This is a genomic window from Leclercia sp. Colony189, assembly GCF_009740165.1.
Lineage (GTDB): Bacteria > Pseudomonadota > Gammaproteobacteria > Enterobacterales > Enterobacteriaceae > Enterobacter.
This window is the reverse complement of sequence record NZ_CP046557.1, coordinates 285,824-516,509: the sequence shown is the minus strand read 5'-3', so window position 1 is coordinate 516,509 and position 230,686 is coordinate 285,824. Positions and strand designations below refer to the sequence as shown.

The following is a 230,686-nucleotide window of genomic DNA, read 5'->3' as shown; positions in this document are numbered from 1 at the left end:
GCGACTCCGCTTGTCAGCAAGAGACTGGCTAAACATAACTGGCGGATTTTTGGCACGTTTTCTCCTGAATATCCTTGTTTCCACCCCTGGAAGCATATGAAGTGCCGCTCCGCAGCAAATCACGGCAAAAGCCCAAAACCCAATACGCGGGTTGAAAAATGGTTAAACACCCTAATATTTCTTATGTTTAAATCTAGACTCATTCACCGCATTTATTGTGTTCAATTAAACGCGTCGTGACAACCTTAACCCAAACATCACCCACCCGGAGGCCACACCGTGAGTTTATTCGATAAAAAGCACCTGGTTGCTCAGGCGGACGCATTACCGGGACGTAACACCCCTATGCCTGTCGCCACTCTCCATGCCGTTAACGGCCACTCCATGACTAACGTCCCGGAGGGGATGGAAATTGCCCTGTTCGCGATGGGCTGTTTCTGGGGCGTGGAGCGCCTCTTCTGGCAACTGCCGGGCGTCTACAGCACCGCGGCAGGCTATACCGGGGGCTATACCCCGAACCCAACCTACCGCGAAGTCTGCTCCGGGCAGACCGGTCACGCCGAAGCGGTACGGGTAGTATATGATCCGAACGTCGTCAGCTACGAACAGCTGCTGCAGGTATTCTGGGAAAACCACGATCCTGCGCAGGGTATGCGTCAGGGCAATGACCACGGTACCCAGTACCGCTCGGCGATCTATCCGCTCACGCCGGAACAGGATGCCGCCGCCCGCGACAGTCTGGCGCGCTTCCAGCAGGCGATGCACGCCGCCGGCGACGATCGCCCGGTGACGACCGAAATCACCAACGCCTTACCGTTCTATTATGCGGAAGATGACCACCAGCAGTATCTGCATAAAAATCCGTACGGCTACTGCGGTATCGGTGGCATTGGTGTCTGCCTGCCGCCTCAGCTGGCATAACAGTAAGCCGGTTTTGCCTGTTGACGAGCAAAACCGGCTCAAAAAGCGATCTCTGGCGACTTTACAGCCGTTTACGCTATACTACCCCTCGAAATAACCGGCCTACCGCTTCGGACCGGTGTTCAAAATATCTACACACCTGTATGACCAACTTCCCTCCGAGGATCTGGCGAGAAGCCGGATAAGATATGTTAAACAGTATTTTAGTAATACTTTGTCTCATCGCTGTCAGTGCATTTTTCTCTATTTCAGAAATCTCTCTGGCCGCATCCCGTAAAATTAAACTTAAACTGCTCGCCGATGATGGCGATCTCAATGCCCAACGCGTCCTGAAAATGCAGGAAAACCCGGGGATGTTCTTTACCGTGGTGCAAATCGGCCTCAATGCGGTCGCCATTCTTGGCGGTATTGTGGGTGATGCTGCATTCTCGCCCGCATTCCATAGCGTTTTCTCCCGATACTTCTCCCCTGAGCTTTCCGAGCAGCTGAGCTTCATTCTCTCCTTCTCACTGGTGACTGGCCTGTTCATTCTCTTTGCCGATTTGACCCCGAAACGCATCGGTATGATTGCGCCAGAAGCTGTGGCTTTGCGCATCATCAACCCGATGCGCTTCTGTCTCTTCGTGTTCCGCCCGCTGGTGTGGTTCTTTAACGGACTGGCCAATACCATTTTCCGTCTGTTTAAGCTGCCGATGGTGCGTAAAGATGACATCACCTCTGACGATGTCTACGCGGTATTCGAAGCCGGCGCGCTGGCGGGGGTACTGCGTAAGCAGGAGCATGAGCTGATCGAGAACGTGTTTGAATTGGAATCCCGTACCGTGCCGTCATCCATGACCGGACGTGAGAACGTGATCTGGTTCGATCTGCACGAAGATGAGCAGAGCCTGAAGAAAAAGGTGGCGGAACATCCGCACTCCAAGTTCCTGGTCTGTAATGAAGATATCGATCACATCATCGGCTATGTCGACTCCAAAGACCTGCTGAACCGCGTGCTGGCGAACCAGAGCCTGACGCTGAACAGCGGCGTGCAGATCCGCAATACCCTGATTGTCCCGGACACCCTGACGCTCTCCGAAGCGCTGGAAAGTTTCAAAACCGCCGGCGAAGACTTCGCGGTGATCATGAACGAATATGCGCTGGTGGTGGGGATCATCACCCTCAATGATGTTATGACCACCCTGATGGGCGATCTGGTGGGTCAGGGTCTGGAAGAGCAGATTGTGGCGCGCGATGAGAACTCATGGCTGGTGGACGGCGGTACGCCTATCGACGACGTGATGCGCGTGCTGGACATCGACGAGTTCCCGCAGTCGGGCAACTACGAGACCATTGGCGGCTTTATGATGTTTATGCTGCGTAAAATCCCGAAACGCACCGACTCGGTGAAGTTCTCGGGGTATAAGTTCGAGGTGGTGGATATCGACAACTACCGCATCGACCAGCTGCTGGTGACGCGCATCGACAACAAACCGACGGTGCTCGTGCCAAAAATGCCGGATGCTGAAGAGAACGCCTCGGCCTAAACCAGAAACATCAACGGCTCCCATCGGGAGCCGTTTCTTTTACTGCATAGCACGTTGGTTAAGCCATCTCAGTTTGCAGACGCATAACCTGACGGTTGACTTCGGACATCACAGAAAAGTGCTGTTTATCCTTCACTTTTGGGACAAGGATCTTGCCCTTATCAAACTCAAAAGCGCCAACGTCCTTGATATACAACCGTCCACGGAACAGGATTTTTACGTATTTAGCTACCTGAAGCGGATTGTAGCGTTGAAAAATTTTCATTCTATTATCTCCTGCGAATCATACGCTCTTGCGGCACCACAATCGGGCCGACCCTCTGGAGCGCAAATTTTGTTGCCCAATGACTATAGACGAGAAAAATGGTGATACCCAGTCTGCATAAGTTTATTTACCTTTTGATGACAAATAATCAGAATATTCTTTGCAATCGTAACTTTCGGGCAGTATAAGCCATCGTTTTTGTGCAGATATGTGCGTTCCCCCTCACTCTGGCACCGGGATTGCGGGTAAAGCGCCGCGATCGCACTTATGATTAAAACATCAGACCAAGTGGTCGGATCACCTGCTAATAAAACAAAAAGGAAAACACCATGACCATACGTAACATCCTGGCAACTGCCTGCCTGATGCTGCCACTGATGGCTTCCGCACATAATTTTGAGAAGGGACAACGTGTGCCACCGGTGGGCATTGCCGACCGGGGAGAATTGATCCTCGACAATAATGAGTTTAGCTACAAAACCTGGAATAGCGCGCAGCTTCCTGGCAAAGTGCGAGTGGTGCTACATATTGCCGGTCGCACCTCGGCAAAAGAGAAAAACGCAACCCTGATTGAAGCGATCAAGTCGGCACATTTACCAAAAGATACTTATCAGACCACTACCATAGTGAATACCGATGATGCGATACCGGGTTCCGGCATGTTCGTGCGCAGCAGCCTGGAGAGTAATAAAAAGCTCTACCCATGGTCACAGTTCATCGTCGACAGCAACGGCGCAGCCCGCGGCGCCTGGCAGCTGGAAGAAGAGAGCTCAGCCGTCGTCGTGCTGGACAAGCAAGGTAAAGTGCAGTGGGCGAAAGACGGCGCGCTGACCCAGGAGGAGGTGCAGCAGGTGGTCGCCCTGCTGCATAAGTTGGTCGGTCAGTAAAGCGAGACCCGGAAGCCTGGATTAAGGAAGGATTCCCGCGGGGTATAGTCGAGCGGCTTGCCCTGCCAGTCGTGAACATGGGCGCCCGCGGCGGCGGCAACGGCATGGCCTGCCGCCGTATCCCAGACGTTGGTTGGCCCAAAGCGGGGATAGAGCTGCGCCTGCCCTTCTGCCACCAGGCAGAACTTCAGCGATGACCCGATCGACGTTGTCTGATGCTCACCCAGCTGATGCAGATACTCCTCAAGTTCGTTATCCGAGTGGGAGCGGCTGATCACCACCAGCGGTGGTCGGGCGTCACGCACCTGGATCGGGTTGCGCACCCCGCACTCCTCTTTCCACGCTTTGCCGTCGGCGGCGCTGTACATTACCTTCAGCACCGGGGCGTAGACCACTCCCAGCACCGCTTTGCCTTTATCAATCAGGGCAATATTCACCGTGAATTCACCGTTACGCTTGAGGAACTCTTTGGTGCCGTCCAGGGGATCAACCAGCCAGTAACGCTGCCAGTGCTGGCGCTCCTCCCAGGGCTGGGGATCTTCTTCGGAAAGCACAGGGATGTCGGGCGTTAACGCCTGCAGGCCTTTCAGGATCACCCCGTGCGCCGCGAGATCGGCTGCGGTCACCGGGGAGTCGTCGATTTTACGGATCGTGTCCATTGGGATCTTGCCATCGTAGACCTGCATAATGGCCTCGCCCGCTTCCCGTGCGAGCTGACAAATTTTATCTAACATTCTCCACCTCTTTGTTATCACAGTGGGTATAACTCTTTGTTTTATTTATATCGTATTGTGAATAAATCCGCTATCTGTGAAGCAATTCCGGTTTCAGGGCCCTTTTTTCTGGCAGGATTCACAATTCTGTAAGCAAAAAAATATAGATACATATTCTTTTGTGGCCTGGATCGAATAAAAGGACTCCTCTGATGATTAAGTTTAGCGCAACGCTCCTGGCGACGCTGATTGCGGCGAGCGTACAGGCAGCGACGGTTGATCTCCGCATTCTGGAAACCACCGACCTGCACAGCAATATGATGGACTTCGACTACTACAAAGACGCCCCGACGGAAAAATTTGGTCTGGTGCGTACCGCAAGCCTGATTAACGCAGCCCGTAGCGAAGTGAAAAACAGCGTCCTGGTCGATAACGGCGACTTAATTCAGGGTAGCCCGCTTGGGGATTACATGGCGGCGAAAGGTCTGAAAAAGGGCGATGTGCATCCGGTCTACAAAGCGTTGAACACCCTGGATTACGCGGTGGGTAACCTGGGTAACCATGAGTTTAACTACGGGCTGGACTATCTGCATATGGCGCTTTCAGGGGCCAAATTCCCGTACGTTAACGCCAATATCATCGACGTTAAAACCCAGAAGCTGCTGTTTACCCCTTATCTGATCAAAGAGACCACCGTGGTCGATCAGGACGGGAAACCGCAGACCCTGAAGATCGGCTATATCGGCTTTGTCCCGCCGCAGATCATGACCTGGGATAAGGCCAACCTGAGCGGCAAAGTGACGGTCAATGACATTACCGAAACCGCCCGCAAGTATGTGCCGGAGATGCGCGAGAAAGGCGCCGATCTGGTGGTGGTGGTAGCCCACTCCGGTCTCTCTGCCGACCCATACCAGGCGATGGCGGAAAACTCGGTCTACTACCTCAGCGAAGTCAAAGGGGTGGACGCCATTCTCTTCGGCCACGCCCATGCGGTCTTCCCGGGCAAAGATTTTGCCAGCATTAAAGGGGCGGATATTGCCAAAGGCACCCTGAACGGCGTGCCCGCGGTGATGCCGGGCATGTGGGGGGATCACCTCGGAGTGGTCGATCTGGTGCTCAATAATGACGGCGGCAAATGGCAGGTCACCCAGTCGAAAGCCGAAGCCCGCCCGATCTACGATCTGGCCGCTAAAAAAGCGCTGGTGGGCGAGGATAAAAATATCGTCGAGGTGCTGAAGCACGATCAAGACGCCACCCGTGAGTTTGTCAGCAAACCCATCGGCAAATCTGCCGACAACATGTACAGCTATCTGGCGCTGGTGCAGGACGATCCTACCGTGCAGGTGGTGAACATGGCGCAGAAAGCCTACGTGGAGCGCTATATTCAGGGCGATCCGGATCTGGCGAAACTGCCGGTCCTCTCCGCTGCGGCGCCGTTTAAAGTGGGTGGACGCAAGAACGATCCGGCCAGCTATGTTGAAGTCGAAAAAGGCCAGCTGACCTTCCGTAACGCCGCCGATCTCTATCTCTATCCGAACACCCTGGTGGTGGTCAAAGCCACGGGCCAGGAGGTGAAGGAGTGGCTGGAGTGTTCCGCGGGCCAGTTCAACCAGATCGACCCGACCAGCACCAAACCACAGTCGCTGATTAACTGGGACGGTTTCCGCACCTATAACTTCGATGTGATCGACGGGGTGGAGTACCAGATTGATGTCTCCCAACCGGCGAAATATGACGGCGAGTGCCAGGTGGTGAATGCCCAGGCCGAACGCATTAAAAACCTGACCTTTAACGGTAAGCCAATTGATCCGAAAGCGACCTTCCTGGTGGCGACCAATAACTACCGCGCTTACGGCGGTAAGTTTGCCGGGACCGGCGACAGCCATATCGCCTTCGCCTCACCGGATGAGAACCGTTCGGTGTTGGCAACGTGGATTGGCGAGCAGTCGAAAAAGAGCGGCGAAATCCATCCGGCAGCGGATAACAACTGGCGTCTGGCCCCTGTTCACAGCGATGTGAAGCTGGATATCCGCTTTGAGACCGCACCAACGGAAAAAGCGGCGGCGTTTATCAAAGAGAAAGCGCAGTACCCGATGCAGCAGGTCGCGACCGATGAGATTGGGTTCGCGATTTATCAGGTCGATCTAAGTAAGTAGCCGTTGTTTTGCCCGGCGGCGCTGCGCTTGCCGGGCCTACAAAACCCGTTCATCCCGGTTACTCATCACTTGGGGCAAATTCAGCTCGATCCAGTCGGCCAGCGCCGCCACCTTCTCACTCACCTCTTCCCCCAATGGGGTCAGGCTGTACTCCACGTGCGGGGGTACTACCGGATACGACACTCGATTGACAAAGCCATCCTGCTCCAGCGCCTGTAGCGACTGGGCCAGCATCTTCTCGCTCACCCCGCCCATCTTGCGCCGCAGATCGCTAAAGCGATGTGTTCCCTGACGTAACGCCACCAGGATCAGCACGCCCCAGCGGCTGGTCACATGCTTGAGTACATCCCGGGAGGGACACTGCTCGGCAAAGAGATTGCCGTCGCGCATTTGCTCGCTGAGGGTTGGGTTTGCCATGAGATACTTACCTTTTTGTACGTACTTACTAAAAGTTAGTTTGAGTGATAGTGTGCCACAACATTCACCCGATACGAAGGATATTCATCATGATCGCGATTACCGGCGCTACCGGCCAGCTTGGCCAACTTGTTATTGAACAGCTGCTGAAAACCGTTCCGGCCAGCCAGCTGGTCGCCATTGTACGTCACCCGGCAAAGGCTGAGGCGCTGAGCCAGCAGGGCGTGACCGTGCGTCAGGCCGATTATACCGACCAGGCTGCCTTCACCGCTGCACTCGCGGGCGTGGATAAACTGCTGCTGATCTCTTCCAGCGAAGTGGGCCAGCGCGCACCGCAGCACCAGAACGTCATTAATGCGGCGAAGGCGGCGGGCGTGAAATTTATCGCCTACACCAGCCTGCTGCATGCCGACACTTCCCCGCTGGGCCTGCATGTGGAGCACGTCGCCACCGAAAAAGCGCTGGCCGAATCCGGTATTCCTTTCGCCCTGCTGCGTAACGGCTGGTACACCGAAAACTACCTCGCCAGCGCCCCGCCTGCGCTGGAACACGGCGTGTTTATTGGTGCTGCCGGTGAAGGCAAAATCGCCTCCGCCACCCGCGCCGACTATGCCGCCGCTGCGGCCTGCGTTATCAGCGAAGAGGGTCATGCCGGTAAAGTTTATGAGCTGGCAGGCGACCAGGCGTGGACGTTAAGCGAGCTTGCTGCCGAGCTGAGCCGCCAGAGCGGTAAAAACGTGGTCTATCAGAACCTGAGCGAAGCCGATTTTGCCGCCGCGCTGAAGGGAGTGGGTCTGCCGTCAGGTCTGGCGGAGATGCTGGCCGACTCCGATGTCGGTGCCTCGAAAGGCGGTCTGTTTGATGACAGCCGCACCCTGAGCGCGCTGCTGGGCCGCCCGACCACCACGCTTGCGGAGAGCGTGAAGCACATCCTGTAATTGTTAAAACATGGTTAATTAGTGTGGCATCCCTGCGGGTCATCTCTGATAATGACATTCTGACCCGCGAGGAGGCTCACCGTGCAAGGCGTACCTGAACAGTTTTTCGATGAGAGAGACAGCGCGCGCTTTCGCCATCTGGCGCAGGTGCCGGGCGTGGAGCTGTATCACGCCCATATCTCCCGCTACGCCTTTGAACCCCACACCCACGAGGCCTTCGGCATCGGTGCCATAGAGGCCGGTGCCGAGCGCTTCCGCTATCGCGGCACGCAGTACGTCGCCCCCGTTCACTCCGTCGTCACCATGAATCCCGACGAGCTGCATACCGGCGAGGCCGAAACCGCTGACGGCTGGCGCTACCGGATGATCTATCTCGAACCGGATCTGCTGGAGGAGGTGACAGGCATTCGCCACTGGTGGTTCAGCGACGTCACCCGCCACGATCCCCGCCGTTCGCAGCAGATCTGTCAGTTGATCTACGGCCTGTGGCACACCGACGATCCGCTGGCGCAAAAGGGCCTGCTGCTGGATCTGATTGAGACCTTCCAGCCGCTGGCGCGCCATGCGCCGGTCGCAAAAGAAGGGGCGCATCGCTTCGAGCGCGTGCGCGACTATCTGCATGACAACTACATGTACTCTCTGACCCTCGATGAGCTCGCGCAGGTGGTGTCGCTCAGCCCGTACCATTTCCAGCGCCAGTTCAAAGCCCATTTTCACGTCACACCGCATCAGATGCTGATGGCGATCCGCCTGTGGCGCGCCAAAGCCTTTCTCACCCAGGGACTCCCGGCGGCAGAGGTGGCCGCCGCGACGGGCCTGACCGATCAGTCGCACCTGACCCGGGCCTTTACCCGTCGCTATGGCATTACGCCGGTGCGCTACCAGAAACAGGTAACGCAGCGCTAATGCGCAATCTCATACAATACCGCCCTCTGTTGCCTTTCTACACTGCCAGCAGGTTCAGAGCAGAGGAAGGAAAAAATGATTAGCGGCGTGTTGTATGCCCTGCTTGCAGGGTTAATGTGGGGACTGATTTTTGTCGGGCCGCTGATCGTCCCGGAATACCCGGCGGCGCTACAGTCGATGGGGCGCTATCTGGCGCTGGGGCTGATCGCTCTGCCGATCGCCTGGCTCGGCCGGGCGCGGTTACGCCAGCTGAAAGGCCGGGACTGGCTCACCGCCCTGTCACTGACGATGATGGGCAACCTGATCTATTACGTCTGCCTGGCAAGCGCGATCCAGCGTACCGGGGCCCCGGTGTCGACCATGATCATCGGTACGCTGCCGGTGGTGATCCCGGTGTTCGCCAATCTGCTCTACAGCCAGCGCGATGGCAAGCTGGCGTGGTCGAAGATGCTCCCGGGGCTGTTTGCCATTGCGCTGGGGCTGGTGTGCGTGAATATCGCCGAGCTGCGTCACGGCGTGGCCGGAGGTAGTGGCTGGCGCTATGTTTCGGGGATCCTGCTGGCGTCGGTGTCGGTGGTCTGCTGGGCATGGTACGCCCTGCGTAACGCCCGTTGGCTGCGGGAAAACCCCGACAAACATCCGATGATGTGGGCCACCGCCCAGGCGCTGGTGACGCTGCCGGTCTCGTTACTGGGCTACCTTGTCGCCTGCGCATGGCTGAACGTGCAACAGCCGGACTTTGCCCTGCCGCTGGGGCCACGCCCGTGGGTCTTTCTCGGTCTGATGCTGGCGATTGCCGTCTGCTGCTCGTGGGTGGGCGCCCTGTGCTGGAACGTCGCCAGCCAGAAATTACCGACGGTGATCTTAGGGCCGCTGATTGTCTTCGAAACCCTGGCCGGTCTGCTTTATACCTTCCTGATGCGCCAGAGCCTGCCGCCGCTGTTAACCAGCACGGGAATTGTGTTGCTGGTGGTGGGGGTGGTGATTGCGGTAAAAGCAAAGCCGGAAAAAATTTCGGTCGTTCCGGCTTCAGAGCTGTAATTATTGCCCGGCGGCGCTGCGCTTGCCGGGCCTACAAAGTCATACGTTTCGTAGGCCGGGTAAGCGTTAGCGCCACCCGGCCTCTGTCAGAAGGTTTCCCAGTTGGCGTCGGTCGTCGCCTGTACCGGTTTGGCTTTTGCAGCATAGGTTTTCACCGGCGCAGCCTTAGCCACCGGGCCCTTCGCAATCTTAAATACCGCCACCGCCTCGTTCAGGCGTGCCGCCTGCTCTTCCAGCGCTGCCGCTGCCGCCGCAGACTCCTCCACCAGCGAGGCGTTCTGTTGGGTCACGCGATCCATCTCGGCCACCGCCTGGCCGACCTGATCGATACCCCGGCTTTGCTCATCTGAGGCGGAAGCAATTTCGCCCATAATGTCGGTGACGCGGGTTACGGCGCTGACGATCTCCGCCATCGTCTCCCCGGCCTCATTCACCAGCGCGGAACCGGCGCTGACTCGGGCACCCGAGTCGTCAATCAGCCCTTTGATCTCTTTCGCCGCCTGGGCGCTACGCTGGGCCAGGGTGCGAACTTCCCCTGCCACCACCGCAAATCCGCGTCCCTGCTCCCCGGCACGCGCCGCTTCTACCGCCGCGTTCAGCGCCAGGATGTTGGTCTGGAAGGCGATGCCGTCAATCACGTTGGTGATCTGGGCGATTTTGCTGGAACTGTTTGCGATCTCGTCCATGGTGCGTACCACCCCTTCCACCACGTTTCCGCCTTTTTTCGCGGTGCTTGAGGCATCCAGCGCCAGGCGTGACGCCTGACGGGCGTTATCGGCGTTCTGCTTCACGGTGGCGGTCAGCTGTTCCATGCTGGCCGCGGTCTCCTCCAGCGAGGCCGCCTGCTGCTCGGTACGGGAAGAGAGGTCGTTGCTGCCTGCGGAGATTTCGCCCGCGCCGGTATAAATGGTGTCAGAGCCCTCGCGCACCACACCTACGGTGTTCGCCAGCGCCTTCTGCATCTCGTGAACGTTATAGGCCAGCATCGCCATTTCGTTTTTGCCCTGAACGTCAACAGGCTGTGTCAGGTCACCCGCGGCGATAGCGCGAATATGATCGATGACCTCCTGCAGCGGCAGCAGCAGCACACGGCGCATGGCGATCCAACTGGAGACAATCACGGCGATCACCAGAAGCATCATCCCGGAAAGGATCCACAGGATGCGTTTGTAGTCGCTTTCGTTATCTTCGATGCCTTTATCGGTAAGGGCTGCCTGAGCCTGGCGCCATTCACGATAGACTTTCTGCATTGCGGTCTGCTTCTGCTCGGCGTTCTGCTTAAACATATCTTCGAGGTTGCCCTGGGAGAGCAGAAGGTTCATCTGGGTCAGGGTGGCCGAGTAGTTGCGGTACTGCTCTTCCAGCTGGCTGGAGAGTTTTTCATCCAGGCCCGGCGTTTCCGGCAGCGCGTAGTATTTGTCGTAATGGGACTGGGCGTCTGCCAGCAGATTTTTTGCCGTGTTGACCAGCTCGTTCAGCTGCCCGCCGTTGATCTGCGAAGCCATGCTGCTTTGCAGGCGCAGCATGCCGCGGTTCAGGGTGACGCGCGCCTGGTTAAGGCTGATCCAGGCGTCGGTGAACTCGGCCACATTCTGGCTGGAGACCTGGGAAACGGTGAAGTTCTCTTTGTCGTTATTAAGCGCGTTGATGAAAATGCCGGCGGAGATCAGTTGCATGATCCCGAGCGCCAGCAGCACCGAAATCAGAAGGGTTATCACTTTTATACGTTTAAACATGCGTTGCCTTTTTTATATGCAGGTATTGTCTGACCTGTATCTATCGGCAGGCGCAGCGGGTTGTTTACCGTCTCTGTGCCTTTAAAAAGTTTCTAAACCCGTTTTTTAAATCCATTCATAGAGTTAAATCGGCATTTTTTTGTGATCTATATCGCTTTTTTACCCCTGCCTATAAAGGGTTATAGCTTCGCCTAAAAGATGCATTTAAAATACATCTTATCAAATAACGATGAGGTAACGACCATGGCCTTCCGCGACCAACCTTTAGGCGAGCTGGCGCTCTCCATCCCACGCGCTTCCGCGCTGTTTCGTAAATACGATATGGATTACTGCTGCGGCGGTAAGCAAACCCTGGCGCGTGCCGCGTCGCGTAAAGAGCTGGATCTGGACCTCATCGAAGCAGAACTGGCGAAGCTGGCCGAGCAGCCGCTGGAAAAAGACTGGCGCAGCGTGGCGCTGGCCGAAATCATCGATCACATCATCGTGCGCTTTCACGATCGCCACCGCGAACAGCTGCCGGAGCTGATCCTGCAGGCCACCAAAGTTGAGCGCGTTCATGCCGAAAAAGCCTCTGTACCGCGCGGCCTGGCGAAGAACCTGACCCTGCTGCACGAAGAGCTCTCCAGCCACATGATGAAAGAGGAGCAGATCCTGTTCCCGATGATCAAACAGGGAATGGGCAGCCAGGCGATGGGGCCGATCAGCGTGATGGAAAGCGAGCACGACGACGCCGGTGAACTGGTTGAGGTGATCAAGCACATCACCCATAACGTGACCCCACCTGCGGATGCCTGCACCACCTGGCGCGCGATGTACAATGGCATTAACGAGATGATCGACGATCTGATGGAGCACATCAGTCTGGAGAATAACGTCCTGTTCCCCCGGGCGTTGGCCGGGGAATAAAAAAGCCCGGTAGCGTTAGCGCTTACCGGACTTACAAGAGCAAAGAACCGTAGGCCGGGTAAGGCGCAGCCGCCACCCGGCACAACACAATTAACGCATGCCAGCCATACGTTTCTTACCGATAAACAGCCAGCCCAGCCCCAGCGCGATAAACCACAGCGGCGTGACCATCAGCGCCTGACGGGTATCCTCTTCCAGCGTCAGCAGTACCAGCACAAACACGAAGAACGCCATGCAGACCCAGCACATCAGCTTGCCCCACGGCATCTTATAGATGGATTTTTCATGCAGGTGCGGACGCTGTTTGCGGTACACCAGGTACGAGCAGAGGATGATGGTCCAGACGAACATGAACAGGATCGCCGAAACCGTGGTGATCATGGTGAACGCGCCAATCACGCTTGGGTTCACGTAGAGCATCACCACGCCGCCCAGCAGACAGATACAGGAGAAGGTCAGCCCTTTCGCCGGTACCGCACGTTTAGAGAGCTTCGCGAATGCGCTCGGCGCTACCCCTTCCTGCGCCAGACCAAACAGCATACGGCTGGTGGAGAACACGCCGCTGTTAGCCGAAGAGGCCGCGGAGGTCAGCACCACGAAGTTAATCAGGCTTGCCGCCGCCGGTAAACCGACCAGCACAAACAGCTCAACGAACGGGCTCTTGCTGGGTACCACGGAGCTCCACGGCGTCACCGACATAATGACGATCAGCGCGAAGACGTAGAACATGATGATACGAATCGGAATAGAGTTGATCGCGCGCGGCAGCGATTTCTCCGGGTCTTTGGTTTCGGCGGCGGTGGTGCCCACCAGCTCAATCCCCACAAAGGCGAAGACCGCAATCTGGAAGCCGGCAAAGAATCCGCTCAGCCCTTTCGGGAACCAGCCCCCGTCATTCCACAGATGGGTGAACGAGGCCTGCACGCCGCTCGGAGAGGTAAAGTGGGTCATGATCATCACCAGGCCGACCACAATCAGGCCGACAATGGCGACGATTTTGATCATCGCGAACCAGAACTCCATCTCACCGAACATTTTTACGGTGGCGAGGTTAAGGCTCAGCAGCAGGATAATCACCGCCAGCGAGGCCACCCAGTCCGACAGTCCCGGGAACCAGAACTGCGCGTAAGCCGTAATGGCGACGACGTCGGCCATCCCGGTCACCACCCAGCAGAACCAGTAGGTCCAGCCGGTGAAGTAGCCCGCCCACGGCCCGAGAAGGTCGGAGGCAAAGTCGCTAAAGGATTTGTATTCGAGATTCGAGAGCAGCAGCTCGCCCATTGCCCGCATCACGAAAAAGAGCATAAAGCCGATGATCATATAGACAAAAATGATCGATGGCCCGGCAAGACTGATGGTTTTGCCTGACCCCATAAACAGCCCGGTACCGATAGCGCCGCCGATGGCGATAAGCTGAATATGACGGTTTGTGAGATTTCGCCGTAGCGATTGTTCAGACGGTGCCTCTTCGTCGGCAACGACTTTTACCTGATCTACCATGTGATGTTTTCCTGTTGTTACTGCCTGTGTTGTTTAGGCTCTTCTGGCCCTTTATTACGTCGAAAAGCGACGGCCCGGTTAAGGACTCATCGATATTAGGTAAGAATCGGCGGGATGAATACTTTGATTTAAATATTATGTTAACAATATGTTGAAACTGAGTGACGTATCACTTAAGCCACGCAAAACAGCTCACAAAAATACACTTACTGTGACCTTTTGCAAGATAATCTGTTGCCTGGGGCATAACTATAGGTTTTTTAACTAATTTCCTCTCCCCTGGTGGGGAGAGGAAGAGGAGAGGTCGCTTACAGGATTTCCAGCAGCTCAACTTCAAAGACCAGGGTGCTGAATGGCGGAATAGAGGCGCCAGCGCCACGCTCGCCGTAGGCCAGGTTCTGTGGGATAGTCAGCTCCCATTTAGAACCAACCGGCATCAGGGTCAGGGCTTCGATCCAGCCTGGGATCACGCCGTTTACCGGGAATTCTGCCGGTTCGCCGCGGGCAACAGAGCTGTCGAATACGGTGCCGTCAATCAGTTTACCGGTGTAGTGCACGCGAACGTGGTCGGTACGCGCCGGGATTGGACCTTCGCCCTGGGTGATAACGCGGAACTGCAGACCGGTTTCGGTGCTGTTCACGCCTTCACGCTCACGGTTCTCTTCAAGGAATTTCTCGCCTGCCGCAGCCATCTCTTCGAAACGGGCACGACGCACAGCGTCTGCACGTTCGTGGATTTCACGCAGCGCGCGGTGAACCACATCTACCGGAACCGCTGGCTGTTTACCTTCCAGCGCATCGGCGATACCCGCCACCAGCGCTTCAGGTAACAGACCCTGCAGACCTGATTCGCTCAGCTGCTGTCCTACCTGCAAACCAATGCCGTAGCTTGCCTGCGCTTCGATTGTGTCAAAAGTCGGGGTGGTCATGGGATTTCCTTCCATCACATTTAAAGTAGCGGGCAGCATAACAGCCACCTTCCATCCGGTAAAACTTTGTCTTATGGAAAGATGACAAATTACGACGAAACGGAAACAATAGAGGCTATCTGGATTTTTCCCGAATGCGTGTCACGGAAGCTGGCTTTGTTACGCTCATCAGGCAGTTAGCAAACTATACTTCTTGGGACAGGAAAAAAGACGCGGAGCAGGAGGAGAGCCATGCCCGGGCCATTTGAACTAAAACCTACCCTGACGAAAATCTGGCATGCGCCAGATAACTTTCGCATCATGGACCCGCTGCCGCCGCTGCACCGCAGAGGCATTATTATCGGTGCGCTGATGGTGATTGTCGGTTTTCTGCTGCCAGGCGGCGCGGACGACAACGCCACAGCGCCCGTGCGTCGTGATGCCGAACTGGATTTCCGTTCGCAGACGCAGCCGCAGCCAGATTCACAGCCGATGCAAACGCAGCTGGTGTCACCCTCTAACGATCCCGGCCAGGTCGCGCCTGTTGAGCCGGAACCGATTCAGGAAGAGCAGCCCCAGGAGCAGGCCGCCGCGCCGGTACAATCCCAGCAATCCCCTCCCGGTATTGAACAGCAGTGGCGTTCCTACCGTGTAGAGTCGGGCAAAACGATGGCGCAGCTGTTCCGCGATCACAACCTGCCGCCAACCGACGTCTATGCCATGGCGCAGGTTGAGGGGCCAGGCAAGCCGCTGAGCAACCTGCAAAACGGCCAGATGGTGCAGATCCGCCAGAATGCGAGCGGCGTGGTGACAGGGCTGACCATTGACAGCGGCAACGGCCAGCAGGTGCTGTTTACCCGTCAGTCTGACGGCAGCTTCATCCGCGCCAGATAGCGGTTCGCCCGGTGGCGTAACGCTTACCGGGCCTGCTTTTCACTGACTTTATTCACCCACCAGATCCCCGAGCAGACCAGCACCAGCGCCACAACGTATTTGATCTCCAGGATATTTTCGCCGAGGAAAATGGCCGAAAGGACGGTTCCGGCCACCGGCACTAAGAAGTTGAACGGGGCGATCATACTGACGCGGTTATATTTCAGCAGCAAACTCCACAGTGCAAACGCCACCGAGGAGAGCAGAGTCAGGTAGCCCAGGATGGCCGCCGCTTTGACGCTGGGAACGGCCAGCGTTCCGCCGGTGATATAGCCTCCCACCACCAGCATCACCCCACCTATCGCCAGCTGCCAGCCCGTCATCACCATCGGATCCACCGTCTGAGAGATGCGTTTACCGTACAGCGTGGCGGCAGAGAGGATAAACGCCGCCAGCACCACAAAACCATCCCCGTTCCAGACGAAGTGGAAGTCCTGCAAGCCGCTGTTAAAGTTCACGATCATCACCCCGGCAAACCCGAGGATACAACCGAGGGCTTTGTTGTAGCTGATCTTGTCGTTCTGATAGATAAAGTGCGCCAGCATAACGCTGAAGAAGGTGGCGGTCGCGTTCATGATCGACCCTTTGGCACCCGTTGTGTATGCCAGGCCGATATAAAAGAACGTGTACTGGATTGTGGTCTGCGTCAGGCCCAGTATCGTCAGTTGCCCGAACTGGCGCGGGCTGAGCCGACCAATCGGCTTGCGCTGGGCCAAAGCAAGCAGCAGCAATAGCAGGCCAGCAAAAACAAAGCGATAACCCGCAAAGACCACTTTTGATGGAATGTCGTTGGTGGCGATATGAAAGAGTTCGTAGCCACTCTTGATCGCGGGATAGGAGCTACCCCATAGCAGACAGCACAGCGTAGCGCTGGCGAACACAATGTTTTTACGGGAGAAAAGCGGTGCAGGCAGAGCGGTATCCATGACAAATCCCAAAGATAAAATAGTGTTTCATTTTATTATCAGGGAATGCGCAAGGAATAGCCACCATACAAGTCACAAAGAAGGGAACAGAACGCGTTAAAAAGCAAAACGCCGGCACAAGGCCGGCGCTTCGACGTGGTGAAGAGTAATTACTTACTCAGCAACAACGTTAACAACCAGTTTCGCGAAGACTTCGCTGTGAACCTGGAAGTCCACTTCGTGCTCACCGGTGGTACGCAGAACGCCGTTCGGCAGACGAACTTCGCTCTTAGCCACGTCAACGCCAGCTGCAGTTACAGCGTCAGCGATGTCGCGAGTACCGATGGAACCGAACAGTTTACCTTCGTCGCCAGATTTAGACGCGATGGTAACGGTGCCCAGTGCGTTGATTTTCTCAGCGCGAGCGTTAGCAGCCGCCAGAACGTCAGCCAGTTTGGCTTCCAGTTCAGCACGACGTGCTTCGAAAAACTCTACGTTTTTCTTGGTAGCAGGAACAGCTTTACCCTGTGGAACCAGGAAGTTACGAGCGTAGCCCGCTTTAACGTTTACCTGATCACCCAGGCTGCCCAGGTTTGCTACTTTATCAAGCAGAATAACTTGCATTACCTTATCCTCTTAAAGTCGTATTAATGGACCGTGCCCGATTACTGATGACGATCAGTGTACGGCAGCAGAGACAGGTAGCGAGCGCGTTTGATAGCGCGAGCCAGCTGACGCTGGTATTTTGCACGAGTACCGGTGATACGGCTTGGGACAATCTTACCGCTTTCGGTGATGTAGTTTTTCAGCGTTGCGATATCTTTATAGTCGATCTCTTGAACGCCTTCCGCGGTGAAACGGCAGAACTTGCGACGACGGAAATAACGTGCCATTTGGCTAGTCTCCAGAATCTATCAAATCAATCTGCTCGGCATGCAGAACAAGTTTGCTCAGGCCGTTCTTTGCCTTGTGGCAAGAGATGAACCCCTGAACCGTTACTGCGCTACCGACCGTTATACTGTGAGTAATGGCCTGGTTTTCGTGACCGCTAATAATAACGGGCATTTGGCACCACGCCTGCCGGTTAAACCCGGCTTCCTCCTGCACTGAACGATGCTCAAGCACGAACTGGCAGTGAGGAATTCCTGATGGGCTGACCTTGCGAAGTGGGGTCCTGCACACGGTACCGGACAACACCAGACGGTTGGTCATCAGAAATTACTCTTCAGAATCCCCAGCATCAGAATCATCTGCGGTTTCGTTTGCGAAATCATCGCGACGCTCACGGCGCTCGTCTTTCGCTTTAACCATCGGAGATGCTTCGGTCACTGCGTTTTTGGTACGCATAACCATGCTGCGGATAACGGCATCGTTGAAGCGGAAGTTAGTTTCCAGCTCATCGATCGCTTCCTGCGGAGCTTCAACGTTCATCAGAACGTAGTGAGCTTTGTGCAGTTTGTTGATCGGATAAGCCAGCTGACGACGGCCCCAGTCTTCCAGACGGTGGATCGTGCCTTCTGCTGCAGTGATTGCACCAGTGTAGCGCTCGATCATACCCGGAACCTGTTCGCTCTGGTCAGGATGGACCATAAAAACGATTTCGTAATGACGCATCGAATTGCTCCTTACGGATTATTCAGCCTCCTGTCTGGGTCAGCCGAGGCCCGGGGAGGCAAGGAACGTGTTAAAGGTCGGCTGAAAAATTGACGCGTCATAATACTTGCGCACCCTTCGAAACTCAAGCTGATTGCGCAAATAATTCGCACAAAGCGCAAAGCGGGTCTAAGTGGGTGATTTACCATTACTCACGGGCGATCGCGGCGATTTTTTGAACAACTGCATCAGAAATGGTCGCCATAGCCTGCGAGATTCGTGCTTACACTTTAATCAGACCCTGTCTCTGGACAAAAGACAGCCGTGAATATCGTCGCACCGTTGTTAGTCGTGGAGCGCATATCATGAAAAAATTCACCCTTGCCGTTCTGGCTGCGCTTTTGCTGAGTGCAAACGCGACAGCAGCCATTCAGGTTGATGGCCGACAGGCCAGAAATATGGATGATGTGCAAAGTCTGGGCGTCATTTATATCAACCATAACTTCGCCACGGAAAGTGAAGCGACTGAAGCCATTAATGCAGAAGCCGATGCGCGGGATGCCCGCTACTATCACGTCATGCTCACCCGTGAACCGGGCAGCAACGGCAATATGCACGTCAGCGCAGATATCTATCGGTAACGCTTTGACGCTAGCACCAGGAAAGCCAACAACGAAAAAATTGTCATAGTCTTATTAGCCCCCTGCCCGGGGGCTTTTTTTTTATTTTTGCCCGTAATAAGCATTCGGGCCATGTTTACGCATAAAGTGCTTGTCCATCAGATAGCTGTCTATAGGTTTCAGGCATGGATTAATACCGCGCGCAATCCACGCCATTTTCGCCACCTCTTCCATTACCACGGCATTGTGCACGGCGTCATGGGCATCTTTACCCCAGGCGAAGGGGCCATGTTGATAGACCACAATTCCCGGCGTGTGCAGCGGTTCGCCGTCACCCAGCGTTTCAATAATCACCTTGCCGGTATTGAGCTCGTATTCGCCGAGCACCTCCTCTTCGGTGAGTGCGCGCGTGCAGGGGATATCGCCAAAGAAATAGTCTGCATGGGTGGTACCGAGCACGGGGATCGCCAGCCCTGCCTGCGCCCAGGCGGTCGCATGGGTCGAGTGGGTATGCACTACCCCGCCAAGGGAGGGATAACGCCGGTAGAGCGCCAGGTGGGTCGCGGTATCAGACGAAGGTCGCCATTGCCCCTCCACCACATTGCCGCTGAGATCCACCACCACCATGTCATCCACGCGCATGGTCCCGTAGGCCACCCCGCTGGGTTTGATCGCCACCAGCCCGCGCTGACGGTCAATGGCGCTGACGTTTCCCTAGGTAAAGGTCACCAGACCGTAACGCGGCAAATCCATGTTTGCCTCAAATACCTGCTGTTTAAGCCGCTGCATGATCTTCCTCCCCAAGCCCGGCTCGCGCCATACGCTCAAGTACCCAGTCACGCGCCTGCACCACTTCGCGCTCGGGATCGTCCGACGTTTCACTCCACATCTCGATCAGGTAAGGCCCACAATAGCCACTCTGTTTTAACGTCTGGAAACAGCGTTCAAAATCGACGACTCCGCTGCCAAACGGTACGTTTTTGAAGACGCCGGGACGGGTATCTTTCACATGTACCGCCACGATATGTCCGATGCCAGCCTGCAGCTCCATCTGCACGTCGTTATCCCACGCAGAGAGATTGCCGATGTCGGGATAGAGCTGGAACCACGGATTATTCAGGTAATGGGCATAACCCAATGCCTTGCTGATGGAGTTCATCAGCGGGTAATCCATGATCTCCATCGCCAGGGTGACCTGCGCGCGGCTGGCCATTTCAACGCTCTCTTTCAGGCCATCACGGAAACGACGGCGCGTCTCATCATTGGCTTCCTGATAGTAAACGTCGTAACCGGCAAGCTGGATTACGCGGATCCCGACATCCTGCGCAAAGCGAATTGCTTTACGCATGATCTCAAGGCCCTGCGCCCGCACCGCGTCATCTTCACTGCCGAGCGGAAAACGACGGTGGGCGCTCAGGCACATCGAGGGAACTCTTACGCCAGTTTCGGCGACGGCGTCCACCAGCGCCAGACGCTGCTCGCGGCTCCAGTCGAGTCGGGAGAGACGCGCATCCGTCTCATCCACCGACATTTCAACGAAATCGAATCCCAGCCGTTTCGCCAGCCGCAGCCGCTCAAGCCAGCACTCCCCGGTGGGGAGCGCCTTTTCATAGATGCCAAGCGGAACCTGTTTGCTTAACATAACCGCTCCTTATCCCCACAGCTGGGCGATGGAACGTTTAAACTGACGCGCCGCTTCCACCGGCGAGGCGGCATCGCGAATGCTGCGACCGGCGATAAAGACGTGGATTGGAATACCGGCAAACAGCGGCAAATCTTCGAGCGCCAGCCCGCCCGTCACCGTAACCTTAAAGCCCATATCCGCCAGACGCTTAACGGCGCTGATATCCGCCTCGCCCCACGCGACCCCCGCGGCCTGCGCATCGCGGCTGCGGTGATAGACCACTTGCTGAATACCCGCAGCGCGCCACGCTTCTGCCTGCTCCCAGGTCCAGAAGCCCGTGAGTTCGATCTGCACGTCACCGTTAAATTCTTTCGCGACTTCCAGCGCGCCTTTCGCGGTGTTGATATCTGCGCAGCAGATGACCGTCACCCAGTCGGCATTGGCTTCGAAACACATCCGCGACAGGATTTTGCCCGCATCGGCAATTTTGGCGTCGGCCAGCACAATCTTATGCGGATAGAGGGCTTTCAGATCGCGGACGGCACGGACCCCCTCCCCGACGCACAGAATGGTGCCCACTTCGATAATGTCCACCTCTTCCGCAATCAGACGCGTGGTTTCGTAAGCGTGGGCCAGAGTCTGGTTATCCAGCGCAACCTGCAACATTGGTAATGACATGTTCAACTCCCTCTTAAGCTGCCGCCGCAGTGGCATTGTCGATTAAATCCAGCACGTCCTGCGCAGTACGGCAGGCGCGTAAACGGTCAAAATTGGCTTCATCTTCAAACAGGTTGACGATCTGCATGATGCCCACTTCCTGGTGAGTATTGGCATCAACGGCCGCCATGGTGATCAGGATGTCCACCGGATCGTTATCTTCGTGGTTAAACACCAGCGGCGTTTTCAGGGTGACCAGGGCGAAACCGGTTTTTTTGACCCCCTCTTCCGGGCGGCCATGGGGCATCGCCAGCCCTGGCGCAATCACAAAATAGGGCCCGAACTGCTCAACGCCATCAAGAATGGCCTGGTAATAGCGCGGCTCAACGACATCCGCCTTAACCAACAAATCAACGCCCAGCTTTACCGCCTCCTGCCAGGTATTGGCCTCGGCCTGGAGAAGGATGGAATTATTCTCCGCCAGCGAATCACGTAGTTTCATATGCCTCTCCTTACTTCACATCTTGCGGAAAGTGCGCTTTGATCACTTCCAGCAGTTTTGGGCCGAAGTCCGCAGGCGACAGCATGTTGCGTACACCCACCACATATTTATTGCCTGCGACGCTAATCTCACCGGCGATGTGGGTAGAGGCGATGATGATGTCCGCGCCGTTCAGTTCACTTTTGTATTCACCCACCGCGCAGCTGTTTACCGTGTGGTCAATGTTTGACTGGGTTAAAAACTGGTCCACTTTCATCTTCATGATCATGGAGCTCCCTTGCCCATTGCCACACACAGCCAGGATACGTACGGTCATAATCAAAACTCCTTAGTGAGCAGAAACTTCTGCTGTTTGTTTTTCCGCATCTTCTTCCGCCCGCAGCGTACGGCCAGCGAAGAACATATAAGCCAGTGCAATCAGAATGATGACGCCCATAAAAATAAGGCCGACAGAGGCGAAGCCCTGCATCATCGGCGGCGCCAGGATTGACCAGTCCGCCATGCCCATCCAGGCGCTCATACCGGTCAGTTTGACCGCCCACACGCAGCCGAAGATTTCAACCATGCCCATCACCAGGCAGATCTTGAGCGCCGCGCGCCAGCCGCCAAAGTGGTTAGCGAACACGCCGATAGTGGCGTTGGAGAAGAACATCGGGATAAAGCCAGGAATGATCAGGATGGAGGAGCCGCAGCCCACCAGGATGGCCACCGCAATCAGCTGGCCGATGGTGCCCCACATAAAGCCCCAGACGACGGCGTTCGGCGCAAAGCTATAGATAGCCGCGCAGTCAATTGCCAGTACGGCGCCAGGGATCAGGCGTTGAGAAATACCGTTGAAGGCCTCAGACAGTTCGGCCACGAACATACGCACGCCCTGGGTGATGATGAAAATCGCTACCGCGAAGGAGAAGCCGGTTTGCAGGATATAGATAGACCAGTGCGTTTTACCGGCCATCGCCTGCACCGTATCAATACCGAATGAGAGCAGGATCGCGCCGAAGAAAATGGTCATCACGATGGCGGTAGAGACGATATTGTCGTGGAAGATATTCAGCCAGCCGGGCAGCTTCAGATCTTCAACGCTCTCCTCTTTTTTCCCCAGATACGGGGCGACCTTATAGGCAATCCATGAGGCAAACTGCTGTTGATGGCCGATAGAGAAACCGCAGCCGTCGGTCACTTCCTGCGTCGGCTTGTACATCATATTGGAGGTGATGCCCCAATAGAGCGAGACCAGGATCGCCGTGCAGATAATGGTGGTCCACATCGGGTAGCCGAAGATATAGAGGGAAACAGCAATCAATCCGGCCTGCTGGAACATGATGTGGCCGGTGAGCATGATGGTGCGGATGCCGGTAATCCGACGCAGCAGAACGTAAATGATGTTCAGCGCCAACGCGAGCAGGACGGCGTATCCCACCCAGCTATAGGCATCTCCCATCCGTTCGATAGTGGCCATCATTGAGGCGTAGGTGTCTGATATAGCGCCGTTGATGCCATACACTTCCGACATTTTGGCGACAACGGGTTTAAAGGTGCTGGTTAAAATGCCTGAACCCGCCTGAAGCAGCATAAAACCGATGATGGTTTTAATGGTGCCTTTGATTATCACGCTCACGCTTTTACGCAGCAGGATATAACCCAGACACGTCACGATACCCAACAGCAGCGGGGCGTTGGTCATGACCTGATTAAAAAAGACGGTAAAGACGCTGTAGAGGATCTCCATAACACTCTCCGGTAAAGGCGGTACGATGCCTAGTGTTCGTACAACAGGCCTCCACTCTAGTAATCACAAATAATCACCACAAGATTGAATTTGATTATTTTTGACGTATCACGCAAATTATTTCCACCCTAAGTGCAATGTCTTTATCCGCACCTATGCGATATCAATAAAAATTATTTATTTCAATAAGTTAACAAAGACAAAGCATAAAAATCACGTATAGGATTTTTAATGAGAGCAGCTTTAGATTGCCGTAACGCTCGCAAATCGCCATTGAAATGCTGATTAATTGGTGCCAATATCAATCAAAACACGTCACCAAATGATTACTTGTGATAGAGAGGGAGTCTGACTATGAGTAAAGTGAACACTATTACCCGCGAATCATGGATCCTCAGCACCTTCCCGGAATGGGGAAGTTGGCTGAATGAGGAGATCGAGCAAGAGCAGGTCGCGCCGGGCACATTTGCGATGTGGTGGCTGGGTTGTACCGGTATCTGGCTGAAATCTCAGGGCGGGGCTAATGTTTGCGTCGATTTCTGGTGCGGCACTGGCAAACAGAGCCACGGCAACCCACTGATGAAAAAAGGTCATCAGATGCAGCGTATGGCGGGCGTCGAGAAGCTGCAGCCAAACCTACGTACCACGCCATTTGTCCTTGATCCTTTTGCGATTCGTCAGATAGATGCCGTCCTCTCGACCCACGATCACAACGATCACATCGACGTTAACGTCGCGGCGGCAGTCATGCAGAACTGTGCGGATGACGTGCCTTTCATTGGACCGCAGACCTGCGTCGATTTGTGGATCGGTTGGGGCGTGCCAAAAGAGCGCTGCATCGTAGTGAAACCGGGCGATGTGGTGAAAATCAAAGATATTGAAATTCATGCCCTCGATGCGTTTGACCGTACAGCGCTGATTACTCTGCCAGCCGATCAAAAGGCAGCGGGTGTGTTACCGGACGGCATGGACCAACGTGCGGTGAACTACCTGTTCAAAACCCCGGGCGGTACGCTGTACCACAGCGGTGACTCACACTACTCTAACTACTATGCCAAACACGGTAACGAGCACCATATCGACGTGGCGCTGGGCTCCTATGGCGAAAACCCGCGCGGCATCACCGATAAGATGACCAGCGCTGACATTCTGCGCATGGCTGAAGCGTTGAATACCCAGGTGGTGATTCCGTTCCACCATGATATCTGGTCAAACTTCCAGGCCGATCCGCAGGAGATCCGCGTGCTGTGGGAGATGAAAAAAGATCGGCTGAAATATGGCTTTAAGCCCTTTATCTGGCAGGTGGGCGGCAAGTTTACCTGGCCGCTGGATAAGGATAATTTCGAATATCACTACCCGCGCGGCTTTGACGACTGCTTTACCATTGAGCCGGATCTGCCGTTCAAATCTTTCCTGTAATTGGCCCCTCATCGCCAGGCGCTGTGCCTGGCGATTCCAACTTTTGCTTAGTAATTTCAGGCTATTTCAAATATCATCTTTTAAAATCAATTTATTTCGGAATAGCTCATGACAGAAGCACAACGTCATCAAATCTTACTGGAACTCCTGGCGCAAACGGGGTTTGTCACCGTTGAACAGGTGATTGCCCGGCTGGGCGTTTCTCCGGCGACGGCACGCCGGGACATCAACAAACTTGATGAGAGCGGTAAGCTGAAAAAGGTACGTAACGGCGCGGAAGGGATCAGCCAGCAGCGCCCACGCTGGTCGCCAATGAATATTCATCAGGCGCAGAACCACGACGAGAAAGTGCGTATTGCCAGAGCCGCCTCCCAACTGGTTAATCCTGGCGAAAGCGTGGTGATTAACTGCGGTTCCACCGCCTTTCTGTTGGGCCGCGAGATGTGCGGCAAACCGGTGCAGATCATCACCAACTACCTGCCGCTGGCCAACTACCTGATTGACCAGGAGCACGAAAGCGTGGTGATCATGGGCGGACAGTACAACAAAAGCCAGTCCATCACCCTAAGTCCGCAGGACAGCGAGAACACGCTCTATGCCGGCCACTGGATGTTTACCAGCGGCAAAGGGCTCACCACCGAAGGGCTGTATAAAACCGACATGCTGACGGCGATGGCGGAGCAGAAGATGCTAAACGTGGTCGGCAAGCTGGTGGTCCTGGTCGACAGCAGCAAGGTCGGGGAACGTGCGGGCATGCTCTTCAGCCGTGCCGAGCAGATAGACATGGTAATCACCGGTAAAAATGCTAACCCACAGATCCTCCAGAAACTGGAAGATCAGGGCGTGAAGATCCTGCGCGTTTAAAGGTGCTGGCGGAAAAACGCGACCGTGGCGTCGAGCGCGCCCGGCGTAATACGGTGTTTTACTCCCGCCTCCCACAGACAGGTCAGATTTTTATCCAGCCCTTCCTGCTGCAACGCCTGTTGCAGGCGGAACGTCTCCCCGGCGGGCACCACATCATCCTCTTCACCATGCCACAGCAGCAACGGGCGGTCAGCCAGACGCGGTAGCGCGGTCGTTACCTCCCAGTCAGCAAGCGGTGCGACCATCGACGCGAATGACCAGGGTTGCTGCGGCGGAAACAGCGTACGGGCCAGCGAGGTAAAGTAGCCCGATCCCATCAGGCTTGCCACGCATTTCACCTCCGGATAGCGCGTCATGATGCCCAGCGCGGTCATCCCGCCCATCGAGGCCCCGGCGACCGCAAGGCGTTCATCCGCCACCAGCCCGGCCTGATACAAAGTATCCCGCAGCGCGCCAAACTCGATGAGGTTGCCATGCAGGATCGGCCAGAACTGTCCCAGGCGGGCCTGCTCATCACCGTTAAAACGGGCCCCGTGATCGGGCGCATCCGGCATCACCACCCGAAAACCTGCCTGTGCCAGCGCCACCGCAAAATAGCTGTAGACCAGTTTTGATGAGGTAAAACCATGATAAAAAATAACAACCGGCAACGGTTTAGCCCCCTTTCCTGCGGGAACGGCATGTACAATCTCATGGTCGCCAAGCTGCCGTACTTCAAGTTCAATCATAATTGGGCCTCATACTTATGGGTGAATCATAATGTTGAGAACTGGCTTACGCTTTCACACAATTTTCATTCGAAATTTACGCTATAGCTAACAATTTGGGAACATTCCCCCAATGTCAAATCAACAGAGATCTACACTATGGCTATCAGGAAACGAGACAGGTTTATGCGAAAGGTTGCTGCTTTAACGCTGATGATGTTGTTGGGCGGATGTAGCGTATTGCAAGGTACGCCGCAGCCTGCGCCACCGGTCGCCGATCACCCCCAGGAGATACGTCGTAATCAAACGGAAGGATTACAGCGAATGGGTACCGTGACCGCACTCGAGCGAGGCTCTCCCGATGATGCGGCAGAGGCTATTAAAGCAAAAGCTGTCGCCGCGAAAGCAGATTATTACGTCATCGTCCTTATCGATGAAACCATCGTGACGGGACAATGGTATTCGCAAGCCATTTTATACCGTAAATAACGCGCGGTATTTAAACGACATTTACACTGCTTTGCGTCCATAGACGTTTTCCTGTCCACAATAAACTCCAGCCAGTGACAATGGAAATGAGTTTATTAGCGAAGGATTGCCCGGCGGATACCGGGGACACGTAAAATGGAGCTGACGATGAAACGATCTCTTGCTTTGTCCACACTGTTACTCTCAGCCGGTCTGGTGAGTACGGCAGCACAGTCAGCTGAATTTGCCAGCGCTGATTGTGTGACGGGTTTAAATGAAATTGGATTGATCTCCGTGAGTGATATCTCAGGGAGCCCGCAGGACGTAGAGCGCATGATTGCGCTGAAAGCCGATGAGCAGGGTGCCTCGTGGTATCGCATCATAAAAATGCAGGAAGAGAGCCATGTCGATCGCTGGCGGGCGCAGGCCATCCTTTACGTCTGAAAATCGTCAATAAAAGCCACTAAAAAAGAGTGGCTTTTTAATCTTTACAATTCTATTATCCTTGCCATAACTCCTCTGAGATATCTTTGTAACATTTTGTTACATAAAGCCAATAAATGTTATCCCCGCTCTGCCGTTGAAAAGCGATACCTTTTTAACAATGAGCAATTTATGATCAACTTTTTCCGCCGTGCAGGTCTGGGCACAAAGCTATCGCTGCTTACCGGCTTGAGTGTCGCCACTCTCTTTTTACTTTTCACTTTTCTCCTGAGCTACAACGCCAGTCAAAAACTTGAATCGCTGGCCGTAGAAGACCTTCATAACCAGTCCACCGGCGTGGTGGATATGGTGCAGATGTTCAATACCAGCCTCACCGAAGAGGTAGAGAGCTACACCCGCCTGTTCACCACCTTTTTGCCGCAGCCGCTGAGTATTGATACCAGCCAGACCCGCGTCATCAACGGCCAGAGCGTTCCCCTGCAGAAAGGCGGCGATACGGAACTCCATGAGAACAACACTACCCCCGATGATTTTCTGAATCGCACCAGCGCGATCTCTACGCTCTTTGTCCGTAGCGGCGACGATTTTGTCCGCGTGGCGACCTCGCTGCGTAAAGAGAACGGCGACCGGGCCATCGGTACGGTACTCGATCATGCCAGCCCGGCATGGGAAGTGGTCAACAAAGGTGAGGTCTATCGCGGCCTCGCCCTGCTGTTCGGTAAACGCTATATCACCCAGTACCAGCCGGTAAAAGATGCGGGCGGTCAGGTGATCGCCATTATCTTCGTCGGCGTCGACATCACCCACTCCTGGAACGTCATGCGCGAGAAGATCCTTAGTCGCCGTCTGGGTGAGAGCGGCCACTTCTTTGTGCTGAACCGCAGTAACGGCAAGAACCACGGCCAGTACCTGTTCCATAGCGCAGAAGAAGGAGAGCTGCCGAAGTGGGATAACACCGTTCAGCAACAGCTGCTGGGGGATCAATCCGGCACCCTGGAACGCCAGAGCGCCGATGGTCGCACGTTGATCATGGCCTGGACACCGCTACCGGGCTGGAACTGGACGATAGTGGGCGAGGTGGATAAAACCGTACTGCTGGCTGATGTGACCAGCATGCGCGACCGCTTCCTGCTGGCGGGCGTGGCGCTTTCCGCGCTCTTTGCCATGCTGTTCGTGTTTATTATCCGCCGCTGGCTCACGCGCCCGCTGCGCGATGTGATTGGCCTGGCCGAACAGTATGCCGCAGGCGATCTGCGTGCCACCCTGCCTGCCACCCGTCAGGATGAGGTGGGTCAGTTGATCGGTGCCATCAACGGCATTGGCGGCGGGCTGCAAAAAATCGTGCTGCAGGTGCGGGAAGCTGCGGGCGATATTCATCTGGGGACCAACGCCCTGGCGGCGGATACCGGCGAGATCTCCGAGCAGATCAATAAGCAGGCCAGCAGCGTGGAGGAGACATCCGCCAGTATGGAGCAGCTGGCGGCCACCGTGCAGCAGAACGCCGCCAATATGGAGCAGACCCAGCAGCTGGTCGGCGAAACCTCCCGGGCGGTGCACCAGGGCGGGGAGACCGTCAGCAATGCTGTCTCCACCATGGATGATATTCGCGAGGCATCGAAACGTATCGAAGCCATCACCCGGGTGATTGAGGGGATCGCCTTCCAGACCAATATTCTGGCGCTCAACGCCGCCGTCGAAGCCGCCCGGGCGGGCGAGCACGGTAAAGGCTTCGCCGTGGTAGCCCAGGAGGTCCGCGCTCTCGCAGCGCGCAGCGCCAACGCGGTGAAGGAGATTGAGCAGCTGATTGGCGATACGCTCAGCAAGGTGAGCGAAGGCCACGCCCTGTCGGAGCAGACCCGCCAGGCGATGGAGAGCATCATCGCGCACATCGATAACATCAAGGCGCTGGTAACCGAGATTAACCATGCCTCCCACGAGCAGTCGGCGGGTATCGGTCAGGTGAATCTGGCGATGACCCATATCGGCGAAGCGTCGCATATCAACGCCGACCGCGTCTCACGCAGCGAACAGACGGCGCAAACCCTGCGGGAGAAGGGTTCGCACCTGACCGAGCTGGTCAGCCTGTTCCGCCTGTAAGGATCAGGCCACGCCGCCCGTGGCGCGCAGCAGCAGGTTGTCCTGCACCTGCTCGCTGAGCAACGATCGGCCACGGGCGTCGAGCATCTCACGGCACCAGGCCTGCACCAGCGGCGGAGAAGCGTGGCGCAGCATCTGCGCCCCCGCGCCCAGCAGGTAAATCTGCCGGGCGATCTCCCTGCCCTGCGCCTCCTGCGGTTTACGCAGTTTTTGCTGGAGCTGGCGCCAGCTGCGATCGAAATGACGATCCTGACCTTTAACCTCGGCAAAATCCGCCGCAAGCAGATCGACTACGCCAGGCTGCTTCGCCAGCACCCGCAGCACGTCCAGCCCCATGATATTGCCCGAGCCTTCCCAGATGCTGTTAACCGGCATCTCACGGTACAGGCGCGGCAGCTCGCTCTCTTCGCAATAGCCAATGCCGCCAAGAATCTCCATCGCTTCGGCGACGAAGGGTATCCCCGCTTTGCAGATCGCCAGTTTCGCGGCCGGAGTAAACAGCCTCGCCCACAGGGCTTCGTGTTCATTGTCCCGGCGATCCCAGGCCCGCGCGAGGCGGAACAAGAGCGCCGTCTGCCCCTCCAGCTGGAGCGCCATGCGGCTTAACACATCGCGCATCAGCGGCTGGTCGATCAGGTTTTTGCCAAAAGTCTGCCGCTGGTGGGCATGGTACAACGCCACCGAGAAGGCCCGGCGCATCAGGCCGTGGCTGCCGAGCGCGCAGTCGAAACGGGTGAGGCCGCCCATCTTCAGGATCTGGCGCACCCCTTCCCCCTCTTCGCCCAGCAGCCAGCCGGTGGCATCGAGGAACTCGGCTTCGCTGCTGGCGTTCGAGCGGTTACCCAGCTTCTCTTTCAGGCGCTCCAGATGCACGGCATTGCGCAGACCGTCGGGCAGAAAACGGGGGACGAAGAAGCACGACAGGCCGCCTTTGGCCTGCGCCAGCACCAGGTGGGCATCGCTTTGCGGCACCGAGAAAAACCACTTATGCCCCACCAGCCGATAACTCCCGTCGCCGCAGCGTTCTGCCCGGGTGGTGTTGCTGAGAACATCCGATCCGCCCTGCTTTTCCGTCATTCCCATCCCGATAAGCAGGCCGCGCTTCTGGTTACCCGGCGCCAGATGCGAGTCATACCGGTCGCTCAGTAACGGCGCCAGCCAGTCGTGAAACGCGCGCGGTAGCGCCTGCTGCAAAAGCGGCGTAGCGGCGTGGGTCATGGTGATGGGGCAAAGCGTGCCGGCCTCAACCTGCGCATGGAGGATAAAACGTGCCGCCCGGGCCACGAAGGCCCCTTTTCGCGCCTCCTCCTCCCACGCCAGGTTATGTACCCGGTTGGCACAAAGCCCCTGCATCAGCAGGTGCCAGGCGGGATGGAAGCGCACATCATCCAGCCGGGTTCCGCTGGCATCATAGCGCAGCAGTTCAGGGGGATTGGCGTTGGCCAGGCGGCCAAGCTCCAGGGATTCTGCCGTACCCAGCTGTTGACCGATGCTGGCGAGCAGCCCGGCATCCCAGTCGGCACCTTCACGATTGACCGCTTCACACAGCGCGCGATCGGAAAGAAACAGGTTGCTGTTGGTGAGTGGCGCAGGCTGATTAAAAACAGTGTGCGTCTGCCAGTGCATAACGTATCCCTCCTTCTATGGCAATGGAATAAGTATGGACAAACCGGGCAGGCGCTGCACAGCAGCGGGCGCACAATATCGCCACGCTCAAGCGTGAATCTGGTCACACAATGAACGAATAATAAATTTCTTATCGTTTGTTATGGTGAATAATTTATTCTTACCCTCATGGAGAGATGACGATGCAAACCACTCAACGGGCGCCGGATGCCCATAAACGCGCTTTAATTGCTGGCTCAATTGGTAATTTCATCGAATGGTACGAATTTGCGGTGTACGGCTTTCTCGCCACCGTGATCGCGAAGAACTTCTTTCAGCTCAGCGGTGAGGCGGGACTGACCAGCCTGATCCTCACCTACGCCTCTTTCGCCATCGCCTTCTTCTTTCGTCCGCTGGGGGCCATCATATTTGGCCGGATTGGCGATCGCATCGGCCGCAAACCCACACTGATTATCGTGCTGGTGATGATGACCCTGGCAACCGCGGCAATCGGCATCGTGCCGGTCTATGCCAGCATCGGCATTGCCGCCCCGCTCATCATCACCGGCCTGCGGATCCTGCAGGGGCTTTTCGCCGGGGGAGAGTATGGCGGCGCGGTGTCGCTGATGACCGAGTTCGCCCCGCGCGGTAAACGCGGGCTCTACGGCGCATGGCAGTCCTTTACCGTAGCGCTGGGCCTGCTGGCCGGCGCGGGCATCGTGGCGCTGCTCTCCGCGCTGCTGACGCCAGACGCCCTGCACGACTGGGGCTGGCGCATTCCCTTCTTTATCGCCCTGCCGCTGGGGGCGGTGGCCCTGTGGCTGCGGGTGAGCATGGAAGAGACGCCCAGCTTCGTGAAGCAACAAACCAAACCGGTGGCCGTGAAGGCGCGCACCAGCGACACGCTGAAAGCCATCGGGATGGGAATTGGCCGGGTGATGGTGTGGTCTGCCGCCGGCTATACCTATCTGGTGATCATGCCCGCCTACCTGCAATCGGCTCTGCATACGGGCTTTAACCAGGCGCTGCTGATTGCGGTCATCTCCAATATCGGTTTTGCGCTGACCATTATCCCATCGGGGATCCTCAGCGACCGCATCGGACGCCGCACAGTGATGGTTATCGCCGCCGCGCTGCTGCTGATCCTTGCCCTGCCGCTGCTGAAAATTTTGCAGGCGGAGTCCAGCACCCTGGCGGTGAAAGCGATAGTGGTGCTGATTGCCGGTGGCCTGGTGGGGATGCTGGCAGGGCCAGGTCCGGCCATGCTGTCAGAGATGTTCCCGACAAGGGTGCGCTATACCGGACTGGGGCTGGCCTATTCGCTGTCGAACGCCATCTTCTCGGGCTGTGCGGGGCTAATCATTACCGGGCTGATAAAAGAGACGGGGAACCTGGATATTCCGGCCTATTACGTGATGGTCACGGCGGTGGTGAGTATTGTGGCGCTGATGACGCTTAAGAAGGATGACCATTTGCGGTCGCTGGAGGAGTGATAGTGCCGGGTGGCGGCTTCGCCTTACCCGGCCTACAACAGCACGGATCGTGGGCCCGGTAAGCGCAACGCAACCGGGCACAACAGACTACCCGCGCTGGCGTACCGCTTCGAACAGGCAGATGCCGGTTGCTACGGAAACGTTCAGGGACGAGACGCTGCCCGCCATCGGAATGCTGATCAGTTCGTCGCAATGCTCCCGCGTCAGACGGCGCATGCCTTCACCTTCCGCCCCCATCACCAGCGCCAGACGACCGGTCATTTTGCTCTGGAACAGGGTATGGTCTGCCTCACCCGCAGTACCAACGATCCAGATATTCTCTTCCTGCAACTGACGCATGGTGCGCGCCAGGTTGGTCACGCGGATCAACGGTACGTTCTCCGCCGCGCCGCAGGCCACTTTTTTGGCCGTCGCGTTGAGCTGCGCGGAGCGATCTTTTGGCACGATCACCGCATGGACGCCCGCCGCATCGGCGCTACGCAGGCAGGCACCGAGGTTATGCGGATCGGTCACGCCGTCGAGGATCAGGAAGAACGGGTTATCCAGCGCGGCGATCAGATCCGGCAGATCGTTCTCCTGATACTGGCGGCCCGGCTTCACGCGGGCGATGATGCCCTGGTGTACTGCCCCTTCGCTTTTCTCATCCAGGTACTGACGGTTCGCCAGCTGGATCACCACGCCCTGCGCTTCCAGGGCATGGATCAGCGGCATCAGGCGTTTATCTTCACGCCCTTTCAGAATAAAGACTTCCTGAAAACGCTCCGGTGCGCGCTCCAGCAGGGCCTGCACCGCGTGGATGCCGTAAATCATTTCACTCATTGATGGTTCTCATTAATTACTGTTCACCTCTCCCTGCCGGGAGAGGATCAAGGTCAGGGGAGAATTACTCCGCCACTTTTTTCTTTGCCGCGCGCTTCGCTTTGGTCGCCGCAGCTATTTTTTGGGTTTTGGCCGACGGTTTTTTGGCGGCTCTGGCTTCTTTCTTCGCGGCCTTCGGCTTTTGTTTTTTCTCACCACGGAAGGCGCTGTCCGGCTCGAAGTTTACCCGCTTACCGGCCTGACGGCGTTTGCCGCTGGTTTTTCCGGCGGCCCCTCTCTTCGCATTATCCCGCGCGGTTTTACCTACGTTACGTGGCGCGCGTTCGCTGGAGATCAGGCTGAAATCAATCTTACGCTCGTCCATGTTGACGGCTTCGACCTTCACTTCCACGCGATCGCCCAGACGGTAGGTCTGGCCGCTGGACTCGCCGGTCAGGCGCTGCCCAACCTGATCGTAACGGTAGTAGTCGTTATCCAGGGATGAGACATGCACCAGACCATCGATAAAGAGTTCATCAAGGCGTACAAAGAAGCCAAAACCGGTGACGCTGGCAATCACGCCCTTAAAGATGTTCCCGACCTGATCCAGCATAAAGTCACACTTCAGCCAGTCCGCCACGTCGCGCGTCGCTTCATCAGCGCGGCGTTCGGTCATGGAACAGTGTTGGCCCAGCTGCAGGACCTCTTCCATGGAGTAGTGATAACCCCCGGTTTCGGTCGTGTTGCCTTTGTGGCCCTGCTCATGTGCCAGCAGATACTTAATGGCACGGTGCAGTGACAGATCCGGATAACGGCGGATCGGCGAGGTAAAGTGCGCATAAGACTGCAACGCCAGACCAAAGTGGCCGCGGTTCTCAGGATCGTAAATTGCCTGCTTCATGGAACGCAGCAGCATGGTTTGCAGCATTTCCGCGTCAGGGCGATCGCTAATCGATTCCAGCAGCTCGGCGTAATCGCGCGGCTCCGGCTTGTTGCCCCCCGGCAGCTCAAGACCCAGCTCCGCCAGTACGGTACGGAAAGAGGTAATAGCTTCGGTGGTCGGTTTATCGTGGATACGGAACAGCGCAGGCTCTTTGGCTTTCTCAACGAAGCGTGCCGCGGAGATGTTCGCCAGGATCATGCACTCTTCAATCAGCTTGTGGGCATCGTTACGCTGGGTCTGTTCGATACGCTCAATGCGACGCTCAGCGTTAAAGATGAACTTCGCCTCTTCACTCTCAAATGAGATCCCGCCGCGCTCTTCACGCGCCTGCTCCAGCACTTTATAGAGGTTATGCAGCTCTTCGATGTGCTTCACCAGCGGAGCGTACTGTTCACGCAGATCCCGATCCCCCTGCAGCATATGCCACACTTTGGTATAGGTCAGGCGCGCATGTGAACTCATCACCGCTTCATAGAATTTGTAGCCGGTTAAACGCCCCTTGCTGGAGATGGTCATTTCACAAACCATGCAGAGACGGTCAACCTGCGGGTTAAGCGAGCACAGGCCGTTGGAGAGCACTTCCGGCAGCATCGGTACCACCTGGGACGGGAAGTAGACCGAGGTGCCGCGGTTACGCGCTTCGCCATCCAGTGGGGTGCCAGTACGAACGTAATAGCTCACATCGGCAATCGCTACCCACAGACGCCAGCCGCCGCCGCGTTTTTTCTCACAGTAGACGGCGTCATCAAAGTCACGGGCGTCTTCGCCATCAATGGTGACCAGCGGCAGGCTGCGCAGATCCACGCGGCCCGCTTTTGCCGACTCCGGTACCTGCTCTTTCAGCCCTTCAACCTGCTCTTCAACGGCTTTTGGCCAGACGTGGGGGATTTCATGGGTGCGCAGTGCCATATCCACGGCCATGCCGGTGCCCATATTATCGCCCAGCACTTCCACAATCTTACCGACCGCTTTGGTACGACGGGTTGGACGCTGAGTCAGCTCAACCACCACCACAAAGCCCATCCGCGCGCCCATCACCTCCTCAGGCGGAATGAGGATGTCAAAGCTCAGGCGGCTATCATCCGGCACCACAAAACCCACGCCGGCATCCGTGAAGTAGCGGCCTACGATCTGGCTGGTTTTTGGCACCAGCACACGCACAACGCGCGCTTCACGACGCCCTTTGCGGTCTGCACCCAGCGGCTGGGCCAGGATCTGGTCGCCGTGAATGCACATTTTCATCTGTTCAGATGAGAGGTAGAGGTCGTCCTTGCGGCCTTCAACGCGCAGGAAGCCGTAACCATCACGGTGGCCAATTACCATGCCTTTCAGCAGATCGAGACGCTCCGGCAGGGCATAGCATTGACGGCGGGTAAAGACGAGTTGTCCGTCGCGCTCCATTGCGCGAAGGCGGCGGCGAAGGGCTTCAATTTGCTCTTCGCCTTCAATGTTCAGTTCAGCGGCAAGTTCTTCACGGTTGGCAGGTTTTTCACGTTTTGTGAGGTGTTCAATGATGAACTCGCGGCTGGGGATAGGGTTCGCGTATTTTTCGGCTTCGCGTTCCTGGAAAGGATCTTGTGACATAGCGGTTCCTCCGTTGTCATCTCCGGTGGACGTTTTCTTCATTCCACCAGCAATAATTTATATAGCGGTTGATTCTCTTCAACCAAATCGGCCAGCGTGTAGTTATCCAGTTCCATGAGAAAACTTTGCACAGCCTTTGAAAGCGCCTGTTTCAGCCGACAGGCGGGGGTAATGTGGCAGAACGCACTGCTGCAGTTCACCAGAGACAATGGCTCCAGTTCGCGCACCACATCACCAACACGAATACTCTGTGCCGGTTTACCGAGGCGGATGCCGCCATTTTTCCCGCGGACGGCAGCAACATATCCGGCTCGGCTAAGTTGATTGATTATTTTGACCATATGATTACGGGACACACCGTAGACCTCTGTCACCTCAGAGATACTGGTCATCTGTCCAGCGGGTAACGACGCCATGTAAATCAGCGCACGCAATCCGTAATCGGTGAAACTTGTTAACTGCACATCAACCTCAGGAAAAGGGTAAAACGCGGTATATCCGCAGAGATATTCATTAATGATGATAAACCAGCCAGATAGTCAACGGCGAATTTATTTAAACTGAAAGGGGGAAAGGAGAACGAAAAAGCCGGATGCGCATCGCTTTCCGGCCTGTGATGGGTGTTGTAGGCCCGGCAAGCGTAGCGCCGCCGGGCGAAACCCTCATTATGCGTCGAACGGGTCGCGCAGGATCATGGTTTCAGAACGATCCGGGCCGGTAGAGATGATATCAATCGGCACGCCGGTCAGCTCTTCAATACGCTGGATGTAATCCAGCGCTGCCTGCGGCAGACCGCTACGCTCTTTCACGCCAAAGGTGGTTTCAGACCAGCCTGGCATGGTTTCGTAGATCGGCTCAATGCCCTGCCAGTCGTCAGCGGCCAGTGGAGTGGTGGTCACTTCACGGCCATCCGGCATACGGTAGGCAACACAGATTTTCACCTCTTTCAGACCATCCAGGACGTCCAGCTTGGTCAGGCAGAAGCCAGACAGGGAGTTGATCTGCACCGCACGGCGCACAGCAACCGCATCCAGCCAGCCGGTACGACGACGACGACCGGTGGTCGCGCCAAACTCGTTACCTTGCTTGCACAGGAACTCGCCGGTTTCATCAAACAGTTCGGTCGGGAACGGACCCGCACCCACGCGAGTGGAGTAAGCTTTGATGATGCCCAGAACGTAATCCACATAACGCGGACCCAGGCCAGAGCCGGTTGCCACGCCACCTGCGGTGGTGTTGGAGGAGGTTACGTATGGATAGGTACCGTGGTCGATATCCAGCAGCGTACCCTGCGCACCTTCGAACATGACGAAATCGCCACGCTTGCGCGCCTGGTCCAGCAGATCGGATACATCAACAACCATACCGGTCAGGATGTCAGCGATCGCCATGACGTCATCCAGCACTTTCTGGTAGTCAACGGCGTCAACTTTGTAGAAGTTCACCAGCTGGAAGTTGTGATATTCCATCACCTCTTTCAGTTTTTCAGCAAAGGTGGCTTTATCGAACAGATCGCCAACACGCAGACCGCGACGGGCGACTTTATCTTCGTAAGCCGGGCCGATACCACGGCCGGTGGTACCGATCGCTTTCGCGCCGCGTGCTTTTTCACGCGCCAGATCCAGCGCAACGTGGTAGTCGAGGATCAGCGGACAGGCTTCAGAGAGCAGCAGACGCTCGCGAACCGGGATGCCACGGTCTTCCAGACCTTTCATCTCTTTCATCAGCGCAGCAGGAGACAGCACAACACCGTTACCGATGATGCTGGTCACATTGTCACGAAGAATGCCTGATGGAATAAGATGGAGGACGGTTTTTTCACCGTTGATTACGAGAGTATGGCCTGCGTTGTGACCACCCTGATAACGTACAACAAACTTAGCACGTTCAGTCAGAAGATCGACGATCTTCCCTTTACCTTCGTCACCCCATTGGGTGCCCAGTACGACGACGTTGTTACCCATTTTTCAAAATCACCGATTGCTTAAAAATGGATTCTACCATCGGTTTTGATGATGTTCAGCTTTTTTTGTATACAAATTTCGGCGAAACGGACTGCTTTATGCGCAGTTAAACGATTACCTCAATATGTTGTGGAGCGAGACGAATCACATCACTAATCATGGCGAAGCACCTGGCAAATTGATGTGAGTTTTTTAACAAAGGCCTTTTATCGGGTTACCGGCGGAGCGGTTATATGATTCCGTATGTGAAGTTAAAAATTCATAAATTCTGGCCTTGCCGCTTATTTTAAAAATTGTCACCCTTTGCCCGCATCTCAAATATGAGTTGTTGTTGTAATTACACTAATTAGGATGATGAAAATGAAAGAATTGACTCTTTTAGAAATTGAAGCTGTAAGCGGCGCGGGCTGGTTGCAGGATGGCATCGCTTCGCTGGGTGGCAAGATCGGTAACTTTGCCTGGACCACCGCAGGCGATCTGCTGAGCGTGGATGTTCCCCTGATCGGTAACATTAACCTTGGGCAAATTGCTCCCACTCTGGGCGAAAAATTAGGTCAATCGGTGGGTTCGACTGTCGGCTATACCATTGAGTCTACGCTGGGATCGCTGCCTGTTATCGGCGGGCTGTTTAGCAAGCTGCTGGGTAATTAAGATAAAAAAATGGCGCCTTATGGCGCCATTTTTAACGCTGCTTATCGTGGTGTCGTAGGCGAGCGCATATAGCGGAAGAAATCGCTATCCGGGCTGAGAACCATAACGTCCTGATTGCTCTGGAAGCTGCTCTCGTAGGCACGCAGGCTACGGATAAAGGCATAGAAGTCTGGATCCTGGCTGAAGGCATCCGCAAACAGCTTCGCCGCTTCGGCATCGCCTTCACCGCGCAGGATACGGCCCTGACGCTCCGCTTCTGCCAGGGTTTTGGTCACTTCATAGTCTGCGGTTGCACGCAGCTTTTCAGCCTCTTCCTGACCCTGTGAACGATGACGACGGGCTACCGCTTCACGCTCGGCACGCATACGGTTGTAGATCGCCTCAGAGACTTCCGTTGGCAGGTTGATCTGCTTGATACGCACGTCAACCACTTCGATACCCAATGCCGCCATACTGTTCGGGTTGATAACCGCCACTTTACCGTTGGTTTCAGCCTGAACGCGTTCAGCCGCTTTGGCGATGGCATCGTCAGCCGCTGGGGTTGTCACTTCATCTTCCGTGCCGGCAGAACCGGAGTTCAGCGCATCGCGTACTTCAGAGGTCAGACGACCGCGGGAGTCGGTTACGATGTCCCGGACATCCAGACGACCAATCTCAGAACGCAGACGGTCAGAGAACTTACGTTTCAGCAGCACTTCGGCCTGAGAGACGTCGCCGCCGCCGGTTGCCAGGAAGTAACGGCTGAAGTCGCTGATACGCCACTTGATATAGGAGTCAACGATCAGGTCTTTTTTCTCTTTAGTCACGAAACGGTCGGCCTGGTTATCCATCGTCTGGATACGCGCATCAAGCGTTTTCACAGACTGAATAAACGGCACTTTGAAGTGCAGGCCTGGCTCATAAATGACCGGACGCTTGTCGCCGTCACGCACGACGCTGCTGAACTGGAATTTAATCCCACGCTCGCCCTCTTTAACCACAAAAATTGAGGTGTAAAGCACAACCAGCACGATAATAATGATCGCAATTACTGACTTACGCATCGTTATTCCCCCTGACGCTGGTAGTCGTTACGCTGCGCGTTGGCGCGGCGTTGGTCCATGATGTCACCATCGCTTGAAGAAGAGCGGGTGTTTGCGCTGGCGTTTCCGGAAGACGCAGGTGGCAGACGCAGCAGGTTGTTGGCACCGCTGTTGTCATTTTTTGTCGCCGGCGCGTTACCGCCTTTCAGCATCTGATCCAGCGGCAGAACCATCAGGTTGCCACCTTTGCTGTCATTGACCAGCACCTTACGGGTATGGCTCAGCACTTTCTCCATGGTTTCGATATAGAGACGCTCACGGGTAATTTCCGGCGCGGCTTTATATTCCGGCAGGATTTTCGCAAAGCGAGCCACCTCACCCTGGGCTTCCAGCACGGTCTGGGTCTTATAGGCTCGCGCCTCTTCCAGAATACGCTGTGCCTGACCGTTCGCACGCGGCTGAACTTCGTTGGTGTAGGCTTCAGCCTCACGGATGTACTGCTGTTCGTTTTCACGGGCAGCAATCGCATCGTCAAACGCCGCTTTGACCTCTTCCGGCGGACGAGCAGCCTGGAAGTTGACGTCCAGCAGGGTGATACCCATGTTATACGGACGAATGGTCTCTTCCAGCTCACGCTGGGTATCGCTACGAATAACGGTACGACCTTCGGTCAGAATGCGGTCCATGGTGTATTTACCGATCACGCCACGCAGGGCGCTGTCGGTCGCCTGACGCAGGCTGTCATCAGCGCTGGTCACGCTAAAGAGGTAACGTTCAGGATCGGTCACGCGATACTGCACGTTCATCTCAACGCGCACCACGTTTTCGTCTGACGTCAGCATCACGCCGGATGCCGCCAGTTCGCGTACCGATTCAACGTTCACCGCCGTGACGTCATCGATAAAGGTCGGCTTCCAGTTCAGGCCTGGCTCAACCAGATGGCTGAATTTGCCAAAACGGGTGACAACACCGCGCTCGGCTTCTTTGATTGTGTAGAACCCGCTGGCAGCCCAGATAATCACCGCCGCTGCGGCAACAATGCCCACCACACGACCGCCCATATGAGGACGCGGCCCCTGGCCAGTACCGCCGCCAGTGCCTTTACCACCGCCGAGTCCGCCCAGCTTTTTGCTCAGCTTGCGGAAGATATCATCCAGATCGGGTGGCCCCTGCTCGCGACCACCTTTGTTGCCATTTCCCCCGGAGTTGCCGCCTTGATTATTGCTGCTCCCCCACGGGTCGCGGTCTTGTCCGTTATTACCGGGCTGATTCCACGCCATGTATGTGCTCCATATTTGTTATGCGGTGATATACCCTCAAACGCCTGGCATGCCGGAGCATTCGCAGCGGTTCGGGTATCCCAAAGGGCAAAATCCTTCAGGCATCTCCTTTCCGGTCAGACGACGTAGTCGACCAGCGCAGGTTCTTGTTTACAGAGGCGACGCCAGTCGACGATTGGCATACGCACCTGCAACCCCACGCTGCCGTCATCCTCCATCCACTCTTTTTCTATCGCCTGAAGCTGATAAAAACGGCTGCGCAGTCGGCCTTCCTCGGGTGGCAGACGCAGCGTGTGCTGAGCCACTTCACCGGAAAGACGTTCTGTTAAAGCCTGGAAAAGCAGTGGTACACCGACACCGGTCTGCGCAGAAAGCCAGACCCGAATCGGTATGTTCTCTTCATCCCTGTCGATACGCGGTTCGAAATTGTCCAGCATATCGATCTTGTTCATCACCAGCAGCGTCGGGATCTCGTGGGCATCAATCTCTTCCAGCACGATATTCACTGCATCAATATTTTCCTGAACGCGTACATCCGCAGCGTCGATAACGTGCAACAGCAACGTCGCCTGACGGGTCTCCTGCAGGGTGGCTTTAAACGCGGCCACCAGATCGTGCGGCAGATGACGGATAAACCCAACGGTATCCGCCAGCACGGTTTCTCCGACATCCGTCACATCAATGCGGCGCAGCGTCGGATCCAGGGTCGCAAACAGCTGGTCTGCGGCGTAAACCTGGGCCTCAGTAATCTGGTTAAACAGGGTGGATTTACCGGCGTTGGTATAACCGACCAGCGACACCGTCGGGATGTCTGCTTTCTGTCGGGAGCGGCGCCCCTGCTCACGTTGCTTCTCAACTTTTTCCAGCCGAGAGAGGATCTGGGTAATACGGCCACGCAGCAAGCGACGGTCGGTTTCGAGCTGGGTTTCACCCGGGCCGCGCAAACCAATCCCGCCCTTTTGTCGTTCAAGGTGTGTCCAGCCACGCACCAGGCGCGTCGCCAGATGGCGCAACTGCGCCAGCTCAACCTGCAATTTCCCTTCATGGGTACGTGCACGTTGGGCAAAAATGTCTAAAATCAAACCCGTCCGATCGATAACACGACATTCGCACAGACGTTCCAGGTTGCGTTCCTGGGCCGGTGTCAGGGCGTGATCAAACAGCACGACCGATGCGCCAGTCGCTTTTACGGCATCCGCAATCTCTACTGCTTTACCTTCACCAACAAAAAACTTTGGGTGCGGCGCTTTACGGCTACCGGTAATCACCTGCATTGCTTCGACACCGGCGGAAGAGACCAGAGATTCAAACTCCTGGAGATCTTCCATATCTTTGTCTTGCGAAAAATAGATGTGTACCAGCACCGCCTGCTCACCGGCATCGTAACGGTCAAACAAGCGTAAACCTCTCAAAAAAGATCAGCGGGGAACGCAGAAAACCTGGCTCCCCGATATGGAAATAACAGCCAGTAACCTTATTCGGTCTCTTCGCTGTCCTGCGCAGGCGCAGAAGAACCCTGCGCGTTGCTGCCATGATGGTAGTTACTGGAACCGCCGCCAGCGTTATTGCTGTGATGAGATACCGGGCGAGACGGAACAACAGTAGAAATCGCGTGCTTATAAACCATCTGGCTGACCGTGTTTTTCAACAGGATCACGAACTGATCGAAAGATTCAATCTGACCTTGCAGCTTAATACCATTCACCAAATAAATAGAAACTGGAACACGTTCCCGACGCAGTGCGTTCAAGAACGGATCTTGTAAAGATTGCCCCTTAGCCATTCTATCTTTTCCTTATATGCTTGTTTTGTACTTAGAACCTTGCGATTCTGAAAAATTGCGCACGATACGGCTTAATTGTACACATTCAGTCTGCGATATCACCAACAACCTGTAATACATCGTGTAACGCCTGTTGCGGTTTTTCACTGTCTAACCAGTGAACTCCCTCCCAACCGCGCAACCAGGTAATCTGGCGCTTCGCTAACTGTCTCGTGGCGCAAATACCTCGATAAACCATTTCATCATGCGAAATCTCACCTTCAATGTATGACCACATCTGGCGATAACCCACACAACGAATGGAAGGCATATCCGTATGCAAATCTCCACGGGCAAATAGCGCCCGCACTTCTGCTTCAAAATCTGAAGCCAACATCTGATGAAAACGCTGCTCAATTCGCTGATGGAGCAGTTCACGGCTCGCCGGGGCGATGGCGAACTGATGCACCTGATACGGCAGAGCCTCTCCTGACGTTTGCGTCAGTTCCGTTAAAGTTTTACCCGAAATGAAAAAAACTTCCAGTGCCCGGGAAAGCCTTTGCGGATCATTTGGATGAATACGTGCTGCCGCAACCGGATCAATTTCTGCCAGCTGCGCATGCAGTGCGCCCCATCCCTGCTCTGCTGCCTGATGCTCAATCTTTGCTCTAATGGCCGGGTCTGCCGAAGGTAACGGCGACAACCCTTCCAGTAACGCTTTGAAATAGAGCATTGTTCCGCCCACCAGCAGCGGGATACGCCCTGCTGCTGTGATCTCAGCCATATGCGCCAGCGCATCGCGACGAAAATCAGCCGCCGAATAAGCCTGCGCCGGGTCAAGGATGTCCAGCAATCGGTGCGGCGCCGCGCGCAACTCGTCTGCGTTAGGCTTTGCCGTACCAATATCCATCCCCTGATAAATAAGGGCGGAATCAACGCTAATCAACTCTACTGGCAAAACTTTACGTAACTCAATGGCTAACGCGGTTTTACCCGAGGCCGTTGGCCCCATCAAAAATATCGCCTTAGGCAGGCGGGTATTGCTTACATCACTCATTTTTCAGGGCGGCCTTAGCCGTTTGTAAATCAACAGGTTGTAATAAACCACCCGGCGGAGCCTTCACCAGCTGCGGGCAGAGGCGTTCAACCTCCGCCAGCACGGTGATAGCCTGCGCCATACTCCACGCTGGGTGATCGCTGGCCAGCTGGCGGGCGATCCACTGTGCAGTATTGGCGGCATCAAACGTTGTCTGCTGCGCCAGGTAGCCTATCAGTTCAGGAATCAAGTTTTGTAAATTTTGTTGGCGTAAGGGTAAAGGCACGGCACGAAGCGTCACATGATGCGATTCGAGCACCATTTCGATACCCATTTCAGCAAGGGCAGCCTGATGACGCTGCACCACCTGCGTCTCCTGCGGCGAGATTTTAATCCGCACCGGGATCAACAGCGGCTGGGCGCAGGCCTGATGGGGACCGGGCGCCAGCTGCGCCTGTTTCAGCCAGCGTTCGGCGACCGGCAGGGATAACAGCGCCAGATGACCGTCCTGCTCAAGCAGCGCGGCATCGGGTGCTATGATGGTCAGCACCCGACCAAAACTCTGGTTATGGCCCATCAGGGCAGGTGCTGTGGGAGCAGCCTCAGCCGTTTTTTGTGCCGGAGCCGGGGTGTCCAGCAAGGTGCGATACACCGCGCCTGCCTGCTTCTGGTAGCCTGGCTGGGCATGTGGATAATTCGCCCCGGACGCCCGGGAAGCTGATCCGCCAGACGAGAAACGCGGTGCGGCAGGTTCCCGCGCCACAGCGGGCTCAGCGAACTGGTTTCTACCCGCCGCGATGCGGTTCTCCGGGATTTGACGCGGCGCAGGCACCTCTTCGCTCAACGGCAGGCTCGGTTCGGCCTGCTGCTGCAATACGCTCAGCACCCCCTGGTAGATGAAGTCATGCACCAGCCGGGACTGGTGAAAACGCACCTCATGTTTCGCCGGATGGACATTGACATCCACCTGGTGCGGGTCGATCTCCAGATAGAGCACAAAAGCGGGCTGCTCACCGGCACCGAGTTTATCCTCGCACGCCTGGCGGATCGCATGGTTGATAAGACGGTCACGCATCATGCGTCCGTTCACGTAGCAATACTGGATCTCTGCAAAAGCCGCGCTGCTCGCTTTCGGATCGGCCACCCAACCACGCAGGGTCAGATCGCCATGCTGCCACTCAATGGCCAGCGCCTTTTCCAAAAACGGCGTACCGCAGATGGCACCCAACCGGCGCTCTTTCTGCCCGCCCTGCGCCACGGCGCGATACTGGCGCATCATCTTGCCGTTATGGCTCAGATTGATGGTGACATCGAAGCGCGCCAGGGCGATGCGGCGAATAATCTCGTCGATATGGCCAAATTCGGTTTTCTCGGTGCGCATAAACTTGCGCCGCGCGGGGGTGTTGTAGAAGAGATCCAGCACCTCCAGCGTCGTTCCCACCGGATGCGCGGCAGGTTTGACCGTCACGTCCATATCCCGGCCTTCGGCATAAGCCTGCCAGGCCTCCGGCTGTTCCGCCGTGCGGGAGGTGAGCGTTAAGCGGGAGACGGAGCTGATACTGGCCAGCGCTTCGCCGCGGAAACCGAGGCTGATAATGGCTTCGAGATCGTCGAGGGAGGCGATTTTGCTGGTTGCGTGACGAGCCAGCGCCAGCGCCAGCTCCTCTTTTTTGATGCCGCAGCCGTTATCACGGATCCGGATGAGCTTCGCTCCGCCGCGTTCGATATCGATATCAATGCGGGTGGCGCCCGCATCAAGGCTGTTTTCCACCAGCTCTTTCACTACCGACGCAGGTCGTTCTACCACCTCACCGGCGGCGATTTGGTTCGCAAGCTGCGGCGGCAGAACCTGAATCGGCATGATAGCTCCTTAATTGGTCGAGGTTGACTCGCCCGGTAACATGGCGCTGGCGGTCTGCCCCGCGCCACCCTGTGGGGCAGACTGGAGCGGATGCGCATCAAAGTACTTACGCAGGCCTTTATAAATCGCTTCGGCAATCTGCTGCTGGTAGCTGTCACTGGCCAGCAGGCGCTCTTCACCGTTATTACTGATGAAGCCCGTCTCCACGAGAATGGACGGAATATCCGGCGAACGCAGCACGCCGAGGCTGGCATGTTCCGGGCGGCGCTTATGCAGGGAACCGACACTTTGCAGCTGATTCAGGACGTTAGTCGCTACATCATACCCGACACGCTGGGAATGGCCGAACTGTAAATCCAGTACCGCCTGGCTCAGGTAGGGATCCGACTGGCTGTTCGCCAGCACGTCGCCCGCCCCGCCTAACAGCTCGGATTGCTTTTCATGTTCCTCAAGCCAGTTTGCCATTTCGCTGTTGGCGCGACGGTTGGAAAGTACCCATACGGACGCCCCCGTCGCGTTGCGGTTGGGAGCTGCATCGGCATGCACTGAGACCAGGAAATTGGCATTCTGCTGACGCGCCACGTCAGAACGGCCCATGACCGAGATAAAATAGTCACCGTCACGGGTTAACACGCCTTTAAACATCGGGTCGTCGTTCAGCAAGGTCCGCAGCTTACGGGCAATGGCGATGGTCACGTTTTTCTCACGCGTTCCCCCCGGCCCGATGGCGCCAGGATCATCGCCACCGTGTCCAGCATCGATGGCGATAATAACTTTATCGCCGCTTGCCGGGCGCGCCTGCACCGCGGGACGGGTCACCGTGTTGCTACTGGTGACGCTGGTAATACGATCGCTGCCGGATTTAAACGGATTTCGTGCGGGCTCCGAAGGGCGCGGTGCAACGACAGGCTCTTCCACCCGCTTGACCACGACCGGTGGCGGCGGAGGCGGCGGTGGTGCATCGGCGTTGATGGTAAAGACCACCATATAGTTCGCCCCGTTTTGTTGCTTCACCGCCCGGGTCTTGCCGTTTTGCGTTAAATCCACCACCAGACGCAGGGATTGCGCATCTTTTGGCGTACCGGAACGAATGCTGCGCACCAGGTTGTTGCCGCTGAACTGTAACGGCAGCCCCTTGATAACGCCGGTCTGTTTAATATCCAGCGCGACGCTGCGCCTATCGTCCTGCGAAAACGCATACTCAGGATCGCCCATAAAGCTGAAGGTGATCCGGGCCTGAGTGTCTCCGTTGGAAACCTGAATATCGGACAAGGTTGCCGCCCCGGCCTGTGCGCAAAACAGCACCGTTGCAGCTATCAGCCAACTTTTAACGCGATTAATCATCCCGTTATCTCTTAACTTAACCGGCTAAACGCGCCAGTATCGAATTTCCTGATGCGGAGAGAGCAGTCACGCGGGCTTCACGCCCTTGCGCCTGATACTCCAGGTGAATTTCAACATCGGGTTCAGGTAAAACACCGGTCCCCTGCTGCGGCCACTCGACCAGGCAAATGGCATCGTTGGCAAAGTAGTCACGGATCCCCATAAATTCCAGCTCTTCAGGATCGGCAAGGCGATAGAGATCGAAGTGGTAGACCATCAGGTTTTCCAGGGTGTAGGGCTCGACCAGCGTGTAGGTCGGGCTTTTCACATTACCCTGATGTCCCAGCGCCTGTAAGAAGCCCCGGCTAAAGGTGGTCTTACCCGCGCCAAGGTCGCCATACAGATAGATGACTGTTGCGCCCTCGCAGGCCTGCGCCACGCGCTGGCCGAGATCTAAAGTTGCTTGTTCGTCGGGTAAAGGGATCACGCGATTAATCATTTTCTACGTCAGTTATTTTCGGGTTAACGACACGCCTTAGCGTGTCAAAAAGATCGGTTGCCAGCATGCCGCGCGTGCCATAGTGGTCAGCCAGCCGATCGGCAGCTGCACCATGCGCGACGCAGCCTGCGCAGGCGGCATCATAAAGCGCCAGTTTCTGTCCAAGCAACGCGCCAATAATACCGGAAAGCACGTCGCCCATGCCGCCGCTCGCCATTCCGGCATTGCCGACATCCACGATGCCTGTCTCTCCGCTCTCGCTGGCGACGACGGTACCGGCGCCTTTCAACACCACAACACCACCGTAACGTTTTACCAGACGCTGGGCAGAATGTAAGCGATCGCTTTCAATTTCTGCAACGCTACAGTTAAGCAGCCGCGCGGCCTCGCCGGGGTGCGGCGTCAGGATGCGATTGTGACGTTTATCCGGATTGATTGCCAGAAGGTTCAGCGCGTCAGCGTCCCATAGCATCGCATGGCGAAAGTTTTCGACCTTGCGTAGTGCCTCCTTCCCCCACGGCTCCTGACCGAGACCGGGGCCAATCACCACCACATCGGCCCATTGCAGACTGTCATCCAGCGCCTTCGGCGTCAGTTCATGCACCATCAGTTCAGGCCGGGCGGTAACGATCGGGGCAATATTTTCGCGGCGGGTCAGGACGCGCACCAGCCCAGCCCCCGTGCGCAGTGCCGCTTCGCCGGTCATGCGAATAGCGCCCGCTGTGCCATGGTCGCCGCCGATAATCACCAGCCGGCCATGATCGCCCTTATGGGAAGTTGGACGGCGTGGCGGCAACCACTGCGCCAGATGCGAGGCATCAAAGCGGGTGATGGCGGTCTCCTGCCCGGCGAGCCAGCCCTCCAGCCCAAGCGCGTGATGATGCAACGTGCCCACCACATCGCGCGCTTTACCGGTCAACAGGCCCGGTTTAAGGGCAATAAACGTCACCGTATGGTCGGCATTTATGACCGCGCCTGGCGTGGTGCCCGTCTGAGCAACCAGCCCGGAGGGAATATCCAGCGCAACGATGGGGGCCGCATGCTGGTTAGCGTGGGCGATCAATCCGGCGACCTCGTCGCGAGGCGCGCTGCGCAAACCTGTTCCCAGAAGGCCGTCAACGATGAGGTCGATGCCTTCCGGCCAGGGGGTATCCGCAGCGTGGATAATCCCTGCCGCATCCAGCCAGGCTTGCCGCGCGTCTGTGGCCTCTTCCGGAAGCGGTTTGTCGCTCTCTGTCGCCAGCAGCGTAACGGTAATGCCTGCGGCAATCGCCAGCCGGGCGACAACATAGCCATCACCGCCGTTATTGCCATGACCGCACAGGATGAGCCAGTGGCGGGATTGCGGGTAAGCGGTACGGGCAACGGTGAACGCTGCCTCACCCGCACGCCGCATCAGTTCATAAAGGGTAATGCCCAGACTGTCTGCCGCCTCTTTTTCGGCGCGCCGCAGGTCGTCCGCGGGCCAGACAGAGTGTGGTATACTTGCGGGGTTTTTCTTCACAGTATGGTCCGTCATGTCACAGCCCCTCGATCTCAATCAGTTAGCGCAAAACATTAAACAGTGGGGCGCTGAGCTTGGTTTTCAACACGTGGGTATCACCGATACCGATCTCTCTGCCAGCGAGCCCAAACTGCAGGCATGGCTGGATAATCAATACCACGGCGAGATGGAGTGGATGGCGCGTCACGGCATGATGCGCGCCCGCCCGCATGAACTGTTGCCGGGAACCCTGCGCGTGATCAGCGTGCGTATGAACTACCTTCCCACCGGAGCCGCTTTTGCCAGTACGCTGAAGAACCCCTCTCTGGGGTATGTCAGCCGTTATGCCCTGGGGCGTGACTATCATAAACTGTTGCGTAACCGGCTCAAAAAGCTTGGGGAAATGATTCAGGAGCAGTGCGCCACGCTGAATTTTAGACCTTTTGTCGATTCTGCGCCTGTTCTTGAGCGCCCGCTGGCGGAAAAAGCCGGGCTCGGCTGGACAGGTAAGCACTCACTTATCCTCAGCCGCGACGCCGGGTCGTTCTTCTTCCTCGGAGAACTGCTGATTGATCTTCCCCTGCCGGTGGATAAGCCGGTCGAAGAAGGCTGTGGCCGCTGTGTGGCCTGTATGACCATCTGCCCTACCGGTGCCATTGTCGAGCCTTATACCGTCGATGCCCGCCGCTGCATCTCCTACCTGACCATTGAACTGGAAGGGGCGATCCCGGAAGAGTTTCGGCCGTTAATCGGCAATCGCATTTACGGCTGCGATGATTGTCAGCTGATCTGCCCGTGGAACCGTTATTCACAGCTAACGGAAGAGGACGACTTCAGCCCGCGCAAGGCGTTACACGCGCCGCCGCTGACAGAGCTGTTTGCCTGGAGCGAAGCCTGGTTCTTGAAAGTGACGGAAGGATCGGCGATTCGCCGTATTGGTCACCTGCGCTGGTTGCGTAATATCGCCGTTGCGCTGGGAAATGCCCCCTGGGATGAAGCCAATCTCCGGGCGCTGGAAAGTCGCCGAGGTGAGCACCCACTTCTCGATGAACACATAGAGTGGGCGGTTGCGCAGCAAATCGCCAAACGAAATGCCTGCGTGGTTGAGGTGCAATCTCCGCAGAAACTCAGGCTGGTAAGGGTCGTCGAAAAAGGGCTTCCGAGAGATGCATGATGTTTCCACAGCCTGTGAATAAAAATTAAAAGGAAGAGAGAGTCTGGTTCTGGCTATTGGTCAAGTGATCGAGCTAACATTTTGAAATGAAATTTTCTTCATAAATTTCAATACATTAAAGCGTTACTATTCATCAGGCGAAGTTTCTGAATATTCGGTAAAAAGAGATTAACCTGTGGATAAGTCTGTTAAGAAGAGTTTGTCAGAAATGAAACAAGTCGTCCCCGGCGGGGCTTTCCGCGGTGGATATCTGGAGGAGGAGAAAAAATTTGGAGCGGGAAACGAGACTCGAACTCGCGACCCCGACCTTGGCAAGGTCGTGCTCTACCAACTGAGCTATTCCCGCTTGGGTGGTGTTACTTCTTTGCGAACAAATTTTGGAGCGGGAAACGAGACTCGAACTCGCGACCCCGACCTTGGCAAGGTCGTGCTCTACCAACTGAGCTATTCCCGCTTAATCTTCGTCTTTCAAGCCGCCACTGCGTTGGCTGCCTTCACTCACCTTAGTCACTTACTTTAGTAAGCTTCTAAGGATTCGTTCAGTTGCCGCCTTGTTGCAACCTGAAATCCTGCGATTGGTGGTCTTACTTCTCAGCAAACAGATTTGGAGCGGGAAACGAGACTCGAACTCGCGACCCCGACCTTGGCAAGGTCGTGCTCTACCAACTGAGCTATTCCCGCAAAATCTGTGCTGTCGTAACGATGAATTCTCTGTCGTTACGGGAGGCGCATTATACGAGAAATCCTTTCTGCTGCAACCCCCCAAAAGCGTTTTTTTATAAATTTAGTTCAAGTGCTGCAATATTCGTCACATTGTGCAGATTTAAAGCGTTATACCCCGGCAGGCGCACGCCTGCCGGAAAGATCGCTTATAAATTAATAAAATGTTCGCGGTAGTAGGCCAGCTCCGCCACCGACTCACGGATATCATCCATGGCCTGGTGGGTGCCCTGCTTCTTAAAGCCGTCGAGAATTTCCGGCTTCCAGCGACGCGCCAGCTCTTTCAGGGTGCTGACGTCCAGGTAACGGTAGTGGAAATACGCTTCGAGCTCCGGCATGTACTTAAACAGGAAGCGGCGATCCTGGCCGATGCTGTTGCCACAAATCGGTGATTTTCCCTGCGGTACCCACTGCTTCAGAAATTCGATTGTCGCCAGCTCGGCTTCGCGGTCGCCCTGGGTGCTGGCTTTCACGCGATCCACCAGCCCGCTGCCGGTGTGGGTGCGCACGTTCCAGTCATCCATCAGCGCCAGCTGTTCGTCGGACTGGTGCACGGCAATGGTCGGCCCTTCCGCCAGGATATTCAGGTTCGCGTCAGTGACCAGCGTGGCGATCTCAATAATGCGATCGCGCTCAGGATCGAGCCCGGTCATCTCCAGATCGATCCAAATCAGATTGTTTTCATCTGCACTCATGTTATTTTCCACCCTTCTCGCATAACCGGCCGTGGCAGGTTAACTACTATTAATTAGTGTGTATCATAGAGGTTTTGCCCAATATGGGCGACCAGGAGCCAGCACGATTGAGTAAAAATAAACTCTCCAAAGGGCAGCAGCGCCGCGTTAAAGCCAACCATCAGCGCCGCCTTAAAACCACTTCAGAGAAGGTCGACTACGACGACAACCTGTTTGGCGAGCCCGCGGAAGGCATCGTGATTAGCCGCTTCGGTATGCATGCTGATGTAGAGTCTGCCGACGGCGACGTTCACCGCTGCAATATTCGTCGCACCATCCGCTCGCTGGTAACCGGTGACCGCGTGGTATGGCGCCCCGGTAAAGCCGCTGCTGAAGGCGTGACGGTGAAAGGTATCGTCGAAGCCGTGCACGAGCGCTCGTCGGTATTAACCCGCCCCGACTTTTATGACGGCGTAAAACCGATTGCCGCCAATATCGATCAGATTGTCATTGTCTCGGCCATTCTGCCCGAACTGTCGCTGAACATTATCGACCGTTATCTCGTCGCGTGTGAAACCCTGCAGGTTGAGCCGCTGATCGTCCTGAATAAGATTGATCTGCTCGACGCCGAAGGCACCGCATTTGTTAACGAGCAGATGGATATCTATCGCAAGATTGGCTATCGCGTACTGATGGTCTCAAGCCGCACTCAGGATGGCCTGAAGCCGCTTGAAGAGGCGTTGACCGACCGCATCAGCATTTTTGCGGGCCAGTCCGGGGTGGGCAAATCCAGCCTGCTGAATAATCTGCTTGGCTTGCCGCAGGAGATCCTGACTAACGATGTCTCCGACACCTCGGGTCTTGGCCAGCACACGACTACCGCTTCACGCCTCTATCACTTCCCGCACGGCGGCGATGTGATCGACTCCCCTGGGGTACGTGAATTTGGTCTTTGGCATCTTGAACCGGAACAAATCTTTAACGGTTTTGTCGAATTCCACGACTACTTAGGCGCGTGCAAATATCGCGACTGTAAGCATGACAACGACCCGGGCTGCGCCATTCGTGAAGCGGTCGAAAACGGTGAAATTGCGGAAACCCGTTTTGAAAACTACCACCGCATTCTCGAAAGCATGGCTCAGGTAAAAACACGTAAAAGCTTTTCTGAATCTGATGACTGACAACTAAGCTAAGCGTCGCTAAAATCGTCCCCTTTTTTCAGGTTCCGGCTGTTTAACAGCCGGCTCAGGAACGACAAAACAATGGCCTGGAGGCTACCTTGTTAAACTCATTTAAACTTTCGCTTCAATACATTCTGCCGAAACTGTGGCTCACTCGCCTGGCGGGCTGGGGCGCAAGCAAACGAGCGGGCTGGCTGACTAAGCTGGTAATCGATCTGTTCGTGAAATATTACAAGGTCGATATGCAGGAAGCGCAGAAGCCGGATACGGCAAGCTACCGCACCTTCAACGATTTCTTCGTCCGCCCACTGCGCGATGAAGTACGCCCCCTGAACACTGACCCGAACGTGCTGGTAATGCCTGCCGACGGCGTGATCAGCCAGTTGGGTGCTATCGAAAACGACAAAATTTTGCAGGCTAAAGGCCACAACTACAGCCTGGAAGCCCTGCTGGCCGGTAACTACCTGATGGCGGATCTGTTCCGCAACGGGACCTTTGCTACCACCTACCTGTCGCCACGCGACTACCACCGCGTGCATATGCCGTGCAACGGTATCCTGCGCGAGATGATCTACGTACCGGGCGATCTCTTCTCGGTTAACCACCTCACCGCGCAAAACGTACCGAACCTCTTTGCCCGTAACGAGCGCGTTATCTGCCTGTTCGACACCGAGTTTGGCCCAATGGCGCAAATTCTGGTGGGTGCGACCATTGTCGGCAGTATCGAAACGGTCTGGGCGGGCACCATTACGCCGCCGCGTGAAGGGGTCATCAAACGCTGGACGTGGCCTGCGGGCGAAAGCGAAGGTTCCGTAGCGCTGCTTAAAGGCCAGGAGATGGGCCGCTTCAAGCTCGGCTCCACCGTTATCAACCTGTTTGCGCCGGGTAAAGTGAAGCTGGTAGAGCAGCTTGAAAGCCTGTCCGTGACCAAGCTCGGCCAGCCGCTGGCGGTATCAACAGAGCCCTTCGTCACCACGGATGCAGAGCCTGCGCCGCTGCCAGCAGAAGAGATTGCCGCCGAACACGAAGCCAGCCCACTGGTCGACGATAAAAAAGACGTAAGCTAAGCAAAAGGTAAACTGACGTGCGCCTGATTATCACTTTTCTGATGGCCTGGTGCCTCAGTATGGGGGCCTACGCAGCGACAGCTCCCGATACCAAACAAATCACGCAAGAACTGGAGCAGGCAAAGGCGGCAAAACCCGCCCAGCCAGAAACCGTAGAGGTGCTCCAGGCTGCGCTGAACGCCCTTGAGGAGCGTAAAGGCTCCCTTGAGCGTGCCACGCAGTATCAGCAGGTTATCGATAATTTCCCCAAACTTTCGCAAACCCTCCGCGCACAGCTGAGCGATATCCGTGAAGAGCCACGTCAGGTGCCCGCGGGCTTAACCTCTGACGCGCTCAACCAGGAGATCCTGCAGGTCAGCAGCCAGCTACTGGAAAAAACCCGCCAGGCGCAGCAGGAGCAGGAGCGTGCCCGGGATATCGCCGACTCGCTGAATCAGCTGCCACAGCAGCAAACCGACGCCCGCCGCCAGCTCAATGAGGTTGAACGCCGGGCCGGGGCGCAAACCGGCAATACCCCCCTTAACCAGGCACAGAATCTCGGCATGCAGGCGGAGTCTGCCAGATTAAAAGCCCTGGTGGATGAACTGGAGCTGGCGCAACTCTCGGCTAACAACCGTCAGGAGCTGGCGCGTATGCGCTCTGAGCTGGCGAAAAAGCAGGGTGAGCAGCTGGACGCTTATCTTCAGGCGCTGCGCAATCAGCTGAACAGCCAGCGCCAGCGTGAAGCTGAGCGGGCGCTGGAAAGCACCGAGATGCTGGCGGAGAACAGCGAGAACCTACCCTCCGGCATCGTGGAGCAATTCAAAGTCAACCGGGAGCTTTCGGCCGCGCTTAACCAGCAGGCGCAGCGTATGGATCTGGTGGCCTCGCAGCAACGCCAGGCAACCAGTCAGACCCTGCAGGTGCGCCAGGCGCTGAATACCCTTCGCGAACAGTCCCAGTGGCTGGGTTCGTCGAATCTGCTGGGCGAGGCGCTGCGCGCTCAGGTTGCGCGTCTGCCCGAGATGCCAAAACCGCAGCAGCTGGATACCGAAATGGCACAGCTGCGCGTACAGCGACTGCGCTTTGAGGATCAACTGAATAAGCAGCCCCAGTTGCGCCAGATCCACCAGCCGGATGGCAAGCCGTTGACCGCCGAACAAAACCGGATTCTGGAAGCCCAGCTGAGAACCCAGCGCGAGCTGCTGAACTCTCTGTTGCAGGGCGGCGATACGCTGCTGCTTGAACTGACCAAACTGAAAGTGTCGAACAGCCAGCTGGAAGATGCGTTAAAAGAGGTCAACGAGGCGACCCACCGCTATCTGTTCTGGACCTCGGACGTGCGCCCCGTCTCCTTCTCCTGGCCGATTGATATTGTTCAGGACCTGCGCCGCTTAATTTCGCTGGATACCTTCAGCCAGCTTGGCAAAGCCAGCATTATGATGCTCACCAGCAAGGAGACGATTTTCCCGCTGCTGGGGGCGCTGATCCTGGTCGGATTCAGCATTTATTCGCGTCGCCACTTCACCCGCTTCCTTGACCGCTCCAGCGCCCGTGTAGGCAAGGTGACGCAGGATCATTTCTGGCTCACGCTGCGCACGGTTTTCTGGTCGATTCTGGTTGCCTCACCGCTGCCGGTGCTGTGGATGACCCTGGGTTATGGCCTGCGCGAAGCCTGGCCTTACCCGCTGGCGGTGGCGATAGGTTTCGGGGTAACGGCTACCGTGCCGCTGCTGTGGGTGGTGATGATCTGCGCCACCTTCGCGCGTCCGAATGGGCTGTTTGTCGCCCACTTTGGCTGGCCGCGTAATCGCGTGGCGCGGGCCATGCGCTACTATCTGATGAGCATTGGGCTTATCGTGCCGCTGATTATGGCGCTGATCATGTTTGATAACCTCAACGATCGGGAGTTTTCCGGCTCGCTGGGTCGCCTCTGCTTTATGCTGATTTGCGGTGCGCTGGCGGTGGTAACGCTGAGCCTGAAGAAGGCCGGGATCCCGCTCTATCTCGACAAAGAGGGTAGCGGCGATAACATGGTCAACCATATGCTGTGGAATCTGCTGCTCGGCGCCCCGCTGGCGGCGATCCTCGCGGCGGCCGTCGGCTATCTGGCCACCGCTCAGGCGCTGCTGGCGCGTCTTGAGACGTCGGTAGCGATCTGGTTCCTGCTGCTGGTGGTCTACCACGTGATCCGCCGCTGGATGCTGATCCAGCGCCGTCGCCTGGCCTTCGATCGGGCGAAAAACCGCCGGGCCGAAATCCTCGCCCAGCGTGCGCGCGGTGAAGAGGAGCCACCTCACATGCTCAGTACCGAGGGGGCAGTAGAGGTAGATGAAACCGAGCTGGATCTGGATGCCATCAGTACCCAGTCACTGCGGCTGGTACGATCCATCCTGATGCTGATCGCCCTGCTCTCCGTTATCTTCCTGTGGTCGGAAATTCATTCGGCGTTTGGCTTCCTGGAGAACATCACCCTCTGGGATGTAACCTCGACGGTACAGGGCGTGGAGAGTCTGGAGCCGATTACGCTCGGCGCAGTCCTGATTGCCATTCTGGTCTTCATCATCACCACCCAGCTGATCCGGAACTTCCCGGCGCTGCTGGAGCTGGCCCTGTTGCAGCATCTGGATTTGACCCCAGGAACCGGATACGCCATCACCACCATCACCAAATACCTGCTGATGCTCTTTGGCGGGCTGGTGGGCTTCTCGATGATCGGCATTGAGTGGTCGAAGTTGCAGTGGCTGGTGGCTGCGCTCGGGGTGGGGCTCGGGTTTGGTTTGCAGGAGATCTTCGCCAACTTTATCTCCGGCCTGATCATCCTGTTTGAAAAGCCGATTCGTATTGGCGATACCGTGACGATCCGCGATTTGACCGGGAGCATCACCAAAATCAACACCCGCGCTACCACCATCAGCGACTGGGACCGCAAAGAGATCATCGTGCCAAACAAGGCGTTTATCACCGAGCAGTTTATTAACTGGTCGCTGTCTGACTCTGTCACGCGTGTGGTCCTGACCGTGCCGGCACCGTCGGATGCCAACAGCGAAGAGGTAACGCAGATCCTCTACACGGCGGCCGAGCGCTGCTCGCTGGTGATCAGCACCCCGGAGCCGGAAGTGTTCCTGGTGGATTTACAGCAGGGGATCCAGATTTTCGAACTGCGTATTTACGCGGCGGAGATGGGCCATCGTATGCCGCTGCGTCATGAGATCCACCAGCTGATTCTGGCGGGCTTCCGTGAACACGGCATCGATATGCCGTTCCCACCGTTCCAGATGCGCCTGGAAACGCTGGATGGACGTAAGACGGGAAGAACCTTGACGTCGGCGGCGAAGCAGCGCCCGGCGGGGAGTTTGTAGTGCAAATGCCGGGTGGCGCTACGCTTACCCGGCCTACAAAATCCGTAGGCCCGTGCAAGCGCAGCGCCGCCGGGCAAACAACATCTCAGGCGCGATCTACCGTAAACGCAATCACATCACCCAGTTGCTCGGCGCCCAGCGCCAGCATCACCAGACGATCGACACCCAGCGCCACACCGGAGCAGTCCGGCAGGCCCGCTTTTAACGCACCCAGTAAGTTGTGGTCGATAGGCTGTTGCGGCAGGCCGCGTGCGGCACGCTTGCGGTTATCCTGTTCGAAACGCTGTTGCTGCTCCCGGGCATCGGTCAGCTCATGGAAACCATTCGCCAGTTCAATACCTTTAAAGTAAACCTCGAAGCGCTCCGCCACGCGGTGATCTTCCGTGCTGATTTGCGCCAGTGACGCCTGGCTTGCCGGGAAGTGATAGACGAAGGTCGGACGATCTTTGCCAATCTGCGGCTCAACACCAAAGGTAAAGAGCATCTGCAGCAGCGTGTCGCGATCTTCTTCGGTATCGGCAATATTGCTGAGATCCAGTTTCGCTGCCGCTTCACGCAGTTGCGTTTTGTCAGCCGAGAGCGGATCAATCTCCAGATGACGCTGGAAAGCCTGCTGATAAGAGAGCGTTTCGGCTTCCGGGCACTCCAGCACCTGTTGCAGTAGGTCGTCCACCTCGTTCATCAGGCGGTACATGTCATAGTGCGGACGGTACCACTCCAGCATGGTGAATTCCGGATTGTGATGACGCCCCATCTCTTCGTTGCGGAAACTGCGGCACAGTTGGTACACCGGGCCACACCCGGCTGCCAGCAGGCGTTTCATATGGTATTCCGGGCTGGTCATCAGATAGAGATTCATCCCCTGAGAGTGACCAGGGCCAACAAAACGGGTTTCAAACGGCACCAGATGAATATCCGTGACCGTCGCCTGACTCATGCAGGGCGTTTCCACCTCCAGCACTCCGCGGTCGGCAAAGAAGCGGCGGATCTCCGCCATAATTGCAGCGCGTTTTAACAGATTGGGGATGGATGCGCTCGGCTGCCAGGTGGCCGTTTCGCTCATGAGAATTTCTCCGATTTCAGACAAGGGGACGAAGTCTACTCGCAACCCAGGGCGGAGACAAATTTTGCCCAATGAATTTTAGGGTTTTCATAACCTCCAATAATTACGTGACGCAATTCATCAATTGCAGTGATAAATGAAGGGAAATAACCGCAAAAAAATCGAACACGTCAAATTTCCCTTCTTTCCCTGCGGCTATACTGCGTTACCCATAAAGGAGCAGTGGAATCGCCTTCGCATTTGCCCTCCTGGGCCCTGCACTACCCAAGGGTAGTCGTGATGCGAATATCAAAAATCTGGAGGAATGTCGTGCATACCTTTCAAGCCGATCTTGCCATTATAGGCGCTGGCGGAGCAGGATTACGCGCAGCGATAGCTGCAGCCCAGGCTAATCCGAACGCTAAAATCGCCCTGATTTCAAAAGTATATCCTATGCGCAGCCATACGGTTGCCGCCGAGGGGGGATCCGCCGCCGTCGCGCAGGATCATGACAGCTTTGATTATCACTTCCACGACACGGTGGCCGGCGGCGACTGGCTATGCGAGCAGGATGTCGTTGATTATTTCGTTCATCATTGTCCGACGGAAATGACCCAGCTTGAGCAGTGGGGTTGTCCGTGGAGCCGCCGGGATGACGGCAGCGTCAACGTGCGTCGCTTCGGCGGTATGAAAATTGAGCGTACCTGGTTTGCCGCCGATAAGACCGGCTTCCACATGCTCCACACCCTGTTCCAGACGTCACTCCAGTACCCCCAGATCCAGCGCTTCGACGAACATTTCGTCCTCGATATTCTGGTCGATGACGGCCAGGCTCGCGGCCTGGTGGCGATGAACATGATGGAAGGTACGCTGGTCCAGATCCGCGCCAATGCCGTGGTGATGGCGACCGGCGGGGCCGGGCGTGTCTACCGCTATAACACCAACGGTGGCATCGTGACCGGCGACGGGATGGGCATGGCGTTGCAGCACGGCGTTCCGCTGCGCGACATGGAGTTTGTACAGTATCACCCGACCGGCCTGCCGGGTTCCGGGATCCTGATGACCGAGGGCTGCCGCGGTGAAGGCGGTATTCTGGTCAATAAAAATGGCTATCGCTATCTGCAGGATTATGGCATGGGCCCGGAAACCCCGCTTGGCGAGCCGAAGAACAAATATATGGAGCTTGGCCCGCGCGATAAAGTCTCTCAGGCCTTCTGGCATGAGTGGCGCAAAGGCAACACCATCTCTACCCCGCGCGGGGATGTGGTCTACCTCGATCTGCGCCACCTGGGTGAGAAAAAACTGCTGGAACGTCTGCCGTTCATCTGCGAACTGTCCAAAGCCTATGTCGGCGTCGACCCGGTTAAAGATCCGATTCCTGTGCGTCCCACCGCACACTACACCATGGGCGGTATTGAAACCGATCAGCAGTGTGAAACCCGCATTCAGGGCCTGTTTGCAGTGGGCGAATGCTCCTCCGTTGGCCTGCACGGGGCTAACCGCCTGGGTTCAAACTCGCTGGCGGAACTGGTGGTGTTTGGCCGTCTGGCCGGGGAGCAGGCCGTTGCGCGCGCCGCTGCCGCTGGTGAGGCGAACGGCGCCGCGCTTGATGCGCAGGCAGCCGATGTCGAGCAGCGCCTGAAAAAACTGGTGAATCAGGAAGGCAGCGAAAACTGGGCGAAGATCCGCGATGAGATGGGACTCTCTATGGAAGAGGGCTGCGGGATTTACCGTACGCCGGAGCTGATGCAGAAAACCATCGATAAGCTGGCTGAGTTGCAGGAGCGCTTCAAACGCGTGCGGGTGACGGATACCTCCAGCGTCTTCAACACCGATCTGCTCTACACCATTGAGCTGGGCCACGGGCTGAATGTGGCCGAATGTATGGCGCACTCCGCCATGGCGCGTAAAGAGTCGCGCGGCGCGCATCAGCGTCTGGACGAAGGCTGCACCGAGCGTGACGACGTGAACTTCCTCAAGCACACCCTCGCTTATCGCGATGCGGACGGCACGACCCGTCTGGACTACAGCGACGTGAAAATCACCACGCTGCCACCGGCGAAACGCGTTTACGGGGCAGAAGCGGAAGCAGCCGATAAGAAGGAGACGGCGAATGGCTGAGATGCAAACCCTGAAAGTCGAAGTGGTGCGCTATAACCCGGAAGTGGATAGCGCCCCGCACAGTGCTTTCTATGAAGTGCCTTACGATGAACAGACCTCCCTGCTGGATGCGCTGGGCTACATCAAAGACAATCTGGCGCCGGACCTGAGCTATCGCTGGTCCTGCCGTATGGCCATTTGCGGCTCCTGCGGCATGATGGTCAACAAGGTGCCGAAGCTGGCCTGTAAAACCTTCCTGCGCGAATACCCGAAGGGCATGAAAGTCGAAGCTCTGGGGAACTTCCCGATTGAGCGCGATCTGGTGGTCGACATGACCCACTTTATCGAAAGCCTGGAAGCCATTAAGCCGTACATCATTGGTAACCCGCGCACGCCGGATCAAGGGCCGAACAAACAGACCCCGGCGCAGATGGCTAAGTACCACCAGTTCTCCGGCTGTATCAACTGCGGTCTGTGTTATGCCGCCTGCCCGCAGTTTGGCCTGAATCCGGAGTTTATCGGGCCAGCAGCCATTACCCTGGCGCACCGCTACAACGAAGACAGCCGCGATCACGGCAAGAAAGAACGTATGACGCAGCTGAACGGCCAGAACGGCGTATGGACCTGTACCTTTGTCGGCTACTGCTCGGAAGTCTGTCCGAAGCATGTCGATCCGGCCGCCGCGATCCAACAGGGTAAGGTGGAAAGTTCGAAAGACTTTCTTATTGCCACCCTGAAACCACGCTAAGGAGTGCATGATGACGACTAAACGCAAAGCCTATGTACGGCCGATGCCGTCCACCTGGTGGAAAAATCTGCCGTTTTATCGCTTCTATATGCTGCGTGAAGGCACGGCAGTACCGGCGGTGTGGTTCAGTATTGAGTTGATGTACGGCCTGTTTGCCCTTAAACACGGTCCGGAAAGCTGGGCCGGTTTCGTCGGATTCCTGCAGAATCCGATTGTGGTGATCCTCAATATCATCGTACTGGCGGCGGCGCTGTTGCATACCAAAACCTGGTTTGAACTGGCGCCAAAAGCAGCAAATATTATCGTGAAAAACGAAAAACTTGGGCCAGAGCCAGTCATTAAAGGACTCTGGGTGGTGACTGCGGTGGTAACCGTGGTGATTCTTGGCGTAGCCCTGTTCTGGTAAGGAGAGCACCGTGATTAATCCAAATCCAAAACGCTCTGATGAACCCCTCTTCTGGGGGCTTTTTGGCGCAGGCGGCATGTGGTGCGCCATTATCGCGCCAGTCATTGTTCTGCTGGTGGGCATTATGCTGCCGCTGGGGCTCTATCCTGGCGATGCGCTGAGCTACGAGCGGGTGCTGGCCTTTGCCCACAGCTTTATTGGTCGGGTATTCATCTTCCTGATGATTGTTCTGCCGCTGTGGTGCGGTTTGCACCGTATCCATCACGCCATGCATGACCTGAAGATCCACGTGCCTAACGGTAAATGGGTGTTCTACGGTCTGGCGGCTATTCTGAGCGTCGTCACGCTGGTTGCCGTCGTCTTTATGTGATCTCTCCCCCGCTCTCCCGCCTGCCGGTGGGAGAGCAAAATTCCTGACAGGTTCTACACTTAACAAAAATCCTGTAAGGATATTCCTATGCGCATCCTGCCTGTCATCGCCGCAGTTACCGTTGCGTTTCTGGTTGTTGCCTGTAGCTCCCCTACCCCACCCCGGGGCGTGACGGTCGTTCGTCCTTTTGAAGTCCAGCGATTCCTTGGTACCTGGTATGAAATTGCCCGCTTTGACCACCGTTTTGAACGTGGACTGGAAAAAGTGACGGCGAATTACAGCCTGATGCAAGACGGGGGAATTCAGGTGATCAACCGGGGCTACAATCCTGCACGCGGCATGTGGCAGAAGGTGACGGGCAAGGCGTACTTTACCGGCGCGTCTGATACCGCAGCGCTGAAAGTCTCCTTCATAGGCCCCTTTTATGGCGGCTATAACGTGATTGCGCTGGATAAAGATTACCGGCATGCGCTAGTGTGCGGGCCAGATCGTGACTACCTGTGGATCCTCTCCCGCACACCGACGATTTCAGATGAGGTGAAACAAGCGTTACTGAATTCCGCAACGCGTCAGGGATTTGATGTCAGTAAGTTTATCTGGGTTGAGCAGACCCATTAATGGGTGCTGAGCTTCAGCCCGATAATACCGGCAACAATCAATGCGAGACTGGCGATACGCGCCAGGCTCGCAGACTCGCCCAGCAGTAAAATCCCGGTAATGGCCGCCCCTACCGCACCGATCCCCGTCCATACGGCATAAGCCGTTCCCACAGGCAGCGAACGCATGGCCCAGGAGAGCAGCACGATACTCACAATCATGGCGGAGACGGTAATTACGCTGGGGGTGAGACGCGTAAAGCCGTGGGTATATTTCAGGCCGATGGCCCATACGACTTCGAGTAAACCGGCAATAAAAAGGATGATCCAGGACATATTAGGCTCCTTAACTTAAATAACAGTCTGGGGCCGTCCCCGATGAAAGAAACGCTTACAGGTCGTCCTGTAAGGGATAGGAATTTCCTATTGTGAAGAGCTTGAATTCTTTTTTCAACTCGTTTGTTTTATTCAATAGTTGAGACATTAAAGCCAGGAAATAGACGCAATTCGCAGCGAAATTCAGTCATTTATTACTCATCCGACTTCTTTATGATGGGGCACTTCCTGATAGCAGGAAGCGACCATACTTTGCCGATTGCGATATAAAATGTTCAAAATTCTCTTGATTGACCGGTGTCATTACACCCGTAAGGGCCTGGAAATGTGGATCAATCATTCAGGGCTGTTTCCTTCACCCGTGTTGGTGACGGGCCTTAACAATCTCTATCTTGCCAGAGAGCATATCCTGCAGTGGAAACCGGCGCTGGTTATCGCCGATTTTCAAGGCTTTACGTCAGACATTCAGCATATCCAACAGCTCTCTTCGGTGATGAACGCCAGTGAAACGATACCTTTCATTTCGCTTCATTCCGATGAACACCCTGAAATGTCAGCCTTTTTGGATACCTTTCCTTTGTGGGCATCGTTGCCTAAAACGGCCCCGCTGGACGTACTGGCACAGACGATTAATAAGGCGTTGGCCGCCCAAGAAGTCAGTGAGCCTGGGCCCGTTGCGACGCCATTATTGACGCGCCAGGAGGAGAAGGTGTTAATGCTATGGATGGAGGGTGCCAGCAACCACATCATTGCCAGCAAACTGAGGATTCATGGAAAAACGGTTTATACCTACAAGCGCAATATTCGCATGAAATTGCACATGGATACACGGTACTCGCCGTTTCTGTCACTGCCCTGAGCGGTAAACTGAGGGTACGGCGATTCGATATTCAGCACCGTACCGCCCAAAATTACGCCTGCGCTTTAGTTCTGTGCTTTAGTTGCTGCGCCAGAAATCGCGTTGCCGCCAGAGGAGATATCCTCACCGACACCGCGAGTGGTGTTACAGGCGGTTAAAACTGATGAAAGCACCAGGACAGAAAAGATCGCTACACATGTTTTCTTAAGCATAATGTCTTCCTTTTTTAGGCAAAGTTATTGTGTACAGCAACATAAGCATAGCCAGGATCCCGACGAGTGACGGAAAAGGAAGAATTTTTAGGAAAAGTAGAAAGTATCAGGAGGCGGCGTGCGAAATAGCGTTACCCAGGCTTTTGATATCTTCCCCAACACCACGGGCGGTGTTGCAGCCGGAAAGCAGAGCGCTGGCAATCATTGTCATCAGGATAATTTTGAGTGTACGCGACATCTTCCATGACCCTTCTTTAGAATGGTAAGGCGCAGCAGAGTGCTGCGCCCAACATCCCGAAATGAATTACTTCACGCGAGAAACGTATTCACCAGAGCGAGTGTCAACTTTGATCACTTCGCCAGTCTGGACGAACAGTGGAACTTTAACCACAGCACCGGTAGAGAGTTTAGCTGGCTTGCCGCCAGTACCTGCGGTGTCACCCTTCAGACCTGGATCGGTTTCAACGATTTCCAGCTCAACGAAGTTTGGTGGGGTCACAGCGATAGGCTGGCCGTTCCACAGCGTCACGATGCACTCAGCCTGATCCAGCAGCCATTTAGCGCTGTCACCGACGGCTTTCTCATCAGCAGAGAGCTGTTCGAAAGTAGAGTTATTCATGAAGTGATAGAATTCACCGTCGTTGTACAGGTAGGTGAGGGTCATATCGACAACGTCTGCGCCTTCGGCAGAGTCGGTAGACTTGAAGGTTTTCTCGATACGGGTACCGGTCAGCAGGCGGCGCAGCTTAACGCGTGCGAATGCCTGACCTTTACCTGGTTTAACGAATTCGCTGGCTTCAACCGCGTACGGTTCGCCATCCATCATGATTTTAAGACCGGCACGAAAATCGTTGCTATAGTAAGTCGCCATAAGGCCCTCTGAAATTGTTAACTGGTAGCTAAGCCACAAAATGGCGCATATTGTAACCCTAAACACCCCATCCAGAGAAGATTGGTTATTGCAACTTGCCGATGTAATCACCAGTCCTGATGAACTACTCCGTCTTTTGAATGTAGACGCTGACGAAAAACTCCTTGCCGGGCGTGACGCAAAACGTCTGTTTGCGCTGCGTGTTCCCCGCGCTTTTGTTGCGCGAATGGAAAAGGGCAATCCTGATGATCCTCTCTTAAAACAGGTGCTGACCGCGCAGGATGAGTTTATCGCCGCCCCCGGCTTCAGCACCGATCCCCTTGAAGAGCAGAACAGCGTGGTGCCCGGTTTACTGCACAAGTACCGTAATCGCGCACTGTTACTGGTTAAGGGCGGCTGCGCGGTAAATTGCCGGTACTGTTTCCGTCGCCACTTCCCCTATGCCGATAACCAGGGGAACAAGCGTAACTGGCAGACGGCGCTTGATTACATCGCCGCTCATCCGGAGCTGGATGAGATCATCTTTTCTGGCGGTGACCCACTGATGGCGAAAGATCATGAGCTGGAGTGGTTAATTACGCAGCTGGAAGCGATCCCGCACATCAAGCGGCTACGCATTCACAGCCGTTTACCCATTGTGATCCCGGCACGTATTACCGATGAGCTGACTCACCGGCTGGCGCGTTCTTCGCTGCAAATCTTGCTGGTCAACCATATCAACCATGCCAACGAGATTGACGATACGTTTCGGGCTGCAATGGCAAAACTGCGACGTGCTGGCGTGACATTACTCAATCAAAGCGTTCTCCTGCGTGGTGTGAATAACAGTGCGGCAACGCTGGCCGACCTGAGTAATGCCCTGTTTGATGCCGGGGTAATGCCCTATTACATCCATGTACTGGATAAGGTGCAGGGTGCGGCGCACTTTATGGTCGATGATGAAGAAGCGCGCGCCATAATGCGTGAATTGTTAACCCTGGTGTCCGGTTATATGGTGCCTAAGCTGGCGCGTGAGATTGGGGGGGAGCCCAGTAAGACGCCGCTGGATTTGGGCCTGAAGCAGCGTTCCTGAGCCTTCTTTCGGCCGTAACAAATACCGGTAGCCCCCTATCTCCTTTCAGAAGTATGGGGGCTGGCTGAATATTATTAAAAAGGACCCATCATATGAAACAGTGGGCAATATCCGTTGATGCTATCTTCACTTCAGCAAAAAAGTTTATGAAAGGTTCGGAATTGGGGTTTGCACTAATAGGCAATAGTAAGAAAGTGCACTCCCACAACCTGCAGCCTCAAACGTAACACCATCCGACGCACGCTCCACCCCGTTAAAAAGCGGGATCTCATGCTTTGGGTTTTTAAAAAAGTCACATTAACACTTGGGATAAATAATAAAAAAGATCCTCACAAGCTTCTATAAAATCATTCCCCCTTCATTTAAATGAAAAATATTATTATATTAGCTACTGTCATAAACCCCATTAATACAAGTGTTAAAAATGACAGTTTTACTGAAAGCTTTGATATATTATATGAATAACCCTCCATTTTTTTCTTTGGTAATCCCGTTTGTATTGCTAGCAACTGACTTTTATTTACATCCTGAATAATTCTCTTATGAAGAATTTGATCCCCAGAACTTGCCTTCTCGTCTGGAGGAAGCATTTTGATTACCGTTCCTTCAGAAATAACAAAACCACGTCTTCTTACCGTTATAATTATTTCGTTATTGAGCCCGGCTCTGATTAAAGATTTCCTGAGGAGTGAAATGTTTTGGTAAAACGTATTTTCTGAAACCACCACTCCTCTCGCATTCCAAACCTCATCCAAAAATTTCTCACGCGAAATCACTTTTCCGGAACTATCAAGTAATAGCTGCAAACATCGCGCTGTAGGCGCATTTAAGGTCACCGTAACACCATTATCCGTTAATGACTGAAGTTCACTCTTATTCACATTAAATATAACTTTATCATTTATCATGTAAGAATTGAATAACATAAAGAATCTCCCTACCCTTTATTTATGCAAAATAACAATACATCACCAAAAACCATAAACATGAACCATGATAGATGCATAACTCTTTGAAAAAGGATACTTTAAACACCAGGTGCATGTGCTTTGGCTTATATGAATGAAGATTATCACATCCAGATAAAAATGATAATTCTGATTTCACATTAACCATCTCCTTCTTCACCTTGGCTAAACACAATATGAATCACCATTGCGAAAGTAAAATGATGAAACATTCACATGCTTTTTTTGGAGAGAACATTTTTAATTTATGTAGCTTCCACCGGGCAACAGTATACGTGTTTCGAACACGATTTGTGCTTTATGGAATGGCAAGCAAGTAACTATAGTGTCAACCACGTTAGTATTAATAAAAATTGTTATTAGTATTAGTTATTATCTTAATAACGATAACCGTAAGGCTGGCAACTATTTAGGACCCTAGTACTTTTAAATGGATTAAACAAATGAAAAAAACAATCGTAGCTGTAATGGTTGCTGCTTCTGCAGTTGTAAGCGCACAGGCTCTGGCAATTAACAATGCAGAAGTGACTGTTCTTGGTGAAGTTTCTGACTCCTCTACTTCTTGCGTCGTGACTCCGACTGGTACCCTGAACAACGGTATTGTTCGTCTGGCTACTGTCACCACAAGTGAAGCAAATGGACAGGCAGCAAATACTCTGTTTAAAGCACAGAAGTTCGGTTTTGAAGTTAAAGACTGTGCTCTGGGCAGCTCGAATGCTTCCAACGTAAATGGCCTGACCGTTGCCGTAACCGGTACTACCAGTTCAAGCGCTGACATCCTGGACAATATTGCAGAAAACGGCGCTGCTGGTATCGGCATTGGTATTCAGAAGGTTAGCGATGGTTCCCGCGTATCCTTCGATGGTAATGTTATGAATGAATCTTACACGGCTGGTAAAGTGACCTATTTGAACTATACCACCGGTTATGTAAAAGTTAACTCAACAACTTCTGTCACTGAAGGTCCGGTTAAAGGTGTAGCAACCTTTACTATCGATTACACCACCAAGTAATATCCTTTTAGAGCTTGGGCGTATGCGCTCAGGCTCTCTCTGTTTGAGAAATCCGTATGCTCAGAACTATTCTATTTATCGTTAACCTGGCGTGCACATTATTAGTAAGTAATCTCGCTCATGCTGGCATTGTAATTGAGTCAACTCGCTATCTTTACAAAGAAGGTTCGCGTGAAATCACCGCACAAATTGAAAACAAAGATGACATGCCTTATTTAATTAAATCATGGGTTGAGACTCCGGCAGGGAAATCACCTTCATTTCTAGCCACTCCTCCGTTGTTTCGTCTGGAAGCTAAACAGCAAAATACGGTACGTCTTTTTGCTACAACTAAAGTTGATGCACCAGATGACCGCGAATCTTTATTCTTTTTCAACGTGATGGCGATTCCCCCTTCTGATAATACCTATGCTAATAATAACACCATTCAGCTTGCAGTTCGTCATCGTATGCGCCTCATTTATCGGCCGAAATCAATAAATAGTTTATCGCCGAACACTGAAGCAAAAAAACTGGAATGGCGTAAGTCCGGTAAAACCATAACGCTTAAGAATCCTACTCCATTTTTTTACTACTTTAATATGGTTAAGCTTGGAAATACAGATATAAACCTTGATGTGAGAACAATATCGCCATTCTCGACTAAGAAAATTGATATTAAAGACATCAATGCATCCAGTATTAGCTGGAAGATAGTAAATGATTATGGCGGAGCAGGATCTTTATACTCTTCACCTTTGTGATAGATGTTAGCAATAAAAAGGCATGTGTCTATGAAAAATAAAAATAAAGGGCTATTAAAGTTATCAACTCTGTGTTTGGCAATGCTTTGTGCGTTGTACCACGAATTAAACAATAAGGCATATGCACGCGATTTCTTTGATCCCGCATTTATTAACTCTGCAAATAATGGCAGTCCCTTAGATATTCCAGATTTATCAGTTTTTCAGAACAGACATGCCCAGGCACCAGGGGAGTACCGTGTAGATATCATCTTTAATGGTCGTTACCTTGAGACAAAAAGCATTAATTTTGTTATTGACAGCAATGCCAACGCTAATGACGACCAACTTAAACTTGCCCCTTGTTTAAGCCTGGAGATGTTATCCAGGTATGGCGTCAAAGTGAGTTCATTTTCCGCTTTACAGGAAAATAAGCAAGGGTGCGCCAACCTTAATGTAATTCCTGATACTGAAACCGTATTCGACTTTGCAACACAGCGGCTTAATATTTCGATCCCCCAGGCTGCGATGTCTACAACCGCTCAGGGATATATACCTCCAGAGCAATTTGATGACGGCATCAATGCGCTGCTGGTGAATTATCAGTTCAGCGGTTCAGAGGATCTTGAGTCCAAGGATGAATATTATAGCCTGAACCTACAGTCCGGGCTGAATGTAGGGGCATGGCGTATCCGCAATCTCAGTACCTGGAATAAAACCCGTAGTGATGAGGGAGCCTGGGATTCTGCCTATCTTTATATGCAACGCAGTATCCGTTCACTTAACAGTAATCTGGTAATCGGGGAAAGCTCTTCACTGTCTAACATTTTTGATAGCGTTCCCTTTACAGGCCTGCAATTAGCGACAGATACCAGCATGCTACCAGAAAGTATGCGTGGTTATGCGCCGATCGTACGCGGTATCGCAAAAACCAATGCCCGTGTGGTGATTAAACAGAACGGCTACCAGGTGTATCAGACTTACGTCGCACCTGGAGCTTTCGAGATTACCGACATGTACCCCAGCGGTGGTAGCGGCGATCTCTATGTCACTGTCGAAGAATCCGATGGTACAACACAAAACTTTGTCGTGCCATTTGCGACGCTCCCGCTGATGCTTCGTGAAAAACAAGTTGAGTATGAAATTACCTCAGGTAAATACCGTCCCTACGATAACAGTGTTGATGAAACACCGTTTACCCAAGCCACGGCCAGCTATGGGGCGACCAGTAGTACAACAGTTTATGGGGGAACCCAGTTCTCTTCACATTACCAGTCCATTTCAGCAGGCCTTGGTTATAATCTTGGCGATCTCGGTGCCATCTCTGTGGATGTTATCCAGGCATGGTCAAAAAAACGCGACCAGGAAAAAACATCCGGGCAATCTTGGCGGGTACGCTACGGTAAAAACATTATTGAAACAGGGACTAACATTACCATTGCGGGTTATCGTACTCTACAAAAGGTTTCAATACATTAACTGATGTGCTGGATACCTATTCTAATGACGGTAGCTACTCAGCTGGCCGCGCACTGCGCAACAGAACAAATTTGACAGTAAACCAAAACTTAGGAAAAGGCCTGGGAAGTTTATCAATCAGCGGACTTATTGAAGATTATTGGGATAATAAGCGCACCAACAAATCGATAAGCATCGGCTATAACGGTGGCTGGAACAGCATTACTTATTATCTCGGTTACAGTTATAACCGCTATACCTGGAATGGCAACAGTTCAGGCAAAGATGCTCAGGACGACCAGCGGGTAAATCTGACAGTAACTGTTCCTCTGAGTAACTGGCTGCCTGGCACCTATACCAGCTATCAGTTAACCAACAGTAATCCCGGCTCAACTGATCAATCTGTCGCTATCGGTGGTATCGGGCTCGAAAATGATAGCCTGGAGTGGAGTATTCAGCAGGGGTACAGCAACCGAGAGGATTACTATAGCGGCGATATGCGCGCAACCTATAACGGCTCACGAGGTAGTATTAACGCGGGTTATAGCTATAATCGTAATAGTCAGCGTATTGATTATGGTGCCAGCGGAAGCGTTATTGCCCATGCTGATGGCCTCACTTTTGGTCAGGATATAACCGACGCTGCAGTTCTGGTAAAAGCACCTGGGTTAAATGATGTAAAACTGACTAACGATGCCACCATTTCTACAGATTATCGCGGCTATGCAATTGTTCCATATGTAACGCCTTACCGCCGGACTGATATTACGCTGGATAGCTCAACGTTGGCTGATAATATGGAATTACCGGAAACAACTCAAACGGTGGTACCCACCCGCGGAGCTATAGTGCGCACAAATTATTCAGGAAAAATTGGGCAGCGTGCTTTTATCCATCTTAAAACAAATGATGGTAAAAACGTTCCTTTTGGTGCCATTGCATTGTTGTTAAATGATATTAGCAAGCAAACTAACATAGTGGGTGATGCTGGCATGGTTTACTTTTCTGGCCTTAAGCAAACCGGTATTCTCGATGTCAAGTGGGGAGAAAGCACCGCTCAGCAATGCCGTGCATCATTTGATTTATCGGCAAGGGAAGAGGGTGTCAGTGGAGTTAATCAAATTGATGCCATATGCCGCTAATGACTTTCAAGGGAGTTGAATTTATGAAGAAAGTATTATTTTTTTGGGAATTATATTTTGTTATAGCGATGCTATGGCAAAGTGTACTTATGACGGCAGCAGCAAATTATTAACCCTTTCCATATCGCCTAAAATAGCGACCGACCCATCTATTCCGGTTGGTTCGGTATTATTCAGCAAGAAATTTGGTACTGGACATTATAAAACTTTCTCGTGTAGTAAGGTCTTGGGTGATCAGTATATAATTTCATCTACCGCCCCTGAAGTGCCGGGCGTTACTGGATTACAAGGGAAGCCCGTATATGCGACCGGTATTGACGGCATCGGTTTTCAGGTTTCAGATATTTTAGCCAGCAAAAATGGTTCGGTAAAACCTGCAGTTGTGGGATCAACGATAGTACCGATCGAAAAGTCTAATAATGATTATGAATTTATAACGATTTGGTTGATAAAAACCAAATCTGTTATTGACATATCTGGAACAAGTGCTGATGCATCAATCAATTTCTCTGTTGGCAATTTAGTCACTAACCCAAAACCTGCAGAGAGGACTTTAGTCAACGCAAATGTTAAAATCAGTAATATCACTTTTAAAGATAGCTCATGTGATATATCAGTTGCAGGCTCAAGTCAGGTAACACTAAATAGAATTGAAAAAAATACACTTCTATCAGTATCAAGAGGAGGAATAACTCCGGCTCAAAAAACGATTACTATGAATATACTTTGTCCAGCAAACGCGCTGGGTAACAAAGTAACCTATTGGTTCAACCCCATAACAGGAACCAGCGCATATGGTGATGGCATCATTGATAATATGTTAACTGGTGCCAATGCAGCAAGTAATGTAGGCATTATTTTCAAAAAAGATAACAAACCAATCGTTTTTTATGATATGGATAAATACTATATTAATAATGTAACAACATCTCAATCCTTTGCCTTTACAGCAGACTATTATAGATCGAGCAGCAATATCAACGAAATCACCACAGGAAATGTAAAAGCTATACTAGAAGTTGTCATTCAAGAAGAGTAAACAGATCCAAAATTAAAAAAAAGAGATTGTGAAAATCTCTTTTTTTTTAGAAAACAAACGACCATTTAATTATATCTTAATATTTAATTTAGTTGCTCAACCTCATAGTAAAAGTTATATTTTCAGCAGGTCAGTTATTAGTGAATGGCCTAAAAGAAATATATTTTGACATACCACTTAAAGGATTAAACATGCAAAATTTAACTACATTTGAAATGGAAGCTATCTCTGGTGGCTATTCCTGGGATTTTTCTTCTCTCGGCTCAGCAATTACCAGTGTTGTGAGCAACGGTTTTGAAGCGGTTGCCTCCGGTTTAATTACTGGAGCAGCATTTGCTATGTATGGCTCAATCATTGGCGGCTCCCAGGGCGGTAACGGCGGTGGTCTGCTTGGCGTTGGCGCAGCTGGTCAGGGTGTTGGGATGATTTGGGGTCTGGTAGTCGGTGCCATTGGCGGCGCTATTTATGGCGCCATGGGCGGTTGGGATTTTGCTTTAGAGCAATCTTCTGCGGGCGCTAACGGTTTCTTTAGTGGAACCTTCGCTCCATGGAGCTAATGTATAACCGAATGGTTATATAAAAAAATAGTATAAATCCTTTTATACTTAAATAAGGCCTGATAATTCAGGCCTTTATTACTAAAGCAGAAATAAGTGGTAGTTATGCTGAGAAAAATTTATCGCAGGGAAGCGATTGAATATAAAAAAAATCACTGGAAAGGAAAGGCATTACTATTAGCAGGAATGCCAGCCTGGATAGTCACTCTACTGGCTTTTACTTTTATTGCTGTACTTGTTTTGTCACTTATTTTTTGCTCCTTTACCCAACGTATTGATGTTCGAGGTGAAGTTATCACTCTCCCTCACTCTGTTAACGTCTTTGCTCCTCAGCAAGGTTTTGTTGTTAATCAGTATGTCAAAGTGGGCGAAATTGTAAATAAAGGACAGCCGCTTTATAAACTGGACATTTCGCGTAGCACCATTAATGGTAACGTAAATACTGCGCAGATCGAAGTTATTGATCAAAAAATAGCGAATGCGGAAAATATAATTAGCAAACTTTCGCATAACAAATCAGAAACATTGCGTGCCATCGAAAAACAAATTGCAACTATAAAAGATTCACTGGAAGAAACTAGCCGCATGTTGATAAACACTCAGGCAGGGTTAAATAAAATGCATACTAACCTGGCCAGCTACGATAAGTATCTTAAAGATGGATTGATTACAAAAGACCAATATAACTATCAACATTCGTTATACTTTCAGCAACAAAGCGCTTATCAGTCTCTTGTTAGTCAAAAAATGCAGCTTGAAACTCAGCTTACACAAGCGAACAGTGATAAAGTTACTAAAGCGGCCGACTTTGACAATCAAATTTCTGGCCAGAACAATCAAATAAATGATTTTAAAAACCAATTAGTAGAGTCAAATGCAAATGGCAATATTATTATCAAAGCAACAATCGATGGTAAAATAGAATCTTTGGCCGTTACTAAAGGCCAGATGGTTGAAAATGGCAGCAGTCTTGCGCAAATTAAACCGACAGGAAACATTGAATATTACCTAATAATTTGGTTGCCAAATAACGCAATCCCCTACATTAAGAAAGGGGATATTATTAATATACGCTACGATGCATTCCCGGCGGATAAGTTTGGTCAGTTCCCTGGTGAAGTTCTTACGCTTTCATCAGTTCCTGCCTCGAGACAGGAGATGGCTGAATATACCAACGTAAGTAATGGTTCTAACCAGCAAGATTTAGCGCTTTATAAAGCCATTATAAAAATTAAAAATAAAGAATTTAATTATAATGGGAAAGTACTTACGCTTTCAAATGGTTTGAAGGCGCAGGCTGTGGTTTTCCTGGAGGAACGTCCTCTTTATATGTGGATGTTTACCCCTTTCTATAAAATTATGCAAAGCGTGAGCGGGCCGATTGATGAATAAAGAGATTTTTAAAACGATTATAAATAAACTTAACTTTTCAATCCGTCATAAAACACCCGTTATTTTACAGTCAGAGGCATCAGAATGCGGGATTGCCTGCCTGGCTATGATTTGCGGCTTCTACGGACTCAATATTGATCTATTTAATTTCCGCCACCGTTACGGCAGTCCTTCTCAGGGCGTAACACTAATGTCTCTGAGTAAAACAGCTGAGCATACTGGACTGAAAAGCCGGGCGCTTTCTCTCGATCTCGATGAAATAAAACAACTAAAGCTCCCCTGCATTATCCACTGGGGTATGAACCATTACGTTGTACTGACTAAAGTGCGTAAGAATAGCTTCATAGTGCATGATCCTGCTTTGGGCAAAAGAATTATTGGCATTCAGGAGATGTCCAACAACTTCACTGGCGTTGCGTTGGAGCTTTGGCCGGACAAAAATTTCCAGCAAGAGCATGCTAAGTCTCGTCTACGCCTGCTGGATCTTATGCGTAATATTGTAGGCTTGAAATCCGTCCTGCTAAAAATCTTCGCTTTTTCGGTAGTGGTTGAAGCTATCAGTTTATTATTACCGATTGGAACACAGCTGGTCACTGACCATGTTATTATGGCGCACGATCAGAGCTTACTGTCAGTTATCTGTATTGGTCTGGTGTTCTTTACTCTATTCCGCATGTTTATCAGCATGCTTCGGGCATGGACTTCATTGACGCTGAATACCCTCACCAATATTCAGTGGAAAACAACGCTCTTTGATCATCTGGCGAGTTTACCGTTATCCTTTTTTGAAAAACGGCATTTAGGTGACATTCAGTCTCGTTTCTCATCGCTGGATACTATTCGTGCAACTTTTACTAATAGTATTGTGACAGGCATTATCGACACAATAATGACCATTGGCCTGTTGGTGATGTTAACGCTTTATGGCGGCTGGCTGGTTTGGGTGGTTGTAGGTTTCACATTGTGCTATGCCATTATGCGATTCGCTACCTATAGTTTCTATCGTCGAGTTTCTGAAGAGCAGGTTATAAAGGGTGCTCGCTCCAGTTCACACTTCATGGAGTCACTATATGGTATTTCGACTATCAAGGCATTGAATTTAAAAGACCGTCGTTCACAGCACTGGTTGAACATTAATATCGATGCTTGTAATGCTGGTATAAAACAGACTCGTTTCGACATGATGTTTGGCGGTATCAATACTTTAATTACCTCTATCGATCAGGTTGCAGTGCTTTGGCTTGGCGCTATTATGGTGATTGAAAATAATATGACGCTCGGTATGTTTATGGCATTTAATGCCTATCGTGGGCAATTCTCCCAGCGAGCATCCAGTTTGGTCGATCTGGTCATGCAGTTGCGTATGCTGTCATTACATAATGAGCGTCTTTCTGAGATAGTTTTTAGTGAACCAGAAAAAGAGTTGCCTTCGCGGCGTATCTTTACAGAAAATTCCGGCGTTAAGTTAGAGGTAAAAAACCTTAGCTATCAGTACGATCCGTTCTCACAGCCAATTTTCTCAAATTTAAATATCATCGTCGAACCCGGTGAATCAGTGGCTCTGGTTGGCCCTTCCGGCGTGGGAAAAACTACGCTGTTAAAAGTTATGTGTGGCCTGCTGTCTCCGACAACTGGTGATGTTCTGGCGGACAACCTCGATATTCAGAAAATTGGGCTTAATAATTTTCGCCAGGGAACGGCCTGCGTACTCCAGGAAGACAGACTATTCTCAGGATCGCTTATTGAAAATATCAGCGGTTTTGAAGATAACGCAGATATGGATTTTGTTATCGAATGCGCACGTCGCTGTAACATCCATGACGAAATAATGAAAATGCCGATGGGATATGAAACCATTGTGGGTGAGCTTGGCTTAGGTATTTCTGGCGGCCAAAAGCAACGTATTTTGATAGCACGTGCACTTTATCGTAAGCCCAGCATTTTATTTATGGATGAAGCAACCAGCCATCTCGACCTTAAAAACGAATCTGCTATTAACCAGTCTATATCTGGTTTAAGTATTACCCGAATTATTGTTGCTCATCGGCCGTCCACTATTGCTTCAGCCGATCGCATTATTGATTTATCGCAACCCAATACACTAATTTCAGCGTAACAGCACACAAGGAGAGTCGCATGCAAGGTTCATTTATTGGTTTCAATACTGCAGGGATTAAATATGAAGGACGTTTTATGGCTCTCATGCTTAAAACCAAACTGCAAAATGAAATTTGCCATACATATTATTTTCAGGTTCAGATGCTGGCTGATTTACTATTAGTCCTTCAGAACAGAATGGTAGCAGTACTGCAGCGTCTCAATAATGAAGGCGAGGCTTATAAAACAGAACTTACTGCTTTTAATGAGCGCTTAATATCTAATACCCCAATGATCGACCTTTCGGAAATACAGCAACCAAACCCGGAAAAACGCGTAATGTCGATTACATTAAAACCAGGAGAGAGCTGGTCAACGCTGATCCTGGTACTTCAGAATGAACAGATAGTCTCGTTGCGTATTGATGATATGCAGGTAGAGGCGCTTTTAGTAGGAATTCAGCAGACGTTAAAAAATTGTGATGATAGTGATGTAACTCATTATTTGAGTTCAACGATGGATTTTCTGATGCTTTGTGCTGTAGATTTGACAAAAGCTCATGGTGTCGACTACCAATATTATTCTCCAGATGAGTGGAAACTTAATCTTTTTACGCACTCTTTGGCCATACTTTTTTGTTGCGATACGGACGAGGGTAAGAAAATTATTTCTGGTGCTTTAATTAAAACCAGCGCCCCACATCCATCAGAACATGAAAACAGCGTTATAATGCGCATGGCTGAAAGAAATCCAAAACTTATAGAAGTTCATACCCAGTGCCAGCCCAGCCAGATATTTAGCAAATACTTCCCTTCTGAGCCGGGTAAAATGATGACGCTGGAGGAGTGCATGCAGTATCTAAAGTCTTTTTATTCAGAAATAAATGCACAAATTAGCGCCTGATAGCTTTTATAAAAAAGGTGCCTCTCATCACTGAAAAAGGCACCAATCAAATCAGTTCGGGCACTTATAAACCTGGCCCTGCATTTCGCTGGCGGTCGGGACAAAACTCGACAGTAAACCCTGGGTTGGGCTGCTTACGCCATAAATCACGTTCCCGCCCATCTCCGCTGCATGATTACGCAGAGCGTTTGCCGCACCGCGCATTGAACCGCCCTCTTCGCCATGCTGCCCTGAAAGCCAGTTACTTTGTTTACCGGTTGCGGTACCGACCAGCTGACATTCACTGCCCGGCTTATCTTCTACAAAGCGAACGCTCTGCCCACCAGTAGAGAGTTCGTTACCGGAACTACACCCCGCCAGCAGCAACGCTGCCGCTACGATCCCTGCACCCACTTTAACGCGCATGTTATTCCTCGTTTTCAATAAGCTGGGCACGTGCTGCCCGCGTCTAAACCTTATACCTAAAAGATGACCAAAAGAAAAACCCCCGATCATTTCTGACCGGGGGTTTGTTCATTTCTGCGAGGTGCAGTACAACATGATTACATCATGCCGCCCATACCACCCATGCCGCCCATACCACCAGCAGCACCTAAATCAGGGGCATCGCCTTTTGGCAGGTCAGTGACCATGCACTCGGTGGTGATCATCAGGCCAGCAACAGAGGCCGCGTACTGCAGCGCAGAACGGGTCACTTTAGTTGGGTCCAGGATACCGAAGTCGATCATGTTGCCGTACTCTTCGGTAGCAGCGTTGTAACCGTAGTTACCTTCGCCCGCTTTCACCATGTTCGCCACAACAGACGGCTCTTCACCGGCGTTGGAAACGATCTGACGCAGTGGCGCTTCCATTGCGCGCAGCGCAACTTTGATACCCACGTTCTGATCTTCGTTCTGAGCGGTCAGGCCAGCCAGTTTCGCTGCAACGCGAACCAGAGCAACACCACCACCGGCAACCACGCCTTCTTCTACCGCAGCACGGGTCGCGTGCAGGGCATCGTCAACGCGGGCTTTCTTCTCTTTCATCTCAACTTCGGTAGCGGCACCCACTTTGATAACGGCTACGCCGCCTGCCAGTTTAGCAACGCGCTCCTGCAGTTTTTCACGATCGTAGTCAGAGGTCGCTTCTTCGATCTGCTTACGGATCTGAGTAACACGGCCCTGGATGGCATCTTCTTCACCCACGCCATCGATGATGGTGGTGGTGTCTTTGTTGATAACAACGCGTTTCGCCTGACCCAGGTCTTCCAGCGTCGCTTTTTCCAGCTCCATACCGATCTCTTCAGAGATAACGGTACCGCCAGTCAGGGTAGCGATATCCTGCAGCATCGCTTTACGGCGATCGCCGAAGCCAGGTGCTTTAACCGCAGCCACTTTCACGATGCCACGCATGGTGTTAACCACCAGCGTTGCCAGCGCTTCGCCTTCAACGTCTTCAGCGATGATAACCAGCGGCTTGCCTGCTTTCGCAACGGCTTCCAGAACTGGCAGCATTTCACGGATGTTGGAGATTTTCTTATCAGCCAGCAGGATGAACGGGCTTTCCAGCTCAACAGCGCCAGTTTCTGGCTTGTTGATGAAGTATGGGGAGAGGTAACCGCGGTCAAACTGCATACCTTCAACCACGTCCAGTTCGTCTTCCAGACCGGTACCGTCTTCAACGGTGATCACGCCTTCTTTACCGACTTTATCCATCGCTTCAGCGATCAGTTTACCTACGGTTTCGTCGGAGTTAGCGGAGATGGTACCAACCTGAGCAATAGCTTTAGAGTCAGAGCACGGTACGGAGAGCGCTTTCAGCTCTTCAACAGCGGAAGCGACAGCTTTGTCGATACCACGTTTCAGATCCATCGGGTTCATACCCGCAGCAACGGCTTTCAGACCTTCAGTGATGATAGCCTGCGCCAGTACAGTTGCGGTGGTGGTGCCGTCGCCTGCAGCGTCGTTCGCTTTAGAGGCAACTTCTTTCACCATCTGGGCACCCATGTTTTCGAACTTGTCTTCCAGCTCGATCTCACGCGCTACGGAAACACCATCTTTGGTGATGGTTGGTGCGCCGAAGGATTTATCCAGAACCACGTTACGGCCTTTCGGGCCCAGGGTCACTTTAACTGCGTCTGCCAGTACGTTTACGCCGCGCAGCATTTTCACACGAGCGTCGTTACCGAATTTTACGTCTTTAGCTGCCATTTTAATCTTTCCCTTAAATTCGTATGTTCAGTGTCGTTCGCGGATTACGCTTCAACAATTGCCAGAATGTCGCTTTCGGACATGATCAGCACTTCTTCATTGTCGATCTTCTCGGATTTCACACCGTAGCCATCGTTGAAAATGACGATGTCACCAACTTTAACGTCCAGCGGCTGCACATTTCCGTTTTCCAGAATGCGACCTTTACCGACAGCGATGATTTCGCCACGCGTTGATTTTGCTGCTGCAGAACCGGTCAGAACGATACCGCCCGCAGATTTGGTTTCAACTTCTTTACGTTTGACGATCACACGATCATGTAACGGACGAATACTCATTGATAGCTCTCCTTTGAGAAAGTCATTATCAGTTATGGGTGACGCCGGGCCGTAAGCGGTTTTCCGGCTAGTGCCCTGAGAGATGGGGATGGGGTTTTACCCCTTCAAGGGGTAGTCGAAAAAAAATTTGTGAAAGTGTTACCATCGCCTCTCTTTTGATGGCGGCAGGACAATGGAATGAGTGGACTCAAACAAGAGCTGGGACTCGCGCAGGGTGTTGGCTTACTTTCAACCTCTTTATTAGGCACGGGGGTGTTTGCCGTACCGGCGCTGGCGGCCCTGGTGGCGGGTGATAACAGTCTCTGGGCGTGGCCGGTGCTCATCGTGCTGGTCTTCCCGGTGGCGATTGTTTTTGCGCTTCTCGGGCGACACTTCCCGAGCGCCGGTGGGGTGGCTCACTTTGTCGGGATGGCATTTGGCCCGGGTCTGGAGCGCGTCACCGGCTGGCTGTTCCTTTCTGTTATCCCCGTGGGCTTACCTGCCGCCCTGCATATTGCGACGGGGTTTGGCCAGGCGCTGTTTGGCTGGCATGACGCGCAGCTCTTACTGGCTGAGCTGGGTACATTGGCCATCGTCTGGTGGGTCGGCTCACGCGGCGCCAGTTCCAGCGCCAACCTGCAAACCCTGGTGGCGGTGCTGATTGTGGCGCTGATTGCCGCTATCTGGTGGGCAGGGGATCTTCAGGTGACACAGATCCCCTTCCCTGCCTTAACCGATCTCGATCATTTGCAGCTATTCGCAGCCCTTTCCGTCATGTTCTGGTGTTTCGTCGGTCTTGAAGCATTTGCGCATCTGGCCTCAGAGTTTAAACAGCCGGAACGTGATTTCCCGCGGGCGCTGATGATAGGGCTGCTGCTGGCAGGTACGGTCTACTGGGCCTGTACGGTGCTGGTGCTTCATTTCACTGCCTATGGTGCCGATATGGCTGCGGCAGCCTCGCTTCCCGCCATCGTGGTCCAGCTATTTGGCGTGAAAGCGCTGTGGGTTGCCTGCGTGATTGGTTACCTCGCCTGCTTCGCCAGCCTGAATATCTACATTCAGAGCTTTGCCCGGCTAGTGTGGTCCCAGGCGCTGTACAAACCCAAAAGCCCTCTCGCCCGCCTGTCCAGACGCCAGCTCCCGCTTAACGCCCTGAACGCGGTGCTGGGCTGCTGTGTGATAAGCACCCTGGCAATCTACTGGCTGGATATCAACCTCGACGCGCTTATCGTCTATGCCAACGGCATCTTCATTATGATCTATCTGCTGTGCATGCTGGCGGGATGTCGCCTGCTAAAAGGACGCTATAAAGTGCTGGCGATGATTGGTGGGGTACTCTGTTTACTGCTGCTGGCGATGGTGGGATGGAAGAGTCTGTACGCCATTGTGATGCTGGCGGGATTGTGGTGGTTCTTGCCGAAGCGTGGTGCGGTTTAATTAACGCCCGGTGGCGCTTCGCTTACCGGGCCTACAGAATCTACGGTTTCGTAGGCCCGTGCAAGCGCAGCGCCGCCGGGCTACTGATATCAACGGTCGTCTTTATGGTCCAGGCGATCGCGCTGCTCATCCTTACGCTGATACTCCCCGTCAAAGGTCTCCCCACCGCCCGTTCCGGCGCTAAACCCGCCGCCCGGCATCCGGTTAAAACGCAGATGCGGCAGTAGCTTCAGGGTCAGGTGTTTCTGCACCGGCGGTAACAGCAACAGCAGCCCCAGGAAATCGGTAAAGAAACCCGGAAGCAACAGCAGCAGGCCGGCGATAATCAGCGACACGCTTTTGACCATCTCCGCTGCCGGACTCTCCCCGGCGGCCATCTTCTGCTGCATTAACAGGAAATTTTTGAAACCCTGGTTGCGCACCAGTGACATGCCAATCACCGATGTAAAAATGACCAGAACCAGGGTCAGCAGGACGCCAAACACGTGGGCGACCTGAATAAAAATAGAAATCTCTATATAAACATAAAGAAAGATTGCAGCTAACGGTATCCAGCGCACTGGCTTCTCCTGTGTGGCAGACGCCGTTATGGCCCCTGTCGGTAACAATTTGCGATTCGCGTCTGTCAGAAATGGAGGCGTTTAGTCAAAATTCAATCGGTTTGCACGGATATTTTTTCTGGAAATATTAAAGCGGTGATTCATTTCACAGATTGATAAATATCATGTCACCGGGTCCATAATAAGTGATCCAGGTTACGGCAATTCGCTATCATCAGCATATCATTCCGGGTATCTGGTCGATTCAGGGGATAATCGTCGGTCAGAAAATAGACATAACCACATATGTACTGTGCGTTTAGTACATCAATCGGCAGCTTGAAAAGAAGGTTCACATGTTAAACAACATTCGTATCGAAGAAGATTTGTTGGGTACCAGGGAAGTTCCAGCGGATGCCTACTATGGTATTCACACTCTGAGAGCGATTGAAAACTTCTACATCAGCAACAGCAAAATCAGTGATATCCCTGAGTTTGTGCGTGGCATGGTAATGGTGAAGAAAGCGGCAGCAATGGCAAACAAAGAGCTGCAAACCATTCCGAAAAGTATCGCCAATACCATCATCGCCGCCTGCGATGAAGTGCTGAACAACGGCAAGTGCATGGATCAATTCCCGGTGGACGTCTATCAGGGCGGCGCGGGTACGTCAGTGAATATGAATACCAACGAGGTACTGGCAAACATCGGCCTTGAGCTGATGGGCCACCAGAAAGGTGAGTACCAGTACCTGAACCCGAACGATCACGTCAATAAATGCCAGTCTACCAACGACGCCTATCCGACCGGTTTCCGTATCGCCGTATACGCTTCCATCGTGAAGCTGGTTGATGCCATTAACCAGCTGGGCGAAGGTTTCCAGAACAAGGCCGTCGAATTCCAGGACATCCTGAAAATGGGCCGTACCCAGCTGCAGGACGCGGTACCAATGACCCTTGGTCAGGAGTTCCACGCATTTAACGTGCTGCTCAATGAAGAGACCAAAAACCTGATGCGCTCCTCTGAGCTGCTGCTTGAGGTGAACCTGGGCGCAACGGCCATCGGTACGCGCCTGAATACCCCGGACGGCTATCAGCAGCTGGCGGTGCAGAAGCTGGCCGAAGTCTCTAACCTGGCGGTGGTGCCAGCAGAAGACCTGATTGAAGCCACATCAGACTGCGGCGCCTACGTGATGGTGCACAGTGCGCTGAAACGCCTGGCGGTGAAACTCTCCAAGATCTGTAACGACCTGCGCCTGCTCTCTTCCGGGCCGCGTGCCGGTCTGAATGAAATCAACCTGCCGGAACTGCAGGCGGGCTCCTCCATCATGCCAGCCAAAGTGAACCCGGTAGTGCCAGAAGTGGTTAACCAGGTCTGCTTCAAGGTCATCGGCAACGACATTACCGTTACCATGGCTTCCGAGGCGGGTCAGCTGCAGCTGAACGTTATGGAACCGGTGATTGGCCAGGCGATGTTTGAATCCATTCATATCCTGACCAACGCCTGCTACAACCTGCTGGAAAAATGCATCAACGGCATCACCGCCAACAAAGCGGTATGTGAAAGCTACGTCTATAACTCCATCGGTATCGTCACTTACCTCAACCCGTTCATCGGTCACCACAACGGCGACATCGTCGGTAAGATCTGTGCAGAAACCGGTAAGAGCGTGCGAGAGGTCGTACTTGAACGTGGCTTGCTGACAGAAGCCGAGCTGGATGATATCTTCTCGGCGCAAAACTTAATGCACCCGGCCTATAAAGCAAAAAGATATACGGATGAAAGTGAACAATAACAGTTCAGGTTAAACTTCATGAAGGCACGTCAGATGACGTGCCTTTTTTGTTTTTAGGCGTTACCAAAACACAACAATTTAATATCAACTTGTTAATGAGCAAGGTAGGCACTTATGTTCGGAGCAGAACTCGTCATCGTCCTGTTGGCGATATACTTAGGCGCAAGACTCGGGGGGATCGGCATCGGTTTCGCCGGTGGTCTCGGCGTACTTGTCCTCACTCTCTTTCTCCAGATTAAACCCGGCGCTATTCCGTTTGATGTAATTGAAATCATCATGGCCGTTATCGCCGCTATCGCAGCCATGCAGGTTGCAGGCGGTATGGACTACCTGGTGAGCCTGGCGGAGCGTATGCTGCGCCGTCATCCAAAATACATTACCTTCCTTGCTCCGCTGGTCACCTGGTTTATGACCATTCTGGCCGGTACTGGCCATACCGCATTCTCCACCCTGCCGGTGATAACCGAAGTGGCAAAAGAGCAGGGCATCCGTCCCTCCCGTCCGCTCTCTATTGCCGTTGTCGCCTCGCAGATTGCCATCACCGCCTCGCCCATTTCGGCGGCAGTGGTGTTCTTTGCCGGTATCCTTGAGCCGCTGGGCGTGAGCTACCTGACGCTGCTGGCGATCTGTATTCCGGTGACCCTGATTGCTGTGATGATCACCGCGGTGTTCTGTAACTTCCTCGGCGCCGAGCTGAAAGACGACCCGGTCTATCAGGAGCGTCTGGCAAAAGGCGAAGTGAAGCTGCGCGGCAGCCAGGCGTTTATCCTGAAGCCACACGCGAAACGCTCCGTGCTGCTGTTCCTGATCGGCATTGTCGCGGTGATGTTCTACGCCACCGCCATCAGCGATACCGTTGGGCTGATCAAGAACCCGGTCCTGCCGCGTAACGAAGCGATCGTGGTGTTCATGCTGACCATCGCCACGCTCATTAGTATCACCTGTAAAATCGACACCAGCGAAGTGCTCAACGCCAGCACCTTTAAATCCGGTATGAGCGCCTGCGTGTGTGTACTGGGCGTGGCCTGGCTGGGCGATACCTTCGTGAAAGCGCACATCACCGACATCCAGACCGTGGCGGGCGACCTGCTGCATAACTATCCGTGGTTGCTGGCGGTGGTGCTCTTCTTTGCCGCGACCCTGCTCTACTCTCAGGCGGCCACCACCAAGGCGCTGATGCCTGCGGCGCTGATGCTGGGCGTTTCACCGCTCACCGCCATTGCCTCTTTTGCTGCCGTCTCCGCGCTGTTTGTGCTGCCTACCTACCCGACGCTGCTGGCAGCCGTCGAGATGGATGACACCGGCTCAACCCGCATCGGTAAATATGTCTTTAACCACGCCTTCCTGATCCCGGGCGTGATCGCCATTACCCTGTGCGTGATCCTCGGCTTCATCATCGGCGGGATTGTGCTGTAAATCCTTTTTGGTTGTAAAAAGAGTTAAAGTCGGGCCGCTTAGCGGCCCGATTCATTAATGAGCAGCGTCCCGTCGTGGTATAGTGATTTTTTTGCGATAACGAGGTCGACCTGTGAACACGCCTGACACTGTTGTTGTACTCTGTACCGCCCCCGATGAAGCGACCGCTCAGGATCTGGCGGCCAAAGTCCTGGCAGAAAAGCTCGCCGCCTGTGTGACCATCCTCCCCGGCGCCACCTCCCTTTACTACTGGGAAGGCAAACTGGAACAGGAGTATGAAGTGCAGATGCTGCTCAAATCGAGCGTGGCGAAACAGCAAGCGCTCCTCGACTGCCTCAAATCGCATCACCCTTACCAGACTCCGGAGCTGCTGGTGCTGCCAGTGCTTCACGGCGATAACGACTATCTCTCATGGCTCAACGCTTCCTTACGCTAATCCTGCTGCTGTGCAGCACATCAGTCTTTGCCGGGTTGTTTGATGCACCCGGCCGCTCGAACTTCACCCCTGCCGATCGGGCTTTCGTCTTCGATTTTCAGCAAAACCAGCACGAACTGACTCTCAACTGGAATGTGAAGGAGGGATATTACCTCTATCGCAAGCAGATCAGCATCACCCCCGCTCAGGCGCAGGTCGGCAAACTCCAGTTGCCTGCTGGCGTCGCCCACGAAGACGAATTCTACGGCAAAAGCGAAATCTACCGGGGCCAGCTGTCAGTTCCCGTGACGGTGGATCAGGCCGCCAAAGGCGCCACCCTGACGGTCACTTATCAGGGCTGTGCCGACGCCGGGCTATGCTATCCACCAGAGACGAAAGTGGTGCCGCTGAGCGAAGTCAAAGCGGCTGCTGTATCCGCTCCCGTCTCTCCTGAGAAGGGGAAAACGGCCCCACACAATAGCGGCAGTGAACTGCCCTTCTCCGCCTTCTGGGCCTTGCTGATCGGCATTGGCATCGCCTTCACGCCCTGCGTGTTGCCTATGTATCCGCTTATCTCCGGCATCGTGCTCGGCGGTAAGCAGCGCCTCTCTACTGCCCGCGCGCTGTTGCTGGCGTTTAGCTACGTGCAGGGGATGGCGCTCACCTATACCGCTCTCGGCCTGATCGTCGCGGCGGCTGGGCTGCAGTTTCAGGCGGCGCTCCAGCATCCTTGGGTGCTCATCGGGCTGTCGATCGTCTTTATCCTGCTGGCGCTGTCGATGTTTGGTCTCTTCAGCCTGCAGTTGCCCTCGTCTCTACAAACCCGCTTAACGCTGATGAGCAACCGTCAGCAGGGCGGCTCCGTGGGGGGCGTGTTTGCCATGGGCGCCATCGCCGGGCTGATCTGCTCGCCCTGCACCACGGCGCCACTCAGCGCGATCCTGCTCTACATCGCCCAGAGCGGCAATATGTGGCTCGGCGGTGGCACGCTCTATCTCTATGCCCTGGGAATGGGTCTGCCGCTGATTCTGGTGACGGTATTCGGTAACCGTCTGCTGCCGAAAAGCGGCCCCTGGATGGAGACGGTCAAAACCGCGTTTGGCTTTGTCATCCTGGCGCTGCCGGTCTTCCTGCTCGAGCGCGTCATTGGCGATGTGTGGGGTCAGCGCCTGTGGGCAATGCTGGGCGTGGCCTTCTTTAGCTGGGCCTTTATCAGCAGCCTTAGTGCCCGCAAGCCCTGGGTCCGCATTGTGCAAATTCTGCTGCTGGCCGCCGCGCTGGTCAGCGTGCGTCCGCTACAGGACTGGGCATTTGGCGCGCCGGCCGCGCAAAGCCAGGCCCACCTGAATTTTATGCCGGTTAAGAACGTCGACGACTTACACCGCGCGCTGGCTCAGGCGCAAGGAAAGCCGGTGATGCTCGACCTCTACGCCGACTGGTGCGTCGCCTGCAAGGAGTTTGAAAAATACACCTTCAGCGACCCGCAGGTGCAAAACGCCCTGAACGATACCGTCCTTTTGCAGGCCAACGTCACGGCGAACGGTCCAGAGGACAAGGCCCTGCTGAAGGCGCTCAACGTGCTCGGTCTGCCCACCATCCTGTTTTTCAACGCTCAGGGTGAAGAGCAGCCTGCTCAACGGGTAACGGGCTTTATGAATGCCGCCGCGTTCAGTGCGCATTTGCGCAATCGCCAACCGTAAACGACACTTTAAGCGGGAAAGTACGAAAGTAGACGGAGGAATAAACCGTGCAACGTGAAGATGTTCTGGGCGCAACCCTACAGTTGCTTGAAATACAAGGGATAGCCAGCACCTCGCTAGAGATGGTTGCTGAACGTGTCAATTATCCTCTGGATGAACTACGTCGTTTCTGGCCCGATAAAGAAGCGCTCCTGTACGATGCCCTGCGCTACCTTAGCCAGCAGGTGGACACCTGGCGCAGGCAACTGATGCTTAACACGGAGCTCTCGGCGGAGCAAAAGCTCCTGGCGCGCTATTCCGCGCTCACCGAATGCGTGCGTAATCACCGCTATCCGGGCTGTCTGTTTATTGCCGCCTGCACCTTTTACCCGGATCCCGGCCACCCGATCCACCAGTTGGCCGATCAGCAAAAACGCGCCTCACATGACTTTACGCATGAGCTGCTGACCACCCTCGAAGTGGACGACCCGGCAATGGTGGCAAAGCAGATGGATCTGATCATAGAAGGCTGTCTTAGCCGGATGCTGGTGAATCGAAGCCAGGCCGATGTCGATACTGCCCAGCGACTGGCGGAAGATATCCTGCACTTCGCGCAATGTCGCAAAGGTGGGGCGCTGACCTAAGCCAGCATCCCCGCCCAGGCGGAAATGAAGAGACAGAGCGCCATCAGGCGCTGAAAACGCACCATGGCGGCAGGGGTGCGAAACAGCCTGTTTACCGCCTGCCCCAGCCATGCCCAGCACAGCAGGCAGGCCACCGAAATCAGTAAAAAGCAGAGCGCCATCAGCGCGATCTCCCGTAATGTCCCCTCTCCCGCTGGCGCAAACAGGCTGACTACCGCCAGCGCCATCATCCAGGTTTTGGGATTGATAACCTGCAATAGCGCCGCGGCACGCGCGGTGAAGCGGGTATAATTATGCCCGGATAAATTTGCCGCAGGCGCGCAAAAAAGCTGCCAGCTCATCCAGCTTAACCACAACACCCCGGCCCAGCTCATCACCTGGCGCACCAGTGGATACTGCCTCAGTATCTCGCCCGCTCCGGCCCCCGAAATCAGCACAATGGTGCTCGCTGCCGCGCAGGCGCTCACCAGCGCAGGCAGGGTCGCCTTCACGCCGTAGTGCTGACTGTTGGTCAGAATAAGGATATTGGTGGGGCCTGGGGTTATCGAGGCGACAAAAGCAAACAACAGAAACGGCAACATATTCACAGGTGGCTCCTTTTTATAAGAGCCCTGACATTGCCGTTATTTTCTGGAAACGTCTGGAAGGTTTGTGCACAACCTACGGTAGTGGGCAGGCGTAATGCGATAGGCGCGCTGGAACCAGCGCCCTAAATGGCTTTGATCGGCAAACCCCAGCGCTGCCGCTACATCGACGGGCTGATCCCCACGCGCCAGAAACTGCCGCGCTTTCGCCAGCCGCAGCTGAATCAGCCAGGCATGGGGTGCCAGGTGAAACTCGCGCTTAAAGCAACGGGTGAGTGTGAAGCGATCGGTGCCGGTCTCCCGTGCCAGATCGGAGAGGCCAATATTGTCGCCCAGGTGGGCATAGAGATAGTCCCGCGCCCGGTGCGCCACCGCCGCGCTCTGCAACTGTGAGGGCAATTTTCTGCGCCAGTAGCAATGGGAGGTCAGTTGAGAGAGCAGATTATCCATCGTGCTTTGCTGGACGATCTTCATCTCGTCAGTGTGCAGCGTCGCAAAGGTGTCGCCAATGGCGCGGACCAGTTGCGGCTCGCGGGTCAAGGTCTGCGTGAAATGCAGCGAATAGCTTCCGGGTGTCGAGTCATACAGGCCATGCAGGGTCTGGGTCAACCAGCGCTCATCGAGATAGAACGTCAGATAGGTGAAGCCACCCGCAACAGGGGCATCACCGTCGTGGATCTCGCCCGGCTCAAGCAGAAACGCATCACCCGGATGGCTACGATGACGTTCACGACGGCAATGGAACTGCTGGGTACCGCTGAGGGTGATACCAACCAGATAGCTGTCGTGCCAGTGAGGATCAAAGGCATGCCCTTCAAAGTGCGCCTTGATCGTTTCTATTCCCGTATCCGCATGCTGTCGCAGCTCAAGCCAGTCTTTCACCGTCGCGCCCCCTTTTTCGCTGTCAGCATTGCCTGAGATAGTTTTTCTGTCTGGAAGATTTGTGCAAAATCGACGCGCAAACCGACAGATTGCCGCAAACTTAAGCAGTTGAACAGCAATTCCCGAAATAAGGTTGACGATTGTATGTGATTACGGTTTAATGCGCCTCGTTGCCCGGATAGCTCAGTCGGTAGAGCAGGGGATTGAAAATCCCCGTGTCCTTGGTTCGATTCCGAGTCCGGGCACCACTTTCACTTCAATGTACGTCTCCCAAACATCACAAAACTCAAGTATAATCACTGCTATACGCCACTTTCCAACATTACGAACTCCACTGACCTCAACTCGATTCTCTCTAAATCAAGTTGCATCCGGGGGCTTTTCAGGGGGCTCTTTGTGTTCAATGAAAATTGAGGCCCCCATATGGCACTGACAGCCCGGCAGGTCGAGACCGCCAAGCCTAAAGAGAAGGACTATAAACTCTCTGACGAACGTGGCCTTTTTCTCCTGGTAACCACCACCGGAAAACGCTACTGGCGTATGAAATACCGTATCGCCGGTAAAGAGAAAAAGTTATCTATCGGTGTTTATCCTGAAATCTCTCTGGCTGACGCGCGTGTAAAACGCGATGAAGCCAGAAAAGTGATTGCTGATGGCGGCGATCCGAGTGAGAAAAAGCAGCTCGAAAAACTCGCCAAAAAAATATCCGTCGTAAATACCTTCAGGGCACTCGCCATGGAGTGGCATAAGCATAAGTGTATCTCATGGTCGGAAAGCTACGCAGAAAGCGTTCAGGAGGCGCTGGAGAAGGATATTTTCCCGTATGTGGGCAAACGCCCTGTCGCTGAGATCCTGCCTCTGGAGATGCTGGAAGTTTTACGGCTGATTGAAAAACGCGGTTCGCTGGAAAAATTACGTAAGGTCCGGCAGTACTGCAATCAGATCTTCCGTTACGCCATAGCAACAGGGCGTGCGACGATTAATCCAGCTGCGGAACTGACCGGTACTCTGACCGCACCAAAGACCGAGCACTTCCCTCACCTACAGGCATCCGAGTTACCCGCGTTCCTTGCCAGTCTGGCTAATTACCATGGCAGTTGCATTACGCGTATGGCAACCAGTCTGCTGCTACTGACGGGGGTTCGTACGATTGAACTTCGCGCTGCAGAATGGCAAGAGTTTGATCTGGAGAATGCATTGTGGACAATCCCCGAAAGCCGGATGAAAAAGCGCCGCAAACATCTGGTGCCTTTGTCAGACCAGGTTCTGTCGATCCTGCTGGAACTCCGCACTTATACCGGTCAGTATCAACTCGTGTTTCCAGGGCGCTGCAACATCAACAAACCGATGAGTGAAGCCAGTATCAACATGGTTATCAAACGTATCGGCTACGATGGTAAAGCTACCGGACACGGCTTTCGCCACACTATGAGCACCATTTTGCATGAGCAGGGGTTTAATACAGTCTGGATCGAGATGCAGCTCGCTCACGTGGATAAAAACAGCATTCGCGGCACATATAACCATGCACAGTATCTGGATGGAAGACGAGAAATGATGCAGTGGTACGCTGATTATATTGACAATCTTCTCAGTTCATCGACAAAAAGTTAGTGGTTGTTCACCCGCACCTGAAGGTGCGGGGAACGTAATTCTTTTATTTTTTGTTTGTTCTATAACCTTCTGGCATATTTACCGCGCTGTATGGACTTAAACGTGAAGCGATCCAGTACTGCTTTCCCTGTCGGAGCAAGTTCAGGTAAGCAAGACGTTCGGTCAGATCACGCCGTATTGTTTTTTCGCAAATGCTAAATTCGTCAGCAAGGCTCCTGACGGTCAGTGACTCGCCATTGTTGAGGCGGGTTGACCTGATCCCCGTTGATTAATACACCGCGATGTTTGTAATGTCTTCATCAGCAACGTAAGCGATGAGATGGTCTACCCCCTCCTTCACGGCGACTCTCAATACCGTCATGATGGTGGTAATTCAATCAGCGTTGAAAGGGTGAGAAACCATGTCAAGGCTGAACATTATTGGAATTGATCTTGCGAAAACAAATTTTTATCTTTTCAGCCTTTCACCGGAAGGGAAGCCTGGTGGAAGGATTAAGCTCTCTCGTGAAAAGTTGATTGGCTGGTTTACGACACAGTCCAGGATGATTGTCGCCATGGAGGCATGTGGTGCTTCTCATCACTGGGCCAGAGAAATTCAAAAGACGGGGCATGATGTTGTGATGCTACCCGCTCAGCACGTCAGGGCTTATCAGCGTCGCCAGAAAAACGACTATAACGATGCTCAGGCCATTGCCGAAGCCTGCTGGCACGGAACAATTCGCCCAGTTCCGGTAAAAACGCTATCTCAGCAGGATGAACAAACCTTTTTAAAAATGCGACGACTTGTTTCTGAAGAAAGAACGCAGTTAATCAACCATATCAGAGGGTTAATGGCAGAGTATGGTATTGTTTTGCGTAAAGGCGCAACTGAGCTTCGACGTAAATTACCCGAGTTGCTTGAAGATGCAGAGAATGGATTTACGCCCCAGATGCGTGAACTGTTACAACGGCAATATCAGCGGCTGGCGGCTCTGGATGATGAACTCATATGGTATGACAACCGACAGCGAAAAAATGCCGCCGGGGATTCAGTATGCCAGCGCCTACTTTCTATTCCGGGTTTTGGTCCACTGGTTAGTCTGGCAGTGAAAAGCTGGATGGGTGATGGAAAACAGTTTAAAAGAGGTCGGGATGCTTCAGCGGCTCTTGGGTTGGTTCCACGACAATTCAGCACAGGGGGGCAACAGGTTCTTCTGGGGATCACCAAATGTGGAAACAGCTACGTCAGATCAAAGCTGATACATGGTGCCCGAGCTGTTTTGTTCAGATCCGCAGGCAAAACGGATCAACTTAGCTCATGGGTTAACCTGGTCCGGGAGAAACGAGGATTTAACAGGGCAGTCGTCGCCCTGGCAAATAAGTTAATTCGTATTGTCTGGGTTATTATCACTCGTAATGAAGTTTACCGGGTTTCGGTAGCATGAAATAAGAAGTTGAAACAGGGTAATTTATACCGTTAACTCCAGCATTGCGTAGAAAGCAGAAACGATGAAAAACAGGTCAAACCTGCATATCGAAAACCTGGGATCGGGGCTTGGCCAGAATTAATCAAGGCCGTGTAAGCGTTAAGGACGATATGCGCGAATGTTTCATCAAGGCCAGAAGCAGTAGCTTCATCAACAGGCCGAATATACGAAAGCAAACCTGTTACTTTCATTGTCACTGCGTTCTTGCAATACGGGGGAAGACCATATAGGTCCCCCTATTAAGAAGCGTTTTTACAACAAAAACCTTCACATGACCGAACGCCGTTTTCCATTCAGGTTACAAAGTGCCTCATCAGCACGATAAACCTCGGCACGGAAGGCTATTCACTTCACATTTAGCATTCTCAAGTACTTACTTTTTCTATTCACGCAGGAAACACAGTGGTATTGTTTTAAGCTAATATCGATGATGTGATACGTACCACCAAACATTGGATGGTAACTTGTTGCTTTCATGAGCCATTTTCCGTACAGCTGAAAGCGCAATCGACGCAGGGACTTAAAATGACCGGAGTATCTAGCGATCAATACGCTGCTGGTGAACAGGGCTTAGGGTATATCTATCAGCCTCGTTTTGCGCTACTTAAGCTTCTTCAGTGGCCAGAAGATACATCTGTTTTGATCGAAAAAGATGATGACCTAGACTTCGTTAGTTTTGATGGTGTCAAAACACTGGCATCGCTCAAACACAAAGGGGATGGGGATACTCTAACCGACCTGTCTACCGATTTTTGGAAGTCAGTCCGCATCTGGCTTGACCGCTATAATCGTGATGGTAAAACCGAAGCAAATCTTCGTTTCTTTTTGTTTACGACCGGATCTATCTCAAACTCCTCGTTCCTGCAACACTTCTTAGTCGAACCGCCAACAAAAGACGATAATTCAGTATCAATAACTCAACTCACCAACACAGCTCTGGCTAGAAGCAAGTCAAAACTGATCACGGCAATAGCCGATGAGTTCAATAAACTGACTGATGAGCAAAAAGATGACTTCTTATCACGGATAATCATATTTGATGGCGGGCCTCGCATTGAAGACCTCCCAACAATTATCAAAAATCAACACATGCGTATCATTAGACGCGATAACCGAGACGCTATTTTTGAACGACTTGAAGGGTGGTGGAATAACACGATAGTCGATCTGCTAACAGGGAAACGTAAAGAGGCGATTTTTGGTTATGAGATTTCCGACAAACTTGCAGCATTTTCTGAAGAGTACAAATCGGACAATCTGCCGATTACGTTCAGAGGAAAAATTCCCGTTGGAGAAATCGATGCGATGAATGATCCCAGGCTCTTTGTTGTGCAACTCCGTGAAATAGGGGTTTCCTCTAATCGTATCCGAAACGCTATTCTCGACTACTACCGAGCATTTGAGCAGCGTTCTTCATGGGCGCGTGAAAACCTTTTGGTAACAGGAGAGATGGAAGATTATGAAGACCGCCTTGTTGATGAATGGAGTCGCTATAAAGACGTAGTTTTTGAAGAATTAGATGAAAATTCAGCTGACGAAGTACTTATTACTGCGGGAAAAGCATTGTATCAATGGGCCGATCTTGAAAGTGGTAATATTCACTCATTGCGAATCCGAGAACGAGTGACTGAGCCTTATGTAGTTCGAGGAGGATTTCACATCCTTGCGAACAGTAGACCACTACCCAAAATTTTCTGGCATCCCCACTTCCTAAATAGAATTGGGCAATTGTTGGGAGCCCAAGCATGAAGCAATGGGATCAGCGTCCATTCGAGATAAGGAATCTTTTCAATCCTGCATTTTGTGGTGTTGTACTATTCAGAGCAATGCAGAGCTACGAAGAGGAAAACTCACAGGGCATGCCATTTTCTCTCGCTCTTTTAGTTTTACCATTATGTCTGCAAAAAGATTCTCGCCAAGTGTTTGCTGAAAATCCTCGCCGCTACCTTTTGAAAACTATAGAAAACAATCCCAAATTACTCATTAATTTTGCTAACCGCGTCAATAATATGCTGCCATTTACGCTTGAAGCTTTTGGAGTGCTCATGGAACGAGGATGTTTTGTCGTAACGCAAGACGGCCGATTGAAAACAATACCTAATAAAGTTCGCAAATCGGTCATAGGGACTGAAGAATCAATCTCATGCCAGCGTGTCGCGCGCTATATAGGAAAAGAATTTGCCCGTATTGCAGATCGCGTTACGGTGTACACGACCTTTGGAATACGCCCATGAAAATTAAGTCGATTCATGTCTACAGCCATGATGGCCAACGTCGGGACCTGCAATTTAAGGTTAATGGTTTAAATGTCATTACTGGCCGTTCCTCAACCGGTAAATCAGCTCTTTCTGAGATCATTGAATACTGTATGGGTCGATCTACTTTTAACGTACCAGAAGGTATTATTCGCGATAAAGTGTCATGGTTCGCAGTCATTTATCAATTTTCACAGGAACAAGTACTAATCGCGAAACCAACACCAAATGCAGGAGCCACAAGCTGTGGCACCGTTATGCTGCGACGAGGAAATGAACTGACCGCACCAAATTTCAAAGACCTCTCGGTTAACACCGATGATGATTCTGTAGTCGCACTGTTGTCACGATTACTTGGCATCCGCGAGAACCGTACAGACGTGGCAATTGGGCACAGCAGAGAAAGCTTTGAAGCAAACATCAAGCATACTTTTTATTACCTTTTCCAAAAGCAGGGCCTTGTAGCAAATAAAGATCAACTTTTTTATCGACAAAATGAGGCATTTCAGCCACAAGCTATTCGCGACACATTACCGATTCTTTTAGGTATTTCATCAAATGATCGCTATGAACTTGAGGCCAAACTCCGAACAGCACAACGAGATCTGAAAATCAACGCCAAACGTCTTGAACAAGCTCGCGATACAATCGATACATCACTGCTAAAAGGTTCTGGGCTTTTATCTGAAGCCAGAGCCGTGGGTATCATCACACAAGACAAAGAGAGAATCGGAACTGACGAAGTAATTGATGTTTTGCGTTCTGCAATGCAATGGATTCCGTCCCCCCTACCTGAAGACGATGGACATAGAATATCCATTCTTGAAAATGAAATTGCTGGTTTACGACAAGACAGACGTCAGACCCAGTCCCGAATTGATTCTGCTCGGATGTATGCCAAGCAATCAGGTAATTTTGAAAACGAAGTTTTAGAGCAGCAAGACCGATTATCTTCTATCAAGGCTCTACCGAAAAATCCGGAAACTGGTGAATGGCAATGGCCATTCTGTGAAGCAAATTTAGCACTGGAATCTCCAATTGCTAAAGCACTCCTGAGCGAACTAACAACTCTCGACGCTGAAATGAGCATTGTGGCTGGCCAACGCCCTAAAATGGATGTTTATCTTACTGAACTAGAAGATGAGGTTCAGACCATTGTAAGTTCGATAAGAGCCAAAGAAGTGGAGCTTGCTGCGGCAATCGCGGCAAACGAAGTTATTGAGCAATTAGGCACACGCAATAATGCTGCGGCAAGAGTAATTGGTCGTATAAGTTTGTTCCTTGAAGACCTTGTACCTAACTCAGAACTGGCCACATATGAAGCAGAAAATCGTCGTCTAAAGCTCAAAGTCGAAGACCTACAAAGGAAATTTGGAGCTGATAGCAGCCATGAAAGACTCATATCTATTCTGAATAACATTTCGTCACAGATTACACGCTACATCCAGGCTTTTGATGCAGAATTTCAGGGGCTCCCTGCACGGTTTGATCTAAGCCAAATGACTATTATCTTTGATCGTACAGATCGTCCGGTACCAATGAGTCGAACTGGCGGTGGCGAAAATCATCTCGCTTATCACCTGTCTGCCTTGTTAGCCCTTCATCTCTTTGCTTCAAAGAACAATTGCCCCATTCCTCAGTTTCTTTTAATTGATCAGCCTACCCAAGTTTATTTCCCTTCTGAAAAAATTTACCAGGAAGCTGATGGTACTGTTCAGAAAACGGAAGCTGATGCTGACTTAGCAGCAGTACGTAGACTGTTTGCGTTACTGCTGAAGTTTACACAAGAAGAAGTCCCAGGCTTCCAGCTTATCGTGACAGAGCACGCAAATCTTCGCGACCAGTGGTTCCAGGATGCTTTAACCGAGCTTCCCTGGACCAAGCCCCCTGCCCTGGTACCAGAAGACTGGCCTTTACCGTCAGAATTACCAAATTAAGCACGAGTTTTGAAAATCCCCGCATCTTTGGTTCGATTGCGAGTCTTGCACCAAATTCATATCAACGGACCTCCATGGTGGTCCGTTTTTGCATTCTAAGCCCGCCGAAATCAACACTTCTACAATACCTTAACTCCGCCTGACCGTAAGCGCACCGTGAAGGACGTGGGGTAAAAATTAGTTTACAGAGAGGGTGACGTTCCAGGGCAGCAGTTCTTTCACGCGGTTGGCGGGCCAGGTGTTGATGACGCTGATCACATGGCGCAGCCAGGCTTCCGGCTCGATGCCGTTAAGTTTGCAGCTACCGATCAGGCTGTACATCACTGCCGCACTGTCACCACCACCATCAGAGCCGAAGAACATGTAGTTACGGCGCCCCAGCGCAACCACCCGGAGGGCGTTTTCATACTGAACCGCCCCGGTTTTCCTGGAGAGAGTTAAGTTCGGAAGTTCAGGCTGCCAGAACCTTGTTCCCGATGGAAGCGTAATACGCTTTTTCTGCCTCTATCGGAGGGATGTGACCAAGTCGTTCCAGCAACCGACGATTGTTGTACCAGTCCCCCCATGCCAGCGTAGCCAGTTCCACTTCTGAGCGCTTCTTCCAGGCCTGACGGTGGATGACCTCCGCTTTGTACAGACCGTTGATACTCTCCGCCATCGCGTTATCATACGAGTCACCGGTACTCCCCGTGGAAGCCAGCAGCTCTGCATCCTGCAACCGCTGCGTGTAGGCCAGCGAGACATACTGAGAGCCTTTGTCGCTGTGATGGATGGTGCCCGAAGGTCGCCGTGACCACAGTGCCTGTTCCAGCGCATCCAGGACGAACGACGTTTCCATCGATGATGAGACCCGCCAGCCCACGATGACGCCAGCGAACACGTCGATAATGAACGCCACATAGGCGAAGCCCTGCCAGGTGATGACGTAGGTAAAATCTGCACACCAAAGCTGGTTGGGACATTCCGCTACGAACTGGCGGTTTACCCTGTCCTGTGCTGCGGTATCTCTGCGACTGGTTGTGGTGCGGACTTTTTTGCCCTGGAGCACGCCTGCGAGCCCCATCAGTTTCATCAACCGTACCACTGTACATCTGGCCACGCCGATGCCCTCCCGCTGTAACTGACGCCAGACCTTGCGGGCTCCATAGACGCCATAGTTATCGTCGTACACCCGCTGTATCTGCACCTTCAGAAGCGCATCACGCTGCGAGCGCAGGCTGTGTTTTTCCGGCGATTGCTGACGTTGCTGATGCCAGTAATATGTCGACGGGGCAATATCCAGCTCGCGGCATACCGGCCCGACCCCGTGGGCACCACTCAGACGTTCGAGCAGTGGCATTATTTTTTCCAGTGGCGGTCGAGCTCCGCCTGAGCAAAATAGGCTGATGCCTGACGCAGAATATCATTGCTGCGACGCAACTCCCGGTTTTCCCTCTCCAGCTCTTTTAAACGTTGACGTTCGTTACTGGTCAGCTCGCCATCACCAGTCCTGACGGGGCTGATACCACCGCGTAAGTCATTTCTGTGCTGGCGTAGCCAGCCTTTCAGGGTATCGTAATGACAACCAATTTTTGACGATATGGCACGGATAGCATCCGGTTCAGAGTCATATTCATCAAGATGCTCAATGAGCATTCTGACAGCGCGCTCACGTAATTCCGGCGGGTAACGATTAGCTGATTTTGATTTCATCAGGGATCTCCTTTTACTGAGAGTTTAGTCTCCAGGATTCCCGGGGCGGTTCAATCGAAGAAGCAATACGGGGCCTCCCTGCAACTGAGCGGCTGGCAGCCAGGCAGTCCCGAAGTAAGCCGCTGCTGATATCCCTGCATGACTGGTTAGTGGAGAAAAGCGCCACTCTGTCGAAAAAATCCCGTCTGGGCGAAGCGTTCGCTTATGCCCTGAACCAGTGGGATGCGCTGTGCTACTACTGTGATGATGGCCTGGCAGAGCCTGATAACAACACAGCCGAACGAGCCCTTCGTGCCGTCTGTCTTGGGAAAAAGAATTTTATCTTCTTCGGCAGCGACCACGGCGGTGAGCGCGGAGCCCTGCTGTATGGTCTTATCGGAACATGCAGGCTCAATGGTATCGATCCGGAGGCCTACCTTCGCCATATCCTGAGCGTACTGCCGGAATGGCCCAGCAACAAAGTGGCGGAACTGCTGCCATGGAACGTGGTTCTTACCGATAAATAACCGTCAATACGGCGCTCGTTTAACGCTTACACATTCCGGCGGTGATCGCGTTGCGTATTCTGGCGGAACGTGAACGCTATTTCTGGTTTTGCGTGAACGCGTATTCCGGCGGAAAATACCCCGATTTTGCACCATGACCAGAATCACTGTTCATTTTGCCAGAATCGGTGTTCACCCGACCGGAATTGCCGTTCACGTTGCCAGAATCATTCTTAACGCATTGATTTTTGATGCTATATCTATCCCTTTTATTCCAGGGTGTGATATATGCCAAACAAGAGAATCGCAATGCATAAAATCCATGAAATTTTAAGGCTGCGTTTTGAAGTCGGCCTGTCCTTCCGCCAGATAAGCCAGTGCGCAGATGTCAGCACGGGTGCCATCCAGAAAATGCTCAAACGACTTGAAGCCGCTGGGATCTCCTGGCCACTTCCGGAAGGAATGTCAGAGCCCCTACTTGCCAGTCTGCTTTATCCTGAGTCTGACAGTCGTCCTGGCGCGCTGGAGGATCCCGACTGGGCTGAAATCCATATGGAGCTGCGTAAAAAGGCGTCACCCGCCACCTGCTGTGGGAGGAATACTGCCAGAGGATGCCGGTTCGGGCGTACAGCTACTCGCAGTTCTGCTGCCGCTACCAGACCTGGTGCCAGTCACAGAAACGCTCCATGCGCCAGCAGCATCTTGCCGGTGAAAAATGCTTTATCGACTATTGTGGACCCACAGTGTCGGTTATCTCACCTGAGACGGGTGAATGCCGGCAGGCCCAGATCTTCGTGGCGGTGCTGGGCGCATCAAACTACACCTTCGCGGAGGCTACCTATACGCAGTCGCTGTCAGACTGGCTTCTCAGCCACGTCAGGATGCTGGAGTTCTTCGGTGGAGTCCCCGAAATCCTGGTTCCGGATAACCTGAAAAGCGGGGTTAGCAAAGCCAGTCGTTACGATCCCGAACTGAATCCCTCCTATCAGCAGCTGGCTGAGCATTATCAGGTTGCGGTGATACCTGCCCGCCCCAGAAAACCCAGAGACAAGCCGAAGGCGGAAGTTGGCGTTCAGATCGTCGAACGCTGGATCCTGGCCCGGCTCCGTCACCAGGTCTTCTTCTCGCTTGCTGAGCTGAACCACTGTATCCGTACGCTGGTAACCGGGCTCAACGAACGTCCCTTCAAAAAACTGCCGGGCAATCGCCGTGAGGCCTTCGAAAGGCTGGACAAAACTGTGCTCAGGCCATTACCGGTGCAGCAGTGGCGCTACCGGCACATCAAAAAAGCGAAGGTGAATATCGATTATCACGTGGAATATGAACAGCATCACTACTCAGTCCCCCATCAGCACGTCGGTAAAACGGTGGAGCTTCATGCCTTCGACAACCTGCTTGAAGTCTGGTCTGACGGGCAGATGATCGCCAGTCACCCGCGGCGTCTTCATCCGGGCAACAGTACGGCAGCAGAACATATGCCGGAGCGCCATCGTCATCATCAGCAGTGGACGCCAGAGCGGCTGAAAAGCTGGGCGGCCGGTGTGGGCTCCGACACCTTCACGTGGGTCAGCGAGCGTCTGGCTGAAAAAGCGCATCCGGAACAGGCCTATCGCCTGTGTCTGGGGCTGCTGAGCCTGACGCGTGAATATCCTTCTGAGCGCGTCAATAACAGCTGTCGGCTGGCCAATGCAGAGGGGTTAACCCGGCTGAAGCAGATAAAGTCGATCCTGAAGAATAACCGCGACCTGGTTCCGGCGGACAAAGATCTGCACCCGTCCCGGGAGCTTCCTCAGGAACATGAAAACATCCGTGGCCCACGCCACTTCCACTGAAACAAGGGATCCGATAATGCCACATACGCTGATGAAACAGCTGACAGAAATGAAACTGACGGGAATGGCGGCCGCGCTGTCCTCACAGATGGAGCAACCCGGCACTTACGAAGAGCTCTCCTTCAGGGAAAGACTGGCGTTGCTGGTCACGCGCGAATCACTCGAAAGGGATCAGCGTAAACAGAAACGTCTGCTACAAAAAGCCCGCCTGAGGCTTGAAGCCTCGGTCCAGGACATCGACTACCAGCCAGCGAGAAACCTGGAACGTTCTCGGATCGCTCAGCTAAGCCAGAACGAATGGGTGGTCAGGGGGCAGAACCTGCTGATAACCGGCCCCTGCGGTTGCGGCAAAACCTATGTGGGCTGCGCCCTTGGCAACAACGCCTGCCAGCAGGGTTACAGCGTACAGTACTGGAGACTGAACCGGTTGCTGGTTGAACTGACGCACAGCCGCGCAGACGGTAGTTACCGAAAGCAGCTGGCTCAGCTGTCAAAAACGCAGCTGCTTATCCTGGATGACTGGGGCCTTGAGCCGTTGCTGCCAGCGCAGCGTAACGATCTGCTGGAACTGATGGATGACAGATACGGAAAGAACGCCACGGTGATGATAAGCCAGCTGCCAACGGATGAGTGGTATGGCTGCGTTGGCGATAACACGCTGGCAGACGCGATCCTTGATCGTCTGATGCATAACTCCCACCGGCTGGAAATGAAGGGTGAGTCGATGAGAAAACGACTGGCACAGGTTGACTGAAAGTGAACGGTCGGTGTAATAAAAAGAAGTTAGGGCGCGTTAGGGAATAACGCGTTCACGTTCCTCCGGAATAACCGTTCAACTTCGCCAGAATACGCACGCGTACTTAATCAGTAGCCGTAACATCATAAACCCTCACTAATCCTGTAAGTTAACTTGCCCTGCACCGACCTATCTCCCCAGCGCAATCCCGGTTTCGCGGTGTCTGTTACGGCCGTATTTTCTCATTTCTCGTCAGCCACAGTGAGGCTCTTTCAAGAGCTGGGTTGTATGAAAACGACAAAAACACAGCCGACAATAATTTACAAAATAACTTGTTGACCCTGTATTTACTACAGGGTTTTTAATACACATCAACAGGTGAGACGGCGATGACGCCGGTATCACCAGATGACCAGATGACCAGATAACCCAAGGAATATGACCATGAAAAACATCAAACTGCTTGCTGCTGCCGGTATGCTCTCCGTAGTTTCTTTCTCCGGCTTCGCCCAGTCCGTCAGCGTTACTGCTGACACCCTGAACAACGCGGAAGCGAAAATTGCCGCTATCGCCCAGGAATCCGGTGCTTCGTCCTACCGCATCACCAGTGCAGACCAGAAAAACGTTGCCCGCGTGACTGCAGTACTTGATAAGTAATCCGGGACGGTATTACCCTGAACCTGAGCAGTAAACGCGTGAGATGGTCGCAGAGGGAACTGCCGGACTGACTGCCACTATAGTGGGGGTCACCTCCGGTTCCGCCGGCGACCTCACATGCGGACACACCCTCCAGGACAACCCTATCCCTGTTGTCCGTTTTCCTTGATGACTGTTTTAGTCAGGTTACCCCCAGGTAGCCTTTTTTTTTGTCCTTATCCCACCAGAAAAAACAGCGTAAGGGTGTTGACCCTGTATGAACCACAGGGTTTTTAATACACATTAACAGGTGAAACGGCGATATCTGATGAAGAGGAATATACAGATGAAAAAATTTAGCGTGACTGCAGTACTGATTCTGACTGGCATGCTCTCATCCGGAGCTATGGCAACCTCGTTCCTGCCGGAAACTTGCTCGGATATGGACATCTCTGTCCGGACAGACTATGTCAACCATGAAGACGTGAGCCACGTCTTTGACTGTCAGCCAGTGATCTGATGTAAAAAAACGGTCGGATTAATTTTCCTTTTAAGTGCGTTAGTGCCTTTGAATTTTTTTCGGGTCCAGAACTTCACCGCGGTCAGACCCAGCGGGAGCCCTGATGTCGTCACTGCCAGGCTCGAATGCATCAGGATCCCACAATTGACACCTGCATCATTCCCCATCTTGATTAGGTGTGATTGCCTGCAAATCCTACTGCATCAGGGTTATCCCGGTGGTAGCCAAATGTTGTGGTGTCCTGAAGCAGTAGAATCTTCTCACCTTGCAGCGCATATATCCTTTGACTGGTAGCCTCGGAATGTCCCTGCAGCAGGTGCTGCTCATCAATCCTGTCACTGGAAAGGAACCGGTAAGCGGCTTTTGTTGCTGCATTATCCTGGCAGGCAAAAGGGAGGCTGTTGCCCATCCCCCGCCAGAGTTTTTGCATGAGACTTTTAAAACGACTGGCACGGCGGCGATCGCTAAAGACAGAAGAATTAATTTCCTCATCGAGCCATGAAAGCGAAGTCTGTTCCTGATTAATCATTCAACCATCCCTGAAAGTAATTTAGCTGATTATCATAATGATTACCTTAATATAATTGTGGGTAGTTGCAAGTCTCGCTGGACGCTTACAATTAACCCAATTCGCTTGATACATCAGATTGATTCCCTCCCTGAAAACAGTGCCGGTCTAAACGGAAGTCTCCTGTCTTACAACCAGCAGAAACACGGTGCATAGGGCCAATCCATGGTATAAGCAGTCAGTCTGAAAAAAAAAGTCTTGACCCTGTAGCCACTTCATGGTTTTTGATATGAACTGGATTCGTACTTAGTGCAGCGGTAAACAAATACCTCATTATTTTCTGCCATTTTCCCTTCGTGTTACCGCGTATATTGATATCAGGCAAGCTAAAGGAATTACCTGAATGAGAATAGTTACACTCGTAATATCTGCTGTAGCTTTGATGCCGGGAGTTACAGTCCCTAATGCGATAGCCGGTTTTATTGAAGACAGTAAGGCCAATCTCACACTCCGCAATTTCTATATTAATACAGATAATCGCAGTGGGGACGGGTTCAGTAAACAGGAAGAATGGGGACAGGGGTTCATCCTCAATTACGATTCAGGTTATACTGAAGGGCCAGTGGGATTCGGACTGAGCACTCTGGGGCTACTGGGCATCAGACTTGACGGAGGAGGTAAAGCAGGCTCACCGGCGTCAGGTCGGCAACCCGGTACAGTATTTCCGCTAGACAATGATGGCAGAGCGGTTCATCAGTTCGGTAGCCTGGGGGTTACCGGCAGGGCAAAAATATCTGATACGGAACTCCGTTATGGAACGCTTCAGCCCAAAAATCCCGTCGTTATATACAACGATGCCCGCCTTTTGCCCATGACATATCAGGGAGGACAAATATCATCAACAGATATCGACGATCTGAGTCTGACCGGCGGCGTTCTCACACATACAAAAGGACGTAACTCCACAGATATGCGCGGAATGTCCATTGCCGGAGCCAATGGAAGTGGTCCCACTTCACGGAGCAGTAATCGTTTTTATTTCGCCGGTGGTGACTATACTCTTATGAAAGACATGACTCTCTCATACTATTACGGTGAGCTGGATAATTTTTACAGACAAAACTATATCGGACTGGCACATAACCTGAAAATCGTTTCCGGGAACCTGAAATCAGATATTCGTATATTCATCAGCGATGCAGACGGAAAGAACGGAAGTGCTGCAGGACGGAGTGCCGGATATGTAAGTACTGGTTATTACGGAAATAATCGCACAAAGGGAGAAGTGGACAACAATGTTTATAGCGGTCAGTTGACATGGTCTTCTGGAGGTCACAGTGTGAGCAGTGGTTATCAGTGGCTGACGGGGAAAAGTGACTTTCCATATCTGAATCGTGGTGATGGAGAAGGAACAAGCACCTGGTTAATTACTGATGCACAATTGCTAAAATTCAGCAGGGCGGGGGAGCGAACCTGGCTGGCACGGTACGCCTATAATTTTGCTGATGCAGGGCTCAAAGGGCTGAATCTAAGTATCCTCTATCTGAACGCCGATAATATTGATACCGGGAATGGGCGAAAGGGGGAATGGGAACGGGATATTGCCCTGAGTTATACTATCCCCGAGGGAATACTTAACGGACTTGGCATCTCCGTAAAAAATGCCACAATGCGCAGCGCTCTGCCTGACACAAGTAGAAAAGGCTCTGCTGGACAGCGTGACCAGGATGAAACCCGGGTTACAGTCAGTTATACCCTTCCTCTTCTCTGATATAGTGTTTCCGGTCTGTTGTGCTGTTGAGCAGGACAGACCGGAATGACGTTCGCAGGCAGCAGAAGATTTATATCTGGCTGTCAGTCCGGTAGTTATTTCTGTCCCGGTTCTCCACTCAGGTCCGACTTAAAACATATCGTTTTTACTGCCATTTAAATAAAGAGTAGCCTTGCATGTCATTATTATCAGTTTTAAAGTATCCGGATCCCAAATTGAAGATCATTGCAATGCCCGTCGAACATATTTCACCGATAACCCGGCAATTTATTAAGGATATGATTACCACTATGTACGGTACATCCAGTGTAGGTTTAACAGCAACCCAGGTTGGTGTTCACCAAAGGATTGCTGTAATTGATGTCCCTGAATCGCTGGTGCAACCAATAGTATTAATTAATCCGGTAATTGCTGAGAGTAAGGAAGAAAAAAATATCACTGAGGAAAAATGTCTTTCTATACCAGGAACCAGTCGTTTTGTATACCGTGCAGAGAAAATAAATGTCACCGCTCTTGATGCTTTTGGGAATACAATAAATTTTAGTGCAAGTGGTACTCTCTCGATCTGTATACAGCATATGATAGACCATATGAACGGGATTCTATTAACTAAGAGCCTATCTCAATAGGACTTTATTCCAGACGATAAGACCACAGGCAAAATGCAACATAGCCTCGTAATTTTCGGCCTTCTTTTTCCATCGGGTCAGAACCCGGCGAAAGCGATTCATCCAGCTATGAGTCCTCTCAACGCCCCAGAGAGGGGCTTTGAAGTCCCTGTTTTTACTGGCGTCAGACTCCTCTTTACGGGACTGAATATGTGGCTCGTAACGGCGACTCTGCAGATACGTTTTCAGCCATCCAGCTTCGTAACCTTTGTCCAGACAGAGCCTGAGTTTCCCCCCGGATGCCCCGCCTGAAGGGCATCGAGCGTATCCGCAACCAATTTGATGTCGTGCGTGTTCGCTGCTGCGACGACCAGCGACAGAGGAAGCCCCCTGGCGTCCGTCAGCAGGCTGCGCTTTACACCTTGTTTCCCTTTGTCCTTAGGATTGCGACCTGTTTTTTGTTCCTGACAGCGGCGATTTGGTCATACAACCGTCCATCGACAACCAGGACCAGTCAATGCTGTCCAGATGCTCGCAGGCAAGCAAACCGTTCTGCCAGAAGCGCTCAAAAATGCCTGAATCGTGCCACTCCTTAAAGCGCCGGTGTGCAGAACTCGATGAACATATCCCGGTGGCGTTCAGACAACCAGTCCTGAGGAAGAAGAATATGGCATCCATGGCAGCGCGGTTATCAACGCGTTTCCTGTATGTATCGAGTGGATGGCTGGTTTTGTGCTCAGGGATACCCGGTCATTTTTTTAGGCTCGATGCAGAAAAACAATGAAGTTTCAATTTTATCATTGCAAGCCTTTCATTCACTAAAACTCCTCGGCCAATCCGAAACTGGTGACTGTAGTAATTTCTTACAGGCTAAGACTTGCAGTAACTTGAAGGTAAGGGGGAGGATGATAAAAATTCATGAAGATCGCACTGAAATAATTCATTAAATCGGTTATTGAGTTGGATTGGCGCAAAATAATTAAAAATGTCTTTAAAACATAGCGTTATCCATTGAATAACATCAGACCACTAAAATGGCCTGATGTAAAGGATGCTAATACCTATCTCAGGCATCAATAGTGATATCACCGGCAGGAATGCACTGGCATGTCAAACATGCACCCTCATCAGAGGGTTCCACACCATTCAGATGCTGCACGTTCCCGGCAATCACCTTAGTTGAACAGCTTTCACATTGTCCAACACGACAACCACTAGGCATTTTAATCCCAAGTTTTTCTCCAAAATTCAGCAGAGTACCTTTATCCGTGGTCCAGATCTCTTCTCTTCCTGATTTTGCAAAAATTACTTTATGACGTAATGAGGGATCATTATTTATTTTTGTCGGAGAACGAAATATCTCGTAGAAAATAGCAAATGCAGGTACACCTCTCTCCTGAAGCCCTCGGGATATCGCATCCATCATAGGCTGCGGACCACACATGTAATAACGAGCATTATTCTCAATAAGATATGCCTCGACATCTCCCGCACCAACATAACCAGCTCTATCATAATCCAATCCTGGAATATCACAGTCGAGGGGCTGGTTGTAGATATTAATTACTTTAAGCCTGTCAATAGACGCATTTAGCTCCGCAATTCTTTTCTTAAACGCATGTAGCCTACTATTTTGATTAGCATAGAAAAGCCAGATTTCCGGACCTTCCGCTTGGGGGTTAATAGACTCCAGATAGGAAATGAATGGAGTAATTCCAATACCGCCAGCAAATATTACGACAGGCTGGACGGCATTGAGCGGGACAATGAAATTCCCCCCAGGAGGCGTAAGTTCAACATCCTTGCCTATCTGCAAATGCGTGTTTATGTAGGATGACATTATTCCTTCTACATATTCACCTTTCTCATCAGTCGCTTTCTGATGACGGACAGAAATGGAATAGGTTTTACGGTCATGAACAAACGCAGGGCCTGTCAGCGAATACGCCCGGGTAACGATCTCTTCAGAATCGCTCATCGGACAACAGCTAACAGTGATATGCTGGCCCGGTTCATAATCAGGTAAGTAGCCTTCACTATTCGATTGGAAGGTAACTGTCGTAACATTATCTGCTTCTTTTTTCAGTTCAATGACTTTGAATGTTTTACGACCTTCCCAGGGGCGTCTTATCAGCTCAAAATCATTCAAGCGGCGAATGCGGCAGCGGAATGAACGCAAAGGTAAAGCACCGCTGACTGGATCATAGCTATCACCGCTGATTAAGCTATTGTAATTGCTACTGTACTCACCTTTAACCGGGTATGAAGGTTTGCCAAAATCAGGACAAGCCTGCCACCACCCAAACTCAGCAATTACAGTTTCATGAGAGAGTTTGGCTTCCACTTTTGCTCTAAATCGAGCAAGACCTGCTCTCGTTTCAATTTCTACCCAATCCCCCGTCTTGATACCTTCTTCGTCAGCCAGAGCTGCCGAAATGTCTACCGTTGGATAAGGTGCTTTTTTTCGTAGGCTAGTCAGGCTTCGATGTTGGCTATGACAGAAGAATCCGCTTTTAACGGATGTCAGCATTAGTGGATAATCAGGATCGTTGCGCTGGTATTCTTGCGGCTGTACATACTCAGGTAAAGGATTGTAACCATAGCGATGAAGGATCTCAGAGTAAAACTCTGCACGTTTTGTTTCTGTATTGAAACCTGCCAGATATCCACTATTTGGGTCTCTGAAAGCATATTTTCTGACTTTATGCTCAAGCGGGATATCGTAACCTTCTGGCTTATTTCTGAGCATCTCAACAGTCAAACCTAATGGTTCTAGTTGATAATTCCAGGCTGCCTCAATATTGCCGTCGAAGAACGCTTCATTCATTCCTAACCGGCATGCAAGATCGAAAACAATCTCAAGGTCGGAACGGCTTTCACCGCGCGGAGAGACCATTTTTTTTCTCAACTGAATGTGGTCCTGAGCAGCAGCACTACTTTCAAACCCGGTTCTTAGGCCTTCGCGCTCCCAGGCAGTGTTTACTGGCAGAAGGATATCAGCATACTTTGATGTAGGCGTTTCAAACAAATCTACATGGGCATAAAACTCAAGTGCCTCAAGCGCCTGTTGTCCGAGAGAAGTATCACTTTGTGAAAGTAATATGTTGGCACCAAAGCCAATTAACCCGCGAATTTTATAGGGTGTACCTTCTAATACTGAATGCCAGATATCCTGAGAATGAACCCAACCTTGTGAAGGCGGCCCGATAGGCCTTTCTTCAAGACCTAATGCTTTATCCCATTGTGATTTTGGCATCAGTGTCGGTGAATTAACCACATTCACCGGGTGGCTGGCATAGATTCGATTACATCCTTCCTGATCGAAACAACCGGTTAAAGCATACAGTGTCGCAATCGCACGTTCTGTTTGGGTGGCATTAGTGTGTTGTGCCACTCCAGACCAACTGTGGTAGGCGATTTTCTTGGCCCCGGCAATCAAACTCGCAGCGGCTTCAATTGATGCAACAGATACCCCGGTGATACGGCTTACGTTTTCTGGGTCATAATTAGCCAACATATCTTTAAAAGATGAAAACGCCGTTTGGCAGGAAATTTTTGCACCATCAGCTATTGCAACTTCAACATTACCCTCAAGTGCAGCTGTAGGCGTCAGCGTTTCTTCAGTTCGAGTCTCGGAATCGATAAATGTGACTTGCTGGTTGTGTTCGTCCCAAACTGTATAGCGATTACTGATGGCAAGTGGGTTAATATCTTTTTCCCGAAGAAAATAACCATTATCATTTCGAACCAACAAAGGACCATTAGTCCAGTTTCGAACAAACTCATGATTAAACAGGTTTCTTTCTACCAGGAGATGGCTTAACCCCAAAGCTAATGCACCGTCAGTTCCAGGATTGACATCAAGCCAGGCATTTGCTTCTTTCGCTAAAGGTGTCGGGCGAGGATCCACGACGATCAGTTTTGCACCGTTATTTCGACCAGTACCAATCGCACTAGCCTGGGCAAGCCAAGTATTCGCGGGGTTATGCCCCCAAAGAAGGATAAGATCGGCATGGGAATAGTCAGCAACAGGGATGCCGCAGCCAAAGGTCCATCGATGTGCAACGTCTTTATGCCAGTTACATATTTCAGTTCCATAGCTGGTGTTTGGGCTGCCATAGATACGAACAAATCGCTCTAACCATTCAATTGCATCGCTGAGGGGGGTACCGCTTGGGCTCGTAAAACCGAAAGCGACAGATTCAGCTCCGTTCTCTCGTTTAAATTTTTCCAGTTGTCCGGCTATCGTTGACATAGCCTCTTCCCAACTTATACGTTTCCAGCCCGGGTTCTCGGCACCTTTAGGATGGGTTCTCTTCATCGGGTACAGAATTCTATTTGCGCTGTCCACCAGCTCAGGTGCCGCTTTGCCCTTCATACACATGGCCTTACCATTAGGATGTTCAGGGTTGGCCCGTACCTTGATCAGGTGGTCATTTGCTACTTCATTCAACGTCCCGCAACGCGAACGGCAAAGTGTGCAATATCCGGGAATAATATCTGACATTGTAAACCTCACTACTAAAAACAGTTAATATATTTTAAAAACCACATTGCTTTCTTTTCACCCAAGAATTACTAACCCAATTAATGTTAATATCATCTTGTTTTGTGGGCGTAATTTCAGTTGAAATTACTGTCATATATGGGTAGCGGCTAAGTAATTTCAGGGCCAGAATCTGATTCCTGCAAACCGTTAACATCTGCAAGATACAGTGCACGCAAAATAGGGCATTCAGGCTTATCATCCCCTGCACAGCAATCAGAAAGCGTTGTAAGTATTGATGCCATACGCTGAAATTCTTGAATTTTTACAGTCAACTCGCGGATGTGTGACTCGACTAATTTTTTCACATCAGCGCTTTGGCGCGAATGGTTACCCCAAAGACAGAGAAGTTCTCCTGTTTGCGCCAGAGAGAAACCTAACTCCCGACATCGACGTATAAAATGCAATTTGTACACATCAATATCGCTGTACATCCGATACCCGGCTGCAGTTCTTGCAACTTCCGGTATTAATCCCGCCTCTTCGTAATAGCGGATCATTTTGGCGGAAACTCCGGATAACCGGGCAGCATCACCAATGTTCATCCTTACCTCCCAAAATGTATTCTGTTAATATCAGATCCAGTTTCAAATGACGTCGTTTCTGACACTCTTACCTTGCATACGTAGTGATACGGTTACCGTTTGGCTCATCAAGACTTAGTCGATATCCAGCCTAGACCTTCCCGTGGTGGTAAGGTCAAGAAAAAAATCATCAAGATAAGCTGTGTAAAAAACCAGATGTGACGAACATACTCATATCCCTTATGACCACATACTTAATGACTCAAAACACTCTTCTTTGGGTTTAGAAAGGATGGTTTCTCTAGTGGCATCATTTTTATATTCACCAACACTCACTAATTCCCATGATTCGACATCATTCAACAGTGCAAGCATCAACTTATTATTTAATGCATGCCCTGACTTATAAGCATGGTAGGCGCCAATAATATTATGGCCTGATACAAAGAGGTCTCCAATCGCATCCAGTGTTTTATGTCGCACAAGTTCGTTATTAAATCGCAGACCTTCCGGATTCAGAACGCTATATTCATCAAGCCCTATCGCATTGTTCAAACTTGCCCCTAACCCAAGACCTTTTTGTTGTAGAAGTTCTACATCACGAACAAATCCGAAAGTTCTGGCATCAGCAATCTCGCTAATATAGTTTTCTTTCGACACTTCAATATTTAATCTATTAGTCTCAGCAGAAATCAAGGGATGCTTAAAATCAATCATAAAATCGATCGAGAACTTTGAGTCTGGATGCAAAAGAGCCCATTTGTCGCCATCTTTTACGGAAACCGTTTTTTTTATCAGAAGATATTTTTTTAGCGCACACTGCTCTATCAAACCAGCGTGCATTATTGAGTCTATGAATCCTCTGGCACTCCCATCGAGAATGGGAAGTTCTGGAGCATCGAGCTCCACCAAGAGGTTATCAAGCCCCATGCTAGACACCGCAGAAAGGAAATGCTCGATTGTTGAAACTCGAACTCCCTGAGGGTTGATAATGCTTGTTGCCAGCATAGTGTCATGAATCTGATCGGCACGGAGCTGAATATCAACAACAGGAGTTACATCTGTTCTACGGAACCGTATGCCACTATCGGCACCAGCAGGCATGATTTTCATGTTAACGGTTTTACCGCTATGCAAGCCAATACCGTTTAATTCAACAATATTCTTGATAGTTTTTTGCTTGATCATGGAGACCTCTGTTTGCTCTAGCGACTAGGCAGAACGTCCGCAACAAGGTTCCATTGATGATTCCCCCTATTGCTCTGTTCATCGTCCTCGCTACTCTCGACTTGGTTCCATTAAAAACCATGAAGTTGATATAGGGTCAAGATTTTATACGATATACACATCAAGCATCTTGCATGAGTCGCACTGACTGACCCGGGTTAGTTACCATCATATTCTTTATGGTTGAGACCATACGGAAATCAGTGAATTAAAAATATTTATTCATCCAAAACACAAATGGTTTTAAGAAAGCCTAATGCCCTTCTTGTAAAATTATTCAAGATAGTCAAGTATGTTTTTTATATTGTCAATTAAGGCGACATGCAGGTCAGGGTCATCACATTCATCTGAATGGCAATAGGAAATATGTTGAAGTATAATTCTTTTTTTGAATTCACTAACTGTACACTCCAACTCATACACCGACCGTACGATATCAATACAAGGTTCATCATCGATTAAAAAATCCTGCATTTTATTATACTTATCAGTCAGATCTTCTATCATAGAAATTAATACGGGGTCATTAACTAACATTGGCATATCTCTCCTCATAATCTGAAAGTAAAGATGGACACAGCGCTGATAAATTCCAATTCCCTTGCTTGCGGTACCGACCGGGAGGAAGATGAAACTTGTTTTTAAAAGCTCTCGTGAAAGTTTGTTGCGAATTAAAACCATACTGAAGTGCAATGTCTAGGACTGTTCTGGAAGTCAATTTCAGATCAATCGCAGCACATGATAATCGACGAGCACGAACATATTCACCCAGCGCAACACCGGTCGTCTGTTTAAACAAACGTTGAAAATGCCATCGTGAATACCCAGACTTCTCAGCAATAAATTCTACTGGCAAGGTTGTATTCAATGAACTTTCAACCCACTGCAAAATATCTTTGACAACACTTTCAGAATATTTCCTGGTGTCCATTCTCTCCCCCCAAACCATATTCTATGAATATATTCAAACCAGAATACGGTCTCTGAGTCTGTCATCCATGAAGAACTCAGGGACCCAACTCTTTATTTTCGTAATAACCTCAGGCCATTTGCCACAACCAGAAGACTGGCACCAACATCAGCAAATACAGCCATCCACATAGTTCCCATTCCCATGAGCGTGAGTACAAGGAATACGGCTTTAATACCTAGAGCGAGGCTGATATTTTGCACGAGTAAGCTGTACGTTTGTCGGGATAATTTTACAAAGGCTGGGATTTTACGCAGGTCATCATCCATTAAGGCTACATCTGCAGTTTCAATCGCCGTATCAGTACCCATTGCGCCCATAGCAAAACCGATATCAGCTGCAGCCAGAGCCGGTGCATCATTGATACCATCACCAACCATCCCAGTGATTCCAATCCGTGAATGCTCTTCAACTGCACGATGTTTATCTTCTGGCAATTGATTCCCTCGAGCCTCATCGATTCCAACCTGAGATGCGATTGCTTTAGCTGTATGTGGGTTATCACCAGTCAGCATAATAGTTTTAACGCCAAGTTCATGAAGTTGTTCAATCGCTTCACGGCTGCTGTTTTTAACAGTATCAGCAACAGCGAACAACCCAAGCACTTGCTTACCATCATTGAGTAAAATAACTGTTTTACCCTGGCTTTCCAGCCTTTGTACTGTTGCTTTAATCTCTGATGGACAATTAAAGTGTTCTTCAGTCAAACGCAGGTTACCAAGGTAAAAATCCTTACCTGTAATCGCGCCATGCACACCTCGCCCAACAATCGCTTCAAAGCTGTCAACATCCTGCTTTTTCAAATCAGCAGAAGCATTCACAATTGCCAGTGAAACAGGGTGATCAGAGTAACTAGCGAGACTAGCTGCAGTAGTACGAACTTCACGCTCGCTCCACCCATTGAATACCATTACGTCGGTTTGTACTGGTTTCCCATAGGTAATAGTTCCTGTTTTATCCAGCGCAAGGGCTTTTAGCTTACGTCCCTGCTCAAGATAAACACCGCCTTTAATGAGAATCCCTTTGCGAGCAGCTGCAGTAAGTCCACTAACAATCGTTACTGGCGTAGAAATAACCAGGGCACATGGACACGCAATGACAAGCATAACTAAAGCTTTATAGATCCACTCCTGCCATGTTCCTGCCCCAAACAATGGTGGCAATACAGCAACCGCAACAGCAATACCCATAACGACGGGGGTATAAATCTGGGAAAAGCGGTCAACAAAACGTTGTGTAGCTGCTTTGGCGCCTTGCGCCTGCTCAACGGCATGAATGATGCGAGCAAGGGTTGTATTATTTGCAGCTGCAGTGACTTTATATTCAAAAGAGCCTGACTGATTTATTGTTCCAGCAAATACAGCATCGCCCGCAATTTTATCGACAGGCATACTTTCACCTGTAATTGGAGCTTGGTTAATGGTGGTTTGGCCTTTGACGATTTCTCCGTCGAGACCAATTCGTTCACCTGGTTTTACCCTGACAATACTGCCCGGTTGTACGCTACTGGCGTCAACTTCCTGCCATGTTCCATCAGCTTGTTGGACCATTGCAGTTTCAGGAGTCAGGTTCATCAGGGAACCTATTGCATTTCTGGCTCTATCAAGTGATTTGGCTTCTATCAGCTCGGCAATGGTGAATAACACCATAACCATCGCCGCTTCTGGCCACTGCCCAAGGACCAAAGCCCCAGTAACGGCAATACTCATTAGTGCATTGATATTCAAGTTGCCATTGCGAATCGAAATCCAACCTTTTTTGTAGGTTGTCAGACCACAAGAAAGCACTGCTATCAAAGCCAACCCAGCTTCTAGCCAGTCAGGCATATCAGCCCAGTGCATCACTTCGGCTGCAAGAGCAGCTACGCCAGCAAGAGCTAATGGCCACCAGGGCTTTTTTTTCTCCTGGGTATTTTTCTTGCCGCTAGTATTATCAGAGACTTCTGGCGCGAATCCCAACGAGCGAATTGCAGCCATGATAGCTTCAAGCGAATCCGGTGTATGGGTTACAGTCAAAACACGCTGCATCAGGTTGAAATCAAGCTCTTTAACAGCGCTCATTCCACCCAGTTTCTTTTTGATAAGATTTTCTTCAACAGGACAATCCATCTGCATAATGCGAATTTCTGTCCGTAATCCACCAGCCACAACCTGCGAGCCCCCTAGGCTACTCAATTGTTCTGGAGCAGCGGAGCAACAATCCCCCTCATGGCCGTGATCGTGGCCTTCATGAGAATGCTCTTGCGCGGCATGAGCATGGTTACATCCCTTATGATTATGCTCATCATGCGAATGCCCTTCGCCGCCATGGCTATGGGCATCATGATTATGGCCTTCATGGTTATGGCCTTCATGGTTATGACCTTCATGGGAATGATCATCACTGCATTTCTTGTGATTATGAGCCTGCTGATCATGTGCATGATCATTTGCTTTATGTGATTCACCAGTATTCTTAACCCGGAGTCCTGTCCCTAAATTGAACGTTTCACAGCAACTAGCCGCTTCGTCTCCTGCAGGGTTTTTGCTATTTTTTACACCACCACTCATTTTCATTGCCTCATCTGTTAACTATACTGACGATTAAAGACCCTAATCTAACTAGAGGGTCAAGCGCATAAGGGGGGAGGCATGAAAATTGGTGAATTGGCCCGTAAGGCGGATTGTCCGGTGGAAACTATTCGGTACTATGAGAAAGAAGGATTACTTCAGGCTCCATTAAGAGATATTGAAAATAACTATCGCCGTTACAACAATACTCATCTGGAAAAGTTATTATTTATCCGACGCTGCCGCTCTCTTGATATGACCCATGAGGAAATACGTGCATTGCTACTGGCAATGAATAATCACGGTAAAGACTGTGGCCCCATTGATGCAATAATCAGTGCCCATCTCACTCATGTTCAGCATCGTATTAAAGAATTAATAGCCCTGGAAATACAACTCAAAGAACTTAATAACTATTGCAGCTCAGACCGGAGCGTGGACGAATGCGGGATAGTACAGAAATTGACTGCTGATGAAGAGAATGGTGATCTTCCTTTAACCGTACCAACTGACCACTTGGGGGGTGTGCATTAGTGGTGTGCGCTTATAAGTTGATTAGACTGATGGCGTAACACAAGCCCATACAGCTTTGTGCTACGCCATCATGCCCTTAAAATAAGGGGTCAGGCTTTTTCCATTTCGTTACCACGAGAACGACGTTGCACTGCCCCTTCTCTCTTACCGGGATGGCTTTTAGCATCAGCGGTCATTAATGTCTGGAGTATTGGGCATTCAACTCGCTCATCCCCAGCACAGCTTTTGATCAGAGCTCTGAGTGTATCTGCCATTCGTCGCATATTTTCCATACGTCGCTCTAAATCATCCATATGCTCTTGTGCCAGACGTTTAACATCGGCGCTCTGGCGAGATTTGTCATTCCATAACTTGAGCAAATCGGCTATCTCTTCAAGAGAAAAACCAAGATCGCGCGCACTGCGGATAAAAATCAGACGATGGACATCATTGGGTGCATAATCACGGTAGCCCGCTTCGGTACGGCCAGTAGCAGGAATCAGACCAATTTGCTCGTAATAGCGAATCATCTTTGCGGAGATTCCTGATTCGTTCGATGCTTTACCAATGTTCATAGCTCCCCTTTTCTTAGTGCTCAGAGTCTTCTGCCAGCGGAGGCTGGAACCGACGCAAACGAAGTGCGTTGCCCAGGACAAATACACTGGATAGCGCCATCGCGCCTGCAGCAAAGATTGGTGAAAGCAGCAATCCATAGGCAGGGTACAGCAGGCCTGCTGCTACAGGGATCAATGCGGCATTATAACCAAACGCCCAAAAAAGATTTTGCCTGATGTTACCTATGGTTGCCTTAGACAATCCAATAGCATTAGGCACACCCTGTAGGTTGCCGGACATTAAGACAACATCAGCAGATTCCACCGCTATATCGGTACCTGTACCAATTGCAAGCCCAATATCTGCCACGGCTAAAGCTGGGGCATCATTAATGCCATCACCAACATAAGCGACCTTACCGTAAGACTCCTTCAACCGACGAACTGCTTCAACTTTCCCTTCTGGCAACACTTCGGCAACCACTTCATCAATACCAAGCTGTCTCGCAATCGCATTTGCTGTATTGGCATTGTCACCGGTAATCATTGCGACTTTGAGCCCCAGTTGGTGCAATGCATTTATGGCAATCGGCGTACTTGATTTAATAGGGTCAGCGACTGCGATAATGGCAGCCAGACGTCCATCAATAGCAACATAGAGTGGCGATTTTCCTTCGTTTCCAAGGCGTATCGCAGTCTTTGAAAAATACTCGATATCCAAGCCTAACTCACGCATAAATCGATCGGCCCCGACCTCTACGCGCTCTCCGTCTACGGTAGCCCTGACGCCCATCCCAGTAATTGAATCAAACTCAGTCAACGCTGGCAGCGATATCTCTTTTCCTAGAGCAGCTTCAACGATAGCGCGGGCAATAGGATGTTCCGAACGTGATTCAACAGCGGCAACTTTTGCTAATACTAAGTCAAGCTCAAACCCTTCGGCCAACTCCAGGTCTGTCATTACTGGGCGCCCTTCAGTCAAAGTACCTGTTTTGTCTACAGCGACAACCCTGGCATCTTTAAGCAACTGCAGAGCTTCTCCCTTACGGAACAAGATCCCCATTTCTGCACCACGCCCAGTACCTACCATGATAGAGGTTGGGGTAGCCAATCCCATTGCACATGGGCAGGCAATGATCAATACAGCCACGGCATTAACCAGTGCGAAAGACAGGGCCGGTGATGGCCCAAATGTTAACCAGGCAAGGAAAGTTAACAACGCTGCCAGCATCACCACAGGAACAAACCATAATGTCACCTTATCGACCACGGCTTGTATAGGTAGTTTAGAGCCCTGGGCTTGCTCTACCATTCTGATTATTTGTGACAACATCGTCTGGCCACCAACGGCTGTTGCACGCAACCTCAATGCTCCTTTCTGGTTAACAGTCCCGCCAACCATTAAGCTTCCGGGAACTTTCTCGACGGGGATAGGCTCCCCCGTTATCATCGATTCATCGACAAAACTTGTTCCTTCACTCACCTCACCATCAACAGGTATCCGCTCACCTGGTCGAACTTCGATAATGTCATCAAGGGCTACATCACTAATGGGAATATCGATGACAATGCCGTTACGCAGCACATGCGCCTCTTTGGCCTGCAATCCAACCAAACGCTTGATAGCCTCAGACGTTCGACCTTTAGCTCGCGCCTCCATAAATCGTCCTAAAAGAATAAGAGCGACGATTACCGCAGCAGCTTCGTAATACACATTGACGGTACCTTGAGGCAAAAGACCTGGAGCAAAGGTCGCAATCATTGAATAACCGAATGCAGCGAGAGTCCCGACGGAGACGAGAGAGTTCATGTCTGGGCCAAGTCTTAATAACGCGGGAATACCTTTCAGGTAAAAGCGCCGCCCCGGAATAGCCAACACCAGCAATGTTAATACAAACTGGAGATACCAGCTTTCCTGGAGCCCAATGGTATCCATTATCCATTGATGCATTCCCGGTATCACATGCGACCCCATTTCCAGAATAAATACTGGTAACGCAAGTACGGTCGCCAGAACTAAATCTTTCTTCAACGCAACCTTTTCAGCATCTTTTTTTTCTGCGGCACTATCATTATTCTGGCTTTGGTTATCAACCAGGCTGGCTTCATAACCGATTTTTTCGATAGCAGTTATGAGGTCATCAACTCCTGCGGTTCCACGTACAGTAGCTCTTTCAGTCGCTAAATTAACAGTGGCTTCTTTTACACCTTTAACCGCTCGGAGCGATTTTTCGACACGCCCTACGCATGATGCACATGTCATGCCCTGAACTGATAACTCTACAGAAGCTTGAGGAACCTCATAACCAACCTTTTCAACTGCTTCAACCAACGCCATACGATTAACGAATGCATTTAGGCGGATATCTGCACGCTCTGTTGCAAGGTTAACGCTTACGTTTTGTACGCCTTCAACCTTAGCCAGAGCGGCTTCAACTCGTCCAACGCAGCTTGCACAAGTCATTCCCTCAATGGGCAAGCTGACTTGAGTTTCACCATCATTAGAATGCTGTTTTTTTTGAATGCTCATGATGTATTTCTCATCGTTATGGTCAGATAAAGAACAACCTTAAGGCTTACCATCGTGGGAAGGTCAAGCGCATTATTTTGAACATGCCGATGCCGTGGAAGGAATGGATATAAAAACCCTTTACATGAACACATATTCATATGTTATATTGAAGGCATCATGTATAACCAACCGCTTGAGGCCCTATGTCACAATCACATGATCACGAGCATGACCATACTCCAGCAGTAACCAGTGCAAACGAGCGTAAAGTCCTTATCTCCTTCCTCATGATATTCACATTTATGGTGGTCGAAGCTGTTGGAGGGATACTTTCTGGCTCATTAGCATTGCTGGCAGATGCAGGCCACATGCTTACAGATGCAGTAGCTTTGGCGCTGGCTTATGCGGCATTCCGTTTTGGCCGTCGAGCTGCTGATAGCAAACGAACCTTTGGATATTTGCGATTTGAAGTCATCGCGGGATTCTTTAATGCCCTGACACTCTTCGCTATTGTGGCGTGGATTGCATATGAGGCATGGGAAAGGTTACAAGCTCCACCAATTATACTGGCAGGCCCAATGCTGATCGTTGCCATTGCAGGATTGTTGGTCAACATATTGGTATTATGGATCATGACCCGTGGTGAGACCGATCATGTTAATGTCAAAGGTGCTATTTTACATGTGATGGGTGATCTATTGGGTTCTGTTGGCGCTATTGTCGCCGCTATTGTCATTTACTACACGGGCTGGACACCGATTGACCCAATACTTTCCGTTCTTGTCGCAGCACTGGTTTTACGTAGTGCCTGGAAATTATTAGCAAAATCGCTGCACATCCTGTTAGAAGGAGCGCCTGAAGATGCCTCCCCAGACAAGGTGGAACAGAGACTAATCAGTTCTGTTAAGGGCTTAGCAGCCGTAAGTCATATTCATGTCTGGCAAATAACCTCAGGTCGGACGATGGCAACACTGGAAGTAAGAGCCAAGGAAGATGTGGACGTAAAAGACGTTGTGAAGCTTGTAAAACAAGAACTTTATGAGCAGTTCAAAATAGAACATGCAACTGTGGGAATCGACTGGAATTACGATCAAAACGATAATACATGCAGCCTTTCACCGACAAAACTGCGTAACGAACACGAACACGAACACGAACACGAACACGGAAAAAAGCATAACCATTCTAGTCCAGGCCACAAACATTAATCAGGCCTCTGGTGATGCACTATCAATTTAGGAGGGAGAATCATAATGTCCAGCACATCAGATTGCGGCAACATACAAGACTGTTCCGCGACAGATCATGTCGCGGAGCCAGATCTATCAATGCTCTCGCAAAACGACATTGGGCAACTTTCCGAGATTTTCCATCTACTGGGGGACCAGTCAAGACTACGAATCCTGCTTTACTGTATGCGTGGTTCGGTCTCTGTAGGCGACATTGCTGAGTCGCTCCAGTTATCACAATCTCTGGTCAGTCATCATCTGAGGTTGTTACGAAGTGCAAGGCTTGTTCGCGGAGAGAGAAAGGGTAAGTACATATTTTATAGCATAATGGATCACCATGTAAGTCATGTTCTTCAGGACATGGTATTTCACATAGCTGAAGAATAACCCGAATGAATTTTGATAAGTAGAGCTTGTGTAATTCCAACTCACCTTAGTTTTTCATTACTTTGGTGAGTTGTTTCATCATTAATTTATTAAAACCTTAATAATTAACCTTTTAATAATGAAACCTGCCCCCTTCCCTTGTATGTAATAAATACCTGATGGTTCACTATCACCAGATAAAGCGAAGTGAGCAGGCCACCTCATGAAGGAGAAACCTTGCTTTGCAAGCTTATTGAATAGCCACGGATAATCTAGTTTGTCTGACCTGCCCCCACGATTAGATACAACACTCAGTTAGTAACGTCGGAATCTTCATTCTCAGAATGACCCTTTCTCCAGCCCGCTGCAAATTCAGACGGTGTCTGATAATTCAGCGTGGAGTGCGGGCGGCATTCGTTATAATCCTGCCGCCAGTCATTAATAATTTTCCTGGCATGAACGATATCGCTGAACCAGTGCTCATTCAAACATTCATCGCGAAATCGTCCGTTAAAGCTCTCAATATATCCGTTCTGCGTTGGCTTGCCCGGCTGGATTAAGCGCAACTCAACACCATGCTCAAAGGCCCATTGATCCAGTGCACGGCAAGTGAACTCCGGCCCCTGGTCAGTTCTTATCGTCGCCGGATAGCCTCGAAACAGTGCAATGCTGTCCAGAATACGCGTGACCTGAACGCCTGAAATCCCAAAGGCAACAGTGACCGTCAGGCATTCCTTTGTGAAATCATCGACGCAGGTAAGACACTTGATCCTGCGACCGGTGGAAAGTGCGTCCATGACGAAATCCATCGACCAGGTCAGATTGGGCGCCGCCGGACGGAGCAGCGGCAGACGTTCTGTTGCCAGCCCTTTACGACGTCTTCTGCGTTTTACGCCCAGGCCACTGAGGTGATAAAGCCGGTACACGCGCTTATGATTAACATGAAGCCCTTCACGGCGCAGCAACTGCCAAATACGACGGTAGCCAAAACGCCTGCGCTCCAGTGCCAGCTCAGTGATGCGCCCTGATAAATGCGCATCAGCAGCCGGACGGTGAGCCTCATAGCGGCAGGTCGACAGGGATAAACCTGTAAGCCTGCAGGCACGACGTTGCGACAGACCGGTCGCATCACACATCAACATCACGGCTTCCCGCTTCTGGTCTGTCGTCAGTACTTTCGCCCAAGAGCCACCTGAAGCGCCTCTTTATCCAGCATGGCTTCGGCAAGCAGCTTCTTGAGTCTGGCGTTCTCTTCCTCAAGCGACTTCAGGCGCTTAACTTCAGGCACCTCCATACCGCCATACTTCTTACGCCAGGTGTAAAACGTGGCATCGGAAATGGCATGCTTGCGGCAGAGTTCACGGGCGGGTACCCCAGCTTCGGCTTCGCGGAGAATACTGATGATCTGTTCGTCGGAAAAACGCTTCTTCATGGGGATGTCCTCATGTGGCTTATGAAGACATTACTAACATCGGGGTGTACTAATCAACGGGGAGCAGGTCAATGGACTGGAAAACTATGCTTTGCTAGAAGGTTTCCTGGATTTAAATGAAAGTTGGGAAACCAGGGGAAAACAAGATTCTGCAACCCGCTATGTTATAGGTGCCATGCAACCGGTTGATAACCGCTATACCGAAATTTCTTTTGAAACTGCCAAGCGTATTGAGAACCAACTGGTAAAGAAATTAGATCTTAATCTGGAGTTTCGTGTCCAAGGCTCTGTACCACTGGATATTCATATTAAAAGTTTCAGTGATGTGGATCTGCTGATTATAGACACTCAGATGCTTATTTATGATAGCGACGGTATTGGCCGCTACACCCCTACGAACAAAAATGATGGGGATGTCATCCTTGAACTCAGGGATGCCGCTAGGGATGCCCTGAAAGCAACTTTCCCTGCGGCAGATGTTGATGACAACAACGCCAAATCTTTGAGAATAACGGGAGGGTCTTTGCAGAGAGAAGTGGATGTGGTGCCAAGCATCTGGTGGGATACCAAAGAGTACCAACATACTAAAGATGTAGATCAACGTGGGGTCACTATTATAGATAAAAACACACGTCAACGTATCTACAACCTACCTTTCCTCCACATCAAACGAATTAAAGACAAATGCGATCAATGTAATGGAGGATTGCGTAAGTCTATTCGTTTTCTTAAGACACTAAAAGCGGATAGTGAAGCTGAGGGTACTAAAATTGAACTCAGTAGTTATGATATTGCCTCGCTGATGTACCACGCAGATGGTAACAATCTCCGACATAGCCAATACTACGAGCTGGCTGTCCTTGTAGAGACTCACAGATGGCTAAATTATCTTGCACAGAACCCTAATGCTGCAATGCTGCTCTACGTTCCAAATGGCACCAGAAAGATAATTGACAAGAATGAAACTTTTGCCGAATTGCTTAAACTGACGGGAATGGTCAATAGTATTGTCACTGAGGTGCTGCGTGAAATAACCGGCCAGCCTACTGAATATTACACACCCGCCAAAGGAATTTTACTTATAAAACAAGCGGTTTACTAACAGGATGCTATCAAGATCCACTTAATAAGTGGATCTTGAATCATCCGCGACTATTTGCCGGACAGCGCTAGTCATTCCGGCTTAAGCGCTATTATGAGATTTATTTCCAGTTTAGTATGAGTCTCCGTACTAATCGTTGATTGAAGAGACATACATGCTGGATAACTCTTAATGGGGTCAGTTTGGATATCGAAAATTATTGTACGTTAAGGCTGATTTTTTGTAAGTACCCCACTTAAACGCCCCATTCTCTTTCAGAGACCCTCTGGCACATGGATTAGGTTTTCCGAAAGCGAACTTCCGCTCTTCGCTCATAGATGCCGGTCAAACATCCCGCATTCAGCATGTGAGGCGGTAGCCTCATCTCTGATGTACTGAATAACAGTAACGTCTTGCTGGTGTGTCTATCCCGGCTTTACCATGACGTATAGCGATAGGGTCAGTGGGTTCGTAAATGCTCAACGGCACTCTCAGTGAGAGTCAGTACCGATTTAACGCTGATGCTTATTCTATCGATAATGGCCTGCCGGGGACCATGACGCCATGCTTCGCTATCATAAAAGGTGTCCTGGGCAGTTTTCAGGTGAGAGAGGCTGTTATAAGCCCTGATCAGATAGTAAGCATCGTCGTCATGTGCTGATATACCATAAGAAATAACATCCATTCCCACTGAACGGTGAAGTGGAACACTCACTTCTTTCATTATTCTATGAAAGTCTTTTCCAGTACCGGGTTTGAGGGTGTACAGCAAAAATTCGACAGTTTTCATCTTCGATATCCTATTCTGTTTTTCTCATCATAGCGAATTATGGCGACGTGTAGTCGTGAAACCGAACAGAAGAACTGGACTGCCAGGCTGTCCCCAGCAGTTATGGCTCTGAATGTCTCATGCGTGCCAGGAGCGGACGTTGCTAACATAGAGATGCTCTAATCTGCAAGGAGCAGCTCCCCCTTTATCAGACAATCTTGTCTGACGCTCCGGACAGAAATATGCTGGTTTTATCTGTTCAGAACACTGAACTATGTTCGGGAAATCACAGAGTCAGGCTAACGGAATAGAATAGTGAGCGGTGTCTTAACCCCTTAAATCGTAAAAGCACCGGTTGATAGCTGATGATGAACGCTTCTCTGATTTAACCAAGCATCGGCATTGAGAATGAATCAAAAAAGTGAAAATATCAAAGGGTAATAGCCTCCGTTTGAACCGGACACCTCACCAGTAAGACATAGTCATAGAGCTATGTTTAAGGAGTGTCCTGTGCAAAGAATCGAAGTGATCACTGGCGAGCAAAAACGCCGTCGTTATACTCCTGAAGAGAAAGCCCGTTTTGTTGCGCTCGCCATGCAGCCCGGCTACACCGTCTCACTCGTTGCCCGGCAATATGACATCACACCCAGTCTTCTTTTTAAGTGGAAACGGCTCATGAACGAGGGTGGAAAGTCTGCGATCGTCGCTGGCGACGAGGTCGTCAGTGTCTCCGAGGTCCAAGCGCTGGAGAAAAAAGTCAAACAGCTTGAACAAATGCTGGGCCGCAAGACGATGGAAGCCGAAATCCATAGGAACGCGCTTGAGATAGCCTAGGCAAAAAAGTTGATATCGCGCATGCCATTGCTGCCACCGGACGATACCTCCTCATCCGAATAGCAGAAGTGCTCTGCGTATCGCGTTCGAATCTTTATGAACGGCTGCTAAAGAAGCGCCAGCAGCGGCCAGCCCGCTATAGCAAAGATGATGACGCCCGACTGTTACCGCTTATCCGCCAGATATGCAGCGAGCGGGCGACAAACGGCTACCGTCGCGTGACGGCACACCTCAATCGTGCGCTGAAGGAACAAAACTGGCGGGTTAACCACAAACGCATTTACCGGATCATGCAGGCGAATAACCTGTTGCTGGCAAAATCTGGCCATAGAAAGCCAGAGCACAGTCATACCGGCAACGTCGTGACACTCAAGCCGGATACGCACTGGTGTTGAAATCCGCTGCTTGAATCGGGAAGTCGTGCGGGTAGTGTTCAGCCTTGACTGCTGTGATCGCGAAGCCATCTGCTGGTCGGCGACAACAGGTGGAATAAACAGCGTTATGGTGCAGGATCTGCTGACAGAGAGTGTGGAAAAGCGCTTTGGCAATACGCTTTACCTGCCACATGCCGTTGAGTGGCTGACCGATAATGGCTGTTGCTACATAGCGGACTCAATAAGAACGTTCGCCACCTCACTCAGGTTCATCGTGTGTACGACGCCAGTGCGCAGTCCGGAGAGCAATGGGATGGCTGAATCGTTCGTTAAAACGTTCAAGCGTGACTACGTGTATGTTAATGACCTGCCGGATGCCATGACAGTGATGTGAAAACTGACGGAATGGATGGAAGACTATAATAACTGGCATCCCCATAAAGGGCTGAAAATGCAGTCACCAAGGGAATACAGAAGTTCGCTGCTAGCTATAAATTAACCGTGTCCGTTTTAGCGGGGGCAACTCCACAAAGAGGACGTGGAGCTAAAATATTTGCACGGATAAAAAACCATACTTAACTATTAGTATTACATTAAAAAAATACGGACTCTTTATCAGCAGTCCGCTAAAGTCTATTCAAGGAAAAAACATGTGGCATATCAAGCATTAAAAATTAGTATATAGTGGCAGATTTTATCAAGGTATATATTCCTATAGATACCCTAAAATGATTATCTATTAATCCCCTAATTTAGCGGTCATATGCACTCGATTACCAGTATACGCAGAGAGAATTTTGTATGACGTTTGTGCTTCTTTTGCTTTAGCAGCAATTTTTGCTTCTGCACTGTCAAGAGTGGAAGCAGTTACGCTGACCGTCTGCGCCATACCAGAGAATGAGACAACAGAGAGAAAACCAGCTGCTGCGAGAAGTTTGATATTTTTCATAGTGATAACCCTAGTAAAGTTAATGTTCATCATAAGAGCATACTGCTCGTTTCCTGTTGATGAGCATTAAAAACCCTGCAACTACTATAGGGTCAATACTTTTTATTGTATTTTTTATATAGCGCTGACTGTCTTGAACATCCACTTATCGAGAAATTTTTCTTAAACAATAAAATTCACTCATAATCAATAAGATATGGCAATTTTTATATCGTTTTACACTGAAGATATTTTTTCTTACCCCATTTATATAGGTTTCAAAATATGTCTTTGCAGGTAATTGGAGGCTGGAACTCACGCATTCCTATCCCCTTCCCTTCAAACAACTCTAGCTTTACTCTGATCAAAAGAATAAATACCCAGACATTAAATCACGTGACATGAAATGCCAAAACTGTCTAAATAAACTGGACTGACCCCAGGATTAGATATAACCTTCAATTAGTAATGTCGGTTGGTTTTTCTTCATATTTCCCGTTTCGCCAGCCTGCTGGAAATTCAGCTGGAGTCTGGTAATCCAGCGATGAATGTGGACGGCACTCGTTATAATCCTGCCGCCAGTCATTAATCGTTTTCCTGGTGTGAACTGATCCTACCCACGTAATGTGGACACGGCCCTAAGCAAGGTTCTGGTTTTCAAATTGTTCAGGACTGAGCCCACCACAGGCACTGTGGCGACGCCAGCGATTGTAATCGCACTCAATATAATTAAATACAGTTGTTCTCATCATTTCCCGGCTGATAAAGCGTTCACCGTGGATGCATTCCACTTTCAGCGAGTGGAAGAAGCTTTCCACACACGCATTGTCGTAACAGCAGCCTTTCGCGCTCATGCTCCCGCGCAGATTATGCCGCTTCAGCAACGCCTGATAGTCCGCTGAACAGTACTGGCTGCCACGGTCAGTATGAACAATGACATTTTTCGGGCGTTTACGCCGCCACAGCGCCATCTGCAACGCATCGCAGGTCAGTTGTGCCGTCATTCGCGGTGCCATTGACCAGCCGATGACAGCTCGCGACCACAGGTCAATCACCACTGCCAGATACAGCCAGCCTTCATCGGTGCGTAAGTAGGTGATGTCTCCCGACCACTTCTGATTCGGGCCGCTGGCGTAAAAGTCCTGCTTCAGCAGGTTCTCAGACACAGGCAAGCCATGCTCACGATAACTGACCGGGCTGAACTTGCGGGCTGCCTTTGCCCGAAGCCCCTGGCGACGCAGGCTGCCAGCTATCGTTTTGATGTTGTAGGCCGGGAGCTCATCCGCAAGCCGTGGCGCACCATACCGTTGTTTTGCATCAGTGAATGCTCTGAGAACCGCGGCATCACAGGCCAGACGGAACTGCTGTCGCGTGTTTATCTGATGACGCCGGGAGCACCAGGCATACCAGCCGCTACGGGCCACGCGCAGCACCCGGCACATGGCTTTGATGGTGAACTCAGCCTGATATTTTTCGATAAAAACATACTTCATTTCAGGAGCTTCGCGAAGTATGTCGCGGCCTTTTGGAGAATAGCCAGCTCCTCTGCCAGCTCCGCAAGCTGGCGTTTAAGCCGGGCATTTTCAGCATCCAGTTCGCTTTCGCGTGCAGATGATGTCAGTTGTTGCTGTTGTTTTTTTCGCCAGCCATAGAGTTGCGATTCATACAAACTGAGTTCGCGGGCAGCGGCAGCGACGCCAATGCGTTCAGCAAGCTTCAGAGCTTCCTGGCGGAATTCGGGAGTGTGCTGTTTACGCGGCTTTTTACTGACGGTTACTGATTTAGTCATGTGAGCTACCTCTGGTTGAGAGTTTACTCACTTAGTCGCGTGTCCACTATTGGCGGGTATCTGTGCCAACAGCTCTCAGGCCAAGGGCCGCGTTAAGCGCGCCAACCTGACGCTGCAGGAGCGGCTGGTTAAGGAGATGTGCCTGGAGAATATCACCTGCATTGATGCCGCCAACGCCTGGATCGAAACGTTCATCAGCGACTTCAACCACCGCTTTGCCAGACTGGCAAAATACCCGAAAAACCTTCACCGCACGGTCTAGAGAGCCACCTGGAACTGGACGACATTTTCGCCTGGCAGACGCTTCGGACGCTCTCAAAAGCACTGACTTTTCAGTATGAAAAAATCCTTTATCTGGTTGATCCCACTGACGAAAACTCACGCATAGTCGGAGAAGAAATCCTCGCTTTTGATTATACGGACGGTACGCTCAAATTCCGCCATGGAAACAGAACACTGAAATATCAGATGTTCGATAAGCTGGACTGCATCAGTCAGGGGCGCATCGTTGATAACAAAAGGCTTGACGCGGTGCTGAAGCTGGCGAAGGAAAAACAGGATGAGCTTGAAGCCGCAGGAAAAAGAAAGGCGCAGCCAGAGTATGCCTAAAAGGCGGGCACAGATTCAGGCTCAGCTCAGAGCCATCAATCCGGTTCTGGCTGAACCCTCTCTTTTCAAATCAAGCCTGAAAAAATGAGCTCACTGCCCTTTTTTCTTCATCAGAAATCAGCAGAAAGTGACATTTAAAACCGGGAAATCAGGGTGACATTATCAATAAGGAAAGACAGCGAGTATAATAGTTGTAATATCCGCACCTCCCCAGAACATCTGAATTTGTCTTTGACAGAAAGAACCGCGCTTCCGGCAGGAAGCCGGCCCCCTTGAAAACTCTCTTATCCTGTTAAAAAGCCTGATATGGTTCGGAGTTAGTCGGTGTTTCCTCCGGCAATAGTGCAGTTGGCTTCACAACAGCGTACATTATCACATCAGATTTATGCCAAAACGGCGTAACGCACTGGCCCACAAAAAGAAAATAAGGACGGTTACGACGCAGCAGCTACCCAGCGTGATCCAAAAGCCAAATCGCTGACAGAAAACAGGGAATAGTAAAAACATAGGTAGTGTCGGCACTACATACCAGAATGTATACCACGCATGATTGGCTATTTTTTGCTGACTCTGTCCTTCCAGCTTCATCCACACGAGCACAAGCACAGTAACCAGGGGAAGCGCGGCGACAAGACCACCAAGCCGATCACTACGCTTGGCAACTTCAGAGATAAAAACAACCATTCCGGCGGTGATCGCGTACTTAATCAGTAGCCATAACATCATAAACCCTCACTAATCCTGTAAGTTAACGGCCCTGCACCGACCTATCTCCCCAGCGCAATCCCGGTTTCGCGGTGTCTGTTACGGCCGTATTTTCTCATGCCTCGTCAGCCACGGTGAGGCTCTTTCAAGAGCTGGGTTGTATGAAAACGAAAAAACACAGCCAACAATAATTTACAAAATAACTTATTGACCCTGTATTTACTACAGGGTTTTTAATGCACATCAACAGGTGAGACGGCGATGATGCCGGTATCACCAGATGACCAGATAACCCAAGGAATATGACCATGAAAAATATCAAACTGCTTGTTGCTGCCAGTATGCTCTCCGTAGTCTCTTTCTCTGGCTTCGCCCAGTCAGTCAGTGTTACTGCTGACACACTCAGCAACGCGGAAGCGAAAATTGCCGCTATCGCCAAGGAATCCGGTGCTTCGTCCTACCGCATCACCAGTGCTGACCAGAACAACTTTGCCCGCATGACTGCAGTCCTAGATAAGTAACCCGGGACTGTACTACCCTGAACCTGACCAGTTAACGCAAGAGATGGTCGCAGAGCAAATAGCCGGACTGGCTGTCCCCCAGTGGGATGCATCTGGTTCCGCTGGCGACCTCACACGCAATCCCTCACTGTAACGTTTTCTGATCTCACCACGCTGGCCATAACAGATTGCCCTAGCCACTGCATTACGACCTTCTCTCCGGTTAAGCTGAGTCAGGATACGTCGGCGATAATACTCATCATAAATATAATTAAGAAGGTATAAATTGCTTCATTCGGCGCACTATTGTAAACGTTTTTGGCGGGACAGGATGTACTTGTGTGTACGAAACCGAGGGCCAACAATAAATATTGATTTAATGCAAAGGCCCATATAAGATTGATTTACAAGGTGATGGTGCTCCACCTTTCCCAACCGCCGGTTTTTCAACACCGGATGATGGCGCCTGATATACAGATGAAGTTGTCCTCTTATAGGCATGTATGTCAGGTATAGCTATGCAAAATAAAACCACATTACCGCTTACCGCAGAATCTCTCTCTTTTCAAAGAGATAATCCGATTTATGTCTTCGGTCATCGAAATCCTGACAGCGATGCTATTTGCAGCGCGCTGGTTGTGGCTGACTGGCTTAATTACACCGGTCGTCCCGCAACGCCCTGGCGCCTGGGGGATATCACCCCGGAAACCCGTTATATCCTCAACGCTGCGGGTGTTTCACAACCCGATTTACTCACCGTCGATCTGACAGATAAAACCGTATGGCTGGTTGATTTTACGGATGCAGAGCAGGGACCGTCTTCGCTGATGGACAGCAACGTCATCGGCATCATTGACCATCATCGTATTGGTACCCTTGTTACCCGCAATCCACCGGATGTCTGGGTGCGGGCGGTAGGATGCTGCGGAACAGTAATTCTCTCAATTCTCATGCATGACATTCCGATGCCGCTGACTGCCGCTCAGGCTGTGTTGCTGATGGGGGCGATCCTCAGTGATACCGTTGCGCTGACGGGTCCCACCACCACCACTCAGGATCAGGAATCCGTGGCTGTTTTGCGGGAAATCGCCGGTATCGATTATGACCAGTTTGTGACAGGGCTGCTGCGAGCCAAAACAGATATAACCGGGCAATCCGCGTCGGTTTTACTCAATCGTGACGCCAAAAATTACCGGATCCATGATGTGCCGCTGTTGTTGTCACAAATTGAGGTCCGCGACATGGCTGATATTACTCCCCTGTTGCCTGAGCTACTGCAGGAAATGGATAAAACCTGCAAGGACAGCGTGCTGGACATGGTGATCCTGATGGTGACAGACATTACCAGCCGGAACTCCGTTTTGCTTTTTTCAGACAGCAGCCTGACAGGCTCCCGCCAGGTATCGCTGCCCGGCATGACAAGCCGGAAAAAAGAAATCCTCCCCTGGCTGACCAACCGCTTCGCTTCTTATAAGAGGTGATTTATGCAAATTTACCGGCATGCCTTGTTACTTGTACAGAATGAAACCGATGGTCTGCTGTTGCTTGAGCAGGCAGAACGTCTGGCAAAAGAGATGGGCACCCGTATTACTGTCGGGCATCTCAGTGCTGACTATAGGGAACTGGATTATACCAGTGACTCATTAACCAAAGACCGTCAGTCCCGCGAAGTTATTGATGCAAAGGCAATGCTTAGCCGTCTGGTGGAGTCCAGCAGTATTGATATCAACGTCAGGTCCATCGTCAGCATCCATCGTTTCCGGGACGTTGAGGCCGTTGTTCAGCATGAAGATATCGATCTGGTCATGCTGGGGCATGAAAACCGCCTGTTCGGGGTTTTTTCCTCCTTTTCTTTCGAATTCATCAATCACCTTTCTGTTGATGTTCTGATTAAACATATTCCAGCCCCTTAAAAGAAGGTCAAACTTATGAGCTTTGAAATTGAATGTATCATCGCAAGAGAAATTCTGGATTCCCGCGGTAACCCGACCGTAGAGGTTGAAGTGACTTCTGTAGGGGGCAGTATGGCCCGTGCCTCCGTTCCTTCCGGTGCCAGCACCGGCTCCCGTGAAGCCATCGAGCATCGCGATGATGACAAGACACGTTTTGGCGGTAAAGGTGTTCAGGATGCGGTCCAGTGCGTCAATACCGAAATTAACGATGCCCTGCAGGGCTACGATGTACGCCGCCAGAAAGAAATCGACAACTGTCTGATTGCCCTTGATGGCACAGAAAACAAAGGCCGGCTGGGTGCTAATGCGATCCTTGGCGTATCGCTGGCAGTATCCCGCCTGGCGGCACAACTATCCTCTACCCCGCTCTACCGCTATCTGGGTGGCGTCGGCGCGAATCTGCTGCCGGTTCCCTGTATGAATATCATTAACGGCGGAGTTCATGCCCGCTGGCAGGGCGCTGATTTTCAGGAGTTTATGATTGCACCATGGGGAGCCTCTTCCGTACGCGAAGCTATTCGCTGGGGCAGTGAGGTCTACCAGGCCCTGCGTCAGGTCCTGCTGGAAAAAGGTTTATCCGCCGGCGTGGGCGATGAAGGCGGTTTTGCACCGGCCGTTTCCTCAAACCGTCAGCCGCTGGAGCTTATCGTGGAGGCAATTAGCAAGGCGGGATACCGCCCAGGCGAAGATATCGTTATTTGCATGGATCCGGCCTCCAGTGAATTCTACGTCGATGGGAAATATACCCTGCGTACCGAAAATACCCGGCTCAGCGCCGACGAAATGACCCGCTACTATGAGCAACTGGTGAAGGATTTCCCGATAGTCCTGATTGAAGATGGCCTTGCGGAAGACGACTGGGCCGGCTGGCAGCTCCTGCACCGCGCGCTCGGCGATAAAGTTGAGCTGGTTGGCGATGATATCTTTGTGACCAATGTGAAATATATCCAGCGAGGTATCGATGAAAACCTGGCCAATGCCGCATTGATCAAACTGAACCAGATAGGCACCCTGAGTGAAACCATCGAAGCCGTCCAGTTGTGTCAGGATAACAACTGGGGAACCTTTATTTCGCACCGGAGCGGGGAAACCGTGGACAGCTTCATTGCAGATATGACCGTCGGCCTGCGGGCTGGTCACCTGAAAACCGGTGCACCCAGCCGTGGGGAGCGCATTGAGAAATACAATCAACTGATGCGTATTGAAGATGAATTAGGTGATGCCGCCATCTTCGCCGGTAAAGCCGCCTTCAAAAAACGCTGATTCCGTCACCCTTCCCGTATGCTCAGATACGGGAAGGGGTAGGGTGGTTCTGTGAACGGAAAAATACTCATACTGTAACAGCAACGGGGATCCAGGCAAACTGTCTGGTTTTCCTGATCGCTGATGCCTTTTTTAATATACTGCCGGATGATACCAGTGCCGTTGTAATCGCGCTGTTCATCGGGAGCGGTGCCCATCTTCTGATGCGTCACCTCCTTGACCGGAGTCCAGGTAAATCCGGGTAATCAGTACAAACAACTCAACGGGTTCAGGTCCTTCCGGTTCAGTTGTGGGTGACAGACAGGTAGTTGTTATGGGGAAAATTATTTTACTCCGCCATGGCGAAAGTTAGTTGAATCGCAAAATCGTTTTACCGGATGGGAAAATGTCCCGCTGATGCTGAAAGGAGTGGAGGAAACCCGGCGCGCAGCAAACCTGATAAAACGGTCCGGAATCAGTGTGCCACTACAATCATAGATGGAGCCTGCACATCCGTTCTGAACCGGGCAATTCATTCGCTCTGGCTGATAATGGAAGCGCTGAATCAATTGTGGTTACCGGTGGACAAATCATGGCGGTTAAATGAACGTCATTACGGTGCGCTTCAGGGAATGAACAAAGATGAAGCCACTCAACAGATTGGCCAGAAAATCGTTTATCACTGGCGGAGGAGCTATCGTGGTATCTCCCCTCCGTTGCCGGATGCACCTGCTTCACTTCATCGTGAGGCACGTTATCGTCATGTGTCCCTGACGGATTTGCCGGGGGGAGAAAGTCTGGAAATGACGCAACGAAGGTTGTTGCCTTACTGGCACCACGTCATTGTCCTGCGCGTCGCCAGTGGCGAAACCATGTTGCTGGTCAGTCATGCTAATACACTGCGTGCGCTGACCATGTTTATTGAGCAGATTGATGAAAATAAGGTTCCCGATCTGCATGTCCTGACGGGAATCCCCGTACTGTATGAAATGAATGAAAAACGGGCCATCACCGCACGTTATTCCCTTGAATGACGGTCTGATGGTGCCCTGATTTCAGCGAGGTGGTATGTACAAATCATTATTCGCGGTGGTGATAGGCGGATCGATCGGCTGTGTGATCCGCTGGATACTGTCCATGCGTCTCAATGCACTTTTCCCCAATCTTCCACCTGGTACCCTGGTGGTTAATCTGGTTGGCGGATTTATCATCGGTATGGCACTGGCCTTTTTTGTCCGGCAGCCTCACCTTGATCCCGCCTGGAAGTTTTTTATTACCACCGGCATATGTGGCGGTATGACAACCTTTTCCACCTTTTCTGCTGAGGTGGTGGTGTTACTTCAGAATGGCAATTATGCATGGGCTGTCATTTCCGTACTGACGCACGTAACTGGCTCGCTTCTGATGACTGCCACTGGTTTCTTTGTGATGACACTGCTGTAAAAGCATATGCGCCATACACTTAACCGCGCCATGTCTCCGGCAGATTTTCATTTTATCGCCATAACAACATACCTGACCTGCCGGGTCAGGTATTTCCGGAGAAGGGTGTATGGAGATGCTCCCTGAGAATATCGTGAAGGGACTTTCCGAAGCCGAGGTGCAGACCCGGCTGGGTCAATGTGGCTATAACGAAGTGCGTGAACAGCCTCCGGACCAGGTGCGTGCTATCCTCAAACGTCTGCTGGGTCCCATCCCCTGGATGCTCGAAATTGCGCTGGTACTTGAAGTGGTTCTGGGAAAGACGACTGAACCAGTGCGCGCTCAGACAACGACGAACCATCCATTCACCTCATTCGGAGGTCACAGATAGTCGCTGTCTCACACGCCGAATCCCCTCCTGAGTTCACCACGATCCAGCAGGTCATGGCGGCGTCCGGCGCCATGATCCTAGCAGTCGCAACCGGCAGCGACGGTCATCCCCATATCCGCGGGTTGCAATCATTAGTCGAAGCACTAGGCGATGATACGGCAGGACTCGTCAGGGATACGGTTTCCAGTGAAAGATTAGACTTATTGCTGCCGGCAGTAGTGTCAGCGTTGCCAGTGTGGCTGAAAGCAGCCCACCAATAATGGCAAATGCCATCGGTCCCCAGAAAACATCCCGGGCAATCGGCAGCATCCCGAGAATGGCCGCCGAAGCGGTCAGCATGATGGGGCGTGAACGGTGCAGCGCGGCGACTTTGATCGCCTCATCCGCAGTGAAACCATTTTTCATCCCCACATCCACTTCGCTAATAAGAATGACGGCATTACGGATGATCATCCCGGCCAGTGCAATGATCCCCAGCAGCGCCACAAACCCCATCGGTATGCCAAAAGGCAGCATAGCCACAACTATCCCAGGCAAACCAAACGGTGCCATCAGCAGGGCCAGCAGCATCGACGAAAAGCGTTGTAACTGAATCATCAGCAGTAACAGCATCACCATCAGCGTGACAGGCAATACCGCATACACTGAGCTGTTTCCTTTCTCCGATTCCACAACCACTCCACCTTCCTCCACACTGTAACCCGGCGGGAGACTCTCCCGGAAACCGGCAACCACCGGAGAGAGTGCCGATGACACGGTCTCTGCACGAACGCCGGGCGCGGTATCCGACTGAACCGTGATAAACGGCAACCGCTGCCGACGCCAGATAACCGGATCATCCAGCGTCCATTCTGGCGTGGCGACCTGTCCCAGGGGAACTTTATTCCCGGTCGATGATGTCAGCATCAGAGCATTCAGTAACGCCGGGTTTTGTCGTGAGGCTTCATTTCCCCGCAGCACCACATCAATCTGGCGGTTACGGTCGCGCAGGGTGGTCACGGTGGTTCCGGAAAACAGCGTGGCAAGCGTTCCTGCCAGTGACTGAGACGTCATGCCGGTGGCACGCGCCTGCGTCTGATCCACCCGCAGACGGATGACCCGCTCCGGTTCACCGGACGTCAGATTGACACCCCGGGTATCGGGATTGCGGGCAATCATCCCTGCCAGTTGCGTGGCCAGTTCACGTACACGGGTATTATCCGGCCCGGATACCCGGTATCTGACCGGCCAGCCCACCGGAGGGCCCAGCTCCAGTGTGGATACCCGGGTTGTGAGCGTACTGAAATCTTTCGACAGGATCTGCTCAAGCTGTTTCTGCAGCCGGTTTCTCGCCGCTTCATTTTTCGCCACTACGACCAGCTGGGCAATGTTCTCTTTCTGCAGCAGAACATCCATCGGCAGATAAAAACGCACAGCGCCGGAACCGATGTAGCTTGAGTAATGGTCAATATCAGGATTATCGCGCAACTTCGCTTCAAACTTCAGGACGTCGCGGTGCGTCTGTGCCTGGCTGACATTCTGCGGCAGAGTCAGGCTCACCAGCAGCTCCGGGCGATCGGACGCTGGGAAAAACTCACCCTGCATCAGCAGGGCTCCGCCCCCGGACAATATCAGTATCGCCAGGGCACAACCGAGTGTCTTGCGCCGGTGCTGCATCACCCGGTCGAGCAGGCGGGTATAATGACGGTGAAAGAAACTGTGCTTATGTGACTGATGTGAATGCTGTTCCGGCAGTAACCAGACGCCGGTAAGCGGCGAGAAAAGAACCGCAACCAGCCATGAGCTCAGCAGCGCTGTCAGTACCACCACAAACAGGGAGTAGCAGTATTCTCCTGCGCTCGATGCCGCAAATCCCACCGGTATAAATCCGGCAATCATCACCAGTGTCCCCGTCAGCATCGGGAACGCGGTGGTACGAAATACCTGCGTGGCGGCCACACTCAGGGCATCGCCAGCCTCAAGCCGCGACACCATGGCTTCTACGGTGATCATGGCATCATCAACCAGCAGTCCCAGTGCAATGATCAGGGCACCGAGGGAGATTCGCTGTAGCCCTATTCCGGCCAGTTCCATCCCGGTAAATGTCATGGCCAGCACCAGCGGAATGGCCACGGCGACCACCAGACCTGCCCGGCTGCCCAGCGAAACAAAAGAAACGGCCAGCACAATAATAACGGCCTCAACCAGCACCTGGACGAATCCTCCCACCGCGTCACTGACTACGGCCGACTGGTCTGCCACCTTCTCCACACTGATCCCGTAAGGAAGATGCGTGCGGATCCTGTCCATCGTCGCGTTCAGCGCCCGACCAAAATCAACAATATTTCCACCGCGAGCCATCGAAATCGCCAGCCCGAGTGCTGGTTTACCGTTAACCCTAAACTCCGGTGAGGGCGGATCTGCCTGCTGCAGTGTGACCGTGGCCAAATCGGTGAGTGGGATAAAACGGTTTCCGGTATGCAGCACAATTTGCCGCAGGCTGTCCACGGATGTGAAGGCGCCACTGACTTCCACCGACATATTTTCCTGTGATGTCCGGATACGTCCGGCGGGCGTGACGGCATTCTGTGCCTGCAGAGCCGCCGTCACCTGCTGAAGATCGAGTCCCATTCCCGACAGTTTCAGTGGATCAAAAGCAATCACCACCTGTTGTTCGCTGTCACCCAGCAGCGTAACTTTCCCTGTTCCCGGAACAGCCAGCAGAGATGTCCGGATATCATCGACGGTATCGCGTAACTGCCGGGGAGTGAAGCCGTCCGACGTGAAGCCATAAATTGTGCCGTATGTATCATCGAATTCATCATCCACGGCCGGGGTGGTGGTGCCGTCCGGCAGGGATGCCCGGATGTCGTCCATCTTTTTCCGCACGCTATACCAGATACCCGCAACCTCTGACGGCGGTGTGTCATCACGCAGGTTCACAAAAATCACCGACGAGCCCGGACGCGTGTAACTCTCGATATAATCCAGATGTGGGATTTCCTGGAGCTTCTTCTCCAGCGTGTCGGTGACGAAACTGACGGTATCTTTTACCGTTGCGCCCGGCCACTGTGCCGACACCACGGCGGTCTTAATGGTAAACGCCGGATCTTCGCTGCGCGGCAGATTTAGAAAGCTCATGACGCCTGTCACCGTGACCATCAGCATCAGAAAAGCCACCAGTTGTCGGTGGGCCAGTGCCCAGGCAGAAAGATTAAAACCGCCGGAAGCGTGCATAACATTTTTCATTTTTGGTTCTCCGTCAGCACGTTTTCCCCGTCACGTAACTGACTGACCCCGGCAGTGACCACCTGTTCACCGGCTGTCAGCCCTTTGCGGATGAGCACCGAATCGGTCATATAGGCCGCAATGTCAACGGGTGTCAGGCGCAGGCGATTTTTGCCGGTGTCCACCACGAACACTGCCGGTTTCTGTTCTTTCCTCGTCAGGGCAGATGCCGGTACCTGAAACACTTCACTGCCGCCCAGGGGTAATGACCCGGTGACCGTCGCCCCCATAGCCATTACCGCGGGTGCATTCTCAAGGTCATAGCGTACCCGCCAGGTCCGGGTCTGTGTGTCGGCCTGCGGGCTGATGTCACGCAGCGTTCCGGTTACCGACACCGACGGGTTATCCGCCATACGCAGGGTGAGTGTCTGCTGCTGTTTCAGGGTGTCAGCCAGAGCCCCCGGTACGCTGAAGACCGCATCACGGGCCCCTGACTGCGCCACCCGCAGGATTTCCTGTCCGGTGGTCACTACCTGTCCCGGACCGGCGCTGACGGTGGTGACCACCCCGGTAACCGGTGAGAGCAGTCGCGCATACCCCAGACGGTCCGCTGCACTGCTCAGGTCGGCCTGAGCGCTCTGCAGTTTTGCTGTTGCCGTGTCGCGGTTTGTGCGGGCCTCGTCAAGCTGAACCCGGGCAACCGCACCCTGCGGGGCAAGCAGCGTCATGCGTCGCAGGTTTATCTCAGCAAGCCTGGCGCTTGCCTCGGCTTCCTGTACTGCCGCCTGAGCACTGCGGTACTGATTACGCAAATCGGTATCATCCAGTTCAGCCAGTACCTGCCCGGCAACCACTGACTGCCCCACATCCGTGAGTCGTTTCACCATCCGGCCATCGGTACGGAAGCCGATAATCGTCTCTTCATGGGGCAATATTTCACCGGTCATCAGCGTCTGTCCGCCATGATTGCCGGCAGATACCTCCGTGGTCATCACCGGTCTTGGTGGGACATGGCGGGATACCGGCTCATTATCACAGCCGGTCAGTTGCAGGGCGAGGGCGAAAACCAGGGCTGAGCCCCGTCGCCAGAAAAGCAAAGACGCTATCAGGGGGATGAATGAATATGATGGCATGGCAGCCTCCGGAAAAAATGCTGCCATGAGTAAACCGCAGGTGTGTCCAGATACGTTCGACGAACCATCAAGATTTGGTCAAGAAAAGTGAAAAAGAAAACTCATACGGGCAGTTTCACCCGAAACAGGAGTCCGTTCCCCTCTTGCGGGATACTGGCGGTCAGCGTTCCGCCGTGAGACTCACAAATGGCTCTGGCAATCGACAGACCCAGTCCACTGCCTCCTGAATGACGGGAACGGGAAACATCAGAACGGGTAAACCGGTCAAACATCACCGGCAGAAAATCCGGTTCGACGCCCGCGCCGTAATCCCGGAAGGAGAACGTCCAGTAGCCTGACTGAACGGAACCCTGTATCGTTTGCTTCCCGCCTTCCGTCGCGTAACGCAGTGCGTTCTCCATTAAAATGGTAAAGACCTGTCCGATTCGCAGCGGGTCCGCACAACATTCTCCCGGAGGGATATCCGTGTCGTAACCGAAATGCCCGGCGGTAGCCTGTGGCCGTAGCCAGGCAATCTTTTCCTGCAGTAATCCGGCGGGTGAGAAGCGTTGTTTATTCAGCGTAAGCTGCCCTGCATCAGCCAGTGAGAGCAGGTGCAAATCATCAATCAGACGGCTGAGGCTCAGGAGCTGGTTCATCACCATATTCATCTGCGCTTTATCAGCCGGGAATACGCCGTCCATCATTCCCTGTAGACGGCCCACCGCGGCCGTCAGTGGAGAGCGCAGTTCATGCGCGGCTGCAACATGAGATGCCCGTAATTCCCGGTCATAACGTTCAAGTCTTTCGGCCATGGTATTGAAGTTCTGCGTAAACAACATCAATTCAGAGGGCGCACTTGCATCCATTTTTGAGCGAGTGGTAAAACGCCCCTGCGCTATCGCTGCGGAGGCTCGCGTCAGCAGACCGAACTGCCGGGCGAGAGGCCGGGCGGCCAGCAAACCGAGCATAATTATCAGCGGTGTCACAAACAGGACCAGCCCTCCCAGCGTCAGCCAGTCTGTTGACGCAATGGACGGATCTGAGAACTGCAGTCCGTACCAGTCATCAATAATTTCATGGTAACGGATGCGATTAAGATCGGGATTTTCCCGCAGATGCAGAAATTCCTGTCGTACCGCCTCCGGCATCCGATGCTGTACCCAGGCATCCAGCAGGGCAAAACGCAGCCACATGCACAGGGCGATAAGCACGACACTGCCGGCCGCCAGCGACAACACCCTGACGCAAATCCAGCGCCATAATGAACGGGACTCTCTTTTTTTCATGGCTGCAGATACCGGTAACCGATCCCTCTCACGCTGGTCAGCACACCGCTGACCCCCGCTTTTTCCAGTTTGCGGCGTAGGTTATAGATGTGTGTATCAACCACCCTCTCCAGCGCATCACTTTCCGGCAGGCAGTGTTCAAGCAGCGTCTGACGGGAACAGACGCTCCGGGGGCGGGTCATCATCATGTCCAGCAGTGAAAACTCGGTGGGGGTCAGCTCAAGGTGCACCCGGTTTTCATCGTGAATAACAGCGACTGACATGGTGTCCCGGTTGAGTTCAACGGCCCCCACCCGGCGATAATTTTCAGCGCTAGCATGCGCTGCCGCCCCACGCCGTAACACCGCCTGCACCCGGGCCACGACCTCACCCGGATCATAAGGTTTGACGACATAATCATCCGCACCGAAGCGTAAGGCCCCGATACGGTCCGGGGCCTCGCCCATTGCGGTGACCATTATCACGGGAACATCGGATTCGCGGCGCAGCCGGCTGAGTATTTCTGTTCCGGTCATACCCGGCAGCATGATATCAAGCAGAATAAGTGCAGGATGCTGGGTAAGGGCGGCTTCAAGTCCTGCTTTTCCATCATGGGCCAGTATGACCCCGAAGTTTTCACGGCGAAGATAGGCTTCGAGCACATTCGCCGCATCCCGGTCGTCCTCGATAATCAGAATACGTTTTGTGTTCATTCATTCTGCCTTGATGGTTTCTTGATGGTTTCCACGCTGAGTCTTGATAAAGCATCGTCATAATCCACTGCGGGTGGCCGGGCGGGTCACAGCTTACCGTAATGCATAAACATAAAACGAGGGATATATGATGGCAACGTATTCGTCTGTAACAGGGTGTACAGTGATCCTGCTGGCAGCGACCTGCGGGTCCGCTATTGCCGACAGCGGCAATCAGGATGGAGTGACGGTGGGGATAATGGGAGAAAACGCCCCCCGCTACAGTGGCGCGGATAAGCAGCACTGGACAGTGATGCCTTCCCTGCAGGTCCGTAAAGGCGCGTTTTTCTTCGACTCAACAAAAGGTATCGGTTATGACCTGCAGACGGATAATGGCCTCTATTTTGAAAATGCGTTCGGATACAGTTTTGGCCGTGCCGATCAAAATTCATCGTGGCGCGATGGTTCTGACAAACTGAAAGGAATGGGAAACATCCGTGGTGCACTGAACACGCAGGTTGCTGTTGGCTGGCAGGTGAACAGCTGGTTTACCCCGGAAATCCGTGCAACTCTGCCGCTGACGGATTCACAGGGGGTACAGTACCAGGCCTCGCTGACGCTCGTGCCCTGGCAGAACGACACAGATACGGTTGCCCTGCAGGGCGCGGCACTTTTTGGTGACGCCCGGTACATTAACACCTGGTACGGCGTTAATGCTGCCCAGAGCCGCACAACCGGTTTCCGGGAATACAACCGTAGCGCAGGATTTTATGCTACGCAGACTACCCTGAGCTGGCAGCATCAGTTTAATGAACACTGGGGCACCCTACTGGGCGCTTCATATGCCTGGCTTGCGGATAAAACCAGTGACAGTCCTGTTGTGTCAGCGCGAGACAATATCAGCGGTTTTGCTGGTATCAACTGGACATTCTGACACGCCAGGAACTGGCAGAGTCTCCGAAAAGTGGACTATCAGAAACATATATTTGAATGTTGATATCAGATGATGTTTTGCGAGTCATCTACTGGCTTGGAAATGGCTTCAAGCCCTGAGTGATATATCACCGGAAGATTACGAGCAGGAGCATGTACTATTACACTTTCAGTGGAGTGGATTATAAGCGCAGGATAATAGCATATGAGGACAGCATTAAAATTCATTACATTCCCAAATCCTTTATCTATATTCTCGCTAGTATAAAATCATGTATAGCGAAAGAAAACCCTAGCACCTTAAATAAGACCGCACCGACAGTCTTTTGCGCCGAGGTTCTTCTCCCCCCCATAAACAATGACCACGAAAATATCAGGAAAACTACGACATCACATGTCAGATGGGCCGAATCCCAGCTTAACCAGAATTGACGAATGAATACTTGAAAAATTTGACATAAATTGAATATCGTCATTCCATAATAGTATGGGCATAGTACGAACTGCCAGCTAGTTTGTTCCGTCCGTTGAGTCTCTAACTGACTATTATTTTAAGACTAACATATCAGTCTCTTTGATTTTTAGATAGCAATAATATTTGCTGATATTACTTCATTGAGTACTTCTACCGCCATACTGGCATCAAGATTCTTGACCGACACATAGACCTTTATATGAGCCTCCACGCTATCGAGAATTATCTCGAACGTACGGTCAAGCTCTTCTGGATAGTAGTTCATCACGCTGTCGAACACGCTATTGTACGATGCCCTGACAATCCCATTACATACCGTAAGGAATAAGGCGATATTTCTCATTCAGAACTGAATCACATGCGGTAGCAGGAGGATGAAAATCAGCTACTGAAGAAACAGGTGGCTGGCCTGAGTGTGGACAAGGAGATGCTTCAGGAGATGCTGAAGCAAAAGTTCTAAGGCCGGCACAGAAATACCAGTCGGTGCATTCTCTGCGGGAAGCATATCGTATCAACGCCTACCGGGGACGCGGGTTACTAATGCAAAGCAGAACTGTTTAACCGCCGCTATCGGACATAAATACTGGATTTTAATCTATTTAGAACTCAGAATGAGGTACGGGAGAATTACATTATGCTGGCTGAGGTAATACAATAACGAGCGGCCTCATGAATCTCTGAATAACCTGATACAGGAAGAGGTATCGGCTGATGACTGAAAACCCGGAGCTATCAAGAAGTGCATGGAACAAAAATGGCATGCTTAAACTTACAGCGTTTGGTTTACGTATACTTCGCTCTTCTTACTTTTTATGATGATAAATTTGGCATACCACCCTGTTCTTAATATATTTAAAAAAAACCAAATACTCCCTCCACAAATACTTGACGTCACATGATACATTAATGAGGCCTTAAAAGAAAAAACCGATGATTTAGTAAATCACACATAAATATTGAACACAATACATTTAACATAGAGAAAAAATTAGTGAGTTAAGTAATAGACATATTAAATCAAAACTACAACTCAAGACATCTAAACACCCCACCATGGTGCATAATAATAACAGAAATACTTCTAACCGTAAGGATACATGATAAAAAATGGTTACCACAGCGGGGAGGTAACCATTTTTAGTTAACTACTCTCTCGGAGGAAAACCTGCCTCACGTAAAGCATTAGCAACTTGTTCAGTAGATAAAGAAGTTTTCACTTCGATCTTACGAGTCGGTGGATCAGTTATGATACTTGCCTCAGGATCAATATTTTGAATCACTTTAGTCACTGTCCGGGCACATCCGCCGCATGTCATATTTTCTAGATGTAATTGCATATATATATCCTATTTAGTTGTAGTAACTTCAATGATAGAACTTGCCACCGTTGTAAGGTCAAGCCCTATCGCCAAAAATTTTCGTGCTTATATTCTCTGACTAAGCGTTTCACCTGAGGTGGGGATATATACTGCCCCAAAGTATTTCAAGTAAACCGTTCAGTTGTGCTTTCTGCCGGCTGTCGGGCAACAAGACGAAGACGTAGCAGTCCTCGCAGTAAAAGAAGTGGTTGCCGCGCCGTAACCCCTTATCCCTACGACAATGCAATACGCGGGCGGTTTTATCCCTCCACCCACGTATTGCCGACCTTATCGCCAGACAGTGGCGTTAACCTGCCCGGAGAGTTATGGCTTAGCCGGAGAGCTTTCTGTCCATCCGCCCCCCAGCGCTTTATACAAATTGACCAAATTGCTCATTCGCGCCAGTCGGGTCTGAACCAGAGTTTGCTGTGCACTGAACAGCGCTCGTTGCGCGTCAAGCTCCGCCAGATTATCGTCAATACCGGCCCGGAAGCGCTGTGAGGCCAATTCATAGTTAGCCTGGCTGGCCTGCACCAACAATTGTTCTGAACGGAATTGATCGTCCAGGGTTTGTCTGCCCGCCAGGCCATCAGCCACTTCGCGGAAGGCAACCTGAATCGCCTTCTCGTAATTCGCAATTTCGATGCGCTTTTGTACCTGGGCTAGGTCCAGATTGGCGCGCAGAGCGCCTCCCCGGAAAATAGGCAACGAGATTTGCGGAACAAAACTCCAGGCCGCTGACCCCGGCTCGAACAACCCGTCCAGACTCGAACTGGCCGTACCAGCCGATCCTGTCAAACTGATTGCCGGGAAAAATGCCGCGCGAGCGGCCCCGATATTGGCATTGGCCGCACGCAGTTGCTGCTCTGCCGCACGGACATCCGGACGACGCACCAGCAATTCTGCCGGCAAGCCCGCCGGCAACGCGGAAGGGATGATGTCATCGGGCAAGGTATTCGCCTTATCCAGGCTGGCCGAGAGTTCGGCCGTCAATGGCTGCCCTAAAAGCAAAACCAGTGCATTGCGATCCTGCGCCGCCACCCTCGTATAAGCAGCCTGACTGACTTCCGCAGTACGCAACGCAATCTCTGCGCGCCGCAAATCAATTTGCGTTGCATTACCCGCATCAAACAGCGCCTGGGTCAATGCGTAAGTCCTCTTTTGCGTGCTCAGCGTATCGTGAGCCAGTTGCAGCAACTCCTGATCCGCACGCAACGTCAGATAAGCGTTTGTCACCTCAGCGAGCAGGCTCAGCCTTGCCGCAATCCGTGTTTCATCCAACGCCAGGTACGTTGCCAGCGCCCGATCGCTGAGGCTACGAACCCGTCCCCACAAATCCAGCTCCCAGGCTGACACCGCACCATTAACGTCATAACTCCGCGTTATCTGCGTTGTACCACTCGGGCTGACATCTGCGGGCAGACGCTGCACGGTAGCGCCCGCATCCACATTCAGTGTTGGCAACATATCGGCACGACGGATCCGGTACTGAGCCCGCGCGGCCTCAACATCCAGCACCGACTTGCGCAGATCGCGGTTGTTTGCCAACGCGACCTCAAGTAATTGTTGCAACAACGGATCACGATAGAAATCGCGCCAACCGATATCAGCCACGGCAGTCTGAGCCGCTGAAACTGTTCCCTGAGCATAAGCCGCTCCCGAAGGATAGCTTGAGCTCGTTGGTGCAGAAGGCCGTTCGTAGTCCGGCGCCATAGTACAACCGGCCAATACCAGCGCCATCGCCAGCACCGAGAGTTTATTAATACGATGGTTCATTTCATACTCTGCTTTCATTATTCTCTCTCCGCCCGTCATGGCCGTGAATCACTGATTGCCCGCTGTGCCTGCTTGATTTCCCGGCGAATAACCAGCTTACGGACCACGACATAGAACACTGGCGTCAACAAGAGTCCGAACAGCGTCACCCCCAGCATCCCGGCAAACACGGCAATCCCCATGGCATGACGCATTTCCGCACCGGCACCGCTCGCGATCACCAAAGGCACAACCCCCGCAATAAATGCCAACGAGGTCATCAGTATCGGGCGCAGACGCAGGCGAGCGGCCTCCAGCACAGCAGCCAGAGGATCGACGCCTTCACTCTCTCTGGCGCGAGCGAACTCGACGATCAGGATTGCGTTTTTCGCCGCCAGTCCCACCAGCACCACAAAACCAATCTGCGTGAAGATGTTGTTATCTCCATTCGATAGCCAAACCCCGGCGATCGCGGAAAGTAATGCCATTGGGGCAATTAACAGCACCGCAAACGGCAGCGACCAGCTGTTGTATTGTGCGGCCAGGATCAGGAACGCCAGGAACACCGCCAACGGGAAGATATACAGCGCCGAGTTGCCAGTCTGCTTCTCCTGGTAAGTCAGATCGGTCCATTCGTATGTCATTCCCTCAGGCAGCGTTTCACTAACGATCTTCTCAATAGCTGCCGTTGCCTGTCCGGAGGAGTAGCCAGGCGCTGCGCCACCGGTAATATCCGCCGACGGATAACCGTTGTAACGCATAACACGGTCTGGTCCAGAGGTACGGGTAATGTTCACCAGCGTTCCCAGTGGGATCATGTCACCCGCGGCATTACGCACTTTAAGCAACCCGATATCTTCAGGCTGCATACGGAATTGCGCATCCGCCTGAGTGATCACCCGATACGTACGACCGAAGCGGTTAAAGTCATTTACATACAGCGACCCCAGATTCACCTGCAACGTATCAAAGATATCGGTCAGTGCGACGCCCTGAGACTTGGCTTTGACGCGGTCGATATCAACCTGCAACTGAGGTGCGTTGGTCTGGAAACTGGCCATCATCCCTGCCAGTTCAGGAGCCTGCATGGCCTTCGCCATAACCATCCCTTGAACACGGGTCAGCTCTTCAAAGCCAAGCCCTGCCCGGTCTTCGATCTGGAGTTTAAATCCTCCCATGCTGCCCAGCCCCGGTACCGGTGGTGGCGGGAAGATCCCGACAAAACCGTCAGGTATCTGGCTAAATTTCCCCATCAGGCTACCGGCAATAGCCTCGGCAGACAGCGAAGGATCCTTACGTTCACTGAAGGGTTTCAGCATGGTAAACATCAATGCGGAGTTAGGCATGTTAGGGCCGTTTACCGACAACCCAGGAAACGCCACGACGCTTTCCACTCCAGGTTCCGCCAGCGCAATTCGGGACATCTCTTTCACTACGGCTTCCGTGCGATCCAACGAGGCGCCGGAAGGCAATTGAGCAATCCCAACCAGATAGTATTTGTCCTGAGCGGGCACAAAACCGTTAGGAACCTGCTGGAACCCCAACAGTGTCAGGCCCAGGAAACCGGCATACAGCACCAGCACGATGATACTGCCGCGTACGGCCCGGCGGACTGCGCCAACGTAGTTGTTCGACAATCTATCGAAGAAAGCGTTAAAGCGACGGAAGAAACCACCGAATACGCGATCCATGATGCGCGTCAACCTGTCGGCCTGCGCCATATCCTGATGGGGTCTAAGCAGAACCGATGCCAGCGCCGGCGACAACGTCAACGAGTTGATCGCAGACAAGATCGTCGAAATGGCGATGGTCAGCGCGAACTGGCGATAGAACTCCCCCTGCAATCCTGACAGGAACGCAGAAGGAATAAACACAGCAGCCAAAACGGAAGTAATGGCTAAAATAGGGCCAGTCACCTCGTCCATGGCCCTTCTTGCCGCTTCTTTCGGAGAACGGCCCTGTGCAATATGCCGTTCGACGTTTTCAACCACCACAATGGCATCATCGACAACGATACCAATCGATAACACCAGACCAAACAACGACAGCGTGTTGAGCGAAAAGCCGAACAAATACATGAGGGCGAAAGTACCGACCAACGAAATAGGTACCGCGACCAGAGGGATGATCGAAGCCCGCCAGGTTTGCAGGAACAGCATCACCACCAGTACCACCAACACCGTCGCCTCCAGCAACGTCATTGCCACTGATTTCAACGAGGCGCTGACAAACACTGTCGGGTCATAAGCGATACGGTATTCGATACCTTCCGGGAAGTTGGCCTGCAGCCTCGCCATCGTCGCCCGAACCGAGGCAGAGACGTCCAGCGCATTGGCGCCTGGCGTCATAACGATGTGCATACCCACGGCATTTTTATCGTCCAGCAGGCTGCGCAGGGAATAGTTGTCCGATCCCAATTCCAGACGCGCAACATCGCGCAGGCGGGTAACCTGCCCGTCAGCGCCAGCTTTGATCACGATATCGCCAAACTGCTCAACGGTGGTCAGACGCCCCTGGGCATTGATACTGACTTCGAAGGCTGAGGAGCTGTTCGGCTGTTGACCGACAGAACCGGCCGCGACCTGGACATTCTGCTCACGAATTGCTGCGGTCACATCACTGGCCGTCAAACCGCGGGAAGCGACTTTGGTCGGATCCAGCCAGACGCGCATCGCGTATTCACCCTCGCCCCCAAGCGTGACGCTGGCAATACCTGGCAAGCGTGATAGCTCATCACGCACGTTCAACATGGCATAGTTGGAAACATAAAGCGGATCGTAGCGATCGCCCTGTGCAAATATATGCACAACCATGAGGATATCCGGTGACGTTTTCTCCGTCACGACACCGATCTGCTGCACCTCAGTCGGCAAGCGCGGCAAGGCCCGAGAAACCCGGTTCTGCACCTGAATCTGCGCAATATCGGGGTCGGTTCCCTGCCGGAATGAAATCGTCAAGACCATTCGACCGTCGGCAGACATCTGGGAACTCATGTACAACATGCCTTCCACCCCGTTGATTGCCTGTTCCAGTGGAGCAGCAACGGTGTCAGCAATCACCTTAGGGTTAGCACCAGGGTAGCTTGCCGAAACCTGCACGGTAGGCGGTGTTACCGATGGGTATTCACTCAGCGGAAGCTGAAAGAAAGCCAGAGCGCCAGCTATCAGCATAAACACCGATAACACAATCGCGAAAATAGGCCGCTGGATGAAGAAGTGTGGGAATTTCATTATTGGCCTCCCCCTTCAACGGAGCCGGCTTTTTCCCCCTCGCTAACCGACGCGCCAGAAGCCTGCATCGGGGTCAAACGCGGCGTCACCGCCATACCGGGACGCACCAGCCCCTTGATAATAATGTTCTCACCGGCTTTCAGGCCACTCTTGACCACGCGCAAACCATCAACCACCGCGCCCAGCTCAATCGGGCGATACTGCGCCTTATTATCCGCACCCACCACCAGGACATAGTTGCGTCCCTGATCGCTCCCTATCGCCTGATCGTCAATCAGAATCGCCTGATGTGCCGCACCGGTGGCCAGCTGCACGCGGGCAAAGGCACCTGGCGTCAGTTTCCCATCGTCGTTAGGGATTACGGCACGTACCCTGACAGTACCGGTACTACGATCGATCTGATTCCCGACAAAATCGAGCGTTCCCTGATGCGGGAAACCTTTTTCTGTCGCCAGCCCAACATGCACGGGTAAACGCTCTTCCACCTTGTTAACTGCGTCAGGACGTGCCTTGCTGACTGAATTAAGGAACGTCGCTTCGTCAATATCAAAGTAAGCGTATAGCGGATTGACGGAAACAATCGTTGTCAATAGCGTCGCAGATCCCGTACCACCGCCGCTGACCAGATTTCCCTCAGTCACCAGCATGCGATCCACGCGGCCGGTAATCGGTGCCACCACGCGCGAATAAGACAAGTCCAGTTTCGCCGCCGCAACCTCGGCCTTTGCAGCCTGCACCTCAGCCTGACGAGCATGACGTGTAGAAGCGGCGTCATCGTAATCTTTCCGGGATACCGCGCCATTGTTCACCAGCCGACCAACTCGTTCAAAATCGCGATTGGCCTGGATAGCCAGCGCTTCTGCCTGCTTGAGTCGTGCTTGCGCGCTGTCAAGAGCCACCTGGAATGGACGAGGATCAATTTGGAACAGCAGCTGCCCCTGACGCACCATGCTGCCTTCAGGTACGCTGACAGCGTCGATGGTACCGCCAACGCGTGGGCGTAGCTCTACGGTTTTTGGGGCCGCCAATGAACCGGTAAACTCTGCCGAAGGGACTATCTGACGCGAGAGCACTTCGGCTACGGGAACCTGGGGAGCCATAGGTGCGGCCGCTGCGGCCGGCTCATCGTTGCCGCCACTATCCCGGGCAAACGCAATCCCGGCAGTGGCGATGATTGCGGCCGACACAATCAGAACCCCAATTTTCATTTTCATAACAGTGATCCTTTCATACGCCACAGGCAGCCCCGGCCCATCCGAAAACGGCGCTGTAGCAATTTCTTACAAGGCTAAAGGTTGATGTTACTGGAAGGTCAAGCACACCAATTAAAAAAAATGAAAAACATCCAATCAGGCTTAATTAATATTTAATGTGTAAGCGTTAAACGAGCGCCGTATTGACGATTATTTATCGGGAAGAACCACGTTCCATGGAAGTAGTTCGGCCACTTTGTTGCTGGACTACTCCGGTAGTATGCTCAAGATATGGCGAAGGTAGTGACCCATGCAGCAATTGAGCTCACCGCTGAAGACTCACGCCAGACCTTCCCCCTTCTCCCTTCTCCCGGGATAGCCGCCTGCGGCAGCATGTCATTCGTCATCGCGCTGCCAACCTGACCATTCAGAACCAGCGGCACAACATGCCGCATTTCTTTACGCAACTGGCTGATTTGCTAGCGCGGGACCAGCAGATGATTGGTAGGTGCTTGGCTGTCCGCGTGTCTCCGGGGTCAGACACTGACCTTTACTGACAGCTGGCGGCCCCCATTAAGGTCGGAACCACAGTACTTGGCGGGCTGTGCTGCAGGCGCTGATACTGCCCCAGTACCAGTTCGGCGCTGTTCAGAACATTTAGCATCCAGAACGGGGACATGTCTGCCATGCGCTCGTTACTATAGGGCAGGATCGTCTACCGGGGTGGGGTCAGTCCATCAACGGCTCGGAAGTGTCTAGATTACCCGTGGCGATTCAAGAAGGTTGAATATGATTCCCGACTCATTAATGGAACGCTGCATGATGTTATGCATTACGGGTTGACATTACGATGTGACGGGCCGGGTTAGCTGTATGGAGCCTGTACACAAGTTTGTGTAATTGCCTGATTTTGATATGTTCAATTCAACATCAAAAGCAGGTTACTTTATGGACGAAAAACAGTTGTAGGCTCTGGCTAACGAACTGACCAAAAATCTCAAAACCCCTGACGATCTCAACCAGTTCGATCGCCTGCTGAAAAAAATCAACGTTGAGCGCCGCCTCAACGCCGAAATGCTCCATCACCTCGGCTACGGTAAACATCAGTCTAAACCGGGTGCCAACTCCCGCAACGGCTATTTCACAAAAACCGTTACCACCGGCGATGGCCCGCTGGAACTGCGTACGCCGTGCGATCGTGACGGCTCCTTCGAGCCCCAACTGGTGAAGAAAAACCAGACCCGGATCACCGGGATGGATAACCAAATCCTGTCACTGTACGCCAAAGGGATGACCACCCGTGAGATAGTGGCTGCGTTCAAAGAGTTGTATGACGCGGATGTCTCACCGACGCTGGTAGTCCTTCATGCTCCGGAAGGTCAGACTGATGTTGTCTTCACTGCCATCATCAGCAAGCGTGTTTTTAACGGTAAGATTGACTTTTGGGGAATATTCAGAAATGACAGAATCACAATTATTTTTATTCAAATCAACTTTTTTGCGCTCAGACAAGGGGCAGACTCCTGACCATTACTGAAGTCGCCCGCCACGAGCAATTTCAGGGGGAGCTCCGTTTTCTTGCTCGCACCACCGGTATGCAAATCAAGTTTTAAATTAATACGCGCTTTAGGGATTTCGGACTGAAAGGAAGAATTAGACATGGCTGTCCCTGTTCTATGGAGTGATAGAAACGGTCAATGCCAGTGAAAAATAAATAAGAAAAAATTACCCAGCCAGAACAACTTTCCGGTTCGCGTCATCCGACGTAAATAAAAATCCCGGAACCAAAAAAAGCGGGCGCATTCCATCCACCAGCATGTCGACACTGTATTTTCTGGGTATTTGTCTGAAATGAAAAATTTCGGATAAGGCCCAATGGCTGGAGTTTGGGAACGTTCCCTGCCAGATCGAAAATGAAAAAATGTAACAAAGATTTACATTCCTGGCTTTTAACAAAAAAAATATCATCTTTCTGATTTATAAAAATTTTACACCATAACCCTTCAGGCCCCGCGGGATAAGGATGTACAGAAAATGATCAATTTGGCTTAGGGTGTATATTTGTACAAAATATCACCAGTCACGTGAAATATCTGATTTTGTACTTTTATCAGAAATTGAGAAGCTGGACGTGACTGAGCATGTGAAAAACTGGCGACAGTTTCAGGTTTCCATCATTTCTTATTATTCACGTAAACCGGGCTTATTTATTTTTTTTCAGATTAAAGGAATTGCAACGCCCGGACTTTACGCATATCTCATACCTGTACCAGCGATATGAATATCTCAGCCGCCGGTGCATTAGCGCGACCAGGAACAACACCCGTTCGGTTTACAGAAAGACAGACGTGGACAGTGATGAGCTTTGCTGCGGGTTGAGAACGGTTGTTTTACTGCTCAAGGTTGTAACACGATCCGATTCGACTCCAGCATGACAGCCGACAGTGTATGAGCCGCAAAAACAGCCATACAGGCTGACAAGTCGCCATTCACAAGAAACTCAACCGGCGCAACGAGTTTCCCTCCATCCGAAAATCCGCAGGTCAGTGCCGACTTCCTTACCAGCAGTGCATTCGCATCGCTGTATTCCAGGGCCAGAAGCGTTTCATTGTCCCAGTCCCTGTCACTCACCGCTGCATTGACCCAGCCCCGCGATTTAAGCTGTTCAATTGCGTACGTCAGCCGATACAAATCCGACTGCGCTGACACCGGTCCGGTGCACGAAGACCACAGATATTCCAGACGACTGAATAAGCTGGCGGCAAGGCCTTTGTTACGCCCCAGCGTCAGCAATCCCTCAATATCAGATGCGATTGCACGTGGAAACCGTTTTTGCTTATACGCCACCGTTAACCAGCGCAGTATAAATGCATGCGTGCTGAGTGGCGACAATGCCTGACCATCCTGCTGAGCGGTACGTAAGGCGACAAGGGCGCACCAGGCGAAATGCGCAAGTGCTGTGACGGTTTGTTCCGGGGGTAAGGTATCGTGAGCTTTTTTCATTCAGGGATTATATCGGCGCTGCAGACACCGGGGAAGACCTGGATAACTCCCCCATTAATTAGAGAAGCTATTACTTTCACGGACAAATCATCCCCGTTCTGGCCGTTGCTATTGGCTCTGACATGGCCTTAACATGCACGGTAAGCTGGTTAAAGGGTGTTGCGAAGACTCCCTGAGCGACGCGGTTAATAATGATCTGCGTCATACTCGTTACACCGTCAGTGCAGGCGGTACCGGTCACCTTTTGCCATGCGTCGGCGATGATGGCGTTAAGCCCCGGAGGCGCACTGTCGGTCAGTTGCAGGTTTCGCCCTGTACCCAGCGTATCGAGATTGAGCAGCAGCACCATTTTGCACTCCGGTGCGCTGGCCGTCTCCCATATCCAGCGTAACAGCGTCGGGAGTGAACGATGTCGTGCCTGCTGACGCTGGCGCGAATATTCGCCGGTGCGCTGCCAGACTTCAGAGTGAAAACGCAGAATCAATGACCGGTATTCGCTCATGGCTTCACGATACGGTAGCGCCAGCGTAAAGCTGAATGCCGCCAGTCGCGGGTAATGGTCAACGGCCTGTTGCAGAAATGCACGCGTGCTGACGGCATCCGCGCTGACAGCATCAGACGCCCGTATGTAAGAATGATTCATAATGCAGACTCTCTTTAGGTTAAATCAGGGAGGACACCGCCTCTACGGCGGTATCTGGTTCATAAAGACGGGGAACTATCTGGTACTGCAGCAGTAGTTTCTCTGCCAGTGCGCTTCTTCGATGCTGTAGATACCAGTCAGACACCGGGGACAGTGCTTCACGCCCTGGTAATGGTCGCCGCACCACACGCAGTACCAGGAGAGCACCATTACCGTCGCTTCCAGCCCGTTGATGAGACTGCGCAGCTTTCGGTGCCGGGCTTCGGTTTTCACTTCCGGGTCAAGGTGGGCGCAGGCCATCAGCACATGCCGGGCCACGCTCTGCTGGTCATGTTCAAACCACGGCGGCTCCCCGTATGTCCCCGCATGGAGCACCAGTCGACAGCCGCAGGACGCGCAGCTCCATATCTGCCCCGGCGCACTCACGGCCTCCCCGGCTGTCGCGAAGTGGCCTTCGCGGTCATTGGCCAGATAACATTTCAGCATGCGCATGCCGTCACTTCCTCTATCCGGTTGGTATCAGCACGCACATCACTGTGCTCGCCCGTCCGGCAGGTGAGGCAGTAGCGCTCACCGTGGTAATCACTGCCGCAGCCGTGACAGTGCCAGTCTGCGTAGAAAACCAGGGGACGGGCTTCCGGTACATAAGACTGCAGTTGCCGGATATGGCGGGTCTCCCTCACCCCGGGCTTTACATACGGGCAGTGCTGTCGACCGTTCTCCGAAAGCTTTGCTGCATGATGTTCAAACCACGGACGTTCGGTGTCGTATTCAGGATGGTACTGCAGGGCACTGGCACACAGATGGCAGCTGTAGCGGTCATACGGCGCGGTCTGCGCGGTTATGGCTCCCGTGAGACGGCCGTTGCCGTCCAGAGCCATAAACGATTTTGCATACATAGTGGTACTCTCCTTACCGCCAGACGACACGCAGGCGTCAGCCGTCCCGGTACGGGCAGCGTGGCAGGGTGAATGGCGGTTCAGTTATGCGTTAGCGGGTCGGTACGGTTGGTGGTCGGCACCGGAATACAGAAAGGTTACGGTTGTGCAGGTGCGTCGGTGGGTCTGAAACAAACGGGACAGGGTCTGGCGCCACAGTACTGTCGCCGGCAACGGGGACACGTCCAGCGAACCGGGATGGCCTGTGGCTGAGTGCGGCGTCGTTTTTCCATTCAGATATCCTCCCTGCTCAGACGCCACGGGAATCAGCAATACGCTGCTGCATCCAGGCTTCCACCTCGCTTCTGCGCCAGCGGGAGCTGCGCCCCAGCTTGATGGGTTTCGGAAACAACCCGTCGCCAATCAGTTTGTAAAACCATTTGTCGGTCATCCCGGTAAACGTGGTGATAAAGGTCATGTCGATAAGCGGGTCCTGAGCTGAAAGCAGTGTGTCAGGGCTGGCATTAATATTCGTATTCAACGTGGTCATGGTATTTTTCTCCCTCTGAGGATATGGCTATCGGGAGACGTCCGGTGGTGGTTGAATCATGGGGTTACCGGTTCTCCTCAGAGGATAGGGGAACGTTGTAAAAAATTACCCGGCCCGCACAATCAGGCCTGATGAATCGAGATATGTCTGGCTCAGCCACGGCTGCAACCGAAGTTACGCTCACCGTCACCGGTGATTTTGGTCTCCAGCTTGGCTAAATAGGCCGCCTGCGACAGGGCCTGTTGCAGTTGAGCACCATCGCCACGTGTCAACCATGAGACTGGACTCGCCGGGAAACGAGCCAGAACGGCATGCGCCTGTGCATCCACCTTCAGGGCGCTGCACCACGCTTGTTTAATCATACCTGCAAGCGAATCCGGGTCTTTGTAATCTCCCGGTCCGCACCACGTATCGCGGTTCAGCAACAGCACCGCGTGGTAATGCTTCTTCCCTTTGATTTCACCAAACTCCCGCGCCCAGATAAAACGCAGCGTGGTCGGCCAGACGCGTTTGCCCTCGCGACGTTGACGCGTCTGAAGGGCATCAATCCGGGCTTTCAGGGAATCGGTGAAGCGGGAGATAACAGCAGCATCGGTGGCCGCTGGCGTATCCGGCAGACGGAGGTCAACACGCAGGGCCAGTAAGCGGGTGTAAGCGTTAAGAGCGCAACTGAAGGTATCAGCGATGCGTTGCTGCCAGTAAGGGTCGTATGTGTAACTCATTAAAATGGACTCCGGTGGGTTATCGTTCATAACCATTACCGGTGCTGTTAAAAAAAACTTATTGCCTTCAGCGAGTCCGCCAGTCGATCCCTCAGAGACGGCTGGCTTCAGTAAAATATCGTGGCTGGCAGAATGATTGCGTAAAGGGTAATCGCCTCTCAGAAATCGGTTCTAATGCCGGGTGACCCGAAGGCTGCGAAAAAACAGTCTTCCCGTTAGACGATGGCGGGTACGCTTGACATAAGCGGCGTCAACGAGTTCATCGGGTGGCAAATCACGGGTGATATTACAAATCGTCGCCAGTGCTGTATCGGAGAGTTTAAAACTCCGTGACAAGGCGTAGTAATCCCCGGTTTTTTGGTTACTGATGTTATCGAATAACGCTCTGAAGAAATCCGTCTGTGAAGGTCTGCGGGCGTTGATAATTGCCTCTGTCGCTTCATCCCTGAATGTTACCTCCACCTCTTCCATCCCCAGTGAGCGAATGATCCCGGCAATGTCAGGCCAGTAGCGAAGATCGAAACTGTTAAGTCGCTGCAATTCTGGCTTACAGAAGCAGCTGAAGATTGCGATGCCCTTGTATTGACCTGGACCCAAAATAGGTTGTGGTTACCCTGAAAAGCAAATATTACCCCAGAGGGATGTATATACCCGGGGCAAGAGCCCCTGTACCAGTCCCTCATTGCTGTCATGATATTATTACCCCGTTCAATAAGCCCGATAAATAATCGTTATCGGGACTACTGCTAAAACGCCCTGTAACGCATCAGGAGCGCCATATTCATACTAACCACAGATTTCCACTATCGTGTTATTCAATGCGCTTATGCAGGCTCACAGGAAGCTATGGCGGTATAAGACACTACAGCGCTCAATTACTTATTAAATAGCTTGCGGTGATTACCAGGATAATCACCCTATTCCACGTCACCTCAATCGGGTTATTCTGTTTACGATACAATCATGACTATTATCACCAACACGGATAATGCCCCGTTTACAGTCGTTACCAATGGCCTTGTTTACACATATCAAAAAACTTTCAGGGATAACGGGTCACCGTAGTATCTGTAACTGACAGGTATTGTAAGCGTCAATATCAGGCAGACAGAGCAATACCGACAGGCTTACTACAGGTTAGTTCACTGACTGAGCATTTAACGCTCATCACTAATACGCAGACCAGTAATAAACCATTGATACTCACCTGCTGATTTTCAGGCATGACCATTCACCCAAAACGTTACTGTTAACCAGTAACCACCCTGTCGTTATGATTATTAGATTACTGATGTTAATCATCTTCACTTTTATCCTGACGAGGACTAGTCAATGGTAATATCGACTCAATTCAATTCTGTTTTCTTAATGATAGATTTTTAATGAGTGCTAAACATTCAGGTTGTGACTACATTGAATGGTGTATTTCTTACCTGATGGCAATGATTGCTCAATGGATACCATCCAATAGTACTATCCCCTTAGTGAATACCTTCAGATAATAATACCTCCCAGGCATAACCCACTTACTGATAACACATCATCGATTACTGTTACAAATGATAAGACCCCTTCTTTAATATATTAATACCAATCCAACACGCCAGGCATAACAATAGCTATGAAGATAACCACGCCAGACAGCACTTACCTACAACAAACGCCTGCATCAGTTACTCTGGAATTATCTTTTTTCAATAACATGAAAATAGACACCACGTCATATCAAATAACCTCAATCAAATTAACCCCGTATCATCACTGCCCGCAGAAGCCCTCAATCCTGATTATGAGCAACAAAATGGAAATACCTCATGGCAGCCCGACCTGATACCAGAAATGCCCCCTGAAGCGAACCAGGCACCATGATGGGGATGAAAACGAAAGCATGCAGGAGAACAAGATAACCTATTGAGACGATACTCATCCAGTAAACAGAGAAGCATCTGAGAGATAAACAAAGAAAATGACAACTTTAAAACCATGGTAAAACCTTGTCAAAACCAGTATAAATCAACAATAAAACCTCACGATGACTACCAGATGTGTTTTTAAGTGACGATAAAACCATCATCGTGATACTGTGTAGCTACAACAATCACCACCATAACCACTACTATGTAGTTTACGATTACAGGTATCCACAATGGTTGTACATTACGACAATGGCAGACAACATCTTATAAAAACCCGTGACCTGAGAGTCTGTGCTTTTTATGCCGGGTGGCTGGGTGTTAATAAAATAATTAACACCCGTGACATTCCTCACCAGGATGCAGAAAGTTGTCGACAGGCACTCAACAAACTGATTAATCAGTTCATACCGAATGCAGAACAGCGGGCAAGACTTTTTTCTGATATGGAAACAGCCCGTGATGAAAACATCCTTCCGCTGGAAAGTTTTGACTGGCTAGAACAGGATGAACGGGCAACATTCTGGTTATGGGCGTATATTTGCAAGGCCGGAGACTACGAACTTGGTATTGACAAACCAGCAAATGCAGAGTTCGGAAAGAACTGGTATCAGCGAATGAATCTGAGTGTATCTCCGACAAGCCACCAGGAAAGAATTAATATTATCATCTCTTTTTTCGACAACATTATTATTCCGACCCCACCGGTAAATCATCTCAAGCGCCAGGTCATGGACAGGCTGAAAGACCAGTGGAAAAATATTTACAGCAAACCAGCTCCGCTGAAATGGTTACCTAATGAAGAAGACGCGGTACTGTGGGCATGGAACAGCCTCAAATCGCTTCAGGAAGAAAGAAATGCGCCCACTATCGGGCTCTCATTAAATATTTCAACGCCAGGAATGAGTACCTGGTTTACCCCCCTGAGTCATTCTGAACGCAATTTAGCCCTGCGCACGGCGATCGACTTATGGGACGATGCACCGGATACAAAGCGTTTATTCCTTCTGAACCTGAATAAAGCCTGGAACCAGCAAAAATTACGTCAGTCCCGTACCGATAAAAAAGCACTCAATACGTACCTGAAGAACGAAACAAAAACTCGACTGGACTTTATGGCAGAACGTAGCGGAGTTCGCATCAGTGATATGCTGGAAATGCTGATTAATGACCATTACCGAAAAACCTGTGGTGGTGAGTGAGGGCTTTGCGCTAAAAACAAGGTGAGCGGAGGCAGTAATACAGACCAGAAATGACATTCAAAATAATTTCAGACCTATATTACCGGTGTGAGAACGGCAGCAGAAGTGCTGCCGTTTTGTTATTTCACTCACGGAGGTTAATGTGTCCAGTAAGAACAAACGGGGTCCCGATACCCTGTTACCGTCGTTATTCCTTCTCCCGGGTCAACTGTCCCACAAAATACCCGTGCGTATGCTTCTCGCGCTAAGTCACAGCTATGCTTTCTGTTCCGGTACCCAGGTCTCTCTGATACACGGTCCGCCAGCTCATGAAGGCGGCTATTTATTGCCAGTAATAAGGGAGAAAGAAATGCATTGTCCGAATTGCGGTTCGCAAAACATACGACTGCGCCATGTGGGTAAAAAGACGGGTGGGGTCATTGGCGCAACAGCCGGAGGCATTGCCGGGCTTGAAGGAGCCTCCACCGGTGCGCTGATAGGTTCAGTCATTCCGGTTGTCGGTACGATAGCCGGAGGCCTCATTGGTTTTCTGTCCGGCGCCTGTGCTGGTGCGGTGGCAGGCTCTCTGGCCGGAGAACAACTGGACGGTACCGTCTTTGATGAATACGGCTGCACGCAGTGCGAGCATATCTTCAGTGCACCGTAACGTTAATAAGGGTCAGCCCATCCTGCACAAAGCCTGAGCCGCTGACCGTACTCGCTACGGCACGACTGATGACAGGGCGTGTCAGCATGCTGTCGTCATTTCAGCTACCTGGCACTAACCCTTTGTTAATTCTCCTGTTTACTGAAAGATGAATTTTACTTTTTCTTTTCCGCCATTACGGGGGATGGACATAACGTGTCCCTCCCCGCCCGCATAATAACCGCATGAAATATCAACCTATTTATCGCACACGGAGCGTCCATGCAACGACCCGATGAAGAGGCCCGCTACGACCGGCTGGCCGTCAGATTGTCGGTCATTATCAGCCGGTTAATGGCCGGAGAAACGCTGACCCTTCAGACACTGTCCGGTGAGTTTGGTGTATCGATACGCACCCTGCGTCGTGACTTACATCAACGGCTGGTCCACCTCGACATTATCGGGGAGAACGGCACGTATCGGCTCAGTGAGAGCGCCACGCGTGATCACTCTCCGGGGGCCGTTTCCTTTGCCCGCAGTACCGGTATCGCACGCATTATCCCGTCGCAGAACCGGCAACTGATGCACCTGCTGATGAATGAAACGGGCACCTCACCCTGCTTTATCTGGCACGACTTACCGCCAGCATGGACACAGGCTGACAGTTTTCATCGTCTGGCCGAAGCCATTTGTCATCACCGGGTGGTCAGTCTGCTGGTCGGCGGTGTCCGTCACGATGAGCAGGAGCCTTACCGCCTGATTTACCGGCATCAGCACTGGTATCTGGTCGTCTGTTGCCGGGGGAGCCTTCGGGTGTTCCGGCTGGAAGACATTATCTCGGCCTCACTCTCAGAGCAAACCTTCCGTCGCCGGAGCGAAATCAGTTCGCTCATTACTGAAGAGGGATTTATCAGCGCACTGCCCCACTTTCGCTTTATCAGTGATGTCATTCACACCTTCAGGGAACAACACCCTGAACATCCATCCAGACCCAAAGGAGTCAAATCGTGAAACCTGTCGAAGGCCCTCTGCTGCTCTTCACCCTGATGTTGTCTGCCGTAACCCTGAGCGGCTGTGGCGACAAAAATGAACGCGAGTTTATCCGGGGATGCAAATCAGGCGGCGGTACTACCGCCGTCTGCGGATGTATCCGGGATGACCTCAAAACGAAATATACGCACGGGGAGCTGGAGAAAATGAACCAGCAATACGGTTATGTCCCCCCGCGCTTCATGGACAACATGCTGAGCGCTGCTCAGCAGTGCAGAAAATAAGGAAATCTGAACATGGCGCTTGTCATTAAATATTTCGCGATTGCCTTCGCCATCGCGCTTGTGGTCGTGCTGTTTAACGTGTTCGGGAGTACCGGCGAGATACGCAGTTTTGGTCAGGGAATGGAATATCTGTTCTGGATGACGCTTGGGCCCGGAGCCGGTATGACGGTCGGTGCTGCTCTTCGACAATGGCTGATGCCGGATGCGGTATACACCCGCGAAGGAATGACCGGATTACTCAAGGCCCGTCTGTTCTGGCTTGTGGGCCCACAGTATATCGGCTGGCTGGCCGGACTTATCGTCGTGGGTAAACAACTCATGTAACACGGCTGCCCCCCAACAACATTTTTGACTGAGAAGGAAAAATACCATGCGATTCATGCACGCCATCCTGTCAGCAGGATTACTGACCTTTGCCATCACGGCACAGGCGGTCCCCAATATGTGGAGCAGTGGCTTCGGTATGGGCGTCACCGAGTACATCATCACCAGCCCGGAAAACGTGATGATGAACCTGAACTGCACCGGCAACCCTGACGACCAGAATATCCTGCAGCATCACGTCATGCTCACCCTGCCTGACGGCAGCGGTGCCGATTCACAGGATGAGAAAACCGCCATCACCGTCGTCACGGATGACCAGACGTTCCCCCTGCCGTCCTCTCTGGGCTGGCGTAACGGCGACAACGCCTGGCTGTCGTTCATTGATGCCATCAGAAAAGCAACGTCGTTTGAGATTTACGTCAACGACAAACAGGTGGGGCACTTTACCCCTTCGGCTGGAAACGTTCACAAGGTTCTGGCTGATATGCCCGAATGCACGACACTGACCGCCGGGTAACCCGGCGCATCCCCGGTTTACAGCAAAATCAATCAAGGACAATACGATATGACCGACATTTCGACACTCAGCCAGCGACTGACGACGCCAACCCTGCATTTTGTTCTACTCACCGTCGCCACCTGCGGCATCTGGCCGTTACTGTGGCTGTACCGAAAACAGCAGATTATCAGCGACACCACCGGATATCCGGTTTGCGGCAATCTGTTTATCATCTGGCTCGCCGTCTGTTTTGGGCTCGGACGACAGTTCGGCGTGATGGCCTCACCGGACCTGGCGGGCTACTACACGGGCAGCGATACACTGTTGGCCTTAAGCGGCATTCTGTCGCTCACCTGCGGCGTGATGTACATCGTCTGGGCCTTTAAGGCCAGAGCAGCACTGCGACACTATGCGCTGAACACCTTCCGGTTTGACCTGAAGATGAATGCGTTTTATACCGTGGTGCTCAACGTCTTCTACATTACATACTGCATCAACGATATGCCGCAGGCACTGGCGAAGCACCGCATTATTCATGGTCAGGCCCCTGTGCCGCCGGAGTCTCCGTCACCGCAGTAACGCAGCTCTCCTCTTATTATCCGGCCGGGGCATTCCTGTGTGCCCCAGATTCATCCGGATCCCCCCTCTGAGATTTGACCCAATGACATTACTGAAAATCGTGCTCAACACCCTGCGTCAGGTGCTGACGTGGTGCGCCAGCAGCCGGGCGCAGCAGTTTGTGGAAGACCACTTCCGCGAAGAAGGCTATGACGAAGACAGTATTTACATCGCCAGACAGGCGGCAACCCTGCTCGCAGGTGCCTTAATCACAGCGCTCATGGAACAGATACTGCAGCTTATTGCCACACACTTAACCCACTGATGCCCTGCTCACTGAGCGGGGCATTTTGTTTTATGCCATTCATCAGGAACTGAATATGCAAGTCACTGACGATACGTCGTTACCGCCAGGGCAATTCACCCGCCGACAGGCTGAAGCCGTGGTCACGCTTTACCACAACGTCACTATAGAAGATGACCAGGGTACGCACTTTCGGCTGGTTATTCGCGACAGCGAGGGGACGTTAATCTGGCGGGCCTGGAATTTTGAAGCCAGTGCCGGGGAATGGCTTAACCGCTATCTGCTCAGCCACGGGATCCCCAAACACTGACACACCACAGCTTAACCCAATAGCGACCACACAAAAAAGCCATGCTCCCACAGGAGCATGGCTGTTTTGTTTATGCCGTTAAATCAACAATAAGGAATTTACCATGAGACTAGCCAGCCGCTTTGGACGGACAAACCAGATCCGTCGCGATCGTCCGTTAACCCGCGAAGAACTGATGCAGGTCGTTCCCAGCGTATTCAGTGCAGATCGCCACGGTTCCAGGAGCGAAAAATACGCTTACATACCCACCATTACTCTGCTCGAAAATCTTCAACGCGAAGGCTTTGAACCCTTCTTCGCCTGCCAGTCACGCGTACGCGACCCTGACCGCCGGGAGCACACCAAACATCTGCTGCGCCTGCGTCGTACCGGTCAGATAACCGGCCAGCAGGTTCCCGAAATCATTTTGCTTAACTCGCACGATGGTAGCAGCTCATACCAGATGCTGCCGGGGCTGTTCAGAGCCATCTGCACCAACGGGCTCGTCTGCGGACAGTCGTTCGGTGAAATTCGTGTACCGCATCGTGGCGATGTGGCCGGGAAAGTGATTGAGGGGGCTTATGAAGTGCTCGGTGTCTTTGATCGGGTGGAAGAAAAGCGCGAGGCCATGCAGTCACTTCGACTACCAGCACCCGCGCAACATGCCCTGGCGAACGCCGCACTGACATACCGCTTTGGTGAAGAATATCAGCCGGTGACCGCAGCGCAGATACTGACACCGCGACGGTATGAGGACCATCAGGACGACCTGTGGACCGTTTATAACCGCATTCAGGAATCGTTGCTGAAAGGCGGGCTGAGCGGACGCACCGCACAGGGTAAACGTACCCACACTCGTGCGGTTAACGGTATCGACGGGGATATCAAACTCAACCGCGCGCTCTGGGTGATGGCCGAAGAACTGCAGCAGGCACTGAGCTGATGCAGCACATTCCTGCAAATACCCGTCTGACGGCTGTCTGGCCCGTTTCCCTGCAAAACCAGTCCGGCTGCCGTTCCATCTCCGACGATGACCTCTGCGCCTGGTGCAGACATCTTTGCTACCGTCCCGGCGAGCTCAGCCTGTGCCGACTGTCTGTATCTGACAGCATCTGGCCCTCACGGTGCGATGAAGATGGCTATGCGCAGTCCTGCCCGTCACTCCTGCTGAACCAGCATCCCCAACCCGATAAATAAACAAGGAAAAACTAACATGACCGACATTATTAACCTTCACGATACCCTTCCGTTACCGCCACAACCTGCCGGTTCTGCGCCAGCGCTGACCGCCACCCTCGTACAGGACGAGCAGCGCATCGGCTTTTGGCCGCAGTACTTCGGCAGCATACCGCAGTGGATAATCCTTGAGCCGACGGTCTTCGCGTGGATGGACCGTTTCTGCGCCGACTACAACGGCGGTATCTGGAATTTTTATACGCTCAGCAACGGTGGTGCGTTTATGGCCCCGGAAGCGGAGAACAATGAACCGTGGTCGCTGTTCAACACTATGAACGGCAACGGCGGTGAACTCAGTGCCGACGCTGCGGGGATTGCCGTCTGTCTGATGACTTACAGCCACCATGCCATGCGCACCGAATGCGATGCCATGACGGAGCACTACTACCGCCTGCGGGATTACGCGCTCAGTCACCCGGAATGCAGCGCCATCATGCACATCATCGACTGAGCATCCCGCCATGTCGTATGAACTGTCTCACCTGAATACCCTGTGGGATGCGCTGGGGAAAATAACGGTCAGGGATGAGGACGGAGACGTTGTGACCGACGAACTCTTCCTGCATTTTCTGACGGGCACCTCTCTCTTCCCTATCTGGTCATGGTTTGAATCCCAGCACGACGAGTTCGTCGTTGCCGTGAAACTGTACAACACATCAATCCCGGACGGGTCAACATAAAGGAAAAGCCAATGAATATAACCCCTTGCCCCCCCGACAGCGGGGGAATATCTCCCGCCGCACAGCGCACTATCCGACGTGCGCTGACCCTGCTGGAACGCCAGTTACGCGAGCCCGGCGCCTCCTTTACCTCCACCACCGCCGTTCGTGACTGGCTGCGTCTGCAACTCGCCTCACTGGAGCGTGAAGTATTCACTGTACTCTTCCTCGATAACCAGCATCGTCTGATAGCCCACGAAACGCTCTTCACCGGCACCATCAATCATACGCAGGTCCATCCCCGCGAGGTGGTTAAGGCCGGTCTGAAGCATAACTGTGCCGCTGTCATTGTGGCGCATTGCCACCCGTCAGGCCTTGCCGAACCCAGCAATGCAGATCGTCAGGTCACTACGCGTATTCAGCAGGCGCTGGAGCTGGTTGATATCCGACTGCTTGATCACCTGGTGGTGGGCGGCATGGAGATCGTCTCGTTTGCTGAGAGAGGGTGGCTTTAAGGAGAGAATAACGATGAAAATCATCAGCAAACGCCAGGCGATGGCGATATACCGCCAGCATCCGCAGTCCCGGTTGTTTCGCTTCTGTGCCGGCAAATACACATGGTCCGGCAGCATCTGCCACTACGCAGGTCGGGAAGTGCAGGATATCAGCGGCGTGCTCGCCGTCTTCGCAGAACACCGTCAGGACCGCAACGGCCCGTACGTCGTATTACGCAGCGTTACGCTGAATTAATTCACGTTTAAGGAAGGCTAAAATTGTCGAATACAATACCGCCTGTAAACCACGATATCGCCGCCCCTTGGTGGGGGCTTAAACGCGATATCACCCCCTGTTTTGGCGCACGTCTGGTGCAGGAGGGCAACCGGCTGCATTACCTGAACGACCGCGCCAGCATCACCGGCACCTTCAGCGACGCGGATTTACGCCATCTCGACCAGGCATTCCCGCTACTGCTGAAGCAACTGGAGCTGATGCTGCTTTCCGGTGAGCTGAATCCCCGTCATCAGCACTGCGTCACGCTGTATGCAAAAGGGCTGATATGCGAGGCCGACAGCCTCGGCTCGCACGGGTACGTCTATCTCGCAATTTACCCGACACCTGCAACAACAGAATAAACCTCCCGGCAGTTTTCCTTCGTTTAACTCACCAGTAAAGGTTTCCATTATGCAAACACAACCTGTTCCTCCGAAACGGGAGGTTTCGCCACGCCCGTCACCCGTGGCGATCTGGCAGCGCCTCCTGAGTCACCTGCTGGACCGTCACTACGGTCTGACGCTCAACGACACGCCATTTGGCAAAGATGGTGTGATCCAAGAGCATATCGATGCCGGTATCTCACTGTGCGACGCGGTGAATTTCATCGTGGAGAAATACGACCTGGTACGCACTGATCGTCGCGGTTTTAACGCGGAAACTCAGTCGCCGCTTCTCACCAGTATCGATATTCTCCGCGCCCGCAAAGCCACCGGGCTGATGACCCGTCATAGCTACAGGGCCGTTACCGACATCACCACCGGCAAATACCGTGAGGTGCAACCATGAAGCTGTCCCTGACGGTGGAAGCCGATGCCATCAACGTACTGGCCCTCAACATGGGCCGGATCGTCGTAGACATTGACGGTATTGAACTGACCGACCTGATCAATGTGGTGAACCAGAACGGTTATTCGCTTCTCGTTGCTGACGAACCGGGGAAATTGATTGTTGAAGATCCAATTCCGCCCGTTGCCCGCCTGAACGGCATTCAGTGCAGCACTGCACATATCACGGCGGAAGACAATGCTCTGCTGTTTACCCTTTCACACCAGCATGAAGACTTTGGCGAGTCTGAATGGATTAGTTATACCGGCTCGGGTTATCTGCTCCACCTGGGCGCGTGGTCGTTTCCGGTCTTACGCCTCAAACGCCTCGGTCTGTCAAAAGCCTGCCGTCGGTTATTAGTGACGCTTATGCGTCGCTACGCCGCTGGCATTGTTCATCTGGATGCCTTTGGCGAAGTGCTACCAAGTTTTACAACCTTTGACTGGTAACCCCACCTCAATCACCACAAGGTTTTTACATGCCGGAATTAACCACCGAAGTGGCTCTCAACATTCTGATTGGCTGGCTGCAGGACAACATCAGTTGCAACACCGGCATTATTTTCGACAACGACGAAGACAAGACGGATTCAGCAGTGCTGTTGCCCTGGATTGAGCAGGCGCGAAACGATGTTCGTAATCTCCGCCATCTTCAGCTTCTGCAACAGACCAGAACCTGTTAGCCACCGAACCATACTCACCACACACCTATAAGCCCCAGCCCTTACCGGCTGGCGCTTTGCTTTATATAAAGGAAATTAAAATGTCAGATCTTACCCTCACCGAACCTGAAGTGTTAACCGGCCATACCGATGTGATTTGTTCTACCAGTATTGAGCGCATCATCACCGGACGTAATTTCGCGATTGCACAGATTGAAACGCTGATACAACAACTTGACGATATCTCGACGCTGACCCGCAGCATCGGCGGTGGTAAAGCGAATGAATAGGGAATGCGGCAATACAGCTACGACTGCTGGCTGATGGAGGATACTGATACGGCCATGAAAGCCATTACTCGCAATATCGATCGTGGTATATGGCGGGATCTGATGCAACGCTCGGGAATGCTGGCGCTCATGGACGCACAGGTCCGCGACGAGTGGTACAACAGCCTGGAGAAAGACGATATTCCGGCTATCAGTGAAGAGAATATTCTCAACACATTCGAACAACTGCATCTGAATAAAGGTGAGGTGTTTGAACGAGGTGTGATTAACGTGTTTAAAGGTCTGAGCTGGAATTTTAAGACAAACAGCCCCTGTAGGTTTGGCGGGAAAATCATCGTGACGGGGCTTGTCAAATATGACCGGTGGGGATTTGGTCTGAACTGGGGCTGGCAGCGTGACCGGTTAACGGACCTTGAGCGCATGCTGATGCTGCTGGATGGGAAGGCCATCCCCGACAATCGCGCCGACGTCACGCGCCGGTTAAGCGACCATATCCATGAGAACAGGCATAGCACCCGTTATGAGGATGAGATGTCTGTGATTAAGTATTTTCAGAAGGGAACTGTCCATATCACGTTCAGGCGATCGGAGCTGGTCGATAAGCTGAACGACATTATCGCGAAACACTATCCAGGGGCGTTGCCCACTAAACAGTAAGGAACCAAATTATGGTATCATTTTCAAACATGGATGGTGCTCACTGCGATTCCGTAGTAGATCACTATACCTTGCCATCAAATAGTATTCAGATGGATGTAAAAGTTCCTGTTCAACCATCAAATTTTGACCCTTTGCAGAAGGGGGCCTTAATGGGGGCCTCAACGTTTATGGAACAAGATAAAAACCATTCTAATCAATGCAATTACAAAACAAAATCCATTCCGAGTCCGGGCACCACTATTTAAAGAACCCGCCCAAAAGGCGGGTTTTTGCTTTCTGGAGAGCTGGACTCTTCATCGAACTACGTTCGATTATTCGCCGCAAGCGGCTCACCCCTTCGGGGCCAGCGCGACAAGCGCGCTGTTCAACGCCTCCGGCGTTAGTCCGGGTCCGGGCACCACTATTTAAAGAACCCGCCCAAAAGGCGGGTTTTTGCTTTCTGGAGAGCTGGACTCTTCATCGAACTACGTTCGATTATTCGCCGCAAGCGGCTCACCCCTTCGGGGCCAGCGCGACAAGCGCGCTGTTCAACGCCTCCGGCGTTAGTCCGGGTCCGGGCACCACTCTTTAAAGAAACCGCCCAAAAGGCGGGTTTTTGCTTTCCTGTGTTCTGGCTAACCCAAACCGCCCCTCACTCAATCATCACCGTCGACAGCCGGTACCAGCCATCATTGCGTTTCCCCTCGTTAGCCAGCTGAATACGCGCTTTGTTGTGTTTATCCACCAATGCCACATCCAACTGATAGCGTCCTGCCGCAAGGTTACGCGGGGTAGCCAGCTGATAAGCCGAACTGTGCCTGCCCGGCAGCCACTGACGGATATCATCCCCGGCGCTGCCCTGGGCAACCGTGCTCCCCTGATTGTCCTGCAGCCGCCAGGCCAGCGTATAACGCAGATAAACGGGCGCCACACCCTCATTTGACCATTGGCTATTGAGCGACAGGGCCTCTCCTGCATGCACGCTCGCCGGATGGGTCAGCGATACCACCCGGAAGCGATAGCCTATTTTGGCCAGCGCCTTGTCGACGATATCGCGATAGACCTTCGGTATTTCGGTAGATTTAATGTTCAGGGTGCTGGCATGCTGCGCCAGCGCCCAGTCAAAGGTGGCCTGTACCTCTTCGCGCGTATACTTCTGCTCGGTCAGCCATTCCGCCATATGACCGCAAATCTCCAGACTGACCGGCGCTTTTTTCCATGCCTCGTTGAACCCCGGCCAGGCTGACTGCGTCGCCGCGATACGTTCCGGGTAATCTTTGGCCATGTGGCTCCATGTGGGGCTGAAGTTACGCCAGTCTCCCCAGCAGTCCGCCCGCCAGCCAGCCCCTTTTTTTGCCGCATAGGCCACGGAATCATAGCCGTTAATCAACATGATTTTGGGTGTGTCAGGAAAGGCGCTGAAATGCATATCAACGTATTGGTTGAGCAGCGCGGGCGGATAGCGCTCCTGTAACGGCGGCAGGTTCGGGAAATTGCTGTTGTGCCACTCTCCCCATGCGCCGACCATCCCGATATCAATGAACGCCAGTTCCGGGTTATTGTTATAGCGCGCGCCAAACGCCTGCAGCAGGCGCCGGGCATAAGCCATATAGGTGGGGTCGTCCAGATCGGGGGCAAAGGTTTTGTGATCCGGCGTCCAGGTGCCTTTGATCCCTTTATCGATAAGCCACTGGGGGATCTCTGAGCCAGACTCCGGCCCATCGAGGATCATAAACCGCAGACCGACATTCATGGCCGGCTGATGCGCGGCCGCAGCAGCAAACCCCTCATCCACCAGCGCAAAATTGTACTCTCCTTCTCGCGGTTCCACTTCGCGCCAGTAGTAGCGTCGATACTCAAGACCCGTCGCCGGATAGTCGGCAATGCTTAAGTCCTGATCGTGAAAACGGGCAACACCGTTTCCCGGGTTTGCCAGAGGACCGCTAAGGGCGGCCGGATTCACCGTTTGTAACCTGTCTGCGCTCTCCGCCCAGGCGCCATCTGAAAGGAATAGCAGTGCTCCGGCGACCAGAAGTAACAACCGATTTTTACGGCGTGGCAGTTTGTAAATGCACATTAAATACTCCTTTCCCCAGAGTGTTACATCCAACAGAGAAGATTTTATTTCACACGATATATTCCCGGACTCACCCAATATTACTATTTCCATGCGTAAACGCTGGGCTAATGTTGATATGTTACTGCGCGGGAAGAGCGAGTGTTATGATTCACCTTTCATACTTCTGGGACTAAAGACACCGCTTATTTCTGAGTTTATTCATATTTACTCATGAGTACCATGGTAAAATGTTCAATAAAAATAACAGAATAATCAAGAAGCTGTTCTTCCATGAGTCCTGGGACATTATGGTCATCAACAGCCACGGCCAGCATGTTTTCCCGGAAAACACGCTGGATATTCTCTGTAATGCGAAAGCACGGCAGCTTGATAAAAAATATATTTTCCAGGCCGATCCTTTTATTATCGATAAAGGTGAACGGCTGTATGTTTTTTATGAAGCTTTCTCCTTCCTCACCTCAAAGGGGGTACTGCGCTGCCGTGTCCTTAATAAAGACCTGGAGGAGATAGAAGACGTTAAGCTCGAGGGGTTTGACGACTTAAAATGTCATCTCTCCTTTCCCTTCCTGTTCGAACTCGACGGCAAACTGTTTATGATCCCGGAATCGGCAGAGCGGAAAGAGGTCATTTTGTTCCAGTCGGTTGATTTTCCCGCGCGCTGGGAAAAGGTGAAAGTCCTGGTTTCCGATATGGCCGTGACGGATAACGTAATCTTTGAGCTGAATGGCGTGAATTTCATGGCCTCCACCACCATGGACAATGAGCTGGTGATCCACACCTCAGACGCTATTCTCGGTGACTGGCAGCAAATTTCTCCTGACCTGGATATCTGTAATATGCATGCCAGAGGCGCCGGAAAGCCCTACTCGATCAACGATAAAACCTACCTCTTTACCCAGGAGTGCAGTGCTGGGTTTTATGGAAAATCCATATTCATCAAGGAATTGACCAATCTGACGCCGCATAAATATGAAGAAAAATTGGTCGGTAAAATAAGCCCGTCGATTAATAACAGTGACGGTATCCACACGTTAAACTTTACCGATAACTATATTGTCTACGATACAAAACACCTGACTTTCAGCCTACTTTCCACCCTTAAAAAGCTGGCCTATAAAGTGATGGTGAATCACCGCAAGCGTCTTTTTAGCTAAGTGACAATAGCGGTATTCAGAACTAATCTAACCAGAGTGACAGGATAAACACTGTAAAAGAGCTCCCCTGCTCCGCCACGTCAGTGCGCGGGCCACTGCTGGCTTTTTGAGGGCGTTAATATGGCGATTCTGGTTACGGGCGGTGCAGGCTATATTGGTTCACATACGGTACTGGCATTACTCGAGCGGGGAGAAGAGGTCGTTGTCATTGATAACCTTTCAAATGCCTCGCAGGAGTCATTAATCCGGGTCGCAGAATTAACGGGCAAACGGCCAATAGTCTGTATTGCTGACATTCTGGATCGCGACTCTTTAAAAAGCCTTTTCACTCAACACAGCATCACCGACGTCATTCACTTCGCTGGCCTTAAATCGGTATCTGAATCTATTGCACATCCTCTCGCCTATTATGAAAATAATGTGGCCGGGACGATGGTGCTTCTACAGGAAATGCAGCAGGCGGGTGTCGCCAGCCTTATTTTCAGCTCCTCGGCCACGGTTTATGGCAATCCCGATACCGTTCCCTTAAGCGAAAAGTCCCCTACCGGCGGTACAACTAACCCATACGGCACTTCCAAGCTGATGGTGGAGCAGATTTTGCGAGATTTCGCGGCGGCGCAACCGCAATTCAGGATCACTTGCCTGCGCTATTTTAATCCGGTGGGGGCGCATCCTTCCGGACGCCTGGGAGAAGATCCAAACGGGATCCCCAATAATCTTGTACCCTATATTTCTCAGGTCGCTATCGGCAAGCTGCCGTGTCTGACCGTCTTTGGCGATGACTATCCCACGCCTGATGGAACGGGCATCCGTGATTATATTCATGTGATGGACCTGGCCCACGGCCACCTGGCGGCGTTGGATCATAAAGACGAAGGGGACGCTTTCAAGGTCATCAACCTCGGTACCGGCGTCGGTTATTCGGTGATTGACCTGATCAAAGCATTCGAAAAAGCGGCGCAGACCAGAATCAATTACCGCATCGTTGGCAGGCGATCCGGCGATGTGGCAGAGTGCTGGTCAGATTCATCGCTGGCGCGCCAGCTTCTCGGATGGCAGGCGACGCGCAATTTAGATGAAATGATGCGCGACGCCTGGAACTGGCAGAAGAACAACCCCGACGGCTACAACGCCTGACTACCGGCAGGGTAAACAGGGGCCATATGGCTCCTGTTAATTACTGATATTTCAGGTTGAGCCACCAGTCCCAGATCCCGACGTGAAAGTGCTGGAACAGGTCTATCCCCAGGGCTGATTTGATCATATAGAGCGTCAGCAGCACGCAACACAGCAGGAACAGCGTGGCAAACAGAATGAGAAAAGTGACCACGATACGCGACAGCTTTGACTCCGGGCGCGACCGCGTGCGGAGATCCCGCCCCAGTAAAAACACCATATAGAGGCGTTTGCCGAAGAAAGGGAAACTTTTACGGATATCGATCCGGTGCCGCGACGCCAGGGTGATCGAGACGATCGCGCTCTCGATCTCCTCTTTTTGCTCAGGCGTCAGCTGAGCGGTCACGTTCTTATCAAGCACTTCGTAAAAACGATCGATAACGATCGGGTTTCTGGGCTTACTGGTCAATTTTAACCTATTGATTTGTCTAATTTGTGGTAAATGGAGACGGTTTTCCTGGCGATTTCATCCCAGTTGTAACGCTTCAGAAAATCGCCGTAATCAACGCGGGGCAAATGCGCCTGGCTTGCCATTTTTGCTGCTAAATCAGCAACGTTTCCCAGCTTAAAACTGGTTTCATCCGGCAAACCGACCTCAAGGTTCGGCAGGATATCGCTCACCACCACTGGCAGGGAATAGGACATCGCCTCAAGTAGCGCAATGGGTAAACCCTCATGGTACGATGGCATCACAAAGAGCGACGCCTGAGAGAAGACAACCTGCAACGCCTCGCCCTTTAAAAACCCCGTCATCACCACGCCAGGCGTGTCAAACGCGAGCTGTTTCAAACGCAAACTGTATTCCGAGGGATGATCCGCATCTCCCACCAGCACCAGCGGCAGCGTCAGGCCTGACTGTTGGTATGCGGCGATGGCATCATGCATCCCCTTCTCTTCCACAAAGCGCCCGACCATCACGATATAGCGCTCGGGCTGCAGCTCGTAGCGCCCGAGGATCTTATCGATCGTCTCTTTATCCAGCGGGCCCGGCACGTTAACCCCGTTGTAGATCAGATGTGCATCATAACGGTGGTATTTCTGCTGGATCAGCTGGTTGATCACCTCGGAGATCACAATCACTTCGTGGGCATACTTCACCGCCACTTTCTCGCCGAGCATCAGGATTTTTTTCGCCATCTTGCCCCACTTCTGGCGATCGTAATCCGGCCCGTGATGGGTAAAGACCACGCGTTTACCCAGCAGGCGTAACAGCGGCACCACGAGACCCGGCCCGATGGCGTGAACATGAACAATATCGGATCGATCGACGAATGTCCTCAACGCAGCAATAACAGAGTGCACAATGGCCTCAAAACTGCGTTTTTTGGGCGCCCACAGCGCCAGGGTCTCCACGTTTTTGTAGCGTGAGCGCCGGTAGGGTACGTAGGGTGACCGGGCAATGACGCAAATCTCCACCTCATACTGCTGGCGGATAGCCGGGTAGAGATTCTGACAATGGGTTTCGACGCCGCCTAAGACATCCGGGATGCCGCGGGTACCCAACACCGTGATTTTTTTTGCCATGTTATCGCCCGTCGAGCAGCTCGCGGTAGAGCGCCTGCAACGTCTCCATGTGCTTACGCAGTGAGTATTTCTGGCAAAGTCTTTCGCGGCCTTTCTGCCCCATCTCCCGGGCCTGCTGCGGGTTTTCCGCGATCTCGTCCAGCGCATCGGCCAGATCCTGAGCGTTGCCAGGTTCAAACAGCAATCCTTCAATACCGTGTCGTATCTGCTCCGGGATGCCGCCAATTCGGGCCCCCACCACCGGGCGGGCGAACGACATCGCCTCCAGTACCGCCATGGAGCAGTTCTCATAACATTCAGAAGGCAGCACCACCGCCCGGGCATGTTTAATCAGCGCATCCAGCTCCGGCCCTTGCTGCACATAGCCGAGGAACTCCGCATGGGGGAAGGTTTTTACCATGTCGTCATACAGCGGCCCGTGGCCGACCACCTTTAACGGCATTTTATTCCGCATAAGCTGATGCGCCTGGGTCAGCGTCGGCACCCCTTTTTCACGGCTCAGGCGGCCAACGTAGAGCAGATAGCCTTCGTCCGGGCCCTCTTCCGGCTGCTGACTATCGTCAATACCGTTCACGATGACATCGATACGGGAGTCCGGCAGCGAGCGCCTCAGCTCGTTACGCAGAAATTCGCTCGGGGAGACAATCACGTCCAGCGCCTGATAATTTTGCGCGATGTACTGCCAGGTCGCTTCTAAGGACAGCAGCAAACTCTTCGCCGCCGAGCCCTCCTGGCAGCGATAGCGAAACGCATTAAACACGCTGCCCGTCACGCAGGCATCACACACCTTGCCGTCACGCAGCATAGAGTAGGAGGGACACATAATTTTATAGTCGTGAGCGGTTAGCACCGTCTTACAGCCGAAATCCCGGGCGACTTTAATCAGCGCAGGCGTCAACTGATGATAAATATTGTGGAAATGGACGATCTCCGGGCGCGTCTGTTGCAGCAGCGCTAGCATTTTTTTGCACGCCTCCCGGTTGTGAATAAAGCTGATGGCGGTTTTTGCTCCCGCCAGCAGGCCGCCCTCTTTGTGGTAATCCACATTAGTGACGAAGTAGTCCGCATAGTCAGAGGGAAAATTTTTCTCGTGCTGCATTGAGAAATCAATTACCTCCACCCCGGCCTCTTTCAGCATGTTACGTTCCTGAAAATAGACCGTTTCAGCTCCTCCTTTAATAAAGAAGAACTTATTCACCAGTAAGACTTTCATTACTCTACCTGCTCATGAATAACTTTATTGCCCGGTGGCACCCTGGGATCGCGAAGGGGGTGGAAAAGGCCTTTAACCAGCCCGGCAGAGAGCACCGCCAGATTAATCACGCTGTTGAGGCCGTTTTTTAATGAGCGGTTGCGAATGGTTTTCAGCAGGATGAAGGCCAGCAACGGCAGCAGCGCAATGTCGATCAGGCTGACGTCGAAAGTGAAGAACACAATCAGAACGATAAAGATGTAACTTGCGAAAATCACTTCGTTTTTCACCAGCATCAGCGCATCGCGAAACCAGGGCTTGCCCCATGCGCTGCGCAGCAGTTCTCCCGGCGCCTGATGAAACCCGCTTTTCCAGCGATAGCGCAGCATTTTAAAGGTCGGCATGGTGTAGGAGGTATGGCGGAAATAGGGCACGTTCAGGCGATGCAGTTTGTAGCCCGCGGTCAGCAGGCGAATGCCCAGCTCCGCCTCTTCATAGGCGTGCAGGCTGCGGTTGGTCAGATAACCGATGTCGGCAATCGCCGACAGGCGATACAGGCCGCCACCACCTAAATGGTCGCAGTCGCCCAGCGGATAGATCTTATTGATGCGCTGTTTGCGGGAGGTAAACTCATAGTTTGAGGCGTCGTCCATCTCCACCGTGCCGGCCACGCCAGCATAGCCAGGATTTTCCTGCAGAAACGCCACCGCCCGATCGATAAAGCCCGGCTCCAGCTCCATATCGCCATCCATCAGCAGAATGAACTCCCCTTCGCTGTGAAGGTAGCCCAGCTGATGCCCGACACCGCAACAGCGGTCTGCCGGTTCGGTTAACGACACCACCATCACCCCTTTATCGCTGGCCAGCTGCTGGGTGTTATCCGTAGAAAGACTGTCGGCAACGATAATTTTATGCGGATACTCAACGATCTGGCTGCGAATACTGTCGATGGTTTTCTCAATACACTCGGCTTCGTTAAACGTTTTAATACTTACGGTAATAAACGGTTTGTACATCAATAGAGCCCCGTATAACGGCGTACGGTCCGGCGGATAATCAAGCTGGAACCTAAAGATAAATAGAATAAGAATTGCAGCATTGGCACGATCATCAGTATCTGACTGTAGGGCAGACTAAGCAGACAGGCGATGGCAAAAACATTAAATGCCGGTGCAAAGCTCAGAAGCTGGAGATCTTGTTTATCAATTTGGTCAACGGATAACAGAGGTTCAGGCTGAACCACTTTCAGTATATAAACAAATAGCCCAATAAATATAAGCGTGCCCACCACGCCCACTTCCCAGAGCAGCATACTCATGGCGGTACTGTCGAGGATCAGGTTATAGACCTGATTCAGGAAACCTGGCGAGAGGAAGCTACCGCTGTTGGTGGCATTCAGCCCGTAGCCGAACAGCGTGCCCGGCAACCCCGACAGGTCGTTATGCTGGAGCCAGAACGTCAGGGTAGTAAAACGCCCGATCTCCCCGCCTGGCAAGATGAAATTCGGGTCGAAAATATAGCTGAGTGAACCAAAGAAAACCGTGAACGGGTTCTCCGACATATCGATGCCATAAGCGGCGGTATAGCTGTAGGCGAGAATGACAATGGCCAGCCCGATTAACAACACCATCGCCACCAGAATGGAGAGCAGCACGGCTAAATTCACCCGACTCGCCTCTTTGACCCAGGAGGGCATAAGCCACACCCAGCCCAGCAGCAACGGCGACAGCAGGATCACGAATTTCACTTCACCAATAATGCACATCACAAACCCCAGCGCGATATGCAACGCCATGTTTTTAAAGCTGGTCAGCCCATGCTTATACTCCGAGACCTTCAGCAGCATGATCAGCAGACAGAACAGCCCCATCGCCGCGGTGTTGCCGCCACCCATCGGGTCACCACCGAACGTCCCCACCACGGAGTCCCATTTTTCCTCTTCGCCGTGTAACGCCACGCGCTGCGGCACCACAAAGAGGAGCTGGTAGAACGCAACCGGGAACTGGATATAAAAAATCCAGTACAGGCCGCGCGTCACCTGATAGATCTGCGATTCCCGGCAGAAGCCCAGCAGAAGGCAGAGCATCACCAGCGAGAGCGCAATCTCATTCTTAAACCCGATAAGGGTAATCAGCGCCCCGCCCTGGAACAGGGTCGAAATCCCCGCCAGCACGATAAACGAGAGATAAAGCGTCAGAACAATCGCTTCCTGCGCATCCAGCCGCACGGGTTCATGGCGGGTTTGCAGCACGAGGAAACCGGCCATCAGCATCGTCATGAAGAAGGGGAGCCACAGCACCGCCAACTCACCGGTGAAGTACTGCACCAGCCCGATGAAGATGAGGGTCAGCAGGGTGAAGGTTTGTAAGTAATGTCCGGTATTAAGATTCATGATGCCACTGACCCGTTTTTCAGAATGTCGGCGCGCTTATTCACCTTCAGGTAGATGAAGGCGTAGCGAATGAACGTCAGAATCGAAAATAAGATGATGGAGGTCGCATAGTCATTGTAAAAATAGGGCACAACGAGGAACGCGATAACCACAATCGCCAGTTGTTCAAGCTGGATCCGCAGGAAGTAGCGGTGCGAGCCGAAAATCAGTTCAATCACCGTCAGCGGACAGACCGCCAGCGCCGGGAAGAGGTAGGGCAGCATATAGCGCGAGGTCGGCACGGAGGCGATCCACTCCTCGCTGAAGCCCAGATTCATCACAATCGGGTAGAAGATGAAGACCCCCAGCGTGCAGATCACCCCCAGCACCAACAGCAGCAGACGGACCTTCGTGTACTCTTCGTAGTTGAAGACGTTGTTTCTGAAATCTATCGACCATTTCGAGAAAATGGTGTTCCGCACCGCATTGCCGACAATCACCACCGGGGCCAGACAGAAGCGGCTCACCACCGAGAAATAGCCCGCCGTTAAGGCCGAGAACCAGAAGTTGATGAGCATAATCGGCAGGTTGTTGTTGGCCATCGCCAGCACTTCGGCACTGCCCACTTTGGTAATGTGGTGGATATTTTTTTTCAGGAACGCCAGGTTACTGGAGGGCCACAGGTGATGCAGGGTGACGGTGCGAATATCAAACGCCCGCAGAATGCAGGCGCTGGTCAGCGCCATCATCAGGATCGCCCACATCCAGTAAAACGCCATCACCTGGTGGGTGAGCAGCACGGAGACCACCACCACCACCGAGACGGAGATGCGTTGCACCACCAGAAAGCGAAAGTTTGCCGTACGCAGCGACAGGTTCTCGGCGACCAGCACCCAGGTATTCGAGAGCGTGAGCAGGTAAAGAAAGAGCATATTCTGATGAAACAGCCAGCCCGTCAGCACCGCATAAGGAATGGCGATGGTCAGGCTTTGCAGGAGACAAAACACCACATTCTGAGCCAGCTCGTCATCCTGTTGTCTGGGGATCAACAGCTGCGAGGCAAAGGTGCAGACCTGCGCCCCAATCAGGGCAATACTGTAGTTGAGCGCGTAGAGCCCCACTTCGCCAAGATCGTACTTATGCGAAATGAGCCAGATCGACAGGGCACCAATCAGCTGTGAAATAACTGATGACCCTGCGATCGTGGAGGCGCTCTTGAGAAGACTCATGCCCGGCCTGTGTTATTCATCAGTTCATGCGTATGGTAGTTAAGTGAACGTAGTCCCTCTTTACTCTCCAGATTTTTATCCACGACCTGGTTCAGCACGCCGCCGATAATCACATTGTGGTGGTGGGTCGCTTTCTCAATCGCCGGTCCAGTGGTGTCGACAGTGTTCAGACCCGCTTTGAGGACAAAGATCAGACCGTCCGTTACCTGGTTAACCAGCTGCACTTCCTGGCTCTGATTTACGGCGGCGACATCGACAATGATGCGCTGGTAGCGGCTACGCAGCGAATCAATCAGCGGTTTTAACCGTTCAGGCGACAGCAGCAGCAGCGCCGAGACCGGGGTATTGCCGCGCGGCAGGAAATCGAGATTATCGTTGATCTTCACCAGCACGTTGTCGGTCGCGTTGTCGCCGCGCAGCACTTCTGCCACGCCAGGCGCCTTCGGTGAGCCCAGCTCGCCCGACAGCCCGTCGCTGTTAAAGAAGTCCATATCGATAAGCAGCGTTTTCTGGTCGAAGCTGAAGGAGCTCGCCAGCAGATTCGCCAGCAGCGTCCGTCCCTCTCCACCCTCCGCCGACGTCACGGTAATCACCTGCAGCGGATGGCTGCTGAGCATGATCTGGGTGCGCATGCTGTGAATAACGTCCGCGTTCAACGGATCGCTCATCATCAGATCGCGGATTTTGCTGCGCCCACCCACCCCCTTAAAGCGACGGATCTCACCCAGCGGCATCAGATTCAGCCGTTTTTGCATCTGGCTCAGGCTGTTCACCGACTTGTCCGTGGCCGTTTTCACCATGATGTACATCACGTAGAAGAGCATCACCAGCAGCACAATCATCAGCATCAGCAGCGGCTTGTTCGGTTTAGCCGGCTGCGCTGCGGGCACGGCAGGATCGTAGATCTCCGCATCCGCATCGGAATAAGAGCCGGGTAGTGCCAGCTCCTGCGTGCGCTGATAGGCCATCTTGTACATCTCTTCGGTTTTATCCAGCGCCAGCTTGAGATCGTTGTAGCCGTCACGCTTCAGGGAGAGCTTCTGGAAGTTCGCTTTCTGCTCTTCCAGCTGCTTCTGGTAATTTTTTTCGTCCGCCAGCGCCGCCTCGTAGGTCTGGCGTATTCCTGCCTCCTGCTCCCTGAGCGTCATCGCCGTTTGCGCCTGAATGGCACTGATACGCGCCCGGGCCTGGATCACTTTGTCATGCTGGGGACCGTAGGATTTCTCCAGTTGGGAAAGCTCGCTGTTGGCCTGGATCAGGGCAATGCGTAGATCCTGGATCTGGGCGTGATTTGAGATAGATGGCAGCGAAATGACCTGCCCCCGCGAGCCACCGGAGCGGATTTCGTTATAAACAGACTCCGCCGCTACCCGGCGCTCGGTCGCGTTTGCCAGGCGGTTGGTGATAATGCCCATCTGCTCCGTTTCAAAGCCATCAACGCCACGGAAGGTTAGCAGCCCCTCTTTTGCCAGATAGCTATCCAGCGCACTCTTTTGCTGCACCATTTGCTGCTGGAGTTCCTGCAGCTTCTGCTGGTTATCTTCTCTCGCCTTCGCTGTTTTTTGCTGCTTGAGCGCAAGAGTGTAATTAATAAACGACTCCGCCACGCCATTGGCGATATCCGCCGCCAGCTGTGGCGAGGTGGATTCATAGGAGACGGTAGACAAATGGGTCGTACGCACGTTGCTGATCGTCAGATCCTTCTGCAGCGTTTTCAGGGCATGATCAACCCGCTGCTGTTCATTTGCAGGCGTTGCGCTACTGCCAGACCCCTCACCGTTAAACGCCGGGTTTTGATCGAGTTTTAGCGTGCGGATGGCTTGCTCAAGCACCACGCGCGATTGCATCAGCGCGTTTTGCGTTTCGTAGTACCCGTTACGGGTGGAGTCATAGCCTTCCACTTTCTGGAAAGGTGAAACATTGTCCGGCTGAGCTTTAATCAGTACCGTGGCAGTGGAAACATACTTCGATGACATCAAACTCATTAATGGCCAGGCAATCGCCCCGGCAATCACGCCGGAGAGAACGATTTTCCAGGAGTTCTTTTTAATTTCTCTGGCAAATCTGGCGATATCGATAGCGCTTTCTCGCTTTTTGCCATTTTCCACTATTGATAGTTTCATGGTCAGAAGAACCCTATGCCAATAATTACGAGATCGCCCGGGAGAACGGAGTGGGTAACATCAACATTTTCGAGTAACTCACCGGAGGATGATTGACGAATGCTGAGATCCGTACGGTCTGCCCGGTCGGTATAACCCCCCGCCAGCGCGATGGCTTTTTCCACGGTCATACCCGGCTCATAGGAATAGCCATTGGGGTTCTCAACTTCACCAGAGATATAGAACTTACGGAATTCGGCGATATTTACGGTCACCATGGGATTAAGCACAAAGCCATTACGCAGGCGTTGCGTAATCTCTGCATCGACCTGGCTTGCGGTTTTGCCCTTTAATTCCAGCTTGCCAATATAGGGGTAATTAATAGCCCCACTATTATCAAGTACTACTTTCATGGTCAGGTCAGGTTGACCGGCAACGTTAATGTTGACGATATCCCCGGAGCCCAGTAAATAATTTGCTGTATCGACCACACTATTGTCCTTTAACGTCGGCTGCGGTGATTTGCAGCCAGCAAAAAGGACACTGAGAAGTAAAAACGCGCACAGTTTCATTATTTTCATTTTAAATCTGAACCTTAGCTGTAAGCATAATCAAAGATTGATCGTAGCCCAACGTTTCAGTCACCACGCGATCGTCGTTAGGGCCGATGGTAAAGGTATCGGTATCTTTATTAGACTTAAGCGTATCTAGATGATATTCCACACCAAAGTTAATCGATGGTGTGAGGTCATAACCTACAATAAATGAAAACACGCCATTCTTATCGTGACGGTCCTTGTCCTGATCTTTGTAGTCTTCTGTAATGTATGCGTAATCAAGCAACGTCGTTAACCGGTTATTCATCCAAAAATGTTTGTATGAAACGCCGTACGCCGTGACTAAATTATATCCTCCCGCTTCGGAAGGGTCTTTAATACTTTGGGATGTTCTTAACGTAAAAAGTGACTGTTGGAGAGGTCGCCATTCACCCAGAATATCCCAGTTGATCCCGTTAAAATCCTTCGATCCAGGGTTATTTTCAAAGGTTTTATAAAGCCACGACACGTTCATATCAACGTTCGTTTTGCCCGTCAGCTGCGACTGAATGCCATAACGCAAATAGTATTCATTACTGTCTTTTTCTGACGCATGGCCATAGCGAAACTGGTTGGTAATAAAACTATAGCGAAAACGCGTCTTAGATGTGTATTGATCGAAAATTTCTGCGATCAGCGTATTTTCGTCCCACTCCTGTTCGCGAATATATTGTGCAAAGTCCTCATCCTTGCTTTCAACCTGGCCGGTATTGCCGAAGGTCCACTTGCGGTGTATCAACGCCAGGTCTGCTCTTCCACGGCCATCTGGCGCACCGTAACTATAGCGCAGCTCACCGTTGAACAAATTGGTGGTTAACGGTGACCTCACGCCAAATTGCCGGAACTGTTCGGGCAGGAAGCCTTCCGTCACGCCGCGCCCGCGCTCCTCATGGCCAAGAGAATCTTCCAGATTCAGGGTCAGGCCATGCATTAGCCCAAAACGCCAGTCGCCTTTAAAGCGGAAAAAGTGATCGTCATAATCATCCGCAGAATCGCTCGAGTAGTGGCGATAATCCCCGGAGTACATCAGCAGATACTTATCCTGACCTCGCTCCCCGTTCATGCTCAGGACCGGCTTGAGCCCCTGGAAGTCAGAGCCTTTTTCATCGCTGTCGTGAGGCTGGAAAGTCACGTTATCGTTGTGTCCATACTCCACCCCAACGTTGCTCTGAAAGTCGATGCCCGCCCAGCCGATATGTGATTTTGGCGTTAATTCTGCTAACGCGACCGGAGACGCTATCATCCCAGCGATAATAATAATTTTAGTATGCATTCTTACCGACAAATCCCTTAAAAATGGTTTTAATGATGATTTTTATATCTAACCAAAAGGACCAGTTCTGAATATATTCAATGTCGTACTGGACTCGCTTTTCCATTTTATATAGCGCATCAATTTCGCCACGATAGCCATTAATTTGCGCTAAACCTGTGATCCCAGGCTTTACTTTATGGCGAATCATGTAGTTTTCGACCTGCTTACGGTAAAGCTCGTTGTGCGCCACAGCATGAGGCCGCGGGCCGACAATCGACATATTTCCTTGAATAACATTGATGAACTGCGGCAGTTCATCCAGAGACGTCCGACGTAAGAATGCTCCAAAGCGCGTGACCCGGGGGTCATCTCGTGTCGCCTGTATCACCGTGTCGGTATTTTCCATGACTTTCATGGTCCGAAACTTCCAGACTTTGATCTTCTGCCCGCTCAGACCATAACGATCCTGTTTAAAGAAAACCGGGCCGCGCGAGGTGAGCTTGATGCCGATGGCAATGACGATCATTAACGAGATAATCATTACCATAATCGCGCTGCCCAGCACCAGATCTTCTGCGCGTTTAATAAACGAACCTCCGCCATCCAGCGGCGAAGTGAAAATACCGATCGTTTGTAAGTTATGGATAGAGCGTATCTGCGATGTATTGGTACTGTAAGCGTAAAAGTCTGGCACGATGTAGGTATTGACAGTGGTATCAGACATCATGGCTAAAAAATGGCGTATACGCTGCAGCGCCACCATCGGCAGGGCGATGTAGATTTCATCCACTCTGCCCGCTTTCGCCTCCTCTACCAGCTTGATCACCGGCCCGTTATAAGGACTGGTAATTCTTTTCGCCAGTTCACCCAGCCGCTCCGGGCCACGTTCATCATAGAAGGCCAGCTCCAGCTGCACGTCCGCATATTCCAGCCGCAGGGCCTTTTCCGCCGCCAGGCCGTTATCGGTGATACCGATAATCGCCACTCTGATACGTTTTTTAGTCGAGAGCTTAAAGATAATCAGCCGGCTCACGTAAAGAAAAGGGATCGGCGAGGCATACCAGAGCGGCATTGCCGGGATATTGCGCACATCAATAAAGCTCAGATAACCTAAAGAATATAATTTCGCGACTAAAAGGCGCACCATGCCGATAAACAGGATGGCCAGAAACGCCGTCAGAAGAAGACGCCGCTGGTTGCGTAATTTGTTGTTTTTAGGCCGATACAGATAACACTCTGTGTACTCACCAAACAGTAAAAACGAGATGGAGTACAACAAGCTGATCAAAATCACAGTGTCGAAAGACTCCATTTTCAACCACCAACCACTCAGCATCAAAATTAAATTAATTGAGAAGAAATCAATTAATTTAATGAATACTGAGTAACCTCCATGGATGATCTTCTGCGAATTTCTCAGCATGTCCTGACCTACTTATAATTAAGCATCGGTATTATTTTTTTGTGCTAATTGCACTAGTAAGCGTAATAAAAATAATAAAATGCTGTTTCGCGCAAGGATACGTTACCGAAAAGATTCAGCATCTCAGGGTCTGTCTGCATTCACAACTACATTGGTGTTGAACCCGGCATACACTTCTCTCATAGCGCTCAAAGCGTCGATTTTTTAGAGGCATCTGCTTGTATACAGCGTAAGCACTATTCAATCAAAGCGCCAATAAACTTTAGTCGTATTCCTTTTCGGTATGAAAAAAAACGATTACGCAGGCAAAATCAGGAAAACCATAGAAAATATGATCTACCTTATATGCTGTGACGTTATGGTGACAAAAGACGCAAAACCCGGCCGAAGCCGGGTTTTGTTATTTACTCATTGATGCGGGGATGTTGATCGACCAGTCGGGAACGCTTCGCCTGCAGTTGCGCAATTTCAGCATCGATATCTTCTATCTTCTGCTCAATGTTGTCGTGGTGCTCACGCAGGATCTCTTTCGCTTCCTGAAGGTCAGACGCAGCAGGCGTCGCCCCTTTCAGCGGCAGGTTCGCCGTCTCTTTCATATAAATGCCGGTTACCAGACCGATGACCGCAATCACCATCAGGTAGTACGCTGGCATCATCAGGTTCTGGGTACTCTCCACCAGCGACGCCGCCAGCGTAGGGGTCAGACCGGCGATCAGCACCGAGATATTAAACGCCGCCGCCAGTGCGCTGTAACGAATGTGCGTCGGGAACATCGCCGGCAGGGTGGAGGCCATCACGCCGATAAAGCAGTTAAGGATTACCGCCAGCATCAGCAGGCCGGCAAAAATCAGCCCGATCACATTGCTGTTAATCATAATGAAGGCAGGGATAGCCAGCGCGAACAGCGCGACACTGCCAAAAATAATGAAGGGGCGACGGCCAAAGCGGTCGCTCAGCAGACCCATGATAGGCTGGACAAACAGCATGCCCACCATAATGGCGATGATAATCAACACGCCGTGATCTTCCGAGTAGTGCAGGTTATGCGACAGATAGCTCGGCATATAGGTCAGCAGCATGTAATAGGTCACGTTGGTGGAGATCACCATACCGATACAGGTCAGCAGGCTGCGCCAGTGTTTGGTGGCAATTTCTCTGAACGAGACTTTCGGTCCATCCTGCAGCCCTTCGCGATCGCCCTGCTCCAGCTTATCAACATGCTGCTGGAACGCCGGGGTCTCTTCTAAGGCGTGACGCAAGTAGAGGCCGATAATGCCCAACGGCAACGCCAGGAAGAACGGAATACGCCAGCCCCAGGAGAGGAAGTTCTCTTCGCCCACCACGGTGGAGAGCAGCACCACTACGCCCGCGCCCAGCACGAACCCGGCAATGGAGCCAAAGTCGAGCCAACTGCCCATGAAGCCGCGCTTACGGTCCGGGGAGTATTCGGCGACGAAGATCGACGCCCCGGTATATTCACCCCCGACCGAGAAGCCCTGTGCCATCTTACAGAGCAGCAGCAGGATCGGCGCCCAGATGCCAATACTGGCGTACGACGGGATCAGACCAATACAGAAGGTGCTGACCGACATAATCACAATCGTGATGGCGAGGATTTTCTGACGGCCATACTTGTCCCCCAGCATCCCGAAGAACAGGCCACCCAGCGGTCGGATAAGGAAAGGAACAGAGAAGGTCCCGAGGGCGGCAATCATCTGCACGCTGGGATCGGCATCGGGGAAGAAGACTTTACCTAGCGCATAGGCCACGAAGCCATACACACCAAAATCGAACCATTCCATCGCATTACCGAGCGAGGCGGCGGTGATCGCTTTACGCAGTTTGCCGTCGTCAATAATGGTGACGTCGCGCAGGGTGATCGGTTTAACTTTTTTCCTTTTAAGCATTGCTATCCTCATAGACTAAGCCCAGTCCTCACCACAGCGCTGAAAAATGCGCTTTATGGAACCCGGGAAGCGCTTCATGCGCATTCTCGTCTCTCAAGCGTAGCAGGTTTACTTACACTGACCTTTCGGACCGGTACAACCGAACCTGTTGACGCCTGTCTGGGCTGTGAATGACAGCCTTTACCCTACCAGCGTTTATATGTGTGATCAACTTCACATATTTTTTTATGGTTATCACCAGAAGTGTCAAAACTGTAAATACATGCCCATCAGTTGTTTCTTATGTCTGGTTCTGTAAATACCCTTTCGAACGTTATTATTTGCTGTGAAATTAAAAAAGAACGACATTATTTTACAATGCATTTACAGCGGTTTTAATAATCAAGAGGCAAGTATCGTGTTTCCTTAAAATATGTGACGAAGATAACTAAAACAGTGTTTTATTTTGATTGAATCACAATTCCAACGATCGCATCATAAGCCCGTTACAACGAGTCTGGTGGCCTTTGAGTGAAGGCTTAAAAAAACCAAACTGGTTATATCTGCTGTATGAATGACGAATCCGCTGACGCCACTAGGTCACAATTCGTTGAATTCATTAGATTATTAAATATCACTTGTCCGCTGGCGATGCGCGATGAGATGTGAGGGTTGATGATGAAGATTAAAGCCGCGATAGAACGCATCCCCGGAGGGATGATGCTGGTTCCGCTGGTTCTGGGTGCAATTTTAAATACCTTAGCGCCTAATACTGGAGCCTATTTTGGTGGATTCACCAAAGGCATGATTACCGGCACAGTACCGATCCTTGCGGTCTGGTTCTTCTGTATTGGCGCTTCCATAAATTTACGTGCAACGGGTACGGTATTACGTAAATCCGGTACGCTGGTAATAACCAAAATTGCCGTGGCGTGGATTGTGGCGATGGTTTGTGCCATGTTTATTCCGGAAAACGGTATTCAGACCGGCTTCTTCGCAGGCCTCTCGGTGCTGGCCATTGTTTCTGCAATGGACATGACCAACGGTGGCCTGTATGCCAGCCTGATGAACCAGTACGGCACCAAAGAGGAGTCCGGCGCGTTCGTGCTGATGTCTCTGGAATCTGGCCCGCTGATGACCATGCTGATCCTCGGCTCCGCCGGTCTGGCCTCCTTTGAACCGCACCACTTTGTCGGCGCCGTCCTGCCGTTCCTGATCGGTTTTGCCCTCGGCAACCTGGACCACGATCTGCGCGACTTCTTCAGCAAAGCGACTCCGGTTCTGATCCCGTTCTTCGGCTTCGCGCTGGGTAACACCATCAACCTGAACGTTATCCTCGATACGGGTCTGCTGGGTATCGTGCTGGGTGTGGCGGTTATTATTATCACCGGTATCCCACTGATTATTGCCGACCGCGTTATCGGCGGCGGGAATGGTACTGCGGGTGTCGCCGCCTCTTCCGCAGCAGGCGCTGCGGTGGCAAACCCGGTGATTATCGCCCAGATTAACCCGGCGTTCGAACCGGTTGCCGCCTCCGCTACCGCGCTGGTTGCTGCAAGCGTCATCGTCACCGCGATTCTGGTGCCGATTATTACCGCGCTGTACGCCAAACGCTTTGGCAACGTCCCAACCACGACCGAAGAACAGCGCCCGGTTGAATCACTGCACCACTGAGATACAAGCCCTCGCCCGGACTATTCTCTCCCTTGAGAGAGGGTTAGGGTGAGGGGGAACATGCAACTCCGTTGTTGGTTCCGTTCACCTTACGTTCTTTGCCTCTCTGTCACACCTGAACCGGTGAACGTGCCAGGGGGGCTCGCCGCCTCCCCCCTGGCTACCCCGGCTCCCGGCAAAGAAAATCGCCGCTTCGCGGTTCCTTCGGCTTATTCCCTTCGGCTATCGGGTCGGGCGTGATCCTACATCCATGTAGGTCACGCCCTCTCGGCGCATCCCTGCGCCTCGCCCCGGCCTACGGTCAACGCCTCAGCGATTTTCAGCCGGACCAGGGAGTCGCTGTAAGTCTTTTATTACTCTCTAATTATTTCATTGCGTTAAGCATAAGAAAATGACTGAGGGTTCCTCAGCCCCTCACGGGAGAGGGAATCCCCTACTCCCCAAAAACCTCCTCCACCATCGCTTTCGCCAGCCTCGCCGCCGAACACAATCTCGGCATCCCCAGCGCCACATTCTGCCAGCTTTGCGTCACCGACCAGCACACCGGATGCCTCTCCACATCACACCAGTCACCCAGCCAGCCCAGCATATCTTTATGGTCGATAATCCCCGGCGTACTGGGCGTGGTGAGCCACTGGTGATAAAAATGGCGGGTATTAGGTGCAGCGTTGATCCCCTGCGCCAGATAGTTAGCCACCATGCTGCACAGGTTATCTTTCAACATGGCGCTGACGTCCGCATTCGCCAGCCGACAGGCATCACCGAACGCCCCCCAGCGCAGCTCCTCCAGCGCCACATAACCGCGACCGGCCAGCGACCAGCCGTCGTAGTGCCCGGCGCGCCAGCGGGTAAAAATCTGCTCGCTGTGAACGCCTGCCTGCACCGTTAATCCGCGCTGGGTTAACGCCTTCTCTTTGAACTGCGCACGTTGCTGAAAATGGGCGGAGAGGGTTTCGTATTGATGCACCACGCCAATCGGCGGCTGATTACGCAGGCTGGCCTGCTGGCGCAGCGTGGAGAGAATGTGCGTCATCCGGGTCAGCGCCAGATGGCCGGGGTCGAACATGCCCGCCAGCTTCTCTGCCAGCCCGAGTCGCAGCACAGCATTTTCGCTGAACATTCCCCCCATGGCCCACTGACGAAGATGAGACTGCGCCATGATCTCCTGGGTTAAACGTTCACGAAAGTGCTGCTGTTGCGACACCACAGAGGTGTGACGCTGCGCGTCAGCCCCCTGCACCAGGTCGACCATAAATTTAGGATGGATACATTCCAGCGTCCGTCCGGGACCGTCCAGTAGTTGTTTTGTCATGGTTGCTCTGCCGCGAATAACGTTTGAATATCATCGCGTAACAGTCGGGTATCTTCCTGAATCCACGTCGCAGTCGTAATGCATTGCTGCAACAGCTGGCTGAGCGCCCGTGTGGCATGCTCATTTTGCTGACGCACTGCGAGGCTATCACGCAAGCTTTCCTGTAACCCTGCAAGGCATAACGAGAATTCCGCAAAGAATGTCGCCATACCCGCTGTAACAGAGACATCGACCTGCGCAGCCAAAGCTTTACGAATTTGTTCACAAAAGTGATCTATATGCTGTTTAAATTTTTCATGAAGCTCTGACACGTTAATAACATAGCGCGTCCGCGTCATTACATAATCTTCCCAGCCCCAGCCCGGATTATTCAACCAGCGGGAGACCGTGTCGCGCAGCGCACTGCTGGTTCCCTGCCCCTGGCCAGCCGGCAGGCTCTCCTGAGCGATAGCATCGCTGAACAGCCCCCGGGTATTGAAGTTAAGCTGGTTTGCCTGAAACGCCGGGAAGCTGATCCGCGCGCGGAATCCGGCATGGCTTAGCTCCTCTTTAATCCGCGTTTCAATGGGCCGCATGGCGTCGTTCAGGGAGCGGGCCAGCGTGGTTTCCAGCTGGTCAAACCGCAGCGACAGCTCGCGACCGATTTTTGCCTGTGCATCCAGCAGGATCATTTCACAGGAGGAGCGGATTTTGCTCAGCAGGATTTGCGCCTGACCTTCATCGTCCAGCACCAGTTGTCCCGGGGTAGCTAACGCCTCGGCATGGAGCGTGTGCGGCTTAAACCCGGCCAGATCGAGCAAATTATCCGGGTTGAAGATGTGCGCGACCGCATGTTTGATATCGTTCTGCTGCGTGCTGATAAACAGGTCGGTCGCCGCCAGCGCCTGTCCGACTTCATGCCGCACCTCATTGCTTACCGACGCCTGGCGGGACTGCAACAGCGCCATATCCTCTTCCAGGCGGGCGATATTCAGCTCCAGCTCGTCGAAGGCGACCGTCAGCCCCTGATAGCGGAAATCGAGATACTCCCGGGCGTTCTGGGCATAGTTCAACAGCTTATGCGACGCCGAGCGTAACGCATACAGCGAGGCATTGGCGTAGGCAGCATAAATCAGCTTACGGATCGGCTGCTCAAAGAGGGAATCCTCCCACAGCAGATCGGCGGAGTGGCGAACGTGCTCAATATCGTCCAGATCGGCAGTCCGCCAGCGGCGGCCCAGCGCAGCTTCGGCAAAATCCTGCACCCAGCGCTGCTCCTGGTGATCCGGCAGCTTGCCGTGCTGATTCAGTTCATGACGCGCCCGATTCGCCAGGTATCCCCACATCGAGGAGACCGGGAAGATCTGCCCCGGAGAGATATGGCCTTTCATCAGGGTGCCGGAGATCATCGCCCGCACCTGCTCTTCATCATCGCTGTTGCGGTCTTTCTGATCGAATTTGTTGACCAGCGCGTAGAGCGGTACCGATTTGCTGACGGCAGAAATAGCCAGCCGCACTTCGGCGTCCGAAATCGACTTCAGTTGCGTATAGTCCATTACCGCCAGCACCGCCGAAGCGCGGGCGAGCTGCTCAGTAAGCATTTTTTGCAGATGCGGTTGCCCGGCCTCATTCGGCCCGGGGGTATCCAGCAGGGTTAATTGCCCCAAATGACCATCCAGCCCGGCCAGATGGACAAACTCCACCTCAATAACCGGGATATTCTCAATCGCTGCATAGGCGGAGAAGGGAAAATCTGTTCCAAGCGCCTGAGAAAGTCGCACTAAATCATTCAGGTTTTTTAAACAATTAAATATCGGCTGCGCGCCTAAATAATGTTTTTCAAACGCTTCGCCGGTTTCAATGCGCCCCAGCAACGCATTCATATCTTTATCAATTTCAAGTTGCTGGGCCAGCTTGCCGCGATCGTAATTGGCCAGCTTCTTTTGCATTTGTTTTATTAATGTATCGATCGGCGCCACGTGAGAAAAATGCAGCACCGGCTCCTTCTGACCAGGCGTATGACGGATCAGCGTCGGCAAGGCGGTCATGGGACGGTTGCGATTGGGCAACACCTCCGTTCCCACAATGGCGTTAATCGTCGTCGATTTACCGGCTTTCATGGTGCCCACAATCGCCAGCACCATCTCCAGACGGGTAATTTTGCGCAGTTCATTATTCAGCATGGACTGCTGCGCTTCTAAACCACGGGTACTAAAATGTAGAGGTAAAACGTTGCTGGTTTCGCCGGTAATGGCCGATGTTGCATTGTCCAGCATCGCAACAGGCATGGCGCTAAGTGACTCGAGATTCTGCAATGAGAGTTGCAGCAGTCTTTCAGCTTCCTGGCTTAACTCAAATATTGTTTGTGTATGCATAGTAAAAAGCCTTCCCTTAACACAAATTTTATATAACCGAATTATTTTAAGAATGAAGGATCGGCTTATATGATTCCGTGTAGCAAATATGTTCGACGCAAAATAATTGCCTGATGACAATCAAATATATTCTTTAAGCGCTGAAAGCAGCGGAGCGCGCTCCTTCGGTCAGGGAAACCGAAAGACTAAGAGCGTAGCTCAAATTTAATAAATTTCAGGATAAACCATCTTTAATCGCCCACCAAAAATGAGGGGGTAATCATCCCTGCAAGCCCGGGGATGGCTATAAAAACATTTACGGTGAATATCATTAGCACCTTAACCTTATCCGAAATGACACGGCGTATCAATTTGCCGCAATAAAATATTATTGCTTTCATTCGCAAGCGTTTCATTCTCGCGCCGGGTACTTATCATTACCTGAGTCACTGACAGACCCTGTCATCAGAAACGCTTTTTTTAGCCAAAAGCGAAAAATAATATCACCGACAAAAGTAAGGACATGCGCTATACTTGCCGCCTTTTTCGACAACCTGTCGATTTTTGGCGGGCCTCATTGCCGCCGGTTCGCACTATTTTGAGGAGAACACCATGCAGCTTCCACACTGTCCTAAATGCAACTCTGAATACACCTATGAAGATAACGGTATGTTCATCTGCCCGGAATGCGCTTACGAATGGAACAACGCAGAACCCGTAGCCGAGAGCGATGAGCTGATCGTTAAAGATGCCAACGGCAACCTGCTGGCGGATGGCGACAACGTCACCGTCATTAAAGATCTGAAGGTCAAAGGCAGCTCTTCAATGCTGAAGATCGGCACCAAAGTGAAGGGCATCCGTCTGGTCGAGGGCGACCACAATATCGACTGTAAAATTGACGGCTTCGGCCCGATGAAGCTCAAATCCGAGTTCGTGAAGAAGAACTGATTTGTCGTTGTCTTTTGAGGCCCGGCAAGCGCAGCGCCGCCGGGCACTTTTGCCGGATGCGCTTCGCTTATCAGGCCTACAAATACCTCCCCCTTCTCGTTGATCGCCTGTCATCGCTTTCACCTCAACTCTTCAAACTCTCGCAACCAACACTTAACCTAAATGTCACATTGATCCGCCAGCATGAGGCCACATTTGAATTGAGGCCTTACCCATGCACACTGTCATCCGTGTCGAGAAACTCAGCAAGACCTTCCATCACAACAAGGCTCTGCATGCCGTTGATCTGACCGTCCAGCAGGGCGAAATGGTAGCGCTGCTCGGGCCATCCGGTTCAGGTAAATCCACTCTTCTGCGCCACTTAAGCGGCCTCATCACCTGCGACAAAACCTCAGAAAGCCACGTTGAGCTGCTGGGCAATACCGTGCAGCGCGCGGGCCGTCTGGCGAGTGATATCCGCAAAAGCCGCGCCCAGACCGGCTACATCTTCCAGCAGTTCAACCTGGTGAACCGCCTGACGGTGCTGGAGAACGTGCTGATTGGCGCGCTCGGCAGCACCCCGTTCTGGCGCACCTGTCTGCGCTGGTTCTCGCCAGCTCAGAAGCAGGAGGCGCTGCAGGCGCTCACCCGCGTCGGCATGGCCCACTTCGCCCACCAGCGCGTCTCCACCCTTTCTGGCGGTCAGCAGCAGCGCGTGGCCATTGCCCGGGCGCTGATGCAGAAAGCCAAAATCATTCTCGCCGATGAGCCGATCGCCTCGCTGGACCCGGAGTCGGCCCGCATCGTCATGGAAACCCTGCGCGACATTAACCGCAAGGACGGCATCACCGTGGTGGTCACGCTGCACCAGGTGGATTACGCCCTGCGCTACTGCGAGCGCATCGTCGCCCTGCGTCAGGGGCACGTCTTCTTCGATGGCGCCAGCCATCAGTTTGATAACGAACGCTTTGATCATCTCTACCGCAGCATTAACCGCGTCGAAGAGCGCGCGCAGGCTGCTTAACGTCCCCACAATGAGGAATGGAAATGAGCTATAAGACGGTTGCCGCGCTGGCCTTCACCAGCATGTTCAGCATCAGCACCCTATTCAGCCCTGCGTTTGCAGAGGAGCAGGAAAAAGCGCTGAATTTCGGCATTATTTCGACGGAATCACAGCAGAACCTGAAGCCACAGTGGGAACCGTTCCTGAAAGATATGGAAACCAAACTGGGGATCAAAGTGAACGCCTTCTTCGCCCCGGACTACGCGGGCATCATCCAGGGGATGCGCTTCAATAAAGTGGATATCGCCTGGTACGGCAACCTCTCGGCGATGGAAGCGGTGGATCGTGCCAACGGTCAGGTCTTTGCGCAAACCGTGGCCGCCGACGGCTCCCCGGGTTACTGGAGCGTGCTGATCGTCAACAAAGAGAGCCCGATCAACAACCTCAACGACATGCTCTCCCGGCGTAAAGAGCTCACCTTTGGCAACGGCGATCCCAACTCCACATCAGGCTTCCTGGTGCCGGGCTATTACGTCTTTGCCAAAAACAATGTCTCCACCAGCGAATTCAAACGCACGGTCAACGCCGGGCATGAAACCAACGCCCTGGCCGTCGCCAACAAACAGGTGGATGTTGCCACCAACAACACCGAAAACCTCGACAAGCTGAAGACCTCCGCGCCAGACAAGCTGAAACAACTGAAGGTGATCTGGAAATCCCCGCTGATCCCGGGCGACCCGATTGTGTGGCGTAAGAACCTCTCCGAAAGCACCAAGGAGAAGGTGTACGACTTCTTTATGAACTACGGCAAAACCGCGGAAGAGAAAACCGTGCTGGAGCGCCTGGGCTGGGCGCCGTTCCGCGCCTCCAGCGACCTGCAGCTGGTGCCGATTCGCCAGCTGGCGCTGTTCAAACAGATCCAGGGCGTGAAGGACAACAAGACGCTGAAAGAGGAAGAGAAGAACAGCAAGCTGTCTGAAATTCAGGCGCAGCTGGACGATCTCGACCGCCTGACCGCCGCGCTGGGCGCGATGACCAGCGTGACCAAAGCGGTGCAGTGATTACGTTCCCTCTCCCTTGAGGGAGAGGGAGAACAGATTAAGGAGCACACATGCAAACCATCACTCTCCCACCGCCAAAGCGCAGCTGGTTCTCGCTGATCAGCTGGGCCGTACTGCTGGCAGTGCTCGTCGTCTCCTGGAAAGGGGCGGAAATGGCCCCGCTGACGCTGATCCAGGACTCCGGCAACATGGCGACCTTCGCCGCCGACTTCTTCCCACCGGACTTCAGCCAGTGGCAGGATTACCTCGGCGAGATGGCCGTCACGCTGCAAATCGCCGTCTGGGGCACCGCCCTGGCCGTGGTGCTCTCCATTCCGTTTGGCCTGATGAGCGCCGACAACATTGTGCCGTGGTGGATTTACCAGCCGGTGCGCCGCCTGATGGACGCCTGCCGCGCCATCAACGAAATGGTCTTTGCGATGTTGTTCGTGGTCGCCGTCGGTCTCGGTCCCTTCGCCGGGGTGCTGGCGCTTTTTATTCACACCACCGGCGTACTCTCCAAGCTGCTTTCGGAAGCGGTAGAAGCCATTGAGCCCGGCCCGGTCGAAGGCATTCGCGCCACCGGTGCCAACAAAATTGAAGAGATCCTTTACGGCGTGCTGCCCCAGGTGATGCCGCTGCTCATCTCCTACTCCCTCTACCGCTTTGAGTCTAACGTCCGCTCCGCCACCGTTGTTGGCATGGTGGGCGCAGGCGGAATTGGCGTCACCCTGTGGGAAGCGATTCGCGGTTTCCAGTTCCAGCAAACCTGCGCCCTGATGGTGCTCATCATCATCACCGTCAGCCTGCTGGACTTCCTCTCTCAACGTTTGCGTAAGCACTTCATCTGAGAAGCGAGCCTTTGATTTCTATGCACTTATCCAGACATCCGACCAGTTACCCCACCCGCTGGCAAGAGATTGCGGCGAAGCTCGAAGTGGAGCTGCGCACGCACTACCGCTGCGGGGACTATCTACCTGCGGAACAGCAGCTTGCCGATCGCTATGAAGTCAACCGTCACACCCTGCGGCGGGCCATTGACCAGCTGGTGGAGCGTGGCTGGGTGCAGCGCCGCCAGGGCGTCGGTGTGCTGGTGCTGATGCGCCCGTTCGACTACCCGCTCAACGCCCAGGCGCGCTTCAGCCAGAACCTGCTGGATCAGGGCAGCCACCCCACCAGCGAAAAGCTGCTCTCGGTGCTGCGTCCGGCCTCCAGCCACGTGGCGGATGCGCTGGGGATCCAGGAGGGGGACAACGTCATCCACCTGCGTACCCTGCGCCGGGTCAATGGCGTGGCGGTGTGCCAGATCGATCACTACTTCGCGGACCTGGCCCTCTGGCCGGTGCTGCAACATTTCACCAGCGGCTCGCTGCATGACTTTCTGCAGGATGCTACGGGGGTTGCGCTCAAACGCACCCAGACGCGCATCAGCGCCCGCCGCGCCCAGGCCAAAGAGAGCAAGGTGCTGGAGATCCCCAACATGGCGCCCCTGCTCTGCGTGCGCACCCTTAACCACCGTGACGGCGAGGTGAACGCGACGGAGTACTCCGTCAGCCTGACCCGCGCCGACATGATTGAATTCACCATGGAGCACTGAATGCATTTCGATACCTCCACCCGCCAGCACTGGATGGCGGTGCTCGCCCACAGCCAGCCTGCGGCGCTTGCCGCGCGGATGTCGGCGCTGAGCCTGTCGCCCGCTTATGAACTGATCCGCGCGCCTGAAACCGGACTGGTGCAGATCCAGGCGCGGATGGGCGGCACCGGGGCACGTTACTTCGCTGGCGATGCCACCCTGACCCGCGCCGTGGTGCGGCTTGCCAGCGGCACCCTCGGCTACAGCTACCTGCTCGGGCGTAACAAACCCCACGCCGAGCAGTGCGCCGTTGTGGACGCCCTGCTGCAGGAAGCCCCCCATTTCCAGGCCCTGATGGAAACCGTTATTGCCCCGCTGGAAGCCGACCGCGCCGCACGCCTTGCCGCCCGTCAGGCCGAAGTGAACACCAGCCGGGTCGACTTCTTTACGCTCGTTCGCGGAGACAACGCATGACACTTCACCCCGCTTTTACCCTTGCCGTGCAGGATGCCCAGCACAGCTTTCGTCGTCTGCTGAAAGCGATGAGCGAGCCGGGCGTCATCGTCTCGCTGCATCAGCTTAAGCATGGCTGGCAGCCGCTGAACCTCGCCACCACCAGCGTGCTGCTGACCCTGGCCGATAACGACACCCCGGTCTGGCTGTCGGGCTCCGTCAGCAACGATATCGTCAGCAGCAACCTGCGTTTTCATACCAGCGCCCCGCTGGTGGAGCAGCCGCAGCAGGCGGTGTTCGCCGTCGCCGACGAGCAGATCGGCCACGAGCAGCTCAACGCCCTGAGCGAGGGCACCGCTGTGGCGCCGGAGACCAGCGCCACCCTGATTTTGCAGGTCTCCAGCCTGAGTGGCGGACGCATGCTGCGCCTGACCGGGGCCGGCATCGCCGAGGAGCGGATGGTCGCCCCGCAGCTGCCGGAGTGCATCATTCACGAGCTGACCGAGCGCCCGCACCCGTTTCCGCTGGGCATCGACCTGCTGCTGACCTGCGGCGAGCGCCTGCTGGCGATCCCGCGAACCACCCACGTGGAGGTGTGCTGATGTACGTTGCCGTCAAAGGGGGCGAGAAGGCGATCGCCGCCGCCCACGCGTTGCAGGAGCACAGACGCCGGGGCGATGAGCAGATCCCCGAGCTGAGCGTCGCCCAGATTGAACAGCAGTTGAACCTGGCCGTTGACCGGGTGATGACCGAAGGCGGCATCGCCGATCGCGAGCTGGCGGCCCTGGCACTGAAACAGGCCAGCGGTGATAACGTCGAGGCCATCTTCCTGCTACGCGCCTACCGCACTACGCTGGCGAAGCTGGCGGTGAGCGAGCCCATCAACACCGCAGAGATGCGCCTGGAGCGCCGTATTTCGGCGGTCTATAAAGACATTCCCGGCGGCCAGCTGCTTGGCCCGACCTACGATTACACCCATCGCCTGCTCGATTTTACCCTGCTGGCAAACGGCGAAGCCCCTCGCCTTACCCCCTCACACACCGAGCAGGACGCCGCGCCGCACGTCTTTAGCCTGCTGGCCAACCAGGGGCTGGCGAAAGCGGAAGAGGATTGCGGCGATGAGCCAGACGATATCACCCGCACGCCGCCGGTTTACCCCTGTTCACGCTCATCGCGCCTGCAGCAGCTGATGCGCGGCGACGAAGGCTACCTGCTGGCGCTGGCCTACTCTACCCAGCGTGGCTACGGTCGTAACCACCCTTTCGCGGGGGAGATCCGCAGCGGCTATATCGACATCAATATTGTGCCGGAAGAGCTGGGATTTGCGGTGAACGTCGGTGAAATGCTGATGACCGAATGCGAAATGGTAAACGGCTTCGTCACCCCGGATAACGACGCGCCGCACTTCACCCGCGGCTACGGCCTGGTGTTCGGCATGGGCGAGCGCAAGGCGATGGCGATGGCGCTGGTTGACCGCGCCCTTCAGGCTCCCGACTACAACGAGAACATTACAGGCCCGGCGCAGGACGAGGAGTTTGTGCTGGCCCACGCGGATAACGTCGAGGCCGCAGGCTTTGTCTCGCACCTCAAGCTGCCGCACTACGTCGATTTCCAGGCTGAACTGGAGCTGCTTAAACGTCTGCAACAGGAGCGCGACAATGGCTAACCTCAGCGGCTACAACTTTGCTTATCTGGATGAGCAAACCAAACGCATGATCCGCCGCGCCATTTTAAAAGCGGTCGCCATCCCCGGCTATCAGGTGCCGTTCGGTGGCCGTGAAATGCCCATGCCCTACGGCTGGGGCACCGGCGGGATTCAGATCACCGCCAGCGTGATTGGCGAAGCGGATGTGCTGAAGGTGATTGACCAGGGGGCGGACGACACTACCAACGCCGTCTCGATCCGCCAGTTCTTTACGCGCGTGACGGGGGTGAACACCACCGAGCGCACCGAAGACGCCACGCTGATCCAGACCCGCCACCGCATCCCGGAGACCCCGCTCGTTGAAGATCAGATTTTGATTTTCCAGGTGCCGATCCCCGAACCGCTGCGCTTTATCGAGCCGCGCGAAACCGAAACCCGCACCATGCACGCCCTGGAAGAGTACGGCGTAATGCAGGTGAAGCTGTATGAGGATATCGCCCGCTTCGGCCACATCGCCACCACCTACGCCTACCCGGTGAAGGTGAACGGGCGCTACGTGATGGACCCGTCACCAATCCCGAAGTTCGATAACCCGAAGATGGACATGATGCCCGCCCTGCAACTCTTTGGCGCCGGGCGCGAAAAACGCATCTACGCCGTGCCGCCCTACACGCGGGTTGAGAGCCTCGACTTTGACGATCACCCGTTTACGGTGCAGGAGTGGGATGAGCCGTGCGCCATCTGTGGGTCGAAGCACAGCTATCTCGACGAAGTGGTTCTGGATGACACCGGCAAACGGATGTTTGTCTGCTCCGATACCGATTTTTGCCGCCAACAGAGCGAGGCCAACAGCCAATGAAACCGCTGCTTTCGGTCACTAACCTGACCCATCTTTATGCGCCGGGCAAAGGCTTCAGCGACGTGTCGTTTGACCTGTGGCCGGGGGAAGTGCTGGGGATTGTCGGCGAGTCCGGCTCCGGCAAAACCACCCTGCTGAAATCCCTCTCGGCGCGCCTGACGCCGCAGAACGGCGACATTCTCTATGACGGCCACTCGCTGTATGGCATGAGCGAGGCCGAGCGACGTCGCCTGCTGCGCACCGAGTGGGGCGTGGTGCATCAGCATCCGATGGATGGCCTGCGCCGCCAGGTCTCGGCGGGGGGCAACATCGGCGAACGGCTGATGGCCACCGGCGCGCGCCACTACGGCGACATCCGCGCGACGGCGAAACAGTGGCTGGAGGAGGTGGAGATCCCGGCGTCGCGCATCGACGACCTGCCCACCACCTTCTCCGGCGGGATGCAGCAGCGCCTGCAGATCGCCCGCAACCTGGTTACCCATCCGAAACTGGTCTTTATGGATGAACCTACCGGTGGGCTGGACGTGTCGGTGCAGGCCCGCCTGCTGGATCTGCTCCGCGGTCTGGTGGTGGAGCTGAACCTGGCGGTGGTGATTGTCACCCACGACCTGGGCGTTGCCCGCCTGCTGGCGGACCGTCTGCTGGTGATGAAGAGCGGCGAAGTGGTGGAAAGTGGGCTGACCGACCGGGTACTCGACGATCCCCACCATCCTTACACCCAGTTGCTGGTGTCGTCCGTATTGCAGAATTGAGGTTGCTGTTGCCGGGTGGCGGCTTCGCCTGACCCGGCCTACGGACCGCGCTCTTTGTAGGCCGGGTAAGCGAAGCGCCACCCGGCAATGAATCCAGCACCTTGTAGGCCGGGTAAGCGAAGCGCCACCCGGCAAGAAAACGCCACGAGGCCAAAATGATCCACGTACAAAACGTAAGTAAGACCTTTGTACTCCACCAGCAAAACGGCGTGCGCCTGCCGGTGCTGCAAAACGCCTCCCTTGAGGTAAAAAATGGCGAATGCGTGGTGCTGCACGGCCACTCCGGCAGCGGCAAATCGACCCTGCTGCGCTCGCTGTATGCCAACTACCTGCCGGACGAAGGCCATATCCATGTGCGCCACGGCGACGAATGGGTCGATCTGGTGCAGGCCCCGGCGCGTAAGGTGCGGGACGTCAGGCGCACTACCATTGGCTGGGTCAGCCAGTTTTTACGGGTGATCCCGCGCGTTCCGGCGCTGGAGGTGGTGATGCAGCCGCTGCTGGATCTGGGCGTACCACGCGACATCTGCGCCGCCAAAGCCGCCAGCCTGCTGACGCGCCTTAACGTGCCGGAGCGCCTGTGGCATCTCGCCTCCTCCACCTTCTCCGGCGGCGAGCAGCAGCGGGTGAATATAGCCCGCGGCTTTATCGTCGATTACCCGATTTTACTGCTCGATGAACCGACCGCCTCGCTGGATGCCAAAAACAGCGCAGCGGTTATTGAACTGATCGAAGAGGCCAAAGCGCGCGGCGCAGCGATCGTCGGGATCTTCCACGACGACGCGGTGCGGGATCGCGTGGCGGATCGTCTGCACCCGATGGGGATCACCGCATGATCGTCAATAACGTAAAACTGGTGCTGGAAAACGAGGTCGTTGACGGCTCCATCGACATTCAGGACGGCATCATTCGCGCCTTTGCCGAAACCCAAAGCCGCCTGCCGGAAGCGATGGACGGTGAAGGCGGCTGGCTGCTGCCAGGGCTGATTGAGCTGCACACCGACAACATGGATAAGTTCTTCACCCCGCGGCCCAAAGTGGACTGGCCCGCCCATTCGGCAATGAGCAGCCACGACGGGATGATGGTTGCCAGCGGTATTACCACCGTGCTGGATGCGGTGGCGATTGGCGACGTGCGCGACGGCGGCGATCGTCTTGAAAATCTGGAGAAGATGATCAACGCGGTGGAGGAGACGCAAAAACGTGGCCTCAACCGCGCCGAGCACCGCCTGCACCTGCGCTGCGAGCTGCCCCATCACACCACCCTGCCGCTGTTCGAGAAGCTGGTGGACCGTGAGCCGGTCACTCTGGTGTCGCTGATGGACCACTCGCCGGGCCAGCGCCAGTTCGCTAAAATCGAAAAGTATCGTGAATATTATCAGGGCAAATACGCCCTTAATGACGCGCAGATGGCGCGCTACGAAGAGGAGCAGCTGGCGCTTGCTGCCCGCTGGTCGCAGCCCAACCGCCAGGCCATTGCTGCGCTGTGCCGGGCGCGCAATATCGCCCTCGCCAGCCATGACGACGCCACCGCGAATCATGTGCTTGAATCCCGGCAGCTTGGCAGTGTGATCGCCGAATTTCCTACCACGTTCGAAGCCGCAGAGGCCTCCCGCCAGCACGGAATGAACGTGCTGATGGGCGCCCCGAATATCGTGCGCGGCGGCTCGCACTCCGGCAACGTAGCGGCAAGCCAGCTCGCTTCCCTCGGCCTGCTGGATATCCTCTCCTCCGATTACTACCCCGCCAGCCTGCTGGATGCGGCGTTCCGGGTGGCGGACGACGAGGAGAATCGTTTTACCCTGCCGGAGGCGATCCGCCTGGTGACCCGCAACCCGGCGCAGGCGCTCAACCTGCACGATCGCGGGGTGATTGGCGAAGGCAAGCGGGCGGACCTGGTGCTGGCGCACCGTAAAGGCGAGCACATTCATATCGACCACGTCTGGCGTCAGGGAAAACGGGTGTTCTGATGGGAAGACTAATCTGGTTAATGGGGCCTTCCGGCTCCGGAAAAGATAGCCTGCTGGCGGCGTTGCGCGAGCAGCCTCATCCACAACTGCTGGTGGCGCACCGCTATATCACGCGCGCCGCTACTGCCGGGAGCGAAAACCACATCGCCCTCAGCGAGCCGGAGTTTTTTACCCGCGCCGGGCAGCATCTGTTTGCCCTGAGCTGGCACGCTAATGGCTATTATTATGGGGTGGGTCTGGAGATCGATCTCTGGCTGCACGCCGGGTTCGACGTGGTGGTAAACGGCTCGCGCGCCCATCTGCCCCAGGCGCAGGCGCGTTACGCCGGGGCATTGCTGCCGATCTGCCTGCAGGTGTCGCCGGAGATCCTGCGTAGCCGGCTGCAGGCGCGTGGGCGGGAGAGCGCTAAAGAGATCGACCAGCGGCTGGCGCGCGCCGCCCGTTATACGCCGTCCGACTGCCCGATCCTTAACAATGACGGCAGTTTGCATCAGTCTGTCGACAACTTCCTTTCACTCATTAGCCAGAAGGAGAAAAACCATGCCCGAGTGTGAGTTGCGCCCCGCCACCGCGGAGGACGTTGACGCGGTCTATGGCCTGATCTGTGAGTTAAAACAGGCGGAGCTTGACCGTTCGGCGTTCCATGCGGGGTTCGCGGCCAATCTGCAGGATCACAATATGCGTTACCAGCTGGCGGAACAGGATGGACATATCATCGGGATGATCGGCCTGCACATGCAGTTTCACCTGCATCACGCCAACTGGATCGGCGAGATCCAGGAGCTGGTGGTGATGCCACAGGCGCGCGGTCTGAAGGTCGGCAGCCGGCTGCTGGCCTGGGCGGAAGAAGAGGCCCGCCACGCCGGGGCGGAGATGACCGAGCTCTCCACCAGCGTAAAGCGTCTCGATGCGCACCGCTTTTATCTTCGTGAAGGGTATACCCAGAGCCACTTCCGCTTCACTAAACCTCTGTAAGGAGGCGCCATGAGTCTGACCATTACGTTAACGGGAACCGGTGGCGCCCAGCTGGTGCCCGCTTTTGGCTGCGACTGTCCGGCCTGCCGCCGGGCGCGTTTGCAGGAAGATTATCGCCGTCGCCCCTGTAGCGCGGTGGTCAAATTCAATGATGCGGTGACGCTGCTGGATGCCGGGATCCCGCACCTGATGGACGACTGGCCTGCGGGCAGTTTTCAGCAGATTTTACTCACCCATTACCATATGGATCATGTCCAGGGGCTGTTTCCGCTGCGCTGGGGCGTGGGGGCGACCATTCCGGTTTACGGCCCGCCAGATGAAGCCGGGTGCGACGATCTCTTTAAACATCCCGGCCTTCTCGACTTAAGCCATACTCTCGAGCCGTTTGTGGTCTTTGAACTCCAGGGCCTGCGGGTGACGCCGCTGCCGCTCAACCATTCGAAGCTGACTTTTGGCTATCTGCTGGAGAGCGCCTACAGCCGCGTGGCCTGGCTCTCCGATACCGCCGGGCTGCCGGAGAAAACGGTGAAGTTTCTGCTCAACAACCAGCCACAGGCGATCGTGATTGACTGTAGCCATGCGCCGCAGGATGAGACGCCGCGCAACCATTGCGATCTGAATACGGTTATTGCGCTCAATCAGGTAATTGGCTGCCCGCAGGTCATTCTGACCCATATCAGCCATGAGTTTGACGTGTGGATGATGGACAACCCGCTCCCTGTGGGGTTTGAGGCGGGGTATGACGGAATGGTGCTGGCGCTGGACTGAGGTATCGCAATGCCGGGTGGCGGCTTCGCCTTACCCGGCCTACAAAACCGTAGGCCCGTGCAAGCGGCGCGCCGCCGGGCATTGGCATTACCGCCGATCGTAATCCTCTTCCAGCCTGCGCTCGTCATCTTCTAAACGACGCCGGTCTTCATCCAGCTGGCGCTGACGTTCATCCAGGCGACGACGGCGATCGTCCAGCTGGCGCTGGCGCTCTTCATACTGTCGGTTATCGCTGCTGCGACGCCGATCGTAACGGTCATCGTCATCGTTACTGCGGTCGCTGTTGGGGTTGTAGGCGTCGTTAATCGCCTGCTGAATATTGCCGATGGTGTCGTCAACAATATCAGCGTGAGCCAGATGGCTGGTTAAAGAGAGCAGACCCAATAACAGGGCGGTAGAGTAATGTTTCATAAAGCCAGTCTCGCAGGTGAGCTGGCTTTACGGTAATAAACAGCGGGTGGAGCGAGTAGCGGAGGAATCTCAAATTCTGTAAGGGGAAGTTTCTTCCATAAGGTGATTCGCACGTTGCCTGTTCTCGGCCACTAAAACAACGCGATGGCATTTTTGGTCAGGCGAAACACTCCAGATACGCTCCTCAGGAATACAGCCGCCATCGTAAATCACTTTACTGCCATCATAAGGCCAAAATGCGCCTTGCTCGGTATCCAGTACGAACACAGCGATTTGATCCGATTCACGGGCAATCTTTTGCCAAAGCATTTTACCGCCTTCGTACTGATCAAAATCGCTTATTAGCGTAATACCGCACTGGAGGATTAATGCCTCATAAAGTCGGGTTGCCAGCCCTTTATCCCGCTCGCCAGGATCAACACAGACGCCTTCAACCTGAAGGATGTGGGCATCTTCCCAGCAGCGTTCAACAGCAACGATATCTTTACCGAGTGCAGGTTTGCGCTGTAAATCCAGCGCTGCCACAACCCGATGTCGCGGTATGCCTTCAAAGATTTCAATATCCGCTTCAATGATTGCCGCGCGAGGCGTCTGGGGATCATAGATGACATGCAGCAATCGCCCTGAGAGTTCAATCTCTTCCACCCGCGTAAAGGCGCGTGCGACTGTCATCGGGCTATAGGTTGTAGGCATCACGATCATATGTGAGTCCCCTCTCGTCAGTACCGGCATAAGTCCTTTTATATCCTAATCCGCTCATTTTTGCGCAGATTAACATCACCCATGCAGCGGATACGATTGATTAATTCTTAAACATGGCACCGATTTTTTGCAGCGCCTGCGCCAGCTGCGCACGGGTAAAAGGCTTACGTAGCAGCTCCACATCCGGCAGCTGTGGGTTATGTGCCGGGCGCAGATCCTGGCCGCTCATCAATAGCACGGGGAGATGCGGGAACTGCTGGCGAACCTGCTGGATCACCTCCGCGCCGCTCAGGGTACCGGGAAGCATTAAGTCGCTGATAAACATCTCGATATCCGACGATGCGTTCAGCATCTGCAGCGCCTGCTCGCCGGTTTCCGCCTCCAGCGTCAGGTAGCCCAGCTGGTGCAGCTGTTCGCACAGGGTCTGGCGAACATCGCTCTGGTCGTCCAGCACCAGTACCAGCCGGTCGCTTTGTACCGCTGCGGCGGCCGCCAGCGTCTCTGGCTGGGGAAGTGCTGGCTGGGTGGCGCGGGGCAGATGCAGCCGCACGGTGGTGCCTTGCCCGGGCGCGCTTTCGATCTCCACCCGCCCGCCGGACTGGCGCACAAAGCCATACACCATCGACAGCCCCAGCCCGCTGCCGCTGCCGGTCTGCTTGGTGGTGAAGAAGGGTTCGAAGACCCGGGATTTAATGGCCTGCGACATCCCGCAGCCGTGGTCGATCACCTCCAGCGCCACCATATCCTGCCTGCGTCCGTCGCTGCGGGTGACGCGCTGGTTCCAGGTGCGGATTTTTATCACTCCACTTTGCCCTTCCATCGCATCCCGGGCGTTCATCACCAGGTTAATAATGGCGTTTTCCAGCTGGCTGATATCAATCCACGCCGGCCAGGCCGGGGTCTGCGCTTCGATCTCCAGTGAAAGGGTGGCGGGCAGGGAGTGGCGCATCAGCTCGGCCAGGTTTTCCAGCAGGGGTTTCATCTCCACCGCGTGCGGGTTCAGGGACTGTTTGCGGGAGAAGGCCAGCAGGCGCTGGGTCAACAGCGCCCCGCGCTCGGCGGCCTTCAGCGCGCGGCTGATGCGCGGCGCATCCGGTGAATGGGGGTCGGCCAGCTCCAGGCTGCCGATGATCACCGCCAGCAGGTTATTGAAATCATGCGCCAGCCCGCCCGTCAGCTGACCCACCGCCTTCATCTTCTGGCTGTGGAGCAGCGCCTCCTCCAGCCCCTGACGTTCAATGCGATCCACCTCCATCTGGGAGGTTTTCTCTTTCAGCAGCCGGGTGGTGTGCTCCAGCGAAGCGGTATTGCGGGCAAAGACGTTAAATGCCCGCGCCAGCTCGCCCAGCTCATCCCGCCGTTGCAGCGCAGGCACCGAGACATCCTGTTCCCCGTGGGCCAGCCGCGACATCGCCCGGGAGATGGCGGTCAGGTTGGTGCCCAGGTTGCGGTAGATGTACCAGCAGGCAAAGGCGGTAATGATCAGCGCCAGCACGGCGGAAAGGGTAATAAAGACGCTGATGGAGCGCAGCTCCTGATGGCTCTGGGCGGTACGCAGCTGGGATGCCTGCGCCACCTGCTCCACATACTGATTGATATCGCTGTTGAGGATCGCCACCAGCGCTTTGATGTGAAACATATACCAGCTGATCGACAGATCGCTCTCTTCCAGCTGCCGGGAGAGCGGGCCGAGCTTGTTCAGCTCGGCGTTAAAATCGGGCAGCACAAAGCCCACCACCGGCTGAGTGGCCCCAGGGGGCAGCATCGCCGTCACCGTATCAAGCTGCTGGATGGTCGCCCGCGGCGAAGGAGTTTCGATGGCGGCGACGATCAGCCGGTCCATCTCGCTGAGCAGGCGGGCATCGGGCACGTTACTGGCGTAGCGGCGGTTGATCTCCTGGAGATGGCGGAGATAGCTCTGGCTCTGGTAGAGCGCGCTGAGCAGGGCATTACGCTCCAGGTGGCGTCGCTGTCCGCGCTCCAGCATCCCGGTCACGCTTTGTTGCAGCTCGTTGCTGCGCCGGATGATCCGCGCCACCAGTGCGGGCTCCTGCTGCGCCAGCGGCGCATCGGCAAGCTGCGCCAGTGAATGGCCCAGCGCCGTCTGGGTCTGTTTCAGCCGGTTGGCTTCGTCTTTATATTCCAGCGCCCCCACCACCTGCGACAAACGTACCGCCGCCGTCGCCACGTTGGCGGTTTCCCGCGACAAATTCATGCTGCCGGTCATGTCGTCCAGCGTCTGGCGCTGCACCTGCTCCTGGATATGGCTGGCGTGGCGAAAGCCCAGCACCGCCACGCCGCTGACCATTAACGTCACCGCCACCACCAGCAGATTGAAGATCAGCAGGCGGCCACGGGCGCTGGCGAAAAAGGGAGGACGGCGTGAAGGCATGTTGGCTCCGTGGCGTAACTGTGATCCACATTAACTATTCATAACTATGACAAATATGAACGACTTCTGACATTTTGCATTTACCGGGCTGTGATGAAGTGCGGATATCGAACGTCACAGGAGATCCGCCATGAGCAGGACCCCGGTTTTAGAGATGCGCAGCATTGCCAAAACCTTTGGCAGCTTTCACGCGCTGAAGGGTGTGGATCTGACGGTCTTCCCCGGTGAGATCCACGCGCTAATGGGTGAAAACGGCGCCGGAAAAAGTACGCTGATGAAAATTCTCGCCGGGGCTTACATCGCCACCAGCGGCGAGATCCTGATCGACGGCAAGCCGTTTCACATCAAAGGCCCAAAAGATGCCCTGGCGGCAGGCATCACCCTGATTTATCAGGAGATGCAGCTGGCACCAAACCTTACCGTGGCCGAAAACATCTTCCTCGGCAGCGAGCTGTCGCGCGGCGGGCTGGTGCAGCGTAAAGAGATGGCGGCCCAGGCCCAGGCGGTAATTGACCGGCTTGGCGCCCAGTTTAAGGCCACCGATCTGGTGATGAAGCTGACCATCGCCGAGCAGCAGCAGGTGGAGATTGCCCGCGCGCTGCACCGCAACAGTCGCATTCTGGTGATGGATGAACCCACCGCCGCCCTCTCCTCTCGCGAGACCCATCGTCTGTTTGAACTGATTTTGCGCCTGCGCGATGAAGGGATGGCGATCATCTACATCAGCCACCGCATGGCGGAGGTATATGAGCTGTCGGATCGCGTCAGCGTACTGCGTGACGGCCAGTACGTCGGCAGCCTGACCCGCGACAAGCTCAACGCCGCTGAACTGGTGCGGATGATGGTCGGGCGTCCGTTGAGCGATCTGTTCAATAAAGAGCGCGATATCCCTCTCGGCAGCCCGCGCCTGAATGTCCACCATCTGACCGACGGTGGCAAAGTGCAGCCCTGTAGCCTGCTGGTGCGCTCCGGTGAAATCGTCGGGCTCGCCGGGCTGGTGGGGGCCGGACGCTCAGAGCTGGCCCAGCTGATTTTTGGCGTGCGCAAGGCCACCGGCGGCATGATTGAGGTGGATGGCGAGCCGGTGGTGATCCACTCCCCGCGTGCCGCCATTGAGCACGGCATCGGTTTTTTAACCGAGAACCGCAAGGAGCAGGGGCTGTTCCTTGAGCTGGCGGCGCAGGAGAACATCACCATGGCGACGCTGGAGCGCGACGCCACCTTCGGCATGCTTAACCGCAAAAAAGCGCAGTCGATCTCCGATGATGCCATCGCCCTGCTTAACATTCGCGTGCCGCATTCCCAGGTGCGGGCGGGCGGCCTCTCCGGTGGCAATCAGCAGAAGCTACTCATCTCCCGCTGGGTGGCGATTGGCCCGCGCATTCTGATCCTCGACGAGCCGACCCGCGGCGTGGATGTCGGGGCCAAAAGCGAGATCTACCGGATCATGAACCAGATGGCGCGCAAAGGGGTGGCGATCCTGATGATCTCCAGCGAACTGCCGGAAGTGGTAGGCATGAGCGATCGCGTCTATGTGATGCGCGAAGGGAGCATCGCCGGCGAGCTGCATCGGGCCGATATCACACAAGAAAACATTATGACGCTGGCAACCGGCGTTAACGACTCTCATCACCAGGCGGTAAAATCATGAGCCAACAAAATAGTCCGCAACAGGTGGCCAAAGCGGCCTCCGCCAAAAAAATGCTGATGGGCGATCTGATGCAAACCATCGGGATCCTGCCGATATTGATCCTGATTGTCGCCGTCTTTGGCTTTATCGCCCCGAACTTCTTTACCGAAAGCAACCTGCTGAACATCACCCGTCAGGCCTCCATCAATATCGTGCTGGCGGCGGGGATGACCTTCATCATTCTGACCGGCGGCATCGACCTCTCGGTAGGCTCGATTCTGGGCACCACCGCAGTGGCGGCGATGGTGGTCTCGCTGATGCCGGAGCTCTCCATGCTCTCGGTCCCGGCGGCCCTGATGCTCGGGCTGGTGCTGGGCACCATCAACGGGGCGCTGGTGGCCTTTGCCGGATTGCCCCCCTTTATCGTCACGCTCGGCACCTACACGGCGCTGCGCGGGGCGGCCTATCTGCTGGCGGACGGCACCACGGTGATTAACTCCAGCATCAGCTTTGAGTGGATCGGCAATAACTACCTCGGGCCGGTGCCATGGCTGGTGGTGATCGCCCTCGCGGTCATCGTCATCTGCTGGTTCATCCTGCGCCGCACCACCCTCGGGGTACACATTTATGCGGTGGGCGGCAACATGCAGGCGGCGCGCTTAACGGGCATCAAGGTCTGGATGGTACTGCTGTTTGTCTACGGCATGAGCGGCCTGCTCTCGGGTCTGGGCGGAGTGATGAGCGCCTCGCGACTCTACAGCGCCAACGGCAACCTCGGCACCGGCTATGAGCTGGATGCGATTGCGGCGGTGATCCTCGGCGGCACCAGCTTTGTCGGCGGCATCGGCACCATCACCGGCACGCTGGTGGGGGCGCTGATTATTGCCACCCTTAACAACGGCATGACGCTGATGGGCGTTTCCTACTTCTGGCAACTGGTGATCAAAGGGGCGGTGATCATCATTGCGGTACTGATCGACAAATACCGTACCCGACACCATCAAAGTGCATAACAACAATACCCTACATAACGAGGACGAAAAATATGCGTTTAAAACCTCTTGTTACCGCGCTCTGTGCTGGCGCACTGCTTGCAGCAACCCCATTTGTCCAGGCCAAAGAGCTGAAGTCCATCGGCGTGACGGTGGGTGATCTGGCCAACCCGTTCTTTGTGCAGATCACCAAAGGGGCGGAGCTGGAAGCACGCAAACTGGCGGGAGATAACGTGAAAGTGACGCTGGTCTCCAGCGGTTACGATCTCGGCCAGCAGGTGTCGCAGATTGATAACTTCATCGCCGCTAAGGTCGATATGATCATTCTTAACGCCGCAGACTCGAAGGGGATCGGCCCGGCGGTGAAGCGCGCGAAAGATGCCGGGATCGTGGTGGTGGCGGTTGACGTGGCGGCAGAGGGTGCCGATGCGACCATCACCTCCAACAACACCCAGGCGGGCGAGATGGCCTGTAAGTTGATTACCGACCGTCTGAAAGGCAAAGGCAACGTGGTCATCATCAACGGACCGCCGGTCTCTGCGGTACAGAACCGCGTGGAAGGGTGCCAGACCGAATTTAAAAAACATCCGGATATCAAGGTGCTCTCGGATAACCAGAACGCCAAGGGCAGCCGTGAAGGCGGGCTGGAGGTGATGACCTCGCTGCTGGCCGCCAATCCGAAGATCGACGGCGTGTTCGCCATCAACGATCCGACGGCGATCGGGGCCGATCTGGCGGCGAAACAGGCGCAACGTAACGAGTTCTTTATCGTTGGCGTGGATGGTTCCCCGGATGCGGAAGAGGCGCTGAAGCGCGAAAACTCCCTCTTTATCGCCACCCCGGCGCAGGACCCGCAGGTGATGGCGGCGAAAGCGGTGGAGATTGGCTATGGCATTCTGCAGGGTAAACCGGCGCCGAAAGAGCCGGTGCTGATCCCGGTGACGATGATCGATAAGAACAACGTCGGCACCTATAAGGGCTGGACGGTTAAGTGAGATCGGTGCAGAGCCTCTTTATCAGGGGCTCTGCATATCACGTAAGGAGTTACCATGAAACGCTCCGAAATTAACGAAATCCTCGGCCACACGCGGCAGTTTTTCTCCATGCACGATGTGCATTTGCCCCCCTTTGCCAGCTTTCCCCCTGCCCGCTGGCAGCAGCTCGACGCACAGGCCTGGCGCGAGGTGTTCGATCTTCGCCTCGGCTGGGACGTGACCGCCTTCGGCGGCGATAACTTTGCCGCCCAGGGGCTGACCCTTTTTACCCTGCGCAACGGCTCGCCCGGCGGCAAGCCGTGGGCCAGATGCTATGCGGAAAAGATCATGCACGTGCGCGACGGGCAGGTCACGCCGCTGCATTTCCACTGGCGCAAACGCGAGGACATCATTAACCGCGGCGGCGGCAATCTGATTCTGGAGCTGTGGAACGCCGATGAAAATGAGCAGAAAGAGGATGGCGATATTACGGTCTCCATCGACGGGTGCCAGCAGACCCACGCGGCAGGCAGCCATATCCGTCTCGCGCCGGGAGAGAGCATCTGTCTGCCGCCCGGTTTGTACCACAGCTTCTGGAGTGAGGCGGGTTTTGGGGATGTGCTGGTGGGCGAGGTCTCCTCGGTGAATGATGACGACACCGACAACCACTTCCTGCACCCCACCGCCCGCTATAACAACATTGATGAAGACGAACCGGCCGTGCTGGTGCTGTGTAACGAGTACAGCCTGTTTCGTCTGTAAGGAGTGAACATGCCGCTTATCTCTCTCGCCGACGGGCTGGCGCACGCCCGGGAACAGCGTTACGCGCTGGGGGCGTTTAACGTCCTCGACTCTCACTTCCTGCGGGCGCTCTTTGCCGCGGCCCGCCAGGAGAGCTCGCCCTTTATCATCAACATTGCCGAAATGCACTTTAAGTACGTGTCGCTCGATTCCCTGGTGGAGGCGGTGAAGTTTGAAGCCGCCCGGCATGACATCCCGGTGGTGCTGAACCTCGATCACGGTCTGCATTTCGAGGCGGTGGTGCGGGCGCTGCGTCTGGGGTTCAGCTCGGTGATGTTCGATGGTTCCACGCTGAGCTACGAGGAGAACATCCGCCAGACGCGGGAAGTGGTGAAGATGTGCCACGCGGTGGGCGTGTCGGTGGAGGCGGAGCTGGGCGCGGTGGGGGGCGATGAGGGCGGCGCCCTGTACGGTCACGCCGACGAAGCCTTTTTCACCGATCCAGCCCTGGCGCGGGAATTTGTCGACCAGACCGGCATTGATGCCCTGGCGGTGGCCATCGGCAATGCCCACGGCAAGTACAAGGGGGAGCCGAAGCTCGATTTTGCCCGTCTTGACGCCATCCGCCAGCAAACCGGCCTGCCGCTGGTGCTGCACGGCGGCTCCGGGATCAGTGACGCCGATTTTCGCCGCGCCATTGAGCTTGGGATCCACAAAATTAACTTCTATACCGGCATGTCTCAGGCGGCGCTGGGGGCCGTGGAGCAGCGCATGGCCAACCGGCAGCCGCTGTATGACGAGTTTGCTGAGCTGCTGCTGGGCATCGAAGAGGCGATTACCGACACCGTCGCCGCGCAGATGCGCATCTTCGGCAGCGCGGGGCAAGCATAATGGAACGCCGGGGCATTATCGCGGCGGGTAATATGCTGGTGGACCATGTCCACCAGATTGTGCAGTGGCCGGAGCGCGGCTGGCTGGCGGAGATCACCCACAGCGAGCGCGCCACCGGCGGCGCACCGCTCAACGTGCTGTTAACCGTGGCAAAAATGCATACCGGGATCCCGCTACAGGCGGTCGGGCTGGTGGGGGAGGATAACGACGGGGATTACATTCTCGCCATGCTCGACCAGTATCACGTCAACCGCCAGCGGGTACAGCGCACCACCTTTGCCCCCACCTCCATGTCGCAGGTAATGACCGACCCCAGCGGCCAGCGCACCTTTTTCCACTCACCGGGGGCGAACCGCCTGCTGGATCTGCCCGCCTTTGACCGGCTCGATTACAGCATGAAGATCTTCCATCTGGGCTATCTGCTGCTGCTCGACAGCCTGGATATGCCGGACGAAGAATATGGCACCCGCAGCGCGCGGCTGCTGGCGCAGATGCGCGATCTGGGGTTTAAAACGTCCCTCGATCTGGTGTCGCGTAAGGGCGATCCGCGCTATCAGCCGCTGGTGCTCCCTGCCCTGCGCCATCTCGACTATCTGGTGATCAACGAGCTGGAGGCGGGCGAGTTCAGCGGCCTGCCGATGCGCGATGACCAGGACGCGCCGGTGATCGCTAATATTGCCGCGGCGGCGGCAGATCTGCTGGCGGCGGGGGTGACGTCACGGGTAGTGATCCACTGCCCGGAGGGGGCGTGGGGTCAGGAGCCGGGCCAGGCGGGAAGCTGGCTCCCCTCGTGGCAGCTTACGCAGGAGGAGATTGTCGGCAGCGTCGGCGCAGGGGATGCCTTCTGCGCCGGATTTTTGTATGGCTGCCACGAATCGCTGTCGCTGACGGAGAGTATTCAGATGGCGCACGCCTGCGCCCGGACCAGCCTGCTGGCGGCCAACGCCATCGACGGGGCGAAAACCCTGTCAGAGCTACAGCGGTTTATTGAGGAGAACCCCCTGGTCTAGGCCGCCCTGTCGCCATGCAGTACGTCGGCGGCAAAGACATAGCCCAGCCCGCGGATAGTTTTAATCAGCAGCGGCTGGTGCGGATTGATTTCGATTTTGCGGCGCAGGCGCATGATTAGCACGTCGATGGTGCGATCGAACACCTCGGCACTTTCGCTGTGGGTCAGCTCCAGCAGCTGTTCCCGGCTCAACACCCGCCGGGCATTCTGGGTAAGCGCCAGCAGCAGACCGTATTCGCCCTGGGTCAGGGAGACCACGTTGCGCGCTGCGTCAATGAGCTCACAGCGTGCGGTGTCCAGCGTCCAGCCGTTAAAGCCGATCCCGCCCGCCCGCGGGACCGCCGCAGGCTCTGCCGCCAGCGCGCCGGTGCGGCGGAGCACAGCTTTAACGCGCGCCACCACCACCCGGGGGTTAAAGGGTTTGCCGATATAATCGTCCGCCCCCATCTCCAGCCCCACCACCACATCCGACTCGCTGCCAAGACCCGTGAGCATAATGACCGGCAGCTCAGGACGCTGTTTTTGCAGCTGCTGTAACACCTGCAGGCCGTTGATATCCGGCAGCATCATATCGAGCAAAACCAGTGCAATATCCGGCATCTGGCTGGCCAGACGCAGCGCATCCTGCCCGTTGTGGCAGACATGGACGGTAAAGACGTGCTCGTTGAGAACGTCCTGCAACAGTTCGCAGACCGCGGTGTCGTCATCGACCACCAGAATTGCTGGTTTCATTACGGGACCCCATAGAGAAGATAAAGATCAGTCTGGCCCATTCTGTGCAAGGCTCCAGCCCAAACGCCTTTTCCATCACGAATCTTCAACCGCCGTCACATCCCCCGTCACTTCCGCCGCCGCAATTTTTGCCGCAGGCCTGTTTTTCGTCAGGGTATTGCCCAGGATTCACCCGTAAAGTCAGGGGAAAACCACAACAAGAATGCGGCTTAGAGGCGGCATACTCAACCGACATATCAGCATCATATGAAACTGGAGCGAGATCGATGAAAAACGTCATCACGGTTTGCCCCTATTGCGCATCAGGTTGCAAGATCAACCTGGTGGTCGATAACGGCACAATCGTCCGGGCGGAGGCGGCCAACGGCAAAACCAACCAGGGCACGCTGTGCCTGAAGGGCTACTTCGGCTGGGATTTTATTAACGATACCCAAATCCTCACCCCGCGGCTGAAAAGCCCGATGATCCGCAGAACGCGCGGCGGCAAGCTGACGCCCGTTTCGTGGGAAGAGGCGCTGGATTATGTCGCCAGTCGCCTCACCGCCATCAAGGAAAAGCACGGCCCGGACGCGATCCAGACCACCGGCTCGTCACGCGGCACCGGGAATGAAACCAACTATCTGATGCAGAAGTTTGCGCGCGCCGTTATCGGCACCAATAACGTCGACTGCTGCGCCCGCGTCTGACACGGCCCCTCGGTTGCAGGTCTGCACCAGTCGGTCGGCAATGGCGCCATGAGCAATGCCATCAACGAGATTGATAACACTGCGTTAGTCTTTATTTTTGGCTATAACCCGGCGGATTCGCACCCGATTGTCGCCAACCATATTCTGCGCGCGAAACAGAACGGGGCAAAAATCATCGTCTGCGATCCGCGGCGCATCGAAACCGCCCGCATTGCCGATATGCATATCGCATTGCGAAACGGCTCGAACATCGCCCTGCTCAACGCCATCGGCCACGTGATTATTGCCGAGCAGCTCTACGATCGGGCCTTCGTTGCCCGCCGCACGGAGGGCTTTGATGAGTACCGTGAGATCGTTGAACGCTATACGCCGGAGTCGGTGGAGAGCATTACCGGCGTAAGTGCGGGAGAGATCCGTCAGGCGGCACGTCTGTATGCCAGGGCCAACACCGCTACCCTGCTGTGGGGCATGGGGGTGACCCAGTTCTGGCAGGGGGTGGAAACCGTGCGCGCGCTCACCAGCCTTGCCATGCTGACCGGCAATCTCGGCAAAGCCCATGCGGGGGTCAACCCGGTGCGTGGCCAGAATAACGTGCAGGGGGCATGCGACATGGGGGCACTACCGGATACCTATCCGGGCTACCAGTACGTTAAGTTTCCGGAAAACCGCGAGAAATTTGCCAAAGCCTGGGGCGTGGAGAGCCTGCCGGCGAACCCCGGCTACCGTATCAGCGAGCTGCCGCACCGCGCGGCCCACGGCGAGGTGCGGGCGGCGTACATCATGGGCGAAGACCCGCTGCAAACCGATGCTGAGCTCTCGGCGGTGCGCAAAGCTTTTGACGATCTGGAGCTGGTGATTGTCCAGGATATCTTTATGACCAAAACCGCGGCGGCGGCGGACGTGATCCTGCCCTCCACCTCCTGGGGCGAGCATGAAGGGGTCTACACCGCAGCCGATCGCGGCTTCCAGCGCTTCTTCAAAGCCGTGGAGCCAAAGTGGGAGCTGAAAACCGACTGGCAGATTATCAGCGAGATTGCCACCCGGATGGGTTATCCGATGCACTACGACAACACCCAGCAAATCTGGGACGAGCTGCGCCAGCTCTGCCCGGCCTTTAAGGGGGCAACCTACGAGAAGATGGGCGAGCTGGGCTATATCCAGTGGCCCTGCCGGGACGAGTCGCCGGAAGATCGGGGCACCTCGTACCTGTTCGCCGAGAAATTCGATACCCCGAACGGGCTGGCGCAGTTCTTCACCTGCGACTGGATGGCGCCGATGGATACGCTGTCGCCAGAGTATCCGATGGTGCTCTCCACCGTGCGCGAAGTGGGTCACTACTCCTGCCGCTCCATGACCGGCAACTGTGCGGCGCTGTCGGCGCTGGCGGATGAGCCCGGCTATGTACAAATCAACACCGGGGATGCCAAACAGCTGGGCATTGAGGATGACGCCCTGGTGTGGATCACCTCACGTAAAGGCCGGGTCATCACCCGGGCCCAGGTGAGCGATCGGCCAAACAAAGGTGCGGTATACATGACCTACCAGTGGTGGATTGGCGCCTGCAACGAGCTGGTAACGGAAAACCTGAGCCCGATAACCAAAACGCCGGAATATAAATATTGTGCCGTGCGCCTCGAACCGATAGCGGATCAGGCTGCCGCCGAGCGCTATGTTATCGATGAATATAATGCGTTGAAAAAGCGTTTACGGGAAACCGCGATGGGATAACCTGTAATTAACGGAACAGCGAATAAAGAGGGATGAATTATTCACCCCCTCTTTTATTTATGAAATATAAATTTAAAAACCGAATATTATTTTGCGAGCAGTATTCCAGAGAAATGTAATTTCGCACAAAAAAATTACATCTTTTCTTTTTACTTCAGAGGGATAAGATTATCGGCGGGTGCTTAAGGCTTTCTGTCTTAAGCCGTATTGAGGGACAGAAAGTGAAAAACCCCGGAAATGTTTCCATTAACCGGGGCTATCCCTCAACTACCCAACAAGTTGAGGATAGCCCCTTCTTCTTTTGTTAGCAAGGAGTAAAGGGCATGACGCCATTAAAATATGTCGCAGGCATAATAGTTATTATTTGTCTGACTATCGTGATATTCGCCTTTATTAATCGCGGTAAGTTATGCGAACTCACAATAAAGAGTGAACAACACGAAGTGGCGGCTAAATTAGCCTGCGCAGCAGGCTAACTTCAGCGGGCGGGGAGACCCGCCCGGCTTGTAGGTAGTGGAGGTCTTAACGCACCCATTTTTTTCTTCACATCGCCCGCTTATACTGCCCGGTATCTACTCCTACGAAAATAACGCATGAAACCTCTTTATCTGTTGTTGATCCTTTTTACTTCTCTGGCGAGCGCCGAGGAGATTGGCGGCCAGTACCTGAAGCAGGCTGAGGCGGGCGACAGCCGTGCCCAGTATTACCTTGCCGAAACATATTACAGCTCGGGTGATGATAAGCAGGCCGAAACCTGGGCCGAAAAAGCAGCGAAAAACGGCGATATCGATGCCATGGCCCTGCTGTCCCAAATCAAGTTAAAGCACGGCGATTTCGCTCAGGCCAAAGGGCTGGCGCAGCAGGCCACGGTGGCGGGCAGCTCGCCGGGCGCGGTGATGCTGGCGCGTTTGCTGGTAAACACCCGGGCCGGGAAGACCGACTATCCGCAGGCGCTGAGCTTACTGCACAAGGTCGCTGAGAATACCGAAGACGACGCCGCCGTTGATGCCCAGCAGTTGCTGGGGCTGATCTACGCCAACGGCGTGGAAGTGGCGCAGGATGATGTGCAGGCCGCGCGGTGGTTTAAGCAAAGCTCCACGCTGTCACGCACAGGCTATGCGGAGTACTGGGCGGGCCAGATCTTTAAGCAGGGCGAGGAGGGATTTATCACCCCCAATAAACAGAAGGCGCTCTACTGGTTGAATCTGAGCTGTAGCGAAGGGTTTGATACCGGATGTGAGGAGTTTGATGCGTTAAGCGGGGAGTAAATGCCCGGCGGCACTATGTTTGCCGGGCCTACGGTCATGTAGGCCGGGTAAGCGAAGCGTCACCCGGCTTTTCACTTTACTGGTCAGCCGTCTTATCAAACCGCCCCAGCACCTCGCGCTCATAGGCCAGCGCTTTTTTACGGTCGAACTTATGTTCCCACTTGGCAATCACCAGCACCGCCAGCGCGTTACCCACCACGTTCAGCGCGGTACGCGCCATGTCGAGGATACGGTCAACACCGGCGATAAACGCCAGTCCTTCCAGCGGAATACCCACACTGCCCAGGGTCGCCAGCAGCACCACAAACGACACGCCCGGCACGCCGGCAATGCCTTTCGAGGTCACCATCAGCGTCAGCACCAGAACGATCTCCTGCCACAGGGAGAGGTCAATGCCGTACAGCTGGGCAATAAAGATCGCGGCGATACTCTGGTACAGCGTGGAGCCATCAAGGTTAAAGGAGTAGCCGGTCGGCACCACGAAGCTGGTGATCGACGCCGGCGCGCCGTAAGCCTCCATCTTCTGGATGATGCGCGGCAGCACGCTTTCAGAGCTGGCGGTGGAGTACGCCAGAATCAGCTCGTCCTTCAGGATGCGGATCAGGATCCAGATGCTCAGCCCGCACATGCGCGCCACTAAGCCCAGCACCACCAGCGCGAAGAAGATGATGGCGAAATGCACCAGCAGCACCAGCTTCGCCAGCGGCCACAGGGAGGCAAAACCGAAGTTCGCCACCGTCACCGAGATCAGCGCAAACACCCCTACCGGCGCATAGCGCATCACCATGTGGGTCACTTTAAACATGGTTTCAGAGATGGAGCGGAACACGGTCACCAGCGGCTCGCGGTGGGCGGAGGGCAGCGACGCCAGCCCCAGACCAAACAGCACCGAGAAGAAGATAATCGGCAGCATTTCGCCCTTCGCCATCGACGCCACGATATTCGTTGGCACCAGCGACAGGATCGTCCCCATCAGGCCATGAGAGTGGCTCTGCACATCGGCGGTTGTGCTCTGGTATTTCGAAATATCCACCGTCGCCAGCTGCGACATATCAATGCCCGCCCCCGGCTGGAACAGATTCGCCAGCGTGATGCCGAGAACAATGGCCACCGTAGTGATCACTTCGAAATAAAGGATAGTTTTCGCGCCGATGCGGCCCAGTTGCTTCGCGTCACCCACCCCGGCAATCCCCACCACCAGCGTCGAGATGACAATCGGCACCACAATCATCTTGATCAGATGAATAAAGATATCGCCGGCCGGTGACAGTAAGTTGGCGATCAGCCATTCGCGGCTGTCACTGTGATAATGCAGATAACTACCCAGCAAGATACCCAGCACAAGGGCCAGCAAAATTTGCCAGGCCAGGCTGACTTTCAAATTTTTCATAACAAGAGACTTCCTCAACGAAGTGTTCGTACTCGTAAAACGAAGGGGACGACACATACTGAAAGGGTATGAATTGTGTTGCGTTCATTTATGGGGTTTTTTAACGCGCGGTATCAGTACCATTTGCACGGCATGCTGCGCAAGCCTTTAAGAACGAGGCATTTGACTGACAAAAAAGGTCATTACGCTAATTTATATTGGTGATGATAAATAACCTTTTGTAATGAAAACGCTTTTTTATCCATAAAAGCAAATAATCTACAAGAGCAATTATTTTCCTTCAAAGTGTCATTTGCGCGTTTTTTGTTCTCTTTAACATTTGCGTGATCTGTCGCCCAAATAGTAAACAAAGCTGCCAAAGCCCCTACAATTAACGTTTTTGCGACATATTATTAACATCCTACAAGGAGAACAAAAACCATGAGCCAAGTCCATAAACACGGCATTCCCGCAAATATTGCGGACCGCTGCCTGATTAACCCTGAGCAGTACCAGGAGAAGTATCAACACTCCATCACCAACCCTGACGCCTTCTGGGGCGAGCAGGGCAAAATCCTTGACTGGATCACGCCCTATCAGACGGTCAAGAACACCTCTTTTGCCCCAGGTAACGTCTCTATTAAATGGTATGAAGACGGTACGCTGAACCTGGCCGCCAACTGTCTGGATCGTCACCTCGCCGAGCGCGGTGACCAGACGGCGATCATCTGGGAGGGCGACGACGCCACCCAGAGCAAAAATATTACCTACCGTGAACTGCACCGCGATGTCTGCCGCTTTGCTAACGTGCTGTTGGCGCAGGGCATCAAGAAAGGCGACGTGGTTGCCATCTATATGCCGATGGTACCGGAAGCGGCCGTGGCGATGCTGGCCTGCGCCCGCATCGGCGCCGTGCACTCCGTGATCTTTGGCGGCTTCTCGCCGGAAGCGGTGGCCGGGCGCATTATCGACTCCAGCTCCAAACTGGTGATCACAGCCGACGAAGGCGTGCGTGCTGGCCGTGCCGTTCCGCTGAAAAAGAACGTCGATGACGCGCTGAAAAACCCCAATGTAAACAGCGTCAACAGTGTGATTGTGCTCAAGCGCACCGGCAACGCCATTGAATGGCATGAGGGGCGCGACCTCTGGTGGAGCGACCTGATTGAGCAGGCCAGCGACCAGCACCAGCCGGAAGCGATGAATGCGGAAGATCCGCTGTTTATCCTCTATACCTCGGGTTCAACCGGTAAGCCGAAGGGCGTCCTGCACACCACCGGCGGCTATCTGGTCTATGCGGCCACCACCTTTAAGTATGTCTTTGATTATCATCAGGGTGATATCTACTGGTGCACCGCCGATGTGGGCTGGGTCACCGGCCACAGCTACCTGCTGTACGGCCCGCTGGCCTGCGGCGCCACCACCCTGATGTTTGAAGGGGTGCCAAACTGGCCGACGCCGGCGCGCATGAGCCAGGTGGTGGACAAACACCAGGTCAATATTCTCTACACCGCCCCGACCGCGATCCGCGCCCTGATGGCGGAAGGCGATAAGGCGATTGAAGGCACCGACCGCTCCTCCCTGCGTATCCTCGGTTCCGTGGGTGAGCCGATCAACCCGGAAGCCTGGGAGTGGTACTGGAAGAAGATCGGCAACGAGAAATGTCCGGTGGTCGATACCTGGTGGCAGACCGAAACCGGCGGGTTCATGATCACCCCGCTGCCGGGCGCCACTCAGCTGAAAGCCGGTTCCGCGACCCGTCCGTTCTTTGGCGTTCAGCCTGCGCTGGTGGATAACGAAGGCACGCCGCTGGAAGGGGCCACCGAAGGCAACCTGGTCATCACCGACTCCTGGCCGGGTCAGGCGCGCACCCTGTTTGGCGATCACGATCGCTTTGAGCAGACCTACTTCTCCACCTTCAAAAATATGTACTTCAGCGGCGACGGCGCGCGTCGTGATGAAGATGGCTACTACTGGATCACCGGCCGCGTGGACGACGTGCTGAACGTCTCCGGCCACCGTCTGGGGACCGCCGAGATCGAATCAGCCCTCGTGTCGCATCCGAAAATCGCCGAAGCGGCGGTGGTCGGTATTCCACACAACATCAAAGGCCAGGCGATCTATGCCTACGTCACCTTAAACCATGGCGAAGAGCCGTCACCCGAGCTCTATACCGAAGTGCGTAACTGGGTGCGGAAAGAGATTGGCCCGCTTGCCACCCCGGACGTGCTGCACTGGACCGACTCGCTGCCGAAAACCCGCTCCGGCAAAATCATGCGCCGTATTCTGCGCAAGATTGCGGCGGGGGATACCAGCAATTTAGGCGACACCTCTACGCTCGCCGATCCTGGCGTGGTGGACAAACTGCTCGAAGAGAAGCAGGCCATCGCAATGCCATCGTAACACCCTCACCTTAGCCCTCTCCCTTCAAGGGAGAGGGGAATATAAAAACCACCCCATAGGATTTCGCGTTGCAGGCACGTGACTGCTCAGGCTGCGTGAAAACCGAAGGGGGATACCTCTGGAGATTCTGTGATGAATGACAATATTTGTCAGCAGATAGAGAACAGTGCGCACTACAGGGAGCTGGTGGATAAACGGCAACGGTTTGCCTTCATTCTCTCTATTATCATGCTGATCATCTACGTGGGCTTTATCCTGCTGATCGCTTTTGCGCCGCACTGGCTGGGCACGCCGCTGCATGCGGGCACCAACGTCACGCGCGGCATCCCTATCGGTATCGGTGTGATCGTCGTTTCGTTTGTGCTGACCGGCGTCTACGTCTGGCGCGCTAACGGTGAGTTCGACCGTCTGAACAAAGCGGTACTGCGCGAGGTGAAAGCATCATGAAGAGAGTCCTGACGGCGCTTGCCGCCGCCCTCCCCCTCGCGGCAAATGCCGCCGATGCCATTGGCGGCGCGGTTGAACGCCAGCCGACCAACTGGCAGGCGATTGTGATGTTCCTGATCTTCGTGGTGCTGACGCTGTACATCACCTACTGGGCGTCGAAACGCGTGCGTTCCCGTAACGATTACTACACCGCGGGCGGCAACATTACCGGTTTCCAGAACGGGCTGGCCATCGCCGGTGACTTTATGTCGGCGGCCTCTTTCCTCGGCATCTCCGCGCTGGTCTATACCTCCGGCTACGACGGGCTGATCTACTCTCTGGGCTTCCTCGTCGGCTGGCCGATCATCCTGTTCCTGATCGCCGAACGCCTGCGTAACCTGGGGCGTTATACCTTTGCCGACGTGGCATCCTATCGCCTGAAACAGGGGCCGATTCGTACCCTTTCCGCCTGCGGCTCGCTGGTGGTGGTAGCCCTCTACCTGATTGCCCAGATGGTGGGGGCCGGCAAGCTGATCCAGCTGCTGTTCGGCCTGAACTACCATGTCGCGGTGGTGCTGGTGGGGGTGCTGATGGTGATGTATGTCCTGTTTGGCGGCATGCTCGCCACCACCTGGGTGCAGATCATCAAAGCGGTACTGCTGCTGTTCGGCGCCAGCTTTATGGCCTTTATGGTGATGAAGCATGTCGGCTTCAGCTTTAATAACCTCTTTACCGAAGCGATGGCGGTACACCCGAAAGGGGAAGCGATCATGAGCCCCGGCGGGCTGGTGAAAGATCCGATCTCGGCGCTGTCGTTAGGGCTGGGCCTGATGTTTGGTACCGCGGGCCTGCCGCACATTCTGATGCGTTTCTTCACGGTGTCAGATGCGCGCGAAGCGCGGAAAAGCGTCTTCTACGCCACCGGCTTTATGGGTTACTTCTACATCCTGACCTTTATCATCGGCTTCGGCGCCATCATGCTGGTGGGTGCAAACCCGGCCTTCAAGGATGCGGCGGGCGCGCTGATTGGCGGCAACAACATGGCGGCAGTCCATCTGGCTGACGCGGTGGGCGGCAACCTGTTCCTCGGCTTTATCTCCGCCGTGGCCTTCGCCACAATTCTGGCGGTGGTGGCTGGCCTGACCCTGGCGGGTGCTTCTGCGGTCTCCCACGACCTCTATGCCAACGTCTGGCGTAAAGGCGCCTCTGAACGCGACGAACTGAAGGTCTCCAAAATCACCGTTCTGGTCCTGGGGGTCGTCGCCATTCTGTTGGGGATCCTGTTCGAAAATCAGAACATCGCCTTTATGGTGGGGCTGGCCTTCTCCATTGCGGCAAGCTGCAACTTCCCGATCATTCTGCTCTCTATGTACTGGTCGAAGCTGACCACCCGCGGAGCGATGATTGGCGGCTGGCTCGGCCTGCTGACGGCGGTGATCCTGATGATCCTCGGTCCGACCATCTGGGTGCAGATCCTCGGCCACGAAAGCGCCATCTTCCCGTATGAGTACCCGGCGCTCTTCTCCATCGCCGTGGCCTTTATCGGCATCTGGGTCTTCTCGGCAACTGATAACTCGCCGGAAGGCAACCTGGAGCGCGAGAAGTTCCGCGCCCAGTTTATCCGCTCCCAAACCGGCCTGGGTGTCGAACAGGGCCGCGCGCACTAAAACCCCCTCCCCGGCCACTGGTCGGGGATCACATTTTTTTCCCCTTCTGGTGACGTTTATCACGTCGCCAGAACAGAAAAAGCCGATGCGGATCACAGGCTTTATCTGCAATCCGCAACGTCCATCACACTTTTCCCTATTCCACGCCGATCCCCCGCTTTCCCTACCCGCGGTATACAGACAACCCCGACCGCAGTTTTTATTCTTTAGTTACAGCGACTCGCCGAGGCTTCTGGCAAAGCGCTCCAGCCGCGCCGGGCTCAGCAACAGCGGCAGGAAGAGCGGGCTGCTGGCGGGCGGATCTGTCAGCCAGCGATCCAGGGTGTCGCTGAAGTGCAGCAGCCGCTGCTGATGCTGCTTCAGGATGTCGGCAGGCAGACTTTGCGGACCGTAGTGATCCAGCCACACGACGTCGGTCACGGCGGCGGCGACGTGAGAGAACATCTGGCTGTAGATCTCCGCGCTGCGCCAGGCGGCCAGCAGGATCGCAAGGGTGTCGTCCGGGCAGGTCATACGCGGCATCAGCTCACGCAGGTTGTGCAGCGTACGTGACGCCAGGAAGCAGGCGGCCTCTTTTTCCAGCGCTACCCGCTCACGCTGCTCTTTGCCAAGGGCGGGATCGTCGGCGGGCATCAGCGGCTGCCAGGCGTGCAGCCAGTTAGCGCTACGGGTGTCCGTATGGAGCAATTGCTGCGCCTGGGCGATGCTCTCCGGGATCTGGCTCTGGTAGTGCAACCGCCGTCCGAGGAAGTTTGGCGTTTTGCACAGCCAGTCGTAGCTGGCGTGGAGGATGGCCGAAAGCTGATGTTTGTCCGCCAAAGCGCGAAAGCCGAACTGATGGTGTTCCGCCCAACGCTCGAAGGTAGCGGGCAGCGCGGCATCGGCGGCATGGTTGGCGGCAGAGAGGCCAAACAGGTTGATGGCATTGACGGAGTCCATCACCCGGCTGTCGGGCAACCACTGCCAGCTCACGCGGGAGGTAATCGCTTCGATTTCGTTTTCTGTGGCGCTGAGCGCCCAGCTTAAGCGGCCACCAATCTCATCGGCCAGATAGCACGGCAGTGCGCTCCAGCCGTAGCCGATACCGAAGAGATCGTACTCGATCCACTTTTTATGCCCCGGCAGGGTGGCGATGTTGGGATGGTTGGCAAAACCGGGGTGGTAATCCAGCTCGGTGGCTTTTACCGAGGCGCGCACGTCGTCCGGGAGCGTCGCCAGAATGCCGGAGAGCTGCTGCCGCGGCCAGCTGTTGTCAATGAAGTCGCGCAGGATGAGCTTTTTTCCCTGGGCGCGCAGCAGGCTCCAGACATCATGCAGGCTTTGCTGCCAGCGACTGGTCTGAAAGTCTGGCGTCGTCAGGCTGAGAATAAGCCCGCCGAGATGGGGCAGCGCCTGTAAAAGCGGATGCAGTATCGCGGCATAAAAAGGGTGCCAGAAATCGGGCGCGTGCTTTTCGTCGAACGTCAGTTCCGGAAATTTACGCTTAATAATGTCGTCATTGGGCGCGGCTTCACCCTGAAGCCAGAACGATAAATTATTTTCCGCCAGGTAACGGTCGACGCGTTTTAAATAGTGCAGGGCGTAATTTTGCTGATGAATAAGGTTCTCGACGTTGAGTTTCTGGCTTAACGGCGAGGGCGTCGCAAGTATTGAAAGCAGTTCCTGTTGGTGCAGGATGATGCCAGTGAAACCGTGCTGTTTCGCGCTTTTCACCCCCTGAATAAACCAGGGCCAGTGCCAGATAAACGTGCTGTTCAGCTCCATCAGTTGATGGGGAATACGTTTCATTGCGTCACCTGCTGATATTAATTCTGTTATTTAATCGAGGATGCCATGAAAAAATATGCTCTGGTCGGGACTGGCGGTCGCGCGGGTTTATATATTTCCGCCATCGGTGGCGCCTGGCGGGAAAATGCCAGACTGGTCGCGTTCTGTGATACTAACAAGACGCGCATGCAGTACGCCAATCAGTTATTAAAAAACGAAGGGGCGGATCCGGTTTCCACCTGGCAGGCGGCGCAGTTTGAAGAGATGATCCGCGAGACGCAGCCCGATGTCGTCATTGTCACCACCATGGACCGCACCCATGACGACTACATCGTTCGCGCCCTGCACGCCGGCTGCGATGTGATCACCGAAAAGCCGATGACCATCGACGAACAGCGCGCCCTGCGCATACTTGATGCCATTGAAGAGACGGGCCGTAGCGTGCGCGTGACCTTCAACTACCGCTACGCGCCGCACCACAGTAAAGTGCGCGAACTGCTGATGCAGGGGACGATCGGCAAGGTCACCTCGGTCCATTTCGAGTGGCTGCTTAACACCGAACACGGCGCGGACTACTTCCGCCGCTGGCATCGGGAAAAGCGCAATAGCGGCGGCCTGCTGGTGCATAAATCCACCCACCACTTCGATCTGATGAATTTCTGGCTGAGCAGCTACCCGGAACGGGTTTACGCCGAAGGCAGCCTGCAGTTCTACGGCAGGGAGAATGCGGAGAAACGCGGCGTGACCCGGTTCTACCCGCGCGCCCACGGCTTTGCTGACGCGAAAGACGACCCGTTTGCGCTGCATATGGAAGAGAATGCGCAACTTAAGGCGCTCTATCTGGACGCCGAACACGAAGATCGCTACTTCCGCGACCAGAGCGTCTTCAGCGACGGGATCACCATCGAAGATACGATGTCGGTGCTGGTGAAATACCAGAACCAGGTCCAGCTCACCTACTCCCTCAATGCCTACCTGCCGTGGGAAGGGCTGAATGTGGTCTTTAACGGCACCGAAGGGCGTCTGGAGATGAAGATCGTCGAGAAGTCCTACGTCAATGCCGGGGGAGAGCGGGAAAATGAGGGCAACCTGGAGCAGTGCGACCTCACCGTCTTCCCGATGTTTGCCGAACCCTGGAAAGCGGAATTCAGCCTCGGTGAAGGGGGGCACGGCGGCGGCGACAACGCGATGCTGGCCGACCTGTTCGGCGCGCCACGCCACGATCCGCTGCAGCGCGCGGCGGACCACCGTGCCGGGGCCATGTCTATCCTCACCGGCATTGCGGGCAATATCTCCATGCAGCAGCAGCGTCCGGTCAACTTTAAGGAGTTTGAGCTGGTATCCCGTCTGACGAAACGCTAAGCGTCTCACGCCGGCGCGGCCCGCTGCCGCGCCGGAACCGCCGGTAGTATTGTGCAGTTACTCACCTGTTTAATAACAATATTTATGCCTCTGTTCCGGAGACAATAATGAAAAAACTCGTTTCAGGTGTTATCGCATCGCTGTTATTTTCCTGTACCTCTGTCTGGGCACAATCGCCCGTTGAACTACGCATGTCGTGGTGGGGTGGCAACAGCCGCCACCAGGCGACGCTGAAGGCGCTGGAAGCCTTCGAAAAAGCGCATCCGGAGATTAAGGTGAAGCCCGAATACACCGGCTGGGACGGGCATCTTTCGCGCCTGACCACCCAGATGGCGAGCGGCACCGAGCCGGACGTAATGCAGACCAACTGGCCCTAGCTGATCCTCTTTTCCAAAAACGGCGAAGGGTATTACGACCTGAATAAGCTGAAAGCGGAGCTCGATTTAAGCCAGTACCAGGCGCAGGATCTGCAATCGACCACGGTGAAAGGCAAGCTCAATGGCCTGCCGATTTCGGTCAACGCCCCGGTCTTTTACTACAACGACGTCACCTGGCAGAAAGCCGGGCTGGCGTATCCGAAAACCTGGGACGACTTTTTTGCCGCCGGGAAAGTGTTCCAGCAGACGCTGGGCAACAACTACTACCCCTACGCCATGGTCGATCAGGATGTCATTTTGCTGCTCAATGCGTACATGATGCAGACCCACCAGAAGTCGATGTTCAACAGTGATGGCACCTTCGCCTGGAACGACGCGCAGTGGGTCGAGGCCTTCGATTTTGTGAAACGTCTGAGCGACGACCACGTTCTGCCGTCGCCCAAAACCCTCTCTTCCTACGGCAAGGGCAACCTCTATGAGATGAAGCCGTGGATTAACGGTGAGTGGGGCGGGCTCTTCACCTGGAACATCACCATTCGCATGTTTGCCAACAACATGACGCCACCGGCGAAACTGGTGCTGGGCGATTACGTGATGCAGCCCGGCACAGAGGAGTCCGGGGTCTACTTCAAAACGGCACAGATGCTGTCGGTGGCAAAATCGACGAAGCATCCGAAAGAGGCGGCGATTCTGGTGAATTACCTGCTTAACGATCCGCAGTCGGTGGAGGCTCTTGGGCTGGAGCGCGGCATTCCGCTCAACAAGGCGGCGGAGGCGCAGCTGACGGAGAAAGGGGTGATTGACCCGCAGGATCCGGTGATTGCCGGGCTACGCCAGGCGCAGTCGCTGCACACCACAGTTGTCGCCACGCCCTATATTGAGGATTTACAGGTGATCGACCAGTTTACCTCGGCGCGGGAAAAACTGGAGCAGGGCCAGGCATCCGCTCAGGTCGCGGCGGATTTCCGCCAGAAGGTGGAGCGGATTGTGCGGCGGTTGAACCGTTAGCGCCGCATTCAGAATCGGTAGGCCGGGTAAGCGCAGCGCCACCCGGCATTTATCAGAACATCAGCCAGCCCACCAGCGGGGCCACCAGCACCATCAACACGCCGGAGAGCATCATCACCAGGCTTGCCACCACGCCCTCCTGCTGGCCCAGCTCGTAGGAGCGCGCGGTGCCCGCCCCGTGGGAGGCCGCGCCAAACCCGGCCCCTTTCGCCATCCCTTCGCGAATGGAGAGGCGCAGAAAAAGCATGTCCCCTACCGCCATACCAAACACCCCGGTGACCACCACGAACAGCGCCACCAGATCCGGCTGTCCGCCGAGCGGTTTTGCCGCCGCCAGGGCAAAGGGCGTGGTGACGGAGCGTACCGCCAGGCTGCGCTGGATCTCGTCCGACAGGGTAAACAACCGCGCCAGCCAGACCGAGCTGGTGACGGCCACCACCGTGGCGGTGATCACCCCGGCGGAGAGCGACATCCAGTGGCGTTTTATCACCGCGAGGTTGTCGTAGACCGGCACCGCAAAGGCGATGGTCGCCGGACCCAGCAGCCACAGCAGCCAGTGCGCTTCGCCAATATAGTTCTGCCACGAGATATGCCCCCACACCAGCATCATCACCAGCAGGATCGGGGTGAAAACCAGCGGCATCAGGGGCAGTTTACGGAAGCGGCGGTAGAGGCGCTTGTTGGCAAAATAGATAATCAGCGTCACCACCAGGCAGAGGACGCTGACCTGAAAGTTAGTCATGTTTCTGCCTGCTGATTTCAAAGCGGTAGACTTTATCCACCACCCACGCGGTCGCGCCCAGCACCATCAGCGTGCTCAGGGCGATCACCGCAAAGATACGCCAGCCGTCCACCATCAGCAGTTGGACGTAATTGACTACCGCCACCACTGCCGGAACGAAAAAGAGCAGCATCTCCGCCAGCAGCCAGCGCGACCCCGCCCGCACCCAGCTGAGAGGAATAACGCGACAGAGGATCAGGCTGAACATCAGCACCATGCCGACCAGATTGGCCGGCAGCGGCAGATGGAGCCAGCGAACAAGGTATTCAGCGAAGACAAAAAGAGCGGCATAGAGCAGGACCTGAACCGGTACCTGGAGTCGTTGCACGACGGCAGGCGTAACGCGACCTAACGCCACGGTCATGGGGGATTTCCTCAAAATGAGACGGAGCGCCAGTATAGTCAGCGCCCGTAATTGACTGAAATGAATTAAAATCATCAAAGGTATAGTTTCGAGGAATAGTCATGGACATACGCACGCTGCGTTACTTTGTCGAAGTGGTCCGCCAGCAGAGTTTTACCCGCGCCGCGGAGAAGCTCTTTGTTACCCAGCCCACCATCAGCAAAATGCTGAAAAACCTCGAAGATGAACTCAACTGTACCCTGCTGATCCGCGACGGGCGCAAGCTGCTGCTGACCGACACAGGCCGCGTGGTGTTTGAGCGCGGGCTGGCGATCCTGGCGGAGTTTCGCCAGCTGGAGGCCGAGCTTGGCGACATCAACCACCTGAACAAGGGCATACTGCGCCTCGGCATCCCGCCAATGGTGGGAATGATGATGGCGGGACCCATCGGCCTGTTTCGCCAGCGTTATCCCGGCGTGGAGCTAAAAATTTCTGAATTTGGCGGCTTAACCGTCCAGCAGGCGGTGATCAACGGCGAGCTGGATCTGGCCATGACCGCCCTGCCGGTGGAAGAGGATAGCGGTCTGACAGCGCTGCCGCTGTTCAGCCATCCGCTCTGTGTGCTGGTGCCGCGCTCCGGCAGCTGGCTGTCGCTCGACGCCATCAACCCTGAACTCCTCGCCGAGCATCCGCTGCTGATCTACAACGAAGATTTTGCCCTCAGCCGCCAGCTGATGCAGCTGTTCAACCAGCACGGCGTTAAGCCGCGTATCGCGGTGCGCAGCGGGCAGTGGGACTTTCTGGCCGCCATGGTGCAGGCGGGGGTGGGAATTGCCATCCTGCCGCAGCCCATCTGCGAACGGCTGGATAAAAAGACCCTGCGCTGGATCCCGCTCCAGAGCGATCTGCACTGGCAGCTGGGGATGATCTGGCGGGAAGGGGTCTATCTGTCGCACAGCGCTCAGGCGTGGTTGAAATGTTGTGAAGGGTTTTGGGTGGGAGAATAGCGCCGGGTGGCGGCGTCGCCTTACCCGGCCTACGGTTTACCAGGCCCGGTAAGCGCAGCGCCACCGGGCAATCAACCATTACGGCTTCTCAACCAACAGCGCTTCCATCAGATCGAGATCGTGCAGCAGTTTTTGCAGCGTCTCGTTGCTGATCTCCCGGGTGGCGCGCAGATGATAAAGCTCCGCACGTTCGGCGCGCAGCGCGGCCAGGCGGAAGCGACGCTCCAGGTTCTCTTCCTGCAGCGAGCTCTCTACGTCATTTCGGCCATCCGCGCGGCGGCGCAGGTTACCAATGACCCGCGAGCTCACCTCTTTCAGCAGCTGCGTATCGAGGTTCTCTTCGGTATCGGCCGCCAGGCGCTCTTCCATCTTCTGGATGGTGACAATCGCCACTTCCGCGGTGGCCGCCCGGGCGATACGCGCCTCTTTATGCTGCTGGACGTGATCGCCCACCTCCATATGTTGCAGCAGGATGGGCAGCATCACCACGCCGACAAACAGCGAGAACAAGATCACCCCGGCGGCCAGGAACACCAGCTCATAGCGCGCCGGGAAGACATCGCCGGTCGGCAACAGCAGCGGAATGGAGAGCACACCGGCCAGGGTGATCGCCCCGCGCACGCCCGCAAAGGTGGAAATCAGCAGCTCACGGGTCGTCCAGGAGCCAAACTCCATCGGTTTATTTTTCAGGAAGCGGACGCTGAATTTTTTCATCGTCCACAGCCAGCCGAAACGCACCAGCATCAGCGCGGCATAAATCAGCACGATATCGGTAAAGAGCATCCAGGTGTCGACGTTCGGGTCGGCCTCTGCCGCCACCAGCGAAGACTCAAGAATGCCCGGCAGCTGCAGGCCCAACAGCAGGAAGACCATGCCGTTAAAGACAAACTCCAGCATCGACCAGGTGCTGTTGGCACGCAGGCGCATCGCCAGCGGCGCGGTACGCATCACGCCGGAACGGGTGATGGTCATCCCCGCGGCCACCGCCGCCAGAATGCCCGACACGCCAATGTGCTCGGCAATCAGATAAGAGGCGAATGGCAGCAGGAACAGCAGTACGATCTGCGTGGCGGGTTCATCACCGCCCCAGCGGCTGAGGAAGCGCAGCGAACGGCCATACAGCCAGCTCACCACAAACCCGGCGAGGATACCGCCAATCGCCACTTTCAAGAACTCTACGGTGGCGCCGCCGACGGTAAAAATCATGGTGCCCATCGCCACGGCAACGGCAAACTTCAGGGCCACCAGACCGGAGGCGTCGTTCATTAGCGCCTCACCCTGCAGGATGCCCATGATTTTTTTCGGCATGCGCCCTTCACCGACGATGCCGGAGAGCGCCACGGCATCCGTTGGCGACAGCACCGCCGCCAGTGCAAAGGCTGGTATCAGCGGGATCCCCGGCACCACCCAGTAGATGAGAAAACCGATCCCCATGACGGTGATAACCACCAGCGCCAGCGCCAGACCCAGGATCTCGCGCCCGTGCTCAAGAAACTCGCGCGTGGGCGTTTTCCAGCCGTCGGCAAAAAGCAAAGGAGGAATAAACAGCACCAGAAACAGTTCCGGATCAAACTCGACATGCAATCCGAACGTCGGCCAGGCCAGCAGAGCACCGATGGCAATCTGCATGAGCGGCAGCGGTAGCTGAAAGGGCAGTACGCGGGTAACTACCCCGGAAAGTGAGACCACAAGGGTCATGATGAGTATTGTGAAGAAAATTTCCATGCGTTCCCTGTTTGCGATAATTCTGTTCGTTTAGGCCACTGGCATCGTGCCTTAATGTACCTTTCCCAGAGTAACGCATAAGACAACGAGATGTGTCCTGAAAATAAAAACGGGCGGCCTGAGCCACCCGTCTTTTTACGCCGCATATGGCTTAGATAGCCCAGCCGCCCGCGTAGAAGACCACCAGCGCGACGGCAATCACCACCGTACCGAT

212 protein-coding genes, 4 tRNA genes, 15 pseudogenes, 1 riboswitch and 1 other annotated feature (2 of these 233 cut by a window edge) are annotated in these 230,686 nt (G+C 53.5%); of the genes and pseudogenes, 123 read left to right on the top strand and 108 right to left on the bottom strand.

Going from position 1 to position 230,686, the window contains the following annotated elements; translation table 11 throughout:
* Positions 1-56, bottom strand: partial view of an autotransporter assembly complex protein TamA gene (gene tamA, locus GNG29_RS02500; protein WP_103178004.1) — the 5' portion only. The gene continues 1,678 nt to the left of window position 1, outside the view; the window shows 56 of its 1,734 coding nt (coding positions 1-56); it begins with the start codon at positions 54-56; its stop codon lies beyond the left edge, outside the window.
* Between the two features lie 223 nt (positions 57-279).
* Here tamA and msrA point away from each other — a divergent pair, with 223 nt between their 5' ends.
* Both msrA and GNG29_RS02490 read left to right on the top strand, forming a co-directional pair.
* Positions 280-921 carry a peptide-methionine (S)-S-oxide reductase MsrA gene (msrA, locus tag GNG29_RS02495; protein ID WP_103178003.1) on the top strand — a complete coding sequence of 214 codons (642 nt, stop codon included), beginning with the start codon at positions 280-282 and terminating at the stop codon, positions 919-921.
* 188 nt (positions 922-1,109) lie between these two features.
* Positions 1,110-2,447, top strand: coding sequence for a hemolysin family protein (locus GNG29_RS02490; RefSeq protein WP_103178002.1), 1,338 nt, complete (start codon positions 1,110-1,112; stop codon positions 2,445-2,447).
* Positions 2,448-2,505: 58 nt separating this feature from the next.
* Here the strand turns inward: GNG29_RS02490 and GNG29_RS02485 are convergent, their stop codons facing one another.
* Positions 2,506-2,712, bottom strand: a complete 207-nt coding sequence (locus GNG29_RS02485; protein ID WP_032616223.1) for a DUF1107 domain-containing protein — start codon at positions 2,710-2,712, stop codon at positions 2,506-2,508.
* A 329-nt stretch (positions 2,713-3,041) separates the two neighbouring features.
* Between GNG29_RS02485 and GNG29_RS02480 the strand changes: the two genes are divergently transcribed.
* Positions 3,042-3,599, top strand: coding sequence for a YtfJ family protein (locus tag GNG29_RS02480; RefSeq protein ID WP_114316069.1), 558 nt, complete (start codon positions 3,042-3,044; stop codon positions 3,597-3,599).
* Here the strand turns inward: GNG29_RS02480 and cysQ are convergent.
* A complete protein-coding gene (gene cysQ / locus GNG29_RS02475; RefSeq protein ID WP_114316070.1) occupies positions 3,593-4,333 on the bottom strand; it encodes a 3'(2'),5'-bisphosphate nucleotidase CysQ in 741 nt (246 codons plus the stop codon). The genes GNG29_RS02480 and cysQ overlap by 7 nt on opposite strands.
* 191 nt (positions 4,334-4,524) lie before the next feature.
* Here cysQ and GNG29_RS02470 point away from each other — a divergent pair, with 191 nt between their 5' ends.
* Positions 4,525-6,468 (top strand): bifunctional 2',3'-cyclic-nucleotide 2'-phosphodiesterase/3'-nucleotidase, encoded by a 1,944-nt coding sequence (locus GNG29_RS02470; RefSeq protein WP_156653779.1) that lies wholly within the window; start codon positions 4,525-4,527, stop codon positions 6,466-6,468.
* Between the two features lie 36 nt (positions 6,469-6,504).
* Here the strand turns inward: GNG29_RS02470 and GNG29_RS02465 are convergent, their stop codons facing one another.
* Complete coding sequence (locus GNG29_RS02465) at positions 6,505-6,885, bottom strand: helix-turn-helix domain-containing protein (protein WP_168194502.1); 381 nt, start codon at positions 6,883-6,885, stop codon at positions 6,505-6,507.
* 89 nt (positions 6,886-6,974) lie between these two features.
* Here GNG29_RS02465 and GNG29_RS02460 point away from each other — a divergent pair, with 89 nt between their 5' ends.
* From GNG29_RS02460 to GNG29_RS02450, 3 genes are all read left to right on the top strand, one after another.
* Positions 6,975-7,823: an SDR family oxidoreductase gene (locus GNG29_RS02460; RefSeq protein ID WP_156653778.1), complete on the top strand. Its 849-nt coding sequence runs from the start codon at positions 6,975-6,977 to the stop codon at positions 7,821-7,823.
* Between the two features lie 81 nt (positions 7,824-7,904).
* Positions 7,905-8,729, top strand: coding sequence for an AraC family transcriptional regulator (locus tag GNG29_RS02455; protein ID WP_156653777.1), 825 nt, complete (start codon positions 7,905-7,907; stop codon positions 8,727-8,729).
* A 75-nt stretch (positions 8,730-8,804) separates the two neighbouring features.
* On the top strand, positions 8,805-9,770 hold the full coding sequence (locus GNG29_RS02450) for a DMT family transporter (protein ID WP_156653776.1): 966 nt from the start codon (positions 8,805-8,807) through the stop codon (positions 9,768-9,770).
* An 86-nt stretch (positions 9,771-9,856) separates the two neighbouring features.
* Here the strand turns inward: GNG29_RS02450 and GNG29_RS02445 are convergent, their stop codons facing one another.
* Positions 9,857-11,506: a methyl-accepting chemotaxis protein gene (locus GNG29_RS02445; protein WP_156653775.1), complete on the bottom strand. Its 1,650-nt coding sequence runs from the start codon at positions 11,504-11,506 to the stop codon at positions 9,857-9,859.
* 243 nt (positions 11,507-11,749) lie between these two features.
* On the opposite strand from GNG29_RS02445, the gene ytfE reads away from it, so the two are divergent.
* The gene (gene ytfE, locus GNG29_RS02440) at positions 11,750-12,412 is read left to right on the top strand and encodes an iron-sulfur cluster repair protein YtfE (RefSeq protein ID WP_103823313.1); all 663 of its coding nucleotides are present in this window, start codon (positions 11,750-11,752) and stop codon (positions 12,410-12,412) included.
* A 90-nt stretch (positions 12,413-12,502) separates the two neighbouring features.
* Here the strand turns inward: ytfE and cycA are convergent, their stop codons facing one another.
* A complete protein-coding gene (gene cycA, locus GNG29_RS02435; RefSeq protein ID WP_103823015.1) occupies positions 12,503-13,912 on the bottom strand; it encodes a D-serine/D-alanine/glycine transporter in 1,410 nt (469 codons plus the stop codon).
* A gap of 308 nt (positions 13,913-14,220) precedes the next feature.
* The gene (fklB, locus tag GNG29_RS02430) at positions 14,221-14,841 is read right to left on the bottom strand and encodes an FKBP-type peptidyl-prolyl cis-trans isomerase (RefSeq protein ID WP_168191996.1); all 621 of its coding nucleotides are present in this window, start codon (positions 14,839-14,841) and stop codon (positions 14,221-14,223) included.
* Positions 14,842-15,072: 231 nt separating this feature from the next.
* Here fklB and GNG29_RS02425 point away from each other — a divergent pair, with 231 nt between their 5' ends.
* Complete coding sequence (locus GNG29_RS02425) at positions 15,073-15,714, top strand: OapA family protein (protein WP_156653774.1); 642 nt, start codon at positions 15,073-15,075, stop codon at positions 15,712-15,714.
* A 23-nt stretch (positions 15,715-15,737) separates the two neighbouring features.
* On the opposite strand, the gene GNG29_RS02420 is transcribed toward GNG29_RS02425, so the two are convergent.
* The 5 genes from GNG29_RS02420 to rpsF form a co-directional block, all read right to left on the bottom strand.
* Positions 15,738-16,679, bottom strand: a complete 942-nt coding sequence (locus tag GNG29_RS02420) for a DMT family transporter (RefSeq protein WP_103823013.1) — start codon at positions 16,677-16,679, stop codon at positions 15,738-15,740.
* Between the two features lie 153 nt (positions 16,680-16,832).
* Positions 16,833-17,282: a 50S ribosomal protein L9 gene (gene rplI / locus GNG29_RS02415; protein WP_103177988.1), complete on the bottom strand. Its 450-nt coding sequence runs from the start codon at positions 17,280-17,282 to the stop codon at positions 16,833-16,835.
* 41 nt (positions 17,283-17,323) lie between these two features.
* The gene (gene rpsR, locus GNG29_RS02410; RefSeq protein ID WP_000135199.1) at positions 17,324-17,551 is read right to left on the bottom strand and encodes a 30S ribosomal protein S18; all 228 of its coding nucleotides are present in this window, start codon (positions 17,549-17,551) and stop codon (positions 17,324-17,326) included.
* Positions 17,552-17,555: 4 nt separating this feature from the next.
* Positions 17,556-17,870 (bottom strand): primosomal replication protein N, encoded by a 315-nt coding sequence (gene priB, locus GNG29_RS02405; RefSeq protein WP_103177987.1) that lies wholly within the window; start codon positions 17,868-17,870, stop codon positions 17,556-17,558.
* 6 nt (positions 17,871-17,876) lie between these two features.
* Positions 17,877-18,272 carry a 30S ribosomal protein S6 gene (gene rpsF / locus GNG29_RS02400; RefSeq protein ID WP_103177986.1) on the bottom strand — a complete coding sequence of 132 codons (396 nt, stop codon included), beginning with the start codon at positions 18,270-18,272 and terminating at the stop codon, positions 17,877-17,879.
* Between the two features lie 344 nt (positions 18,273-18,616).
* Between rpsF and yjfY the strand changes: the two genes are divergently transcribed.
* Positions 18,617-18,892: a DUF1471 family protein YjfY gene (gene yjfY / locus GNG29_RS02395; RefSeq protein ID WP_156653773.1), complete on the top strand. Its 276-nt coding sequence runs from the start codon at positions 18,617-18,619 to the stop codon at positions 18,890-18,892.
* A gap of 81 nt (positions 18,893-18,973) precedes the next feature.
* Here the strand turns inward: yjfY and GNG29_RS02390 are convergent.
* The 6 genes and pseudogenes from GNG29_RS02390 to ulaA all read right to left on the bottom strand — a co-directional run bounded on the left by GNG29_RS02390 (position 18,974) and on the right by ulaA (position 23,383).
* Positions 18,974-19,660: pseudogene (locus tag GNG29_RS02390) on the bottom strand (L-ribulose-5-phosphate 4-epimerase).
* The gene (locus tag GNG29_RS02385) at positions 19,647-20,513 is read right to left on the bottom strand and encodes an L-ribulose-5-phosphate 3-epimerase (protein ID WP_103823010.1); all 867 of its coding nucleotides are present in this window, start codon (positions 20,511-20,513) and stop codon (positions 19,647-19,649) included. The pseudogene GNG29_RS02390 and the gene GNG29_RS02385 overlap by 14 nt, the downstream one beginning before the upstream one ends.
* Before the next feature lie 9 nt (positions 20,514-20,522).
* The gene (locus GNG29_RS02380; RefSeq protein ID WP_103177982.1) at positions 20,523-21,173 is read right to left on the bottom strand and encodes a 3-keto-L-gulonate-6-phosphate decarboxylase UlaD; all 651 of its coding nucleotides are present in this window, start codon (positions 21,171-21,173) and stop codon (positions 20,523-20,525) included.
* 13 nt (positions 21,174-21,186) lie between these two features.
* Positions 21,187-21,654 carry a PTS ascorbate transporter subunit IIA gene (gene ulaC, locus GNG29_RS02375; protein ID WP_103823008.1) on the bottom strand — a complete coding sequence of 156 codons (468 nt, stop codon included), beginning with the start codon at positions 21,652-21,654 and terminating at the stop codon, positions 21,187-21,189.
* A gap of 10 nt (positions 21,655-21,664) precedes the next feature.
* Positions 21,665-21,970, bottom strand: a complete 306-nt coding sequence (gene ulaB, locus GNG29_RS02370) for a PTS ascorbate transporter subunit IIB (protein ID WP_103177980.1) — start codon at positions 21,968-21,970, stop codon at positions 21,665-21,667.
* 12 nt (positions 21,971-21,982) lie between these two features.
* Positions 21,983-23,383, bottom strand: coding sequence for a PTS ascorbate transporter subunit IIC (ulaA, locus tag GNG29_RS02365; protein ID WP_114316078.1), 1,401 nt, complete (start codon positions 23,381-23,383; stop codon positions 21,983-21,985).
* A 354-nt stretch (positions 23,384-23,737) separates the two neighbouring features.
* On the opposite strand from ulaA, the gene ulaG reads away from it, so the two are divergent.
* Together ulaG and ulaR are read left to right on the top strand one after the other, a co-directional pair.
* Entirely contained in the window at positions 23,738-24,802 is a 1,065-nt protein-coding gene (ulaG, locus tag GNG29_RS02360) for an L-ascorbate 6-phosphate lactonase (protein ID WP_103823006.1), read from the top strand.
* Positions 24,803-24,910: 108 nt separating this feature from the next.
* Positions 24,911-25,666, top strand: a complete 756-nt coding sequence (ulaR, locus tag GNG29_RS02355; protein WP_114388102.1) for an HTH-type transcriptional regulator UlaR — start codon at positions 24,911-24,913, stop codon at positions 25,664-25,666.
* Here ulaR and yjfP read toward each other — a convergent pair.
* A complete protein-coding gene (gene yjfP / locus GNG29_RS02350) occupies positions 25,663-26,394 on the bottom strand; it encodes an esterase (protein WP_156653772.1) in 732 nt (243 codons plus the stop codon). The two genes, ulaR and yjfP, sit on opposite strands and share 4 nt — an antisense overlap.
* A 138-nt stretch (positions 26,395-26,532) precedes the next feature.
* Between yjfP and bsmA the strand changes: the two genes are divergently transcribed.
* The 3 genes from bsmA (at position 26,533) to GNG29_RS02335 (ending at position 29,382) form a co-directional block, all read left to right on the top strand.
* Complete coding sequence (gene bsmA, locus GNG29_RS02345; protein ID WP_103823004.1) at positions 26,533-26,862, top strand: biofilm peroxide resistance protein BsmA; 330 nt, start codon at positions 26,533-26,535, stop codon at positions 26,860-26,862.
* A gap of 135 nt (positions 26,863-26,997) precedes the next feature.
* Entirely contained in the window at positions 26,998-27,285 is a 288-nt protein-coding gene (gene yjfN, locus GNG29_RS02340) for a DUF1471 family protease activator YjfN (protein ID WP_156653771.1), read from the top strand.
* Positions 27,286-27,456: 171 nt separating this feature from the next.
* Positions 27,457-29,382, top strand: a complete 1,926-nt coding sequence (locus GNG29_RS02335) for a methyl-accepting chemotaxis protein (protein ID WP_156653770.1) — start codon at positions 27,457-27,459, stop codon at positions 29,380-29,382.
* 3 nt (positions 29,383-29,385) lie between these two features.
* On the opposite strand, the gene GNG29_RS02330 is transcribed toward GNG29_RS02335, so the two are convergent.
* A complete protein-coding gene (locus GNG29_RS02330) occupies positions 29,386-31,008 on the bottom strand; it encodes an isovaleryl-CoA dehydrogenase (RefSeq protein ID WP_156653769.1) in 1,623 nt (540 codons plus the stop codon).
* A gap of 182 nt (positions 31,009-31,190) precedes the next feature.
* On the opposite strand from GNG29_RS02330, the gene GNG29_RS02325 reads away from it, so the two are divergent.
* Positions 31,191-32,480 (top strand): MFS transporter, encoded by a 1,290-nt coding sequence (locus GNG29_RS02325; RefSeq protein ID WP_103177972.1) that lies wholly within the window; start codon positions 31,191-31,193, stop codon positions 32,478-32,480.
* An 87-nt stretch (positions 32,481-32,567) separates the two neighbouring features.
* Here GNG29_RS02325 and rlmB read toward each other — a convergent pair whose 3' ends face one another.
* The 4 genes from rlmB to GNG29_RS02305 form a co-directional block, all read right to left on the bottom strand.
* Positions 32,568-33,299, bottom strand: a complete 732-nt coding sequence (rlmB, locus tag GNG29_RS02320) for a 23S rRNA (guanosine(2251)-2'-O)-methyltransferase RlmB (protein WP_039028446.1) — start codon at positions 33,297-33,299, stop codon at positions 32,568-32,570.
* 64 nt (positions 33,300-33,363) lie between these two features.
* A complete protein-coding gene (rnr, locus tag GNG29_RS02315; RefSeq protein ID WP_156653768.1) occupies positions 33,364-35,805 on the bottom strand; it encodes a ribonuclease R in 2,442 nt (813 codons plus the stop codon).
* 38 nt (positions 35,806-35,843) lie between these two features.
* The gene (nsrR, locus tag GNG29_RS02310) at positions 35,844-36,269 is read right to left on the bottom strand and encodes a nitric oxide-sensing transcriptional repressor NsrR (protein ID WP_032616184.1); all 426 of its coding nucleotides are present in this window, start codon (positions 36,267-36,269) and stop codon (positions 35,844-35,846) included.
* 201 nt (positions 36,270-36,470) lie between these two features.
* A complete protein-coding gene (locus GNG29_RS02305) occupies positions 36,471-37,769 on the bottom strand; it encodes an adenylosuccinate synthase (RefSeq protein ID WP_039028486.1) in 1,299 nt (432 codons plus the stop codon).
* A gap of 360 nt (positions 37,770-38,129) precedes the next feature.
* Between GNG29_RS02305 and GNG29_RS02300 the strand changes: the two genes are divergently transcribed.
* Positions 38,130-38,420 carry a hypothetical protein gene (locus GNG29_RS02300; RefSeq protein ID WP_103177970.1) on the top strand — a complete coding sequence of 97 codons (291 nt, stop codon included), beginning with the start codon at positions 38,130-38,132 and terminating at the stop codon, positions 38,418-38,420.
* 41 nt (positions 38,421-38,461) lie between these two features.
* Here the strand turns inward: GNG29_RS02300 and hflC are convergent, their stop codons facing one another.
* The 9 genes from hflC to nnr all read right to left on the bottom strand — a co-directional run bounded on the left by hflC (position 38,462) and on the right by nnr (position 48,722).
* On the bottom strand, positions 38,462-39,463 hold the full coding sequence (hflC, locus tag GNG29_RS02295; RefSeq protein ID WP_103177969.1) for a protease modulator HflC: 1,002 nt from the start codon (positions 39,461-39,463) through the stop codon (positions 38,462-38,464).
* 2 nt (positions 39,464-39,465) lie between these two features.
* Complete coding sequence (gene hflK, locus GNG29_RS02290) at positions 39,466-40,722, bottom strand: FtsH protease activity modulator HflK (protein WP_103177968.1); 1,257 nt, start codon at positions 40,720-40,722, stop codon at positions 39,466-39,468.
* 116 nt (positions 40,723-40,838) lie between these two features.
* Positions 40,839-42,119, bottom strand: a complete 1,281-nt coding sequence (hflX, locus tag GNG29_RS02285; protein WP_103177967.1) for a ribosome rescue GTPase HflX — start codon at positions 42,117-42,119, stop codon at positions 40,839-40,841.
* Between the two features lie 77 nt (positions 42,120-42,196).
* Entirely contained in the window at positions 42,197-42,505 is a 309-nt protein-coding gene (gene hfq, locus GNG29_RS02280) for an RNA chaperone Hfq (protein ID WP_032616179.1), read from the bottom strand.
* Between the two features lie 85 nt (positions 42,506-42,590).
* Complete coding sequence (gene miaA, locus GNG29_RS02275) at positions 42,591-43,541, bottom strand: tRNA (adenosine(37)-N6)-dimethylallyltransferase MiaA (RefSeq protein ID WP_103177966.1); 951 nt, start codon at positions 43,539-43,541, stop codon at positions 42,591-42,593.
* Complete coding sequence (gene mutL / locus GNG29_RS02270; protein WP_103177965.1) at positions 43,534-45,381, bottom strand: DNA mismatch repair endonuclease MutL; 1,848 nt, start codon at positions 45,379-45,381, stop codon at positions 43,534-43,536. The genes miaA and mutL overlap by 8 nt, the downstream gene beginning before the upstream one ends.
* A gap of 9 nt (positions 45,382-45,390) precedes the next feature.
* Entirely contained in the window at positions 45,391-46,725 is a 1,335-nt protein-coding gene (gene amiB, locus GNG29_RS02265) for an N-acetylmuramoyl-L-alanine amidase AmiB (protein WP_156653767.1), read from the bottom strand.
* Between the two features lie 16 nt (positions 46,726-46,741).
* Complete coding sequence (gene tsaE / locus GNG29_RS02260; protein WP_103177963.1) at positions 46,742-47,203, bottom strand: tRNA (adenosine(37)-N6)-threonylcarbamoyltransferase complex ATPase subunit type 1 TsaE; 462 nt, start codon at positions 47,201-47,203, stop codon at positions 46,742-46,744.
* On the bottom strand, positions 47,196-48,722 hold the full coding sequence (gene nnr, locus GNG29_RS02255) for a bifunctional ADP-dependent NAD(P)H-hydrate dehydratase/NAD(P)H-hydrate epimerase (protein WP_103177962.1): 1,527 nt from the start codon (positions 48,720-48,722) through the stop codon (positions 47,196-47,198). The genes tsaE and nnr overlap by 8 nt, the downstream gene beginning before the upstream one ends.
* Here nnr and queG point away from each other — a divergent pair.
* Positions 48,721-49,860 carry a tRNA epoxyqueuosine(34) reductase QueG gene (queG, locus tag GNG29_RS02250; RefSeq protein ID WP_103177961.1) on the top strand — a complete coding sequence of 380 codons (1,140 nt, stop codon included), beginning with the start codon at positions 48,721-48,723 and terminating at the stop codon, positions 49,858-49,860. The genes nnr and queG overlap by 2 nt on opposite strands.
* 270 nt (positions 49,861-50,130) lie before the next feature.
* On the opposite strand, the gene GNG29_RS02245 is transcribed toward queG, so the two are convergent.
* From GNG29_RS02245 to orn, 4 genes are all read right to left on the bottom strand, one after another.
* A tRNA-Gly gene (locus tag GNG29_RS02245) sits at positions 50,131-50,206 on the bottom strand.
* Positions 50,207-50,238: 32 nt separating this feature from the next.
* Positions 50,239-50,314, bottom strand: a tRNA-Gly gene (locus GNG29_RS02240).
* A gap of 151 nt (positions 50,315-50,465) precedes the next feature.
* Positions 50,466-50,541 (bottom strand) — tRNA-Gly (locus GNG29_RS02235).
* A 188-nt stretch (positions 50,542-50,729) separates the two neighbouring features.
* A complete protein-coding gene (gene orn / locus GNG29_RS02230) occupies positions 50,730-51,275 on the bottom strand; it encodes an oligoribonuclease (RefSeq protein WP_039028434.1) in 546 nt (181 codons plus the stop codon).
* A gap of 107 nt (positions 51,276-51,382) precedes the next feature.
* Here orn and rsgA point away from each other — a divergent pair, with 107 nt between their 5' ends.
* The 3 genes from rsgA to mscM all read left to right on the top strand — a co-directional run bounded on the left by rsgA (position 51,383) and on the right by mscM (position 56,843).
* Positions 51,383-52,435, top strand: coding sequence for a small ribosomal subunit biogenesis GTPase RsgA (gene rsgA / locus GNG29_RS02225; protein ID WP_168191995.1), 1,053 nt, complete (start codon positions 51,383-51,385; stop codon positions 52,433-52,435).
* 98 nt (positions 52,436-52,533) lie between these two features.
* Positions 52,534-53,502, top strand: coding sequence for an archaetidylserine decarboxylase (gene asd / locus GNG29_RS02220; RefSeq protein ID WP_103177959.1), 969 nt, complete (start codon positions 52,534-52,536; stop codon positions 53,500-53,502).
* A gap of 17 nt (positions 53,503-53,519) precedes the next feature.
* The gene (gene mscM / locus GNG29_RS02215; RefSeq protein WP_103177958.1) at positions 53,520-56,843 is read left to right on the top strand and encodes a miniconductance mechanosensitive channel MscM; all 3,324 of its coding nucleotides are present in this window, start codon (positions 53,520-53,522) and stop codon (positions 56,841-56,843) included.
* A gap of 85 nt (positions 56,844-56,928) precedes the next feature.
* Here mscM and epmA read toward each other — a convergent pair whose 3' ends face one another.
* Complete coding sequence (gene epmA / locus GNG29_RS02210; RefSeq protein ID WP_103177957.1) at positions 56,929-57,906, bottom strand: elongation factor P--(R)-beta-lysine ligase; 978 nt, start codon at positions 57,904-57,906, stop codon at positions 56,929-56,931.
* A 309-nt stretch (positions 57,907-58,215) separates the two neighbouring features.
* Here epmA and frdA point away from each other — a divergent pair, with 309 nt between their 5' ends.
* From frdA to GNG29_RS02185, 5 genes are all read left to right on the top strand, one after another.
* On the top strand, positions 58,216-60,006 hold the full coding sequence (frdA, locus tag GNG29_RS02205; protein ID WP_156653766.1) for a fumarate reductase (quinol) flavoprotein subunit: 1,791 nt from the start codon (positions 58,216-58,218) through the stop codon (positions 60,004-60,006).
* Positions 59,999-60,733, top strand: coding sequence for a succinate dehydrogenase/fumarate reductase iron-sulfur subunit (locus GNG29_RS02200; protein WP_103177955.1), 735 nt, complete (start codon positions 59,999-60,001; stop codon positions 60,731-60,733). The genes frdA and GNG29_RS02200 overlap by 8 nt, the downstream gene beginning before the upstream one ends.
* A gap of 10 nt (positions 60,734-60,743) precedes the next feature.
* Entirely contained in the window at positions 60,744-61,139 is a 396-nt protein-coding gene (gene frdC, locus GNG29_RS02195; RefSeq protein ID WP_103177954.1) for a fumarate reductase subunit FrdC, read from the top strand.
* A gap of 10 nt (positions 61,140-61,149) precedes the next feature.
* On the top strand, positions 61,150-61,509 hold the full coding sequence (gene frdD / locus GNG29_RS02190) for a fumarate reductase subunit FrdD (RefSeq protein ID WP_156653765.1): 360 nt from the start codon (positions 61,150-61,152) through the stop codon (positions 61,507-61,509).
* Positions 61,510-61,596: 87 nt separating this feature from the next.
* Positions 61,597-62,127: a lipocalin family protein gene (locus GNG29_RS02185; RefSeq protein WP_103177952.1), complete on the top strand. Its 531-nt coding sequence runs from the start codon at positions 61,597-61,599 to the stop codon at positions 62,125-62,127.
* Here the strand turns inward: GNG29_RS02185 and sugE are convergent.
* Positions 62,124-62,441, bottom strand: a complete 318-nt coding sequence (sugE, locus tag GNG29_RS02180) for a quaternary ammonium compound efflux SMR transporter SugE (RefSeq protein ID WP_014882209.1) — start codon at positions 62,439-62,441, stop codon at positions 62,124-62,126. The two genes, GNG29_RS02185 and sugE, sit on opposite strands and share 4 nt — an antisense overlap.
* A gap of 271 nt (positions 62,442-62,712) precedes the next feature.
* Here sugE and GNG29_RS02175 point away from each other — a divergent pair, with 271 nt between their 5' ends.
* Complete coding sequence (locus GNG29_RS02175; protein ID WP_103177951.1) at positions 62,713-63,300, top strand: LuxR C-terminal-related transcriptional regulator; 588 nt, start codon at positions 62,713-62,715, stop codon at positions 63,298-63,300.
* Between the two features lie 65 nt (positions 63,301-63,365).
* Here GNG29_RS02175 and ecnB read toward each other — a convergent pair whose 3' ends face one another.
* From ecnB to efp, 3 genes are all read right to left on the bottom strand, one after another.
* Entirely contained in the window at positions 63,366-63,512 is a 147-nt protein-coding gene (gene ecnB, locus GNG29_RS02170) for a lipoprotein toxin entericidin B (RefSeq protein WP_114316097.1), read from the bottom strand.
* 106 nt (positions 63,513-63,618) lie between these two features.
* The gene (locus tag GNG29_RS02165) at positions 63,619-63,723 is read right to left on the bottom strand and encodes an entericidin A/B family lipoprotein (RefSeq protein ID WP_371816544.1); all 105 of its coding nucleotides are present in this window, start codon (positions 63,721-63,723) and stop codon (positions 63,619-63,621) included.
* A gap of 93 nt (positions 63,724-63,816) precedes the next feature.
* Positions 63,817-64,383, bottom strand: a complete 567-nt coding sequence (gene efp / locus GNG29_RS02160; protein WP_103177948.1) for an elongation factor P — start codon at positions 64,381-64,383, stop codon at positions 63,817-63,819.
* A gap of 40 nt (positions 64,384-64,423) precedes the next feature.
* Between efp and epmB the strand changes: the two genes are divergently transcribed.
* On the top strand, positions 64,424-65,455 hold the full coding sequence (epmB, locus tag GNG29_RS02155) for an EF-P beta-lysylation protein EpmB (RefSeq protein ID WP_103177947.1): 1,032 nt from the start codon (positions 64,424-64,426) through the stop codon (positions 65,453-65,455).
* A gap of 362 nt (positions 65,456-65,817) precedes the next feature.
* Here epmB and GNG29_RS02150 read toward each other — a convergent pair whose 3' ends face one another.
* Positions 65,818-66,381, bottom strand: coding sequence for a winged helix-turn-helix domain-containing protein (locus tag GNG29_RS02150; protein WP_103177946.1), 564 nt, complete (start codon positions 66,379-66,381; stop codon positions 65,818-65,820).
* Positions 66,382-66,866: 485 nt separating this feature from the next.
* Here GNG29_RS02150 and GNG29_RS02145 point away from each other — a divergent pair, with 485 nt between their 5' ends.
* The 8 genes and pseudogenes from GNG29_RS02145 (at position 66,867) to yjeJ (ending at position 76,746) form a co-directional block, all read left to right on the top strand.
* Positions 66,867-67,436 (top strand): fimbrial protein, encoded by a 570-nt coding sequence (locus tag GNG29_RS02145; RefSeq protein ID WP_103177945.1) that lies wholly within the window; start codon positions 66,867-66,869, stop codon positions 67,434-67,436.
* A 56-nt stretch (positions 67,437-67,492) separates the two neighbouring features.
* Positions 67,493-68,179, top strand: a complete 687-nt coding sequence (locus GNG29_RS02140) for a molecular chaperone (RefSeq protein WP_103177944.1) — start codon at positions 67,493-67,495, stop codon at positions 68,177-68,179.
* A 30-nt stretch (positions 68,180-68,209) separates the two neighbouring features.
* Positions 68,210-70,758: pseudogene (locus tag GNG29_RS02135) on the top strand (fimbria/pilus outer membrane usher protein).
* Between the two features lie 73 nt (positions 70,759-70,831).
* Complete coding sequence (locus GNG29_RS02130; protein WP_156653764.1) at positions 70,832-71,797, top strand: fimbrial protein; 966 nt, start codon at positions 70,832-70,834, stop codon at positions 71,795-71,797.
* 191 nt (positions 71,798-71,988) lie between these two features.
* Positions 71,989-72,354, top strand: coding sequence for a hypothetical protein (locus GNG29_RS02125; RefSeq protein WP_103177942.1), 366 nt, complete (start codon positions 71,989-71,991; stop codon positions 72,352-72,354).
* Positions 72,355-72,459: 105 nt separating this feature from the next.
* Positions 72,460-73,746 carry an HlyD family secretion protein gene (locus tag GNG29_RS02120; RefSeq protein WP_156655429.1) on the top strand — a complete coding sequence of 429 codons (1,287 nt, stop codon included), beginning with the start codon at positions 72,460-72,462 and terminating at the stop codon, positions 73,744-73,746.
* Complete coding sequence (locus tag GNG29_RS02115; protein ID WP_103177940.1) at positions 73,739-75,862, top strand: peptidase domain-containing ABC transporter; 2,124 nt, start codon at positions 73,739-73,741, stop codon at positions 75,860-75,862. The genes GNG29_RS02120 and GNG29_RS02115 overlap by 8 nt, the downstream gene beginning before the upstream one ends.
* A gap of 20 nt (positions 75,863-75,882) precedes the next feature.
* The gene (gene yjeJ / locus GNG29_RS02110; RefSeq protein WP_103177939.1) at positions 75,883-76,746 is read left to right on the top strand and encodes a YjeJ family protein; all 864 of its coding nucleotides are present in this window, start codon (positions 75,883-75,885) and stop codon (positions 76,744-76,746) included.
* A gap of 51 nt (positions 76,747-76,797) precedes the next feature.
* Here yjeJ and GNG29_RS02105 read toward each other — a convergent pair whose 3' ends face one another.
* The 3 genes from GNG29_RS02105 to GNG29_RS02095 all read right to left on the bottom strand — a co-directional run bounded on the left by GNG29_RS02105 (position 76,798) and on the right by GNG29_RS02095 (position 79,273).
* Positions 76,798-77,151, bottom strand: coding sequence for a DUF4156 domain-containing protein (locus GNG29_RS02105; RefSeq protein ID WP_103177938.1), 354 nt, complete (start codon positions 77,149-77,151; stop codon positions 76,798-76,800).
* A gap of 137 nt (positions 77,152-77,288) precedes the next feature.
* Positions 77,289-78,935, bottom strand: a complete 1,647-nt coding sequence (gene groL, locus GNG29_RS02100) for a chaperonin GroEL (RefSeq protein WP_156653763.1) — start codon at positions 78,933-78,935, stop codon at positions 77,289-77,291.
* A gap of 44 nt (positions 78,936-78,979) precedes the next feature.
* Entirely contained in the window at positions 78,980-79,273 is a 294-nt protein-coding gene (locus GNG29_RS02095) for a co-chaperone GroES (RefSeq protein ID WP_032616151.1), read from the bottom strand.
* Positions 79,274-79,450: 177 nt separating this feature from the next.
* Between GNG29_RS02095 and yjeH the strand changes: the two genes are divergently transcribed.
* Positions 79,451-80,689: an L-methionine/branched-chain amino acid transporter gene (gene yjeH, locus GNG29_RS02090; RefSeq protein ID WP_156653762.1), complete on the top strand. Its 1,239-nt coding sequence runs from the start codon at positions 79,451-79,453 to the stop codon at positions 80,687-80,689.
* Between the two features lie 89 nt (positions 80,690-80,778).
* Here the strand turns inward: yjeH and GNG29_RS02085 are convergent, their stop codons facing one another.
* Positions 80,779-81,249 (bottom strand): FxsA family protein, encoded by a 471-nt coding sequence (locus GNG29_RS02085; RefSeq protein WP_103177935.1) that lies wholly within the window; start codon positions 81,247-81,249, stop codon positions 80,779-80,781.
* 335 nt (positions 81,250-81,584) lie between these two features.
* Between GNG29_RS02085 and aspA the strand changes: the two genes are divergently transcribed.
* The 5 genes from aspA (at position 81,585) to GNG29_RS02060 (ending at position 87,175) form a co-directional block, all read left to right on the top strand.
* Complete coding sequence (gene aspA / locus GNG29_RS02080; protein WP_103177934.1) at positions 81,585-83,021, top strand: aspartate ammonia-lyase; 1,437 nt, start codon at positions 81,585-81,587, stop codon at positions 83,019-83,021.
* Between the two features lie 114 nt (positions 83,022-83,135).
* Positions 83,136-84,437: an anaerobic C4-dicarboxylate transporter gene (locus GNG29_RS02075; protein ID WP_103791334.1), complete on the top strand. Its 1,302-nt coding sequence runs from the start codon at positions 83,136-83,138 to the stop codon at positions 84,435-84,437.
* Between the two features lie 112 nt (positions 84,438-84,549).
* Positions 84,550-84,873, top strand: coding sequence for a divalent cation tolerance protein CutA (cutA, locus tag GNG29_RS02070; RefSeq protein ID WP_103177933.1), 324 nt, complete (start codon positions 84,550-84,552; stop codon positions 84,871-84,873).
* Positions 84,849-86,552 carry a protein-disulfide reductase DsbD gene (locus GNG29_RS02065; RefSeq protein WP_156653761.1) on the top strand — a complete coding sequence of 568 codons (1,704 nt, stop codon included), beginning with the start codon at positions 84,849-84,851 and terminating at the stop codon, positions 86,550-86,552. The genes cutA and GNG29_RS02065 overlap by 25 nt, the downstream gene beginning before the upstream one ends.
* Positions 86,553-86,599: 47 nt before the next feature.
* Positions 86,600-87,175 (top strand): transcriptional regulator, encoded by a 576-nt coding sequence (locus GNG29_RS02060; protein WP_103177931.1) that lies wholly within the window; start codon positions 86,600-86,602, stop codon positions 87,173-87,175.
* On the opposite strand, the gene GNG29_RS02055 is transcribed toward GNG29_RS02060, so the two are convergent.
* Positions 87,172-87,762: a LysE family translocator gene (locus tag GNG29_RS02055; protein WP_103177930.1), complete on the bottom strand. Its 591-nt coding sequence runs from the start codon at positions 87,760-87,762 to the stop codon at positions 87,172-87,174. The two genes, GNG29_RS02060 and GNG29_RS02055, sit on opposite strands and share 4 nt — an antisense overlap.
* Before the next feature lie 36 nt (positions 87,763-87,798).
* Entirely contained in the window at positions 87,799-88,641 is an 843-nt protein-coding gene (locus GNG29_RS02050; protein ID WP_103177929.1) for an AraC family transcriptional regulator, read from the bottom strand.
* Positions 88,642-88,813: 172 nt separating this feature from the next.
* Here GNG29_RS02050 and GNG29_RS02045 point away from each other — a divergent pair.
* Positions 88,814-88,889, top strand: a tRNA-Phe gene (locus GNG29_RS02045).
* 175 nt (positions 88,890-89,064) lie between these two features.
* Positions 89,065-90,255 carry a phage integrase central domain-containing protein gene (locus tag GNG29_RS02040; protein WP_016154414.1) on the top strand — a complete coding sequence of 397 codons (1,191 nt, stop codon included), beginning with the start codon at positions 89,065-89,067 and terminating at the stop codon, positions 90,253-90,255.
* Positions 90,256-90,298: 43 nt separating this feature from the next.
* Here the strand turns inward: GNG29_RS02040 and GNG29_RS23250 are convergent, their stop codons facing one another.
* A complete protein-coding gene (locus GNG29_RS23250) occupies positions 90,299-90,514 on the bottom strand; it encodes a DeoR family transcriptional regulator (protein WP_223822565.1) in 216 nt (71 codons plus the stop codon).
* A gap of 142 nt (positions 90,515-90,656) precedes the next feature.
* On the opposite strand from GNG29_RS23250, the gene GNG29_RS02030 reads away from it, so the two are divergent.
* The 4 genes from GNG29_RS02030 (at position 90,657) to GNG29_RS02015 (ending at position 95,913) form a co-directional block, all read left to right on the top strand.
* Positions 90,657-91,679, top strand: a complete 1,023-nt coding sequence (locus GNG29_RS02030; RefSeq protein ID WP_156653760.1) for an IS110 family transposase — start codon at positions 90,657-90,659, stop codon at positions 91,677-91,679.
* A 567-nt stretch (positions 91,680-92,246) separates the two neighbouring features.
* Positions 92,247-93,470, top strand: coding sequence for an ABC-three component system protein (locus tag GNG29_RS02025; protein WP_016154416.1), 1,224 nt, complete (start codon positions 92,247-92,249; stop codon positions 93,468-93,470).
* A complete protein-coding gene (locus tag GNG29_RS02020) occupies positions 93,467-93,955 on the top strand; it encodes a three component ABC system middle component (protein ID WP_016154417.1) in 489 nt (162 codons plus the stop codon). Before GNG29_RS02025 ends, GNG29_RS02020 begins: the two co-directional genes overlap by 4 nt.
* On the top strand, positions 93,952-95,913 hold the full coding sequence (locus GNG29_RS02015) for a DUF3732 domain-containing protein (protein ID WP_016154418.1): 1,962 nt from the start codon (positions 93,952-93,954) through the stop codon (positions 95,911-95,913). Before GNG29_RS02020 ends, GNG29_RS02015 begins: the two co-directional genes overlap by 4 nt.
* A gap of 177 nt (positions 95,914-96,090) precedes the next feature.
* On the opposite strand, the pseudogene GNG29_RS02010 reads toward GNG29_RS02015, so the two are convergent.
* Together GNG29_RS02010 and GNG29_RS02005 are read right to left on the bottom strand one after the other, a co-directional pair.
* A pseudogene (locus GNG29_RS02010) lies at positions 96,091-96,318 on the bottom strand (transposase domain-containing protein); the annotation flags it as partial.
* 46 nt (positions 96,319-96,364) lie between these two features.
* Positions 96,365-97,605, bottom strand: a protein-coding gene (locus GNG29_RS02005; RefSeq protein ID WP_162838707.1) for an IS3 family transposase whose coding sequence is annotated in 2 segments (ribosomal slippage) — positions 96,365-97,290 and positions 97,290-97,605 — 1,242 coding nt in all. Because the reading frame shifts where the segments join, the coding sequence is not laid out codon by codon here.
* Positions 97,181-97,297 (bottom strand) — a sequence feature (AL1L pseudoknot). It overlaps the preceding gene by 117 nt.
* A gap of 50 nt (positions 97,606-97,655) precedes the next feature.
* Here GNG29_RS02005 and GNG29_RS02000 point away from each other — a divergent pair.
* The 4 genes and pseudogenes from GNG29_RS02000 to GNG29_RS01985 form a co-directional block, all read left to right on the top strand.
* Positions 97,656-98,111 (top strand): annotated as a pseudogene (locus GNG29_RS02000) (transposase); the annotation flags it as partial.
* A 267-nt stretch (positions 98,112-98,378) separates the two neighbouring features.
* Positions 98,379-99,922, top strand: a pseudogene (istA, locus tag GNG29_RS01995) (IS21 family transposase).
* Between the two features lie 13 nt (positions 99,923-99,935).
* On the top strand, positions 99,936-100,676 hold the full coding sequence (istB, locus tag GNG29_RS01990; RefSeq protein WP_269150626.1) for an IS21-like element helper ATPase IstB: 741 nt from the start codon (positions 99,936-99,938) through the stop codon (positions 100,674-100,676).
* A 426-nt stretch (positions 100,677-101,102) separates the two neighbouring features.
* Positions 101,103-101,315 carry a DUF1471 domain-containing protein gene (locus tag GNG29_RS01985; protein ID WP_016154425.1) on the top strand — a complete coding sequence of 71 codons (213 nt, stop codon included), beginning with the start codon at positions 101,103-101,105 and terminating at the stop codon, positions 101,313-101,315.
* Between the two features lie 671 nt (positions 101,316-101,986).
* Here the strand turns inward: GNG29_RS01985 and GNG29_RS01980 are convergent.
* Entirely contained in the window at positions 101,987-102,343 is a 357-nt protein-coding gene (locus GNG29_RS01980; protein ID WP_016154428.1) for a transposase DNA-binding-containing protein, read from the bottom strand.
* Positions 102,344-102,725: 382 nt separating this feature from the next.
* Between GNG29_RS01980 and GNG29_RS01975 the strand changes: the two genes are divergently transcribed.
* Both GNG29_RS01975 and def read left to right on the top strand, forming a co-directional pair.
* Positions 102,726-104,093 (top strand): OprD family outer membrane porin, encoded by a 1,368-nt coding sequence (locus tag GNG29_RS01975; RefSeq protein ID WP_016154429.1) that lies wholly within the window; start codon positions 102,726-102,728, stop codon positions 104,091-104,093.
* Between the two features lie 176 nt (positions 104,094-104,269).
* The gene (gene def / locus GNG29_RS01970; RefSeq protein WP_016154430.1) at positions 104,270-104,722 is read left to right on the top strand and encodes a peptide deformylase; all 453 of its coding nucleotides are present in this window, start codon (positions 104,270-104,272) and stop codon (positions 104,720-104,722) included.
* Here the strand turns inward: def and GNG29_RS01965 are convergent.
* The 7 genes and pseudogenes from GNG29_RS01965 to GNG29_RS01935 all read right to left on the bottom strand — a co-directional run bounded on the left by GNG29_RS01965 (position 104,711) and on the right by GNG29_RS01935 (position 114,517).
* Positions 104,711-105,445, bottom strand: a pseudogene (locus GNG29_RS01965) (IS5 family transposase). The gene def and the pseudogene GNG29_RS01965 sit on opposite strands and share 12 nt — an antisense overlap.
* A 322-nt stretch (positions 105,446-105,767) precedes the next feature.
* Positions 105,768-109,208 (bottom strand): molybdopterin-dependent oxidoreductase, encoded by a 3,441-nt coding sequence (locus tag GNG29_RS01960; protein WP_023302365.1) that lies wholly within the window; start codon positions 109,206-109,208, stop codon positions 105,768-105,770.
* A 149-nt stretch (positions 109,209-109,357) separates the two neighbouring features.
* On the bottom strand, positions 109,358-109,792 hold the full coding sequence (gene cueR / locus GNG29_RS01955; protein ID WP_023336667.1) for a Cu(I)-responsive transcriptional regulator: 435 nt from the start codon (positions 109,790-109,792) through the stop codon (positions 109,358-109,360).
* Positions 109,793-110,011: 219 nt separating this feature from the next.
* Positions 110,012-110,959 (bottom strand): UDP-3-O-acyl-N-acetylglucosamine deacetylase, encoded by a 948-nt coding sequence (gene lpxC, locus GNG29_RS01950; RefSeq protein WP_023302364.1) that lies wholly within the window; start codon positions 110,957-110,959, stop codon positions 110,012-110,014.
* 312 nt (positions 110,960-111,271) lie between these two features.
* Entirely contained in the window at positions 111,272-111,541 is a 270-nt protein-coding gene (locus tag GNG29_RS01945; RefSeq protein ID WP_223175622.1) for a hypothetical protein, read from the bottom strand.
* Positions 111,525-111,929: a helix-turn-helix domain-containing protein gene (locus tag GNG29_RS01940; protein WP_071532327.1), complete on the bottom strand. Its 405-nt coding sequence runs from the start codon at positions 111,927-111,929 to the stop codon at positions 111,525-111,527. The genes GNG29_RS01945 and GNG29_RS01940 overlap by 17 nt, the downstream gene beginning before the upstream one ends.
* 92 nt (positions 111,930-112,021) lie before the next feature.
* Complete coding sequence (locus tag GNG29_RS01935; RefSeq protein WP_016154432.1) at positions 112,022-114,517, bottom strand: heavy metal translocating P-type ATPase; 2,496 nt, start codon at positions 114,515-114,517, stop codon at positions 112,022-112,024.
* 81 nt (positions 114,518-114,598) lie between these two features.
* On the opposite strand from GNG29_RS01935, the gene GNG29_RS01930 reads away from it, so the two are divergent.
* Entirely contained in the window at positions 114,599-115,051 is a 453-nt protein-coding gene (locus tag GNG29_RS01930) for a Cd(II)/Pb(II)-responsive transcriptional regulator (protein WP_009654812.1), read from the top strand.
* A gap of 89 nt (positions 115,052-115,140) precedes the next feature.
* On the opposite strand, the gene cueR (GNG29_RS01925) is transcribed toward GNG29_RS01930, so the two are convergent.
* Positions 115,141-115,605: a Cu(I)-responsive transcriptional regulator gene (cueR, locus tag GNG29_RS01925; protein ID WP_016154433.1), complete on the bottom strand. Its 465-nt coding sequence runs from the start codon at positions 115,603-115,605 to the stop codon at positions 115,141-115,143.
* Positions 115,606-115,618: 13 nt separating this feature from the next.
* Positions 115,619-118,114, bottom strand: a complete 2,496-nt coding sequence (locus GNG29_RS01920) for a heavy metal translocating P-type ATPase (RefSeq protein WP_009654818.1) — start codon at positions 118,112-118,114, stop codon at positions 115,619-115,621.
* Between the two features lie 185 nt (positions 118,115-118,299).
* Here GNG29_RS01920 and GNG29_RS01915 point away from each other — a divergent pair, with 185 nt between their 5' ends.
* Positions 118,300-119,304, top strand: coding sequence for a cation diffusion facilitator family transporter (locus tag GNG29_RS01915; RefSeq protein ID WP_009654826.1), 1,005 nt, complete (start codon positions 118,300-118,302; stop codon positions 119,302-119,304).
* 45 nt (positions 119,305-119,349) lie between these two features.
* Entirely contained in the window at positions 119,350-119,712 is a 363-nt protein-coding gene (locus GNG29_RS01910; RefSeq protein ID WP_016154435.1) for a helix-turn-helix transcriptional regulator, read from the top strand.
* A gap of 290 nt (positions 119,713-120,002) precedes the next feature.
* Here the strand turns inward: GNG29_RS01910 and GNG29_RS01905 are convergent.
* Positions 120,003-121,123, bottom strand: a protein-coding gene (locus GNG29_RS01905) for an IS3-like element ISSen4 family transposase (protein ID WP_156653759.1) whose coding sequence is annotated in 2 segments (ribosomal slippage) — positions 120,003-120,865 and positions 120,865-121,123 — 1,122 coding nt in all. Because the reading frame shifts where the segments join, the coding sequence is not laid out codon by codon here.
* A 91-nt stretch (positions 121,124-121,214) separates the two neighbouring features.
* Here GNG29_RS01905 and GNG29_RS01900 point away from each other — a divergent pair.
* Positions 121,215-122,225 (top strand): hypothetical protein, encoded by a 1,011-nt coding sequence (locus GNG29_RS01900; RefSeq protein ID WP_231736578.1) that lies wholly within the window; start codon positions 121,215-121,217, stop codon positions 122,223-122,225.
* A gap of 439 nt (positions 122,226-122,664) precedes the next feature.
* On the opposite strand, the gene GNG29_RS01895 is transcribed toward GNG29_RS01900, so the two are convergent.
* Positions 122,665-122,994, bottom strand: a complete 330-nt coding sequence (locus tag GNG29_RS01895; RefSeq protein ID WP_016154439.1) for an NIPSNAP family protein — start codon at positions 122,992-122,994, stop codon at positions 122,665-122,667.
* Positions 122,995-123,483: 489 nt separating this feature from the next.
* Here GNG29_RS01895 and GNG29_RS01890 point away from each other — a divergent pair.
* Positions 123,484-124,680, top strand: a pseudogene (locus GNG29_RS01890) (IS3 family transposase).
* Positions 124,681-124,920: 240 nt separating this feature from the next.
* On the opposite strand, the gene GNG29_RS01885 reads toward GNG29_RS01890, so the two are convergent.
* Positions 124,921-125,130: a YdgH/BhsA/McbA-like domain containing protein gene (locus GNG29_RS01885; RefSeq protein ID WP_032443218.1), complete on the bottom strand. Its 210-nt coding sequence runs from the start codon at positions 125,128-125,130 to the stop codon at positions 124,921-124,923.
* Positions 125,131-125,567: 437 nt separating this feature from the next.
* Positions 125,568-126,898, bottom strand: a pseudogene (locus tag GNG29_RS01875) (IS3 family transposase).
* A gap of 58 nt (positions 126,899-126,956) precedes the next feature.
* Between GNG29_RS01875 and GNG29_RS23245 the strand changes: the two are divergent.
* Positions 126,957-127,595: pseudogene (locus tag GNG29_RS23245) on the top strand (ISNCY family transposase); the annotation flags it as partial.
* 284 nt (positions 127,596-127,879) lie between these two features.
* Here GNG29_RS23245 and GNG29_RS01865 read toward each other — a convergent pair.
* Complete coding sequence (locus GNG29_RS01865) at positions 127,880-128,230, bottom strand: DUF3147 family protein (protein WP_016154441.1); 351 nt, start codon at positions 128,228-128,230, stop codon at positions 127,880-127,882.
* A gap of 290 nt (positions 128,231-128,520) precedes the next feature.
* Here GNG29_RS01865 and GNG29_RS01860 point away from each other — a divergent pair, with 290 nt between their 5' ends.
* A complete protein-coding gene (locus tag GNG29_RS01860; RefSeq protein ID WP_009652456.1) occupies positions 128,521-128,733 on the top strand; it encodes a YdgH/BhsA/McbA-like domain containing protein in 213 nt (70 codons plus the stop codon).
* A 120-nt stretch (positions 128,734-128,853) separates the two neighbouring features.
* Here GNG29_RS01860 and GNG29_RS23495 read toward each other — a convergent pair.
* A pseudogene (locus GNG29_RS23495) lies at positions 128,854-128,997 on the bottom strand (Tn3 family transposase); the annotation flags it as partial.
* A gap of 116 nt (positions 128,998-129,113) precedes the next feature.
* Positions 129,114-129,188, top strand: a riboswitch (Fluoride riboswitch).
* A 42-nt stretch (positions 129,189-129,230) separates the two neighbouring features.
* Between GNG29_RS23495 and GNG29_RS01850 the strand changes: the two are divergent.
* The 6 genes from GNG29_RS01850 to GNG29_RS01825 all read left to right on the top strand — a co-directional run bounded on the left by GNG29_RS01850 (position 129,231) and on the right by GNG29_RS01825 (position 133,719).
* A complete protein-coding gene (locus tag GNG29_RS01850; protein ID WP_009652407.1) occupies positions 129,231-130,193 on the top strand; it encodes a DHHA2 domain-containing protein in 963 nt (320 codons plus the stop codon).
* A 3-nt stretch (positions 130,194-130,196) separates the two neighbouring features.
* Positions 130,197-130,625 (top strand): universal stress protein, encoded by a 429-nt coding sequence (locus GNG29_RS01845; protein WP_009652460.1) that lies wholly within the window; start codon positions 130,197-130,199, stop codon positions 130,623-130,625.
* Between the two features lie 15 nt (positions 130,626-130,640).
* A complete protein-coding gene (gene eno / locus GNG29_RS01840) occupies positions 130,641-131,927 on the top strand; it encodes a phosphopyruvate hydratase (protein ID WP_009652415.1) in 1,287 nt (428 codons plus the stop codon).
* A gap of 377 nt (positions 131,928-132,304) precedes the next feature.
* Positions 132,305-132,940 carry a 2,3-bisphosphoglycerate-dependent phosphoglycerate mutase gene (locus tag GNG29_RS01835; protein WP_223175621.1) on the top strand — a complete coding sequence of 212 codons (636 nt, stop codon included), beginning with the start codon at positions 132,305-132,307 and terminating at the stop codon, positions 132,938-132,940.
* A gap of 34 nt (positions 132,941-132,974) precedes the next feature.
* A complete protein-coding gene (crcB, locus tag GNG29_RS01830) occupies positions 132,975-133,349 on the top strand; it encodes a fluoride efflux transporter CrcB (RefSeq protein ID WP_016154442.1) in 375 nt (124 codons plus the stop codon).
* A gap of 109 nt (positions 133,350-133,458) precedes the next feature.
* On the top strand, positions 133,459-133,719 hold the full coding sequence (locus GNG29_RS01825) for a cation-transporting P-type ATPase (RefSeq protein WP_016154443.1): 261 nt from the start codon (positions 133,459-133,461) through the stop codon (positions 133,717-133,719).
* 168 nt (positions 133,720-133,887) lie between these two features.
* Here the strand turns inward: GNG29_RS01825 and GNG29_RS01820 are convergent, their stop codons facing one another.
* From GNG29_RS01820 to GNG29_RS01805, 4 genes are all read right to left on the bottom strand, one after another.
* Entirely contained in the window at positions 133,888-136,947 is a 3,060-nt protein-coding gene (locus GNG29_RS01820; protein WP_016154444.1) for an efflux RND transporter permease subunit, read from the bottom strand.
* Complete coding sequence (locus GNG29_RS01815; protein ID WP_009652501.1) at positions 136,944-138,059, bottom strand: efflux RND transporter periplasmic adaptor subunit; 1,116 nt, start codon at positions 138,057-138,059, stop codon at positions 136,944-136,946. The genes GNG29_RS01820 and GNG29_RS01815 overlap by 4 nt, the downstream gene beginning before the upstream one ends.
* Positions 138,060-138,160: 101 nt before the next feature.
* Positions 138,161-139,327, bottom strand: coding sequence for a cell wall metabolism sensor histidine kinase WalK (locus GNG29_RS01810; RefSeq protein WP_009652412.1), 1,167 nt, complete (start codon positions 139,325-139,327; stop codon positions 138,161-138,163).
* The gene (locus tag GNG29_RS01805; protein ID WP_009652481.1) at positions 139,324-140,019 is read right to left on the bottom strand and encodes a response regulator; all 696 of its coding nucleotides are present in this window, start codon (positions 140,017-140,019) and stop codon (positions 139,324-139,326) included. The genes GNG29_RS01810 and GNG29_RS01805 overlap by 4 nt, the downstream gene beginning before the upstream one ends.
* Positions 140,020-140,146: 127 nt before the next feature.
* Here GNG29_RS01805 and GNG29_RS01800 point away from each other — a divergent pair, with 127 nt between their 5' ends.
* Positions 140,147-140,932 carry a MipA/OmpV family protein gene (locus GNG29_RS01800; protein ID WP_016154445.1) on the top strand — a complete coding sequence of 262 codons (786 nt, stop codon included), beginning with the start codon at positions 140,147-140,149 and terminating at the stop codon, positions 140,930-140,932.
* A gap of 1,619 nt (positions 140,933-142,551) precedes the next feature.
* Here the strand turns inward: GNG29_RS01800 and GNG29_RS01795 are convergent.
* The 5 genes and pseudogenes from GNG29_RS01795 to GNG29_RS23130 all read right to left on the bottom strand — a co-directional run.
* The gene (locus GNG29_RS01795; protein WP_373887364.1) at positions 142,552-142,722 is read right to left on the bottom strand and encodes a heavy-metal-associated domain-containing protein; all 171 of its coding nucleotides are present in this window, start codon (positions 142,720-142,722) and stop codon (positions 142,552-142,554) included.
* A gap of 366 nt (positions 142,723-143,088) precedes the next feature.
* Positions 143,089-144,558 carry an efflux transporter outer membrane subunit gene (locus GNG29_RS01790; RefSeq protein WP_009652383.1) on the bottom strand — a complete coding sequence of 490 codons (1,470 nt, stop codon included), beginning with the start codon at positions 144,556-144,558 and terminating at the stop codon, positions 143,089-143,091.
* A gap of 17 nt (positions 144,559-144,575) precedes the next feature.
* On the bottom strand, positions 144,576-147,749 hold the full coding sequence (locus GNG29_RS01785; RefSeq protein ID WP_009652455.1) for an efflux RND transporter permease subunit: 3,174 nt from the start codon (positions 147,747-147,749) through the stop codon (positions 144,576-144,578).
* A complete protein-coding gene (locus GNG29_RS01780) occupies positions 147,749-148,963 on the bottom strand; it encodes an efflux RND transporter periplasmic adaptor subunit (protein ID WP_009652401.1) in 1,215 nt (404 codons plus the stop codon). The genes GNG29_RS01785 and GNG29_RS01780 overlap by 1 nt, the downstream gene beginning before the upstream one ends.
* A gap of 553 nt (positions 148,964-149,516) precedes the next feature.
* A pseudogene (locus GNG29_RS23130) lies at positions 149,517-149,642 on the bottom strand (hypothetical protein); the annotation flags it as partial.
* Positions 149,643-149,914: 272 nt separating this feature from the next.
* Between GNG29_RS23130 and GNG29_RS01770 the strand changes: the two are divergent.
* A pseudogene (locus GNG29_RS01770) lies at positions 149,915-150,301 on the top strand (transposase); the annotation flags it as partial.
* Here GNG29_RS01770 and tssB read toward each other — a convergent pair.
* The 7 genes and pseudogenes from tssB to GNG29_RS01735 all read right to left on the bottom strand — a co-directional run.
* Positions 150,299-150,603, bottom strand: a pseudogene (tssB, locus tag GNG29_RS01765) (type VI secretion system contractile sheath small subunit); the annotation flags it as partial. The pseudogenes GNG29_RS01770 and tssB overlap by 3 nt on opposite strands.
* Before the next feature lie 736 nt (positions 150,604-151,339).
* Positions 151,340-151,945 carry a DUF2913 family protein gene (locus GNG29_RS01760; RefSeq protein WP_009652485.1) on the bottom strand — a complete coding sequence of 202 codons (606 nt, stop codon included), beginning with the start codon at positions 151,943-151,945 and terminating at the stop codon, positions 151,340-151,342.
* 76 nt (positions 151,946-152,021) lie between these two features.
* Positions 152,022-152,588 carry an inovirus-type Gp2 protein gene (locus tag GNG29_RS01755; RefSeq protein WP_009652434.1) on the bottom strand — a complete coding sequence of 189 codons (567 nt, stop codon included), beginning with the start codon at positions 152,586-152,588 and terminating at the stop codon, positions 152,022-152,024.
* Positions 152,589-152,663: 75 nt separating this feature from the next.
* Positions 152,664-153,080 carry a putative zinc ribbon protein gene (locus GNG29_RS01750; protein ID WP_009652429.1) on the bottom strand — a complete coding sequence of 139 codons (417 nt, stop codon included), beginning with the start codon at positions 153,078-153,080 and terminating at the stop codon, positions 152,664-152,666.
* Positions 153,068-153,487 (bottom strand): putative zinc ribbon protein, encoded by a 420-nt coding sequence (locus GNG29_RS01745; protein ID WP_016154451.1) that lies wholly within the window; start codon positions 153,485-153,487, stop codon positions 153,068-153,070. The genes GNG29_RS01750 and GNG29_RS01745 overlap by 13 nt, the downstream gene beginning before the upstream one ends.
* A gap of 289 nt (positions 153,488-153,776) precedes the next feature.
* On the bottom strand, positions 153,777-154,016 hold the full coding sequence (locus GNG29_RS01740) for an AlpA family transcriptional regulator (RefSeq protein WP_009652493.1): 240 nt from the start codon (positions 154,014-154,016) through the stop codon (positions 153,777-153,779).
* Positions 154,017-154,168: 152 nt separating this feature from the next.
* Positions 154,169-154,738, bottom strand: a complete 570-nt coding sequence (locus GNG29_RS01735) for an inovirus Gp2 family protein (protein ID WP_016154452.1) — start codon at positions 154,736-154,738, stop codon at positions 154,169-154,171.
* Positions 154,739-156,884: 2,146 nt separating this feature from the next.
* Here GNG29_RS01735 and GNG29_RS01730 point away from each other — a divergent pair.
* The 21 genes and pseudogenes from GNG29_RS01730 to GNG29_RS01630 all read left to right on the top strand — a co-directional run bounded on the left by GNG29_RS01730 (position 156,885) and on the right by GNG29_RS01630 (position 167,076).
* A complete protein-coding gene (locus GNG29_RS01730; protein ID WP_016154453.1) occupies positions 156,885-157,853 on the top strand; it encodes a hypothetical protein in 969 nt (322 codons plus the stop codon).
* Positions 157,854-158,202: 349 nt separating this feature from the next.
* Positions 158,203-158,499 (top strand): membrane protein, encoded by a 297-nt coding sequence (locus tag GNG29_RS01725; RefSeq protein WP_009652512.1) that lies wholly within the window; start codon positions 158,203-158,205, stop codon positions 158,497-158,499.
* Positions 158,500-158,760: 261 nt separating this feature from the next.
* Positions 158,761-159,489: a YafY family protein gene (locus GNG29_RS01720; RefSeq protein ID WP_009652433.1), complete on the top strand. Its 729-nt coding sequence runs from the start codon at positions 158,761-158,763 to the stop codon at positions 159,487-159,489.
* Positions 159,486-159,752 (top strand): hypothetical protein, encoded by a 267-nt coding sequence (locus GNG29_RS01715; RefSeq protein WP_009652486.1) that lies wholly within the window; start codon positions 159,486-159,488, stop codon positions 159,750-159,752. The genes GNG29_RS01720 and GNG29_RS01715 overlap by 4 nt, the downstream gene beginning before the upstream one ends.
* 12 nt (positions 159,753-159,764) lie before the next feature.
* Complete coding sequence (locus GNG29_RS01710) at positions 159,765-160,076, top strand: hypothetical protein (protein ID WP_009652410.1); 312 nt, start codon at positions 159,765-159,767, stop codon at positions 160,074-160,076.
* A gap of 46 nt (positions 160,077-160,122) precedes the next feature.
* Positions 160,123-160,593 carry a hypothetical protein gene (locus GNG29_RS01705; RefSeq protein WP_009652431.1) on the top strand — a complete coding sequence of 157 codons (471 nt, stop codon included), beginning with the start codon at positions 160,123-160,125 and terminating at the stop codon, positions 160,591-160,593.
* A 48-nt stretch (positions 160,594-160,641) separates the two neighbouring features.
* Positions 160,642-161,154 (top strand): DUF4234 domain-containing protein, encoded by a 513-nt coding sequence (locus GNG29_RS01700; protein WP_009652395.1) that lies wholly within the window; start codon positions 160,642-160,644, stop codon positions 161,152-161,154.
* An 82-nt stretch (positions 161,155-161,236) separates the two neighbouring features.
* Entirely contained in the window at positions 161,237-161,458 is a 222-nt protein-coding gene (locus GNG29_RS01695) for a hypothetical protein (protein ID WP_009652443.1), read from the top strand.
* Positions 161,459-161,513: 55 nt separating this feature from the next.
* A complete protein-coding gene (locus tag GNG29_RS01690) occupies positions 161,514-161,747 on the top strand; it encodes a DUF905 domain-containing protein (protein ID WP_009652474.1) in 234 nt (77 codons plus the stop codon).
* Positions 161,748-161,850: 103 nt separating this feature from the next.
* Complete coding sequence (locus tag GNG29_RS01685; protein WP_009652424.1) at positions 161,851-162,669, top strand: DUF932 domain-containing protein; 819 nt, start codon at positions 161,851-161,853, stop codon at positions 162,667-162,669.
* Complete coding sequence (locus GNG29_RS01680) at positions 162,669-162,923, top strand: hypothetical protein (RefSeq protein WP_009652519.1); 255 nt, start codon at positions 162,669-162,671, stop codon at positions 162,921-162,923. Before GNG29_RS01685 ends, GNG29_RS01680 begins: the two co-directional genes overlap by 1 nt.
* A 16-nt stretch (positions 162,924-162,939) precedes the next feature.
* Positions 162,940-163,413 carry an antirestriction protein gene (locus GNG29_RS01675; RefSeq protein WP_009652453.1) on the top strand — a complete coding sequence of 158 codons (474 nt, stop codon included), beginning with the start codon at positions 162,940-162,942 and terminating at the stop codon, positions 163,411-163,413.
* A gap of 10 nt (positions 163,414-163,423) precedes the next feature.
* Complete coding sequence (locus tag GNG29_RS01670; RefSeq protein ID WP_009652503.1) at positions 163,424-163,642, top strand: hypothetical protein; 219 nt, start codon at positions 163,424-163,426, stop codon at positions 163,640-163,642.
* 11 nt (positions 163,643-163,653) lie between these two features.
* Complete coding sequence (gene radC / locus GNG29_RS01665; protein WP_016154455.1) at positions 163,654-164,136, top strand: RadC family protein; 483 nt, start codon at positions 163,654-163,656, stop codon at positions 164,134-164,136.
* A 13-nt stretch (positions 164,137-164,149) separates the two neighbouring features.
* Complete coding sequence (locus GNG29_RS01660; protein ID WP_009652392.1) at positions 164,150-164,371, top strand: DUF987 domain-containing protein; 222 nt, start codon at positions 164,150-164,152, stop codon at positions 164,369-164,371.
* A 23-nt stretch (positions 164,372-164,394) separates the two neighbouring features.
* Positions 164,395-164,754, top strand: coding sequence for a type IV toxin-antitoxin system YeeU family antitoxin (locus tag GNG29_RS01655; RefSeq protein WP_009652436.1), 360 nt, complete (start codon positions 164,395-164,397; stop codon positions 164,752-164,754).
* 49 nt (positions 164,755-164,803) lie between these two features.
* A complete protein-coding gene (locus GNG29_RS01650; RefSeq protein ID WP_016154457.1) occupies positions 164,804-165,181 on the top strand; it encodes a TA system toxin CbtA family protein in 378 nt (125 codons plus the stop codon).
* Positions 165,178-165,669, top strand: a complete 492-nt coding sequence (locus GNG29_RS01645) for a DUF5983 family protein (protein ID WP_009652438.1) — start codon at positions 165,178-165,180, stop codon at positions 165,667-165,669. Before GNG29_RS01650 ends, GNG29_RS01645 begins: the two co-directional genes overlap by 4 nt.
* A 29-nt stretch (positions 165,670-165,698) precedes the next feature.
* A complete protein-coding gene (locus GNG29_RS01640) occupies positions 165,699-165,902 on the top strand; it encodes a DUF957 domain-containing protein (protein WP_009652505.1) in 204 nt (67 codons plus the stop codon).
* Positions 165,903-165,982: 80 nt separating this feature from the next.
* A pseudogene (locus tag GNG29_RS01635) lies at positions 165,983-166,828 on the top strand (DUF4942 domain-containing protein).
* 11 nt (positions 166,829-166,839) lie between these two features.
* Positions 166,840-167,076 carry a hypothetical protein gene (locus GNG29_RS01630; protein WP_016154458.1) on the top strand — a complete coding sequence of 79 codons (237 nt, stop codon included), beginning with the start codon at positions 166,840-166,842 and terminating at the stop codon, positions 167,074-167,076.
* A 386-nt stretch (positions 167,077-167,462) separates the two neighbouring features.
* On the opposite strand, the gene GNG29_RS01615 is transcribed toward GNG29_RS01630, so the two are convergent.
* A complete protein-coding gene (locus tag GNG29_RS01615) occupies positions 167,463-168,887 on the bottom strand; it encodes a DUF4832 domain-containing protein (RefSeq protein ID WP_156653757.1) in 1,425 nt (474 codons plus the stop codon).
* A 230-nt stretch (positions 168,888-169,117) separates the two neighbouring features.
* Between GNG29_RS01615 and GNG29_RS01610 the strand changes: the two genes are divergently transcribed.
* Together GNG29_RS01610 and galE are read left to right on the top strand one after the other, a co-directional pair.
* A complete protein-coding gene (locus GNG29_RS01610; RefSeq protein WP_103177927.1) occupies positions 169,118-170,044 on the top strand; it encodes a hypothetical protein in 927 nt (308 codons plus the stop codon).
* Between the two features lie 120 nt (positions 170,045-170,164).
* A complete protein-coding gene (gene galE, locus GNG29_RS01605; protein WP_103177926.1) occupies positions 170,165-171,181 on the top strand; it encodes a UDP-glucose 4-epimerase GalE in 1,017 nt (338 codons plus the stop codon).
* Between the two features lie 40 nt (positions 171,182-171,221).
* On the opposite strand, the gene GNG29_RS01600 is transcribed toward galE, so the two are convergent.
* The 11 genes from GNG29_RS01600 to proP all read right to left on the bottom strand — a co-directional run bounded on the left by GNG29_RS01600 (position 171,222) and on the right by proP (position 184,819).
* Entirely contained in the window at positions 171,222-171,629 is a 408-nt protein-coding gene (locus tag GNG29_RS01600; protein WP_103177925.1) for a hypothetical protein, read from the bottom strand.
* A 2-nt stretch (positions 171,630-171,631) separates the two neighbouring features.
* Positions 171,632-172,744, bottom strand: a complete 1,113-nt coding sequence (locus tag GNG29_RS01595) for a glycosyltransferase family 4 protein (protein WP_103177924.1) — start codon at positions 172,742-172,744, stop codon at positions 171,632-171,634.
* A 1-nt stretch (position 172,745) separates the two neighbouring features.
* A complete protein-coding gene (locus GNG29_RS01590) occupies positions 172,746-173,957 on the bottom strand; it encodes a glycosyltransferase family 4 protein (RefSeq protein WP_156653756.1) in 1,212 nt (403 codons plus the stop codon).
* Positions 173,957-174,955, bottom strand: coding sequence for a glycosyltransferase family 2 protein (locus tag GNG29_RS01585; RefSeq protein WP_103177922.1), 999 nt, complete (start codon positions 174,953-174,955; stop codon positions 173,957-173,959). The genes GNG29_RS01590 and GNG29_RS01585 overlap by 1 nt, the downstream gene beginning before the upstream one ends.
* Positions 174,952-176,328, bottom strand: coding sequence for a capsular biosynthesis protein (locus tag GNG29_RS01580; protein WP_156653755.1), 1,377 nt, complete (start codon positions 176,326-176,328; stop codon positions 174,952-174,954). The genes GNG29_RS01585 and GNG29_RS01580 overlap by 4 nt, the downstream gene beginning before the upstream one ends.
* The gene (locus GNG29_RS01575) at positions 176,325-177,536 is read right to left on the bottom strand and encodes a lipopolysaccharide biosynthesis protein (protein WP_103177920.1); all 1,212 of its coding nucleotides are present in this window, start codon (positions 177,534-177,536) and stop codon (positions 176,325-176,327) included. The genes GNG29_RS01580 and GNG29_RS01575 overlap by 4 nt, the downstream gene beginning before the upstream one ends.
* A complete protein-coding gene (locus GNG29_RS01570) occupies positions 177,533-179,659 on the bottom strand; it encodes a polysaccharide biosynthesis tyrosine autokinase (RefSeq protein ID WP_156653754.1) in 2,127 nt (708 codons plus the stop codon). The genes GNG29_RS01575 and GNG29_RS01570 overlap by 4 nt, the downstream gene beginning before the upstream one ends.
* 2 nt (positions 179,660-179,661) lie before the next feature.
* Positions 179,662-180,219 carry a polysaccharide biosynthesis/export family protein gene (locus GNG29_RS01565; protein WP_103825453.1) on the bottom strand — a complete coding sequence of 186 codons (558 nt, stop codon included), beginning with the start codon at positions 180,217-180,219 and terminating at the stop codon, positions 179,662-179,664.
* A 1-nt stretch (position 180,220) separates the two neighbouring features.
* On the bottom strand, positions 180,221-181,507 hold the full coding sequence (locus tag GNG29_RS01560; RefSeq protein WP_156653753.1) for an outer membrane beta-barrel protein: 1,287 nt from the start codon (positions 181,505-181,507) through the stop codon (positions 180,221-180,223).
* A complete protein-coding gene (locus GNG29_RS01555) occupies positions 181,497-182,912 on the bottom strand; it encodes an undecaprenyl-phosphate glucose phosphotransferase (protein WP_103177916.1) in 1,416 nt (471 codons plus the stop codon). The genes GNG29_RS01560 and GNG29_RS01555 overlap by 11 nt, the downstream gene beginning before the upstream one ends.
* Positions 182,913-183,316: 404 nt before the next feature.
* Complete coding sequence (proP, locus tag GNG29_RS01550; protein WP_103177915.1) at positions 183,317-184,819, bottom strand: glycine betaine/L-proline transporter ProP; 1,503 nt, start codon at positions 184,817-184,819, stop codon at positions 183,317-183,319.
* A gap of 657 nt (positions 184,820-185,476) precedes the next feature.
* On the opposite strand from proP, the gene kdgT reads away from it, so the two are divergent.
* Complete coding sequence (gene kdgT / locus GNG29_RS01545) at positions 185,477-186,472, top strand: 2-keto-3-deoxygluconate transporter (RefSeq protein WP_156655428.1); 996 nt, start codon at positions 185,477-185,479, stop codon at positions 186,470-186,472.
* A gap of 433 nt (positions 186,473-186,905) precedes the next feature.
* Here kdgT and GNG29_RS01540 read toward each other — a convergent pair whose 3' ends face one another.
* Positions 186,906-187,784: a diguanylate cyclase regulator RdcB family protein gene (locus GNG29_RS01540; RefSeq protein ID WP_103177913.1), complete on the bottom strand. Its 879-nt coding sequence runs from the start codon at positions 187,782-187,784 to the stop codon at positions 186,906-186,908.
* Complete coding sequence (gene crfC, locus GNG29_RS01535; protein ID WP_156653752.1) at positions 187,781-190,138, bottom strand: clamp-binding protein CrfC; 2,358 nt, start codon at positions 190,136-190,138, stop codon at positions 187,781-187,783. Before crfC ends, GNG29_RS01540 begins: the two co-directional genes overlap by 4 nt.
* A gap of 591 nt (positions 190,139-190,729) precedes the next feature.
* Between crfC and GNG29_RS01530 the strand changes: the two genes are divergently transcribed.
* The 15 genes from GNG29_RS01530 (at position 190,730) to phnP (ending at position 202,084) form a co-directional block, all read left to right on the top strand.
* Positions 190,730-191,065, top strand: a complete 336-nt coding sequence (locus GNG29_RS01530; protein WP_156653751.1) for a zinc ribbon domain-containing protein YjdM — start codon at positions 190,730-190,732, stop codon at positions 191,063-191,065.
* A gap of 214 nt (positions 191,066-191,279) precedes the next feature.
* Positions 191,280-192,068, top strand: a complete 789-nt coding sequence (gene phnC / locus GNG29_RS01525) for a phosphonate ABC transporter ATP-binding protein (RefSeq protein ID WP_103177910.1) — start codon at positions 191,280-191,282, stop codon at positions 192,066-192,068.
* A gap of 23 nt (positions 192,069-192,091) precedes the next feature.
* Positions 192,092-193,108 carry a phosphonate ABC transporter substrate-binding protein gene (gene phnD, locus GNG29_RS01520; RefSeq protein ID WP_156653750.1) on the top strand — a complete coding sequence of 339 codons (1,017 nt, stop codon included), beginning with the start codon at positions 192,092-192,094 and terminating at the stop codon, positions 193,106-193,108.
* A 50-nt stretch (positions 193,109-193,158) separates the two neighbouring features.
* Positions 193,159-193,938, top strand: a complete 780-nt coding sequence (gene phnE, locus GNG29_RS01515; protein WP_103177908.1) for a phosphonate ABC transporter, permease protein PhnE — start codon at positions 193,159-193,161, stop codon at positions 193,936-193,938.
* A 20-nt stretch (positions 193,939-193,958) separates the two neighbouring features.
* Positions 193,959-194,684, top strand: coding sequence for a phosphonate metabolism transcriptional regulator PhnF (gene phnF / locus GNG29_RS01510; RefSeq protein ID WP_103177907.1), 726 nt, complete (start codon positions 193,959-193,961; stop codon positions 194,682-194,684).
* Entirely contained in the window at positions 194,685-195,137 is a 453-nt protein-coding gene (gene phnG / locus GNG29_RS01505; RefSeq protein WP_103177906.1) for a phosphonate C-P lyase system protein PhnG, read from the top strand.
* Positions 195,134-195,718, top strand: a complete 585-nt coding sequence (phnH, locus tag GNG29_RS01500) for a phosphonate C-P lyase system protein PhnH (protein ID WP_103177905.1) — start codon at positions 195,134-195,136, stop codon at positions 195,716-195,718. Before phnG ends, phnH begins: the two co-directional genes overlap by 4 nt.
* Positions 195,718-196,782 carry a carbon-phosphorus lyase complex subunit PhnI gene (locus tag GNG29_RS01495; RefSeq protein WP_156653749.1) on the top strand — a complete coding sequence of 355 codons (1,065 nt, stop codon included), beginning with the start codon at positions 195,718-195,720 and terminating at the stop codon, positions 196,780-196,782. Before phnH ends, GNG29_RS01495 begins: the two co-directional genes overlap by 1 nt.
* Positions 196,775-197,620, top strand: coding sequence for an alpha-D-ribose 1-methylphosphonate 5-phosphate C-P-lyase PhnJ (gene phnJ, locus GNG29_RS01490; RefSeq protein ID WP_103177903.1), 846 nt, complete (start codon positions 196,775-196,777; stop codon positions 197,618-197,620). The genes GNG29_RS01495 and phnJ overlap by 8 nt, the downstream gene beginning before the upstream one ends.
* Complete coding sequence (gene phnK / locus GNG29_RS01485; protein WP_156653748.1) at positions 197,617-198,372, top strand: phosphonate C-P lyase system protein PhnK; 756 nt, start codon at positions 197,617-197,619, stop codon at positions 198,370-198,372. Before phnJ ends, phnK begins: the two co-directional genes overlap by 4 nt.
* A gap of 155 nt (positions 198,373-198,527) precedes the next feature.
* A complete protein-coding gene (gene phnL, locus GNG29_RS01480) occupies positions 198,528-199,208 on the top strand; it encodes a phosphonate C-P lyase system protein PhnL (protein ID WP_156653747.1) in 681 nt (226 codons plus the stop codon).
* A complete protein-coding gene (phnM, locus tag GNG29_RS01475; protein ID WP_156653746.1) occupies positions 199,205-200,341 on the top strand; it encodes an alpha-D-ribose 1-methylphosphonate 5-triphosphate diphosphatase in 1,137 nt (378 codons plus the stop codon). The genes phnL and phnM overlap by 4 nt, the downstream gene beginning before the upstream one ends.
* On the top strand, positions 200,338-200,895 hold the full coding sequence (phnN, locus tag GNG29_RS01470) for a ribose 1,5-bisphosphokinase (RefSeq protein ID WP_103177899.1): 558 nt from the start codon (positions 200,338-200,340) through the stop codon (positions 200,893-200,895). Before phnM ends, phnN begins: the two co-directional genes overlap by 4 nt.
* Positions 200,882-201,316 carry an aminoalkylphosphonate N-acetyltransferase gene (phnO, locus tag GNG29_RS01465; protein WP_103177898.1) on the top strand — a complete coding sequence of 145 codons (435 nt, stop codon included), beginning with the start codon at positions 200,882-200,884 and terminating at the stop codon, positions 201,314-201,316. Before phnN ends, phnO begins: the two co-directional genes overlap by 14 nt.
* A 9-nt stretch (positions 201,317-201,325) precedes the next feature.
* Entirely contained in the window at positions 201,326-202,084 is a 759-nt protein-coding gene (gene phnP / locus GNG29_RS01460; RefSeq protein ID WP_156653745.1) for a phosphonate metabolism protein PhnP, read from the top strand.
* 87 nt (positions 202,085-202,171) lie between these two features.
* Here phnP and yjdP read toward each other — a convergent pair whose 3' ends face one another.
* From yjdP to GNG29_RS01445, 3 genes are all read right to left on the bottom strand, one after another.
* Positions 202,172-202,495 carry a DDRRRQL repeat protein YjdP gene (yjdP, locus tag GNG29_RS01455; protein ID WP_103177896.1) on the bottom strand — a complete coding sequence of 108 codons (324 nt, stop codon included), beginning with the start codon at positions 202,493-202,495 and terminating at the stop codon, positions 202,172-202,174.
* Between the two features lie 69 nt (positions 202,496-202,564).
* Positions 202,565-203,197: a GNAT family N-acetyltransferase gene (locus GNG29_RS01450; RefSeq protein ID WP_156653744.1), complete on the bottom strand. Its 633-nt coding sequence runs from the start codon at positions 203,195-203,197 to the stop codon at positions 202,565-202,567.
* A gap of 100 nt (positions 203,198-203,297) precedes the next feature.
* Positions 203,298-205,589, bottom strand: coding sequence for an ATP-binding protein (locus GNG29_RS01445; protein ID WP_156653743.1), 2,292 nt, complete (start codon positions 205,587-205,589; stop codon positions 203,298-203,300).
* Between the two features lie 130 nt (positions 205,590-205,719).
* On the opposite strand from GNG29_RS01445, the gene GNG29_RS01440 reads away from it, so the two are divergent.
* Genes GNG29_RS01440 through GNG29_RS01415 form a run of 6 tightly spaced genes read left to right on the top strand, consistent with a single transcriptional unit; the run spans position 205,720 to position 211,827 of the window.
* Entirely contained in the window at positions 205,720-207,240 is a 1,521-nt protein-coding gene (locus GNG29_RS01440) for a sugar ABC transporter ATP-binding protein (RefSeq protein WP_156653742.1), read from the top strand.
* Positions 207,237-208,232, top strand: coding sequence for an ABC transporter permease subunit (locus GNG29_RS01435; RefSeq protein WP_103177892.1), 996 nt, complete (start codon positions 207,237-207,239; stop codon positions 208,230-208,232). Before GNG29_RS01440 ends, GNG29_RS01435 begins: the two co-directional genes overlap by 4 nt.
* A gap of 32 nt (positions 208,233-208,264) precedes the next feature.
* Entirely contained in the window at positions 208,265-209,206 is a 942-nt protein-coding gene (locus GNG29_RS01430) for an ABC transporter substrate-binding protein (protein WP_103177891.1), read from the top strand.
* Between the two features lie 54 nt (positions 209,207-209,260).
* Positions 209,261-209,947, top strand: a complete 687-nt coding sequence (locus tag GNG29_RS01425; RefSeq protein WP_103177890.1) for a D-lyxose/D-mannose family sugar isomerase — start codon at positions 209,261-209,263, stop codon at positions 209,945-209,947.
* Positions 209,948-209,956: 9 nt separating this feature from the next.
* Entirely contained in the window at positions 209,957-210,817 is an 861-nt protein-coding gene (locus GNG29_RS01420) for a ketose 1,6-bisphosphate aldolase (protein ID WP_156653741.1), read from the top strand.
* Positions 210,817-211,827: a carbohydrate kinase family protein gene (locus GNG29_RS01415; RefSeq protein WP_156653740.1), complete on the top strand. Its 1,011-nt coding sequence runs from the start codon at positions 210,817-210,819 to the stop codon at positions 211,825-211,827. The genes GNG29_RS01420 and GNG29_RS01415 overlap by 1 nt, the downstream gene beginning before the upstream one ends.
* Here GNG29_RS01415 and GNG29_RS01410 read toward each other — a convergent pair.
* On the bottom strand, positions 211,824-212,558 hold the full coding sequence (locus GNG29_RS01410; protein ID WP_156653739.1) for a response regulator: 735 nt from the start codon (positions 212,556-212,558) through the stop codon (positions 211,824-211,826). The two genes, GNG29_RS01415 and GNG29_RS01410, sit on opposite strands and share 4 nt — an antisense overlap.
* A gap of 266 nt (positions 212,559-212,824) precedes the next feature.
* Between GNG29_RS01410 and fdhF the strand changes: the two genes are divergently transcribed.
* The 3 genes from fdhF (at position 212,825) to GNG29_RS01395 (ending at position 216,240) form a co-directional block, all read left to right on the top strand.
* A complete protein-coding gene (fdhF, locus tag GNG29_RS01405; RefSeq protein ID WP_156653738.1) occupies positions 212,825-214,972 on the top strand; it encodes a formate dehydrogenase subunit alpha in 2,148 nt (715 codons plus the stop codon).
* Between the two features lie 323 nt (positions 214,973-215,295).
* On the top strand, positions 215,296-215,448 hold the full coding sequence (locus tag GNG29_RS01400; RefSeq protein WP_103177885.1) for a Hok/Gef family protein: 153 nt from the start codon (positions 215,296-215,298) through the stop codon (positions 215,446-215,448).
* 117 nt (positions 215,449-215,565) lie between these two features.
* Positions 215,566-216,240: a tetratricopeptide repeat protein gene (locus GNG29_RS01395; RefSeq protein WP_103177884.1), complete on the top strand. Its 675-nt coding sequence runs from the start codon at positions 215,566-215,568 to the stop codon at positions 216,238-216,240.
* Positions 216,241-216,316: 76 nt separating this feature from the next.
* Here the strand turns inward: GNG29_RS01395 and gltP are convergent, their stop codons facing one another.
* A complete protein-coding gene (gene gltP / locus GNG29_RS01390; protein WP_103177883.1) occupies positions 216,317-217,630 on the bottom strand; it encodes a glutamate/aspartate:proton symporter GltP in 1,314 nt (437 codons plus the stop codon).
* Positions 217,631-218,050: 420 nt separating this feature from the next.
* Between gltP and acs the strand changes: the two genes are divergently transcribed.
* From acs to actP, 3 genes are all read left to right on the top strand, one after another.
* Entirely contained in the window at positions 218,051-220,009 is a 1,959-nt protein-coding gene (gene acs, locus GNG29_RS01385; RefSeq protein WP_156653737.1) for an acetate--CoA ligase, read from the top strand.
* A 132-nt stretch (positions 220,010-220,141) separates the two neighbouring features.
* Positions 220,142-220,456, top strand: a complete 315-nt coding sequence (locus tag GNG29_RS01380; protein ID WP_103177881.1) for a DUF485 domain-containing protein — start codon at positions 220,142-220,144, stop codon at positions 220,454-220,456.
* Entirely contained in the window at positions 220,453-222,102 is a 1,650-nt protein-coding gene (actP, locus tag GNG29_RS01375) for a cation/acetate symporter ActP (protein WP_103177880.1), read from the top strand. The genes GNG29_RS01380 and actP overlap by 4 nt, the downstream gene beginning before the upstream one ends.
* 210 nt (positions 222,103-222,312) lie before the next feature.
* On the opposite strand, the gene GNG29_RS01370 is transcribed toward actP, so the two are convergent.
* Positions 222,313-223,890, bottom strand: coding sequence for a hypothetical protein (locus GNG29_RS01370; RefSeq protein WP_156653736.1), 1,578 nt, complete (start codon positions 223,888-223,890; stop codon positions 222,313-222,315).
* A gap of 45 nt (positions 223,891-223,935) precedes the next feature.
* Here GNG29_RS01370 and GNG29_RS01365 point away from each other — a divergent pair, with 45 nt between their 5' ends.
* Together GNG29_RS01365 and GNG29_RS01360 are read left to right on the top strand one after the other, a co-directional pair.
* A complete protein-coding gene (locus GNG29_RS01365; protein ID WP_156653735.1) occupies positions 223,936-225,231 on the top strand; it encodes a Gfo/Idh/MocA family protein in 1,296 nt (431 codons plus the stop codon).
* A 107-nt stretch (positions 225,232-225,338) separates the two neighbouring features.
* Positions 225,339-226,616: pseudogene (locus GNG29_RS01360) on the top strand (ABC transporter substrate-binding protein).
* Positions 226,617-226,668: 52 nt separating this feature from the next.
* On the opposite strand, the gene GNG29_RS01355 reads toward GNG29_RS01360, so the two are convergent.
* Both GNG29_RS01355 and GNG29_RS01350 read right to left on the bottom strand, forming a co-directional pair.
* On the bottom strand, positions 226,669-227,358 hold the full coding sequence (locus GNG29_RS01355) for an LrgB family protein (protein WP_114316142.1): 690 nt from the start codon (positions 227,356-227,358) through the stop codon (positions 226,669-226,671).
* On the bottom strand, positions 227,351-227,761 hold the full coding sequence (locus tag GNG29_RS01350; protein WP_103177875.1) for a CidA/LrgA family protein: 411 nt from the start codon (positions 227,759-227,761) through the stop codon (positions 227,351-227,353). Before GNG29_RS01350 ends, GNG29_RS01355 begins: the two co-directional genes overlap by 8 nt.
* Positions 227,762-227,862: 101 nt before the next feature.
* Between GNG29_RS01350 and GNG29_RS01345 the strand changes: the two genes are divergently transcribed.
* Positions 227,863-228,747, top strand: a complete 885-nt coding sequence (locus tag GNG29_RS01345; RefSeq protein WP_103177874.1) for a LysR family transcriptional regulator — start codon at positions 227,863-227,865, stop codon at positions 228,745-228,747.
* 78 nt (positions 228,748-228,825) lie between these two features.
* Here GNG29_RS01345 and GNG29_RS01340 read toward each other — a convergent pair whose 3' ends face one another.
* On the bottom strand, positions 228,826-230,472 hold the full coding sequence (locus GNG29_RS01340) for a Na+/H+ antiporter (protein ID WP_156653734.1): 1,647 nt from the start codon (positions 230,470-230,472) through the stop codon (positions 228,826-228,828).
* Between the two features lie 151 nt (positions 230,473-230,623).
* Positions 230,624-230,686, bottom strand: the 3' portion of a protein-coding gene (ghxP, locus tag GNG29_RS01335) for a guanine/hypoxanthine transporter GhxP (protein ID WP_103177872.1). It continues 1,287 nt past the right edge of the window; only the last 63 of its 1,350 coding nucleotides appear in the window; its start codon lies beyond the right edge, outside the window — the gene reads right to left on this strand; its stop codon occupies positions 230,624-230,626.

Bases quoted from the DNA above. Each gene is read 5' to 3' on its own strand.
- GNG29_RS02490 (WP_103178002.1), top strand. From the start codon at position 1,110: ATGTTAAACAGTATTTTAGTAATACTTTGTCTCATCGCTGTCAGTGCA.
- GNG29_RS02485 (WP_032616223.1), bottom strand. From the start codon at position 2,712: ATGAAAATTTTTCAACGCTACAATCCGCTTCAGGTAGCTAAATACGTA.
- GNG29_RS02480 (WP_114316069.1), top strand. From the start codon at position 3,042: ATGACCATACGTAACATCCTGGCAACTGCCTGCCTGATGCTGCCACTG.
- cysQ (WP_114316070.1), bottom strand. From the start codon at position 4,333: ATGTTAGATAAAATTTGTCAGCTCGCACGGGAAGCGGGCGAGGCCATT.
- GNG29_RS02470 (WP_156653779.1), top strand. From the start codon at position 4,525: ATGATTAAGTTTAGCGCAACGCTCCTGGCGACGCTGATTGCGGCGAGC.
- GNG29_RS02465 (WP_168194502.1), bottom strand. From the start codon at position 6,885: ATGGCAAACCCAACCCTCAGCGAGCAAATGCGCGACGGCAATCTCTTT.
- GNG29_RS02460 (WP_156653778.1), top strand. From the start codon at position 6,975: ATGATCGCGATTACCGGCGCTACCGGCCAGCTTGGCCAACTTGTTATT.
- GNG29_RS02450 (WP_156653776.1), top strand. From the start codon at position 8,805: ATGATTAGCGGCGTGTTGTATGCCCTGCTTGCAGGGTTAATGTGGGGA.
- GNG29_RS02445 (WP_156653775.1), bottom strand. From the start codon at position 11,506: ATGTTTAAACGTATAAAAGTGATAACCCTTCTGATTTCGGTGCTGCTG.
- ytfE (WP_103823313.1), top strand. From the start codon at position 11,750: ATGGCCTTCCGCGACCAACCTTTAGGCGAGCTGGCGCTCTCCATCCCA.
- cycA (WP_103823015.1), bottom strand. From the start codon at position 13,912: ATGGTAGATCAGGTAAAAGTCGTTGCCGACGAAGAGGCACCGTCTGAA.
- fklB (WP_168191996.1), bottom strand. From the start codon at position 14,841: ATGACCACCCCGACTTTTGACACAATCGAAGCGCAGGCAAGCTACGGC.
- GNG29_RS02425 (WP_156653774.1), top strand. From the start codon at position 15,073: ATGCCCGGGCCATTTGAACTAAAACCTACCCTGACGAAAATCTGGCAT.
- GNG29_RS02420 (WP_103823013.1), bottom strand. From the start codon at position 16,679: ATGGATACCGCTCTGCCTGCACCGCTTTTCTCCCGTAAAAACATTGTG.
- rplI (WP_103177988.1), bottom strand. From the start codon at position 17,282: ATGCAAGTTATTCTGCTTGATAAAGTAGCAAACCTGGGCAGCCTGGGT.
- rpsR (WP_000135199.1), bottom strand. From the start codon at position 17,551: ATGGCACGTTATTTCCGTCGTCGCAAGTTCTGCCGTTTCACCGCGGAA.
- priB (WP_103177987.1), bottom strand. From the start codon at position 17,870: ATGACCAACCGTCTGGTGTTGTCCGGTACCGTGTGCAGGACCCCACTT.
- rpsF (WP_103177986.1), bottom strand. From the start codon at position 18,272: ATGCGTCATTACGAAATCGTTTTTATGGTCCATCCTGACCAGAGCGAA.
- yjfY (WP_156653773.1), top strand. From the start codon at position 18,617: ATGAAAAAATTCACCCTTGCCGTTCTGGCTGCGCTTTTGCTGAGTGCA.
- GNG29_RS02385 (WP_103823010.1), bottom strand. From the start codon at position 20,513: ATGTTAAGCAAACAGGTTCCGCTTGGCATCTATGAAAAGGCGCTCCCC.
- GNG29_RS02380 (WP_103177982.1), bottom strand. From the start codon at position 21,173: ATGTCATTACCAATGTTGCAGGTTGCGCTGGATAACCAGACTCTGGCC.
- ulaC (WP_103823008.1), bottom strand. From the start codon at position 21,654: ATGAAACTACGTGATTCGCTGGCGGAGAATAATTCCATCCTTCTCCAG.
- ulaB (WP_103177980.1), bottom strand. From the start codon at position 21,970: ATGACCGTACGTATCCTGGCTGTGTGTGGCAATGGGCAAGGGAGCTCC.
- ulaA (WP_114316078.1), bottom strand. From the start codon at position 23,383: ATGGAGATCCTCTACAGCGTCTTTACCGTCTTTTTTAATCAGGTCATG.
- ulaG (WP_103823006.1), top strand. From the start codon at position 23,738: ATGAGTAAAGTGAACACTATTACCCGCGAATCATGGATCCTCAGCACC.
- ulaR (WP_114388102.1), top strand. From the start codon at position 24,911: ATGACAGAAGCACAACGTCATCAAATCTTACTGGAACTCCTGGCGCAA.
- yjfP (WP_156653772.1), bottom strand. From the start codon at position 26,394: ATGATTGAACTTGAAGTACGGCAGCTTGGCGACCATGAGATTGTACAT.
- bsmA (WP_103823004.1), top strand. From the start codon at position 26,533: ATGGCTATCAGGAAACGAGACAGGTTTATGCGAAAGGTTGCTGCTTTA.
- yjfN (WP_156653771.1), top strand. From the start codon at position 26,998: ATGGAGCTGACGATGAAACGATCTCTTGCTTTGTCCACACTGTTACTC.
- GNG29_RS02335 (WP_156653770.1), top strand. From the start codon at position 27,457: ATGATCAACTTTTTCCGCCGTGCAGGTCTGGGCACAAAGCTATCGCTG.
- GNG29_RS02330 (WP_156653769.1), bottom strand. From the start codon at position 31,008: ATGCACTGGCAGACGCACACTGTTTTTAATCAGCCTGCGCCACTCACC.
- GNG29_RS02325 (WP_103177972.1), top strand. From the start codon at position 31,191: ATGCAAACCACTCAACGGGCGCCGGATGCCCATAAACGCGCTTTAATT.
- rlmB (WP_039028446.1), bottom strand. From the start codon at position 33,299: ATGAGTGAAATGATTTACGGCATCCACGCGGTGCAGGCCCTGCTGGAG.
- rnr (WP_156653768.1), bottom strand. From the start codon at position 35,805: ATGTCACAAGATCCTTTCCAGGAACGCGAAGCCGAAAAATACGCGAAC.
- GNG29_RS02305 (WP_039028486.1), bottom strand. From the start codon at position 37,769: ATGGGTAACAACGTCGTCGTACTGGGCACCCAATGGGGTGACGAAGGT.
- GNG29_RS02300 (WP_103177970.1), top strand. From the start codon at position 38,130: ATGAAAGAATTGACTCTTTTAGAAATTGAAGCTGTAAGCGGCGCGGGC.
- hflC (WP_103177969.1), bottom strand. From the start codon at position 39,463: ATGCGTAAGTCAGTAATTGCGATCATTATTATCGTGCTGGTTGTGCTT.
- hflK (WP_103177968.1), bottom strand. From the start codon at position 40,722: ATGGCGTGGAATCAGCCCGGTAATAACGGACAAGACCGCGACCCGTGG.
- hfq (WP_032616179.1), bottom strand. From the start codon at position 42,505: ATGGCTAAGGGGCAATCTTTACAAGATCCGTTCTTGAACGCACTGCGT.
- miaA (WP_103177966.1), bottom strand. From the start codon at position 43,541: ATGAGTGATGTAAGCAATACCCGCCTGCCTAAGGCGATATTTTTGATG.
- mutL (WP_103177965.1), bottom strand. From the start codon at position 45,381: ATGCCGATTCAGGTTCTGCCGCCGCAGCTTGCGAACCAAATCGCCGCC.
- amiB (WP_156653767.1), bottom strand. From the start codon at position 46,725: ATGATTAATCGCGTTAAAAGTTGGCTGATAGCTGCAACGGTGCTGTTT.
- tsaE (WP_103177963.1), bottom strand. From the start codon at position 47,203: ATGATTAATCGCGTGATCCCTTTACCCGACGAACAAGCAACTTTAGAT.
- queG (WP_103177961.1), top strand. From the start codon at position 48,721: ATGTCACAGCCCCTCGATCTCAATCAGTTAGCGCAAAACATTAAACAG.
- nnr (WP_103177962.1), bottom strand. From the start codon at position 48,722: ATGACGGACCATACTGTGAAGAAAAACCCCGCAAGTATACCACACTCT.
- orn (WP_039028434.1), bottom strand. From the start codon at position 51,275: ATGAGTGCAGATGAAAACAATCTGATTTGGATCGATCTGGAGATGACC.
- epmA (WP_103177957.1), bottom strand. From the start codon at position 57,906: ATGAGCGAAACGGCCACCTGGCAGCCGAGCGCATCCATCCCCAATCTG.
- GNG29_RS02200 (WP_103177955.1), top strand. From the start codon at position 59,999: ATGGCTGAGATGCAAACCCTGAAAGTCGAAGTGGTGCGCTATAACCCG.
- frdC (WP_103177954.1), top strand. From the start codon at position 60,744: ATGACGACTAAACGCAAAGCCTATGTACGGCCGATGCCGTCCACCTGG.
- GNG29_RS02185 (WP_103177952.1), top strand. From the start codon at position 61,597: ATGCGCATCCTGCCTGTCATCGCCGCAGTTACCGTTGCGTTTCTGGTT.
- sugE (WP_014882209.1), bottom strand. From the start codon at position 62,441: ATGTCCTGGATCATCCTTTTTATTGCCGGTTTACTCGAAGTCGTATGG.
- GNG29_RS02175 (WP_103177951.1), top strand. From the start codon at position 62,713: ATGTTCAAAATTCTCTTGATTGACCGGTGTCATTACACCCGTAAGGGC.
- ecnB (WP_114316097.1), bottom strand. From the start codon at position 63,512: ATGCTTAAGAAAACATGTGTAGCGATCTTTTCTGTCCTGGTGCTTTCA.
- GNG29_RS02165 (WP_371816544.1), bottom strand. From the start codon at position 63,723: ATGACAATGATTGCCAGCGCTCTGCTTTCCGGCTGCAACACCGCCCGT.
- efp (WP_103177948.1), bottom strand. From the start codon at position 64,383: ATGGCGACTTACTATAGCAACGATTTTCGTGCCGGTCTTAAAATCATG.
- epmB (WP_103177947.1), top strand. From the start codon at position 64,424: ATGGCGCATATTGTAACCCTAAACACCCCATCCAGAGAAGATTGGTTA.
- GNG29_RS02150 (WP_103177946.1), bottom strand. From the start codon at position 66,381: ATGTTATTCAATTCTTACATGATAAATGATAAAGTTATATTTAATGTG.
- GNG29_RS02145 (WP_103177945.1), top strand. From the start codon at position 66,867: ATGAAAAAAACAATCGTAGCTGTAATGGTTGCTGCTTCTGCAGTTGTA.
- GNG29_RS02140 (WP_103177944.1), top strand. From the start codon at position 67,493: ATGCTCAGAACTATTCTATTTATCGTTAACCTGGCGTGCACATTATTA.
- GNG29_RS02130 (WP_156653764.1), top strand. From the start codon at position 70,832: ATGGCAAAGTGTACTTATGACGGCAGCAGCAAATTATTAACCCTTTCC.
- GNG29_RS02125 (WP_103177942.1), top strand. From the start codon at position 71,989: ATGCAAAATTTAACTACATTTGAAATGGAAGCTATCTCTGGTGGCTAT.
- GNG29_RS02120 (WP_156655429.1), top strand. From the start codon at position 72,460: ATGCTGAGAAAAATTTATCGCAGGGAAGCGATTGAATATAAAAAAAAT.
- GNG29_RS02115 (WP_103177940.1), top strand. From the start codon at position 73,739: ATGAATAAAGAGATTTTTAAAACGATTATAAATAAACTTAACTTTTCA.
- yjeJ (WP_103177939.1), top strand. From the start codon at position 75,883: ATGCAAGGTTCATTTATTGGTTTCAATACTGCAGGGATTAAATATGAA.
- GNG29_RS02105 (WP_103177938.1), bottom strand. From the start codon at position 77,151: ATGCGCGTTAAAGTGGGTGCAGGGATCGTAGCGGCAGCGTTGCTGCTG.
- groL (WP_156653763.1), bottom strand. From the start codon at position 78,935: ATGGCAGCTAAAGACGTAAAATTCGGTAACGACGCTCGTGTGAAAATG.
- GNG29_RS02095 (WP_032616151.1), bottom strand. From the start codon at position 79,273: ATGAGTATTCGTCCGTTACATGATCGTGTGATCGTCAAACGTAAAGAA.
- yjeH (WP_156653762.1), top strand. From the start codon at position 79,451: ATGAGTGGACTCAAACAAGAGCTGGGACTCGCGCAGGGTGTTGGCTTA.
- aspA (WP_103177934.1), top strand. From the start codon at position 81,585: ATGTTAAACAACATTCGTATCGAAGAAGATTTGTTGGGTACCAGGGAA.
- GNG29_RS02075 (WP_103791334.1), top strand. From the start codon at position 83,136: ATGTTCGGAGCAGAACTCGTCATCGTCCTGTTGGCGATATACTTAGGC.
- GNG29_RS02065 (WP_156653761.1), top strand. From the start codon at position 84,849: ATGGCTCAACGCTTCCTTACGCTAATCCTGCTGCTGTGCAGCACATCA.
- GNG29_RS02040 (WP_016154414.1), top strand. From the start codon at position 89,065: ATGGCACTGACAGCCCGGCAGGTCGAGACCGCCAAGCCTAAAGAGAAG.
- GNG29_RS02030 (WP_156653760.1), top strand. From the start codon at position 90,657: ATGTCAAGGCTGAACATTATTGGAATTGATCTTGCGAAAACAAATTTT.
- GNG29_RS02025 (WP_016154416.1), top strand. From the start codon at position 92,247: ATGACCGGAGTATCTAGCGATCAATACGCTGCTGGTGAACAGGGCTTA.
- GNG29_RS02020 (WP_016154417.1), top strand. From the start codon at position 93,467: ATGAAGCAATGGGATCAGCGTCCATTCGAGATAAGGAATCTTTTCAAT.
- GNG29_RS02015 (WP_016154418.1), top strand. From the start codon at position 93,952: ATGAAAATTAAGTCGATTCATGTCTACAGCCATGATGGCCAACGTCGG.
- GNG29_RS01985 (WP_016154425.1), top strand. From the start codon at position 101,103: ATGAAAAACATCAAACTGCTTGCTGCTGCCGGTATGCTCTCCGTAGTT.
- GNG29_RS01980 (WP_016154428.1), bottom strand. From the start codon at position 102,343: ATGATTAATCAGGAACAGACTTCGCTTTCATGGCTCGATGAGGAAATT.
- GNG29_RS01975 (WP_016154429.1), top strand. From the start codon at position 102,726: ATGAGAATAGTTACACTCGTAATATCTGCTGTAGCTTTGATGCCGGGA.
- def (WP_016154430.1), top strand. From the start codon at position 104,270: ATGTCATTATTATCAGTTTTAAAGTATCCGGATCCCAAATTGAAGATC.
- GNG29_RS01960 (WP_023302365.1), bottom strand. From the start codon at position 109,208: ATGTCAGATATTATTCCCGGATATTGCACACTTTGCCGTTCGCGTTGC.
- cueR (WP_023336667.1), bottom strand. From the start codon at position 109,792: ATGAACATTGGTGATGCTGCCCGGTTATCCGGAGTTTCCGCCAAAATG.
- lpxC (WP_023302364.1), bottom strand. From the start codon at position 110,959: ATGATCAAGCAAAAAACTATCAAGAATATTGTTGAATTAAACGGTATT.
- GNG29_RS01945 (WP_223175622.1), bottom strand. From the start codon at position 111,541: ATGCCAATGTTAGTTAATGACCCCGTATTAATTTCTATGATAGAAGAT.
- GNG29_RS01940 (WP_071532327.1), bottom strand. From the start codon at position 111,929: ATGGACACCAGGAAATATTCTGAAAGTGTTGTCAAAGATATTTTGCAG.
- GNG29_RS01935 (WP_016154432.1), bottom strand. From the start codon at position 114,517: ATGAGTGGTGGTGTAAAAAATAGCAAAAACCCTGCAGGAGACGAAGCG.
- GNG29_RS01930 (WP_009654812.1), top strand. From the start codon at position 114,599: ATGAAAATTGGTGAATTGGCCCGTAAGGCGGATTGTCCGGTGGAAACT.
- cueR (WP_016154433.1), bottom strand. From the start codon at position 115,605: ATGAACATTGGTAAAGCATCGAACGAATCAGGAATCTCCGCAAAGATG.
- GNG29_RS01920 (WP_009654818.1), bottom strand. From the start codon at position 118,114: ATGAGCATTCAAAAAAAACAGCATTCTAATGATGGTGAAACTCAAGTC.
- GNG29_RS01915 (WP_009654826.1), top strand. From the start codon at position 118,300: ATGTCACAATCACATGATCACGAGCATGACCATACTCCAGCAGTAACC.
- GNG29_RS01910 (WP_016154435.1), top strand. From the start codon at position 119,350: ATGTCCAGCACATCAGATTGCGGCAACATACAAGACTGTTCCGCGACA.
- GNG29_RS01895 (WP_016154439.1), bottom strand. From the start codon at position 122,994: ATGAAAACTGTCGAATTTTTGCTGTACACCCTCAAACCCGGTACTGGA.
- GNG29_RS01885 (WP_032443218.1), bottom strand. From the start codon at position 125,130: ATGAAAAATATCAAACTTCTCGCAGCAGCTGGTTTTCTCTCTGTTGTC.
- GNG29_RS01865 (WP_016154441.1), bottom strand. From the start codon at position 128,230: ATGTTATGGCTACTGATTAAGTACGCGATCACCGCCGGAATGGTTGTT.
- GNG29_RS01860 (WP_009652456.1), top strand. From the start codon at position 128,521: ATGAAAAATATCAAACTGCTTGTTGCTGCCAGTATGCTCTCCGTAGTC.
- GNG29_RS01850 (WP_009652407.1), top strand. From the start codon at position 129,231: ATGCAAAATAAAACCACATTACCGCTTACCGCAGAATCTCTCTCTTTT.
- GNG29_RS01845 (WP_009652460.1), top strand. From the start codon at position 130,197: ATGCAAATTTACCGGCATGCCTTGTTACTTGTACAGAATGAAACCGAT.
- eno (WP_009652415.1), top strand. From the start codon at position 130,641: ATGAGCTTTGAAATTGAATGTATCATCGCAAGAGAAATTCTGGATTCC.
- GNG29_RS01835 (WP_223175621.1), top strand. From the start codon at position 132,305: ATGGGAAAATGTCCCGCTGATGCTGAAAGGAGTGGAGGAAACCCGGCG.
- crcB (WP_016154442.1), top strand. From the start codon at position 132,975: ATGTACAAATCATTATTCGCGGTGGTGATAGGCGGATCGATCGGCTGT.
- GNG29_RS01825 (WP_016154443.1), top strand. From the start codon at position 133,459: ATGGAGATGCTCCCTGAGAATATCGTGAAGGGACTTTCCGAAGCCGAG.
- GNG29_RS01820 (WP_016154444.1), bottom strand. From the start codon at position 136,947: ATGAAAAATGTTATGCACGCTTCCGGCGGTTTTAATCTTTCTGCCTGG.
- GNG29_RS01815 (WP_009652501.1), bottom strand. From the start codon at position 138,059: ATGCCATCATATTCATTCATCCCCCTGATAGCGTCTTTGCTTTTCTGG.
- GNG29_RS01810 (WP_009652412.1), bottom strand. From the start codon at position 139,327: ATGAAAAAAAGAGAGTCCCGTTCATTATGGCGCTGGATTTGCGTCAGG.
- GNG29_RS01805 (WP_009652481.1), bottom strand. From the start codon at position 140,019: ATGAACACAAAACGTATTCTGATTATCGAGGACGACCGGGATGCGGCG.
- GNG29_RS01800 (WP_016154445.1), top strand. From the start codon at position 140,147: ATGATGGCAACGTATTCGTCTGTAACAGGGTGTACAGTGATCCTGCTG.
- GNG29_RS01795 (WP_373887364.1), bottom strand. From the start codon at position 142,722: ATGACATGCGGCGGATGTGCCCGGACAGTGACTAAAGTGATTCAAAAT.
- GNG29_RS01790 (WP_009652383.1), bottom strand. From the start codon at position 144,558: ATGAAAGCAGAGTATGAAATGAACCATCGTATTAATAAACTCTCGGTG.
- GNG29_RS01785 (WP_009652455.1), bottom strand. From the start codon at position 147,749: ATGAAATTCCCACACTTCTTCATCCAGCGGCCTATTTTCGCGATTGTG.
- GNG29_RS01780 (WP_009652401.1), bottom strand. From the start codon at position 148,963: ATGAAAATGAAAATTGGGGTTCTGATTGTGTCGGCCGCAATCATCGCC.
- GNG29_RS01760 (WP_009652485.1), bottom strand. From the start codon at position 151,945: ATGAAAAAAGCTCACGATACCTTACCCCCGGAACAAACCGTCACAGCA.
- GNG29_RS01755 (WP_009652434.1), bottom strand. From the start codon at position 152,588: ATGAATCATTCTTACATACGGGCGTCTGATGCTGTCAGCGCGGATGCC.
- GNG29_RS01750 (WP_009652429.1), bottom strand. From the start codon at position 153,080: ATGCGCATGCTGAAATGTTATCTGGCCAATGACCGCGAAGGCCACTTC.
- GNG29_RS01745 (WP_016154451.1), bottom strand. From the start codon at position 153,487: ATGTATGCAAAATCGTTTATGGCTCTGGACGGCAACGGCCGTCTCACG.
- GNG29_RS01740 (WP_009652493.1), bottom strand. From the start codon at position 154,016: ATGACCACGTTGAATACGAATATTAATGCCAGCCCTGACACACTGCTT.
- GNG29_RS01735 (WP_016154452.1), bottom strand. From the start codon at position 154,738: ATGAGTTACACATACGACCCTTACTGGCAGCAACGCATCGCTGATACC.
- GNG29_RS01730 (WP_016154453.1), top strand. From the start codon at position 156,885: ATGGTTGTACATTACGACAATGGCAGACAACATCTTATAAAAACCCGT.
- GNG29_RS01725 (WP_009652512.1), top strand. From the start codon at position 158,203: ATGCATTGTCCGAATTGCGGTTCGCAAAACATACGACTGCGCCATGTG.
- GNG29_RS01720 (WP_009652433.1), top strand. From the start codon at position 158,761: ATGCAACGACCCGATGAAGAGGCCCGCTACGACCGGCTGGCCGTCAGA.
- GNG29_RS01710 (WP_009652410.1), top strand. From the start codon at position 159,765: ATGGCGCTTGTCATTAAATATTTCGCGATTGCCTTCGCCATCGCGCTT.
- GNG29_RS01705 (WP_009652431.1), top strand. From the start codon at position 160,123: ATGCGATTCATGCACGCCATCCTGTCAGCAGGATTACTGACCTTTGCC.
- GNG29_RS01700 (WP_009652395.1), top strand. From the start codon at position 160,642: ATGACCGACATTTCGACACTCAGCCAGCGACTGACGACGCCAACCCTG.
- GNG29_RS01695 (WP_009652443.1), top strand. From the start codon at position 161,237: ATGACATTACTGAAAATCGTGCTCAACACCCTGCGTCAGGTGCTGACG.
- GNG29_RS01690 (WP_009652474.1), top strand. From the start codon at position 161,514: ATGCAAGTCACTGACGATACGTCGTTACCGCCAGGGCAATTCACCCGC.
- GNG29_RS01685 (WP_009652424.1), top strand. From the start codon at position 161,851: ATGAGACTAGCCAGCCGCTTTGGACGGACAAACCAGATCCGTCGCGAT.
- GNG29_RS01680 (WP_009652519.1), top strand. From the start codon at position 162,669: ATGCAGCACATTCCTGCAAATACCCGTCTGACGGCTGTCTGGCCCGTT.
- GNG29_RS01675 (WP_009652453.1), top strand. From the start codon at position 162,940: ATGACCGACATTATTAACCTTCACGATACCCTTCCGTTACCGCCACAA.
- GNG29_RS01670 (WP_009652503.1), top strand. From the start codon at position 163,424: ATGTCGTATGAACTGTCTCACCTGAATACCCTGTGGGATGCGCTGGGG.
- radC (WP_016154455.1), top strand. From the start codon at position 163,654: ATGAATATAACCCCTTGCCCCCCCGACAGCGGGGGAATATCTCCCGCC.
- GNG29_RS01660 (WP_009652392.1), top strand. From the start codon at position 164,150: ATGAAAATCATCAGCAAACGCCAGGCGATGGCGATATACCGCCAGCAT.
- GNG29_RS01650 (WP_016154457.1), top strand. From the start codon at position 164,804: ATGCAAACACAACCTGTTCCTCCGAAACGGGAGGTTTCGCCACGCCCG.
- GNG29_RS01645 (WP_009652438.1), top strand. From the start codon at position 165,178: ATGAAGCTGTCCCTGACGGTGGAAGCCGATGCCATCAACGTACTGGCC.
- GNG29_RS01640 (WP_009652505.1), top strand. From the start codon at position 165,699: ATGCCGGAATTAACCACCGAAGTGGCTCTCAACATTCTGATTGGCTGG.
- GNG29_RS01630 (WP_016154458.1), top strand. From the start codon at position 166,840: ATGGTATCATTTTCAAACATGGATGGTGCTCACTGCGATTCCGTAGTA.
- GNG29_RS01615 (WP_156653757.1), bottom strand. From the start codon at position 168,887: ATGTGCATTTACAAACTGCCACGCCGTAAAAATCGGTTGTTACTTCTG.
- GNG29_RS01610 (WP_103177927.1), top strand. From the start codon at position 169,118: ATGTTCAATAAAAATAACAGAATAATCAAGAAGCTGTTCTTCCATGAG.
- galE (WP_103177926.1), top strand. From the start codon at position 170,165: ATGGCGATTCTGGTTACGGGCGGTGCAGGCTATATTGGTTCACATACG.
- GNG29_RS01595 (WP_103177924.1), bottom strand. From the start codon at position 172,744: ATGGCAAAAAAAATCACGGTGTTGGGTACCCGCGGCATCCCGGATGTC.
- GNG29_RS01590 (WP_156653756.1), bottom strand. From the start codon at position 173,957: ATGAAAGTCTTACTGGTGAATAAGTTCTTCTTTATTAAAGGAGGAGCT.
- GNG29_RS01580 (WP_156653755.1), bottom strand. From the start codon at position 176,328: ATGAATCTTAATACCGGACATTACTTACAAACCTTCACCCTGCTGACC.
- GNG29_RS01575 (WP_103177920.1), bottom strand. From the start codon at position 177,536: ATGAGTCTTCTCAAGAGCGCCTCCACGATCGCAGGGTCATCAGTTATT.
- GNG29_RS01570 (WP_156653754.1), bottom strand. From the start codon at position 179,659: ATGAAACTATCAATAGTGGAAAATGGCAAAAAGCGAGAAAGCGCTATC.
- GNG29_RS01565 (WP_103825453.1), bottom strand. From the start codon at position 180,219: ATGAAAATAATGAAACTGTGCGCGTTTTTACTTCTCAGTGTCCTTTTT.
- GNG29_RS01560 (WP_156653753.1), bottom strand. From the start codon at position 181,507: ATGCATACTAAAATTATTATTATCGCTGGGATGATAGCGTCTCCGGTC.
- GNG29_RS01555 (WP_103177916.1), bottom strand. From the start codon at position 182,912: ATGCTGAGAAATTCGCAGAAGATCATCCATGGAGGTTACTCAGTATTC.
- proP (WP_103177915.1), bottom strand. From the start codon at position 184,819: ATGCTTAAAAGGAAAAAAGTTAAACCGATCACCCTGCGCGACGTCACC.
- kdgT (WP_156655428.1), top strand. From the start codon at position 185,477: ATGAAGATTAAAGCCGCGATAGAACGCATCCCCGGAGGGATGATGCTG.
- GNG29_RS01540 (WP_103177913.1), bottom strand. From the start codon at position 187,784: ATGACAAAACAACTACTGGACGGTCCCGGACGGACGCTGGAATGTATC.
- crfC (WP_156653752.1), bottom strand. From the start codon at position 190,138: ATGCATACACAAACAATATTTGAGTTAAGCCAGGAAGCTGAAAGACTG.
- GNG29_RS01530 (WP_156653751.1), top strand. From the start codon at position 190,730: ATGCAGCTTCCACACTGTCCTAAATGCAACTCTGAATACACCTATGAA.
- phnC (WP_103177910.1), top strand. From the start codon at position 191,280: ATGCACACTGTCATCCGTGTCGAGAAACTCAGCAAGACCTTCCATCAC.
- phnD (WP_156653750.1), top strand. From the start codon at position 192,092: ATGAGCTATAAGACGGTTGCCGCGCTGGCCTTCACCAGCATGTTCAGC.
- phnE (WP_103177908.1), top strand. From the start codon at position 193,159: ATGCAAACCATCACTCTCCCACCGCCAAAGCGCAGCTGGTTCTCGCTG.
- phnF (WP_103177907.1), top strand. From the start codon at position 193,959: ATGCACTTATCCAGACATCCGACCAGTTACCCCACCCGCTGGCAAGAG.
- phnG (WP_103177906.1), top strand. From the start codon at position 194,685: ATGCATTTCGATACCTCCACCCGCCAGCACTGGATGGCGGTGCTCGCC.
- phnH (WP_103177905.1), top strand. From the start codon at position 195,134: ATGACACTTCACCCCGCTTTTACCCTTGCCGTGCAGGATGCCCAGCAC.
- GNG29_RS01495 (WP_156653749.1), top strand. From the start codon at position 195,718: ATGTACGTTGCCGTCAAAGGGGGCGAGAAGGCGATCGCCGCCGCCCAC.
- phnJ (WP_103177903.1), top strand. From the start codon at position 196,775: ATGGCTAACCTCAGCGGCTACAACTTTGCTTATCTGGATGAGCAAACC.
- phnK (WP_156653748.1), top strand. From the start codon at position 197,617: ATGAAACCGCTGCTTTCGGTCACTAACCTGACCCATCTTTATGCGCCG.
- phnL (WP_156653747.1), top strand. From the start codon at position 198,528: ATGATCCACGTACAAAACGTAAGTAAGACCTTTGTACTCCACCAGCAA.
- phnM (WP_156653746.1), top strand. From the start codon at position 199,205: ATGATCGTCAATAACGTAAAACTGGTGCTGGAAAACGAGGTCGTTGAC.
- phnO (WP_103177898.1), top strand. From the start codon at position 200,882: ATGCCCGAGTGTGAGTTGCGCCCCGCCACCGCGGAGGACGTTGACGCG.
- phnP (WP_156653745.1), top strand. From the start codon at position 201,326: ATGAGTCTGACCATTACGTTAACGGGAACCGGTGGCGCCCAGCTGGTG.
- yjdP (WP_103177896.1), bottom strand. From the start codon at position 202,495: ATGAAACATTACTCTACCGCCCTGTTATTGGGTCTGCTCTCTTTAACC.
- GNG29_RS01450 (WP_156653744.1), bottom strand. From the start codon at position 203,197: ATGATCGTGATGCCTACAACCTATAGCCCGATGACAGTCGCACGCGCC.
- GNG29_RS01445 (WP_156653743.1), bottom strand. From the start codon at position 205,589: ATGCCTTCACGCCGTCCTCCCTTTTTCGCCAGCGCCCGTGGCCGCCTG.
- GNG29_RS01440 (WP_156653742.1), top strand. From the start codon at position 205,720: ATGAGCAGGACCCCGGTTTTAGAGATGCGCAGCATTGCCAAAACCTTT.
- GNG29_RS01435 (WP_103177892.1), top strand. From the start codon at position 207,237: ATGAGCCAACAAAATAGTCCGCAACAGGTGGCCAAAGCGGCCTCCGCC.
- GNG29_RS01430 (WP_103177891.1), top strand. From the start codon at position 208,265: ATGCGTTTAAAACCTCTTGTTACCGCGCTCTGTGCTGGCGCACTGCTT.
- GNG29_RS01425 (WP_103177890.1), top strand. From the start codon at position 209,261: ATGAAACGCTCCGAAATTAACGAAATCCTCGGCCACACGCGGCAGTTT.
- GNG29_RS01420 (WP_156653741.1), top strand. From the start codon at position 209,957: ATGCCGCTTATCTCTCTCGCCGACGGGCTGGCGCACGCCCGGGAACAG.
- GNG29_RS01415 (WP_156653740.1), top strand. From the start codon at position 210,817: ATGGAACGCCGGGGCATTATCGCGGCGGGTAATATGCTGGTGGACCAT.
- GNG29_RS01410 (WP_156653739.1), bottom strand. From the start codon at position 212,558: ATGAAACCAGCAATTCTGGTGGTCGATGACGACACCGCGGTCTGCGAA.
- GNG29_RS01400 (WP_103177885.1), top strand. From the start codon at position 215,296: ATGACGCCATTAAAATATGTCGCAGGCATAATAGTTATTATTTGTCTG.
- GNG29_RS01395 (WP_103177884.1), top strand. From the start codon at position 215,566: ATGAAACCTCTTTATCTGTTGTTGATCCTTTTTACTTCTCTGGCGAGC.
- gltP (WP_103177883.1), bottom strand. From the start codon at position 217,630: ATGAAAAATTTGAAAGTCAGCCTGGCCTGGCAAATTTTGCTGGCCCTT.
- acs (WP_156653737.1), top strand. From the start codon at position 218,051: ATGAGCCAAGTCCATAAACACGGCATTCCCGCAAATATTGCGGACCGC.
- GNG29_RS01380 (WP_103177881.1), top strand. From the start codon at position 220,142: ATGAATGACAATATTTGTCAGCAGATAGAGAACAGTGCGCACTACAGG.
- actP (WP_103177880.1), top strand. From the start codon at position 220,453: ATGAAGAGAGTCCTGACGGCGCTTGCCGCCGCCCTCCCCCTCGCGGCA.
- GNG29_RS01370 (WP_156653736.1), bottom strand. From the start codon at position 223,890: ATGAAACGTATTCCCCATCAACTGATGGAGCTGAACAGCACGTTTATC.
- GNG29_RS01365 (WP_156653735.1), top strand. From the start codon at position 223,936: ATGAAAAAATATGCTCTGGTCGGGACTGGCGGTCGCGCGGGTTTATAT.
- GNG29_RS01355 (WP_114316142.1), bottom strand. From the start codon at position 227,358: ATGACTAACTTTCAGGTCAGCGTCCTCTGCCTGGTGGTGACGCTGATT.
- GNG29_RS01350 (WP_103177875.1), bottom strand. From the start codon at position 227,761: ATGACCGTGGCGTTAGGTCGCGTTACGCCTGCCGTCGTGCAACGACTC.
- GNG29_RS01345 (WP_103177874.1), top strand. From the start codon at position 227,863: ATGGACATACGCACGCTGCGTTACTTTGTCGAAGTGGTCCGCCAGCAG.
- GNG29_RS01340 (WP_156653734.1), bottom strand. From the start codon at position 230,472: ATGGAAATTTTCTTCACAATACTCATCATGACCCTTGTGGTCTCACTT.